The organism is Streptomyces sp. NPDC048484, from assembly GCF_040651415.1.
GTDB lineage: Bacteria > Actinomycetota > Actinomycetes > Streptomycetales > Streptomycetaceae > Streptomyces.
In genome coordinates this window covers 1-226,568 of the sequence record NZ_JBEZJY010000007.1, presented here as the reverse complement: position 1 = coordinate 226,568, position 226,568 = coordinate 1, and the positions used below count along the sequence as shown (strand labels likewise).

The 226,568-nt window shown below is 70.4% G+C and carries 198 protein-coding genes, 1 tRNA gene, 6 pseudogenes and 1 riboswitch (1 of these 206 running past the window's edge); of the genes and pseudogenes, 97 read left to right on the top strand and 108 right to left on the bottom strand.

From position 1 onward, the window contains the following. Positions 1–1,111, top strand: partial view of an HTTM domain-containing protein gene (locus AB0D14_RS09810; protein WP_362776530.1) — the 3' portion only. It extends 347 nt beyond the left edge of the window; 1,111 of the gene's 1,458 nt are visible here — the last part of the coding sequence; its start codon lies off the left edge, out of view; it ends in the stop codon at positions 1,109–1,111. Then, on the top strand, positions 1,108–1,857 hold the full coding sequence (locus AB0D14_RS09805) for a TrmH family RNA methyltransferase (RefSeq protein WP_362776528.1): 750 nt from the start codon (positions 1,108–1,110) through the stop codon (positions 1,855–1,857). The genes AB0D14_RS09810 and AB0D14_RS09805 overlap by 4 nt, the downstream gene beginning before the upstream one ends. Positions 1,858–1,963: 106 nt before the next feature. On the opposite strand, the gene paaN is transcribed toward AB0D14_RS09805, so the two are convergent. Next, positions 1,964–3,658 carry a phenylacetic acid degradation protein PaaN gene (paaN, locus tag AB0D14_RS09800; protein ID WP_362776526.1) on the bottom strand — a complete coding sequence of 565 codons (1,695 nt, stop codon included), beginning with the start codon at positions 3,656–3,658 and terminating at the stop codon, positions 1,964–1,966. Between the two features lie 165 nt (positions 3,659–3,823). Between paaN and AB0D14_RS09795 the strand changes: the two genes are divergently transcribed. Both AB0D14_RS09795 and AB0D14_RS09790 read left to right on the top strand, forming a co-directional pair. Continuing rightward, positions 3,824–5,338 carry a 3-hydroxyacyl-CoA dehydrogenase gene (locus AB0D14_RS09795; RefSeq protein ID WP_362776524.1) on the top strand — a complete coding sequence of 505 codons (1,515 nt, stop codon included), beginning with the start codon at positions 3,824–3,826 and terminating at the stop codon, positions 5,336–5,338. Further along, entirely contained in the window at positions 5,335–5,940 is a 606-nt protein-coding gene (locus tag AB0D14_RS09790; RefSeq protein ID WP_362776523.1) for a TetR/AcrR family transcriptional regulator, read from the top strand. The genes AB0D14_RS09795 and AB0D14_RS09790 overlap by 4 nt, the downstream gene beginning before the upstream one ends. A 114-nt stretch (positions 5,941–6,054) precedes the next feature. On the opposite strand, the gene AB0D14_RS09785 is transcribed toward AB0D14_RS09790, so the two are convergent. Beyond that, positions 6,055–6,540: an Lrp/AsnC family transcriptional regulator gene (locus AB0D14_RS09785; protein ID WP_362776617.1), complete on the bottom strand. Its 486-nt coding sequence runs from the start codon at positions 6,538–6,540 to the stop codon at positions 6,055–6,057. 193 nt (positions 6,541–6,733) lie between these two features. Here AB0D14_RS09785 and pdhA (AB0D14_RS09780) point away from each other — a divergent pair, with 193 nt between their 5' ends. The 7 genes from pdhA (AB0D14_RS09780) to AB0D14_RS09750 all read left to right on the top strand — a co-directional run bounded on the left by pdhA (AB0D14_RS09780) (position 6,734) and on the right by AB0D14_RS09750 (position 14,904). Then, a complete protein-coding gene (pdhA, locus tag AB0D14_RS09780) occupies positions 6,734–7,933 on the top strand; it encodes a pyruvate dehydrogenase (acetyl-transferring) E1 component subunit alpha (RefSeq protein WP_362776522.1) in 1,200 nt (399 codons plus the stop codon). Beyond that, positions 7,930–8,934 carry an alpha-ketoacid dehydrogenase subunit beta gene (locus AB0D14_RS09775; protein WP_362776520.1) on the top strand — a complete coding sequence of 335 codons (1,005 nt, stop codon included), beginning with the start codon at positions 7,930–7,932 and terminating at the stop codon, positions 8,932–8,934. Before pdhA (AB0D14_RS09780) ends, AB0D14_RS09775 begins: the two co-directional genes overlap by 4 nt. Beyond that, complete coding sequence (locus AB0D14_RS09770) at positions 8,934–10,349, top strand: dihydrolipoamide acetyltransferase family protein (RefSeq protein ID WP_362776518.1); 1,416 nt, start codon at positions 8,934–8,936, stop codon at positions 10,347–10,349. Before AB0D14_RS09775 ends, AB0D14_RS09770 begins: the two co-directional genes overlap by 1 nt. Before the next feature lie 171 nt (positions 10,350–10,520). After that, positions 10,521–11,396 (top strand): NTP transferase domain-containing protein, encoded by an 876-nt coding sequence (locus AB0D14_RS09765; RefSeq protein WP_362776614.1) that lies wholly within the window; start codon positions 10,521–10,523, stop codon positions 11,394–11,396. Further along, positions 11,393–12,790, top strand: coding sequence for a molybdopterin molybdotransferase MoeA (locus AB0D14_RS09760; protein ID WP_362776517.1), 1,398 nt, complete (start codon positions 11,393–11,395; stop codon positions 12,788–12,790). Before AB0D14_RS09765 ends, AB0D14_RS09760 begins: the two co-directional genes overlap by 4 nt. Continuing rightward, positions 12,778–13,884, top strand: a complete 1,107-nt coding sequence (locus AB0D14_RS09755) for a potassium channel family protein (RefSeq protein ID WP_362776515.1) — start codon at positions 12,778–12,780, stop codon at positions 13,882–13,884. Before AB0D14_RS09760 ends, AB0D14_RS09755 begins: the two co-directional genes overlap by 13 nt. 39 nt (positions 13,885–13,923) lie before the next feature. Further along, the gene (locus tag AB0D14_RS09750; protein ID WP_362776513.1) at positions 13,924–14,904 is read left to right on the top strand and encodes an NAD(P)H-quinone oxidoreductase; all 981 of its coding nucleotides are present in this window, start codon (positions 13,924–13,926) and stop codon (positions 14,902–14,904) included. A 101-nt stretch (positions 14,905–15,005) separates the two neighbouring features. On the opposite strand, the gene AB0D14_RS09745 is transcribed toward AB0D14_RS09750, so the two are convergent. Continuing rightward, on the bottom strand, positions 15,006–15,461 hold the full coding sequence (locus AB0D14_RS09745) for a hypothetical protein (RefSeq protein ID WP_362776511.1): 456 nt from the start codon (positions 15,459–15,461) through the stop codon (positions 15,006–15,008). Between the two features lie 147 nt (positions 15,462–15,608). Here AB0D14_RS09745 and AB0D14_RS09740 point away from each other — a divergent pair, with 147 nt between their 5' ends. After that, entirely contained in the window at positions 15,609–16,169 is a 561-nt protein-coding gene (locus AB0D14_RS09740) for a PadR family transcriptional regulator (RefSeq protein ID WP_362776509.1), read from the top strand. A gap of 192 nt (positions 16,170–16,361) precedes the next feature. Continuing rightward, the gene (locus AB0D14_RS09735; protein ID WP_362776508.1) at positions 16,362–16,904 is read left to right on the top strand and encodes a bacterial proteasome activator family protein; all 543 of its coding nucleotides are present in this window, start codon (positions 16,362–16,364) and stop codon (positions 16,902–16,904) included. A gap of 151 nt (positions 16,905–17,055) precedes the next feature. On the opposite strand, the gene AB0D14_RS09730 is transcribed toward AB0D14_RS09735, so the two are convergent. Then, complete coding sequence (locus AB0D14_RS09730; RefSeq protein ID WP_362776506.1) at positions 17,056–18,732, bottom strand: protein kinase; 1,677 nt, start codon at positions 18,730–18,732, stop codon at positions 17,056–17,058. A 362-nt stretch (positions 18,733–19,094) separates the two neighbouring features. Here AB0D14_RS09730 and AB0D14_RS09725 point away from each other — a divergent pair, with 362 nt between their 5' ends. Further along, positions 19,095–20,642: a protein kinase gene (locus tag AB0D14_RS09725; RefSeq protein WP_362776504.1), complete on the top strand. Its 1,548-nt coding sequence runs from the start codon at positions 19,095–19,097 to the stop codon at positions 20,640–20,642. Between the two features lie 154 nt (positions 20,643–20,796). Here AB0D14_RS09725 and AB0D14_RS09720 read toward each other — a convergent pair whose 3' ends face one another. After that, the gene (locus AB0D14_RS09720) at positions 20,797–21,459 is read right to left on the bottom strand and encodes a response regulator transcription factor (RefSeq protein WP_362776503.1); all 663 of its coding nucleotides are present in this window, start codon (positions 21,457–21,459) and stop codon (positions 20,797–20,799) included. Between the two features lie 407 nt (positions 21,460–21,866). Between AB0D14_RS09720 and pdhA (AB0D14_RS09715) the strand changes: the two genes are divergently transcribed. From pdhA (AB0D14_RS09715) to AB0D14_RS09705, 3 genes are read left to right on the top strand one after another with little or no spacing between them, the layout of a single operon-like run. Then, a complete protein-coding gene (pdhA, locus tag AB0D14_RS09715) occupies positions 21,867–23,033 on the top strand; it encodes a pyruvate dehydrogenase (acetyl-transferring) E1 component subunit alpha (protein WP_362776501.1) in 1,167 nt (388 codons plus the stop codon). A 2-nt stretch (positions 23,034–23,035) separates the two neighbouring features. After that, positions 23,036–24,016, top strand: a complete 981-nt coding sequence (locus tag AB0D14_RS09710) for an alpha-ketoacid dehydrogenase subunit beta (RefSeq protein WP_362776499.1) — start codon at positions 23,036–23,038, stop codon at positions 24,014–24,016. A 10-nt stretch (positions 24,017–24,026) separates the two neighbouring features. Continuing rightward, a complete protein-coding gene (locus AB0D14_RS09705; protein WP_362776498.1) occupies positions 24,027–25,499 on the top strand; it encodes a dihydrolipoamide acetyltransferase family protein in 1,473 nt (490 codons plus the stop codon). Positions 25,500–25,583: 84 nt separating this feature from the next. Here the strand turns inward: AB0D14_RS09705 and AB0D14_RS09700 are convergent, their stop codons facing one another. Next, on the bottom strand, positions 25,584–26,486 hold the full coding sequence (locus AB0D14_RS09700; protein ID WP_362776496.1) for a D-alanyl-D-alanine carboxypeptidase: 903 nt from the start codon (positions 26,484–26,486) through the stop codon (positions 25,584–25,586). A 208-nt stretch (positions 26,487–26,694) separates the two neighbouring features. Here AB0D14_RS09700 and AB0D14_RS09695 point away from each other — a divergent pair, with 208 nt between their 5' ends. Next, complete coding sequence (locus tag AB0D14_RS09695; protein ID WP_362776494.1) at positions 26,695–27,387, top strand: GntR family transcriptional regulator; 693 nt, start codon at positions 26,695–26,697, stop codon at positions 27,385–27,387. Then, positions 27,384–28,709, top strand: coding sequence for an MFS transporter (locus AB0D14_RS09690; protein WP_362776493.1), 1,326 nt, complete (start codon positions 27,384–27,386; stop codon positions 28,707–28,709). The genes AB0D14_RS09695 and AB0D14_RS09690 overlap by 4 nt, the downstream gene beginning before the upstream one ends. A gap of 89 nt (positions 28,710–28,798) precedes the next feature. Here the strand turns inward: AB0D14_RS09690 and AB0D14_RS09685 are convergent, their stop codons facing one another. Further along, the gene (locus tag AB0D14_RS09685) at positions 28,799–29,623 is read right to left on the bottom strand and encodes a maleylpyruvate isomerase family mycothiol-dependent enzyme (RefSeq protein ID WP_362776492.1); all 825 of its coding nucleotides are present in this window, start codon (positions 29,621–29,623) and stop codon (positions 28,799–28,801) included. Between the two features lie 154 nt (positions 29,624–29,777). Between AB0D14_RS09685 and AB0D14_RS09680 the strand changes: the two genes are divergently transcribed. Then, on the top strand, positions 29,778–30,635 hold the full coding sequence (locus tag AB0D14_RS09680) for a carbon-nitrogen family hydrolase (RefSeq protein WP_362776491.1): 858 nt from the start codon (positions 29,778–29,780) through the stop codon (positions 30,633–30,635). A 94-nt stretch (positions 30,636–30,729) separates the two neighbouring features. On the opposite strand, the gene AB0D14_RS09675 is transcribed toward AB0D14_RS09680, so the two are convergent. Next, positions 30,730–30,924 (bottom strand): DUF397 domain-containing protein, encoded by a 195-nt coding sequence (locus tag AB0D14_RS09675; protein ID WP_362776489.1) that lies wholly within the window; start codon positions 30,922–30,924, stop codon positions 30,730–30,732. Positions 30,925–30,934: 10 nt separating this feature from the next. Next, positions 30,935–31,780 carry a helix-turn-helix transcriptional regulator gene (locus tag AB0D14_RS09670; protein WP_362776488.1) on the bottom strand — a complete coding sequence of 282 codons (846 nt, stop codon included), beginning with the start codon at positions 31,778–31,780 and terminating at the stop codon, positions 30,935–30,937. 232 nt (positions 31,781–32,012) lie between these two features. Here AB0D14_RS09670 and AB0D14_RS09665 point away from each other — a divergent pair, with 232 nt between their 5' ends. Further along, positions 32,013–32,423: an ATP-binding protein gene (locus tag AB0D14_RS09665; RefSeq protein ID WP_362776486.1), complete on the top strand. Its 411-nt coding sequence runs from the start codon at positions 32,013–32,015 to the stop codon at positions 32,421–32,423. Beyond that, entirely contained in the window at positions 32,420–32,617 is a 198-nt protein-coding gene (locus AB0D14_RS09660) for a hypothetical protein (protein ID WP_362776484.1), read from the top strand. The genes AB0D14_RS09665 and AB0D14_RS09660 overlap by 4 nt, the downstream gene beginning before the upstream one ends. A gap of 81 nt (positions 32,618–32,698) precedes the next feature. On the opposite strand, the gene AB0D14_RS09655 is transcribed toward AB0D14_RS09660, so the two are convergent. The 3 genes from AB0D14_RS09655 to AB0D14_RS09645 all read right to left on the bottom strand — a co-directional run bounded on the left by AB0D14_RS09655 (position 32,699) and on the right by AB0D14_RS09645 (position 36,528). Next, the gene (locus AB0D14_RS09655) at positions 32,699–32,950 is read right to left on the bottom strand and encodes a DUF6458 family protein (RefSeq protein ID WP_362776483.1); all 252 of its coding nucleotides are present in this window, start codon (positions 32,948–32,950) and stop codon (positions 32,699–32,701) included. A 192-nt stretch (positions 32,951–33,142) separates the two neighbouring features. Next, positions 33,143–34,441, bottom strand: coding sequence for a M18 family aminopeptidase (locus AB0D14_RS09650; RefSeq protein ID WP_362776481.1), 1,299 nt, complete (start codon positions 34,439–34,441; stop codon positions 33,143–33,145). A gap of 260 nt (positions 34,442–34,701) precedes the next feature. Beyond that, positions 34,702–36,528, bottom strand: coding sequence for an acyl-CoA dehydrogenase (locus tag AB0D14_RS09645; protein WP_362776479.1), 1,827 nt, complete (start codon positions 36,526–36,528; stop codon positions 34,702–34,704). Between the two features lie 269 nt (positions 36,529–36,797). On the opposite strand from AB0D14_RS09645, the gene AB0D14_RS09640 reads away from it, so the two are divergent. Next, a complete protein-coding gene (locus AB0D14_RS09640; protein ID WP_362776478.1) occupies positions 36,798–37,295 on the top strand; it encodes an SseB family protein in 498 nt (165 codons plus the stop codon). 137 nt (positions 37,296–37,432) lie between these two features. After that, complete coding sequence (locus AB0D14_RS09635) at positions 37,433–38,404, top strand: pirin family protein (RefSeq protein ID WP_362776476.1); 972 nt, start codon at positions 37,433–37,435, stop codon at positions 38,402–38,404. Positions 38,405–38,596: 192 nt separating this feature from the next. On the opposite strand, the gene AB0D14_RS09630 is transcribed toward AB0D14_RS09635, so the two are convergent. Then, positions 38,597–38,878 carry a hypothetical protein gene (locus AB0D14_RS09630; protein ID WP_362776474.1) on the bottom strand — a complete coding sequence of 94 codons (282 nt, stop codon included), beginning with the start codon at positions 38,876–38,878 and terminating at the stop codon, positions 38,597–38,599. A 74-nt stretch (positions 38,879–38,952) separates the two neighbouring features. Then, on the bottom strand, positions 38,953–39,738 hold the full coding sequence (locus tag AB0D14_RS09625; protein WP_362776472.1) for a hypothetical protein: 786 nt from the start codon (positions 39,736–39,738) through the stop codon (positions 38,953–38,955). A gap of 536 nt (positions 39,739–40,274) precedes the next feature. On the opposite strand from AB0D14_RS09625, the gene AB0D14_RS09620 reads away from it, so the two are divergent. The 3 genes from AB0D14_RS09620 to AB0D14_RS09610 all read left to right on the top strand — a co-directional run bounded on the left by AB0D14_RS09620 (position 40,275) and on the right by AB0D14_RS09610 (position 41,882). Next, positions 40,275–40,754, top strand: coding sequence for a hypothetical protein (locus AB0D14_RS09620; RefSeq protein WP_362776470.1), 480 nt, complete (start codon positions 40,275–40,277; stop codon positions 40,752–40,754). A 226-nt stretch (positions 40,755–40,980) separates the two neighbouring features. Continuing rightward, positions 40,981–41,277 carry a hypothetical protein gene (locus AB0D14_RS09615; protein ID WP_362776469.1) on the top strand — a complete coding sequence of 99 codons (297 nt, stop codon included), beginning with the start codon at positions 40,981–40,983 and terminating at the stop codon, positions 41,275–41,277. A gap of 302 nt (positions 41,278–41,579) precedes the next feature. After that, positions 41,580–41,882 carry a hypothetical protein gene (locus tag AB0D14_RS09610; RefSeq protein WP_362776467.1) on the top strand — a complete coding sequence of 101 codons (303 nt, stop codon included), beginning with the start codon at positions 41,580–41,582 and terminating at the stop codon, positions 41,880–41,882. A gap of 141 nt (positions 41,883–42,023) precedes the next feature. On the opposite strand, the gene AB0D14_RS09605 is transcribed toward AB0D14_RS09610, so the two are convergent. From AB0D14_RS09605 to AB0D14_RS09590, 4 genes are all read right to left on the bottom strand, one after another. Continuing rightward, a complete protein-coding gene (locus AB0D14_RS09605) occupies positions 42,024–42,371 on the bottom strand; it encodes a hypothetical protein (protein ID WP_362776466.1) in 348 nt (115 codons plus the stop codon). Positions 42,372–42,881: 510 nt separating this feature from the next. Then, positions 42,882–43,142 carry a hypothetical protein gene (locus AB0D14_RS09600; RefSeq protein ID WP_362776464.1) on the bottom strand — a complete coding sequence of 87 codons (261 nt, stop codon included), beginning with the start codon at positions 43,140–43,142 and terminating at the stop codon, positions 42,882–42,884. Between the two features lie 394 nt (positions 43,143–43,536). After that, positions 43,537–43,899, bottom strand: coding sequence for a hypothetical protein (locus tag AB0D14_RS09595; protein WP_362776462.1), 363 nt, complete (start codon positions 43,897–43,899; stop codon positions 43,537–43,539). A gap of 460 nt (positions 43,900–44,359) precedes the next feature. Beyond that, positions 44,360–44,611, bottom strand: a complete 252-nt coding sequence (locus AB0D14_RS09590) for a hypothetical protein (protein WP_362776460.1) — start codon at positions 44,609–44,611, stop codon at positions 44,360–44,362. A gap of 724 nt (positions 44,612–45,335) precedes the next feature. On the opposite strand from AB0D14_RS09590, the gene AB0D14_RS09585 reads away from it, so the two are divergent. Further along, positions 45,336–46,760 (top strand): condensation domain-containing protein, encoded by a 1,425-nt coding sequence (locus AB0D14_RS09585; protein WP_362776458.1) that lies wholly within the window; start codon positions 45,336–45,338, stop codon positions 46,758–46,760. 166 nt (positions 46,761–46,926) lie between these two features. On the opposite strand, the gene AB0D14_RS09580 is transcribed toward AB0D14_RS09585, so the two are convergent. Continuing rightward, positions 46,927–49,218, bottom strand: coding sequence for a SpoIIE family protein phosphatase (locus AB0D14_RS09580; RefSeq protein WP_362776456.1), 2,292 nt, complete (start codon positions 49,216–49,218; stop codon positions 46,927–46,929). A 190-nt stretch (positions 49,219–49,408) separates the two neighbouring features. Between AB0D14_RS09580 and aspS the strand changes: the two genes are divergently transcribed. The 4 genes from aspS (at position 49,409) to AB0D14_RS09560 (ending at position 54,130) form a co-directional block, all read left to right on the top strand. Then, positions 49,409–51,178, top strand: a complete 1,770-nt coding sequence (gene aspS, locus AB0D14_RS09575; protein ID WP_362776454.1) for an aspartate--tRNA ligase — start codon at positions 49,409–49,411, stop codon at positions 51,176–51,178. 534 nt (positions 51,179–51,712) lie between these two features. Beyond that, entirely contained in the window at positions 51,713–51,883 is a 171-nt protein-coding gene (locus AB0D14_RS09570; RefSeq protein ID WP_362776453.1) for a hypothetical protein, read from the top strand. 165 nt (positions 51,884–52,048) lie between these two features. Beyond that, entirely contained in the window at positions 52,049–53,047 is a 999-nt protein-coding gene (locus AB0D14_RS09565; protein WP_362776451.1) for an MFS transporter, read from the top strand. A 120-nt stretch (positions 53,048–53,167) separates the two neighbouring features. Further along, positions 53,168–54,130, top strand: coding sequence for an intradiol ring-cleavage dioxygenase (locus AB0D14_RS09560; protein WP_362776449.1), 963 nt, complete (start codon positions 53,168–53,170; stop codon positions 54,128–54,130). A 105-nt stretch (positions 54,131–54,235) separates the two neighbouring features. On the opposite strand, the gene AB0D14_RS09555 is transcribed toward AB0D14_RS09560, so the two are convergent. The 4 genes from AB0D14_RS09555 to AB0D14_RS09540 form a co-directional block, all read right to left on the bottom strand. After that, a complete protein-coding gene (locus AB0D14_RS09555; protein ID WP_362776447.1) occupies positions 54,236–54,712 on the bottom strand; it encodes a hypothetical protein in 477 nt (158 codons plus the stop codon). Between the two features lie 76 nt (positions 54,713–54,788). After that, positions 54,789–55,439: a hypothetical protein gene (locus AB0D14_RS09550; protein WP_362776445.1), complete on the bottom strand. Its 651-nt coding sequence runs from the start codon at positions 55,437–55,439 to the stop codon at positions 54,789–54,791. Positions 55,440–55,447: 8 nt separating this feature from the next. Next, complete coding sequence (locus tag AB0D14_RS09545) at positions 55,448–57,013, bottom strand: HAMP domain-containing sensor histidine kinase (protein WP_362776443.1); 1,566 nt, start codon at positions 57,011–57,013, stop codon at positions 55,448–55,450. Between the two features lie 20 nt (positions 57,014–57,033). Further along, positions 57,034–57,735 carry a response regulator transcription factor gene (locus AB0D14_RS09540; RefSeq protein ID WP_362776441.1) on the bottom strand — a complete coding sequence of 234 codons (702 nt, stop codon included), beginning with the start codon at positions 57,733–57,735 and terminating at the stop codon, positions 57,034–57,036. Positions 57,736–58,092: 357 nt separating this feature from the next. Here AB0D14_RS09540 and AB0D14_RS09535 point away from each other — a divergent pair, with 357 nt between their 5' ends. Next, on the top strand, positions 58,093–58,941 hold the full coding sequence (locus AB0D14_RS09535) for a DUF3152 domain-containing protein (RefSeq protein ID WP_362776612.1): 849 nt from the start codon (positions 58,093–58,095) through the stop codon (positions 58,939–58,941). A gap of 119 nt (positions 58,942–59,060) precedes the next feature. On the opposite strand, the gene AB0D14_RS09530 is transcribed toward AB0D14_RS09535, so the two are convergent. The 3 genes from AB0D14_RS09530 to AB0D14_RS09520 all read right to left on the bottom strand — a co-directional run bounded on the left by AB0D14_RS09530 (position 59,061) and on the right by AB0D14_RS09520 (position 61,196). Continuing rightward, on the bottom strand, positions 59,061–60,005 hold the full coding sequence (locus AB0D14_RS09530) for a hypothetical protein (RefSeq protein WP_362776439.1): 945 nt from the start codon (positions 60,003–60,005) through the stop codon (positions 59,061–59,063). A gap of 121 nt (positions 60,006–60,126) precedes the next feature. After that, positions 60,127–60,336 (bottom strand): DUF397 domain-containing protein, encoded by a 210-nt coding sequence (locus AB0D14_RS09525; protein WP_362776438.1) that lies wholly within the window; start codon positions 60,334–60,336, stop codon positions 60,127–60,129. 8 nt (positions 60,337–60,344) lie between these two features. Further along, the gene (locus AB0D14_RS09520; RefSeq protein WP_362776436.1) at positions 60,345–61,196 is read right to left on the bottom strand and encodes a helix-turn-helix transcriptional regulator; all 852 of its coding nucleotides are present in this window, start codon (positions 61,194–61,196) and stop codon (positions 60,345–60,347) included. A 227-nt stretch (positions 61,197–61,423) separates the two neighbouring features. Between AB0D14_RS09520 and AB0D14_RS09515 the strand changes: the two genes are divergently transcribed. Next, complete coding sequence (locus tag AB0D14_RS09515) at positions 61,424–61,843, top strand: ATP-binding protein (RefSeq protein ID WP_362776434.1); 420 nt, start codon at positions 61,424–61,426, stop codon at positions 61,841–61,843. Between the two features lie 52 nt (positions 61,844–61,895). Further along, a pseudogene (locus AB0D14_RS09510) lies at positions 61,896–62,522 on the top strand (hypothetical protein); the annotation flags it as partial. 234 nt (positions 62,523–62,756) lie between these two features. Here the strand turns inward: AB0D14_RS09510 and metG are convergent. Continuing rightward, the gene (gene metG, locus AB0D14_RS09505) at positions 62,757–64,481 is read right to left on the bottom strand and encodes a methionine--tRNA ligase (RefSeq protein ID WP_362776433.1); all 1,725 of its coding nucleotides are present in this window, start codon (positions 64,479–64,481) and stop codon (positions 62,757–62,759) included. A 184-nt stretch (positions 64,482–64,665) separates the two neighbouring features. Next, a complete protein-coding gene (locus AB0D14_RS09500; protein ID WP_362776432.1) occupies positions 64,666–66,282 on the bottom strand; it encodes a VWA domain-containing protein in 1,617 nt (538 codons plus the stop codon). A gap of 237 nt (positions 66,283–66,519) precedes the next feature. Here AB0D14_RS09500 and AB0D14_RS09495 point away from each other — a divergent pair, with 237 nt between their 5' ends. After that, entirely contained in the window at positions 66,520–68,634 is a 2,115-nt protein-coding gene (locus AB0D14_RS09495) for a PhoX family protein (protein WP_362776430.1), read from the top strand. A 76-nt stretch (positions 68,635–68,710) separates the two neighbouring features. Here the strand turns inward: AB0D14_RS09495 and AB0D14_RS09490 are convergent, their stop codons facing one another. Beyond that, complete coding sequence (locus AB0D14_RS09490; RefSeq protein WP_362776428.1) at positions 68,711–69,634, bottom strand: LysR family transcriptional regulator; 924 nt, start codon at positions 69,632–69,634, stop codon at positions 68,711–68,713. Between the two features lie 192 nt (positions 69,635–69,826). On the opposite strand from AB0D14_RS09490, the gene snpA reads away from it, so the two are divergent. Beyond that, positions 69,827–70,489, top strand: a complete 663-nt coding sequence (gene snpA, locus AB0D14_RS09485) for a snapalysin (RefSeq protein WP_362776426.1) — start codon at positions 69,827–69,829, stop codon at positions 70,487–70,489. Positions 70,490–70,621: 132 nt separating this feature from the next. On the opposite strand, the gene AB0D14_RS09480 is transcribed toward snpA, so the two are convergent. Both AB0D14_RS09480 and AB0D14_RS09475 read right to left on the bottom strand, forming a co-directional pair. Further along, on the bottom strand, positions 70,622–71,680 hold the full coding sequence (locus AB0D14_RS09480) for an endonuclease/exonuclease/phosphatase family protein (RefSeq protein ID WP_362776609.1): 1,059 nt from the start codon (positions 71,678–71,680) through the stop codon (positions 70,622–70,624). A gap of 234 nt (positions 71,681–71,914) precedes the next feature. Further along, the gene (locus tag AB0D14_RS09475; RefSeq protein WP_362776425.1) at positions 71,915–72,691 is read right to left on the bottom strand and encodes an alpha/beta fold hydrolase; all 777 of its coding nucleotides are present in this window, start codon (positions 72,689–72,691) and stop codon (positions 71,915–71,917) included. A 95-nt stretch (positions 72,692–72,786) separates the two neighbouring features. Here AB0D14_RS09475 and AB0D14_RS09470 point away from each other — a divergent pair, with 95 nt between their 5' ends. Continuing rightward, positions 72,787–74,181, top strand: a complete 1,395-nt coding sequence (locus AB0D14_RS09470) for a PLP-dependent aminotransferase family protein (RefSeq protein WP_362776608.1) — start codon at positions 72,787–72,789, stop codon at positions 74,179–74,181. On the opposite strand, the gene AB0D14_RS09465 is transcribed toward AB0D14_RS09470, so the two are convergent. From AB0D14_RS09465 to AB0D14_RS09455, 3 genes are all read right to left on the bottom strand, one after another. Next, positions 74,096–74,989, bottom strand: a complete 894-nt coding sequence (locus tag AB0D14_RS09465) for a hypothetical protein (protein WP_362776424.1) — start codon at positions 74,987–74,989, stop codon at positions 74,096–74,098. The two genes, AB0D14_RS09470 and AB0D14_RS09465, sit on opposite strands and share 86 nt — an antisense overlap. Before the next feature lie 128 nt (positions 74,990–75,117). Beyond that, positions 75,118–75,978 carry an ABC transporter permease gene (locus AB0D14_RS09460; protein WP_362776422.1) on the bottom strand — a complete coding sequence of 287 codons (861 nt, stop codon included), beginning with the start codon at positions 75,976–75,978 and terminating at the stop codon, positions 75,118–75,120. After that, positions 75,975–77,030: an ATP-binding cassette domain-containing protein gene (locus AB0D14_RS09455; protein ID WP_362776421.1), complete on the bottom strand. Its 1,056-nt coding sequence runs from the start codon at positions 77,028–77,030 to the stop codon at positions 75,975–75,977. Before AB0D14_RS09455 ends, AB0D14_RS09460 begins: the two co-directional genes overlap by 4 nt. Positions 77,031–77,301: 271 nt before the next feature. Between AB0D14_RS09455 and AB0D14_RS09450 the strand changes: the two genes are divergently transcribed. The 3 genes from AB0D14_RS09450 (at position 77,302) to AB0D14_RS09440 (ending at position 80,456) form a co-directional block, all read left to right on the top strand. After that, positions 77,302–78,534, top strand: coding sequence for a PP2C family protein-serine/threonine phosphatase (locus AB0D14_RS09450; RefSeq protein WP_362776420.1), 1,233 nt, complete (start codon positions 77,302–77,304; stop codon positions 78,532–78,534). Positions 78,535–78,568: 34 nt separating this feature from the next. Next, positions 78,569–79,804: a hypothetical protein gene (locus tag AB0D14_RS09445; protein ID WP_362776419.1), complete on the top strand. Its 1,236-nt coding sequence runs from the start codon at positions 78,569–78,571 to the stop codon at positions 79,802–79,804. Positions 79,805–79,865: 61 nt separating this feature from the next. Next, complete coding sequence (locus AB0D14_RS09440) at positions 79,866–80,456, top strand: TIGR03086 family metal-binding protein (protein WP_362776418.1); 591 nt, start codon at positions 79,866–79,868, stop codon at positions 80,454–80,456. A 108-nt stretch (positions 80,457–80,564) separates the two neighbouring features. Here the strand turns inward: AB0D14_RS09440 and AB0D14_RS09435 are convergent, their stop codons facing one another. Further along, positions 80,565–81,908 carry a helix-turn-helix domain-containing protein gene (locus AB0D14_RS09435; RefSeq protein WP_362776417.1) on the bottom strand — a complete coding sequence of 448 codons (1,344 nt, stop codon included), beginning with the start codon at positions 81,906–81,908 and terminating at the stop codon, positions 80,565–80,567. A gap of 780 nt (positions 81,909–82,688) precedes the next feature. Here AB0D14_RS09435 and AB0D14_RS09430 point away from each other — a divergent pair. Then, positions 82,689–84,746, top strand: coding sequence for a TerD family protein (locus AB0D14_RS09430; RefSeq protein ID WP_362776606.1), 2,058 nt, complete (start codon positions 82,689–82,691; stop codon positions 84,744–84,746). Here the strand turns inward: AB0D14_RS09430 and AB0D14_RS09425 are convergent. Genes AB0D14_RS09425 through AB0D14_RS09415 form a run of 3 tightly spaced genes read right to left on the bottom strand, consistent with a single transcriptional unit; the run spans position 84,732 to position 89,726 of the window. Then, positions 84,732–86,687 carry a SpoIIE family protein phosphatase gene (locus tag AB0D14_RS09425; protein ID WP_362776416.1) on the bottom strand — a complete coding sequence of 652 codons (1,956 nt, stop codon included), beginning with the start codon at positions 86,685–86,687 and terminating at the stop codon, positions 84,732–84,734. The two genes, AB0D14_RS09430 and AB0D14_RS09425, sit on opposite strands and share 15 nt — an antisense overlap. Positions 86,688–86,745: 58 nt before the next feature. Further along, positions 86,746–88,518, bottom strand: a complete 1,773-nt coding sequence (locus AB0D14_RS09420; RefSeq protein ID WP_362776415.1) for a transglycosylase domain-containing protein — start codon at positions 88,516–88,518, stop codon at positions 86,746–86,748. Next, a complete protein-coding gene (locus AB0D14_RS09415) occupies positions 88,515–89,726 on the bottom strand; it encodes a sigma factor-like helix-turn-helix DNA-binding protein (RefSeq protein WP_362776414.1) in 1,212 nt (403 codons plus the stop codon). Before AB0D14_RS09415 ends, AB0D14_RS09420 begins: the two co-directional genes overlap by 4 nt. Positions 89,727–89,901: 175 nt before the next feature. On the opposite strand from AB0D14_RS09415, the gene AB0D14_RS09410 reads away from it, so the two are divergent. Further along, the gene (locus AB0D14_RS09410) at positions 89,902–90,411 is read left to right on the top strand and encodes a SigE family RNA polymerase sigma factor (protein WP_362776412.1); all 510 of its coding nucleotides are present in this window, start codon (positions 89,902–89,904) and stop codon (positions 90,409–90,411) included. Further along, positions 90,401–91,303 carry a L,D-transpeptidase gene (locus AB0D14_RS09405; RefSeq protein ID WP_362776410.1) on the top strand — a complete coding sequence of 301 codons (903 nt, stop codon included), beginning with the start codon at positions 90,401–90,403 and terminating at the stop codon, positions 91,301–91,303. The genes AB0D14_RS09410 and AB0D14_RS09405 overlap by 11 nt, the downstream gene beginning before the upstream one ends. Positions 91,304–91,444: 141 nt before the next feature. Here the strand turns inward: AB0D14_RS09405 and AB0D14_RS09400 are convergent, their stop codons facing one another. Beyond that, positions 91,445–91,870 carry a luciferase family protein gene (locus AB0D14_RS09400; protein ID WP_362776408.1) on the bottom strand — a complete coding sequence of 142 codons (426 nt, stop codon included), beginning with the start codon at positions 91,868–91,870 and terminating at the stop codon, positions 91,445–91,447. Between the two features lie 165 nt (positions 91,871–92,035). Continuing rightward, on the bottom strand, positions 92,036–92,941 hold the full coding sequence (locus tag AB0D14_RS09395; protein WP_362776406.1) for an alpha/beta hydrolase: 906 nt from the start codon (positions 92,939–92,941) through the stop codon (positions 92,036–92,038). A 150-nt stretch (positions 92,942–93,091) separates the two neighbouring features. Here AB0D14_RS09395 and AB0D14_RS09390 point away from each other — a divergent pair, with 150 nt between their 5' ends. Then, positions 93,092–95,215, top strand: coding sequence for a BTAD domain-containing putative transcriptional regulator (locus AB0D14_RS09390; protein WP_362776404.1), 2,124 nt, complete (start codon positions 93,092–93,094; stop codon positions 95,213–95,215). A gap of 5 nt (positions 95,216–95,220) precedes the next feature. On the opposite strand, the gene AB0D14_RS09385 is transcribed toward AB0D14_RS09390, so the two are convergent. Next, a complete protein-coding gene (locus AB0D14_RS09385) occupies positions 95,221–96,090 on the bottom strand; it encodes a hypothetical protein (protein ID WP_362776402.1) in 870 nt (289 codons plus the stop codon). Between the two features lie 183 nt (positions 96,091–96,273). On the opposite strand from AB0D14_RS09385, the gene AB0D14_RS09380 reads away from it, so the two are divergent. From AB0D14_RS09380 to AB0D14_RS09370, 3 genes are all read left to right on the top strand, one after another. After that, positions 96,274–98,193, top strand: coding sequence for a glycoside hydrolase family 15 protein (locus AB0D14_RS09380; RefSeq protein ID WP_362776400.1), 1,920 nt, complete (start codon positions 96,274–96,276; stop codon positions 98,191–98,193). A gap of 158 nt (positions 98,194–98,351) precedes the next feature. Beyond that, a complete protein-coding gene (locus AB0D14_RS09375; protein ID WP_362776398.1) occupies positions 98,352–99,239 on the top strand; it encodes an FkbM family methyltransferase in 888 nt (295 codons plus the stop codon). 148 nt (positions 99,240–99,387) lie between these two features. Beyond that, a complete protein-coding gene (locus AB0D14_RS09370; RefSeq protein WP_362776604.1) occupies positions 99,388–100,962 on the top strand; it encodes a protein kinase in 1,575 nt (524 codons plus the stop codon). 67 nt (positions 100,963–101,029) lie between these two features. On the opposite strand, the gene AB0D14_RS09365 is transcribed toward AB0D14_RS09370, so the two are convergent. Further along, positions 101,030–102,082, bottom strand: a complete 1,053-nt coding sequence (locus AB0D14_RS09365; RefSeq protein WP_362776396.1) for a helix-turn-helix domain-containing protein — start codon at positions 102,080–102,082, stop codon at positions 101,030–101,032. 486 nt (positions 102,083–102,568) lie between these two features. Here AB0D14_RS09365 and AB0D14_RS09360 point away from each other — a divergent pair, with 486 nt between their 5' ends. The 4 genes from AB0D14_RS09360 (at position 102,569) to AB0D14_RS09345 (ending at position 106,593) form a co-directional block, all read left to right on the top strand. Then, on the top strand, positions 102,569–103,084 hold the full coding sequence (locus AB0D14_RS09360) for a hypothetical protein (RefSeq protein WP_362776394.1): 516 nt from the start codon (positions 102,569–102,571) through the stop codon (positions 103,082–103,084). Between the two features lie 153 nt (positions 103,085–103,237). Further along, positions 103,238–104,656, top strand: coding sequence for an SPFH domain-containing protein (locus AB0D14_RS09355; protein ID WP_362776392.1), 1,419 nt, complete (start codon positions 103,238–103,240; stop codon positions 104,654–104,656). 179 nt (positions 104,657–104,835) lie between these two features. Further along, positions 104,836–105,321 carry a TrkA C-terminal domain-containing protein gene (locus AB0D14_RS09350; protein ID WP_362776390.1) on the top strand — a complete coding sequence of 162 codons (486 nt, stop codon included), beginning with the start codon at positions 104,836–104,838 and terminating at the stop codon, positions 105,319–105,321. A 3-nt stretch (positions 105,322–105,324) separates the two neighbouring features. After that, positions 105,325–106,593 (top strand): cation:proton antiporter, encoded by a 1,269-nt coding sequence (locus AB0D14_RS09345; protein ID WP_362776388.1) that lies wholly within the window; start codon positions 105,325–105,327, stop codon positions 106,591–106,593. Positions 106,594–106,669: 76 nt separating this feature from the next. On the opposite strand, the gene AB0D14_RS09340 is transcribed toward AB0D14_RS09345, so the two are convergent. Next, entirely contained in the window at positions 106,670–106,873 is a 204-nt protein-coding gene (locus AB0D14_RS09340; protein WP_362776386.1) for a twin-arginine translocase TatA/TatE family subunit, read from the bottom strand. A gap of 63 nt (positions 106,874–106,936) precedes the next feature. Further along, positions 106,937–107,512: a TerD family protein gene (locus tag AB0D14_RS09335; RefSeq protein ID WP_362776385.1), complete on the bottom strand. Its 576-nt coding sequence runs from the start codon at positions 107,510–107,512 to the stop codon at positions 106,937–106,939. An 80-nt stretch (positions 107,513–107,592) separates the two neighbouring features. Between AB0D14_RS09335 and AB0D14_RS09330 the strand changes: the two genes are divergently transcribed. Continuing rightward, positions 107,593–107,982 (top strand): BlaI/MecI/CopY family transcriptional regulator, encoded by a 390-nt coding sequence (locus AB0D14_RS09330; protein WP_362776383.1) that lies wholly within the window; start codon positions 107,593–107,595, stop codon positions 107,980–107,982. A gap of 64 nt (positions 107,983–108,046) precedes the next feature. On the opposite strand, the gene AB0D14_RS09325 is transcribed toward AB0D14_RS09330, so the two are convergent. Next, positions 108,047–109,018 (bottom strand): sporulation protein, encoded by a 972-nt coding sequence (locus tag AB0D14_RS09325; protein WP_362776382.1) that lies wholly within the window; start codon positions 109,016–109,018, stop codon positions 108,047–108,049. Positions 109,019–109,582: 564 nt separating this feature from the next. On the opposite strand from AB0D14_RS09325, the gene AB0D14_RS09320 reads away from it, so the two are divergent. Together AB0D14_RS09320 and AB0D14_RS09315 are read left to right on the top strand one after the other, a co-directional pair. Beyond that, positions 109,583–110,956 carry a hemolysin family protein gene (locus AB0D14_RS09320; protein WP_362776381.1) on the top strand — a complete coding sequence of 458 codons (1,374 nt, stop codon included), beginning with the start codon at positions 109,583–109,585 and terminating at the stop codon, positions 110,954–110,956. After that, a complete protein-coding gene (locus AB0D14_RS09315; RefSeq protein WP_362776380.1) occupies positions 110,953–111,984 on the top strand; it encodes a hemolysin family protein in 1,032 nt (343 codons plus the stop codon). The genes AB0D14_RS09320 and AB0D14_RS09315 overlap by 4 nt, the downstream gene beginning before the upstream one ends. A 16-nt stretch (positions 111,985–112,000) precedes the next feature. Here the strand turns inward: AB0D14_RS09315 and AB0D14_RS09310 are convergent, their stop codons facing one another. The 3 genes from AB0D14_RS09310 to AB0D14_RS09300 all read right to left on the bottom strand — a co-directional run bounded on the left by AB0D14_RS09310 (position 112,001) and on the right by AB0D14_RS09300 (position 114,827). After that, positions 112,001–112,624, bottom strand: coding sequence for a GNAT family N-acetyltransferase (locus AB0D14_RS09310; protein ID WP_362776378.1), 624 nt, complete (start codon positions 112,622–112,624; stop codon positions 112,001–112,003). Positions 112,625–113,244: 620 nt separating this feature from the next. Continuing rightward, complete coding sequence (locus tag AB0D14_RS09305) at positions 113,245–114,180, bottom strand: hypothetical protein (protein WP_362776377.1); 936 nt, start codon at positions 114,178–114,180, stop codon at positions 113,245–113,247. Positions 114,181–114,482: 302 nt separating this feature from the next. Then, positions 114,483–114,827: a MerR family transcriptional regulator gene (locus AB0D14_RS09300; protein WP_362776375.1), complete on the bottom strand. Its 345-nt coding sequence runs from the start codon at positions 114,825–114,827 to the stop codon at positions 114,483–114,485. A 614-nt stretch (positions 114,828–115,441) separates the two neighbouring features. On the opposite strand from AB0D14_RS09300, the gene AB0D14_RS09295 reads away from it, so the two are divergent. Next, on the top strand, positions 115,442–115,816 hold the full coding sequence (locus AB0D14_RS09295; RefSeq protein ID WP_362776373.1) for a hypothetical protein: 375 nt from the start codon (positions 115,442–115,444) through the stop codon (positions 115,814–115,816). Positions 115,817–116,203: 387 nt separating this feature from the next. Here AB0D14_RS09295 and AB0D14_RS09290 read toward each other — a convergent pair. From AB0D14_RS09290 to AB0D14_RS09275, 4 genes and pseudogenes are all read right to left on the bottom strand, one after another. Further along, positions 116,204–116,503 (bottom strand): annotated as a pseudogene (locus AB0D14_RS09290) (SCO5918 family protein); the annotation flags it as partial. Between the two features lie 105 nt (positions 116,504–116,608). Next, a complete protein-coding gene (locus AB0D14_RS09285; protein WP_362776371.1) occupies positions 116,609–118,144 on the bottom strand; it encodes a DEAD/DEAH box helicase in 1,536 nt (511 codons plus the stop codon). A gap of 337 nt (positions 118,145–118,481) precedes the next feature. After that, positions 118,482–118,685, bottom strand: coding sequence for a cold-shock protein (locus tag AB0D14_RS09280; RefSeq protein WP_107017975.1), 204 nt, complete (start codon positions 118,683–118,685; stop codon positions 118,482–118,484). Positions 118,686–118,993: 308 nt separating this feature from the next. Further along, positions 118,994–120,319 (bottom strand): lipase family protein, encoded by a 1,326-nt coding sequence (locus AB0D14_RS09275; RefSeq protein WP_362776370.1) that lies wholly within the window; start codon positions 120,317–120,319, stop codon positions 118,994–118,996. A gap of 421 nt (positions 120,320–120,740) precedes the next feature. On the opposite strand from AB0D14_RS09275, the gene AB0D14_RS09270 reads away from it, so the two are divergent. The 3 genes from AB0D14_RS09270 to AB0D14_RS09260 all read left to right on the top strand — a co-directional run bounded on the left by AB0D14_RS09270 (position 120,741) and on the right by AB0D14_RS09260 (position 125,198). Beyond that, positions 120,741–123,017 carry an MMPL family transporter gene (locus AB0D14_RS09270; protein ID WP_362776368.1) on the top strand — a complete coding sequence of 759 codons (2,277 nt, stop codon included), beginning with the start codon at positions 120,741–120,743 and terminating at the stop codon, positions 123,015–123,017. 148 nt (positions 123,018–123,165) lie between these two features. After that, positions 123,166–124,521 carry a sensor histidine kinase gene (locus AB0D14_RS09265; protein ID WP_362776602.1) on the top strand — a complete coding sequence of 452 codons (1,356 nt, stop codon included), beginning with the start codon at positions 123,166–123,168 and terminating at the stop codon, positions 124,519–124,521. Further along, entirely contained in the window at positions 124,518–125,198 is a 681-nt protein-coding gene (locus tag AB0D14_RS09260) for a response regulator transcription factor (RefSeq protein ID WP_362776366.1), read from the top strand. The genes AB0D14_RS09265 and AB0D14_RS09260 overlap by 4 nt, the downstream gene beginning before the upstream one ends. Before the next feature lie 128 nt (positions 125,199–125,326). Here AB0D14_RS09260 and AB0D14_RS09255 read toward each other — a convergent pair whose 3' ends face one another. Then, positions 125,327–126,157 carry a DUF4394 domain-containing protein gene (locus AB0D14_RS09255; RefSeq protein ID WP_362776365.1) on the bottom strand — a complete coding sequence of 277 codons (831 nt, stop codon included), beginning with the start codon at positions 126,155–126,157 and terminating at the stop codon, positions 125,327–125,329. A 426-nt stretch (positions 126,158–126,583) separates the two neighbouring features. Here AB0D14_RS09255 and AB0D14_RS09250 point away from each other — a divergent pair, with 426 nt between their 5' ends. Further along, positions 126,584–127,777 (top strand): helix-turn-helix domain-containing protein, encoded by a 1,194-nt coding sequence (locus tag AB0D14_RS09250; protein ID WP_362776364.1) that lies wholly within the window; start codon positions 126,584–126,586, stop codon positions 127,775–127,777. 31 nt (positions 127,778–127,808) lie between these two features. Here AB0D14_RS09250 and AB0D14_RS09245 read toward each other — a convergent pair whose 3' ends face one another. After that, positions 127,809–128,267, bottom strand: coding sequence for a DUF5707 domain-containing protein (locus tag AB0D14_RS09245; protein ID WP_362776363.1), 459 nt, complete (start codon positions 128,265–128,267; stop codon positions 127,809–127,811). Between the two features lie 223 nt (positions 128,268–128,490). Between AB0D14_RS09245 and AB0D14_RS09240 the strand changes: the two genes are divergently transcribed. From AB0D14_RS09240 to AB0D14_RS09215, 6 genes are all read left to right on the top strand, one after another. Beyond that, a complete protein-coding gene (locus AB0D14_RS09240; RefSeq protein WP_362776361.1) occupies positions 128,491–130,866 on the top strand; it encodes a histidine kinase in 2,376 nt (791 codons plus the stop codon). 53 nt (positions 130,867–130,919) lie between these two features. Next, on the top strand, positions 130,920–131,618 hold the full coding sequence (locus AB0D14_RS09235; protein WP_362776359.1) for a response regulator transcription factor: 699 nt from the start codon (positions 130,920–130,922) through the stop codon (positions 131,616–131,618). Further along, positions 131,615–131,944 (top strand): hypothetical protein, encoded by a 330-nt coding sequence (locus AB0D14_RS09230; RefSeq protein ID WP_362776357.1) that lies wholly within the window; start codon positions 131,615–131,617, stop codon positions 131,942–131,944. The genes AB0D14_RS09235 and AB0D14_RS09230 overlap by 4 nt, the downstream gene beginning before the upstream one ends. A gap of 94 nt (positions 131,945–132,038) precedes the next feature. Further along, positions 132,039–133,991, top strand: coding sequence for a cellulase family glycosylhydrolase (locus AB0D14_RS09225; protein ID WP_362776600.1), 1,953 nt, complete (start codon positions 132,039–132,041; stop codon positions 133,989–133,991). Between the two features lie 71 nt (positions 133,992–134,062). Beyond that, the gene (locus tag AB0D14_RS09220; RefSeq protein ID WP_362776355.1) at positions 134,063–134,287 is read left to right on the top strand and encodes a hypothetical protein; all 225 of its coding nucleotides are present in this window, start codon (positions 134,063–134,065) and stop codon (positions 134,285–134,287) included. Next, the gene (locus tag AB0D14_RS09215) at positions 134,230–134,433 is read left to right on the top strand and encodes a hypothetical protein (protein WP_362776354.1); all 204 of its coding nucleotides are present in this window, start codon (positions 134,230–134,232) and stop codon (positions 134,431–134,433) included. The genes AB0D14_RS09220 and AB0D14_RS09215 overlap by 58 nt, the downstream gene beginning before the upstream one ends. 110 nt (positions 134,434–134,543) lie before the next feature. On the opposite strand, the gene AB0D14_RS09210 is transcribed toward AB0D14_RS09215, so the two are convergent. Then, the gene (locus tag AB0D14_RS09210; RefSeq protein WP_362776352.1) at positions 134,544–135,224 is read right to left on the bottom strand and encodes a DUF4232 domain-containing protein; all 681 of its coding nucleotides are present in this window, start codon (positions 135,222–135,224) and stop codon (positions 134,544–134,546) included. A gap of 149 nt (positions 135,225–135,373) precedes the next feature. Here AB0D14_RS09210 and AB0D14_RS09205 point away from each other — a divergent pair, with 149 nt between their 5' ends. The 5 genes from AB0D14_RS09205 (at position 135,374) to AB0D14_RS09185 (ending at position 137,879) form a co-directional block, all read left to right on the top strand. Then, positions 135,374–135,775, top strand: a complete 402-nt coding sequence (locus AB0D14_RS09205) for a hypothetical protein (protein WP_362776350.1) — start codon at positions 135,374–135,376, stop codon at positions 135,773–135,775. Between the two features lie 49 nt (positions 135,776–135,824). Then, positions 135,825–136,160, top strand: coding sequence for a helix-turn-helix domain-containing protein (locus tag AB0D14_RS09200; RefSeq protein WP_362776349.1), 336 nt, complete (start codon positions 135,825–135,827; stop codon positions 136,158–136,160). Continuing rightward, positions 136,157–136,441, top strand: coding sequence for a hypothetical protein (locus tag AB0D14_RS09195; protein ID WP_362776347.1), 285 nt, complete (start codon positions 136,157–136,159; stop codon positions 136,439–136,441). The genes AB0D14_RS09200 and AB0D14_RS09195 overlap by 4 nt, the downstream gene beginning before the upstream one ends. Positions 136,442–136,660: 219 nt before the next feature. Further along, positions 136,661–136,990: a hypothetical protein gene (locus AB0D14_RS09190; RefSeq protein WP_362776346.1), complete on the top strand. Its 330-nt coding sequence runs from the start codon at positions 136,661–136,663 to the stop codon at positions 136,988–136,990. 124 nt (positions 136,991–137,114) lie between these two features. Further along, positions 137,115–137,879 (top strand): hypothetical protein, encoded by a 765-nt coding sequence (locus AB0D14_RS09185; protein WP_362776344.1) that lies wholly within the window; start codon positions 137,115–137,117, stop codon positions 137,877–137,879. A 226-nt stretch (positions 137,880–138,105) separates the two neighbouring features. On the opposite strand, the gene AB0D14_RS09180 is transcribed toward AB0D14_RS09185, so the two are convergent. The 6 genes and pseudogenes from AB0D14_RS09180 to AB0D14_RS09155 form a co-directional block, all read right to left on the bottom strand. Further along, positions 138,106–138,726, bottom strand: a complete 621-nt coding sequence (locus tag AB0D14_RS09180; RefSeq protein WP_362776343.1) for a DUF4097 family beta strand repeat-containing protein — start codon at positions 138,724–138,726, stop codon at positions 138,106–138,108. After that, complete coding sequence (locus AB0D14_RS09175; RefSeq protein WP_362776597.1) at positions 138,723–139,991, bottom strand: TauD/TfdA family dioxygenase; 1,269 nt, start codon at positions 139,989–139,991, stop codon at positions 138,723–138,725. Before AB0D14_RS09175 ends, AB0D14_RS09180 begins: the two co-directional genes overlap by 4 nt. Positions 139,992–140,245: 254 nt before the next feature. Then, on the bottom strand, positions 140,246–141,010 hold the full coding sequence (locus tag AB0D14_RS09170) for a polysaccharide deacetylase family protein (protein ID WP_362776341.1): 765 nt from the start codon (positions 141,008–141,010) through the stop codon (positions 140,246–140,248). A gap of 203 nt (positions 141,011–141,213) precedes the next feature. After that, positions 141,214–141,816 (bottom strand): hypothetical protein, encoded by a 603-nt coding sequence (locus AB0D14_RS09165; RefSeq protein ID WP_362776339.1) that lies wholly within the window; start codon positions 141,814–141,816, stop codon positions 141,214–141,216. A 92-nt stretch (positions 141,817–141,908) separates the two neighbouring features. Then, a pseudogene (locus tag AB0D14_RS09160) lies at positions 141,909–143,301 on the bottom strand (PE-PGRS family protein). Between the two features lie 511 nt (positions 143,302–143,812). Then, positions 143,813–144,079 carry a hypothetical protein gene (locus AB0D14_RS09155; protein ID WP_362776337.1) on the bottom strand — a complete coding sequence of 89 codons (267 nt, stop codon included), beginning with the start codon at positions 144,077–144,079 and terminating at the stop codon, positions 143,813–143,815. Positions 144,080–144,958: 879 nt separating this feature from the next. On the opposite strand from AB0D14_RS09155, the gene AB0D14_RS09150 reads away from it, so the two are divergent. Beyond that, positions 144,959–146,935 (top strand): serine/threonine-protein kinase, encoded by a 1,977-nt coding sequence (locus AB0D14_RS09150; RefSeq protein ID WP_362776335.1) that lies wholly within the window; start codon positions 144,959–144,961, stop codon positions 146,933–146,935. A gap of 8 nt (positions 146,936–146,943) precedes the next feature. Further along, positions 146,944–147,771 (top strand): FHA domain-containing protein, encoded by an 828-nt coding sequence (locus tag AB0D14_RS09145; protein WP_362776333.1) that lies wholly within the window; start codon positions 146,944–146,946, stop codon positions 147,769–147,771. A 21-nt stretch (positions 147,772–147,792) separates the two neighbouring features. Here the strand turns inward: AB0D14_RS09145 and AB0D14_RS09140 are convergent, their stop codons facing one another. The 3 genes from AB0D14_RS09140 to AB0D14_RS09130 all read right to left on the bottom strand — a co-directional run bounded on the left by AB0D14_RS09140 (position 147,793) and on the right by AB0D14_RS09130 (position 149,988). Beyond that, on the bottom strand, positions 147,793–148,320 hold the full coding sequence (locus tag AB0D14_RS09140) for a hypothetical protein (RefSeq protein ID WP_362776331.1): 528 nt from the start codon (positions 148,318–148,320) through the stop codon (positions 147,793–147,795). Positions 148,321–148,475: 155 nt separating this feature from the next. Beyond that, positions 148,476–149,120, bottom strand: coding sequence for an NAD(P)-binding domain-containing protein (locus AB0D14_RS09135; RefSeq protein WP_362776329.1), 645 nt, complete (start codon positions 149,118–149,120; stop codon positions 148,476–148,478). A gap of 58 nt (positions 149,121–149,178) precedes the next feature. Continuing rightward, entirely contained in the window at positions 149,179–149,988 is an 810-nt protein-coding gene (locus tag AB0D14_RS09130) for an inositol monophosphatase family protein (RefSeq protein WP_362776327.1), read from the bottom strand. A gap of 125 nt (positions 149,989–150,113) precedes the next feature. Between AB0D14_RS09130 and AB0D14_RS09125 the strand changes: the two genes are divergently transcribed. Further along, on the top strand, positions 150,114–151,019 hold the full coding sequence (locus AB0D14_RS09125; protein WP_362776325.1) for a LysR family transcriptional regulator: 906 nt from the start codon (positions 150,114–150,116) through the stop codon (positions 151,017–151,019). Between the two features lie 366 nt (positions 151,020–151,385). On the opposite strand, the gene AB0D14_RS09120 is transcribed toward AB0D14_RS09125, so the two are convergent. From AB0D14_RS09120 to AB0D14_RS09110, 3 genes and pseudogenes are all read right to left on the bottom strand, one after another. After that, a complete protein-coding gene (locus AB0D14_RS09120) occupies positions 151,386–151,727 on the bottom strand; it encodes a hypothetical protein (RefSeq protein ID WP_362776323.1) in 342 nt (113 codons plus the stop codon). Positions 151,728–151,889: 162 nt separating this feature from the next. Then, positions 151,890–151,979: pseudogene (locus tag AB0D14_RS09115) on the bottom strand (VapC toxin family PIN domain ribonuclease); the annotation flags it as partial. A 29-nt stretch (positions 151,980–152,008) separates the two neighbouring features. Then, entirely contained in the window at positions 152,009–154,171 is a 2,163-nt protein-coding gene (locus tag AB0D14_RS09110; RefSeq protein ID WP_362776321.1) for a PQQ-binding-like beta-propeller repeat protein, read from the bottom strand. Positions 154,172–155,085: 914 nt separating this feature from the next. On the opposite strand from AB0D14_RS09110, the gene AB0D14_RS09105 reads away from it, so the two are divergent. After that, on the top strand, positions 155,086–156,762 hold the full coding sequence (locus tag AB0D14_RS09105; RefSeq protein WP_362776319.1) for a hypothetical protein: 1,677 nt from the start codon (positions 155,086–155,088) through the stop codon (positions 156,760–156,762). A 415-nt stretch (positions 156,763–157,177) separates the two neighbouring features. On the opposite strand, the gene AB0D14_RS09100 is transcribed toward AB0D14_RS09105, so the two are convergent. Continuing rightward, positions 157,178–158,188, bottom strand: coding sequence for a DUF6215 domain-containing protein (locus tag AB0D14_RS09100; protein ID WP_362776317.1), 1,011 nt, complete (start codon positions 158,186–158,188; stop codon positions 157,178–157,180). Positions 158,189–158,462: 274 nt separating this feature from the next. Between AB0D14_RS09100 and AB0D14_RS09095 the strand changes: the two genes are divergently transcribed. Next, positions 158,463–159,233, top strand: coding sequence for an SDR family oxidoreductase (locus AB0D14_RS09095; RefSeq protein ID WP_362776315.1), 771 nt, complete (start codon positions 158,463–158,465; stop codon positions 159,231–159,233). A 326-nt stretch (positions 159,234–159,559) separates the two neighbouring features. Here the strand turns inward: AB0D14_RS09095 and AB0D14_RS09090 are convergent, their stop codons facing one another. The 4 genes from AB0D14_RS09090 to AB0D14_RS09075 form a co-directional block, all read right to left on the bottom strand. Beyond that, complete coding sequence (locus AB0D14_RS09090) at positions 159,560–160,582, bottom strand: LacI family DNA-binding transcriptional regulator (protein WP_362776313.1); 1,023 nt, start codon at positions 160,580–160,582, stop codon at positions 159,560–159,562. Positions 160,583–160,658: 76 nt separating this feature from the next. Next, complete coding sequence (locus tag AB0D14_RS09085; RefSeq protein WP_362776311.1) at positions 160,659–161,495, bottom strand: ATP-binding cassette domain-containing protein; 837 nt, start codon at positions 161,493–161,495, stop codon at positions 160,659–160,661. After that, positions 161,492–162,487, bottom strand: coding sequence for an ABC transporter permease (locus AB0D14_RS09080; RefSeq protein ID WP_362776309.1), 996 nt, complete (start codon positions 162,485–162,487; stop codon positions 161,492–161,494). Before AB0D14_RS09080 ends, AB0D14_RS09085 begins: the two co-directional genes overlap by 4 nt. A 166-nt stretch (positions 162,488–162,653) precedes the next feature. Continuing rightward, on the bottom strand, positions 162,654–163,670 hold the full coding sequence (locus tag AB0D14_RS09075) for a sugar ABC transporter substrate-binding protein (RefSeq protein WP_362776307.1): 1,017 nt from the start codon (positions 163,668–163,670) through the stop codon (positions 162,654–162,656). A gap of 267 nt (positions 163,671–163,937) precedes the next feature. On the opposite strand from AB0D14_RS09075, the gene AB0D14_RS09070 reads away from it, so the two are divergent. The 3 genes from AB0D14_RS09070 (at position 163,938) to AB0D14_RS09060 (ending at position 168,060) form a co-directional block, all read left to right on the top strand. Continuing rightward, positions 163,938–164,900 carry a carbohydrate kinase gene (locus tag AB0D14_RS09070; protein WP_362776305.1) on the top strand — a complete coding sequence of 321 codons (963 nt, stop codon included), beginning with the start codon at positions 163,938–163,940 and terminating at the stop codon, positions 164,898–164,900. A 245-nt stretch (positions 164,901–165,145) separates the two neighbouring features. Beyond that, positions 165,146–167,695, top strand: a complete 2,550-nt coding sequence (locus AB0D14_RS09065; RefSeq protein ID WP_362776303.1) for a GH32 C-terminal domain-containing protein — start codon at positions 165,146–165,148, stop codon at positions 167,693–167,695. 71 nt (positions 167,696–167,766) lie between these two features. Further along, positions 167,767–168,060 carry a putative quinol monooxygenase gene (locus AB0D14_RS09060; protein WP_362776302.1) on the top strand — a complete coding sequence of 98 codons (294 nt, stop codon included), beginning with the start codon at positions 167,767–167,769 and terminating at the stop codon, positions 168,058–168,060. A 192-nt stretch (positions 168,061–168,252) separates the two neighbouring features. Here AB0D14_RS09060 and AB0D14_RS09055 read toward each other — a convergent pair whose 3' ends face one another. Continuing rightward, complete coding sequence (locus tag AB0D14_RS09055; RefSeq protein ID WP_362776300.1) at positions 168,253–168,660, bottom strand: NUDIX domain-containing protein; 408 nt, start codon at positions 168,658–168,660, stop codon at positions 168,253–168,255. Positions 168,661–168,800: 140 nt separating this feature from the next. Here AB0D14_RS09055 and AB0D14_RS09050 point away from each other — a divergent pair. Then, a pseudogene (locus AB0D14_RS09050) lies at positions 168,801–168,965 on the top strand (zinc metalloprotease HtpX); the annotation flags it as partial. Between the two features lie 20 nt (positions 168,966–168,985). Further along, positions 168,986–169,219 carry a hypothetical protein gene (locus tag AB0D14_RS09045; RefSeq protein WP_362776625.1) on the top strand — a complete coding sequence of 78 codons (234 nt, stop codon included), beginning with the start codon at positions 168,986–168,988 and terminating at the stop codon, positions 169,217–169,219. On the opposite strand, the gene AB0D14_RS09040 is transcribed toward AB0D14_RS09045, so the two are convergent. From AB0D14_RS09040 to AB0D14_RS09030, 3 genes are all read right to left on the bottom strand, one after another. Further along, the gene (locus tag AB0D14_RS09040; protein WP_362776298.1) at positions 169,212–171,542 is read right to left on the bottom strand and encodes a heavy metal translocating P-type ATPase; all 2,331 of its coding nucleotides are present in this window, start codon (positions 171,540–171,542) and stop codon (positions 169,212–169,214) included. The two genes, AB0D14_RS09045 and AB0D14_RS09040, sit on opposite strands and share 8 nt — an antisense overlap. 111 nt (positions 171,543–171,653) lie before the next feature. Continuing rightward, complete coding sequence (locus AB0D14_RS09035; RefSeq protein WP_362776296.1) at positions 171,654–171,947, bottom strand: heavy-metal-associated domain-containing protein; 294 nt, start codon at positions 171,945–171,947, stop codon at positions 171,654–171,656. A gap of 135 nt (positions 171,948–172,082) precedes the next feature. Next, positions 172,083–172,234, top strand: a riboswitch (cobalamin riboswitch). Positions 172,235–172,578: 344 nt separating this feature from the next. Next, on the bottom strand, positions 172,579–173,466 hold the full coding sequence (locus tag AB0D14_RS09030) for a DUF5134 domain-containing protein (protein ID WP_362776294.1): 888 nt from the start codon (positions 173,464–173,466) through the stop codon (positions 172,579–172,581). Positions 173,467–174,050: 584 nt separating this feature from the next. Here AB0D14_RS09030 and AB0D14_RS09025 point away from each other — a divergent pair. Beyond that, positions 174,051–174,506, top strand: coding sequence for a hypothetical protein (locus AB0D14_RS09025; RefSeq protein WP_362776292.1), 456 nt, complete (start codon positions 174,051–174,053; stop codon positions 174,504–174,506). A gap of 75 nt (positions 174,507–174,581) precedes the next feature. Then, complete coding sequence (locus AB0D14_RS09020) at positions 174,582–176,210, top strand: multicopper oxidase family protein (RefSeq protein WP_362776290.1); 1,629 nt, start codon at positions 174,582–174,584, stop codon at positions 176,208–176,210. A 224-nt stretch (positions 176,211–176,434) separates the two neighbouring features. Here the strand turns inward: AB0D14_RS09020 and AB0D14_RS09015 are convergent, their stop codons facing one another. The 3 genes from AB0D14_RS09015 to AB0D14_RS09005 form a co-directional block, all read right to left on the bottom strand. Continuing rightward, positions 176,435–177,460: an NlpC/P60 family protein gene (locus tag AB0D14_RS09015; RefSeq protein ID WP_362776289.1), complete on the bottom strand. Its 1,026-nt coding sequence runs from the start codon at positions 177,458–177,460 to the stop codon at positions 176,435–176,437. 162 nt (positions 177,461–177,622) lie between these two features. Next, a complete protein-coding gene (locus AB0D14_RS09010; RefSeq protein WP_362776287.1) occupies positions 177,623–178,534 on the bottom strand; it encodes a M56 family metallopeptidase in 912 nt (303 codons plus the stop codon). Beyond that, entirely contained in the window at positions 178,531–178,899 is a 369-nt protein-coding gene (locus AB0D14_RS09005; protein ID WP_362776285.1) for a BlaI/MecI/CopY family transcriptional regulator, read from the bottom strand. Before AB0D14_RS09005 ends, AB0D14_RS09010 begins: the two co-directional genes overlap by 4 nt. A 215-nt stretch (positions 178,900–179,114) precedes the next feature. Between AB0D14_RS09005 and AB0D14_RS09000 the strand changes: the two genes are divergently transcribed. After that, positions 179,115–179,534 carry a DUF6153 family protein gene (locus AB0D14_RS09000; protein ID WP_362776283.1) on the top strand — a complete coding sequence of 140 codons (420 nt, stop codon included), beginning with the start codon at positions 179,115–179,117 and terminating at the stop codon, positions 179,532–179,534. Positions 179,535–179,621: 87 nt separating this feature from the next. Then, positions 179,622–180,269: a DUF305 domain-containing protein gene (locus tag AB0D14_RS08995; protein WP_362776281.1), complete on the top strand. Its 648-nt coding sequence runs from the start codon at positions 179,622–179,624 to the stop codon at positions 180,267–180,269. Positions 180,270–180,518: 249 nt separating this feature from the next. Here the strand turns inward: AB0D14_RS08995 and AB0D14_RS08990 are convergent, their stop codons facing one another. Together AB0D14_RS08990 and AB0D14_RS08985 are read right to left on the bottom strand one after the other, a co-directional pair. Continuing rightward, positions 180,519–180,689 (bottom strand): hypothetical protein, encoded by a 171-nt coding sequence (locus tag AB0D14_RS08990; RefSeq protein WP_362776279.1) that lies wholly within the window; start codon positions 180,687–180,689, stop codon positions 180,519–180,521. A 98-nt stretch (positions 180,690–180,787) separates the two neighbouring features. After that, positions 180,788–182,185 (bottom strand): MFS transporter, encoded by a 1,398-nt coding sequence (locus tag AB0D14_RS08985; protein WP_362776278.1) that lies wholly within the window; start codon positions 182,183–182,185, stop codon positions 180,788–180,790. Positions 182,186–182,289: 104 nt separating this feature from the next. Between AB0D14_RS08985 and AB0D14_RS08980 the strand changes: the two genes are divergently transcribed. After that, on the top strand, positions 182,290–182,904 hold the full coding sequence (locus tag AB0D14_RS08980) for a TetR/AcrR family transcriptional regulator (protein ID WP_362776276.1): 615 nt from the start codon (positions 182,290–182,292) through the stop codon (positions 182,902–182,904). A 117-nt stretch (positions 182,905–183,021) separates the two neighbouring features. Next, positions 183,022–183,420 (top strand): PIN domain-containing protein, encoded by a 399-nt coding sequence (locus AB0D14_RS08975; protein ID WP_362776274.1) that lies wholly within the window; start codon positions 183,022–183,024, stop codon positions 183,418–183,420. Between the two features lie 293 nt (positions 183,421–183,713). Here the strand turns inward: AB0D14_RS08975 and AB0D14_RS08970 are convergent, their stop codons facing one another. The 6 genes from AB0D14_RS08970 to AB0D14_RS08945 all read right to left on the bottom strand — a co-directional run bounded on the left by AB0D14_RS08970 (position 183,714) and on the right by AB0D14_RS08945 (position 189,694). Next, on the bottom strand, positions 183,714–184,967 hold the full coding sequence (locus AB0D14_RS08970; RefSeq protein WP_362776273.1) for an ABC transporter permease: 1,254 nt from the start codon (positions 184,965–184,967) through the stop codon (positions 183,714–183,716). Next, positions 184,964–185,626: an ABC transporter ATP-binding protein gene (locus tag AB0D14_RS08965; RefSeq protein ID WP_362776595.1), complete on the bottom strand. Its 663-nt coding sequence runs from the start codon at positions 185,624–185,626 to the stop codon at positions 184,964–184,966. Before AB0D14_RS08965 ends, AB0D14_RS08970 begins: the two co-directional genes overlap by 4 nt. Before the next feature lie 80 nt (positions 185,627–185,706). Continuing rightward, positions 185,707–187,254 carry a peptidoglycan-binding domain-containing protein gene (locus AB0D14_RS08960; protein WP_362776272.1) on the bottom strand — a complete coding sequence of 516 codons (1,548 nt, stop codon included), beginning with the start codon at positions 187,252–187,254 and terminating at the stop codon, positions 185,707–185,709. Beyond that, positions 187,251–188,192, bottom strand: a complete 942-nt coding sequence (locus AB0D14_RS08955) for a hypothetical protein (protein ID WP_362776270.1) — start codon at positions 188,190–188,192, stop codon at positions 187,251–187,253. The genes AB0D14_RS08960 and AB0D14_RS08955 overlap by 4 nt, the downstream gene beginning before the upstream one ends. A 114-nt stretch (positions 188,193–188,306) precedes the next feature. Further along, the gene (locus AB0D14_RS08950) at positions 188,307–189,104 is read right to left on the bottom strand and encodes a hypothetical protein (RefSeq protein WP_362776268.1); all 798 of its coding nucleotides are present in this window, start codon (positions 189,102–189,104) and stop codon (positions 188,307–188,309) included. A gap of 5 nt (positions 189,105–189,109) precedes the next feature. Next, the gene (locus AB0D14_RS08945; RefSeq protein WP_362776267.1) at positions 189,110–189,694 is read right to left on the bottom strand and encodes a SigE family RNA polymerase sigma factor; all 585 of its coding nucleotides are present in this window, start codon (positions 189,692–189,694) and stop codon (positions 189,110–189,112) included. A 773-nt stretch (positions 189,695–190,467) separates the two neighbouring features. On the opposite strand from AB0D14_RS08945, the gene AB0D14_RS08940 reads away from it, so the two are divergent. Next, a complete protein-coding gene (locus AB0D14_RS08940; protein WP_362776265.1) occupies positions 190,468–190,689 on the top strand; it encodes a type II toxin-antitoxin system VapB family antitoxin in 222 nt (73 codons plus the stop codon). Next, the gene (locus AB0D14_RS08935) at positions 190,686–191,096 is read left to right on the top strand and encodes a PIN domain-containing protein (RefSeq protein ID WP_362776264.1); all 411 of its coding nucleotides are present in this window, start codon (positions 190,686–190,688) and stop codon (positions 191,094–191,096) included. The genes AB0D14_RS08940 and AB0D14_RS08935 overlap by 4 nt, the downstream gene beginning before the upstream one ends. A gap of 223 nt (positions 191,097–191,319) precedes the next feature. Here AB0D14_RS08935 and AB0D14_RS08930 read toward each other — a convergent pair whose 3' ends face one another. From AB0D14_RS08930 to AB0D14_RS08920, 3 genes are all read right to left on the bottom strand, one after another. Further along, entirely contained in the window at positions 191,320–191,766 is a 447-nt protein-coding gene (locus tag AB0D14_RS08930) for a hypothetical protein (protein WP_362776263.1), read from the bottom strand. Positions 191,767–191,870: 104 nt separating this feature from the next. Further along, positions 191,871–194,606, bottom strand: coding sequence for a hypothetical protein (locus AB0D14_RS08925; RefSeq protein ID WP_362776261.1), 2,736 nt, complete (start codon positions 194,604–194,606; stop codon positions 191,871–191,873). Between the two features lie 372 nt (positions 194,607–194,978). Then, positions 194,979–195,052, bottom strand: a tRNA-Gly gene (locus AB0D14_RS08920). Positions 195,053–195,664: 612 nt separating this feature from the next. Between AB0D14_RS08920 and dcd the strand changes: the two genes are divergently transcribed. Then, a complete protein-coding gene (gene dcd / locus AB0D14_RS08915; RefSeq protein ID WP_362776259.1) occupies positions 195,665–196,240 on the top strand; it encodes a dCTP deaminase in 576 nt (191 codons plus the stop codon). A 44-nt stretch (positions 196,241–196,284) separates the two neighbouring features. Then, positions 196,285–196,782 carry a phosphoribosyltransferase gene (locus AB0D14_RS08910; protein WP_362776592.1) on the top strand — a complete coding sequence of 166 codons (498 nt, stop codon included), beginning with the start codon at positions 196,285–196,287 and terminating at the stop codon, positions 196,780–196,782. Positions 196,783–196,817: 35 nt separating this feature from the next. Here AB0D14_RS08910 and AB0D14_RS08905 read toward each other — a convergent pair whose 3' ends face one another. Then, complete coding sequence (locus AB0D14_RS08905) at positions 196,818–197,684, bottom strand: AraC family transcriptional regulator (protein WP_362776257.1); 867 nt, start codon at positions 197,682–197,684, stop codon at positions 196,818–196,820. A gap of 206 nt (positions 197,685–197,890) precedes the next feature. Here AB0D14_RS08905 and AB0D14_RS08900 point away from each other — a divergent pair, with 206 nt between their 5' ends. After that, positions 197,891–198,535 carry a hypothetical protein gene (locus AB0D14_RS08900; RefSeq protein WP_362776256.1) on the top strand — a complete coding sequence of 215 codons (645 nt, stop codon included), beginning with the start codon at positions 197,891–197,893 and terminating at the stop codon, positions 198,533–198,535. Positions 198,536–198,582: 47 nt separating this feature from the next. Here AB0D14_RS08900 and AB0D14_RS08895 read toward each other — a convergent pair whose 3' ends face one another. Together AB0D14_RS08895 and AB0D14_RS08890 are read right to left on the bottom strand one after the other, a co-directional pair. After that, the gene (locus AB0D14_RS08895; RefSeq protein ID WP_362776254.1) at positions 198,583–199,797 is read right to left on the bottom strand and encodes a sulfite oxidase; all 1,215 of its coding nucleotides are present in this window, start codon (positions 199,795–199,797) and stop codon (positions 198,583–198,585) included. A 258-nt stretch (positions 199,798–200,055) separates the two neighbouring features. Next, on the bottom strand, positions 200,056–201,075 hold the full coding sequence (locus tag AB0D14_RS08890) for a YIP1 family protein (RefSeq protein ID WP_362776252.1): 1,020 nt from the start codon (positions 201,073–201,075) through the stop codon (positions 200,056–200,058). A gap of 193 nt (positions 201,076–201,268) precedes the next feature. Between AB0D14_RS08890 and AB0D14_RS08885 the strand changes: the two genes are divergently transcribed. Beyond that, positions 201,269–202,312 (top strand): ATP-binding cassette domain-containing protein, encoded by a 1,044-nt coding sequence (locus tag AB0D14_RS08885; RefSeq protein ID WP_362776250.1) that lies wholly within the window; start codon positions 201,269–201,271, stop codon positions 202,310–202,312. Beyond that, complete coding sequence (locus AB0D14_RS08880; RefSeq protein ID WP_362776249.1) at positions 202,309–203,124, top strand: ABC transporter permease; 816 nt, start codon at positions 202,309–202,311, stop codon at positions 203,122–203,124. The genes AB0D14_RS08885 and AB0D14_RS08880 overlap by 4 nt, the downstream gene beginning before the upstream one ends. On the opposite strand, the gene AB0D14_RS08875 is transcribed toward AB0D14_RS08880, so the two are convergent. The 11 genes from AB0D14_RS08875 to AB0D14_RS08825 form a co-directional block, all read right to left on the bottom strand. Then, positions 203,105–206,341 (bottom strand): BTAD domain-containing putative transcriptional regulator, encoded by a 3,237-nt coding sequence (locus AB0D14_RS08875; protein WP_362776247.1) that lies wholly within the window; start codon positions 206,339–206,341, stop codon positions 203,105–203,107. The two genes, AB0D14_RS08880 and AB0D14_RS08875, sit on opposite strands and share 20 nt — an antisense overlap. Before the next feature lie 219 nt (positions 206,342–206,560). Further along, positions 206,561–208,012 (bottom strand): FG-GAP and VCBS repeat-containing protein, encoded by a 1,452-nt coding sequence (locus tag AB0D14_RS08870; protein ID WP_362776245.1) that lies wholly within the window; start codon positions 208,010–208,012, stop codon positions 206,561–206,563. Positions 208,013–208,274: 262 nt separating this feature from the next. Continuing rightward, positions 208,275–209,600, bottom strand: coding sequence for a VCBS repeat-containing protein (locus AB0D14_RS08865; protein WP_362776243.1), 1,326 nt, complete (start codon positions 209,598–209,600; stop codon positions 208,275–208,277). Positions 209,601–209,716: 116 nt separating this feature from the next. After that, the gene (locus AB0D14_RS08860) at positions 209,717–211,450 is read right to left on the bottom strand and encodes a zinc ribbon domain-containing protein (protein WP_362776241.1); all 1,734 of its coding nucleotides are present in this window, start codon (positions 211,448–211,450) and stop codon (positions 209,717–209,719) included. Further along, the gene (locus AB0D14_RS08855; protein ID WP_362776239.1) at positions 211,447–212,004 is read right to left on the bottom strand and encodes a phage tail protein; all 558 of its coding nucleotides are present in this window, start codon (positions 212,002–212,004) and stop codon (positions 211,447–211,449) included. Before AB0D14_RS08855 ends, AB0D14_RS08860 begins: the two co-directional genes overlap by 4 nt. Continuing rightward, a complete protein-coding gene (locus AB0D14_RS08850; protein WP_362776237.1) occupies positions 212,001–213,959 on the bottom strand; it encodes a putative baseplate assembly protein in 1,959 nt (652 codons plus the stop codon). Before AB0D14_RS08850 ends, AB0D14_RS08855 begins: the two co-directional genes overlap by 4 nt. Then, the gene (locus AB0D14_RS08845) at positions 213,959–214,405 is read right to left on the bottom strand and encodes a GPW/gp25 family protein (protein WP_362776235.1); all 447 of its coding nucleotides are present in this window, start codon (positions 214,403–214,405) and stop codon (positions 213,959–213,961) included. Before AB0D14_RS08845 ends, AB0D14_RS08850 begins: the two co-directional genes overlap by 1 nt. Before the next feature lie 136 nt (positions 214,406–214,541). After that, entirely contained in the window at positions 214,542–216,443 is a 1,902-nt protein-coding gene (locus tag AB0D14_RS08840) for a VgrG-related protein (RefSeq protein WP_362776233.1), read from the bottom strand. After that, positions 216,443–217,168: a peptidase M23 gene (locus tag AB0D14_RS08835; protein WP_362776231.1), complete on the bottom strand. Its 726-nt coding sequence runs from the start codon at positions 217,166–217,168 to the stop codon at positions 216,443–216,445. Before AB0D14_RS08835 ends, AB0D14_RS08840 begins: the two co-directional genes overlap by 1 nt. Positions 217,169–217,184: 16 nt before the next feature. After that, complete coding sequence (locus AB0D14_RS08830) at positions 217,185–217,610, bottom strand: phage tail protein (RefSeq protein ID WP_362776229.1); 426 nt, start codon at positions 217,608–217,610, stop codon at positions 217,185–217,187. 144 nt (positions 217,611–217,754) lie between these two features. Then, on the bottom strand, positions 217,755–218,051 hold the full coding sequence (locus AB0D14_RS08825; RefSeq protein ID WP_362776228.1) for a hypothetical protein: 297 nt from the start codon (positions 218,049–218,051) through the stop codon (positions 217,755–217,757). A gap of 955 nt (positions 218,052–219,006) precedes the next feature. Between AB0D14_RS08825 and AB0D14_RS08820 the strand changes: the two genes are divergently transcribed. After that, entirely contained in the window at positions 219,007–220,530 is a 1,524-nt protein-coding gene (locus AB0D14_RS08820) for a hypothetical protein (protein WP_362776226.1), read from the top strand. A 1,001-nt stretch (positions 220,531–221,531) separates the two neighbouring features. Here the strand turns inward: AB0D14_RS08820 and AB0D14_RS08815 are convergent. From AB0D14_RS08815 to AB0D14_RS08800, 4 genes are all read right to left on the bottom strand, one after another. Continuing rightward, on the bottom strand, positions 221,532–221,690 hold the full coding sequence (locus AB0D14_RS08815; protein WP_188114298.1) for a DUF6760 family protein: 159 nt from the start codon (positions 221,688–221,690) through the stop codon (positions 221,532–221,534). Beyond that, positions 221,687–222,196 carry a hypothetical protein gene (locus tag AB0D14_RS08810; protein WP_362776224.1) on the bottom strand — a complete coding sequence of 170 codons (510 nt, stop codon included), beginning with the start codon at positions 222,194–222,196 and terminating at the stop codon, positions 221,687–221,689. Before AB0D14_RS08810 ends, AB0D14_RS08815 begins: the two co-directional genes overlap by 4 nt. Next, complete coding sequence (locus AB0D14_RS08805) at positions 222,196–222,639, bottom strand: phage tail protein (RefSeq protein ID WP_362776222.1); 444 nt, start codon at positions 222,637–222,639, stop codon at positions 222,196–222,198. Before AB0D14_RS08805 ends, AB0D14_RS08810 begins: the two co-directional genes overlap by 1 nt. 127 nt (positions 222,640–222,766) lie before the next feature. Continuing rightward, the gene (locus AB0D14_RS08800) at positions 222,767–224,356 is read right to left on the bottom strand and encodes a phage tail sheath subtilisin-like domain-containing protein (RefSeq protein ID WP_362776220.1); all 1,590 of its coding nucleotides are present in this window, start codon (positions 224,354–224,356) and stop codon (positions 222,767–222,769) included. A gap of 235 nt (positions 224,357–224,591) precedes the next feature. Between AB0D14_RS08800 and AB0D14_RS08795 the strand changes: the two genes are divergently transcribed. After that, positions 224,592–226,304: a DUF4157 domain-containing protein gene (locus AB0D14_RS08795; RefSeq protein ID WP_362776218.1), complete on the top strand. Its 1,713-nt coding sequence runs from the start codon at positions 224,592–224,594 to the stop codon at positions 226,302–226,304. Positions 226,305–226,389: 85 nt separating this feature from the next. Beyond that, a pseudogene (locus AB0D14_RS08790) lies at positions 226,390–226,568 on the top strand (hydrolase); the annotation flags it as partial.

Below are 226,568 nucleotides of genomic sequence, written 5' to 3'. Positions count from 1 at the left end.
CTGGGATCTCGCCCAGCAGCTCACCGCGAACAACCACGCCTTCACGGTCCTGATCTGGGCCGACAGCCAGGCCTGGTTCGAGATCGTCTTCGCGCTCGCCGTGCTCTCCAGCGCCCTGCTCCTGCTCGGCTGGCGCACCCGCACCATGTCCGTGCTCTTCCTCATCGGCGTGCTGTCCCTTCAGAACCGCAGCGTCTTCATGGGGGACGGCGGCGACAACGTCATCCACCTGATGGCGATCTACCTGGTGTTCACGCGCTGCGGCCAGGTGTGGTCACTGGACGCGCGACGCGAGCGCCGGGCGGCGGGGGCACGCGCGCGTGAAGGCCGTTCGTACCCGGACCGGGCCGGTATCGACCGATCCGGTATCGCCCTGTGGGCCGGCCTCGGGCTCGCTCTGGTGGCCGCCACGCTCGCCGGGAAGCTCGACGGCGGTCTGCTCGGCGGCTGGCGGACGGTCTACTGGGGGTTGTGGGCGGTCCAGGGCCTGTGGTGGCTGGCCGGCCGCTGTACCCGGAGCGTCCAGCCGCGCATCTTCCTCGACGTCATCGCCAACCTCGTCCACAACGCGGCCCTTTTCGTGATCATGGCCGAGGCGTGTCTGATCTACGCGACCGCCGGCTGGTACAAGATCCAGGGTTCGCGCTGGCAGGACGGCACGGCCGTGTACTACCCGCTGCACCTGGACTACTTCTCCCCTTGGCCCGCTCTGTCCGACGCCCTGTCCGCGAGCGGCATCCTGGTCATGCTGGTGACGTACGGGACGGTGGTCGCGCAGGTCGCCTTCCCCTTCACGCTGTTCAACCGGCGGGTGAAGAACGTCCTGCTGGCGGCCATGATGACCGAGCACGCCGCGATCGCCCTCGTGCTGGGCCTGCCGTTCTTCTCGCTCGCGATGATCGCCGCCGACGCGGTCTTCCTGCCGACGTCGTTCCTCCGCCGCCTCGGCGGCTGGGCGACGCGCGCGCGTGGAGGCCTGGCACGCGCGCGTGGACGGCTGTTCTCCCGCCTCGGGCGTACGCTCCCGGGGCCGCGTAAGGAGGACCCCGAGGCCGAGGCTCCGCGCCCGCCGGAGACGGCCGAGCACCCGCACGTAGGCTTCACGGCATGAGGGATCCCCGTGACCCCGAGCCCGTGAGCGCCTGGCACCGGCTCGCCGACACCGCCGTGCTGCTCGACGGCTTCCACGCCCTCAAGCACGCGGTGCGCTTCCGGGCCGAGGTCCAGGTGGCGGTCACCACCGACCGGGCGGCCGCGCTCGCCCTCGCCGACGAGCTGGCCCCGGACGTACAGGACACGTTGGACGCCCTCCTGGCGGAGGTCCCGGAGTCCACGTACCGGGCGCTCGTCCCGCGACCGCACCCCACGGCGGTGGCCGCCCTTGCGGTACGCCCCCCGCGCGACGCCAACCTGCGGGCGCTGGCCCGCACCCCCCGCACCGCGCCCGTGGTCGTCCTCGACCAGCCGCGCAACCTCGGGAACGTCGGAGCGGTGATCCGGCTCGCCGCCGGCTTCGGCGCGACCGGGGTCGTCACCACCGGCACCCTCGATCCGTGGCATCCCACGGTCGTGCGCGGCGGAGCGGGCCTGCACTTCGCCACGGCTGTCGAGCGGCTGACCGTGGACGAGCTGCCCTCGGGGCCGGTGTTCGCGCTCGACCCGGAGGGCGAGGACATCCGGGGGCTGAAGCTCCCGGACGACGCGGTTCTGGCCTTCGGCTCCGAGCGCAGCGGTCTGTCCGGCGAACTGCGCGCCCGCACGGACCACTTGGTCTCCCTGCCGATGAAGCCCCAGGTGTCCAGCTACAACCTCGCCACCAGCGTGGCGATGACACTGTTCCACTGGAGTGCGCTTTAAGGGGCGCGGGGAACTGCGCGACCAGTCCCCCGGGCGGCCTGCAGCCGCAGGAGAAGCAGCAGCTTCCCGCAGCTCCCCGACGTCCCCGACGTCCCCGAAAGGGAGTTCACGCGTCTCGGCGGACCTCCACGACCCGGAACCGGTTGGCGACGAACGCGCCGTCGCACAGCGCTGAGTTGGCCGCGGGATTGCCGCCCGACCCGTGGAAGTCGGAGAAGGCGGCCGTCTGGTTGACGTACACCCCGCCGGTCAGGTTCAGCGAGAGCTGGGCCGCCTCGTCCAGGCAGGCCTCCCGCACGGCTTCCTCGACGTCCTGCGAGGTCGTGTACGCGCCGACGGTCATCGCGCCCTTCTCGCGGACGGTCCGGCGCAGCAGCTCCACGGCCTCGGCCGCCGAGTCGACCGCGACGGCGAACGAGACCGGACCGAAGCACTCGCTCATGTAGGCGGCCTGGTCGTCCGGCTTGCCGCCGTCGAGCTTCACGATCACCGGGGTACGGACCACCGCGTCGGGGAACTCCGGGTTGGCGATCTCCCGTGAGGGGAGGGCGACTTCGCCGAGTCCGGCCGCGGCATCGAGGCGGGCCTTCACGTCCGGGGTCACGATCGCGCCCAGCAGGGCGTTCGCCCGGGCGTCGTCCCCGAGGAGCCCGTCGACCGCCCCGGCGAGGTCGGCGACCACCTCGTCGTACGACTTGGGGCCCTCCTCCGTACGGATGCCGGCGCGCGGGACGAGCAGGTTCTGCGGGGTCGTGCACATCTGACCGCTGTAGAGGGACAAGGAGAAGGCGAGGTTCGACAGCATTCCCTTGTAGTCGTCGGTCGACTCCACGATCACCGTGTTGACGCCGGCCTTCTCCGTGTAGACCTGCGCCTGGCGGGCGTTGGTCTCCAGCCAGTCGCCGAACACCGTCGAGCCGGTGTAGTCGATGATCCGGATCTCGGGGCGGGTGGCCAGGGTCTTGGCGATGCCCTCGCCGGGCCGCTCGGCGGCCAGCGCCACCAGGTTCGGGTCGAAGCCCGTCTCGGTGAGCACCTCGCGGGCCACCTGGACGGTGAGCGCGAGCGGCAGCACCGCGCGCGGGTGGGGCTTCACCAGTACGGCGTTGCCCGTGGCCAGCGAGGCGAACAGGCCGGGATAGCCGTTCCACGTGGGGAAGGTGTTGCAGCCGATCAGCAGCGCGACGCCGCGCGGTACCGGCGTGAACTGCTTCGTCAGCGCGAGCGGGTCGCGCTTGCCCTGGGGCTTCGTCCACTCCGCCGTGTCGGGGGTGCGGACCTGCTCCACGTACGCGTAGGCCACCGCCTCCAGACCGCGGTCCTGGGCGTGCGGGCCGCCGGCCTGGAACGCCATCATGAAGGCCTGGCCACTGGTGTGCATGACCGCGTGCGCGAACTCGTGGGTGCGGTCGCTGATCCGCTTGAGGATCTCCATGCACACCACCGCGCGCGTCTCCGCGCCCGCGTCGCGCCACGCGCGCTGTCCCGCGCGCATGGCGGGCAGCAGGGCGTCGACGTCCGCGTGCGGGTACGTGACGCCCAACTCGATGCCGTACGGCGAGACCTCGCCGCCCACCCAGTCGTCGGTGCCGGGCTGGCCCAGGTCGAGGCGCGTGCCCAGGAGGGCGTCGAAGGCGGCCTTGCCCTCGGCCATGCCCAGGCTGCCGTTCTCCCCGTACGCCTTGGGGTGTTCGGGATGCGGCGACCAGTACGCGCGCGTGCGCATCGCCTCCAGCGCCTGGTCGAGGGTCGGCCGGTGCTTGGCGATGAGCTCGTGCGCGGTCAGTGCGGCGGCGGCCATGCGGGACCATCTCCTCGTTTCAAGAAATTCGTTGTTTCCAGAACTGTTCGTCGTGCTCATGACCTGGGCAGAAACAGCCGGGCAGAGTTAGAGTAACCGAACGATCGGTCGGGACAAGGGGGTCCGCCGAACCTGTGGAAAACCCCGTGCGGGAGGATCGCGAGCATGACAGCACTCGACCTCGCCGTCCCCGTGGCGGTCGTCGGCACCGGCACCATGGGCCAGGGCATCGCCCAGGTCGCTCTCGCCGCGGGCCACCCCGTGCGGCTGTACGACACCGCGCCCGGCCGAGCCCGGGCGGCGGCCGAAGCGATCGGCGCCCGTCTCGACCGGCTCGTCGAGAAGGACCGGCTCACCGGTGCCGAGCGCGATGCCGCACGCGCCCGCCTGCACCCCGCCGAGAGCCTCGCCGACCTCGCCGACTCGGGTCTTGTCCTCGAAGCCGTGCTGGAGCGACTGGACGTCAAACAGCAGCTGTTGCGCGAGCTGGAGGACATCGTCGCGGACGACTGCCTGCTCGCCACCAACACCTCCTCCCTGTCGGTGACCGCGATCGGCGGCGCCCTGCGCAACCCCGGCCGTTTCGTCGGGCTGCACTTCTTCAACCCCGCCCCGCTGCTGCCCCTCGTGGAGGTGGTCTCCGGGTTCGCGACCGACGTCACGTCGGCCACGCGCGCGTACGAGCTGGCCCGTGCCTGGGGGAAGACCCCGGTCGCCTGCGCCGACACCCCGGGCTTCATCGTCAACCGCATCGCGCGGCCCTTCTACGCCGAGGCGTTCGCGGTCCACGAGGCCCAGGGCGCCGACCCCGCGACGATCGACGCGGTCCTGCGTGAGTCGGGCGGCTTCCGGATGGGAGCCTTCGAACTGACCGACCTCATCGGCCAGGACGTCAACGAGTCCGTCACGCGCTCCGTGTGGGAGGCCTTCTTCCAGGACGTGCGGTTCACGCCCTCGCTGGCCCAGCGGCGGCTCGTCGAGTCGGGCCGGCTCGGCCGCAAGACCGGGCACGGCTGGTACGACCACGGGGAAGAGGCCGAGCGGCCCGAGCCGCACACGGCGGAGAAGGTCCAGCCGCCCGCGTACGTCGTCGTCGAGGGCGATCTGGGCCCCGCCGCCGAACTGCTCGCGCTGATCCGCGAGGCGGGCATCCAGGTCCGTGAGGACGAGGAGGACCACGGCACCCGCCTGGTGCTGCCCAGCGGAGGCCAACTGGCCCTCGCGGACGGCCAGACCGCCGTCGAGTTCCGTGACGTCGTCTACTTCGACCTCGCGCTCGACTACCGCAGGGCGACCCGGATCGCCCTGTCCCACTCGCAGGACACCCAGACGCAGACCCTCGCCGAGGCCACCGGGCTCTTCCAGGCCCTCGGCAAGGACGTCAGCGTCATCGGGGACGTGCCCGGCCTGATCGTCGCCCGCACGGTGGCCCGGATCGTCGATCTGGCGCACGACGCCGTCGCCAAGGGAGTGGCCACCGAGGAGGACATCGACACGGCGATGCGCGAGGGCGTCAACTACCCCCTGGGCCCCTTCGAATGGAGCCGCAGGCTCGGCAGGAGCTGGGCCTACGACGTCCTGGACGACCTGCACCTGCGCGATCCGTCAGGACGTTACGCGCCGTCCCTCGCGCTCTACCGCCACGCGTACGCCTCCGAGAAGCGGGAGGGCACCCCATGACCACCGCCAAGCGCGACACCTACACGCCGGAGACACTGCTGTCCGTGGCCGTGCGGATCTTCAACGAGCGCGGCTACGACGGCACTTCCATGGAGCACCTCTCCAAGGCGGCCGGCATCTCCAAGTCGTCGATCTACCACCACGTCACGGGCAAGGAGGAGCTGCTGCGCCGGGCCGTCAGCCGGGCGCTCGACGGCCTCTTCGAGATCCTCGACGAGGAGCACGCGCGCGTGGGGCGTGCCGTGGAGCGCCTGGAGTACGTCACCCGGCGCATGGTCGAGGTCCTCACCGCCGAACTGCCGTACGTGACCCTGCTGCTGCGTGTGCGCGGCAACACCGACACCGAGCGCTGGGCCCTGGAACGGCGCCGGGACTTCGACCACGAGGTGGCCGCGCTCCTGAAGGCGGCGGCCGCCGACGGGGACGTACGCGTCGACGTGGAGGTGCGGCTCGCGACCCGGCTGGTCTTCGGGATGATCAACTCGATAGTCGAGTGGTACCGCCCGGACGGGCGGGGCATGGGTGAGCGCGAGGTCGCCGACGCGGTGGTGCTGATGGTCTTCGGGGGACTCCGGCAGGAGGGGACGCCGGCGGAGGGCTGAGCGTGGCCCCAGGCGCCCGTTCCAGGCGCCTCAGAGGCCCTATAGGCCATAGGGCCTCGAACGGCCGCCAGGTCGGTCAGGTCGGTCGGTCTTCCCCGTCAGCCGGTCCCCAGGTCACCCCTGTGGCTCCAGGTCCTCCTCCTCGAACACCAGCAGCGTCCGTGTGCTGAGCACCTCGGGGATGGCCTGGAGCCGGGTGAGCACCAGTTCGCGCAGGGCTCTGTTGTCCGGCGTGTGCACCAGGAGCAGGACATCGAAATCGCCGCCCACCAGGGCGATGTGGGATGCCCCGGGCAGCATCCTGAGCTGCTCGCGCACCGTGCGCCAGGTGTTCTGCACGATCTTGAGCGTGATGTACGCCGAGGTGCCGTGTCCCGCGCGCTCGTGATCGACCCGGGCGCCGAAGCCGCGGATGACGCCGTCCTCGACCAGTCGGTTGATGCGCGCGTAGGCGTTGGCGCGGGACACATGGACGCGCTCGGCCACGGACCGTATCGAGGCGCGCCCGTCCACCTGGAGCATCCGCAGGATGTCCTGATCGATGGAGTCGAGCGGACGCGGCGGCGGCAGGGTCGACCGCGGGTCCGGCCCTTCAGCCATTTGTTCAGGTGCCATGTCCCCCCGCCTCCCTACCATGGACGTACTGCACCCATCTCAGGCTGTGGAGAACCGTTTGTCCACAGCCTGCGGGTGCCTGTAGCCAAAATGTGTCGGCGACCGAACAATCGGTAGGTGAGGCGCGTCACTCACGGCGCGCCTCTCGAAGCGACTCCCACGACGAGGAGGTGCCGACATGACGGTCATGGAGCAGCGAGGCGCGTACCGCCCGACGCCACCGCCCGCCTGGCAGCCCCGCACCGACCCCGCGCCGCTGCTGCCCGACGCACTGCCCCACCGCGTCCTCGGCACCCGTGCGGCCGAACGGGTCGACCCGGATCTGCTGCGCCGGCTGTACGCGGAACTGGTGCGCGGCCGCCGTTACAACGCGCAGGCCACCGCCCTCACCAAGCAGGGCCGCCTCGCGGTCTACCCCTCCTCCACCGGCCAGGAGGCCTGTGAGGTCGCCGCCGCACTCGTCCTCCAGGAGCGCGACTGGCTCTTCCCCAGCTACCGGGACACCCTCTGCGCCGTCGCCCGGGGCCTCGACCCCGTCCAGGCGCTGACCCTTCTGCGCGGCGACCGGCACACCGGCTACGACCCGCACGAGCACCGCGTCGCCCCTCTGTGCACGCCGCTCGCCACCCAGCTTCCGCACGCCGTGGGCCTCGCGCACGCCGCCCGCCTCAAGGGCGACGACGTGGTCGCGCTCGCACTCGTCGGTGACGGCGGCACCAGCGAGGGCGACTTCCACGAGGCGCTGAACTTCGCCGCCGTCTGGCAGGCCCCGGTGGTCTTCCTGATCCAGAACAACGGCTTCGCGATCTCCGTCCCGCTCGCCAAGCAGACCGCCGCCCCCTCACTGGCCCACAAGGCCGTCGGATACGGAATACCGGGCCGGCTGGTCGACGGGAACGACGCCGCCGCCGTGCACGAGGTCCTCAGCGAGGCGATCGCCCACGCGCGCGCGGGCGGCGGCCCGACGCTCGTGGAGGCGGTGACGTACCGCATGGAAGCCCATACGAACGCCGACGACGACAAGCGCTACCGCGACGACGCGGAGGTCGAGGCCTGGCGCGCGCACGACCCGATCGCCCTCCTGGAGCATGAACTCACCGAGCGCGGACTGCTCGACGAGGACGGCATGCGCGCCGTGCGCGAGGACGCCGAGGCGATGGCCGCGGACCTGCGTGAGCGCATGAACCAGGACCCGGTGCTCGACCCCATGGACCTGTTCGCGCACGTCTACGCCCACCCCACGACGCAGCTCCTGGAGCAGGAATCACAGCTGCGGGCCGAGCTGGTCGCCGAGGCGGGCCATCACGAGGACGGGGACGGGTACGGAGACGCGGGCGGGTACGGGGACGGGTACGAGCCGGAAGGAAACACGCGATGACCACTGTCGCGGTGAAGCCGGCCACCATGGCCCAGGCCCTGGGCCGCGCCCTGCGCGACGCGATGGCCGACGACCCGGCCGTCCACGTCATGGGTGAGGACGTGGGCGCCCTCGGCGGCGTCTTCCGTGTCACCGACGGGCTCGCGAAGGAGTTCGGCGAGGACCGGGTCACGGACACACCGCTGGCCGAGGCGGGCATCCTCGGTACGGCGGTCGGCATGGCCATGTACGGGCTCAGGCCGGTCGTGGAGATGCAGTTCGACGCCTTCGCGTACCCCGCCTTCGAGCAGCTGATCTCGCACGTGGCGAAGATGCGCAACCGCACCCGCGGGGCGATGCCGCTGCCCCTCACCGTGCGCGTGCCCTACGGCGGCGGCATCGGAGGCGTCGAGCACCACAGCGACTCCTCCGAGGCGTACTACATGGCGACTCCGGGGCTCCACGTCGTCACACCCGCGACGGTCTCGGACGCGTACGGTCTGCTGCGCGCGGCCATCGCCTCCGACGACCCGGTCGTCTTCCTGGAACCCAAGCGCCTGTACTGGTCGAAGGACTCCTGGAACCCCGACGAGCCGCAGGCCGTGGAGCCGATCGGCCGTGCGGTGGTCCGCCGTCCGGGCCGCAGCGCCACGCTCATCACGTACGGGCCGTCCGTGCCCGTCTGCCTGGAGGCCGCGGACGCGGCCCGGGCCGAGGGCTGGGACCTCGAAGTCGTCGACCTGCGCTCTCTGGTGCCCTTCGACGACGAGACGGTCGCCGCGTCCGTGCGGCGCACCGGCCGGGCCGTCGTGGTGCACGAGTCGGGCGGCTTCGGCGGGCCCGGCGGGGAGATCGCCGCGCGCGTGACCGAGCGGTGCTTCCACCACCTGGAGGCGCCGGTGCTGCGCGTGGCCGGCTTCGACATCCCCTATCCGCCGCCGATGCTGGAACGGCACCACCTGCCAGGCGTCGACCGGATCCTCGACGCGGTGGCGCGGCTGCAGTGGGAGGCGCAGAGCTGATGACCCGCACCTCCGACATGTTCAGTCGCGAATTCAAGCTGCCCGACCTCGGGGAGGGGCTCACCGAGGCCGAGATCGTCCGCTGGCTCGTCCAGGTCGGTGACGTCGTCGCCGTCGACCAGCCCGTGGTCGAGGTCGAGACGGCCAAGGCGATGGTCGAGGTCCCCTGCCCGTACGGCGGCGTGGTCACGGCCCGCTTCGGCGACGAGGGCTCCGAACTGCCCGTGGGTTCCCCGCTCCTCACGGTCGCGGTGGGGGCACCGGCGTCCGGGTCGCCGGCTTTCGACTCCCCGGCCTTCGACTCCCCGGCCTCCGGCGGCGGGGACGAGGGCTCCGGGAACGTGCTCGTGGGCTACGGCACCCAGGCGCCCGCGGCACGACGCCGGAGGGTACGGCCGTCCGCGGGTTCCGCCACCACCGCCCGGCGTCCCGCAAGGGGAGAGCGCCCGCTCGTGGACGAGGCCGGTGCCGATTCCGGGCGCCGGATCGACGGCCCCGTGCCGGTGATCTCCCCACTCGTACGCCGGCTGGCCCGGGAGAACGGGCTCGACCTGCGGGAGCTGGCGGGTTCGGGACCCGACGGCCTGATCACGCGCACGGACGTGGAACACGCCGTGCGGGCCGGTACGTCCGCCGCATCCGGTACGTCCACCCCGGCCGTCGCGCGGCCGTCTCCGAGCCCGGCGGCAGCGACCGCTCCGGCGACCGTGGCACCCTCGCGCGCGTCGGGCACCCGTGTCCCCCTCAAGGGCGTCCGCGGTGCCGTCGCCGACAAACTCTCCCGGAGCCGGCGCGAGATCCCCGACGCGACCTGCTGGGTGGACGCCGACGCGACGGAACTGATGCACGCGCGGGTGCGGATGAACGAGGCCGGCGGGCCGAAGATCTCCCTCCTCGCGCTCCTCGCCCGGATCTGCACCGCCGCGCTGGCCCGGTTCCCCGACCTCAACTCGACGGTCGACATGGACGCCCGCGAGGTCGTACGGCTCGACGAGGTGCACCTCGGGTTCGCCGCGCAGACCGAGCGCGGACTGGTGGTGCCGGTGGTGAAGGGCGCCCACACGCGGGACACGGAGTCGCTGAGCGCGGAGTTCGCCCGGCTCACCGAGGCGGCCCGGACCGGGACGCTCACACCGGCGGACCTCACCGGCGGGACCTTCACGCTGAACAACTACGGGGTGTTCGGGGTGGACGGCTCCACACCGATCATCAACCACCCCGAGGCGGCCATGCTCGGCGTCGGCCGGATCGTCCCCAAACCCTGGGTGCACGAGGGCGAGCTGGCGGTGCGGCAGGTCGTACAGCTCTCACTCACCTTCGACCACCGGGTGTGCGACGGCGGAACGGCGGGCGGTTTCCTGCGATATGTGGCGGACTGCGTCGAACACCCTGCGGTGCTGCTGCGGACTCTGTGACCTCCTGCGTCCTCCCTGCGTCCCTCTGGGCCCGTACGGTCCCGTCGCCACCCCCGTCCACATGCTGTGCGCGGGGGTGGAAATGATCCACCGGAGACTCATACTCGGGGGGTGACCGCGTTCGAGCCTCCCAGCGCACCCGGTTCCTCCGACGCACTCGGTTCCTCCGGCGTGCCCGGCAGGGACGGCCATGACGCCGTCGTGCTCGCCGGGGGCGCCGCCCGCCGTCTCGGCGGTGCGGACAAACCGGGTGTACGCGTCGGCGGACGCGCGCTGCTCGACCGAGTCCTGGCCGCCTGCTCCGGCGCGGCCACCACCGTGGTCGTCGCGGAGCCCCGGCCCACGGCACACCCCGTCGAGTGGGCGCGCGAGGACCCTCCCGGCGGGGGCCCGCTCGCCGCGCTGGACGCCGGCCTGCGGCACACCACCGCCGAATACGTCGTGGTGCTCTCCGCCGACCTGCCGTTCCTGGACGAGGAGACGGTACACAGGCTGCTGACAGCTCTTCAGGAGGCGGGCGGTGAGGGCGCGCTGCTCACCGACCCGAGCGGCCGCGACCAGCCCCTCGTGGCCGCGTACCGCGGTTCGGCGCTACGACGCGAGCTGGCGGCCCTGCGCGCCGAGCACGGCGGACTGGCCGGGCTGCCGCTGCGACGTCTCACCGGCGCACTCGAACTGACCCGTATCACCGACCCCGTCGCGTCCTTCGACTGCGACACCTGGGACGACATCGCCGCCGCCCGGGCACGTATCAGGGAGCATGGGCACGTGTTGGATGAATGGATCACCGCAGTCAAGGACGAACTGGGCATCGACCTGGACGTCGACATCAGCGTCCTGCTCGACCTCGCCCGCGACGCCGCCCATGGCGTGGCCCGTCCGGCCGCACCGCTGACGACGTTCCTCGTCGGCTACGCGGCGGGCCGGGCCGAGGGAGGCCCCGAAGCGGTCGCGGAGGCCACCCGCAAGGCGACGGCACTGGCGTTGCGCTGGGCGGCGGAGGCCGGTTCCGGCGCCGACGCGCCTGCGACCCCGGACGCCGGATGACCGCCTCGGGGCAGTACGAGGAGGTCGACTTCGATGTCGAAGAGGCCCTCGCCCTGGTCAAGGAAGGCGGTGCCCAGGTGCCTGACGACTCCGCAACCACCGGAGCTCCCCGCCCCGCCCCGGCCCCGCAGGACGGCAGCCGGAAGGACAAGGACACCGACCAGCGCCGAACCGCCGAGCAGCACACCACCGAGCACCACGCCGCCATGCCCTGGCAGCGGGCCCGCGCCATCGCCGGGCGAGCCCCCCGCCGTCCGGACACCCCCGTCTCCGTCACTCTGGACGCCGCGCTGGGTCTCGTCCTCGCCGCCCCGCTCACCGCTCTCACGGACCTGCCGGCCTTCGACACGTCCGCGATGGACGGCTGGGCGGTCGCCGGACCCGGCCCGTGGGACGTGCGGGCCGAGGGTGCGCTCGCGGGTCACGACAGCCCGGAGCCGCTCATCGACGGCGAGGCGGTCCCCATCGCCACCGGCGCGCGGATCCCGCAGGACGCCTCCGCCGTGCTCCGCAGCGAACACGGCCGCAGTGACGAGAAGGGCAGGCTGTACGCCACCCGGGACGTCTCGCAGGGGCAGGACATCCGCCCCCGCGGCCAGGAGTGCCGCTCCGGCGCCCCCCTGCTGCCGTTCGGCACGCTGGTCACCCCGGCCGTACTCGGGCTTGCCGCCGCCGCCGGATACGACACCGTCTCCGCCCTTCCCCGGCCACGCGCGGAAGTCCTGGTCCTCGGGGACGAACTGCTCACCGGGGGGCTGCCCCACGACGGGTTGATCCGGGACGCGCTCGGCCCGATGCTGCCGCCCTGGCTGCGCGCGCTCGGCGCGGAGGTCATCGCGGTGCGCAGGCTTGGCGACGACGCCGAAGCCCTGAGCGAGGCCCTCAAGAACTCCGACGCCGACCTCGTCGTCACGACCGGTGGCACCGCCGCCGGTCCCGTCGACCACGTCCACCCCGTCCTGCGCCGCATCGGCGCCGAACTCCTGGTGGACGGCGTCAAGGTGCGCCCCGGTCATCCGATGCTCCTGGCGCGGCTCAGGGAGAACCAGCATCTCGTCGGGCTGCCGGGCAATCCGCTCGCCGCCGTCTCCGGCCTCCTCACGCTCGCCGAGCCGCTGCTGCGCACCCTCGCGGGACGTACGGCCCCGGAGCCGTACACGCTGCCTCTCAAGGACACCGTGCACGGTCACCCGCACGACACGCGGCTGATTCCTGTCGTCCTGCGCGGGGACCGGGCCGTGCCGCTGCACTACAACGGACCGGCCATGCTGCGGGGCATCGCCGTGGCTGACGCGCTCGCCGTCGTCCCGCCCGGTGGCGCACGGCCAGGTCAGGAACTGGAGATCTTCGACCTGCCCTGGGCCATGGCTGGGATCGAGGTGTGTTTCACGTGAAACTTCCCGGCCACGACGCGATCGCCCGCCAGGCGGACGAACGTCTGGTCACCCATCGGGTGTCGCTGCCTCGCCAACGGGTGGAACGTCCCCTGCGCCAGGTCACCAAACGGGTCGTCATGGCGCTGCTGGTGCTGGTCGGCACGGCCTTCATCGTCTATTTCGACCGGGATGGCTACACCGACAACTCCGACGGCCCGGTCGATCTGCTCGACGCCTTCTACTATGCGACCGTCACCCTCTCCACCACCGGATACGGCGACATCACCCCGGTCAGTGACGGCGCCCGCTTCACCAACATCTTCTTGATCACGCCGCTGCGCGTGCTCTTCCTGATCATCCTGGTCGGCACCACTCTCGAAGTCCTCACCGAACGCACCCGGGAGGAGTGGCGACTGAACCGCTGGAGGACCGCTTTGAGGGAGCACACCGTTGTCATCGGGTTCGGCACGAAGGGCCGCTCGGCGATTCAGACCGTGTGCGCGACGGGACTGAAGAAGGAGCAGGTCGTGGTCGTCGATCCCAGTTCCAAGGTGATCGAGGCGGCGACGGCGGACGGTTACGCGGGTGTGGTCGGCGACGCCACGCGCAGTGACGTACTGCTGCGGGCCGAGGTGCAACGCGCCCGGCAGATCATCATCGCGACGCAGCGCGACGACACCGCCGTGCTCGTCACGCTGACGGCCCGGCAGCTCAACCGCAAGGCGAAGATCGTGGCCGCCGTGCGTGAGGAGGAGAACGCACCCCTGTTGAAGCAGTCCGGCGCCGACGCGGTCATCACCAGCGCGAGTGCGGCCGGCCGGCTTCTCGGGCTCTCCGTGCTCAGCCCCAGCGCGGGCATGGTCATGGAGGACCTCATCCAGCAGGGCAGTGGACTCGACATGACCGAGCGGCCCGTCATAAAGGCCGAGGTCGGCAAGGGTGTCCGCGAGATCGAGGACCTGGTGGTGAGCGTCGTACGAGGGCATCGGGTGCTCGGCTACGACGACCCGGCCATCGGGAAGGTGCAGTTGACGGACCGCCTGATCACCATCGTGCGGGTCAGCCCGCACAGCCAGATCGCACCGGACATGAAACCGCTGCCGCAGGACTGAATCTCCGCGGGGGCGGCCGTCGGGAGTAGCCTCGCCCGCATGCGAGCGATCACGATTCCTGAACCTGGTGGGCCCGAGGCGCTGGTATGGGACGAGGTCCCTGACCCGGTGCCCGGCGAGGGCGAAGTGCTGGTCGAGGTGGTGGCGAGCGCGGTGAACCGTGCCGATCTGCTCCAGCGGCAGGGCTTCTACGACCCACCGCCCGGCGCGTCCCCGTACCCCGGCCTCGAATGTTCCGGACGGATCGCCGCGCTCGGAACCGGTACCTCGGGGTGGGCCGTCGGAGACGAGGTGTGCGCGCTGCTCTCGGGCGGCGGTTACGCCGAGAAGGTGGTCGTCCCGGCCGGGCAGCTGCTGCCCGTGCCCGAGGGCGTCGACCTCGACAAGGCGGCCGCGCTGCCCGAGGTGGCCTGCACGGTCTGGTCCAACGTCTTCATGATCGCCCACCTTCGCCCCGGCGAGACCCTTCTGGTGCACGGCGGAGCGAGCGGGATCGGCACCATGGCCATCCAGCTGGCCAAGGCCGTCGGCGCGAAGATCGCCGTCACCGCGGGCAGCAGGGCGAAACTGGACTTCTGTGCCGAACTCGGCGCGGACGTGCTCATCAACTACCGCGAGCAGGACTTCGTCGAGGAGATCAAGGCCGCCACCGGCGGGGCGGGCGCCGACGTCATCCTCGACAACATGGGCGCCAAGTACCTCGACCGCAACGTCCAGGCCCTCGCCGCCAACGGGCGTCTCGCGATCATCGGCATGCAGGGCGGCGTCAAGGGCGAGCTGAACATCGCCACGCTCCTGGGCAAGCGCGGTGCTGTCACCGCGACCTCGCTGCGGGCCCGCCCGGCCGGTGAGAAGGCGTCGATCGTCGCGGCCGTACGCGAGCACGTCTGGCCGTTGGTCGCCGGAGGCCATGTGCGTCCGGTGGTCGACCGGGAGCTGCCCATGAGCGAGGCGGCCGCGGCGCACCAGGTGCTGGAGGAGAGCGGCAACATCGGGAAGGTGCTGCTCACGCTCTCGTAGAGCCCCCGCTGGAGCCCGGCTGGAGCCCGGCTGGAGCCCCGCCGGAGCCCCTGCGGCGGAGCCGCACATGTGGCGGCCCCGGGCTCCCGCAGACAGGGGCCTCAGCTGCGCCGTACTCGCAGCGCGAGGAACGCGAGACCCAGGCCCAGACCGATGAGGACCAGGCCGCTGCCGAGGGGCAGCACCAGGAGGACGGGTTCCGAAGCACGTACGGGGCGGTCTGCGGCCCCGTGCGCGTCGACGGGGCGGGCGGGCGCTTCGGGCGGCGTGGGCGGCGTGGAGGGGCTCCGGGAGGCTTCGGGAGCGACGGAGGCATCCTGGCCCTCCGGGCTGGCCGATGAGCCGGCCGATGAGCCGGCCGAGTGAGCCGAGGGACTGTCCTCGTCGGTCGGTGCCGCCTCCCGCCCCGGGCGCTCGCGCCCCTCTCCCGCCCGGCTGCCGGCGCGCGACTGGGCGGGGACAGGCTCGTACGCGGCGGCGTACGGCGAGTACGCGGGGCCTGCCAGCAGGAGCAGCAGCAGGCCGGTCACGCGGAGGGTGCGAAGCCATGGAGTCACGTCGGTGACCCCCTCCCGGTATGGAGGAGCCAAGATCAACAGCCTCAGCCTCACACGGGGTGCCCGGTCCGGCATCTCGGTCCTCCACGCCCTGTCACCGTCAGTGACGGCCGTGGCGTACCCAGGTGCACGGGGTACAGATCGGGTATGTCGATACGCCATGGTCTGCTGGCGCTCCTGGAGCGCGGTCCCCGCTACGGTTCGCGGCTGCGCACCGAGTTCGAGGCGCGCACCGGCTCGACCTGGCCGCTGAACATCGGCCAGGTCTACACGACCCTCGCCCGGCTGGAGCGGGACGGCCTGGTCGTACAGCAGGGCGCGGACGAGGCGGGCCACGTGCTGTACGCGCTGACGGACGCCGGCCGGGCCGAGCTGCGGTCCTGGTTCCTCAGCCCCGTGGAGCGCACGAACCTGCCGCGCGACGAGCTGGTGATCAAGCTGGCCATGGCGGTCGGGGCGCCTGGTGCCGACGTACGGGCGATCGTGGAGGCACAGCGGCGGTATCTGTCGGAGGCCATGCACACGTACACCCGGCTCAGGGCGCAGGCGCTCGCGGAGGGGCCCGCGCACCGTGACGAGGTGGCCCAGCTGTTCGTCCTGGAGCATCTGATCTTCCGCGCGGAGGCCGAGATCCGCTGGCTGGACCACTGTGAGGCCCGTCTGCTGCGGCTCGCGGAGGCGGCCGCCACGGAGCCGCCGGCCCTGTGACCGCACCCGTGACCGCCCTCGCCGCCGTCCGCGTCTCCACCTCCGTCTCCACCTCCGTCTGCGCCTCCACCTCCGTCGTCCCCCTCCGTCGGCACCGCCTCCCTGACGCGAGGCGCGGGTCCGTACAGGGTGGATCACGCTCCGGAGGGGGCACCACGATGGTGACGTGTGTGAGTGCGAGAGAATGGCGGCATGGAGATGCCGAGGAACGAAAGGTCGCCGGAGAACCCCCAGATCCTGGTCGTAGGCCAGGACGGAATGGCTCTCGGCGGCGGTGGAGACGACGACTCCCGTGAGGTCCCGGTGACGGAGATGGTGGAACAGCCCGCCAAGGTGATGCGCATCGGGAGCATGATCAAGCAGCTGCTCGAGGAGGTGCGTGCGGCACCCCTGGACGAGGCGAGCCGGGTACGGCTCAAGGAGATCCACACCAGCTCGGTGAAGGAGCTGGAGGACGGGCTGGCTCCCAATCTCGTCGAGGAACTGGAGCGGCTCTCCCTGCCGTTCACCGATGACGGTGTCCCTTCCGATGCCGAACTGCGGATCGCGCAGGCGCAGTTGGTCGGCTGGCTGGAGGGTCTCTTCCACGGGATCCAGACCACCCTGTTCGCCCAGCAGATGGCGGCCAGGGCTCAGTTGGAGCAGATGCGCCGGGCGCTGCCTCCGGGTGTCGGCGGCGAGGAAGAGGTGGATCCGCGGGCGGCCGGCGGCCGCACGGGCGGTCCGTACCTGTAGACCACCGGTAGGGCCACGCATGGACCACCTGTAGGCCTCAGACGACGAAAGGGGCCCGGCAATTTCTGCCGGGCCCCTTTCTGCTGTCCGTCGGACAGGCGGCTGCCTGTTGAGCAGACGCCTGTCCGCTGATCAGGCGGCTGTCCGTCGATCAGGCGGGATCGCCCGTCGAGACGTAGAGCTGGATCTTGGGCATGTCCTTGGGGTCGACGTCCGAGTCCGCCTCGGGGATCTGGGTCATGACCGTGCCCTCGCCGTAGGCGTTCTCGTCCACGGACTTGGACTCGTACTGCCAGCCGGCCGCCTGGAAGCACGCCTTCACGGAGTCGATGTTCTTGAACTTGAAATCCGGGACCTTGATTTTGTCGGCGTCGTTGTACGACTCGTCGGGCTCCGTGCACACGGTCTCTTCGATCTTCTTCGTGGTGTCAGGGCCCTTGTGCCCGGACACCTCCTCGGAAGCCGACGCGCGGGCACTGTCGGCGGTCTCGGCTTTCTTCTTGTCGTCGTCCCCGCCGCCCATCAGCAGAGTGGCGATCAGCCCGCCGGCGAGGGCGAGCGCGACAATGATCGAGCCCACGATCACCGGCATGTTGCTCTTGCGGCCGCCGCCGGAGGAGGGTGCCTGGGACTGCGGGGACATCACGTACGGCGGCGTGGCCGACAGGCCCTGCTGCGGGGAGTACGCGGCGGTCTGGGCCGGTGTCTGGTAACCGCCCTGCTGCGGGTAGCCGTACGACGGAGCGGGCGCGTGCGCGGGCGTATGTGCCGGCGTCGGCGGGCCGTAGGGGCCGGGCTGGTACGGCGTCTGCACGTTCCCCTGCGGTGCCTGTGCCGACTGGTCGACTGGCGGGAACACCGCGGAGCCCACACCGGCTCCGCTCGACGTCTGCACGCCGGGCACGATGCTCGGGGGCGCGGCCTGGAAGGACTGGGCCACGCGCAGGCACTCGTCGCGCATCGACTCGGCGTTCACAAAGCGTTCGTTCGGGTTCTTCTTCAGTGCGCGGGTGATCAGCGCGTCCACCGCGGGCGGCAGCGAGCGGTTGACCGAGGAGGCCAGGACGGGCGTCTCCTGGACGTGCGCGTACGCGATGGCCAGCGGCGAGTCCGCCTCGAACGGCAGCCGCCCGGTGACCAGTTGGAACAGCATGATGCCGACGGAGTACAGGTCGGAGCGGGCGTCGACGCCGCGGCCGAGGGCCTGCTCGGGGGAGAGGTACTGCGGGGTGCCGACGACCATGCCGGTCTGGGTCATCGAGGTCACACCGGACTGCATGGCGCGGGCGATGCCGAAGTCCATCACCTTGACCACGCCGCGCTTCGTCATCATGACGTTGCCCGGCTTGATGTCGCGGTGGACCAGGCCCATCTCGTGGCTGATCTCCAGAGCGGCCAGCACGTCGGCGGTGATCTTCAGGGCCTTGTCGGCGGGCATGGCGCCGTGCTGCGTGATGTCCTGGTCGAGGACCGAGCCGAGCGGGCGGCCCTCCACGTACTCCATGACGATGTACGGAGTCGGCGCACCGGGGCCCGCACCGGAGTCGCTGTCGAGCAGCGTGTCCTCGCCGGTGTCGAAGACCGAGACGATGTTCGTGTGCGTGAGCTTGGCCACCGACTGGGCCTCGCGGCGGAAGCGCTCGCGGAAGGCCTGCTCCCGTCCCAGCTCGGTGTGCAGTGTCTTGATCGCGACCTGCCGGTCGAGCACCGAGTCGTAGGCGAGATGTACCGAAGCCATGCCGCCTTCGCCGAGCAAGTCGCGCAGCTGGTAGCGCCCGCCGGCGACCGAACGCCCCGCGTACCGGCCGTGTTCGCCGTCCTGGCTCATCTTTCTGCGTCCCCCATCGACCGTGCGCCGTCACGCGGGCGAAAGCTGCTGGTGTGGCTGCCGCGGCCGGTGATCTCTGTGTCCTCTGTGGTTATTACCGGCCAAGTCTGCCGGAGGTCACTGACACGTCAAGCTCGGTGCCCGTTCCGTGACCGTACGCGAATGAAGAGTCGCGGAAGCGTTACAGGTGCCGTACGACCGGTACACAGAATGTGCACCCGTGGACCGTCCGCGGGTTCGGCGACCGGGTCCATCCCGGACCGGCGCTCGGCGTGGAGGCTGTAGCGTGGCCCGACGGAGACCGTAACAACCACCGCGCGTACTACGTCGACCGGTGTGGACAGAAACGACGGCGAGGACCGATGGCACAGCAGCAGCGCGCTCAGGGCCCGTCCGACCCCGAGGCGACTGGCGGCGGTATGTCAGATGCGCCGGAGTTGTGGGGTAACGGCGGATTGGTCGGGGACGGTCGGTATCGGCTGACCCACAGACTCGGCCGGGGCGGCATGGCCGAGGTGTTCGCGGCGGAGGACGTCCGCCTGGGACGTACCGTCGCGGTCAAACTGCTCCGCTCCGACCTGGCGGAAGATCCCGTCTCGAAGGCCCGCTTCACACGCGAGGCCCAGTCGGTCGCGGGCCTCAACCACCATGCGGTGGTGGCGGTCTACGACTCGGGCGAGGACGTTCTCGCCCACCAGGTCGTCCCGTACATCGTGATGGAGCTCGTCGAGGGCCACACGATCCGCGAGCTCCTCCTCAACGCCGAGGCCCCTGGGCCCGAGCAGGCGCTCATCATCGTCTCCGGTGTGCTGGAGGCGCTCGCTTATTCACACCAGCACGGCATCGTTCACAGGGACATCAAGCCCGCGAACGTGATCATCACCGAGGCCGGTGCGGTCAAGGTGATGGACTTCGGCATCGCGCGCGCCCTGCACGGTGTCCAGTCCACGATGACGCAGACCGGCATGGTCATGGGCACGCCCCAGTACCTCTCGCCGGAGCAGGCGCTCGGCAAGGCGGTCGACCACCGCAGCGACCTGTACGCGACAGGCTGTCTGCTGTACGAACTTCTCGCGCTGCGGCCCCCGTTCACCGGTGAGACCCCGCTTTCGGTGGTCTACCAGCACGTCCAGGACATCCCCGTCCCGCCGTCCCAGGTCTCGAACACGACGCCGCCGGAGCTCGACGGTCTGGTCATGCGCTCGCTCGCGAAGGAGCCGGACGACCGGTTCCAGACCGCGGAGGAGATGCGCGGACTCGTCCAGTACGGGCTGCAGATGCTGTACGACCAGGGCAGCCACACCGGCACCTGGAACACCGGCCCCGTCACGGCGCACGAGGGCCTGAACACTCCGGCGATGGGCCTGGGCGCGGCCGGGCTGCCGCACCCCGGCGACTCGGGCACCACCCAGATCCCGTCACCGATCCTGCCCCCGGGCCACGGCGGAGGCGGCGACGACGGCGGCTTCGAGGGCCACGGCAACAAGGGCAGCGGCCGCGGCAAGATGTGGATTCTCGCGGTCCTCGCGGTGGTCGCGATCGCGACGGGAGTGGCGCTCGCGGTGAACGGCACCGGGGGCGGCGGAGGCGGGGGCGGTACGAAGACCTCGCCGACCGCCACGCAGTCCAAGAAGGAGACCCCCCCGAGCAAGAGCGCGACGGAAGAGCAGACCGACGAGGAGACGGACCAGGAGACGGACACGGGCGGCAACCCGGACTACACCCCGTCGTACAAACCGTCGCCGACCTACTCGCCGTCCCCCACGAAGAGCGTGCCCTCGAGCAACCCCTCGACCGGGGGGCCCACCGTGTCGCAGTCGACGGAGGAGGAGCCGCCTCCGCCCGAGACTTCGGAGGAACCGCCGGACGACAATGGGGGCGGGAGCGGGGAGCCCGACACCGACGGCTGATCCGTCCGCCCTCGTGGATCCGCCTCGCGTGGATCCGCCCCTCGTGAATCGGGTTCCACGCGCGCGTAGGCGTTCACCCCGCGAACGCCTCGCACACCGTGTCGTACGCGCGCGTAGGCCCGTACTTCATCGCGCTCAGGCGCGTCCCTTCGTCTCACTGCTGCTTCTCCGCCTGTATCCGGGCCACGTACGCGGCCGCCTGCGCACGCCGCTCCATGCCGAGTTTGGCCAGCAGGCTGGAGACGTAGTTCTTGATCGTCTTCTCGGCGAGACGCAGCCGCTCGCCGATCACGCGATTGGTGAGCCCCTCGCCGATCAGGTCGAGGATCCTGCGCTCCTGGTCGGTGAGTCCGGCGAGCCTGGCGTCGCCCTTGGGACTGCCTCCGTCGCGCAGCCGCTCCAGGACGCGGGCGGTGGCCTCCGGGTCGAGCAGGGACTTGCCGGCCGCGATGTCACGGATCGCCCCGAGCAGCTCGTCGCCGCGGATCGCTTTCAGCGCGTAGCCCGAGGCGCCCGCCATGATCGCCTCGAAGAGGGCCTCGTCGTCGGCGTAGGAGGTCAGCATGAGGCATTTGATCGACTCGTCCTCGGAGCGGATCTCGCGGCAGACCTCGACCCCGCTGCCGTCCGGCAGCCGTACGTCCAGGACGGCGACGTCGGGACGCGTGGCCGGAATTCGCGCCAGCGCGTCGGCCGCCGTGCCGGCTTCGCCGACGACCTCGATGTCGTCCTCCAGCGCAAGCAGCTCATGGACTCCCCGGCGGACTACTTCGTGGTCGTCGAGGAGAAATACGGTGATTTTTCCTTCTTCGCGCACGGAGTCAGTCTCACACACGATCTTTCCGTTTGCGCCAGTCGAGCCCTTCCCGTCCCCGGGGTGACCGGGATAACGTGCCGGTGTTCCGGCCCCCTGCCAGGCTGTGACCAGTGCTGTGACCAGCGACTGCTCCCGAGACGTGCGAAGTAGTGGGAAGCCCAAGTGGAAAGTACTTGGAAATCCTAACAAAAACGCAGGTCAGGAGGGGTTTCACAGAAATGTGGAGCACTGGGTAACGTGCTTGTTGCAGGGCGCTCGCCGGGGCACCTGTCACGCCTGTTCCCGGCCGAGGGCACCCACCCCGTGCACGGGTCGGAGACCAGGCGCACCGCTCCCCCGGCTCTTGAACAGCTGGGGGAACCCCAGTTCCCGGCAACCCCGGGGGCCGGACCGACGGAGGAGCACACGTGACCGTGGAGAGCACTGCCGCGCGCAAGCCGCGACGCAGCGCCGGTACCAAGCGCACCGCTGCGAAGAAGCCGCCGGGCGCCCGGCCCGACCTCGTACAGCTGCTGACCCCGGAGGGGAAGCGCGTCAAGAATGGCGAATACGACGCGTACGTAGCCGACATCACCCCCGAAGACCTCCGCGGGCTGTACCGCGACATGGTGCTCACCCGGCGCTTCGACGCCGAGGCCACCTCCCTGCAGCGTCAGGGCGAGCTGGGCCTGTGGGCCTCGCTGCTCGGCCAGGAGGCCGCCCAGATCGGCTCCGGCCGGGCGACCCGCGAGGACGACTACGTCTTCCCGACCTACCGCGAGCACGGCGTCGCCTGGTGCCGCGGAGTCGACCCGGCCAACCTGCTCGGCATGTTCCGCGGCGTGAACAACGGCGGCTGGGACCCGAACAGCAACAACTTCCACCTGTACACGATCGTCATCGGCTCGCAGACGCTGCACGCCACGGGATACGCCATGGGCGTCGCCAAGGACGGCGCCGACTCGGCCGTGATCGCGTACTTCGGGGACGGTGCCTCCAGCCAGGGCGACGTCGCTGAATCGTTCACCTTCTCCGCGGTCTACAACGCGCCCGTCGTGTTCTTCTGCCAGAACAACCAGTGGGCCATCTCCGAGCCCACCGAGCGCCAGTCCCGCGTCCCGCTCTACCAGCGCGCGCAGGGTTACGGCTTCCCGGGCGTCCGGGTCGACGGCAACGACGTCCTCGCCTGCCTCGCCGTCACGAAGTGGGCGCTGGAGCGGGCCCGCCGGGGCGAGGGGCCGACCCTCGTCGAGGCGTTCACGTACCGCATGGGCGCCCACACCACCTCCGACGACCCGACCAAGTACCGGGCCGACGAGGAGCGCGAGGCGTGGGAGGCGAAGGACCCGATCCTGCGCCTGCGCAGGTACCTGGAGGCTTCAAACCACGCGGACGAGGGATTCTTCGCGGAACTCGATGCCGAGAGCGAGGCGTTGGGAAAGCGAGTGCGCGAAGTGGTCCGTGCCATGCCGGACCCGGACCGTTTCGCCATCTTCGAGAACGTGTACGCGGACGGGCACGCGCTCGTCGACGAGGAGCGGGCCCAGTTCGCCGCCTACCAGGCGTCGTTCGCCGATGAAGGGGAGGGCGAGTAGCGATGACCGTGGAAAAGATGGGGCTGGCCAAGGCGATCAACGAATCGCTGCGCACGGCCCTCGACTCGGACCCCAAGGTCCTGATCATGGGCGAGGACGTCGGCAAGCTCGGCGGCGTGTTCCGGGTGACGGACGGTCTGCAGAAGGACTTCGGCGAGGAGCGGGTCATCGACACCCCGCTCGCCGAGTCGGGCATCGTCGGCACGGCGATCGGGCTCGCGCTGCGCGGCTACCGCCCGGTCGTGGAGATCCAGTTCGACGGGTTCGTCTTCCCGGCGTACGACCAGATCGTCACGCAGCTCGCGAAGATGCACGCGCGAGCGCTCGGCAAGATCAAGATGCCCGTCGTCATCCGCATCCCGTACGGCGGCGGCATCGGCGCAGTCGAGCACCACTCCGAGTCCCCCGAGGCGCTCTTCGCGCACGTGGCGGGCCTGAAGGTGGTCTCCCCGTCGAACGCGGGTGACGCCTACTGGATGATGCAGCAGGCCATCCACAGCGACGACCCGGTGATCTTCTTCGAGCCGAAGCGGCGCTACTGGGACAAGGGCGAGGTGAACCGCGAGGCGATCCCCGGGCCGCTGCACAAGGCACGCGTGGTGCGCGAGGGCAGCGATCTGACGCTGGCCGCGTACGGGCCGATGGTGAAGGTCTGCCAGGAGGCCGCGGCGGCCGCCCAGGAGGAGGGCAAGTCCCTCGAAGTGGTGGACCTGCGGTCGATGTCCCCGATCGACTTCGACTCCCTCCAGGCATCGGTCGAGAAGACCCGCCACCTGGTCGTGGTGCACGAGGCCCCGGTGTTCCTGGGGACGGGCTCGGAGATCGCGGCCCGGATCACGGAGCGGTGCTTCTACCACCTGGAGGCGCCGGTGCTGCGGGTCGGCGGCTATCACGCGCCGTATCCGCCGGCACGGCTGGAGGACGAGTATCTGCCGGGCCTGGACCGGGTGCTCGACGCCGTCGACCGCTCGCTGGCGTACTGAGGAGAGGTTCGTGACGACGATGACTGAAACGGCCTCTGGGCTGCGTGAGTTCAAGATGCCCGACGTAGGTGAGGGGCTGACCGAGGCGGAGATCCTCAAGTGGTACGTCAAGCCCGGTGACACGGTGACCGACGGGCAGGTGGTGTGCGAGGTCGAGACCGCCAAGGCCGCCGTCGAGCTGCCGATCCCCTACGACGGGGTGGTGCACGAGCTGCGCTTCCCCGAGGGGACGACGGTGGACGTCGGCCAGGTGATCATCGCGGTGGACGTGGCGGGCGGAGCCGCTCCGGTTGCTCCGGCCGTCCCGCCCGAGGCGCAGGTTCCGGCTTCGGCGACGGCGGCTCCGGTGGCCCCATCGGCGGAGGCGGAGCCCGTGGCGCCTTCCGAGGAGTCCGGCGCCGCTCCGGAGGAGCCCGAGCCGCAAGGCCGCAAGCCGGTCCTCGTCGGGTACGGGGTCTCGGTGTCCTCCACGAAGCGCCGCCCCCGCAGGGGTGTTCCGGCCCAGCAGCCGGAGGCGGCCGCGGCGGTCCACAGCGAGCTGAACGGACACGCGGCTCCCGCGGCCCGTCCGCTGGCCAAGCCTCCGGTGCGCAAGCTGGCCAAGGACCTCGGGGTCGACCTCGCGGGGGTCACCCCCTCCGGCCCGGACGGGATCATCACCCGCGAGGACGTGCACGCGGCGGTGGCCCCGGCACCTTCGGCGGCGACGGCTCCCGTCGGCGCCGCGGCCCCGGCTCCGGCCGCGGCCCCGATCGCGGCTCCGCTCGTCTCGTACGACGGTGTGCGGGAGACCCGTGTGCCGGTCAAGGGTGTCCGCAAGGCGACCGCGGCCGCGATGGTCGGCTCGGCGTTCACCGCGCCGCATGTCACCGAGTTCGTCACGGTCGACGTGACGCGCACGATGAAGCTGGTCGAGGAGCTCAAGCGCGACAAGGACATGCAGGGGCTGCGGGTGAATCCGCTGCTGCTGGTCTGCAAGGCCCTGCTGGTCGCCATCAAGCGCCATCCGGACGTCAACGCCTCATGGGACGAGGCCGCCCAGGAGATCGTCCAGAAGCACTATGTGAACCTGGGCATCGCGGCGGCCACTCCCCGCGGCCTGATCGTCCCGAACATCAAGGACGCCCACGCCAAAACGCTGCCCCAGCTCGCCGAAGCGCTCGGGGAGCTGGTGGGTACCGCCCGCGAGGGCAGGACCTCGCCGGCGGCCATGCAGGGCGGCACGGTGACGATCACCAACGTCGGGGTGTTCGGCGTCGACACCGGTACGCCGATTCTCAACCCCGGCGAGTCCGCGATCCTCGCCGTCGGATCCATCAAGCTCCAGCCCTGGGTCCACAAGGGCAAGGTCAGGCCTCGCCAGGTCACGACGCTGGCGTTGTCCTTCGATCACCGGCTGGTCGACGGGGAGCTGGGCTCCAAGGTCCTCGCCGATGTGGCGGCGGTTCTGGAACAGCCCAAGCGGTTGATCACCTGGGGGTAGGTGAAGGCAAAAAGACTGCGCCGTTGCCCGCCGCCCCTGGAAAAGGGGCGCGGGCAACGGCGCAGTCTTTTTGCTGCTGCTCGTCTACTGGGCGAAGCCGTAGTTCATGAGCTTCTTCGCGTCCGACTCACGGGCCGCGATGGACGTCGAGGCGAGCACCGTGCCGACGACCGTCTTGCCGTTCCGGGTCGCGGCGAAGACCAGGCAGTACTTGGCCTCCGGGCCGGAGCCGGTCTTCACACCGATCGAACCGGTGTAGCTGCTGAGCAGACCGTTGGTGTTGGTCCACGCCGCCATCGTGCGGGTGCCGCCGGTCTTCGTCACGGTCTTCGCCGTGTACGTCTTCTTCTTCACGATCGCGCGGAAGTTGGCGCTCTTCATCGCGCTGCTGGTGATCTTCGTCAGGTCGCGCGGCGTGGAGTAGTTCGAGGTGCTGGTGGTGCCGATGCCGTCGAACGAGTCGAACTTCGTGTTCGTCAGGCCGAGATCCCTGGCCTGCTTGTTCATCTTGCCGATGAACGACTTCACCCGGGCGGCGCGCGTCGAGCCGGAGCCGAACTTGTCGGCGAGCGCGTACGCGGCGTCACAGCCGGACGGCAGCATGAGGCCGTACAGGAGCTGGCGGACGGTGACCTTGTCGCCGACGATCAGCCGGGCCGAGGAGGCGGTGTTGGCGACGATGTAGTCGCTGTACGCCTTCTGGATGGTGACCTTGGTGTCCAGGTTCAGGTTCGGCTGCGACAGCACGACCTTCGCGGTCATGATCTTCGTGGTGGAGCCGGTGGAGCGGCGCGTGTCCGCGGCCTTGGTGTAGAGGGACGCACCCGAGCCGCTGTTCATCACGAAGCCGCCCTTTGCGGCGACCGTGGGCTTCGTGACGGCCTGCGCGGGCGCCGTGCCGAGGGCTCCGGTCGCGAGCACGGCTCCGGTGGTGAAGACCACTGCGACAGCTCTGCGAACCCGTAGACCCTTTGTGCCGGTTGTCAAGTCAATTACCCCGATTACGTTGGAAGCACCGGAAGGTGCCAAATGCCCCAGGAGGGCGGCCACTTGCGCGTGGCGCCTTCCCTTGAGACACGTAACTAGCACAGAAAGATGTGCGGCCAGTGCACCAGGGTCGGTCTTTTTACCTCCCCCTGGTCCACATCATGGACCGTCCGCGACCATGCGTACATGTTGTATCTATGCTGTGCGCATGCCATCAGCCCAAGCGCCGTCCCCCACCGCGCCCGCGCCCGAGCGGCAGACCGCGAAGCAGCCTCCGGCCGCCGAGCGCGTCTACGCGCATGTGAAGCGGGGCGTGCTGGAACGCCGTTACGCAGGTGGGACGCTGCTCACCGAGGGAGAGCTGGCCGAGGCCGTCGGCGTCTCGCGGACGCCGGTGCGCGAGGCACTGCTCAAGCTGGAGGTCGAGGGCCTGATCCGGCTCTACCCGAAAAAGGGCGCTCTCGTGCTGCCCGTCTCCGCGCAGGAGATCGCGGACGTGGTGGAGACCCGGCAACTCGTCGAGGAACACGCCATCCGTAAGGCGGTACCGGCCTCGCCGGCGCTGATCGAGCGCCTCACCGAACTCCTGGCGAAGCAGCAGGAACAGGCCGCCGCCGGTGACCTGGCCGGAGCCGCCGTCACCGACCGCTGCTTCCACGCCGAGATCGTCCGCAGCGGGGGGAACGAGATCCTCTCCCGCCTCTACGACCAGTTGCGTGACCGGCAGTTGAGGATGGGCGTCGCCGTGATGCACGCCCACCCGGACCGGATCACCAAGACGCTCGCCGAACACCAGGAGATCCTCGACGCGCTGCGCTCCGGCGATGCCGAGGATGCGGTCGCCCTGGTCCACCGCCACGTCAGCTGGTTCTCCAACCTGGCGCGGGGGGACGTCCGATGAGCTCGTCCTCGTCGTCCTCATCGTCCTCGTCTTCGCTGTCACTGCCCGGCGACCCGCCGGGCGGCCGCAGAGCCGTCACGGTCTGGTCCGTCGGCGTCTCCGTCTACTTCGTCGCGGTCATCTTCCGTACGTCTCTGGGGGTGGCCGGCCTCGACGCCGCCGACCGTTTCCACGTCAACGCCTCCGCGCTCTCGACCTTCTCGATCCTCCAGCTCCTCGTCTACGCGGGCATGCAGATACCCGTCGGCCTGATGGTCGACCGGCTGGGCACCAAGAAGGTGCTGACCCTCGGCGTCGTCCTGTTCACGATCGGCCAGCTGGGTTTCGCGTTCTCACCGACGTACGGAACGGCGCTGGCCTCGCGCGCCCTGCTCGGGTGCGGTGACGCGATGACCTTCATCAGCGTGCTGCGCCTCGGCAGTCGCTGGTTCCCGGCCCGCCGCGGACCGATGGTCGCGCAGCTCGCGGGCCTGGTGGGCATGGCGGGCAACCTCGTCTCCACGCTCGTACTGGCCCGGCTGCTGCACGGAGTCGGCTGGACGGCCGCGTTCGCGGGCAGCTCGGTCGCCGGTGTCGTCGTCCTCGTCCTGATGCTGGTGTTCCTGAAGGACCACCCCGAGGGGCACGAGCCGGAGCCGTCGCCGCACCAGGGAGCCGCGTACGTGCGCCGTCAGATCGCGGCGTCCTGGCGGGAGCCCGGGACGCGGCTCGGGCTGTGGGTGCACTTCACGACCCAGTTCCCGGCGATGGTGTTCCTGCTGCTGTGGGGGCTGCCGTTCCTCGTCGAGGCCCAGGGCCTGTCCCGGGCGACGGCCGGAGAACTCCTCACACTCGTCGTGCTCTCCAACATGTTCATCGGCCTGGTGTACGGGCAGATCGTCGCCCGGCACCACGCGGCGCGGCTGCCGCTGGCGCTCGGCACGGTCCTGTCCACGGCCGTCGTGTGGGGTGCCACGCTCGCGTATCCCGCCGACCACGCGCCGATGTGGCTGCTGGTCGTGCTGTGCGCGGTCCTCGGTGCCTGTGGGCCCGCGTCGATGATCGGCTTCGACTTCGCACGTCCCGCGAATCCGCCCGAGCGGCAGGGGACTGCCTCCGGTATCACCAACATGGGTGGATTCGTCGCCTCCATGACGACGCTGTTCGCGGTCGGGGTGCTGCTGGACGCCACGGAGGGCAGTTATACCGTCGCGTTCTCCGCGGTGTTCGTTCTGCAGGCTCTCGGGCTCAGTCAGATACTGCGGTTGCGGAAGCAGGCGGTGCGGCGGGAGCGGGAGCGGTTGGTCGCCAGTCGGGTGGAGACGGTGCATGTGCCGGCGTGACCCCTCGGGCCTCCGCCCCCGAACCCCCGTACCGGCCTGAAAGACCCCGGTGCGGCGTGACCGTACTGCGGCGTCACGTGTTACCGCTGTTACCGCGTGACCGTGAAGTTCCTCAGGATCGCCGCTGTCAGTTCCGGGTCGCCCTCTGTCTTGAGCCGGTCCGACACCGCCTCCGGAGTCACCCGGCCGCAGGCCAGGCGGAAGTAGGTCTCCCAGTCGAGGGCGAGGGTGGCGGCCGGGCCGAGGGACGGGGTGCCGTCTATCGAACCCACCCTCTCGGCGTCGACGCGGACCGTGCGCAGAAACTCGACGGGGCCGTGGACGTCGAAGACGACCGCCGAGTTCGCCGGTGCGCCCGCGTCCTTGGCGACGACCTTGGGGAGCCTGCTGAGCAGTACATCGCGGGCGACGTACGCACCCGGAGAGTCGAGGTTGCCGGGCCGGCCGAGGGCGGTGCGCAGATCCTGCTCGTGCACCCAGAGGTCGAACGCCCGGTGGCGCATCGACTCCTCCAGGGTGACCTCGGTACCGAGCGGGCCGCGCACCAGCGCGTCGGGCCGGCGCGACTCGTTACGCAGCTGACGGTTGCGGCGGATGATCGTGTACTCCAGCTCGGAGGTCATCTCCGGAGCGGTGTGGTGACGGCGGACGTCGACCTGCATCTCCATGTACCGCTGGTGCTCGTTCGTCACGTGGTACAGGTCGCGGGGGAGCGTGTGGATCGGCCGGGGATCGCCCAGCATCTCGCAGTCGAGGCCGATCACATGGGAGACGAGGTCGCGCACCGACCAGCCCGGGCATGGCGTCCGCCGGTTCCATTCGCCCTCCACCAGCGGCGACACCAGGTCGGATATCGCGTCGATCGAATGGGTCCAGGCGTCGGCGTAGGACTGAAGGCTGGGAGGCAGACTCACGGAACGGGACCCCTCGGGCGGTTGGGCGCGGGCAGTGCACAGGCAGCGGGTGTCTTGGGACGCTAAGTTACGCTGCTGTGAGGCACCCCGGCAGTGCTTTCGTGTGACGATCGTAGGCCCGTATCAAAGGCTCGAATGCCAGGACGGTGGTAGTGTGCGCGCCTCTCTCCTCCAGATCGCCGTGGACGAGGGCGAATCGGTCGACGCACGCAGGCAGCGCGTCGCCTCGCTCGTACGGCAACAGACCGGGTCCGACCTGGTGGTCCTGCCCGAACTCTGGACGACCGGAGCCTTCGCCTTCGAGTCGTTCGGCGTCGAGGCCGAGCCGCTCAAGGGGCCCACCTACGAGGTGATGGCCAAGGCGGCGAGCGACGCGGGCGTATGGCTGCACGCGGGTTCGATTCCGGAACGGGCTCCTTCCGATCCCGAACGGGTCGCGTCTGATCCCGAACGGGTGGCGTCTGTCCCTGAACGGGGTGCGTCCGACGGGGCTCTCTACAACACCTCCCTCGTCTTCTCCCCCTCCGGCGACCTCGTCGCCACGTATCGCAAGATCCACCGCTTCGGCTTCGACAAGGGCGAGGCGGTGCTGATGGGTGCCGGCTCCGAGCTGGTCACCGTCCGCCTGCCGCAGACCACGCTCGGCCTGGCCACCTGCTACGACCTCCGCTTCCCCGAGCTCTTCCGCGGGCTCGTCGACGCCGGGGCCGAGACGCTCGTCGTCCCGGCGGGCTGGCCCGAGCGCCGCCGCTCGCACTGGACGCTCCTCGCGCGGGCGCGGGCCGTCGAGGACCAGTCGTATGTGCTCGCTTGTGGAACGGGCGGGACGCACGCGGGGGTTCCGCAGGCCGGTCACTCGATCGTGGTCGATCCCTGGGGGGAGGTCCTCGCGGAGGCGGGGGCCGGGGAGGAGGTCCTCACCGTGGAGTTCGACCCCGCGAGGGTCGGTACCACGCGGGAGCAGTTTCCGGCGCTGAAGGATCGACTGCTGGGGGTTGAGGCGCCTCGCTGATCACGTGGCGAGGGGGCCACGGGGTGCTTGGCGCTTCCCCGGCGGCCGGTCCGAAACGCCGCCGGTAGGCCGACGGGCTGAGCCCGGTCTCGCGCTACAGCCGCTCCCCGCAGGTTCGCACGGCGGTGAGCAGGGCTTGGAGGGCGGCGGGGGTGGGCGAGAGGAGCGTGCCCGGGGTGTCGCTCTCGCGGAGGTGGAGGGTGGTGGGGGCGGCGGCTATCTCCAGGCAGTCGGTGTCGTCGGCTCCTCCCGAGAACGACGACTTCTGCCAGTGGAGGGATTCGGGCACGGAGGGCCTTTCATAGTTCTTGAGCGATACGACGAACGAGGTTAAGAGAAGCATCCACCGCGAGGGCGGTGCTGTCCACGCGTTCGAGGAGGGCGCGGTAGCGGTTCAGCTGGGCGGCGGCGTCGATGAATTCGGCGCCGTGCGGGGTGTCCGTCTGCACGGTGTCCAGTTGGGGGATCGCGCCGCCGAGGTACTGCATAGGGAAGCCTGCGCCCGCGAAGCCATCTGCTGCGAACGGGACCACGCGAATCGTGATGTTCGGCCTCTCTGCTGACTTGAGGAGATGTTCGAGCTGTGCGCGGGCGACCTTGGGGCCGCCTACCCCCATGCGCAGCGCGGCCTCGTGGATGATCGCGTCATACGGCATCCCGGACTCCAGCACCTCGCGGCGCCGCATTCGGAACGCGACGCGGGCCTCGTGCTCACTCTCCGGGCGGTCCGGCTCGACGAAGACCGAGGCTGTGCGGACGTATTCCTCGATCTGAAGGATCCCCGGTACGTGCACGACCTGGAACGTGCGGATATACAACGCATGTTGTTCCAACTCGGCGAGGTCGAGGGCTCTGGGGCGGATGACGCCTCGGTACTCCTCCCACCAGCCCTTTCCACGATCGCTCGCCATCTCTACCAGCACGTCGATGAGTTGGGCGTCGCAACAGGCGTACAAGCCCGTGAGTGCGCGCAATCGGTCCTCGCTGATTCCGAACCTCCCGGCCTCAATGTGGCTGACCTGGGTCGGGCTGGTGTTCAGGAACTCGGCGGCATCCCGATTCGATACGCCGGCGGCCTCGCGCAGCTTCCGCAGTTCCGCGCCCAATCGCACCTGACGGATCGTGGGGTTGGGCCTCGGTGGCATGACGTCCTCCTCTGCTCCTTGACGAGTTTGCCGGACAGGTTGATACGTCGCAACTTGTCCGCTACCGTCGTAACGTACCTCACGGAGGGTGCCCAAGCGGTCACTCTTCCGCAACTTCTGCACGCCCACCCCTCGTTGGAAGCGCCACCCCGGCCCGTCGACACCGGGGCGCCGGACAGCAACGCGGCCGGGCTTGCGCGAATCCCCCTCACCCCACCGGAGTTGATGGCCCGTGCCCTCGTACGCCCTCGTCTGTCCGCCCCTCGACACCTCCCCCCACATCGCCCGCGACTTCGTCGCGACCGTCCTGAGCACCCTGCACCTGGACCCCGTCCTCGTCGACGACGCGATCCTCTGCACCTCCGAACTCGTCACCAACGCCTGCACGCACGCCAAAGGCGACGGCACCGTGCTGTGGCTGGCCGTGGAGGAGGGGCGGCTGCGGGTGATCGTGTGCGACGGAGACGACAATCCGCCGGTGATAAGGGAACTCACGGCGGACACGTGGGAGCAGGGCGGCGGCCGGGGGCTGTACCTGGTGGACGCGCTCACCGAGGGCCGCTGGGGGCACGCCCCGCACATCCCGGCGGGCAAGGCGGTCTGGTTCGACCTGCCGGTACGGCGAGGGGCGGCGGCGCCATGACCGAACGGCAGAAACTCGAAACGGCGGCCGTGATCCTCGGCCTCGCCCGCCCGATGCTCGACGGCGTCGGCGCACCCCCCACCGCCGACCAACTCCACTGGATCGCCGGCCGCCTGGCCGAGTCGCTCACGGAGGTCCTTGCTCTCGCCGCCGGCCGGACGATGGCGGGAGCCGTCCTGGGGCACGGCACATGACCTGGCCAGGGCCGCGGAAGGCCTGGCACGGCGGAGGGCCGGCCACCTACGGGGGAGGTGAGCAGTTGACGCGTACGTCGATCAGGCGCCGTAACCGTCGCTGTAGCCGTTGGGGTTGTGGTGCCGCTGGTCGTCGATCACCTGCGTGGTCTGCGGCGGCATCACGACCCGCCGCCGCCTGGCGATGCTGCTGAACGTGGCCACACCGATCAGCCCGACAATCATGAAGATGACGCCGACCAGGTCGAGGTTGACCCCCTGCATGTCCCAGTCGGTCGCGAACGTGAGGATCGCTCCTGCGGCGATCAGAATGATGCACCCGCCCAGGCCCATGAGTGTTGCCTCCTGTTGCACACGGTGTCGTGCCGGCCCGGAGACCGTACGGTTCCCGGGTGCGGTGCGAGTACCCGGGCCCGGCCCCTCCATGCGGGAGCGGACGACACGTCAGGCAAGCGGCACGAAAACCGATTCGCCTTACGCGGTCTGCCAGTTGGCTCGGAACAGGGTCTCTCCCCCGGGGCACACCTACCCCTCCAGGAACGCCACCAGTGAGTTCGCCAGCAGGAACGGGTCGTCCGCGCCGCACAGTTCGCGGGCGCTGTGCATCGACAGGATGGCCACGCCGATGTCGACCGTCCTGATGCCGTGGCGGGCCGCGGTGATGGGCCCGATGGTCGTGCCGCAGGGCATGGAGTTGTTGGAGACGAAGGTCTGGAAGGACACGCCGGCCTTCTCGCAGGCCGCGGCGAAGACCGCGCGGCCCGAACCGTCCGTGGCGTAGCGGTTGTTGACGTTCACCTTGAGGATCGGGCCCTGGCCCGCACGCGGGTGGTGCGTCGGGTCGTGCCGCTCCGCGTAGTTCGGGTGCACGGCGTGACCCGTGTCGGAGGAGAGACAGACCGCGCCCGCGAAGGCGCGGGCCCTGTCCTCGAACGACCCTCCGCGCGCGAAGACCGAACGCTCCAGCACGCTGCCGAGCAGCGGGCCGTCCGCTCCCGTGTCGGACTGCGAACCGTTCTCCTCGTGGTCGAACGCCACGAGGACCGGGATGTACGGCAGGGGCTCCTCGGCGGTCGCCACGGCCGTCAGCGCCGCCGTACCGGCGTGCACGGACAGCAGGTTGTCCATGCGGGGGCCCGCGACCAGATCCTTGTCCCGGCCCAGGTAGGCGGGCGGTTCGATGGAGTGGACCATCAGGTCCCAGCCGGTGGTCTCGCCCTCGGGGACCCCGGTCTCCTGCTCCAGGAAGCGGATCAGATCGCCGTCGCGTACGTCGTCACCCAGGCCCCAGACGGGCTGCAGGTGCCGCTGCTTGTCGAGCTTGAGACCCTCGGCGGTGACGGAACGGTCCAGGTGGATGGCGAGCTGCGGCACCCGCAGCAGTGCGCGGTCGACGTTCACGAGCCGTGTCGAGCCGTCCCGCAGCGACAGCCGGCCGGCCAGGCCCAGGTCCCGGTCCAGCCAGGAGTTGAGCAGCGGACCGCCGTAGACCTCGACGGATACCTGTCTCCAGCCGTGCCCGCCGCTGTCCGGGCGCGGCTTCACCCGCAGGTTGGGGGAGTCGGTGTGCGCCCCGATGATGCGGAAGGCGGTGTGCGGCTCGGCGTCCTCCGGCACGTACCAGGCCACGATCGCGCCTCCGCGCAGCACGTACTTCCCGCCGGTGGCCCCGTCCCACGCGTCGGTCTCCGCGACCTGTCGGAAGCCCGCCTTCTCCAGCCGCTCGGCGGCGTTCGCCACCGCGTGGTACGGGGACGGGCTCGCCGCCAGGAAGGACATGAGGTCGTCGGTGTGTCCGCGGTCGAAGCGGGGCGGTGTGCGCATGGGTTCACCTTAACGACGTACGAAGGCCCGCTCCCGGGGATGGGAACGGGCCTTCGTGAGGGGTGTGTACAGACGGTGGGACGGGTGGGGAGGTTCCCCCGCGAAGTCCCCCGCGAAGCCGGCGGATCCCGGGCCCGGACCCGGCCGCGCCCCGCTCCGGCAGGCCGGAACCGGGCCGAAACCGGGCCGGAACACCGGCTGGCCCACTGGCTGGAACTCGGCGAGAACGCTGCTGGAACGCGGCCTCTGGAACGCGGTCTCTAGAACGCGGCCTCGTCCAGGTCCATCAGGTCCAGCTCGACGGCCTCGGCGAGCTTGCGCGCGCCGGTGACGCCCGGCAGGACGTTGGCGGCGAAGAACTTGGCCGCCGCGATCTTGCCGGTGTAGAACGCGGTGTCCTTCGAGGAGGCCGTCTCCAGCTTCTCGGCGGCGACGGCCGCGCCCTTCAGGAGCAGGTAGCCGACGACGACGTCACCGGAGGCCATCAGCAGGCGGGTGGTGTTGAGCCCGACCTTGTAGATGTTCTTGACGTCCTGCTCGGTCGCCGCGAGGTCGGTGAGCATCAGGCCGACGATGGCCTCCAGCTCGACGGCCGCCTTGGCGAGGTGCTCACGGGCGCCGGACAGCTCCTCGCCGCCGGTGCCGAGCGCCAGGAACTTCTTGATGTCCTCGGCGAGCGAGTTCAGCGCCGCGCCCTGGTTGCGGACGATCTTCCGGAAGAAGAAGTCCTGGCCCTGGATCGCGGTCGTGCCCTCGTACAGCGTGTCGATCTTGGCGTCGCGAATGTACTGCTCGATCGGGTACTCCTGCAGGAAGCCGGAGCCGCCGAAGGTCTGCAGCGACTGGGCGAGCTGCTCGTAGCCCTTCTCGGAGCCGTAGCCCTTCACGATCGGCAGGAGCAGGTCGTTGAGGGCCTCAAGGGCGGGGGCGTCCGCGCCCTCGGCCTCCTTGACCTGGATCTCGTCCTGGATCGAGGCGGTGTACAGCACCAGGGCGCGCATGCCCTCCGCGTACGCCTTCTGCGTCATCAGCGCGCGGCGCACGTCCGGGTGGTGCGTGATGGTGACCTTGGGCGCGGTCTTGTCCATGAACTGCGCGAGGTCGGGGCCCTGGACGCGCTCCTTGGCGTACTCCAGCGCGTTCAGGTAACCCGTCGAGAGCGTGGAGATCGCCTTCGTGCCGACCATCATGCGGGCGAACTCGATGATGCGGAACATCTGGCGGATGCCGTCGTGCTTGTCGCCGATGAGCCAGCCCTTGGCGGGGTGACGGTCGCCGAACGTCATCTCGCAGGTGTTGGAGACCTTGAGGCCCATCTTGTGCTCGACGTTCGTGGCGTAGGCGCCGTTGCGCTCGCCCAGCTCGCCGGTCTCGAAGTCGAACTCGTACTTCGGTACGAGGAAGAGGGAGAGGCCCTTGGTGCCGGGTCCGGCGCCCTCGGGGCGGGCGAGCACGTAGTGGAGGATGTTCTCCGACATGTCGTGCTCACCGGAGGTGATGAACCGCTTCACGCCCTCGATGTGCCAGGAGCCGTCCTCCTGCTGGACCGCCTTGGTGCGGCCGGCGCCGACGTCCGAGCCTGCGTCCGGCTCGGTGAGCACCATGGTGGAGCCCCACTGCTTGTCGACGGCGATCTTCGCGATGTGCTTCTGGACCTCGTTGCCCTCCTCGAAGAGGATGCCGGCGAACGCGGGGCCCGAGCAGTACATCCAGACCGCCGGGTTCGCGCCGAGCACCAGCTCGGCGTACGCCCAGATCAGGGAGCGGGGTGCGGTGGTGCCGCCGATCTCCTCGGGCACGCCGAGTCGCCAGTACTCGGAGTCCATGAAGGCCTCGTAGGACTTCTTGAAGGACGCAGGGACGGGCGCCGTGTTGGTCTGCGGGTCGAAGACCGGCGGGTTGCGGTCGGCGTCCGTGAAGGACTCCGCCAGCTCGTTCTCCGAGAGGCGGGTCAGCTCTTCGAGGATGCTCTTGGCGGTCTCGGTGTCCATCTCCGCGAACGGGCCGGTGCCGTACAGCTTGTCGCGCCCGAGCACCTCGAAGAGGTTGAACTCGATGTCGCGGAGATTCGACTTGTAGTGGCCCATGGCGACGGCTCCGTTAAGGGATCGGGGAGGTGGTGAGTCCTCGTGCGAGTCCTCGCACCTGGTTCGAGTCTGCGAGTCTGGTGCGCATCTGGTTCACGTACCAACTAGTAGCTACGATGATGCTACCCGTCGGTAATAAGAAGCAACCCCTGATGGCCCAAGTGTGAGCAGGGTCTACATTCGGGCGCGACTCGTCAGGTACGCCACCTGTTCGAGGAAATCCGCCGCGGACGACCTTGGACCCCCGTGCCCTCGGTAGTCTTGCCCTCATGTACGGCTACGACCAGAACGTCGGACCGGGCCAGCAGCAGTACGCGCAGCCCCAGCCGCCGCCGCAGCAGCAGATGCCCGGTGGTGTCGGCGGGGTCGGCGGGTACGGCCAGCAGCCGCCGCTCTACCCCGAGCCGTCGCCACCGTCACTCGCGGACGCGGTGCGCGCCTTCACCACGGGGTCGCTGACCCCCGAGGACTTCCAGCAGGCCTTCGCGACGTCCAAGGTCTACTGCCCGCGCGGTGACAACCCCGGATTCCTGGCGCTGCACAACACCCAGCAGCCCGTGATCCCGATGTTCACCTCGCTCAAGGAGCTGCGCCGGTACGCCGGCAAGGAGTCCAAGTACTTCGTGATCACCGGCGCCGAGGTGATCGACCTGCTCCCCACCGGCTACGGCTTCGTCCTCGACATGGAGGGGGAGCACCGCATCGTCTTCGACGCGAAGGCGGTCGAGCAGATGGTGGACTTCGCGATGCGCCGGATGTACGGCTGACAGCCCTTGCCGCCCAGGCGGCCGAGAGGTCCGGCTCCACGAGCGACGCCCGGAGGGAATTCCCTCCGGGCGTTCTGTGTTCCGGGTGGCAGGAAGTTCTACATTCAACTAAACTCCGAGCACAAGGAGGTACCGACATGCCTGCAGTGACCGTCGAGAACCCGCTGACCCTGCCCCGTGTGGTGGCATCGGCAGAGGCCGTGGCCCGGCCCGTGCTCACCGTGACCACCGCACCGAGCGGCTTCGAGGGAGAGGGCTTCCCGGTCCGACGCGCGTTCGCCGGGATCAACTACCGCCACCTCGACCCGTTCATCATGATGGACCAGATGGGTGAGGTGGAGTACGCGCCTGGGGAGCCGAAAGGGACCCCGTGGCACCCGCACCGCGGCTTCGAGACCGTCACCTACATCATCGACGGCATCTTCGACCACCAGGACAGCCAGGGCGGCGGCGGCACCATCACCAACGGCGACACCCAGTGGATGACGGCGGGCTCGGGCCTGCTGCACATCGAGGCGCCGCCGGAGTCCCTGGTCATGTCTGGCGGTCTCTTCCACGGCCTGCAGCTGTGGGTGAACCTGCCGGCCAAGGACAAGATGATGGCGCCGCGCTACCAGGACATCCGTGGTGGTTCGGTCCAGCTGCTCTCCACCGCCGACGGCGGCGCGCTCCTGCGGGTCATCGCCGGTGAGCTGGACGGGCACGCGGGGCCCGGCATCACCCACACCCCGATCACCATGGTCCACGCGACCCTCGCGCCGGGTGCGGAGCTCACCCTTCCGTGGCGTGAGGACTTCAACGGCCTCGCGTACGTCCTCGCGGGCAAGGGCGCGGTCGGCGCGGAGCGCCGCCCGATCCACCTGGGCCAGACCGCCGTCTTCGGAGCAGGCTCCTCGCTGACGGTCCGCGCGGACGAGGAGCAGGACGCGAACACGCCGGACATGGAGGTCGTGCTGCTGGGCGGACAGCCGATCCGTGAGCCGATGGCGCACTACGGCCCGTTCGTGATGAACACCAAGGACGAGCTCCAGCAGGCGTTCGAGGACTTCCAGAAGGGGCGGCTGGGGAGCATCCCCGCCGTGCACGGGATGTCCGAGAGCGGGCTGTAGGCCCCGGCGAGCGGGCCGCAGACCCCGGCTGCGCCCAGGAACGCATGAGCGGGGCCGGGTCCCCGACCGCACCACGGTCGGGGACCCGGCCCCGCTTTTCCGCCTGCGCCGACCGACGGACGCCGAGGCCGTCCCGTCCAGTGGCCGGCCGGGTGACGGAGCCCGGCGGGGAGAAGCGTTTGGCGCGGCTGCTCAGAGCGCCCGACTGTTGCAGCCCATGTCCGCACCGAGGTGGTTGGACTGCGCACCCGGGTTGCCCTCGCCGTTGAGCGCGTTGCCCAGCAGTCCGTCGAGGGCGCCGAGGCTGCCGAGCACGTCGATGTTCATGTCGTGCGAGCGGCACTCGATGCCCTGCGTGACGCCGAAACCGTCGTGTCCCTGGTCGCCGCCGTCCGCGACGGCGGTGCCGGCGCCGAAGGAGCCGACACTGCCGAGGATGGCGCCCACGAGGACGGCCTTCTGAAGCTTGCGCATTTTTTCTCCGTTGGTCGAGCGGATGCGATCTGCAGCAGATCGAGTGGGGACGGTGGACAACTGAGGGGACGGCATCAGCCGAGTCGGGGGAGACCGAGCTGGCCCACGGGCGGCGCCGCGACCTGTCCGAGGCCGAGCGGGGACACCTGCGGTGTGCCGGCCGCCGAGATCAGCGGATTGATGATCGGGTTCACCTGCGGGTTCATCTGCGGGTTCACCTGCGGGGCGACGCGCGGCGCGGGCTCCGGGTTGAAGGCCTGGGGGACGGCGACCTGCGGGGCGACCTGCGGCATGACCTGCGGCGCCGTCTGCGGGGTGACCTGCGGCACGACCTGCGCCGGCGAGGAGGCCTGCGCGGAGCCCGTCGATGAGGCCCAGGCGGAAGCCTGACCGTTCTGCTGCGGAGCAGGTGCCTGGGGAGCGGGCTGCGGCATCGGCTGGGGATACGACTGCTGGGGATACGACGGCTGGGAGTACGACGGCGCACCGGAGGCCTGTGCGGTGCCCAGCGAACTGGTCGAGGCCGTGGCCTGCTGCTGCGGCGCGGGCGGCTGGTACTGAGGAGCTTGGTACTGCGGCGCGGGCGGCTGGTACTGAGGTGCTTGGTACTGCGGCGCGGGCGGCTGGTACTGGGGAGCTTGGTACTGCGGCGCGGGCGGCTGGTACTGAGGTGCTTGGTACTGCGGCGCGGGCGGCTGGTACTGAGGTGCTTGGTACTGGGGCGCCGGATACAGGGGAGCGGGCGCCGGAGCGGCACCGCCGTACCCGACGGGAGAGTCGGCATGGCTGACGCCGGCGCCGATGGCGGACAGACCGCCGGCCGCTGCTACGACGAGCGCGGCCTTGTGAAGCTTTCGCATGGAACCCTCGGCCCTTCAATACCTGTGCAGGGAAATCCGTTGTATTTCAGTGCAGTCTTGCGTGCGCCCAGTCTGAAGTTCGTACTGCGCCCTGACAGGGAAATCCTGGGCTGTCACGTGCGACTTCACGCCGGAGCAGACAGCGGATCCCGATGACTCTCTCTGTGAATTCATGATCGCTGCCTTCTCCCAGATGGCAACGACATTTCCTCCTGCCCGGTCACGGGATCGGAAATCTCGTCACCCATTTGCCATCGATCGGATTACCGGCTTTTTTCCCGTCCGACAGGGCCCCGCCGACCGGATATTCCAGGTCGGTGGCACCGCACTTCATCGGTCGGTGATTCAAACTCTCTGGCAAATGGGTGACCAGGCCCCGGCTCCCGTGACTGGTTCCGTACTCATCTCGTTCCCCACTGGGTCAGAGCGATGGTCGATCGAGGCCGCAACAAGGCAGCAGGAAAAGCAACAACTGCACTGGCTCATCAGCGTTTCGATACGTTCCATGCACAGGTCAATGAAGGGCCGAGGGTTCCATGCGCAAGCTTCAGCAGGTCGCGCTCGTCGTCGCCGCTGCTGGCGGTCTGTCCGCCACCGGCGCCGGTCCCGGTTTCGCCGTCACTCCGGCTGCATACAACGGTGCAGCTCCGCCCCCCGTTTCGCAGCAGGACGCCCAGGCCGCCTCGATGACCTCTTCGCAGGCCACCGCGCACAGCTACGGTTCGCCGGCTCCGCAGCAGGCTGCCCCGCAGCAGCCCGCTGACGTCAGCCCCCAGTTGAACCCCCAGTTGAATCCCCAGATCAACCCGCAGGTCTCCCCGCAGTCGGCCCCGTCGCAGGCCACCCCGGTGCACCAGAACAACCTCTTCCGTCCGTACCAGGAGTGCAGCCCGCAGTCCCTGCTCAACGCGAACCTCCCGGTCGCCCTGCTCGCCGCCTCCGAGACCCGGGGTATCGACTGCGGCCAGGTCAACAGCCAGGCCAACGCCGCCGCGACGGCCCACGCTTCCCACTAGGACCCCCAGCCGCCGGACAGCCTGAAGTCGACGTCCAGGCGGACCTTCGAGGGGGCGCTCCCGAGGGGCCCGCTCGGCCGCGTTGCGGCTTCAGGATGCTTCCGAAGAGAGGTCACAAAACACGGCGCGTCGCTCGATGTTTTGAGGGTATTTCGTACTAATCTGCCGTAACAGTACGAAGTTGGTCCATAAAGGGCCATATTCACCCCACTCCACCGGAGATGACATGCGCAAGCTTCGCAAGGCTGCCGTTCTGGTCGCTGCCCTCAGCAGCGTCGGCCTCCTGGGCGTCGGCACCGCCCACGCCAACGGAGGCCCCGAGGGCGGCCACGACAAGGGCGGCGACCGCTTCAACGTTCTGCAGAGCTCCAACTGCAAGTCGCACGACCTGAACCTCGACATCCTCGGCCAGGTCGGCCTGCTCAACGGCCTGCTGGGCAACGCCCTCAACGGCGAGGGCAACCCTGGTGCGCAGGACACTCACATCGGTTCGAGCATGGGTTGCAACAACAGCGCCTTCTAGGCGCGTGGCGGTCGCGTAGGCGGCCGTGAGCGGGAAACAGTCCCGGCACCGAGTCTCAGGCCCGGTGCCGGGACACTTTTGTGTCGACGGGGCCATTTGTTGACGCAGTGACTCGATCGCAGTGACTCGCTCGCAGTGATTCGCTCAAGGGGAACGGTATTTACCGGCCGTCGGCCAAGGTGGTGACGATTCCCCGAATTCGGCGCGCCTCGGGGTTTTCGGCGATATTTCTTATTAGCCTTCGTAATCGTAGGAAGTCGATCTGGCACAGATCGCATTCACCTCACTCCACCGGAGAACACATGCAGAAGCTTCGCAAGGCTGCCGTCCTGGTCGCTGCCCTCAGCAGCGTCGGCCTCCTGGGTGCCGGCGCCGCCCACGCCGACGGGGGTAAGGACGGCTGGGGTTCGCGCGGAGACGGCAAGAGTTTCAACATCATGCAGAGCAGCAACTGTAGGTCGCACGACTCCAACGTCGACATCCTCGGTCAGGTCGGCGTCCTCAACGGCCTGGGCGGCAACCTGCTGAACGGCGAGGGCAACTCGGGCGCCCAGCAGAACGCCATGGGCTCGACCATGGGCTGCAGCAACACCGTCGGCAAGTAAGGGCAGAACCGTCCTCGGTGCCCCGGCCACAGGCCGGGGCACCGAGTTTTCTATGTCGCCGGGAAGCCGGGAAGCCGGGAAGCCAGAAAGTCGAAATGCCGGACCGGGAGGGATCCTGGTCCGGCATTCGCCGATCGCGCCTCAGAACTTGAAATGAGGCCGCTTGAAGCTCTTGGGCAGCTCGGCCCTGTTTGAGCATTCCATAACGGGTCCGACCTTCATGGAACCCGGTTTCGGCGAGCCGTACTCGGGCGCCGCCAAGCGCGGCATGGAGGTCGACGTGCACTCCTGCGTCTGCTTGATGACGTACCTGCCGTTCTCGTCGCTGCGGATGACCTCGCTCTTGCGCATGCAGGTGGTCTCGCCCCGGGCGGAGGTCTTGCAATCGCGCGGGGCTTCCGCGGCGTACGCCGGCGCGGCACCGATGTAGATCACGGCGAGAGTTCCGAGCAGACCCGAGACGGTTGCGATCTTCTGCCGACTGAACATGTGCTGCGTTCCTTTGCGATCGAGGCCCGGGCGCCTGCGCCGTTGATCGGCGTGCGTCCGAGCCTTGGAGAACTTCGAACTACGGGACCCAGCGTCTGAGGCGTCCTCAGCTGCGTCCGGCGACGGCACTGAGGCAGCCCGGACGCGCACCCTGGTGGGTTCTGCCGCGCGTCCGGGCTGCCTTGCCGTTGAGGGCGTTGTCCAGCACACCGTTGAGCAGCCCGAGCCGATCCAGGACATGGACGTTCGGATCGTGTGACCTGCATGCGGTGCATACGGTGTTCTGACAGGTGTCGATGCGCCTGTTACGGCGGTTGAGGTGAAGTGCGGCGCGATGGTCCCCGAGGCGACCGAATGCAGGGCCGACCGGAGTGCGGACTGCGGCGTGACCACCTGCGAATCGGCCTATGAGGTCCACTGCGGCGTGGAGTGCGGAGCCACTCGCCCCGCCACCGCTGCGGCTACGACCGCGGTCTGCTGAAACGCGCGCATCGGGCCGGCGGCCCTTCCTTAGTGGCCGTGCGGCCCGTGGTCCTGCTCCGGCGTGTAGCTGACACCGTTCTCCGGCGCGAACCACGGAGCCTGCGGGCCGTCGGAGTGCGGCTGACCGTGCTGCGGGGCACCCCAGTTGGCCACGGCGTTGGCCTGCGAGGAAGCGATCGCGGTGACCCCACCATCGAAGCCGCCGTCGGCGAAGCTGACGCCGCCACCGAGGGCGGACAGCCCCGCGACCGCTGCGGCTACAACTGCGGCCCGCTGAAACTTGCGCATAGTTGGTCCCTTTCTTAGCTGGGCATGACGCCCTGGCTTGACTACTTAATGTGAGCATATACACGTGAATCATAGCCATTAGGGACATTTACCTTTCTATGCGCCGTGTCGGCCTATGGCGAAGCGCCCTCCCGTCCGCTCGTTCACGGACTTGAAGGGGGATGAGGGGCGCTGGTGATGGGGCCGGTCGTGGGTTCGCCGTTGTCGCTTGGGGAACGACGTTTCCCCGGGGGCGGGTCACGGGCGGTGACGGGAAGCCACTCGTTTGCCCGCCGACGCGCGCGCCTCGCGCTTGCGTGGACGCAGAAGCAGCGGATGGCCGGACCAGGTCACGCTGGTCCGGCCATCCGCTGCTCGAAAGATGAGGAAGTATCGGAAGGTTCCGCCCGGGGACTCAGCCCAGCAGGCCAGGCAGCTCCAGCCTGTTGTCCGTGTCGTCACTGGTGTCGGGTTCCGGCGCCGAGTTGGGGGCGCAGGTCACCTCGGGCCCGATCCGCGTTCTCCCGCTGTTCAGCAGGGGAATGACGGGCAGCTGCAAGGGCTGCGTCGGTACACAGCTCTGTGACTGGCGGACGATGAACCCTTCGCCCTCGGGCGTTTTGCCGACCACCCGCTGGACGCAGGTGATGGTGCCCTGCTTGTCGAGACCACAGGACGCCGGCGGGTCCGCGGCGTATGCCTGGGCGCCGCCGGTACAGGTCACGACGAGGCCGCCGAGAATCCCCGAGACGGCCGCGATCTTCTTCCTGCTGAACATGTGATGGGTTTCCTTTGTGAGGGTTGCCCGGGCGCCGCGAACCGGCCGAGCCGGGCCCTGGGGCTGTCGGAGAGGTGGGCGTCCAGCTCCGACCCATGTCCGGGATGTTCGGGGTTCGGTACCTCACTTGCGAAGTGAAGGACCGACCTGATGAAGACGCTGTTGCTGCGGTACACGCCCGAGTCGATCGATGTGGCCTGGGGCGCTCGCCGGGCCCTCGCTGCTTCCAGCGGGTTGAACGAACGGCTGTTTATCTGTGGTTGACCAGCCTGATGGCTACGGCAGACCGACCCGAAAGGCCGGCAACCGCTCATCGACGCACGGGATTTCAGAGCTGTCGCGAACGCACGCGCCTCAGAGGAGCGGCTTCCTGCTGCAGGCGGCCGCACGTGAACGGGCCCCTGCGGGGGTGACCCCGAGGGGCTCGCGGAAAGCGTCGTACGCGATTACGCCGCTGACCTCAGTCGGTGAAGGCGTTGTTGTACTGGCCGCAGCTGGTGTCGTAGGTCTCGGCGAGACCGAGCAGGGCGACCGGGAGGTCGTTCGCGGCCACCGTCTGCGGGCTGCACTCCTGGTACGGGCGGTAGAGGTCGTTCACCTCCGGCGTTTTGTCCTGGGCGTAGGCGGTACCGACGCCGGCTCCGGCGCCGATGGCGGACAGACCGCCAGCCGCCACTGCTGCGATCATGGCTGCCTGCTGAAACTTACGCATGGAACCCTCGGTCCTTGAGTGCCTGTACGTCGAGGCTGGTTGCCTACTGTGACGAAGTGAACACTAGCAGTAGTCAATCGGGGGATTCCACGCTGCGGATGTCCCGTGTCCGGGCGGGGACATGGGCGCGTATGGGGGTGTCGAGGGCCGGTCGAACACGCGGTGGCGACCGCCCCGCTCCGTAGCGGCGGCCCAACCTGGTCCGATGCGGGCCTACTTGGCGATGATTCCCTCCCTGCCCGGATGCGAGCCCCCGGGCACGAGGGGAGTGGTTGTTCGCCTGCGGCATCTCGTCGCAACTCGTCCACGCTACAGACTCGTTCACCCGGCCGCACCGAGCCGCACCGAGCCGCACCGGACACGGCGGGAGGACGCGACCGGCCGGCCGCCGTGCCCGCGCGCTCCACGAGGTGCGCCCCGAGTGCCCTAACTCCGGTCTCGACGGGGCCCGTTCGAAGTGCGGCTCCCGCTCCGTGCACGAGAGGCCGGCCCCTGGTCCGGGCTCGAAGGAACTCGGCGACCTCGGGTGCGCCCCACTCGTGGGCTGAAATGCCTGGACCGACTCAACCGGAGGCCAGGCGGCCCGATTGGCTCACATTCACCGATCACTCAATCCACTCAAAAGTGGGAAAACATCATGTTCCGGGTGCATCCGTCCGCAGTCGGAGCATTCCCTTGATCGGGTCCGCCCCGAACCGGGCTCCAACTGCGAACGGAGACGCCCGTGCGAATGACCGACATCCAGCGTTGTGAGGTCCGGCCCGGACGGCTCGTCGAGTGGGCGCTCAGTCCGGCGACCGTCACTGTGGCGGCGGGCCTTCCGGCGGACCCCCGGCCGCCGGCGTACGTCCAGGAGTCGCACATCAGGACGGCCCGATCCGTGCGGGAGGACGGCCTGTTCGTGCCGACCTGGCTCGCTGCGGCATTCGACATCCCGGGCAGGGTCGATCTCGACGCACTGCAGGACGCGTTGCGCAACTGGACGCTCCGGCACGAGACGCTGCGCAGCGGCTTCCGCTGGGACGGAGACGAGATGCGCCGGTTCACGCTCGACACCGAGGCCGTGTCACTCCATCGCGAGGTGGTCGGTGACTTCCCCGACGCGGCAGAACTCGTCGAGCATCTGCAGGACCGCTTCGACGCCACCGCGAACGCGCTGTGCTGGCCCAACTTCCTCTACACGGCGGTTGTCAGGGACGACGGCGCCAGCGTGTACATGGCCTTCGACCACAGCAACGTCGACGCCTACTCCCTGCAGCGCCTCCCCGCGGAGATCCACGAGCTCTACACGGCAGCCGCCGAGGGCCGCCCCGTGGAGAAGTCGCAGGTCGGCAGTTACGTCGACTTCTGCGAGATCGAGCGGGCGGACGCGGACCGGATCGACGACACCCACGAGATCGTCGACCGCTGGCGGGAGTTCATCCGGCGATGCAACGGGAAGCTGCCCAACTTCCCCGTCGACCTCGGTCTGGAGCCCGGCGGCGTCCTGCCCACCCAGGAGTTCATGCGCGAGATGCTCGTCGACGCGGACACCGCCGCGGCGTTCGAATCGTACTGCCGGCCTTTCGGTGGCAGCCTCGTCGGCATCCTGGCCGCCACCAGCCTCATCGTCCACGAGATCGGCGGACAGCCCGTCTACCGTGCCGTCGTGCCGTTCCACACCCGGGTGAAGTCGAAGTGGCGCGACTCCGTGGGCTGGTACGTCGGCGGCGCGCCGATCGAGGTCCCCATGGACCCGGCACCCGATTTCCTCGGCGCCCTGAAAGCCGTGCGCGCCGAGTTGCACGCCAACAGGTCGCTGGCACGCATGCCGCTGGCCCGAGTGCTGCGCCTGCTGGGCTCGGACTTCCGCCCGACCTCGCCCGACCTGTACTCGATCGTCTCGTACGTCGATGCGCGGGGCATCCCCGGCTCGGAGCGCTGGGACGAGCTGGCGGCCTACGGACTCGTCAGAGTGTCCTACGGCGACCAGGTGTGCGTCTGGGTCAACCGACTCCACGAAGGTCTGTGGTTCGCCTGCCGTTACCCCGACACCGACGCCGCGTACAAGAACATGCGGCTGTACGTCGAGCGGTTGCGGGGCGTCATCCTCACCGTGGCCTGCGAGCAACGTGCCTACGAACTCGCACGACACGATCTCGCCGGGTGAACGGTCCACGACACCCACTCGTCGGCCACCGCCGACACGAGAGGGCCCTTCCCGCATGGCCCCCGACCTCGCCGTCGAGAGCCGTGCGGGGGCACACCCCTCGCCACTGTCGTGCACCTCGACACGCGGGACGGCGGCGTCCGGCGTGCTCGCGGCACCGGGGGCCTTACGCGTCCCCGGACATCTCGGCCGCTCCCGAAACCCCGGACGCCTCGGCCACTTCCGGAGCCCGGGGCAGTTCGGCGACTCCGGAGATCTCATAGGTCTCGGAGATCGCGGGTAACGCGGCGACCACGGAACCCGCGGACTCCCCCTCCGCGCCGGGCTCCACCTCGTAGAGCTCGAACCAGATGCTCTTGCCCTCGCCCTGAGGGGCCACCCCCCACGCGTCGGCGAGCAGCTCCGTCAGGAGCAGGCCCCGCCCGGAGGACGCCAGTTCGCCGGGGTGCCGTTTGTGGGGCAGGTCGTCGCTGCCGTCCGTCACCTGGATCCGTATCCGGCGGGCGCCCGCCGGGCCCGTTATCTCCGCGACGAGCAGCGCGTCCGCGTCCGTGTGGACGAGTACGTTCGTGACCATCTCGGAGACCAGCAGGACCGCCGAGTCGACCTGGTCGGCGGAGGCCCAGTCGTGCAGGAACTCCCGCAGTTGCTGCCGTGCCACCGCGACCTTCTGCGGCAAGGCCTGCGCGACGGTCAGCATGGTGCGCCGAGCGGCGGGCCGGGGGGTGGCCGAGGTGTCGGGATCGCAGCCGCCCTCCCCCACCCGGCACAGCAGCAGCACCGCTATGTCGTCCTCGCGGCGGTCCACGAGCGGCCCGGTCGTGTGGTGCGAGGAGGGCCCGTGCACAGCCTGGACCAGCGCGTCGGCGAGCACTTCCATGTCGCCCTCGTGGTTCTCCAGGATCTTGCGGATCCGGCGCCAGCCGGTGTCCAGGTCGTGCCCGCCGGTCTCGATCAGCCCGTCCGTGCAGATCAGCATCGTCTCGCCGCGCTCCAGCACGAGCCGCGTCGTCGGATAGTCGGCGTCCGGGTCGATGCCCAGCGGCAGCCCGCCCGCGGTGGGCCGCATCAGTACGGTCCCGTCCGCCATGCGGATCGCGGGGTCCGGATGCCCGGCCCTGGCTATCTCCAGCACTCCGCTCTCCGGGTCCACCTCCACGTACAGGCAGGTCGCGAAGCGCAGGTCCGCGATCTCGTCGTCGGACGTGATCCCGTACAGGAAGCGTGAGGCGCGCGAGAGGACCGCGTCCGGGCGGTGTCCCTCCGAGGCGTACGCCCGCAGGGCTATCCGGAGCTGGCCCATCAGTCCCGCGGCGCGTACGTCGTGGCCCTGGACGTCGCCGATGACCAGCGCGAAGCGGCTGCCCCCGGGGCTCGTTCGCGAGGTGCCGCCGGGCAGCGGGATCATGTCGTACCAGTCGCCGCCCACCTGGAGGCCGCCGCCAGTGGGTACGTACCGGGCCGCGACGCTCATCCCGGGGATCTTCGGGCCCAGGGTGGGCAGCATCGAGCGCTGGAGGCCGTCCGTGAGCTCCCGCTCGGACTCGGTGACCCCGGCCCGCGAGAGGGCTTGGGCCAGCATCCGTGCCACCGTCGTCAGCACGGACCGTTCGTCGGGCGTGAAGGTGACCGGATACGTGAAGGCCGCCATCCACGCGCCCATCGTGCGGCCCGCCACCGTGAGTGGCAGAAACGCCCAGGACTGGCGGCCGAAGCCCTGCGCGAGCGGCCAGGAGGCCGGATAGCGGCTGCGGTAGTGGTCAGGGGAGGAGAGATAGACGGCACGGCCGGTGCGGACGACCTCCGCGGCCGGATAGTCCGTGTCCAGCGGCATCTGGGAGAACGGGTCCTCGTCCCCCAACTGCTGTCCGTGGTGGCCGATGACGGTGAGCCGGTCGGCCTCCGCGCCGAAGACCGCGAGCCCGTCCGGCGAGAACCCGGGCATCGACAGGCCGGCCGCGACCCGCAGCACCTCCTCCGTGGACTGTGCCTCGGCCAGCGCACGCCCCGCGTCCAGCAGGAACGCCTCGCGTGAGCGCCGCCAGTCACCCGTGACCGGGGTACGCGCGGCGGCACCCGGCGGCGGCTCGGTGACCTCCTGCAGGGTGCCGATCAACTGGTACGTCCCGGTGCCCGGGTCGACCGACGGTTTGGAGCGGCTGCGTACGGTACGGATCACGTGGCCCTGGTCGTCCATGACCCGCAGCCGCAGCTCGGCGAGTGTTCTCTCGGCGGCGGCGAGCTGGATGACCCCGTTGACCTCGTTCCAGTCGACGGGGTGGAAACGGGCTCGTACGCCTGCCTCCGTGAGCACGGTCGGTTCCGCGGGCAGGCCGATGAGCCGGGAGGCTTCGGCGTCGAAAGAGACCTTCCCGGCGGCGTTGTCCCACCTCCACAGGCCGGTGGCAAGGGCGGCGAGGATGTCCCCCACAGAGGGAAGGGCATCACCTATGCGCATTGACCCACTGTATGGACAGGTGAACGAGGGGTGCCACCGAGGCAGGTGAGACGGGGGTGGGCACCGGCCCTGGGGGCGTTCGGGAAACCGTCGCGGCAGCTATTGCGGACGGCGATCATGGGGTGGCCGGTACCCTTGCCTGTGTTTCACGTGAAACATGTCCCCGATTGCGAAGACTGGATGAACGACGATGCATCGGTACAGGTCCCACACCTGCGGCGAGCTCCGCGCCTCTGACGTCGGCAGCGACGTCCGGCTGAGCGGCTGGCTGCACAATCGCCGAGACCTGGGCGGCATCCTCTTCATCGATCTGCGCGATCACTACGGCATCACGCAGCTCGTTGCCCGCCCCGGCACCCCCGCGTACGAGGCCCTCGACAAGGTCTCCAAGGAATCCACCGTCCGTGTCGACGGCAAGGTCGTCTCCCGCGGCGCGGACAACGTGAACTCGGAGCTGCCGACCGGCGAGATCGAGGTCGAGGTGGGCGAGGTCGAGCTGCTCGGCGCCGCGGCCCCGCTGCCCTTCACGATCAACACCGAGGACGGCGTGAACGAGGAGCGGCGCCTGGAGTACCGCTTCCTCGACCTGCGCCGTGAGCGCATGCACCGCAACATCCTGCTGCGCACGTCGGTCATCTCCGCCATCCGGCACAAGATGACGACGCTGGGCTTCAACGAGATGGCGACGCCGATCCTCAGCGCCACCTCCCCCGAGGGCGCGCGCGACTTCGTCGTCCCGTCCCGCCTCAACCCGGGCCGCTTCTACGCCCTGCCGCAGGCTCCGCAGCAGTTCAAGCAGCTGCTGATGATCTCGGGCTTCGACCGGTACTTCCAGATCGCGCCCTGTTTCCGCGACGAGGACGCCCGCGCGGACCGCTCGCCGGGCGAGTTCTACCAGCTCGACGTGGAGATGTCCTTCGTCGAGCAGGAGGACGTCTTCCAGCCGATCGAGAAGCTCATGACCGAGCTGTTCGAGGAGTTCGGCAACGGCCGGCACGTCACCTCACCGTTCCCGCGGATCCCGTTCCGTGAGGCGATGCTGAAGTACGGCTCCGACAAGCCGGACCTGCGGGCCCAGCTGGAGCTCACCGACATCACCGACATCTTCGAGGGTTCGGAGTTCAAAGCATTCGCGGGCAGGCACGTACGGGCCCTGGCGGTGCCGGACGTGGCCGCGCAGTCCCGGAAGTTCTTCGACCAGCTCGGTGACTACGCGGTCTCGCAGGGCGCGAAGGGCCTCGCCTGGGTGCGGGTGGCCGAGGACGGCTCGCTGACCGGCCCGATCGCCAAGTTCCTGACCGAGGAGAACGTCGCCGAGCTGACGAAGCGCCTGTCGCTGGCGGCCGGCCACGCGGTGTTCTTCGGCGCGGGCGAGTTCGACGAGGTCTCCAAGATCATGGGCGCGGTACGCGTCGAGACCGCCAAGCGCGCCGGGCACTTCGAAGAGGGCGTCTTCCGCTTCTGCTGGATCGTCGACTTCCCGATGTACGAGAAGGACGAGGAGAGCGGCAAGATCGACTTCTCGCACAACCCGTTCTCGATGCCGCAGGGTGGTCTGGAGGCCCTGGAGACCCAGGACCCGCTGGACATCCTGGGCTGGCAGTACGACATCGTCTGCAACGGTGTCGAGCTGTCCTCCGGTGCCATCCGGAACCATGAGCCGGAGATCATGCTCAAGGCCTTCGAGATCGCGGGCTACGACCGGGACACGGTCGAGGAGCAGTTCGCGGGCATGCTCCGCGCGTTCCGCTTCGGCGCCCCTCCGCACGGCGGCATCGCCCCCGGTGTCGACCGCATCGTCATGCTCCTCGCCGACGAGCCGAACATCCGGGAGACCATCGCGTTCCCGCTGAACGGCAACGCGCAGGACCTGATGATGGGTGCGCCGACGGAGCTGGACGAGACGCGGCTGCGTGAGCTGCACCTGTCGGTGCGTAAGCCGGTGAACCCGGCGAAGTAGCTCCCGCGACGGGACGGTCGGGTCCCGCGACGGGACAGTAGTCGGGTCCCGCGACGGGACAGTCGGGCTGAACGCCTGTGGGGCGGTGTCACCTTCGGACAAGGTGACACCGCCCCACAGCCGTTCAGGGAAGATCCTCGCGGTCGTCCCCCGCCGGGAAGGCCTCGCGGTCCGGGAGCATGAATCGGCGATGACGAGGAGTGAATCCCCGAGTACCCCCATCTGGGTGATAGCGGTTTTTCCCAGGACGTAGAGATTCGGACAGTACGCGTTCGTCGTAACCGTGAGTCACCTGCGTGCGATGCGGCTCCTCCCTGGTCGGCGTCCCCGTGCGAGGCCTGTCCCGGCCGTGAACGCGCCCCCTTCGCACGCTCCTCGACGCTCCGGCGGGTGACATCACTTACCGGCCATACACCTCGTTGACCGCGAAGCGCCCCTCCCCGCACGCTCCTCCAGCACGCGGTCTCCCTGTTCCCGGGGCGACTTCGGATGGGCCCCAGGTTGCCCGGGGCCGGGCGAGAGGAAGACCAGTCGATGTCCCGTAGCGCGGAGAACCTGCACAAGCCGGTCCGCAAGTCGCTGACCGAGCGCACCCAGGACGAACTCGAGATCGCAGGGTTCGACGAGGTCGACACCCCGGCGGCGGACATCGTCAGCCTCGGCGGCGCCGGCTGCACCAAGATGCTCGGCAAGACCTACGCCTGACCGCTCTCCCGGGGTTCCGGCGTCAGGACGCCGGGGCCCCCGGGACCCGTCGTGCCGGACCCCGGAGAGCCCGCCGATGCAGCGCATCACCTCGGAACCGCCCTACTTGGACCAGACAGATCATGTGTACGTGCCGCTCGCCGGACCGGCGGACGGGGCCGCTCAGTGACGTCTCCGGCCGCTCGGCCCTCTCGCGACCCGGCGCAGGACACCGGCGGGGCTCTCGTCCGACGTGTCCGCCGCGGCTATCTGTTGGTGTCCGGCCTCGACTACTTCGCCGACATGCTCCTCACCGTGACGTCGATCCTGCTGCTGCAGTCGCTGGGCATGGGCTCGGGGTCGGTGTTCGCCCTGATCGCCGCGGTGTGGATCGTCGAAGGGGTCTGCGAGATCCCCACCGGCGTCCTGGCCGACCTGCTCGGCCGACGCGTCTCGGTCGCGCTCAGCTTCGTCCTGAGGGCGGTCGGCTACAGTGCCCTGTTCTTCAGCGGCGATGTGTACGTCGCTGCCGCCGGAGTGCTCCTCGCCGCGCTGGGCGGCACCTTCGCGTCCGGCGCCCTGGAGGCCTGGGCCGTGGACGAGACCGGGGGCACGGACCCGCGCGGCCTGGACCGGCTCTTCGCCGAGGGCAAGATCGCCGAGAACGCCGGCCTCGTCCTGGGCACGCTGACCGGCGCTGCACTGGGCACGCTGGACCTGGCGCTGCCCCAGATCGTCGCGGGCGTCTCCTGCACACTGGCGGCCGTACTGTCCCTGCGGTTCCTGACCGGGCGACCGCGTCCGGACCGTCCCCGGCGAGCGTTCGCCCCACGACTGGGGGAATCGTTCGGCGAGGTCATGACCGGGGCCCGGCTCACCCTGCGGGGCGACAAGGTGCTGATCGCCCTGATCGTCGCCACCGCCTTGCTGTGGCTGTTCCGGGGCATCTCCGGCGTCCGGTGGACGGTCGTGTACGAGGGACTCGGCAGCGTCGCCCTGGCCTGGCCGCTCGCCGCCGCCGGTTTCGGCGTCGCGGGCCTGTGGGTGGCCTCCCTGGCGGTGCGCCCGGCCGGGCTGCGCGACGGCGCCACCGCCGAGTACAACTGGCGCCGGCTGCTGCCGCTCGCCCACCGGGTGCGCGTGCTGTGGCGCCTCCTCAGAGCCTGTGCCCGGCCGGGGAGGTGACACAGGCTCCGAGGAGGCGCCGGCACCCGCCGATCAGTTCGCGTCACGTTTCTGACGCGAACGGCAATCCACAGTCCGCACCCACGTTGTTGACAGCCTTCTTGTCTAGCTTCCTCGTTCATGACGGGAAACCAGTCGGCCCAAGGGCCGAAACACAAGCGGAACGTGACGCGTCGCAAGGTCGTAGTGGCAGGTGGCGCCGCGGTTGCCGCGGTGGGCGTGGGCGGCACGATCGCCGCGACCGCGAACGCCGGCCAGACGACGAAGGGCACGTCGCCGACCGCCACCTCGACCTCGACCTCCTCGGAGGCCTGCTACAAGCTCACCACGGAGACCACCGAGGGGCCGTACTACATCGATGCCGACAAGCTCCGGCAGGACATCACCGAGGACAAAGAGGGCATCCCCCTGACCCTCCGTCTCAAGGTGATCGACAACGACACCTGCAAGCCCATCAAGAACGCCGCTGTCGACATCTGGCAGTGCGACGCGCTGGGTCTCTACTCCGGCTACGAGGAGGCCTCCAGCGGCGGTGGCGGTACGCCGCCCACCGAGGCGCCGACCGGCACACCGACCGGTCCCCCGCCCGGGGGCGGCGGTCCCGGCGGCCACCAGGAGCCCACCGACGACAAGCGCTACCTGCGCGGCACGTGGAAGACGGACAAGCAGGGCTTCGTCACCTTCAAGACGGTCTTCCCAGGCTGGTACCAGGGTCGTTGCGTCCACGTCCACACCAAGGTGCACGTCGGCGGCACCTGGACGGACGCCGGTTACGAGGGTGGCAACACCTGCCACACCGGCCAGTTCTTCTTCGACGAGGAGTCGGTGCTCGCCTCGGCGGAGGTCGAGCCGTACTCCACGTCGACGACCGAGCGCACGACGCTCACCGAGGACCACATCTACGACCAGTCCGGCACGACCGGCGGTCTGCTCAAGCTCAAGTACAAGGAGAACAGCATCGCGAAGGGTGTCCTCGGCACCATCACGATGGGCGTGGACCCGGACGTGACCCACGAGGGCACGGACGACGCGGTACGGCCGGGGGCTTCGGAAACGGCCTCGGCAACGCCTTCGGCGAGCTGAACCGTATGACCGCCGACTGAGTCGGCCGCGCGGGAACGGGCCCGGAATGATGGTGATTCCGGGCCCGTTCGCCGTGCGCTATGCCGGGCTGACGAAGGAGCGTGCTCAGATGTCGTACGAGCCGTCCCAGGGTGGGGCGAAGCCCAGGCGCTCCGGGTAGAGCTCGGCCCACGGTTCACCCTCGTCCTCACCGGTCAACAGGCCGAACAGCACGCCGTCGCGGGTGAGGCGGAAGGGCTGGACTGCGATGTCCGTGTAGCGGCGGCGCGGGAGGCTGCGGAGGAGTTTCGCGAGATGGGCCTGGGCCTGGGCGAGGACCGAGCCCGGCCCCTGCGGGTCGCGCTGCTGCTCGGTCCAGGTGCCGGCGCACCAGATCTCCGAGTCGCGGTGACGGCCCTCTGTATCGAAGGTGTGGAGCACCGTGAAGAGGCGTTTGTGCTCTTCCCAGCCGTCGCCAGGGCGGAAATCCTCGGGGAAGGCGTAGGTGACCGACCCCAGGAATTGCCCCTCCGCGTAGTGACCGATGGCGTCGGTGCGGTGGTGTGGCTTGTACGCGATCCGGATGACCTGGGGGACTGCCATGACGAAACCATACGGAGGGATTGTGCACATGCCAGGAGCGGGGTCCCGTAACCGGAGCACGGGTTTTCGGTCGGCATCATCCGGATCGGGTCGTAAGCACCGGACGAGGCGGTTCTGCGGCCCTGGATTCGGGGCACGGCTCGCTGGGTCCCTCGGCCTGCCAGGCGTCGGGGGCCGTCACCTTCACCGTCACCTTCACCTTCGGCGTCGACGCGGTGCCGGTCGTCGGGGACGCGACGAGGTGGGCGTCGGTGATCGTGCACGTCAGTTGGGCGAGGGCTGTTCTGTTCAGGGGCTCGGTGCCCGGGGGCAGTTCGACCGACACGCTCGTGCCGTTCGTGCGGACTGTCGGCGGGGCCTGCAGCGACGGAAGTTCCGTGGTCAGCCCTCTTTGGTCGACACCGGTGTCCGGCCCCCGGAACAGCGTCTCCACGGCCGTTCTGGTGTCGGGCGGGTCGAGGAGCTGGTAGCGGACGCCGATCAGGCTGCCTTCCCTGACGAAGTAGATGGTCTGGGCCGGCTGGATGCCTTCGGCCCCCTCCCCGGCCTCCACGACGCCGGTCGGGGGGATACCGGTCGAGGAGAGGCCGCAGGAGGAGAGCAGGATGGCCGCGGTGGTCGCGCCGGCCGCAGCGATCAGCCCGAGCCCGGGTCGCAACGACCGATGTCCGAGCCCCGTGCTCGTGCCCGCGTTGGGGTCCACGTTCGTGCCCCTGCTCGTGCTCATGCCCCTGCTCATGCCTCCTCCCATCGGAAGCTCGCGATGCCCTCGTCCGGCGGGCCCTCCGGGTCCTGCTCCGGATCCTGCTCCTGCCCCAGTGGTATCTCCACCGTGAACACCGCCCCGGTGCCCCCGGCGTCCCCCGTGCCCTCCGCCCGGTTCGCGGCCCGGACAGTGCCCCCGTGCAGGCGGACGTTCTCCGCCGCTATCGAGAGGCCGAGGCCGCTGCCTTCCGATCGGGGCCGGGCCGAGTCCGATTTGTAGAAGCGGTCGAACACGTGGGGCAGGACGTCCGCGGGGATGCCGGGCCCGCTGTCCAGAACCTCGATGACCGCCACCCGGTGCCGGTCCCGGTGCCGGTGCCCGTCGTCGGACCGCGGCAACTCCTGTGCGTACAAACGGAGTTCCACGGGGCGTGCACCATGCTGGAGTGCGTTGCCGATCAGGTTCGCGACGATCACGTCGAGGCGGCGCGGGTCGACCCGGCCGCGCAGTTCGCCGGGCGCGGGGAGCCGGGTGCTGTCCACCGTGTCCAGCCAGGCGCGGGCGGCGAGGGTGCGGTGAAGGCACTCCGCGAGGTCGAGATCGTCGAGTTGCAGGCCCGCCGCGCCCGCGTCGAAGCGGGAGATCTCCATCAGGTCGTCCACCAGGCGGGTCAGTTTCACGGTCTCCGAGCTGATGAGCCGTACGGCTGTGGCGGTGTCCCCGTCGAGCTGGGCCGCCTCCTCGTCGAGGACGTCGGTGACGGCCGACATCGCGGCCAGCGGGGTACGCAGCTCGTGCGACACGTCCGCGACGAACCGGCGGGCGCGGGCCCCCATGCGGCGCAGCTCGGCCACGGACTCCTCCAGTGCGGCGGCGGTCTCGTTGAAGGTGTGTGACAGGTCGGCGAGTTCGTCGGAGCCGTTGACGGCGAGCCGGGTGTCCAGGTGGCCCTCGGCGATGCTTCGGGTGGCGCGGCGCAACTCGCGTACCGGACGCAGCACACCGCGGGCGGCCAGCAGGGCGAGCAGGACGGCGAGGCCGAGGGCGGGCACGACGGCGCGCCCGATGGCGGTGACCAGCGCGTCGACGTAACCCTGCTCGCCGGTCTGCGGCACCGTCAGGAAGACCGCGACCCCGGACGCCGGGCGCTCAGCGGGCGAGCCGAAGGCGACCGGCATGCCGACGACGAGCGAGGAGCGGCCGCCCGTCGTGACGCGCTGGAAGACGGCGGCCCGGCGGGATCCCACGGCCGACCGCATGGCGGGCGTCAGCTCGGTGAAGCTGTCCAGTGGGGTGGAGCCGGCGCGCAGATCGCCGTAGGTGGCCAGTACGCGCCAGCGCTGCGTCGGTTCGGCACGGGCCACCTGCTCGGCGACCCACTCCAGGTCCTGCTGGGTCGGCGGGTAACTGATGCCCGGCGCAAGGGAGTTGACGTGCTCGCGCAGGCGTTTGATCACGTTGTCCTGGCTCTGCTGGAGCACCCCGATGCGGGCCTCCCGGAAGGTCAGGGCGCCAGTGGTCAGGGCGGCGACGGCGGCGACGAGCACGAAGGCCACGAGCAGCCGGCCGCGCAGGCCGTTCAAAGGCGTCCTCACCGGTTCACCCGTTCACCCGTTCACCGGGACTGGAACCGATAGCCGAAGCCGCGCACGGTCTGGATGTAACGCGGTTGCCCCGCGGGCTCGCCCATCTTGGTGCGCAGCCGTTTGACGCACGCGTCCACCAGCCGTGAGTCGCCGTGGTAGCTGTGTTCCCACACCGCCTCCAGCAACTGTTGGCGGGAGAACACCTGGCCGGGCGAGGCGGAGAGCGTGAGCAGCAGCCGCAGTTCGGAAGGTGCGAGGGAGATCGGAACCCCCTGCCGTGTGATGGTCAACCCGGCTCGGTCGATGGTCAGTTCGCCGTCGTCGCCATGGGTCTCTATCTTCGGTATGCCGCCGTCGGGGTTCGGCGTGCCGCCGACCCGGCGCAGGACCGCGCGGATACGGGCTTCGAGCACGCGTGCCTGCACCGGCTTCACGACGTAGTCGTCAGCTCCGGCTTCGAGCCCCACCACGATGTCCGTGTCGTCGCCCCGGGCGGTCGCCATGATGATCGGCACCTGGTCCTCGGTACGGATCCGGCGGCACACCTCAAGACCACTGAGGCCGGGCAGCATCAGGTCGAGTACGACGACGTCCGGCCGGAAGGTCCGCAGCAGAGCGAGCCCTTCCTCGCCGGTACCGGCGGCGGTGACGTCGTGTCCCTGGCGGCGCAGCGCGAGCCGGACGCCCTCCTGCACGGCGCGGTCGTCTTCGATCAACAGGACACGTGGCATGCGCTCAGTATCCGTAAGGCTCGGGAGGCTTGCGGCGGGGAGGGGGGCCGCACAGGGAACTGTTACGGGACGATCACATAGCCTGGTCGGCCCTCGGTCGGCCCCCGGTCGGTCCTCGGCGGCCCGGCGCGGACGATCGTCGACCGTTACGATCTCGTTATCTTCTGAGCCAGAACCCATCACATCGCGTATTCACTCTTGATGTCCATGACCATGATCAGCCGCCGCGCGACCAACGGGCCCCCGGTCGCCACGTTCTCGACCGCCAAGCCGCCGACGGCGCGATCCCGTCGCCGTCGCAGAGGCTCCACGCACGGGGGCGGCGGACGGGGCGGCAGGAAGGGGAAAGGCCCTCTGCTGTGGGGCCTCGCCGCGCTGGCGGTGTTGTCCGCCGCGGCCCTGGCCGTGAACGGGACGACGACCACGGCCTCCGGTTCCGACGACAAGCCGGATGCCGCCGCGCGGCCGTCCGATCCGGCGTCGAAGGATCCGAGCGGAAGCCCCTCCGCTTCGGCTTCGGCTTCGTCCTCGTCCTCGGCGTCGGCGTCGGCGTCGGCGTCGGCCGAGGATGCCGGCAAGGGCGTCGAGTCGCCGGACGCTTCCGCCTCCGCTTCCTCCTCCTCTTCCTCGCCCTCCATCCCGTTAACGGGTCCGGGCACGTTCACCACGGCCGGGGGCGGGAGCAAGACCGTGGGGAAGGGAGCCCGCGTTCTGAGCTACGAGGTCGTCGTCGAGGACGGCCTCAAGCAGTCGGCCGCCGATGTCGCCCGGCAGGTGGAGGGCATACTGGCCGACCAACGCGGCTGGACGGCCGACGGTCGGTCGGGCTTCCGGCGCGTCTCCGGCGGTACGTCCGACTTCGTCGTACGGCTCGCCACGCCGGGAACGGTGGACGAGATCTGCGGCCGCTACGGCCTGAACACCGGCGGCGAGGTCAACTGCAGCGTGGGCAAGGACGTCGTGGTCAACCTCAAGCGGTGGCTGCTGGCGACCCCGGTCTACGCCGATGACGTGGACGACTACCGTGCCCTGATCATCAACCACGAGGTCGGCCACTTCCTCGGCCACGGCCATGTGACGTGCGCCGGCGCGGGCAAACCGGCCCCGGCGATGATGCAACAGATCAAGGGCATGCGCGGTTGTAAGCCCAACGTCTGGCCGTACGACGCCAACGGCAGCCTGATAACGGGACCGGCCGTGTCCTGAGCGACGGCAGGCCGGCCGGCGGAGCTGGCGAGGACGACGGGGCCGGGGTTCTCTCCTGACCTGGTCCGACTGAAGGTGCGTAAACGGCCCGGGACTCGGCTTGGCGTCCCGGGCCGCTTTCATACGCCGTGGCTCTCATTCGCGAAGATCTCGTCGGTTGAGAGCGCGGTGAGGGATCGGTCGAGCCAGCGACGCAGGATGTCGAGGTCGTCGCAGACGGTGATGCGTGTTCGTGCCTCGTCGGGGACATCGATACCGCGTCGCTCCAACACGAACAGGATGTCCTCGGCCCGGCCCTGCGCTTGCCCCTGTGCCTGGCCTTCCTCCCGGCCTTCCTCCCGGCCTTGAGCCAGGCCTTGAGCTCGGCCTTGGTCGCGGGCTTCTTCGAAGATGGGTGACTTGTAGAAAGAAAGGTCCACGGCCACTAGGTTCCTCCAAAGTGCCGCGGCGGGCAGTTTGCCCAGGCCGCGTGAGATGAATTCGATGACGGGGTTTTTGACGGCGTCCGGTTCGTCCCGCAGAACGGTCGTCACTGCTTTGAGTATGGTCCCGATCTCCGGGCTCTTGGCATGTGTGATCGCGGACAGTGTCGCGAGCGCGAGGTCCTTGCGGGCCTCGGTCGGGTCGGTGATCAGCGGCATGTTGTGCGGGCCCGCGACCAGCGGACTCAGGGTGAGCAAGGGCCACTGGCGAGGGCCGAACTTGACCGGTTGTTCCGCCCATACGGCGGTCGCGGGGTCCTGGCAGATGACCAGCAGCATCGGCTGCAGCCGGTACTTCGTGAGCAGGTACGAGGCGTAGTACGCCCAGCTCGCGGGCTTGTCCGGGTCCTTCTTGCCCTGGGCCTCGACGGCGAGGAGGATCGGCTCGTCGTCCTCCGTCTCCAGCCGCAGCAACGTGTCGACGCGGCGTTCGAGCGGGCGGTCCTCGGTGAGGTCCGTCGGCATGAGGGTGACCGAGGTGGGCGGTGCGAAGTCGACGCCGAGCACCTTGGACACTCCGGAGAAGAGGTCCGGGTGGTCCTGGAAGATGCGGTGCATCGCCTCGTGTGGCGAGCTGACCATGAGGTTCCCTGTGAGAGCGGGCGGGCATGGGATGGAAGCTGCTTATGGCACATGCCCGTGGCAGGTTCCAGCGGGAGCGTAGGTCAGCAACGCGTTGTGCAGAGAGCCCAGTTGTAGTTATTCACTCGCGGGGGTGAATGCCGCCGAGGTTGCCGGAGCGTATGCCGTGGAGGAGGTGGGCGAGGGGGGTGGGGGTGGTGATGAGTTCTATGGAGGGGGCGTCGCTCTCGCGGAAGTGGATGGCGTGGGATTCGGCGGCGAGTTCGACGCAGGCGTTGCCGTCGCCGCTTCCCGAGAAAGACGACTTCTGCCAGATGGGAGGAGTGCTCATCGTGTGCCTCATAGCTCCTTCGTCAGCCGGTGGATGAAGTCACGCGATCGTTTGGGACTGAGTGACGCGTTCTCCATTCTACGAAAGAGCGTTCGATAGCCAGCCAGTTGGGCTTCTGCGTCGATGAAGCCCGCGCCTTGAGGCGAATCGCGTACGACCGTGTCCAGCCTGGGTACGGTCCCGCCCGCGTACACCATGGCGCTGTCGGCGCCGGCGAACCTGTCCAGGTCGAACGGGATCACGCGCACGGTCACATGGTCCGCTTCCGAGAACTCCAGAATGCGGGCGAGCTGAACTCGTGCCGCGGTGCGGTCGCCGACCCGGATGCGCAGTGCTGATTCGTGGATCACTGCCTCGTACTGGATCGGCTGGGGGTCTTCGAGGACGACGCGCCGTTCCAGCCGGTGCCGGACACGCAAGTCGAGTTCGCCCTCGGGGAGTTCGGGAACCCGGTACCCGAGGATTCCGCGGGCGTAGTCCTCCGTCTGGAGCAGGCCGGGGACGTGCAGGAAATCCACGTCCCAGCGGTAGGTGGCGTGGTGCTCCAGCTCGGACAGGTCCAGGAACGAAGTGGGCAGTCGGCCCCGATACTCCTCCCACCAGCCACGCGTACGATCCGTCGCCCATGCCACCAGCGCGTCGATCAGCTCCTCATCCGTGCAGGAGTAATGGGCGGCCAGGCGTCGCAGGCGTTCCTCGCTCACGCCTGCGGCGCCGGACTCGATCTGGCTCATCTGGGCGGAGTTCGCTCCCAGCAAGGCTGCTGCCTCGGTGGCCTTGAGGCCTGCGGCGTCGCGCAGTTTGCGCAACTCGGCGCCCAGCCGCTGCTGTCGGGCGGTGGGATGACGCCTTGTTGCCATGTGCCCAGCTTCCTGATTCAACTCACCTGCCGAGGTGCCTCGTTCGGGTGCCAGGCTAGGTGAACGGCTTGCACGGTCGCAACTTTAAGGCCTACCGTCAGTGACGCGACGCACACCCTGTGAATTTCGGGGACTCCGGAAGCGCACCACTCCGTCCTGCCACGACGGCTGCGGCATGCCACTACTCCCCACCTCAACCTCCCATTCATGGAACGGAGTTCATCCGCATGCCGCAAAACGCCACCGAGTCCTGGGAGTACACGATCAGCATCCCCAACGACCCCCGCGCGGTGACCGTCTGCCGCCGAACCCTCCGCCTCATCCTCACGATCCACGGCCTGATCCGCCTCACCGACGTCGCCGAACTCCTGGCAGCGGAGCTGATCTCCAACGCCGTACGCCACACGAAGGGCCCCGCCGCCCTACGACTGCGCTGGCGGGACGGAGTCCTGCGGATCGGCGCGTGGGACGGCGACCCCGAACCCCCGGAGCCGGTCCCGGCACCGGCGTTGGCCGACCTGGCGGAGTCGGAATCGGGCCGGGGCCTGACCCTCGTCCAGGCCTGCGCGGACGTCTGGGGCTGGCATCCACTGCCGAGAGAGGGCGGCGAGGGCAAGTACGTGTGGTGTGACCTGGGCGCCGCGTAGCTCGTTGATCACGTCGGACAGAAAGGAGACCCGATGGTCAGCTCGTCGCACGTCGTACTTGTACGCGAAGTACGACTGCGAGCCGATCCTGATCGTGCTGACCCAGACCAGTTCGACGGCCCGCTGGGCGGCGCAGCCCATCCGGCTCGGCCTGCCCGTCTGGAACTCGCTCACCGTAAGGCCGCTGGTCCTCGGCCCGGACAACGTGCCGCTGATCACGGACGAACAAGAAGCCGCACGGGACGTACCACTCGCCGCGTTCTCGGCGATGACACATGGCAGGGGCCCGCAAGCCGCCGCCATACTGGAAACCCTGGCAGCCGCTCTGCAGACCATCGACCCCGACATCGCGGCGGTCTTCGCGCAGCTCACCGAGTCATGCCTGGTCGATCCCCAGGCGAAGCAGATGTGGAGGGACCTGATGACGGCGATCAACTACTTCTTCCGGCACGAGGTCGCCGAGAAGGTACGGGAAGAGGACCGGGAAGAGGGCCGGGAAGAGGGTCGCATTGAGGACCGCGCCGAGATGACCCTGAACATCCTTCAGTGGCGAGGCGTCGAGGTTCCTGACTCAGTACGCGAGCGCGTGCGTACCTGCACGGACCTCGACGAACTCGAACTCTGGGCGCAGCGAGCGGTCCACGCGACCGACGCGACGCAACTCTTCCGCGAAGACTGACGGCCTGCCGATCAGCAGTCGTCGTCGGCCGATCAGCAGTCGTCGTCGGCCGGCTCAGTCGGCTGCCTGGGCGGCGGTTCCTCTTCTTCTGCGGAGTCCGGTTGAGCCTGCACTGGAAACGACCCGATCTCCTCGTCAACGCCGTCTACGGGTACGCGTACGCAAACGGGATGGCCGGTCACCGTCGGCGTACGGTGTCCGGCCACCCCGACCGTTGAGGGATGTGCGCGGTCGTTACTCCGGCGCCCCGCCGAACCGCTCCTTGTACGTTTCCAGGTCCTCGTCCGTGATCTTGGCGAAGAGGACCGGGGGGACCGTGAAGGGGGTGCCTGCGGGGAGCGCGGTGAGGGACTTCGCCTCGGTCTGGGTCACCCAGGTCGCTGTGTCGTTCGGCAGGGTGAAGGCCGCGCGCATGGCTTTGGAGGACGCCGGGATGAAGGGTTCCGAGACCACCGCGTAGAGGTGGATCAGGTTCATCGCCGTGCGGAGTGTGAGGGCCGCGCCCTCCGGGTTGGTCTTGATCTCCAGCCAGGGGGTCTTCTCCTCCAGGTAGGAGTTGCCCGCCGACCACAGCGCGCGGAGCGCAGCCGCCGCCTTGCGGAACTGGAGCGCTTCCATCTGGGTCTCGTACTCGGAGAGGAGTGACGCGATCTCCTCGCCCAGCTTCGCCTCCGGCGCACCCGCATCCGCGCCTGCCGGGACCTCCTCGCCGAAGCGCTTCTTGGAGAAGGAGAGGACCCGGTTGACGAAGTTTCCGAGGGTGTCGGCCAGGTCCTTGTTCACCGTCGCCGTGAAGTGCTCCCACGTGAACGACGAGTCGTCCGACTCGGGGGCGTTGGCGATCAGGAAGTAACGCCAGTAGTCCGCGGGCAGGATGTCGAGGGCCTGGTCGGTGAAGACGCCCCGCTTCTGCGACGTGGAGAACTTACCCCCGTAGTACGTCAGCCAGTTGAAGGCCTTGAGCTGGTCGACCTTCTTCCACGGCTCCCGTACGCCCATCTCCGTGGCCGGGAACATCACGCTGTGGAAGGGGACGTTGTCCTTCGCCATGAACTCGGTGTAGCGCACGTCCGACGCGCCCGCCGGCTCGTACCACCACGACTTCCAGTCCCGGTTCTCCTCCGGGGCCGCGTCCGCCCACTCCTTCGTCGACCCGATGTACTCGATCGGCGCGTCGAACCAGACGTAGAAGACCTTGCCGTCGGCGGCCAGCGCCGGCCAGGTGTCGGCCGGGACCGGCACGCCCCAGTCCAGGTCGCGGGTGATCGCGCGGTCGTGCAGGCCCTCGGTCAGCCACTTGCGGGCGATGGAGGAGGCGAGCTGCGGCCACTCGTCCGCGACCTCGTCGATCCACTCCTCCACCTCACCCTGCAGCTTCGACTGGAGGAGGAACAGGTGCTTCGTCTCGCGGACCTCAAGCTCGGTCGAACCCGAGATCGCCGAGCGCGGGTTGATCAGGTCCGTGGGGTCCAGGACGCGCGTGCAGTTCTCGCACTGGTCGCCGCGCGCCTTGTCGTAGCCGCAGTGCGGGCACGTGCCCTCGACGTAGCGGTCGGGCAGGAAGCGGCCGTCGACGGGCGAGTACACCTGCCGGATCTCGCGCTCCTCGATGAAGCCGTTCTCGTTCAGCTTGCGGGCGAAGTGCTGCGTCAGCTCCGCGTTCTGCGGGGAGGAGCTGCGGCCGAAGTGGTCGAAGTCCAGGGCGAAGCCGTCGTAGATCGCCTTCTGCGCGTCGTGGGCCTGGGCGCAGAACTCGGCGACCGGGATGCCCCGCTCCTTCGCCGCCAGTTCGGCCGGGGTGCCGTGCTCGTCCGTCGCGCAGATGTAGAGGACATCGTGGCCGCGCTGACGGAGGTACCTGGCGTAGACGTCCGCCGGGAGCATGGACCCCACCATGTTGCCCAGGTGCTTGATCCCGTTGATGTACGGAAGGGCGCTGGTGATGAGGTGTCGAGCCATTGCGGGCTGCTCCCGAGTCGCTACGTGAGGTGACGGCAAGTCGTACTGTGCTCCGACTTTCGACCGTCTTACGAACCTTGAAATCGTATCCGACATGGGTGGGCCGCCCGCTCCTCGTTTTATGGGGTGAGAAGGGGGCGGCCGGGGTGGGGTCCGGAGGGGTCCGGAAGGGTCCGGTGAGGGCTTACGGGCGCCAGTTCGCCAGTACGCCCTCGTAGATCTCCGCGTCCGTGAGCTCGCGGGGCGTGGGGCCCGCGTGGAAGAACGCGGTGTTGTCCGACTTCAGCTTGCGGAGGTAGTCGAAGGCCTTGTTGTCCTGTTCGCCGAACGCGACGAAGGAGAAGAAGAGGCCGGGGTGGCTCTTCGCCGCTTCCGTGAGGGACTGGGTGGCCGGGGTCTTGGCGTCCGGGGCACCGTCCGTCTGGAAGACCACGAGGCCGGGCTCCGCGGGAGTGCCCGCCTTCTCGTGGAGGGCGATCACTTCCTGCACGGCCGCGTGATAGCTCGTACGACCCATGCGGCCGAGTCCGGCGTGGAGTTCGTCGATCTTGTTCTCGTGCTCGGCGAGGGTGAGCTCGCCGGTGCCGTCCAGCTCGGTGGAGAAGAAGACGACCTGGACGGCCGCCTCCGGAGCCAGGTGGGCGGCGAGGGCGAGGGTCTGCTCACCGAGAGCCTGCGCGGAGCCGTCCTTGTAGTACGGGCGCATCGAGGCGGAGCGGTCCAGCACGAGGTAGACCTTGGCGCGGGCGCCGGTGAGACCCTGGTTCTCCAGGGCGGTGGCGGCGGCCTTGTAGCCGGAGAGAAGGCCCGGGGCGCGGGACTCGACGTCGGCCGCGGACGGCTTCTGCGCGGCCTCGGTGCCGTCGGCTGCCGCCGGCTCGTCCGCCTTCGCGGCGAGCGGCTCGGGCTCCGGGACCACCTCGGCAACGACGGCCTCGACCTCTGCCTCGGCCTCGGACGCCTTCTCGGCGGCGGCCTCGGCTTCGGTTTCGGAGGCGGCTGCGGGCTCGGGCTCCGGCTCGGATTCCGGTACGAGCTGGATGACCAGCTCGGGCTCGGCTTCGACAATCACCGGCTCGGGCTCGGGCTCGGCCGCGGTGGCGGTGGCGGGTTCGGGCTTCGGCTCCGGGGTCACCTCGGTGACGACCGGCTCGGGCGCCACCACGGGCTCCGGCTCGGGCACCACCACAGGCTCGGCCGCCGGAGCGACCTCGGCGACGACCGGCTCCGGATCCTGCTCGGGCTCCGGTGCCGTCTCAACGACGGGCTCGGGCTCGGGCTTCGGCTCGGCCGCCACCACGGGCTCGGGCTTCGGCTCGGCCGCCACCACGGGCTCGGCTTCGGCCTTCGCAGCGGGCTCAGCCTCAGCCTCCGCTTCCACGGCAGGCTCGGTCTTGGGCTCCACGGCAGGCTTGGTTTCAGCCTTTGCCTCTGCCTTTGCCTCTGCCTTCGGCTCGGTCTCCGCCGCAGGCGCCTGCTTCGGGACCGTCACGTTGTCGAACGCCGCCGAGACCAGATCGTCCGCCTCGGACGCCTCGGTCTTGGTCTTGGTCTTGGTCTTGGTCTCGGTCTTGGGCTCGGTTTTAGGCTCGGTCCTGTGCTCGGACTCCGGCTCGGTGGCCGGTGCGGGGACAGAGACCTCAGGCTCGGCTGCCGCAGGCGTGGGCTCGGGAGCCGTCTCCTGCCGGGCCGCCGGCACGGTCGGCTCGGCAGTGGCGGATGCGGAAGGGGGCGCGGCAGAGGCAGCGTCCCCCTTGCGTGACTTTCCGAACGCATCTCGCAGGCGGGTGAGAATGCCCATGTGCGCAACCCTTCGCATGAGTTGGTTCCGTCAATCCCTGGCCAGGACGGACACGTAAGGTTAGCCGCCAGGACCGAAGATCTTTATCGCGCCCGAACGCGGGCTCGGCAACAGCACGTCTGTCAGGGGTAAAGCCCTGTTAGCTCGGCCCAGTTCACTCTCCGTTCACCTCACGTCCGCGCTCTCGCACGGGCGTGCCCCTAGCGTCACGGCAGACACAGACATAGGGGAGGGAACGTGCGCAACCTGCTGCCTCTGCTCGGCTCGACCGGTTCACACCCGGGCGGCCGTTCCGAGATGACCTGTCGGTACCGCTGTGGTGATGCCTGCTTCCACCCGGCGCCCAACACCAGCGCCAACGAATACGTCGGCGACGTCATCGCCGGGGCGCTCAGTCGCCGTTCCATGATGCGCGCCGCGGCCGCGGTGACCGTGACCACGGCGGCCGGCAGCGTGGTCGTCGGCGCCGGGGCGGCCCCCGCCGCCGCCCAGCCCGCCACGGCCGGTAGCGCGTCCGCCACCCTCGCCAAGGGACCGGAGGGGTCGAAGGGCTCGAAGGGCTCGAAGGGCAAGGCGGCCCGTGGCCTCCGCTTCACCGCCGTCGCGCCGAACACCGCCGACGCCGTGACCGTCCCCGAGGGCTACGGCCAGAACGTGGTCGTCCGCTGGGGCGAGCCCATCCTGCGCGGCGCCCCGGCCTTCGACCCGGACAAGCAGACCGCCGAGGCGCAGGCAGGCCAGTTCGGTTACAACTGCGACTTCCTCGCCCTGCTCCCGCTGCCGGGCGAGCGCGGCCGTCAGCTGCTCGTGGCGAACCACGAGTACACGGACGAGGTCCTGATGTTCAAGGGCTACGACCCCGCGAACCCGACCCGCGAGCAGGCCGAGATCGCCTGGGCCGCCCACGGTCTGGGCGTCGTCGTGGTCGAGGAGGAGCGCAGGACCGGCAAGCTCACCGTCGTGCCCCGCCACCACCTCAACCGGCGCGTCACCGTGACCACCGAGTTCAGGGTGACCGGTCCGGCGGCCGGCTCGGCCCTCCTGAAGACCTCCGCCGACCCGACCGGCAAGAAGGTCCTCGGCACGCTCAACAACTGCGCCGGCGGCGAGACCCCGTGGGGCACGACGCTGCACGGCGAGGAGAACTTCAACCAGTACTTCGCAGGCGCGAGCCGGACGACGGACGCCCGCTACGGCATCGGCACCGGGGCCAGCGAGCGCAAGTGGGAACGCTTCGACAAGCGTTTCGACGTCGCCCAGGAGCCGAACGAGGTGCACCGCTTCGGCTACATCGTCGAGCTGGACCCGTACGACCCCACCTCGACGCCCCGCAAGCGCACCGCGCTCGGGCGGTTCAAGCACGAGGGCGCGACGATCCGTCTCACGGACGACGGCCGCCCGGTCGCCTACACCGGTGACGACGAGCGCTTCGACTACATGTACAAGTTCGTCGGCAGCAAGCGGATGCGCCACGGCAACAGCCGCGCCGCCCGCGAGCACAACCTGACTCTGCTCGACGAGGGCACGCTGTACGTCGCCAAGCTCACCGGTGACTCGCCGGCGATCGAGATCGACGGCACCGGCAAGCTCCCGGCCGACGGCGAGTTCGACGGCAGCGGTACGTGGATCCCGCTGGCCACCGCCACCGCCAAGGGCGCCGTCTCGCACGTCGAGGGCATGACCGCCGAGGAGGTGTACGTCTTCACGCGGCTCGCCGGCGACAAGGTGGGCGCGACGAAGATGGACCGCCCGGAGGACATCCAGCCCTCCCCGCACACCGGCAAGGTGTACGTCGCCCTGACGAACAACACCAACCGCGGGGTCGGCTCCAACGCCAAGGTGGACGAGGCCAACCCGCGCAACGCCAACAAGCACGGGCACGTCCTGGAGCTCACCGAGCGCCGCAACCGCGCCGACGCCACCAGCTTCGCCTGGTCGCTGTTCCTCGTCGCGGGCGACCCGAAGGACCCCGCCACGTACTTCGCGGGCTACCCGAAGGACAAGGTCAGCCAGATCTCCTGCCCGGACAACGTGGCCTTCGACCCGCACGGCAACCTGTGGATCTCCACCGACGGCGCCCAGCTCGGCTCCCACGACGGCCTGTTCGGCGTGGCGACGAAGGGTGACCGGCGTGGCGAGCTGAAGCAGTTCCTGACCGTGCCGAAGGGGGCCGAGACCTGCGGCCCGCTCGTGCAGGACCGCCGTGTCCTCGTGTCGGTGCAGCACCCGGGCGAGATCACCGGCGCGACCGTCGAGAACCCCGCGAGCGTCTGGCCCGACGGCCCCGGCAAGATCGTCCGCCCGTCGGTGGTGGCGGTCTGGCGCAAGGACGGCGAAGACATCGGCGTGTGACGCGCACACGAGCGGGGGTGCCTTCTCCGGAAGAGGGGCGCCCCCGTCGCCCTCAGAGGCACGTGGCCGCTGGCCGCTACACGATCGCCAGATTCAGCCACTCCTGATAGCCGGGTGCCTCCCGGGCGACCTCCGCGTACGCCTCCCACAGGTCAGGGAAGACAAAGTCCAGCTCCCCCTCCGTACGCGCCGCGAGCAGCAGCCGCACACCCAGGGGGTCCCCCTGGATCCGCCGCACCGCCATCTCCGTCCGGGGCTGGCACGTCGGCTGGCAGACCGTGACCACCTCGCCGGTGACGACCAGTGAGGCGGCCGTGTGGTAGTCCCCGTGCAGCACCCGGGGTCTGATCCCCGCCGCCCGCAGCATGCGGTGCACGGCGTCCCACTCGCCGTCGACCGTCGGATCGATCATCCACCGGTCCTCGGCCAGGTCGGAGAGCTGGACCTCCGGGTGCGCGGCCGCCGGATGGTCGGCCGGCAGTGAGACGAACTGCGGTTCGCGTTCGACCAGAACGCGCAGCGCGAGCCCGTCCGGCACCCGCAGCGGACTGCCCTCCACCTCGTGCACGTAGGCCACGTCGAGCCGCCCGTCGGCGAGCATGCGCAGCAGGGCGTTCGGGGAGACGTCCATCTGCAGGACCGGCTCCCGCTGCTGTGCGCGCAGCCGTCGCAGCCAGCCCGCGAGGGCACGGCTCGCGGTGGAGCCGATACGGAGCTGGGGCCCGTCCGCGTCCGTCGCGGCGGCCCGCGCCTCCGCGACCAGGGACCGCATTTCGGCCACCAGCGGGCGGGCGCGGCCGAGGACGACCAGGCCCAGCGGAGTCGGCCGACAGCCGGTGCGTTCTCGGCGGAAGAGGAGGCCGCCGAGTTCCTGCTCGATGCGTTTGAGCTGGGTGCTCAACGAGGGCTGGGCCACGCCCAGCTGCCGGGCGGCCCGGTGCAGGCTGCCGGTGTCGGCGATGGCGCACAGTGCGCGGAGGTGCCTGACCTCAAGGTCCATGCCGTTGAACTCTAAAACGGAAGCACGGCTTTCACCAGACGCATAAACCCCATCCAAAACAGGCGAGTTGGACGATCAGTTCCGTGCGGATAGCAGCGTCCTATCGCCGATTGGCATCATCACAGCGGCCTCACAGGCACAGAAACTCACCGGTGACGACTTCACCCCCACATCCCCCACAAGGAGTCATCGATGCGCCTGTCCACACCCATGCTCTCTGCTGCGGTCGGCCTCGGCCTCACGGCGGCAGCGCTCGGTACCGTCCCGGCCGCGGCGGCCCCGGCACCGGAGCCGGCGTCCGCTGCCTCCTTCGCGGGCTACAACGGTTCCGGCGAAGAGGCGAAGGCCAACGAGGCCTTCTTCGAAGCCGTGCTGGAGTCCGTGGCCGAGAAGCGCGCCGCGAGCCCGAAGGCCGCCGCCGCCGTCACCGTGGTCTACAACGCCTCGGCCGCGCCGTCCTTCAGCGCACAGATAGCCCGCAGTACACAGATCTGGAACAGCTCCGTCTCGAACGTCAAGCTCCAGGCCGGCTCCAGCGCCGACTTCACGTACCGCGAGGGCAACGACTCGCGCGGTTCGTACGCCTCCTCGGACGGGCACGGGAGAGGCTACATATTCCTCGACTACGCGCAGAACCGGCAGTACGACTCCACGCGCGTCACCGCCCACGAGACCGGGCACGTGCTCGGACTGCCCGACCACTACACCGGGCCGTGCAGCGAACTGATGTCGGGCGGCGGGCCGGGGACGTCCTGCACGAACGCGAACCCCAACGCCGCGGAGCGGTCGCGGGTGAACCAGCTGTGGGCCAACGGGCTCGCGAAGGCACTCGCGAAGGTCAACCAGGACCAGTAACCACTGGGTACTGCCAGAAGCACTGGGCACTGCCAGTCGCTGCTGTCCCCTCGGATGTACCACCCCACCCCCCACGGACGTGGGCCGCCTCTCCTGCACAGAGGGCGGCCCACGTCCTTTTTTCCAGGGGGTTCACGCGTTCCCGTTGAGGGTCAGGTCCACGACGAGGGCTCGGTGGTCGGTATTCCCGAGGTCCAGGAAACGGGTTCTGTTCGCCGTGAAGCCGCGGGACACGAGGACGTGGTCGATCTGGGCGCCGAGGGCCGGGGTCGTCAGGGAGGGCCAGCTCGGCGTGCGGGCGTCGCCGGTGAGGCGGGCGCCGTCCATGAAGCCGGTGTCCAGGATGCGGCGGAAGGCCGCGTGGTCCTGGGAGGCGTTGAAGTCACCCGCGACGACGGTGGGGCGGTCGATGTTCGCGGCGGCATAGTCGCGGAGGGCGGACAGCTCCTTGCGCCAGGCGCCCAGATGGGACGGGAGCGGTGGCATGGGGTGGGCCAGCTGGAGGCGGATCTCGTGGCCGTCCACGTCGGCGACGGCGCCGGGCATGCCCATGGTGGCGGGGATGCCTTTCGCCGGCTTGAGGGGATGCCGGCTGAGGATGACGGAACCTTCGGACCCGGTACCTTCCACTGCCTGCCGGTAGGGATAGACGCTCTCCCCGCTCTCCCGGCTCTCCCCGGATTTCCCGGCTTCCTCGCTCCCGCTGCCCTTCTCGTCCTTCCCGCCCTTTTCGCCTTTCCCGTCCTTCCCGCTCTTGCCGAGGGCCTGGTCCAGCTCCTTCTCGCAGGTGGAGTCGCACTCCTGGACAAAGACGAAGTCGGGGCGCTGCTCGGTGACCGCCTCGATCAGGGCGTCCGTCCCCTGGCCGAACTCGACGTTCGAGGTGAGGACGCGGACCTCGGCGACCGGCACACCCCCGGCCTCCATCGTCTTTCCGTACGGCTCGATGTACCAGGCGATCACACCGAGAGCGACCACGCCCCAGACGAGGCCGGTGCGCCAGCGGGACAGCGCGGCCAGGAGGAGGGCGACCCCGGTCGGGGCGGCGAGCCAGGGCAGGAACGCGAGCAGCTGGGGCACGGGGGTGACGGCGTCGGTGTCGGCGATGCGGCAGCCGAGGACGACGCTCACGCCGAGAAGCAGCAGCGCGGCGAACCAGGCGCCGGCCCGGGTGCCGCCGTGCCGCGACACCGGGCTGTCGTCGTCCTGGGTCCAACCACCTGTCTCAGCCGTAGCGCTCCGCAAGGTCACCCCTCCCACCCCTTCAACCCCACCCACCCCATCCATCTGCATGGATCCTCCCTCAAAGACGGGCAGAGGGTGTGCAGGGTTGCGCAATGGAGTCCATCCGCAGCTCGGTGAGGGCTGGTCGCGCAGTTCCCCGCGCCCCTGAAAACCGGTCCGCATCACCCGACGACCGCCCCCTCAAAGACGGCTGAGCAGCCCGGCCAGGGCGTCGTTGAAATCGTCCGGCCGCTCCAGGTTCGGCAGATGTGCCGCACCCCGTACGACATGAAGCACCGAGTCCGGGACGGAATCGTGCATCGCCTCCGCGTCGTCCACGGGCGTGTACTCGTCGTCCTCGCCCACCACCACCAGCGTGGGCACGGTGACCCGGGTCAGCAGCTTCCGGTAGTCGGGCCGCTCGGCCCGCCCCCGCAGGGCCGCCGCGGCCCCCTCGGGCGGTGCTCCCGTCATCATGCGGCGGACCTGCGCCGCCACCTCCGGGCGGGCGTACGGGGCGACCATCTTGTACAGGACCTCCTCGGCGTACCCGTCCATCCCCTCGCGGAGCAGACGGTCGGCCATCGCGTTGCGGGACTTCCGGCCCGCCGGTGTCTCCGCGGCCGGGAAGGTGTCCGCCAGGAGCAGGCCCCGGACGCGCTCGGGGAACAGGCGGTAGCACTCCATGGCGATCTGGCCGCTCATCGACAGTCCCCCGAGGACGAATGCGGGTACCCGGAGGTCGTCCAGGAGGGCCGCGACGTCCTCGGCGAAGACGGAGAGCGGGGTGACCCCGGGGACCACCGGGGACGTGCCGTAGCCGCGCAGGTCCGGGGCGATCACCCGGCGGTGCGGGGAGAAGGCCGTCACCTGGGGAGCCCACATCGTGCGGTCGAAGGGATGGCCGTGGATCAGGACAAGGGGCAGAGCGGTGGAAGCATGCGCGCCTTTGTCCTCGTATGCGAGGAAGGAAGCCATGAAGCGGACCCTAGATCCCCTCAACTCCTCGGTGCAATGAAATCTTTGCCCTCGGTGCAATCCATGTGATCATGCAATCCAGGAAGGGGGTGGGCGTGGACGACTATCGGCGTATCGCCGACCGGCTGGCCGAGGAGATCTACTCGGGGCGGCTGAAGGCCGGTGAACGGCTGCCGCCGCAGCGGGTGTTCGCCCGGCGGCGGCGCATCGCGGGATCCACGGCCGGGCGGGTGTACGGGGAGTTGGTGCGGCGCGGGCTCGTCGTCGGCGAGGTCGGACGGGGCACCTACGTACGGGCCGCGCCGGTGCCGTCGGGCCGGGCCCTCGCCGAGGCGGCGAACGAAGCGGCGAACGAGGCCACGCACGAGGGCGCGCACGCGGCCACGCACGCGGCCAGGAACAAGGCCGCGCACGAGGTGTCCGTCAATCTGGAGCTCAACTACCCCACCGTGAAAGGCCAGTCGGAACTGCTGGTCGGCGGGCTCGAACCGCTGCTGCGGGCCGACGTACTGGACGAGGTCACCCGTACCGTCCCGGCCACCGGGACCGCCGCCGCCCGCGAGGCCGTCGCGGGGCTGCTGGCCGGGTCCGGGTGGCGGCCCCGCCCCGAGCAGCTCCTCTTCGCGGGGAACGCGCGGCAGGCCATCGCGGGCGTCCTCGCCTCGCTGGTACGCCCCGGCGGGCGGGTCGGCGTGGAGGAACTGACGTATCCGCTGGTCAAGGAGATCGCGGCGCGGATCGGCTGCCCGCTCGTCTCGCTCGCCACGGATGAGGAGGGGCTGCGGCCCGACGCCGTCGTCGCCGCCCATCGTGCCGCGCCGCTCTCCGCGCTGTACGTCCAGCCGACGCTGCACAACCCCACCGGGGCGACGGCCGGTGACACGCGCAAGCGTGAACTCGCCCGCGTGGTGCGGGAGTTGGACCTGCCCGTGGTGGAGGACCGCATCTGGTCCTTCCTCCACGTAGGGGGCGTGCCGTTCGCCGCCTACGCCCCCGAGCGCGTCCATGTCGTCGACGGCCTGTCGAAGCGTGTCGCGCCCGGGCTGACCGTCGGCTTCCTCGCCGTGCCCGAGGAGCGGGTCGGCACGGTGGCCGGGGCGCTTCGGTCGGGCGGGTGGACGGCGGGGCGGTTCGCGCTGGAGGCGGGCACGCGGTGGATCCGGGACGGGACCGTCGAGCGGCTCGTCGGGCAGAAGCGGGCGGACGCGGCCCGGCGGCAGCGCGTCGTCGCGGAACTGCTCGACGCGTTCACGGTACGGGCCGATCCGCACGCGTACCACGCCTGGTGGGAGCTGCCCGCGCCTTGGCGCGCGGACACCTTCACGGCGGCGGCGGCCGCGCGCGGCATCGCGGTCACTCCGGGGGCTGCCTTCGCCGTGGGGCCGCGGGGCGCGCCGGACGCCGTCAGGCTCGGGCTCGCGTCGGTTCCGGTACCGGTGCTGGGACAGGCACTGCGGACGCTGCGCGACGTCGCGCGCGGTGGTCCGTGAGCCAGGTCGCCAGCGCCACGGTGAGGCCGAGGGCGAGGACGCACCACGTGGCTGTGCGGAGGGTCTCGGTGAGGGCGTCGTAGACCGCGCCCGCCGCCGCGCGGGAGACGTGCTCGGGGAGACCGGTGAGGGTCAGGGCGCGGCCGACGACCGTGGCGAGGGCCAGGAGGGCGGCGCCCAGGGCCATGCCGAGGGCCGTGGCCGTGACGGCACGGCGGCGGCGTACGGCCAGCAGGATGCCGCCCACGGCCAGGGCGACCGTCGCCAGGGGGAGCCAGCGGCCCGCGATCTCCAGCACGTGGAACCCCTTTCGCAGGGAGCTGAGCTGCTGGGCGCGAAGGACCGTGACCTCGGTGTGCTCGACGGGGATGGCGGGGATACGGTCCGCCGACAGCACGCGGTTGTCGGCCAGTTGTGTGCTGAGCCGGGCCAGGACCGGTGCCAGGTCGAGCGTGACGGCTCCCTCGCTGTCGCCGCGCAGGGCTCGCAGGACGGCGTCGTGCACGGCCCGGTTCGCCGAGTTCCAGGTCGCGCGGAAGGCCTCCGTACCGGTGAAGGACCGGACCGCCCGGCGGACGTACGCGCGGACGTCCCCCTCCAGCGGCCCCGCCTCGACCTCGCTCATGATCCCGTCGGTGACCGTGTCCGCGATCGCGCGCTGTACGTCGGGCCCGGCGGCAAGCGGTGCCATCGTGTCGACGTACCGTCCGGTGTCTCCGATCTCGTACTTCGCCCACGCCGACAGACCGCCCAGCGGCACGAGGACGCAGGCGAGCACGATCAGCAGCGCCGAGAGGACTTTCCGCACCTCTCAAGGAAGAACCCCGGCCGTGCCCTCCGCCACCGGGGCACGGTCGGGGTGACTGCATCCGGACGCGGATTGCGTTCTTCCGAGGGATCTTCTTACTTGTGCCATTTGCTCCTACTCCACTTGGGTCACTTGCGGTTGTAGAGCCTCATCGTGACCGGGCCGAAGACCGCGACCAGCGCTCCGGCCCAGCCCAGCGACCAGGCGATCTCGGCGGTCGGCCAGGAGCCGTCCATCAGGCCGCGCACCGCCGAGGCGACATGCGTGACCGGGTTGTTGTTGACGAAGGCCTGGAGCCAGCCCGGCATCGTCTCGGGGCGGACGAAGATGTCGCTGAGGAAGGTCAGGGGGAACAGGATCATCATGCTCACGCCCATCACCGACTTCTCCGTGCGCAGCAGCAGGCCGAACATCGTCCACACCCAGGAGAAGGCGAACGAGAAGACGATCAGGAGGACGACGCCCGCCACCACTCCCTGGACGCCGCCGTCCGGGCGGAAACCCATGATCAGCCCCACCGACAGCATCACGACCGACGCGATCGTGTAGCGCAGGGCGTCCCCGAGCAGATAGCCGACCAGCGTCGACGGGCGCCAGATGGGCAGCGAACGGAAGCGGTCGAAGACGCCCTTCTCGATGTCGATGTTGACCGCGAGGCCCGTGTACATCGTGATCATGACGACCGACATCACGAGGATGCCGGGGAGCAGGTACTGGATGTACTCCCGCGGGGAACCGGCGAGCGCGCCCCCGAACAGGTACGTGTACATCAGCACCAGCATGATCGGGAACGCGGTCACGTCGAAGAGCTGTTCGGGTACGTGCTTGATCTTGAGGATCGCCCGCCAGCCGAAGGTGAGGGACGTCTGCAGGGCGTTCGGGCGCGGTGGCCGCTCGCCGGAGACCAGGATCGCGGCGAGGGTGGCGGCGTGGACCGGCGCGAGGTCCGCGGATTCCGCGGTGCCGGTGGACCGGGTTGCGGTGCTCATGCCGTGACCTCTTTCTTCTGCGTCGGCTGTGTCGGCTGCGCCTCGTGCTGGTTCTCGTGCTGGTTCTCGGGTTTTCCGGTGAGGGCCAGGAACACCTCGTCAAGACTTGGCTGGCCCAGGGAGAAGTTGTCGACGGTGATGCCCGCACGGGCGAGTTCGGCGAGTGCCCGGGACGCCTTTTCGGCAGTGGCGCTACCGTCCGGGGAGCCGTTGCCGACCCGGGCCGTCAGGGCCACCGGGTCCGGCTCCAGCTGGACGTCCGCGTCGAGGGCCTGCCGGAGCAGCCGCTCCGCGTCCGGGCGCCGGTCGGCGTCCCGCAGCCGTACGTGCACGGCTCCCGCGCCCACCGATGCCTTCAGCTCGCCCTTGGTGCCCTCGGCGATGACCCTGCCCTTGTCGATGACGGCGATCCGGGACGCCAACTGGTCGGCCTCGTCGAGGTACTGGGTCGTCAGCAGGACCGTCGTGCCCTGGGCGACGACCGCCCGCACGATCTCCCAGACCTGGTTGCGGCTGCGCGGGTCCAGGCCCGTCGTCGGCTCGTCCAGGAACAGCAGGTCCGGGGTGTTGAGGATGGACGCGGCGATGTCGATACGGCGCCGCATGCCGCCGGAGTAGTTCTTCACCTGGCGGCCGGCCGCCTCCGACAGACCGAAGGCGTCGAGGAGCTGGGCCGCGCGGTTGTACGAGGCCTTCTTGCCGTGGCCCGTCAGACGGGCCAGCAGGACGAGGTTCTCGGTGCCGGTCAGGTCCTCGTCCACCGAGGCGTACTGGCCGGTGAGGCTCACCCGGCTGCGGACCGCGTCCGCCTCCCGTACGACGTCGTGGCCGAAGACGTGCGCCTCACCGCCGTCGGGACGCAACAGGGTCGCCAGCATGCGTACGGTCGTGGTCTTGCCCGCACCGTTCGGCCCGAGCAGGCCGTAGACCGTGCCCGTCTCGATGCGCAGGTCCACTCCGTCGACCGCGCGGGTGTCACCGAAGACCTTCACCAGGCCCGCGGTCTCGATGGCAGGCCCGGCCCAGTGGCCGGTGCGGTTGCTGCTCGTCATGTCGGTCCGCCCATCCGCGTCGTTGTTCGTTCGACATGCAGACCCCCGGGGCCGCGAAAACTCATCGGTGGTGGGGCGGCTGGGCTTCAGGTGCCGGCTCTCAGGTGGTGGGTCTCAGGTGCTGGGCCTCCGGTAGAGGGTTCACCCCGAACGGGTGTCACCGATGGCACGCCATCGAACAGCACGCAGCGGAACCGCGGGCCGGTGGGCAGCAGGCCGGCGGGCGGCCGTCCGGCGTGCGCCAGGCGGCCGCGCGTGTTTCGCTGGGCGGGTGAGCAGCACGGACCGGGGCGCCCGTGCCCAGCGGCAGCAACTGCTGCGCGTCCGCGGGCGCAGCGTCGCCTGGGCGCCCCCGCTGCTCCTGCTCGTCGCGATCGCCGTGATCGACAGCAACACCTCGGGCGAGTTCAGGATCATCTCCTGGATCGTCCTGGTGCCCGGCATCGCGGCGGCCATCTGCGGGGTCAGGGGCACGGCCGCGTTCGCCGTGCTCGCCCTCGTCACGTACATCGAGCTGGACACCGCCTGGCCGCGCCAGGACCAGACCGGGCTGCCCGACTTCATCCTCGTCGCCGTGGGCGGGGCCCTCGCGACGACGGCGTGTGCCGTGCGGGTGCGGGAGGAACGGCGGATGCTGCACATGCGGGACGTGGCCGACACGACCTGGCGTACCGTGCTGCGCCCGATGCCCGCTCCCTGGGGCGGGCTGGAGCACGCGTCCGTCTATCTGGCCGCCGACAGCGAGGCGCGCGTCGGCGGCGACTTCTACGACATCCAGCCGGGCCCGCACGGCACGCGGGTCCTCCTCGGGGACGTCCAGGGCAAGGGCCTGCCCGCGGTGGACGCGGCCGCCGCGCTGCTCAGCACGTTCCGCGAGTCCGCGTACCACGAGGCGTCCCTCGCCGTGGTCGCCGAACGGCTGGAAGTACGGATGGTCCGCCACCGGCAGTACATGAGGGACCTGGGTGGGGAGCCGGAGCGTGGCGTGGAGCGCTTCGCGACAGCGGTGCTCATCGCGTTCCCGCCACCGGGTGCCGCCGATGCCTCCGGTGCCGCCGGTGGCCCCGGTGGCCACATCGAGGTCGTCAACTTCGGGCACGAACCCCCGCTGGTGGCCGGGCCTGCCGGGGTGCGTCTCCTGCCGCCAGGCGACGGCCTGCCGCTCGGCCTGAGCGGGCTGGTCCGGCCGGATGCGGGCGTCCCGCCGGTCCACCGCGAGCCCTTCGCCCCCGACGAGACCCTGCTCCTCGTCACGGACGGCGTGACCGAGGCCCGCGACGCCGACGGCGTCTTCTTCCCTCTCCACGCCCGTGTCGCCCTCGCCGTCTCCACCGACCCGGCCACCGCTCACCCCCGCCACCTGGTGGAACTGGTCCGGGAAGGCACCCTCCGCCACAGCGCGGGTCACCTGGTGGACGACACGACGATCTTCGCCGTACGGCAGGTTCAGCACTCCCTACTGCCCCCGCGCCGAACCACTTTGCACCCGCACCGGTTACCGTGACGCCGTGGTGACCGAAGGGGAGGAGACAACGGCGATGCCCGGAACCGTGTTGCTGATCGCAGCGTCGCCGACAGGCAAGGGCTGCCTCGTGGATGCCGCGTCCGTGCTCTCCGTGCTCGCCGCGGTGGCACCGTCAGTCCTCTCCGGCACGGACACCGCGAACGTGGTCGAACTCGCCGACCCCCTGGAGCCGCAGGCGGTACTGACCCGGCTGCGGGCCGCCGCGACGGCCCCCGGCCCGCTCACGATCTTCCTCACCGGACAGCTCCAACTGGACCGCCGCCAAAGGCTTCCGCACCTCGCGCTCGCCCGGACGACCCCCGCGACCGTCCGCTACACCGGCTTCCCGTGGCACTGGATCCGAGAGGAACTCCGCCTGCGCGCCCCGGGCAGTACGACCCTGCTCGTCGACCTGCACACCGACGCGGAGACCTGGCAGCATCTGATCGCCCAGCCGCTCACCGTGGGACCGGGCGCCGCGCTGTACGGCCGGGTGGCGCCGCCTCCCCCGCGACGCTCGGTGGCGGCTCCCATGTACATGAAGTCCCTGGCCACGATCCTCCGCAGCGGTCATCGCCCGCCGCTCGCGCACCTCCACCAGCAGGCGCTGACACGGTCGTACGGTGAGGACCCGGACGCCGCCCGCCGTGACCTCGTACTCGCGGTCACGACGGCTCCGGCCCATGGGTACGCCACACCGGCCGCCGGGCCCACGCCACGTGCGCCGCTTGCCGCGCCTGTACCCGTACACGCACCCATGCCCGTACACGCACCCATGCCCATGCCCATGCCCATGCCCATGCCCGTGCCCGTGCCCGTGCCCGTGCCAGCGTCCGGCGACCTGTCCGCAGATCCGCACGCCGAGATCACCGCCGCCGTCCAGAGCGGTCGTCACGCCGAGGCCGCCGCGCTGGCCGAGCGGCGGGAGCGGGCGGCGCTGCGGACGCACGGGCCGGGTGCCGACGAGGTCGTGCACTGGATGGAGGTACGGGCGGACCTGGCCATGTTCGCGGACGACGCCGAGCTGAGCTGCCGGATCTGGCTGATGGTGGCCGATGCACGGCTGGTAGCTGGGCAGTCCCCGGACGCGGCCGGTGTCGAGGCGGCCGTCGACCGGGCGCACCACCAGTGGGGCCGTATCGACGACTCGACGCGGGCCCGTGAGCTCGGGCCCGCACTGGCCGACCTGCGGCTGCGCGTTCCGGGGCGTCGGCAGGGGGCCCTGGACGACATCCAGCGGCACCTCAGCCGACTGCAGACACAGGTGTGACGGACTTCAGCTGACGTGTTTCTTCAAGACCGGGGCCCGTCGGTACTCCTAGGCTCCGATCATGAATGACATCGCTCTACTTTCGGGTGTTCTGTCCAAGACCGGTGACCTCATCGAGGGCGCTGCGGGCGTCGAGGGCGCCGAGGCCGGGTGGCGCGGTTCGGCGACGCCGTGCGAGGAGTACGACGTCGGGGCCCTGGTCGACCACCTCGTCGGCTGGCTGCAACTGTTCGAGGCCCGCTGCGACGGTCGCGCGTACGAGGCCGACCCCGCGCGGCACCGGAGCGGGCCCGACCCCGCCGGTGAGTTCCGCGCCGCCTCCGCCGGGCTGGTCGCAGCGTGGGAGAAGTACGGCTTCGACCGCGAGATCGCCCTGACCGGCGAGAGTGGACTGCCCGCCGCCATGGTGTTCGACATGGCGCTCATGGAGTTCACGGTGCACGGCTGGGATCTGGCGATGGCCACCGGCCGGCCGGTCCCGTTCACGGAACGGGAGGCGGCCGAGGTCCTGGTCCGTGCCGAGGCCACGCTCCCGCCGCAGTACCGGGGCGAAGGCATGGCCTTCGGCCCCATCGTTCCCGTGGCCGAGGACGCGCCGGCCGTGGACCGGCTCGCGGGCTTCCTCGGACGCGATCCCGCTTGGCGGGCGTAGGCAGGCGGTCGGCGTAGGCGGCGGACGTGGAGCGGTGCGGGCTGTGCGGGTTGCAGGGGGTGCACGGGCTGTGCGGGCGGCGCGGGCGACCGCCGGTCAGAGCGGCGGTCAGAGCGGCGGGTGTGCCGGTGCCGGGCCCAGGGTCGTCGTACCGGGCGCGGTGCGGTGTCCGAGACCTGTCCGGTACGCGTCCAGGGCCGCGTCGATCCGGCCCGTACGCCGGAGCAGGTCGCCGAGCAGACGGCACAGATCGGCCAGGTCGCCCGCCGCGCCCGCCCGTTCGAGCAGGCTGAGCGCGCGGACGTAGTGCTCCTCGGCCGTCTCGGTGTCCCGGCCGTCCTCCGCGATGATGCCGAGCAGCCGGTGCGCGCCCGCGGAGTGCACGGCCCCGCGCTCCGAGCTGAGGTCGCCCAGCACGCCGTGGAGCAGTGTCGCGGCCTCGTCCGACTTGCCGCGCCGGTGGAGCACGTCCGCCAGTTCCACCGCGACCTGGCTGGTGTAGAGCGCGGCGCGCTGGGCGGAGTGCATGGCCTGGGCCTCGCGCAACTCGCTCTCGGCGCGCTCCAGGTCGCCGTTCTGCGCGTACAGGTAGCCGCGCATCCAGTGGCAGTTGGCCAGCTCGGTACGGATCTGGAGCTGCCGGTAGAGCTCCGCCGCCTTGCCCAGGGACGCGTCGGCCTCGGCCATCCGTCCCTCGGCGATCATCGTGCGGGCGACGGACCGGTGCATACGCGCCAGCAGCGCGGGGTCGCCGACCTGCGGGGCCAGCGCGAGCGCGAACTCCGCGGCCTGCGCCGCCCGTGCGTGCGCCCCCATGTCCATGTACGGCGCTATCACCGCCGAGTAGAGCAGCAGCAGGGCGTCCGGGTCGTGCAGCCCGCCCTTGTTCAACTCGTCGATGGCTGATTCCAGCAGATAGCAGGCGTACCGGAGTTCGCCCGCCAGGTAGTGCGAGACCGCCCGGCCGCGCAGGGCCGGGACCCGGACGGGCAGGGGTTCGTCCGCGAGCCGCTTCTCCGACTGCTCGAAGCGCTGCCGGGCCGTCGCCAGGTCCCCGGTGTCCAGGGCGCACTCGCCGAGCCCGAGCAGCGCGGCCGCGCACTCGGCGTTCAGCCCGTGGGTCTCCGCCTCCGCGAGCAGCGCGGTGTACTGCTCGGCGGCGATCTCCGCCTCGCCGGTCGCCAGCGTCCGCTGGGCGTCGGTGAGTCTCAGCCGCAGGCCGGTGGCGAGGTGGGCGGGCCGCCCGGTCGCCAGTTCCTCGTACGCGACCCCGAGCCGCTCGGCGATGTGCCGCAAGGCCTCCTCAGAGGGCCGTACGCGTCCCGCCTCCAGCGTGGAGACGTACGCGGGGGTGTAGGCGGGTTCCGCCAGTTGTTTCTGTGTCAGCCCGCGTTCCGTACGCAGTTGCTGCACTCTGCGTCCGATGATTCCCGGGTCGTCGCGCTCGGCCATGGCGTAAGCATGCCAGTAAGTCGGCTTACAACTGTCCGCTATCCAACTTCCTCTTGAAACAGCACAGTTAAGCCTCGCAGGTCGGCCGTCGATCGGCTCAATGCGGCTCTTGCCCCGGAGGCGAACACGCCCTAGGTTAAGCGGCGCATTAAACGCACGATGCAGCAGATTTAATACGCTGGCCTACGTTGACGATGCGAGGTTGCCGCCGTGTTCCGACGCATTGCCGCGCGTTACCTTCCGGCTCGTTTCATCGCGGCGCTGAGCGCTGCCGTGGTCGCGTTCGCCGCGCTGGTGAGTGCGGCCAACGCGGTGCCTCACTAGGACCTGTCCGGTCGATCACGGCGAAGACGCGGGGTGTGGCACGCACTCCCCCACTGCCTTAAGGGCGTGGGGGGACCCCCAGCGGCGTTGTCGTCGGTTGCCGACGCTCCGCGTCGACGCCCTTCTCCGCCTTGCAGCTGCACGCACCACACCCCGCTCACCCGTGCTCACGCGGAACGCGAGGAGGCGAGGGTCGCCACACAGGGCGCCGGCACCTTCCCGAAGTTACCTTCCGACCCGTACGAGAAGCGCTGAGCGATGGTGTCCGGTGTGCGCCTGCCGACGCCGTGATATCGGCACTTGGGCAAGTAAGAGGTTCGATCAGGGACGATATCCGTGCTTCCGGCGCTACAGTTCCCTCCTGATGCGCTGAGTGTGAGGCGCGTCACACATCGCAACAGTATGGCCGCCTGATGGCACCAGGCGGCGGTGCATCTGGGGGGCCTCGTGCACGAGATGGTCAAGGGCGCCAATGTCGAACTGACGGCGTTGAGCAACGATGTGGGCTCCGTCATGGTGAGCCTGGGCTGGACCAGCCCGACGGGCGAAGGCGACGCGGACGTGTCCGTCCTTCTCCTGACGTCGGACGGCAAGGTCCGCAGTGACGCGGACTTCTACTTCTACAACAACCCCGTGGCGGCAGACGGTTCCGTGCAACTGTTGGGAAAGGCGCCTACGACGGACGGCAGCGAGGACCGCATCACCTTCGATCTGACCGCGATACCGGCGGACGTCGAGCAGATCATCGTGGCGGCGAGCCGCTACAACGGAGCCCGGTTCGGGGACCTGGACGACGTCCGGGTGACACTGGCCGACGGATCCGGCCACAGGCTGTTGCGGTTCTCCATCGAGGACGCCGGAGCGGTCGGCGCGCTGCTCTTCGGGGAGCTCTACCGGCGGGCCGGTGACTGGAAGTTCCGCGCCCTCGGGCAGGGCTACGAATCGGGACTCGCCGGTCTGGCCCAGGACTACGGCGTCGACGTCGACGACGATGCTGAGGAGGCGGAGGAAGCCCAGGCCGCGGCGGGAGTCGAGGCGGTGGCGGAAGAGGCCGGGGCAGAAGCGCAGGCCGAGCCCGTCGCCGTGGAGGCGGAGACCGCGGCCGGGGAGAAGGCGGTTCCGGCGCTCGTCCCCATCCCCGATCCGGCTGCGACGGAGCCGGTGGTGAACGGCCCGGCCGAGGTCGTGACCAAGCCGGTCCCCCGGCCCCGTACCGCCAAGAAGAAGGTCACGCTGCCCAAGGTCGCCAAGAAGTCGCTCGCCGAGAACGACTCCTGGCGGGCGGCCCGGCTCTTCCCGGTCTCCGCTCTCAAGAGCGACCACGACAGAGAGACGCGCGCGACTTCCGTACTGCTGTCCGTGATGGCCCAGGTACCGGAGTTCGGCAGGCGGCTCACCGCGGGGTTCGGGGCGCCCGCCGGACGCATGGAGACGTTCACGGAGGTCTCGCTGCCGAACGGCGACTCCCCGCGCCGGCCGGACGGCGTGATCAGGGTGGAGCGCGCGGGCAAGCTCTGGAGCGCGCTGGTCGAGACCAAGACCAACGGCAACCCACTCAAGCCGGACCAGGTGCAGGCGTACACCGACATCGCCGCCCGCCGGGCCTATGAAGCCGTGATCACTCTGTCCAACGACGTGGAGCTGGACGGCAGCCCGCTCGTCGATGTGAAGACTGATGGTCGCCGCAAGCACAAGGTGGCGCTGCGACACCTGTCGTGGGCCGATGTCACCCATCAGGCCCAGATGCTGATCAGGCACGAAGGTGTGGGCAACGCGGCGCACGCCTGGCTGCTCCAGGAGCTCCTGTACTACCTCCAGCACGACAACTCCGGATGCCACGGATTCCAGAACATGGGGCCGGCCTGGGTGCCCGTGCGCAACGGCATCGACGACGAAACCCTCTGCCAGGGCGATCGGCGGGCCGTGGAGGTGGTCGAGAACTGGGAACGTCTCGTTCGACAGGTGTGTCTGCGCCTGGGCGGTGAACTCGGGCAGAAGGTGCTGCCCGTGCAGCGGGCGAAGCGCGGAGCCGATCCCCGCGTCCGCCGCGCGGCCCTCGCCGACCAGCTCTGTCTGGCAGGCAGGCTGGATTCCGAACTCCGTATCGAAGGCACACCGGGCATCCTCGCGCTCTCCGCGGACCTGCGGACCGGCAAGCTCCGTACGTCCATCGAGATCGCCGCGCCGGAGCAGGGCCATCCGCTCACCTGGGCCAAGCGACTTGTCCGTCAGCTGCCCGACGCCCCTGCCGACCTGCACGTCGAGACGTTGCTCGTGGGCCAGGCGGGCGGGCCTCGCGGAACGTTGGAGCGGCTTCGTCCGGAACCCGGTGACATTCTCCCCAAGAACAACGCCGAGATCGCCGGCTTCCGGCTGTCTCTCTTCCGGAGCATGGGCAGCACGCGGGGGGCCGCCGAGTCCGGGTTCATCCGCAGTGTCGATGAGGCCGTGGACCGCTTCCACGACCATGTGGTCACTCGGCTGGACTGGAGAGCGGCCTCAGGCCGGCGTTGAGTTCGGGTCGCTCGTCCGGCCACTGGTGCGGGCCAGGAGGATGGCGACGTCGTCCTCCGAGGAGGACGGGTCCAGGTGGGCGGTGACCGTGTCGAGGAGCGTGGGGAGGGGCGCGGTCGGGGTGAGGGGGAGGTTGGCGAGTGTGTGGAGACCGGTTTCGATGTCGCGGTCCCGGCGCTCGATCAGGCCGTCGGTGCACAGGAGGAGGACCGAGCCCGGAGGGAGAGGGACCGTGGTGGCCGAGAAGGAGCCGAAGCCCACGCCCAGAGGCGGGGCGACGGGGAGGCTGAGCAGGGTCCGGGTGCCGTCGGGCGTGACGAGCAGTGGGGGGATGTGGCCTGCGTTGGAGAAGGTGACGCATTCCCGGCTGGGGTCCAGGAGCGCCAGCAGACATGTCGCCACCCGGTCCAGCTCAAGGGCGAGCACGGTGCGTTCGGCCTGGAGCAGGATGAAGTCCGGGGTGCTGCTCTGGACGGCAAGGGTGCGTACGACCGAGCGGTACTCACTCATCGCCGCGGCGGCGCGGGTGCCGTGGCCCATGACGTCCCCCACCACCAGCAGGGTGCGGCCGTGGGGTAATGCGAGCGTGTCGAACCAGTCGCCGCCCACCTCCGCCCCCGCGCCCGTCGGCAGATAGCGGCCCAGGGTCTCCACGCCGGGACCCGTCACCGTGGGCGAGGTCAGGAAGGCCCGCTGCATCTCCAGCGCCGTCTCGTGCTCGCGGGTGTAGCGGACCGCGTGGGCGATGCCGGTGGCGGCCCGGTCGGTGAGGTCGCCGAGCAGTTCCGCGTCCGCGTCGGTCAGCCGGGGGGAGTCGCCGCACCGGAACACCATCACCGCGCCCACCAGCTCCTCGTGGACGGCGAGGGGCAGGTAGATCCCCGAGTGCGCGCCCATCCGGCGGAAGTGCTCCTGGCGGTCGGCCATCAGGGCGAACTGGCGCATGGCCTCGTCGTCGGGGTGGCTGAGGACGAGCGGGCGGCGGTCGGCCAGTACGTGGGCCATGGGGGACCCGGCCCGGTACACGACGAACTCGCCGAGACGGCCGAGAGGCGAGGACACCTCCGCCAGGTCCGGCGTGGTGGCGAGCGCGATCCGGCGCAGGCGCAGCGGATACCGGGCCGAGGGCACCTGGGGTGTGCCTTCCGGGTCGACCACGTCCACCGCCGCGTAGTCCGCGAAGCGCGGCACCAGCAGGTCGGCCAGTGCCTGACAGGCCTGGCGGAGGTCGAGCGTCGCGCCGGTGCTGCGGTTCGCCTCGTCGAGCAGCGCCATCCGGTTGCCCGCCCGGACGAGGTCCTCGCGGCCGCGCAGCGCGTCGGTGACCTCCATGACGACACAGGCCACCCCGAGGACCTCGCCGGCCGGCCCGGACAGCCGGTGGTAGGCGCCGAGCCACCACCGGTTGTCCCGGGCCGTGTCGGCCGGGGTCTGCCCGCCGACCGTGATGACCTGCGGAACCCCCGTACGCAGTACCTGTTCGAGAAGCTGCTCCGACGACTCCAGGCCGGGCAGCACGTCCCGCAGCCTGCGGCCGAGGTGCTCGGCGACCGGGACGCCGTTGAGCAGGGCGAGCGCGTCGTTGAGGTAGAGGTAGCGCAGCTCGCGGTCGAGGACGGCGACACCGGCCGGGCAGTAGTCGAGGACCCGCCGGGTCAGCGTCAGCTCGTCGAGCAGCCGTTCCGCGCATTCCCCGACCCTCTGGGCCTCCACCTCCTGGGCTCCCATCTCCTGGGCTCCCATCTCCTGGGCCTCCAACCCCTGGGCCTCCAACCCCTGGGTCTCCACACCCTTGGCTCCCGTATTCCCGGCCTGCGCCTTCCCCGGCCCCGCGTTCCCCGGCCCCGCCTTCCCGGCGCGGTGCACGGCGTCCGCGAGCTCCGCCAGCTCCGCCTGGGTCAGCAGGACGCGCGGGGTGGGCTGGAGCTGTTCGCCGGGCACCCGTCCACGGCACCACGGCACCGCCCTGCCCACCAACGGGCGGGCCTGTCCGGGTGACCTATGAGGTCGGCAGGGGCTTGGGTTCCGCCGTGTCCAGGACCCGGCCCCCCGGGGAGCCGGCCAGCTGCCACACCTTGTTGGCCGCCAGCCTGGCGTACGACTCGGGCTTGAGCGTGCCGGTGAGGCCCGCGACCCGAGCCGGCTTTCCCCCTCGCTCGGCGAACAGGGCGAGAGTGAGGGCGAGCCGGGGCGAGTACACGCTCTGCCAGACCGTCCGCGCGCCCGGCCCGCTGCCCGCGCCCGCCGAGTGGCTGACCGGCAGGGTGGGTACGACCCTGGCCGGTACGAAGGCGCCGTCCGAGGCGGGCCGCTCGCTCAGCATCTCGGCGACCGTCGCGGCCTCTTTCCCGGGCATCGCCGTACGTGTCTCCGGACGCGCGGTGTGCACCGTACGGCCCGCCCGGGTGATCTTCGCGACGGTGTACGGGGTCGCGTACGTGCCGTCGGCGGCCAGGGCGGCGTACGCCGCGTTCAGGCGCAGGGGCGTGGGAGCCGTCTCCTTGGTGAGGCCGCCCAGCGGGCCGTCGGGCCGCAGGGACTTGAGGAACGGGTCGAGGACCGTGCCCGCCTCGACCGCCCCGTCGACGGCGTCGTTGAACGGCTGGTGGGCGTAGTCCGCTCCGCCGTACAGCACACGGACCGCGCCGTCGCCGGGGACGGTCGCGACGACGGCGGTGTGCAGCCGGGCACTCTTGCCACTCTTGCCACCCTTGTCGTCCTTGTCGCCCTCGGAACTCTGCTCGCGCACCAGTTCCGCCGTCTCGTCCTGGAGACCGAGGTCGAAGGTGGTCCACACCTTGTAGCCGCCGCGCGCCAGCTGGTCCTCGCTGATGCCGAGCCGGTCGGCGGCCTCGGCGGACGCCGCGTCGATCAGGTACTGGCGTCCGCCGTCCGTGTCGCCCGGCGGGTAGAAACGGAAGGCCGGGAAGCGGGCGGCCGTCCGCTCACGGCCGCTGATCGCTCCCGAGTCCGCCATCGCGTCGAGCACCCACGCCCAGCGCCGCTCCAGCGTCTTCGTCACCTTCGCGTCCGCGCCCGCCCGCTCGTAGTACGAGGGCAGGTTGACGATCCCCGCGAGGGCCGCGCCCTGGGAGACCGTCAGGTCCTTGGCGCCGACACCGAAGTAGTTCCGTGCGGCCGACTCGATGCCGGCGGCGCCCCGGCCGAAGTACACGGTGTTGAAGTAGCCCTCCAGGATGTCGTCCTTGGACCTCGTGCGGTCCAGCTTCACGGAGATCAGCGCCTCGCGCGCCTTGCGCTTCAACGACTGCTCGGGGGTCAGCAGGGCGTTCTTCACGTACTGCTGCGTGATCGTGGACCCGCCCTGGCGTTCGCCGCCCGTCACGGCGGCGAGCGCGGCCCGCAGGATCGCGGAGGGGGCGACCCCCGAGTCCGTACGGAAGGAGCGGTTCTCCGCGGCGATCACGGCGTCCTGGACATGCCGCGGGACCTGCCGCAGGGGGATGTCCTGGCGGTCGACGGGCCCGCGCCTGCCCAGGTACTCGCCCTCGGCGTCCACGAAGACCGTGCTCTGGCTGACGGTCTCCGGATGCGGGTCGGGGATGCCGGTCATCCGGTACGCGACGACGAGCGCGGCGCACGCCGACAGGAACAGCGCCAGCAGGACGGCCAGGGTGCGGCGGAGCCGGCGGGCGCGGGTACGGCGCCGGCGGATGCGGGCCCGCCGGAGACGGGTGCCGATGCTGCGGAGACGGGAGCCGATGCCGCGGAGGGGGGCGCCGATGCTGCGGAGTCGGCGGTGGGCGCTCATGAGGGGGTGTCCGTCCGTGCGGGGCTGTCCGTTTGCGCGAGGAGCTTGCCGGCGGAGTCGTAGGCCTTCACGGTGATGCCCGGCAACGACTGCTCGCCGACCGTGAGTTGGGCGTCCGCGTACCAGGCCGACCAGCCGGGAGAGCCCGCCAGGGTGAGGACACGCGCGGTGAACGTGCCCTCGGGCGTGACGAGTTCGACGCGCGCTGCCTCACGGGTGCCACGGTGGACACCGGAGAGGAAGATCCGTTTCCCGGACGTGGAATCCGCCCGGACGGTCAGACCGGGATCTTCACCCTCCTCGCCGGAGTCGCGGAACCGGTTCGGCTGCCCCGGCGCCGACCAGTGCGTGCCGTCCTTGGTGAGCCAGAACTCCACGCCGGGTGCGGCGGTGACACGTTCGCCGGGTGTGACGACGCGAACGGCCGCCCCCTCCACGGAAACCGAGACGGTGCCGGAACCGGCACCGGCACCGGAGGCCGTGCCGCGTACGACCCCGAAGACCAGGGGGACGAGGAGCAGGGCTCCCACCGACGTGAGCAGGGCCGTGGTGCGCCGGCGCTGCCTGCGGCGCGAGAGGCCCGCCTCCTTGATGGCGGGAATGGGAATGGGAACGGGAACGGGGATGGGAGCGGGAATGGGGGTAGGGCCGGGCACAGGTCCGTTCCCGGCGTTCGGGCCCTCGCGGTACGCGGGATGGGCGCGCAGAGCCTTTTCGGCCCGCCGCCCCACCGCTTTGACCGTTCCCGGCGAGGAGTTGAGGAGCGCGGCGACCTCATGGCGGGGCAGGCCGTCCCAGTGCTGGAGCACGGCCACGGTCCGCCGGCGGGGCGGAAGGCCGGCCAGCACCTCGGTGAGCGGGTCGAGCGGGTCGGGTGCGTACGGCTCCGACGCCTGCTCAGAGCCGATGCCGGAGCCGAAGCCGAAGCCGAGGTTGAAGCCGCGCCTGGAGGCGCGCCTGGAGCCGGAGCCGGATCCGAAGCCGAAGCGGGCGAGTGGTCGTGGCCGCCGCCGCAGAAAGCCACGTACCAGGGCCCGCCGGACGTAGAACTCCGCGTCGCCGCCCGGCACTCGGCGCCGCGCGTACACCTCCGCCAGCGCCGCTCTCGCGCGTCTGTCCGCGTCGGCTGAGTCGCCCGTGAGCAGAAGGGCCGTACGCGTGAGCCGGGGCCAGTACTCCCCGGCGCGGGCGGTGAAGTCGTCGTCCATGGTCAGTCGGGCGCGGCGGTGCGCGCCACTCCCTCCGGCTCAGCCCAACGCGATGCTTGTGCTTCGATGTACGCGACCTACGTGTCGTACGTGGCGTACGGGACCTGTACGCACGACAGAGGCAGCCGGGTTGCATGAGACATGCGAGAACAGCGGCAGGGGGTGTGGCGGGGGTATGACCGAGGATGAGTTCGACGGGTTCTACGCTGCCGCGTTTCCCCGGCTGACCGGGCAGCTCTACGCCTTCACCGGTGACCACGGGGAGGCGCAGGACGTCGTCCAGGAGGCGTTCGTCCGTGCCTGGGACCGGCGGCGGGAGTTCCTCGCCGACGGGGCGCCCGAGGCATGGATACGTACGGTCGCGATGCGGCTCGCGGTGAGCCGCTGGAGGCGGGCCCGGCGCTGGCTGGAACTGGTGCGCCGCAATCCGCTGCCGGAGCACACCCCGGGGCCGGGACCGGAACGGACCGCACTGATGACGGCGTTGCGGGAGCTGCCGGAGGCGCAGCGCAAGGCTGTCGTTCTGCACCATCTGTGCGACTTGAGTGTCGAACAGGTAGCCTCCGAAACCGGTGTGCCCACAGGGACGGTCAAGGCCCGGCTGTCCCGCGGCCGGGCGGCGCTGGCGCGGCGGCTCGGCGAAGCCGACGAACTGGGTGAGAGGGAGGACGACCGTGTCCGATGAGCTCACGCCCGGCCCGAGGTATGAGGACCGGTACGAGGACGAGGGCCTCGGTGCCGGGTCCGGTCGCTCCGAACTGGCCACCGCTCTGCGTGAGTTGGCTCAGGAACACGAGACTCCCGTAGCCGTCCCGGGGGCGGAGATCCGCCGTCGTGCGGTACGCCGTCGAAGGCGCCGCAAGGCCTCGCTGGCCGCGGCGGGCGCCGCCGGTGCGGGGGCGCTGGCCCTGGTCCTGGCCGTGGTGTTCACCGGCGGTGAGGACTCCCGGTCGGTTCCGCCCGCGGCCGGCTACGGCGCGCAGACCCCGCCGACCACCGCCGGGCCCTCTGCGGCAGCCCCCGTCGCCGCCACCGTGAATCTCACCAAGCGGGAGCTGACCGCCGAGGGCCGCACCCTGCCCATCTCCGCCGGGACGATCAAGTCGCCGACGCCGACGGGGCTGATGAAGGTCACGGCCAAGTACGAGACGACGGTGGTGCCCCGTGAGCTGGCGGGCTGGAGCGCGTACGACGTCAAGGCGACCTGGGTGATGCGCCTGCGCGGTCCCGACGACCGTACGAACTACCTGTTCGCCCTCAACCAGGACGAGAAGGCGCCCGGCAACTACGACAGCACCGGCGGCGCGATCGGTCTGCGGAGCAGAGACGCGATGTGGCTGTACGAGGAGCTCAAGCTGGGAGCGGTGGTGCAGGTGGTGGGGGTGACCCAGACGCAGCGGGCTCCGGACGTCACGTCGTCAGCGACGACACCGGAGAATTCGGCAACGTTGGAGGAAGCGACCGGTGTCGATCCCGGTGCCGCGGCCAGTGTCCCGACAGCGTCCCCGCCCGCGACCCCGAGCTCGGTTGGCCGTACTGGCGGGCAAAGTCCTGGGGCTAGCTTTACTGCGCGTTAGTTGCAGGGGCGGGGACATGGCGTGAGGGTGGAAGGCAGTCCCACCGGAGGCGCCTTTGGCGACCTCCCGATGATCACCCTCTCCTCCTGGCGTGCCTCCCTGAACCGGGAGGAGCGGGTGGGGCTTCGTGTCGAGGCCCGCTCAGTGGGCGTGCGGCATGAGCCGGTCCACCACACGGCGGGCCGCACCCGGACGAGGCCCGCGAACCGCGGGCGGGCGCTCCCAGTCGCAGGGCGGTGACGGGCGGCGGGGCGGGACCGCGCCGTGCTCCTTCAGCGCGACGCTCAAGAGACCCAGCAGGAGCTGGACATCGGCGTCGCAGTCGAGGAGCACGGTGATCCAGGAGGCGCCGGGGCGGACTCTGATCGCGCTGGCGTGCAGGAGTTGGGGGAGCAGCCGTTCGACCGCCGTGGGCGTGAGGTAGAGGTCGGCGGAGTCGTCGGAGTGGAAGTGGACGATCTCGTGTCCCGCTGAAGCGAAGGCTTGCCCAACGGCGCACCGGGGCGGGCCACTTACCAGGTTCGGCCAGGTCTCCAGGAGAGCCATGGCGCGAGGGGCCGCGGTCATGACCTCATCCTCGCGCACGCTTCACCTGGAGGACCACCCCCAGCCACCTCCGACTACTCCTCCCGCACGGCCGGTTACTCGATCACTCCTCCACGACCGGCTGCCCTCCCTGGCCCCCTTGCCGCCGGTTACTGCCTTACCGCCCGCCACCTGCCTCACCGCCCGTCACCGGCGCAGCAGCTCCCGTATCGCGTCGGTGATCTCGTCGGGGGCCTCTTCCGCCATGAAGTGGCCGCACGAGACGGTGGTGTGCCGCAGGTCGTCCGCCCACGCGGACCACAGCGCGGCGGCGTCGAAGCCGAGGGCGGCGCCCCAGTCCTGCTGGAGGACGGCCACCGGCATCCGCAGGCGGTTGCCGGCCTCGCGGTCGGCCCGGTCGTGCGTGACGTCGATGCCCGCGGAGGCACGGTAGTCGGCGACGATCGACGGGACGGCCGCGCGGGACGCCGCGAGGTAGGCGGCGCGGATGTCCGTCGGCACGGCCGCCGGGTCGCGCGTCCAGATGTCGAGGAAGTGGCCGAAGAACGCGTCGGGGCTCGCTCCGATCAACTGCTCGGGCAGGCCGGGCGGTTGGGCCATGAGGTAGAGGTGGAAGCCGACCGCGGCCGACGTGCCGCGCAGCACCTCCCACATGTCGAGTGTCGGCAGGACGTCCAGGGAGGCGAGGTGGGTGACCGTGTCCGGGTGGTCGAGGCCGGCGCGGATCGCGACGAGGGCGCCCCTGTCGTGGCCGGCCAGCGCGAACCGGTCGTGCCCCAGCGTTTTGACGAGGGCGACGACGTCCGCGGCCATCGTGCGCTTCGAGTACGCCGTTCCGTCGGGGTCGGCGGGCTTGTCGCTTGCTCCGTAGCCGCGGAGGTCGGGGCAGATGACGGTGTGCTCGGACGCGAGCTTCGGCGCCACGTGGCGCCACATCAGGTGGGTCTGCGGGAAGCCGTGGAGGAGGACGACGGGGGTGCCGGTACCGCCGACGGCGACGTTCAGCTCGACGTTGTCGGCGACGCGGACGCGGCGCTGGGCGAAGCCCGGAATGGTGGGAGCGGTGGGAGCGTGGGGAGTGGTGGGGGTCATGGGGCGCCCTTCCTACGGAGGCGGGGGTTCGGCCTGGTACGAGCCTGGGGGGCGCCAATCAGCGGCGGATCAGCGTGTGCGGCGCAGTAGCGTGAGCGTGAGCGTGAGCTGGGCTTATGGGTGGGTCCGAGGCAGGTGAGGAGGTCGGTCGTGCGGGTCGGGTTCGGAGTGCTCGGGCCGACGGTCGCCTTCGCCGGGGACGGGCGGGGGGACGGGCGGGAGCTCGCCCTGAAAGGACCTCGGCACCGGGCCGTGCTGGCCCGGCTGATCGTGGCCCGCCGACGGGTCGTCCCTGTCACCCGGCTGGTCGAGGACCTCTGGACGGATCCGCCGCCCGGCGCCGTGGGAGCCGTCCAGACCTTCGTGGGCGCACTGCGGCGCGCCCTGGAACCGGACCGGCCGCCACGCGCACCGGCCCGGCTGCTGGTCACCGACGGCCCTGGATACGCGCTGCGTGCCGCGCCGGACACGGTGGACGCCTGGCGCTTCGAGACGGCACTGGGTACCGCGGCCGGCCTGCCCGCACCGCAGGCGCTCCCGGCGCTGGAGGAGGCCCTGGGGTGGTGGCGGGGCCCTGCCTACGCCGAGTTCGCGGGGGAGAACTGGGCCCGGGCCGAACGCGCCCGGCTCGCCGAACTGCGCCTCCAGGCGGTGGAACGGCGGGCCGAGGTCCTGCTCGCCCTCGACCGCCCCGCCGACGCGGTGCCCGACCTGGACGCCCACCTCACCGACCACCCCTGGCGCGAGGACGCCTGGCGTCTGCTGGCCCTGGCCCTCTACCGCCACCACCGCCAGGGGGACGCCCTGGCCGTACTGCGCCGGGCCCGGGACGTCCTCGTCAACCAACTGGGAGTGGACCCGGGCCCCCGCCTGCGCCACCTGGAAACAGACATCCTCACCCAGTCCCCCGCACTGGACCCGCGACCCGCCCGGCCCCCACGGCCCGCAGCCGACGACCAACCGGCCACAGCCCAGCTGTGGACCCTGGCCGCCGAGGCGTACGACCGCACCGTCGCCGGAGGCGCCCGCGCCCGCCTGGACTCCACCGTCGGCCTGCTCCGCAACCTCGCGGTCACCGGCGGCGTCGGGCTGGAGGAGGCCCGCCGTCACCGCACGGCGGCCATCGTCGCGGCGGAGGAGTTCGCGGACCCGGAGCTGACCGCCCGGGTCATCGGCGCGTACGACGTCCCGGCGATCTGGACCCGCTCCGACGACCCGGCGGAGGCCGCCCTGATCGTCGCCGCCGCGGAGCGAACACTCACCGCCCTGCCGACCGGTGCCGGTGCCGGTGCCGGAGCCACCGCCGAAACCGGCACCGGCACCGGCGTCAGCGTCGGCACCCGTACCCGCCCGCACGCCGCCGCCCGCTGCCGCCTGCTGGCAACCGTCGCGCTGGAGACCCGCGGCGCCGACGGTCCGCGCGGCCCCGAAGCCGCCCGCGAGGCCGAAACGCTGGCCCGCCGCCTCGACGACCCCGCGCTGCTGGCCTTCGCCCTCAACGGCGTGTTCATGCAGTCCTTCACCCGTGCGGGCCTCGCCCCACGGCGGGACGCGATCGGCGCGGAACTCGTCGAACTGGCCGCCCGCCACGGACTGGTGACCTACGAGGTCCTCGGACACCTGATCCGCATGCAGGCCCGCGCGGCGCTCGGCGACCTTGCCGGGGCGGACCTCCACGCGGCGGCCGCGGACCGCCTCTCCGAACGCCACGAACTGCCCCTGGTGGGCGTCTTCACCGAGTGGTACGGAGCCCTGCGGCTCAGCGCGACCGGACAGCCCGCCCGCGCCGAGGCGGCCTACCGCGCCGCCGCCGCCCGCCTGGACGGCGCCGGCATGCCCGGCCTGGCACGCGGCCTTCTCCCGCTCGCCCTTCTCTGCCTCCGCCTGACCCACGGCCTCCCACCGGACCCGGACCCGGCCCCGGACCCCGACCCCCGGGCGGACTGGGGCCCCTACCGCCCCTGGGCCGAGCCGTTCATGCTGCTCGCCGCGGGCCGCCGGACCGAGGCCCGTACCGCCCTGCGCGACCTCCCGGAGCCTCCGCGCGACCTCCTGTACGAGGCCTGCTGCGCGCTGGAGGCCGAAGCCGCCCGCCGCCTCGACGACCGCACCGCACTGGAACGCGCCCGCCGCCGTCTGCGCCCGGCCGCCGCCGAACTCGCGGGCGCGGGCAGCGGGCTGCTCACCCTGGGGCCGGTCCAGCGCTACCTCACCGAACACCACCCCGGACACGACACCGAACACCGCACCGAATACGTCACCGACCAGGAATGACGGGCTCAGCCCTGCTCGTCGTCGGGCGGGTCCGCGGGCGTCCGGCGGGGGGCCGCGGGCGTACGGCCGGCGAGCACCTCCTGGAGGCGCTGCGTGCCGGCCTGAGCGGCATCCAGGGCGTCGTCGGGGTCGATGTCGCCGAGGCCGCCGTTGGCCAGGGAGAGGGCGCTGTCGCCGACCCGTACGGCGGCGAAGTCCAGGGTGAGGACGGCCGGCCAGCCGCCGCCGTCGCCGTTCACCGTCACCCGCAGGCCCTCGTGGGCCTCACCCAGACCGGGCAGCGGCGCGGCGGCGGCCCGGACCGTGAGCTCCCCGCCCCTGGCATCCGTGGCGGTGAACTGCCCGCAGACCTTCGGCACCGTCTTCAGCCAGGCCAGCGAGTCGTCAAGGGCCGCCCGGTCGTACGCCCCGACCTGGTACCGCAGCTGCGCCCCGTCGTCGGCGTCGTCGAAGCCCGTCACCGCGCGGGCGCCGACCGGCTCGCCCAGCAGGTTCTCGGCGTACAGGCCGTCGAGCAGCCGCTGACAGTCGGCGTTGCCGGTCTTCCCCTTGAGGAGGGTGTCCCGCCAGGTCGCCGCACCCTTGGTACGCGTCCAGTCGTCGCTCAGGTCCGCGGAGGTGATCCGTGCCGATCCCGCCTGCACCTCGGTGAGCGTGGGCGCGACGGTGACCGAGGGGGAGGGCGACGGGGACCGCGCGGCCACGGGAGAGACACCGCCCGCGGCCTCGTCGGTGGCGCCGACGCCCCCACCGCCCGAGCACCCGGCCGTCGAGAGCAGCGCGGCAGCCGCCAGGGCCGGAACCAGCACCGGAACGAGGACCGGGACGAGGGCGGGCGCGGTACGCCGGGAACGGCGGGGCGGACAGTTCAGCACGGCTGCCTCCTACGGCTCACGGATGCCTCCTACGGCTCCCGACGACAGGGATCTAGCAGGGACCTACAGGGATCTATCGGGATCACCTCCCACGGCACCATCGCGCGGCACCTCCCACCAGCGCACCGGGCCGACCGGGTGAGCCGGGGTGCCCGCGGCCGCTTCCGAGGCCAGACTGGGTCCATGCCGGGAAGGATCGAGGACTACGCCCTCGTCGGAGACCTGCTGACCGCCGCCCTCGTCGGCCGCGACGGCAGCCTCGACTGGCTGTGCCTGCCGCGCTTCGACTCCCCCGCCTGCTTCGCCGCGCTGCTGGGCGACAAGAACAACGGCCGGTGGCGGATCGCCCCGGTGGCGGCGGACGACGGCCTGACCGCCGCCCGTCGGCGCTACCGCGGGGACTCCCTCGTCCTGGAGACCGAGTGGGAGACCGACACCGGCCGGGCCACCGTCGTCGACTTCATGCCGCGCCGCGAGGACGCGCCCGGCGTCGTGAGCGTCGTACGCATCGTCGAGGGCGTGTCCGGCACGGTCGACCTGCGCATGGACCTGCGGCTGCGCTTCGAGTACGGGAGCGTGGTGCCCTGGATGCACCGTGAGCACGGGCGGCTGACGGGGATCGCGGGACCCGAGGCGGTGTGGCTGTCCACCCCCGTCCCGCTGGTCGCGCACGGGCAGGCCCACGCCGCCGACTTCACCGTCACCGCGGGCGAACGCATCCCGTCCGTCCTGACCTGGGGCCCCTCCCACCTGCCCGCCCCCGACCCCGTGGACCCCTTCGAGGCGCTGCGCCGCACCGAGGAGTACTGGAGCCGGTGGCTGGCGCCGTTCTCGTACGAGGGCAGGTACCGCGACGCGGTCGTACGGTCCCTCATCACCCTCAAGGCCCTCACCTACGAGCCGACCGGCGGGATCGTCGCCGCCCCCACCACCTCCCTGCCCGAACAGCCCGGCGGGGTACGCAACTGGGACTACCGCTACTGCTGGCTGCGTGACGCCGGCATGACCCTGGAGGCGCTGCTGCGCAGCGGATTCACCGCCGAGGCGGACGCCTGGCGGGGCTGGCTGGAGCGGGCGGTGGCGGGACGGCCGCAGGACATCCAGATCATGTACGGCATCGGCGGCGAGCGCCGGCTCACCGAGTGGACGGCCGACTGGCTGGCCGGGTACGAGGGGTCGCGGCCGGTACGGATCGGCAACGGCGCCGCCGTGCAGCAACAACTCGACGTGCCGGGTGAGTTGATGGACACCCTGGCCCTGACGCTGAGCGCGGGTCTGCGGCCCCAGCGGCATCTCGTCGCGCTCCAGCGGGCCGTGCTCGACCACCTGGAGAAGGTGTGGTTCCGGCCCGACCAGGGCCTGTGGGAGATGCGCGGCGAACCCCGCCACCACGTCCACTCCAAGGTCATGTGCTGGGTCGCCTTCGACCGCGCGGTCCGGCTGGCCGAGGAGCACGGGCGCCCCGGGCCCGTCGCCCACTGGCGCGAGATCCGGGACCGTATCCACCGGGAGGTCTGCGAGCGGGGCTTCGACCCGGCGCGCGGCACCTTCACCCAGTCCTACGGCTCGCGCGCCCTCGACGCCGCGCTGCTGCTCATCCCCCGGACCGGCTTCCTGCCGCCGGACGACCCGCGGGTGATCGGCACGGTCGCCGCCGTCGAACGCGAACTGGCGAGCGACGACGGCCTGGTCCGCCGCTACTCGACAGGCACGGGTACGGGTGCGGGCGTCGGCCCGAGCACGGGCACCGGCACCGGCATGGGCACCGGCACCGGCACCGGCACCGGCACCGGCACCGGCACCGGCACCGGTACGGGCACAGGCCCCGACGGTCTCACCGGCGGCGAGGGCGCCTTCCTGGCCTGCTCCTTCTGGCTCGCGGACGCCCTGCGGCTGACCGGCCGCGAGGACGAGGCCCGGAGCCTGTTCGAACGGCTGCTGCTCCTGCGCAACGACGTCGGCCTGCTGGCCGAGGAGTACGACCCCGTCGCCCGGCGGCAGCTGGGCAACTTCCCGCAGGCGTTCACACACGTGCCGCTCATCAGAGCGGCCTACGAACTCGACCACCACGCGACCGGTCACGGACGAAAACTTGTTCCGTGAAGTGCCGGTGAATCCGTGGGGTCTTCTGCGAGGCTGATCGGATGCCAACCCTTTACAGAAGACTGCTCAGCATCCTTCCGCGGATAGGCGTGCAGGTAAGAGATCTCGGTCCCGGTACCTCCCTGGTGTTCCGGCGGGGCGAACGGACCGTCGTGCCCGTGGGACGTGGGGCCGACCTGGTGACACAGGGGAAGGGGCGGTACACGGTCACGGCCGCCGGTGCGGACACCTGGGTGCTGGCGCGCGGGTCCACGGAGCGGAACGTGACGACCGTTCCCCTCGGCGACAGCGGTGCGCGGCTGCTCCTCGACGAGGCCGTGCCGGCGGACGGGGAACGGGAGTTCCAGCTCGCCGCCTCCCACTATCTGTGTGCCCAGCACGTGGCCGCGCTCCTGGAACTGAACCGCGTGAACTGCGTGTTCGACGTCGGGGCCAACACCGGGCAGTACGGGAAGGGCCTGCGGCGGTTCGGCTACACGGGACGCATCGTGTCCTTCGAGCCCGTCTCCGACACCTTCGCGAAGCTGCAGCGGTCCGCCGAGAAGGACCCCGACTGGCATGTGTACAACTTCGCGCTCGGGCGTGAGGAGGCCGTCCAGTCCATCCACGTGGACTGGAAGTCCATGAACTCCCTGCTGCCGCCCAGCGAGTACGGCAAGGAGCGCTACCGGCGGTTCGCCAAGGGGCGCACCGAGGAGATCGAGATCCGCCGCCTCGACGATGTGATGCAGAAGGCGCTGGAGGGCATCGACGATCCCCGGCCGTATCTGAAGATGGACACGCAGGGCTTCGACATGGAGGTGTTCACCGGGGCGGGGGAGCGGATCTCGGAGTTCGTCGGGATGCAGTCCGAGGTCGCGGCACTCCAGCTGTACGAGGGCAGCCCGGCGATGGGAGAGGCTGTCGCCGCGTACGAGGCCGCCGGATTCGGGGTCACCGGGATGTACCCCGTGACCCGGGAGCCTGCCACCGGGCGGGTCGTCGAGTTCGACTGTGTGATGGTGCGGCCCGGGACACCTGAGACGAAGGAGCCTGCCGCGGGTTGAGCGGGACCCTGAAGGGGCGTGGGCGGGGGTTGTGAGTCGGTAGGCTGGCGTCTGCTGCGAATCCCCCCATCTGCGCGCTTCCACATCGCATGAAGTGCCGTTCGCGGTCGTCGTGTTGGGCTTCTGCTGTGTTGAGGATGATTCGTTGGTGCTCGTCGCGGAGCGGTATCGGTTGCAGGCGTCCATTGGCCGCGGTGGGATGGGCGAGGTGTGGCAGGCCACCGACGAGGTGCTCGGCCGGACCGTGGCCGTCAAACTGCTGCTGGGGGGCGAGGCGGACAGTGCGTCGGCCGCGCGGTTCCGGCTGGAGGCGCAGACGGCGGCCAGGCTGAGCCATCCGTACGTCGTCGCCGTCTTCGACTTCGGCGCCTGGGACGACCGTTTCTATCTGGTCATGGAACTCGTCGAAGGCCGCAGCCTCGCCCAGGAGCTGACCGCGTCCGGCACTCTCGGCGTGGAACGGGTGGCCACCGTCGCGGCCCAGGCAGCCGCCGGGCTCGCCGCCGCGCACCGCGAGGGGATCGTGCACCGGGACATCAAGCCCGGCAATCTCCTCGCGGACGCGCAGGGCATCGTGAAGATCGGTGACTTCGGTATCGCCCGCTTCGTCGACGACCCGGCGTCCGCGCTCACCACGGCCGGCCAGATCGTCGGGACCAGCCTCTATCTCGCGCCCGAGCGGGCCCTCGGCCGCCCGGCGTCCTCGTCATCCGACGTGTACTCCCTGGGCTGTGTGCTCTACCAACTCCTCACCGGCAGACCGCCGTTCCAGGGCGAGAGCCCGACGGTCACCCTGCACCAGCACATCGACATGGCGCCGGTGCCGCCCCGTGAGCGCGGTGTCCAGCTGCCGCCCGCCTTCGAGAACTACCTCCTCGGTCTTCTCGCCAAGCAGCCCGAGGACCGGCCCACGGCCCAGGAGGTCGCGGACTGGTTCGGTACGGGGGCCTGGCAGGGCCGGCCCGAACCGCTGCCGGCGGTCGCGCAACAGCCGCGCACCCAGGCAACCCAGGCGTCGTACGGGGCCGCGCCACCGCGGCCCGGGGACGCCGACACCGGGGCCCCGACGACGTACCGGCTGCCGCAGGCCGCCCCGCATCCGGCCGGGCGCTCCGCCCATGCCGCCCGCTCCGAGCCCTCCTCGCCCTCGCCACACGCGGGCCACTCGGCTCACTCGTCGCGTTCCACCCGTTCCACCCGTTCCACCCGTTCCACGCGTTCCGCGCCCTCACGTCGCGCACGGCCCGCCGCCGGCGGCGGTGGCGGTTTCGCGAGCGCGGTCCGCCGACGGCCCCGGGTGTTCGCCATCCTCGCCGGCGCCGTGCTCTTCGTGCTGGCCGTGCTCGCGGGCATGTCGATGTTCGCGCCGGAAAACACCGGGGCGGAGAACGGGCAGCCCGACCCCTTGCCCTCCGCCGCCCTGACCACGGGGGCGTCCAACGGGCCGGCCACCGGCGAGCCCGCGGCGGGGACGGCGGACCGGAACCAGGAGCCCGTGACCACACCCGACGTCAGGTCGGCGCCCCCCACGTCCCCCTCCGCCCCGGAGGAGTCCCCGGCGGTCACGCCGGACCCCGCCGAGAACGAGGACAAGCCGGACAAGAAGGAGAAGGGCCGGGGGAGCCCGCCGGACGAGAACGCGGACGACGGCAACGGCGACAGCCAGAACAACGGGGACAGCGGGGACAACGAGGACGGCGACGAGGAGGACGGGGAGGACTAGCGGGACCTGGGACCTGCGACCTGGGACCCGGGACCTGGGGAGGGCCGGAGGCCGGGCCTGAGGCCGACTAGAGGTCCTTCGCCGGCCAGTCCAGCAGCCGTGCCCCGATGACCGCGGTCTGCAGCGTGTACCGGTGGACCGGGTCCGCCGGATTCGCCCCGGTCAGCTTGTGGATGCGCTCCAGCCGGTAGGTGAGCGCGCGGACGCTCAGCGACAGCCGCCGGGCGGCCTCCGCGGCGACACAGCCCGAGTCGAAGTACGAGGTGAGGGTGTCGAGGAGCGGCTCGGCACCGCCCCGGGCCGCGCGCAGCGGCCCGAGCGCGCTGACCACCAGGTCCGCCATGGCCTGCCGGTCCCGGGTGAGTACGGGGTAGACGAGGAGATCGGCGGAGCGCAGCACGGGGGTGTCGAACTCCAGGCGGTCCGCCAGGTCGAGGGCGTTCAGGGCCTCCTCGTAGGACTGGACGACCCCGCCGGGCCCGGGCTGGGAGCGGCCGATGGCGACCTGCCCGCAGTCGGTGGCCGCGTACGCCTGCTTGGCGAAGAAGGAGAGCACGTCGTCCTGGTCGCCGGGGGCGATGCACACCAGCCGCCCGTCCTTGGTGGTCACGAGGATGCTGCGGTCGCCGAACCTGGCGATCAGCGCGCGTTCCACCTCGCGGGGCACGCTGTCCCCCTCGTCGTAGCCGACCGTGCCCCGCGCCACGGCGACGGCGTGCGCGTGCGAGAGACGCAGCCCGAAGCGTTCGGCGCGCTCGGCGAGCAGGCCCAGGTCGCTGCGGCCGTGCAGCAGGTCGTCGATGAACTCCCGGCGCGCGGCCTCCTCCTGGCGTACGGCCAGGAGCTGGGCCCGTTCGTATCCCTCGGCGAAGGCGTCGACGACCTGCTCGACAGCGGCGAGGGTGCTCTCACCGGCCGCGGCGGACCAGTGCAGACGGGCCGCGGTGAGGTGCGCGCCGACCAGGGCGCGCAGTCCGAACCCCGCCTCGGCGGCCCGCTCGCCCAGCGCCCGCCGGGAGTCGAGTTCGTCGCGGGTCAGCCGGCGGCCGGTCACGGAGGCGTCCGTGAGGATGCGCGTGTACCCCTCCAGGTACTCCTGGGGTATGTCCCGCCCCGCCATGCGCTCCCCTGATCTTTTGATGTGCCGTCCACGCCTTTTTAGCGCATACGGAGAGAGGGCGGGGTGGGGAGAGGGTGGTCCGCTGCCGGGATACGGCAGATGCGTGGATGTGTGGGGGGACGTCGGCGCTCCTCGGGACGGAGGGGGGCGCGGAGGGGCAGGAGGGCGGGGCCCCGGTACCTGCCGTCAGCTGACGGCGTTCGGTACCGAAGCCCCTGTCGTCCCCCGTGTCCCCCGTGGCTCCCCCCGTTTGTGCTCGACCATCATGCGCCGGGCAGGCGGCCCGCCGCATTGCCGGATACCGGCAGTCTTTACGCGTTCATGATGCCGGGCGGTGCGCACGCGTCCGGAGCAATCCGGTCCCTGTGTCGACGCGGCATCAAGAAAGCGTAAAGACTGCCGAGTTACGGCAATGAGTGCATGTGTATGAACCTGACACAATGCGACTCGACCGAGGTGACGGGCACAAGCGAGGGGGTAGACCGGATGACGCTGTTTCTGGGTCTCGGCATCGCGGGAATCGTGCTGCTGCTCCTCACGCTCGTCTTCGACGGCGTCCTGGAAGGGCTGTTCGGCGGGGTGGGCTTCCTGGACGGGCTCTTCGACGGGCTGCTCTCGCTGCCGGTCATCGCCGGGTTCGTGTCGATGCTCGGGTTCGGCGGGGCGCTCGTGCTGGGCACGACCGGCCTCGGGGCCGGGCCCGCCACCGCGGTGGGCGTCGGTGCCGGAGCGGGAGCGTCCTGGCTGACCTGGCGGTTCAGCCGGGCCCTGATGCGCGACGAGCCGTCCGCCACACCACGTGGCGCCGACCTCGTGGGCAGCTCGGGCTCCGTCGTCACCGCCATCCCGGTCGACGGCTACGGCGAGGTGCTCGTGCATCTCGCGGGCCAGCCGCTGAAACTCGCGGCGAAGAGCCCCGAAGCCGTGTCCCGGGGCGCCGAGATCTGGGTCGAGGAGTCCCTGTCACCGACGTCGGTGGCGGTCCGCCCGGTGCAGCGCTGAAGCAACCGATCCGGTGCTTGAACAACCGATCCGGTGCTTGAACAACCGGTCCGGTGCCTGAACAACCGGTCCGGCGCCGAAGCAATCCGTAATCCGTAATCCGTAATCCATACCGATCTGCCGCCTTGGGGGTGGCAAGGGGGGGAATCCATCATGAGTCCAGTTCTCATCGCGGTCGTGGGAGTCGTCGTACTCCTCGTCCTGCTCGCACTCGCCGTCGTCACCCGTTACAAGGTGGCGGGGCCCAGCCAGGCCTTCATCGTCACCGGGCGGCGCGGCAAGAAGTCCACCGACCCGGACACCGGCCGGGTGTTCACCGACAACAGCGGCCAGAAGGTCGTGGTCGGCGGCGGTGTCTTCGTCGTGCCGTTCGTCCAGCAGAAGTTCACCCTCGACCTGTCCAGCCGGCACATCCCGATCTCGGTGCGCGGCGCGGTCACGCTGCGCGGGGTCAAGGCGAACCTCGAAGGCGTCGCCATCGTCAAGGTCGGCGGCACCGAGGACTCCATCCGCGCCGCCGCCCAGCGGTTCCTGATGCAGCAGAACGGCATCGTCGGCTTCACCCAGGAGGTCCTCTCCGGCGCGCTGCGCTCCATCGTGGGCCGGATGTCGGTGGAGGACATCATCCGGGACCGTGCCGCGTTCGCCGGGCAGGTCGCGGAGGAGGCCGAGGCGAGCCTGTCCGGGCAGGGACTGGTGCTCGACGCCTTCCAGATCCAGGACATCACCACCGAGGGCTCCTACCTCGCGGATCTCGGCCGTCCCGAGGCCGCCCGCGCCAAGCAGGAGGCCGACATAGCGGAGGCGGTGGCCAGGCGCGCCGCCGAGCAGGCCCGTCTGAAGGCCGAGGAGGAGATCGCGATCGCCCAGCGGACCTTCGCGCTCAAGACGGCGGAGATCAAGGCCGAGACGGACGAGGCGGCGGCCCGCGCCGCCGCGGCCGGTCCGCTGGCCCAGGCGGCCCGCAGCCAGGAGGTCCTCGCCGAGGAGGAGAAGGTCGCCCAGCGGCAGGCCGCGCTGACCGACCGTGAGCTGGACAGCAAGGTCCGCAAGCCCGCCGACGCCGCCCGCTACCAGGCCGAGCAGGAGGCCGAGGCCCGCCGGGTCTCCCTGGTCAAGCAGGCCGAGGCGGACGCGCAGCGGTCCAGGCTGACCGGTGAGGGCGAGAAGGCGCACCGCGCCGCGCTCGCCGACGCCGTACGCATCGAGGGTGAGGCCGAGGCCGCCGCGATCGGGGCGAAGGGCGCCGCCGAGGCCGAGGCGATGCGGTTGAAGGCCGACGCGTTCTCGCAGTACGGCGACGCGGCCGTGCTGCAGATGCTCGTCGAGGTGCTGCCGCAGGTCGTGGCCAAGGCGTCCGAGCCGCTCAGCGCGATCGACAAGATGACGGTGATCTCGACGGACGGGGCGAGCCAGTTGTCCCGTACGGTCGCGGACAACGTCGCCCAGGGGGTCGAGCTGCTCAGCTCCACGACCGGGGTCGACCTGCCCGAGCTGCTCCGCCGGATCACGGCGCCCGAGCCGGCCACGGCGGCGCCGCCCGCCAACGGCAAGGTCGACGTGACCGACTGACCGACTGACGGCACGGCCTTCGTCCGCGGGGCCGAGTGGGCTGCTCGCGCAGTTCCCCGCGCCCCTGAGCGTCCGCGCTCCTGAGCGCCCAGGCGCCCAGGAGCGCGGACGAACCCGTTCCGCCGGCCCGCCGTAGGGTGAACGCGACACGCAGATCGACATCGGACAAGGGACCAGTCATGGGCATTCCACGCCTGAGCAGTACGCCGTTGCCGGGGATCGGGGTGCGGTACGACCTGACGACCCGCGAGCAGCGCCGCATCTCGGTGGTCGCGCACCGGGACGGCGGCCGGACGCTCAGCGCGTACCGGAAGGACGACCCGGACGCCTGCGCCCTGTCCGTGAGGCTCTCCGCAGGAGAGTCCGCAGCGGTGATCGACGCGCTGATGCCCGACCACCACAGCCCCAGCATGCTGTCCACGACCGAGCTGGGCCTGGTGGCCGAACGCATCGAGCTGTCGTCGGTCTCGCACTGGAACGGACGGCTGCTGGGCGAGACCTGCATGCGTACCGAGACCGGTGTGTCGATCGTCGCCGTACTGCGCCGCGCCGAGGCCATCCCCTCGCCGAAGCCGGACTTCCGGCTGGCCGGCGGGGACACCCTGATCGTGATCGGCACCCGCGAGGGCGTGGAGTCGGCCGCGACCATACTCGGAAGGGAGTGACACGTGCACTCATCCGCGGTCTTCCTGATCGAGTTCGGTGCCATCATCCTCGGTCTCGGACTGCTCGGCCGGTTCGCCGGACGCTTCCAGTTCTCACCGATACCGCTCTACCTGCTCGCCGGGCTGGCCTTCGGAGAGGGCGGACTGCTGCCGCTGGGCACCAGCGAGGGGTTCGTCGCGATCGGCGCCGAGATCGGCGTCATCCTGCTGCTGCTCATGCTCGGCCTGGAGTACACGGCCACCGACCTGGTCTCCAACCTCAAGACCCAGTACCCGGCGGGCCTGGTGGACGCCGCTCTGAACGCCGTGCCCGGCGCGGCGATGGCGCTGCTGCTCGGCTGGGGTCCGGTGGCCGCCGTCGTCCTCGCCGGAGTCACCTGGATCTCCTCCTCCGGCGTCATCGCCAAGGTCCTCGGCGACCTGGGCCGGCTCGGCAACCGTGAGACCCCGGTGATCCTCAGCATCCTGGTCCTTGAGGACCTCTCCATGGCGGTCTACCTGCCGATCGTCACCGCCCTGCTGGCCGGTGCCGGTCTGGCGGCGGGCAGTGCCACGCTCGCCATCGCGCTCGGTGTCGCCGGACTCGTCCTCGTCGTCGCGGTGCGCTACGGCCGGCACATCTCCCGCTTCGTCTCCAGAGACGACCCCGAGAAGCTCCTGCTGGTGGTGCTGGGCCTGACCCTGCTGGTCGCCGGTGTGGCACAGCAGCTCCAGGTCTCCGCGGCCGTGGGTGCGTTCCTCGTCGGCATCGCGCTGTCGGGGGAGGTGGCCGAGGGGGCGCACGGGCTGTTGTCGCCGCTGCGGGACCTGTTCGCCGCCGTGTTCTTCGTCTTCTTCGGGCTGCACACCGATCCGGCGAGCATCCCGCCCGTCCTGGTGCCCGCGCTGGCGCTGGCCCTCGTCACCACCGGCACGAAGATCGCCACGGGTTACTGGGCCGCCAAGCGGGCCGGCATCTCCGCGAAGGGGCGTTGGCGGGCCGGGGGCACGCTGGTGGCGCGCGGCGAGTTCTCCATCGTCATCGCCGGGCTGGCCGTCACCTCCGGCATCGAGCCCCGGCTCGGCCCGCTGGCCACGGCGTACGTGCTGATCCTGGTCATCGTCGGCCCGCTCACCGCGCGGTACACGGAGCCGGTGGCCACGTGGGTGACCGGGCGCTCGCGCGGGTCCGCTCCCGCGGAGGCCGGGGCCGAGCCCGAGGCGGATGCCGAGTCGGAGTCGACTCAGGACCGGGACCTCGTTCCCAGCCCCGACACTGGCGCTGAGAAGTAGGCCCGTCTCCTCGTCACATGCGGCCGCGCGGGGCATGGCCCCGCGCCCCTGAAAAGCGGGGCTGCGCTCCTGGCTCCTATTTTTCAGGGGCGCGGGCCGGGTCGACCGTCTCGCCCGGGATGACACGAGGCGCGACCGTCCCCTCCTCGGCGGCCTTCTTCTCGGCCTTGAGGATGCGCGCCGACTTGCCCGCGGAACGGACCAGTTCCGGGCCCTTCTTCACGGCCAGGGCGACGATGACGACGACGAGGATGACGGCCAGTTCGCTCAGCCCGAACATACGGTTCCTGTCTTCCGGGGTGTCCTGCGAGACGTCTTGCGGGGGCGTCTCGCGGGGTGGTCGTCAGACACCGACGCCGAAGTCGGACGCGATGCCCGCCAGACCGGACGCGTATCCCTGGCCCACCGCACGGAACTTCCACTCGGCACCGTGGCGGTACAGCTCGCCGAAGACCATCGCCGTCTCGGTGGCGGCGTCCTCGGACAGGTCGTAGCGGGCGATCTCGGCGCCGCCGGCCTGGTTGACGACCCGGATGAAGGCGCCCCGGACCTGGCCGAAGCTCTGGCCGCGGCTCTCGGCGTCGTGGATGGAGACCGGGAAGACGATCTTCGCGACCTCGGCGGGCACGGTGGCCAGGTTCACCTTGACGGACTCGTCGTCGCCCTCGCCCTCACCGGTGAGGTTGTCACCGGTGTGCTCGACCGAACCGTCCGGGCTCTTCAGGTTGTTGTAGAACACGAAGTGCTGGTCGGAGAGGACCTTGCCCGACTCGTCGACCAGCAGCGCGGAGGCGTCGAGGTCGTAGTCGGTGCCCGTCGTGGTCCGCACGTCCCAGCCGAGGCCGACCAGTACGGCGGTCAGGCCCGGTGCCTCCTTGCTGAGCGAGACATTGCCGCCTTTGGACAGGGAAACTCCCACGCTGCTCTCCTTGCTTGGTGAGTGTGTACGTCGTGGTGCAAAATCTACAGCACTGTAGAAAATAAGAAAGGAGGCAGGACGTGACGGACCGGCGGCAGCGTCCCCCACGACGGGGACAGGGCGAGCTGGAGGCGCAGGTCCTGTCGGCCCTGCGCGCGGCCGGAGGTCCCGCGACCGCGGGCTGGGTGCAGGAGCGGATCGGCGGCGGCCTCGCCTACACGACGGTGATCACGATCCTGACCCGGCTGCTGGACAAGGGCGCGGTGACCCGTGAGCGGGAGGGCCGGTCCTTCGCCTGGACCCCGGCCTCGGACGAGGCGGGCCTCGCCGCGCGCAGGATGCGCAAGGTGCTGGACGGCGAACTGGACCGGGAGGCCGTCCTGGCCAGCTTCGTGACCTCCCTGGAGCCGAACGACGAACGGCTGCTGCGTGAACTGCTGGGCCACCCCGAGGCGGAGAGGAAAGACTGAGGCCCATGGGAGACCCAGGTGGGGTCCAGGTGAGACCCACGGGTTCTCGTGGACGGCGGACCTGTCAGCCCTCTTCCTCATCGCCCTCGAAGAAGTCGCCGGCCTCGTCGATGACTTCGGCCGCCACCAGGCCGCCGGCGACGCCGACGGCGAGTCCCACCGCGCCCGCGGCGACCGCCGTGCCGATGCCGGGCACCGACCGCTCGTGCCGCTCATGCCGCTCGTGCCGGTTGTGTCCGTACGCGGCGTCGGGGCCGTACGACTCCCGGTGCTCGACCAGTTCCCGGACCCAGCCGTCGACCACGGTCGTCCAGTCCTGGTGCCCGACTCCCTCGTGGGAGACGGTGAAGCGGGTGAGCGCGTCGTCGCCCGAGGAGAAGAGGCCGCCGCGCTTGTCCGCCTCCAGGACCACCTCCATACCGGCCGGGGAGGCGAGGAAGGTCAGCTCGATCTCGTTGACCGCGTGGGCGTACTCGGCCGACGGGGTGAGTTCGAGCTCCTGGTAGAAGGGGAGTTGCTGGCCCGTGCCGCCGATCCGGCCCAGTTCCAGGTCCGCGGACCTGAAGCCGAAGCCGAGCTGCCCGAAGGCTTCCAGGATCGCCTCCTGCGCGGGCCGGGGCGCCACGTTCAGCCGGTCCAGGTCGCCGTTGTCCTTCGCGCCCGCCACCGACAGCTCCGTGCGCAGCCCGAGAACGATGCCCAGCTCCTGCCCGTACAGCTCGGTGACGGGGGTCTCCCACGGGAGCGTGATGTCGAACGGGACGGTCCGCTCCTCGTCCCCGGCGAGGCGGAAGCCGCCCCCGACGGGGTACCGGTCGAAGACGACCGTGCCCTCGCTCTCCCCTTCCGCGTGTTCGGCCTCGGCGCGCGCGACCAGTTCCAGCGTGATCTGCTCTATGTCGAAGTCCGCGTCACCGCCCTTGAGCCGGACCTCGCCCGACAGCGTGCCGCCGGGCAGCGCCGGGCCCGGACTCAGGACCGTGTCCACCGTGGGGCCGCCCACGCCGAGTGATCCGAGCAGCCGTTTGAACACCATTGAGGGGTCCACTCCTTCATGTGCGGGTGGGTCTGGCTCTACGTACACGTGGAAGATTACGGGCGGCCGGTCGTCCCAAGATCCGGAGCCCCCGCGCGAGGGCCTGCATCGGACGGTGAGGACGCCAACACCTCTGCGGGACTCACCACCGGGTGCCCCAACTCGCGGGCAGACCCAACATGCTGACATGCAGTCAGGGAAGTTACGGAGATCGCCGCGTCGACCCCGGGCTGCGCGCGCTCCGCGGCCGACTCGCGGCCGACTCGCGGCCCCTCCCGTGCCTCATGGGCGTCCGCGGGGGCACAGCAGCTCCAGTCGCCCTCCGTGACGACGCGGACGACACGCGCTGATCGGTGCACCCGGGCCAGGGGGGTATGAGCTGCATCACTCACCCCTGCCGCCTCTGGACGACCTACTTTGCGATTCCTTTACACTGGGGGGACGTGCGAGTGACGGCTCGCGATGACGACGAAGGAGTAGCGGTTCCACCATGGGTGAACCTCCCAGTACCAGCCGTGCCGTTCCCGGCCCGAGACGCATGCGTACCGGAGTGGGGGTGGCACGGTGACCGAGATCCTGCTGCTTCTGCTCGCCCTGTCGCTCACCCTCGCCTGCGCGCTCTTCGTGGCGGCCGAGTTCTCCCTGACCACCGTCGAGCGCGGTGATCTGGAGCGGGCGGCCGAGGCGGGCGAGCGAGGCGCGGACGGTGCGCTGAAGGCCGTCCGGAAGCTGACGTTCCAGCTGTCCGGTGCCCAGCTGGGCATCACCGTCACCTCCCTGGTGATCGGCATGCTCGCCGAACCGTCGCTGGCGGTGCTCCTGGAGGGGCCGCTGAAGGCCATCGGCCTGGGCGGCGCCGCCTCGACCGCGGCGACCGTCCTGGGCGTGGTGGTCTCCACCGTCGTCCTGATGGTGGTCGGCGAGCTGGTGCCGAAGAACTGGGCGATCTCGCGCCCGCTGGCCGTCGCGAAGGTGGTCGCGGGACCGCAGCGCGGTTTCACGGCGGCGTTCGGCCCGTTCATCCGGCACCTCAACAACACCGCGAACCGTTTCGTACGCCGCTTCGGTCTGGAGCCCGCCGAGGAGCTGGCCTCCGCGCGCGGCCCCGAGGAACTCGTCGCGCTGGCCCAGCACTCGGCCGCGCAGGGAGCGCTGGAGCAGGACTCCGCCGAACTGTTCGTCCGTACGCTGCACCTGGGCGAGCTGACCGCCCAGAACGTGATGACGCCCCGCGTCGACGTGCGGGCGCTGGAGGCCCACGCCACGGCCACCGACGCCGCCAACCTCACCTACGTGACCGGCCTGTCCCGCTTCCCGGTCTACCGCGACAGCCTGGACGAGGTCGTCGGCACGGTCCACATCCGTGACGTACTCGCCCTGGAGCCCGGCAAGCGGGCCGTGACCCTCGTCACCGAGCTGGCCACGGCCCCGCTCCTGGTGCCGGACAGTCTGTCCGCGGACCGGCTCCTGGAACGCATGCGCACGGCCCGCACGATGGCCGTCGTCATCGACGAGTACGGCGGCACGGCGGGCGTGGCCACGGTGGAGGACATCGTGGAGGAGGTCGTCGGCGAGGTCCGTGACGAGCACGACCCCGTCGAGGTGCCCGATCTGCTGCCCGCCCCCGCCGCGGCGGACGGCCGCGCGGCCTGGGAGGCGGACGGCGGCGTACGGCTCGACGAGCTGGCCGTAATAGGCCTGCGCGCGCCGGACGGGCCGTACGAGACGGTCGCGGGGCTGGTCGCCACCAGGCTCGCCCGGATCCCGGCCGAGGGCGATGTCCTCGACCTGGACGGCTGGCGCCTGGACGTCCTCGACGTGGAGCACCACCGGGCCGACCGGGTCCGCATCACCGAACCGGTCGGCGAACAGGCCGAGGAGCCGGTCGGCAGGTCGGCCGGCAAGCCGGTCGGCCAGAGCGTGCGGGAGTCCCGATGAACACGTCCACCACCATCCAACTGGTCATCGGCGCCCTGACCCTGCTGACCAACGCGTTCTTCGTCGGCGCCGAGTTCGCCCTGATCTCCGTACGCCGGAGCCAGATCGAACCGCTGGCCCAGGAGGGCAACAAGCGGGCCCGCATGACCCTGTGGGGACTGCGGCACATCTCGGCGATGATGGCGACCGCCCAACTCGGCATCACCGTCTCGTCGCTGGTGCTGGGCGCGGTCGCCGAGCCGGCCATCGCGCACCTGCTGGAGCCCGCCTTCGAGGCGGCCCACATCCCGCACGGTCTGGTGCACCCGATCGCCTTCGTGATCGCGCTCACCGTGGCGACGTATCTGCACATGCTGTTCGGCGAGATGGTCCCGAAGAACATCGCGCTCGCCGCGCCCGCGCAGACCGCGCTGCTCCTCGGCCCGGCACTGGTGGCCCTCACCCGGGCCCTCAAGCCGTTCATCTTCGGCATCAACGCCTTCGCCAACACCCTGCTGAAGCTGTTGCGCGTCGAGGCCAGGGACGAGGTGGAATCGGCCTTCACGGACGACCAGCTCGCCCGTATGGTCGTCGACTCCAGCGAGGCCGGACTCCTCACGGCCGCCGACGGCGAACGGCTGCGCGACGCCCTGGAGCTGGGCACCCGCCCGGTCGGCGAGATCCTCGTCCCGGCCCAGCGGATGCGTACGGTCGACGACACCGTGACCCCGGCCAGGCTGGAGCGCGCGGCCGCCGAGGCCGGCTTCTCACGGTTCCCCGTGACGGGCGGGGACGGCACGCTGCTCGGCTACCTCCACATCAAGGACACCCTCGGCGTCACCGACCGCGACAGCCCGTTCCCCCGGGCCGCCCTGCACCCGGTGACCCGCGTCCGTATCGACACCCCGCTCGACGACACGCTCACCGCGTTGCGGGCCACCGGCAGCCACCTCGCGGCGGTGACCGGCGAGGCGGGCAAGGTCCTCGGCTTCGTCACGATGGAGGACGTCCTGTCGGAGCTGGTCGGGCCGTCCCCGGCGGGCGTCTGACCATGTGAGCGGGCGGTCACCTCAGTGGTCTGCGGATCCACAGTTCCTGGGTGACCGCGTGCGCGGCGGCGCCGGCTCCGGAGCCGGCGCCAGGAACCGAGGTGGGGCCGAGGGTCGAAACGCCGGACCTCGACCATCCCCAGGAGCGGAATGCCTCCGACGCCGCGTTCCCCGGACCGCTGCCGGGGCCGCTGTCGCCGCTGCCGTCGCCGGGGCGTTCCGTGGTCGCGACGACCAGGTCGGTGTCGAGCCGGATCAGCAGGCGTTCGACCAGACGCGTGGCGATGCCGAGACGGCGGTGGGCCGGCAGCACCATCAGGTCGGCGAGCAGGAAGGTACGGCCCGAGGCGGTGAGTTCCTGGACATCGTCCGGCAACTCCCCCCGGAAGTCGGACCCCCACTCCCCGGTGGACGGCACCCGGAACCCGTAGGCACAGCCGACCGTCCCGGCCGTGTCGGCGACCACCATGTCGAAGCCGGTGTGCTGCACATGCTGCTCAAGGCGCAGCAGAAAGCCCTGGCGGTCGTGATGTTCCGGCCCCGCCGCACCCCGGTACGCGCCGGCGTACACGTCCGCGACGGCGTTCCGCTGTTGCTCGGCCTGCCACCGGGACAGTCTGCGCAAGTACACCTCTGCCATACGGGCCTCCCCCCGGCCGCGGGACGGACATCCCCGGACTCGGCATCATCACAGCAGGAGCCGCCGTGGTAAACGGTGCGTCGTCACCGGCAGATGATGCCCCGTCATATGAGAGAAGGCGAGGGGGCGGAGAGGGAGGGGCGGGAGGGGGCGCGGGGAGTCATGAGCTGTCCGGGGCCCGCGCCGTGCGGTAGTGGACGACATCGTCCGGTGGTCGACGGACCGGAGGGCTGGGCACGGCCGCCGGTCTCGCCTACGCTCGGAACAGAATGACGAACAGGGCTCATCTTGAGCCCGCGAACGATGTCGAAGCCGTGTACGCGGCTTCCCTCGCGCCCCCAGCCCCCGGGTGCATCAGCTCTTGATCCCGGGCGCCAGGACGAGGCGATCGCCACCGCCGAGGAGACTCTCTCCCGCCGCTTTCTCGCGAGCGGGTCCCTGTCCACATGTCCCTTGCGAATCCTCCGGCGGTGCACTCCCGCGTGCCGTCGCGATCCGACGAGGGATCTCCAGCCCTGGAACCGCTGCCGGGGGGCGGCGCGGAAGGGCGGTGCGGTCGCCGCCGGTGGGCACGACACCGGCGGCGGCCGGCACACCGGAGTGACCTCCGGCAGCGAGCGTCAGCCGATGCACACCACGAGCAGGCAGAGCTGTGACGGTGAGGTCGCTGTCGGCGCGGGGCTCGCCGGCGACGTACCCGGGTCCGAGCTGCCCGTACCGCCCGTGTCGCTCGACTCGTCGGACCCGTCCGATCCGCCGGTGGCGGGAACCGACGGCTGCTGTGACGCGGTGCCGGTCGGAGTCTCGGAGGACGACGAGGACGAGGACGAGGACGCGTTGCGCGACCCCAGGTCGGACGCGGCCGACGGTGTCGTGTTCGGAGAGGGAACGGCGGCCGGCCGGGAACCCTGCGGCGCGAGAGAGGTCGGGGCGGCTGCGCTCCGCCGACCCGGTCCGTCGCCGTTCGCGGGTGACTGGGTGGAAGAGGCGTCCGAGGACCGCTGGACGTCGTCCGGCCGTGCCGACGACGGGCGGGTGTACTGCGACGGCTCTTCCTCCACGGAGCCGGCGCGCCCGCCCGCGGCCTCCGGTGCCGAGGCGGCCTCCGCCCGGTCGGCCGAGTTCTGGTTCATCGCGGTGAAGGTCAGGCCGCCTCCGACGAGCGCGACGGCGGTCGCGACCACGGCCCGGCGCTGGTTCTTCTTCCAGCGGGCACGCTGGCGGCGCCGCGCGGCACGCCCCTGCGGTGCGGGCGCCGCACCCTCGAAACCGTCGTACGGGCCCTCGCCGTCGTACGGGTCCTCGCCGGGGTTCGGGGCCGAGTACGGGGCCGGGGCAGTGTCCGGGGCCTCGACCAGGCCCACGCCCATGCCCCCGCGCGCGGGCTCCCATACCGGGGCGGCGTCCGCCGCCGCGCTTCCGGCGGCCATGGTGACCCGGGGCTGGACGGCGTGGCGGCTGACGACGACCGGGGCGATGTCGGGGGCATAGGCGCCGCACCCGGGACACACCAGGGCGCCGTTGAGATGCCGACGGCACGAGGAGCAGTAGTCCATCAGCGTCTTCCTGAGTTGACTCGCCGTCGACCCGCCGGGCCGCTGCCTGGTCGTGGTCGTACGCGGGTACGTGAGGTCGAGGGACCAGTCACGCTAACGAGGCTTTCCAGGGACCAGGTGCAGCCTGTGTGACGCTCCTGCACGGATTCTCCGGGGTTCACGTGCAAGGTTGTGCGCATCCGGCACCGGCCGTGCCCTCGCGGCCCCGGCGCTCCGCCGCTGGTTCCGAGGGCGAAGGCGCGGGCGAAAGTGCCGGCGAGGGCCCGGGTGACGGTTCGGGTGACGGTCCGGTCGGCGGCTGTTCAGGAAGAGCCGGAACCGTCCGGTACCTGGCTCGCGCCGTGGCGGAACCCGGCGTTGATGCGCTGTGCTTCCTCAAGCTGGTCCTCAAGGATGACGATGCGGCAGGCGGCCTCGACCGGGGTGCCCCGGTCGACCAGCTCGCGGGCGCGAGCGGCGATCCGGAGCTGGTATCGGGAGTAGCGCCGGTGCCCGCCCTCGGAACGCAGCGGAGTGATGAGCCGGGCCTCGCCGATGGCCCGGAGGAATCCCGGGGTGGTGCCGAGCATCTCGGCGGCCCGGCCCATCGTGTACGCGGGGTAGTCGTCGTCTTCCAGACGATTGCTCAGTGGATTGTCTGCTGTCATGTCACCTCGTTCTGCAACGCGTCGAGGGGCCCTGGTGCCGTACGGCACCAGGGCCCCGAAGGAAATTGAACACCATCTGCCGACGTTACTGTCGCGCCGACCTTCTGTTTCCGCCGCCCGGCCCGGGAGAGGGCAGGGAGTACGGGGATCGCAGTTGCGTGACCGGGGACCACCTTCCATTCCGGGGCCTTGCGGTACCCGGTCCGAACGCTCTCGGGCCGGGCGATCCTGATGGCGTCTGCTCCCTCCGTCCTTCCTCGGGATCAGTGGGTTTGTTCCGTCGGCGGCTCCTGGGCCTGCGAGCCGCCCAGTGCGGCTGTCAGTCCCGTCACCGTCCTGCGAACACTTGGCTTCGGAACTCCACAACCGCCCTGAACTGCGTACTTCTCCTACTTCTACCCGTACTTCTACCCGCCAGTTCGTGTCTGCCGGGCCTTGCGTGATCTCGTCTACAAGAGAAACCTTAGCCACGCACGCGACCAATGTCTACCCTGGCAAACACAGATTTTGAGCGGCATAGGTCCCAAATATCCTGGTGTCATCTCTGCGGGAGGTGAAACGGGAGGTGAGACGGGGGGTGATGGGGGAACGACCACTGGATAGAATCGGCTTCCATGTCGAACCCTGACGAACTGCTCGTCGGCATCTCAGCCCTGGTGGAGTCCGGGCACAGCAATCGGATGTCGCTGACCGTGGTTGCCGGTGGTGCTGTCATCACCGGCCGACTGGCCCCCGAATCCGTATGGCGGGAGCGGGTCTCGGAAGTGCTGAAGGACTCGGACCATCTCGGCCCGTTCTCCGACGTCTTCTTCGCGGACCGGCCGCAGGACCGCGCCGACCGTGACGCGGAGCCCACGCATCTGCACTTCCATCTCGCCCGGATCCTGCAGGGCAACGTCGGAATTCCCGAGACCGGCGGGATGTACCGCGTCGCGATCAAGGACGTCAGCGCCTGGACCGTGGGTGACTTCAGCTACTCCGACCACTGAGCCACCGAACTGCCGACCACCGAACTGCCCACCACCGAGCCGCCGTAGCGGCGGGCGATGAAAACGACAGAACGACAAAGGGCCCTGCCGATGTGCATCGGCAGGGCCCTTCATCGCTGTACTGCTACCGGGCTGTACCGGTACCAGCCGCTGTCCTGCGTGTCAGCCGGCGACGCCCGCGGCCACCGCCGCGTTCGAGCTCGCGTCCACGTCCGCCGTCACGTCCACATCCGCATGTGCCGGCACGTCCGCCGTCACGTCTGCATGTGCCGTCACGTCGGTCGTCACGTCCGCATCCGCCGGGGCGTCCACGGTCGTGGTCGCGTCCGCGGACGTGACGACGTCCTCGGCCGCAGCGGTGGTCGCCGTCGCAGTCGCCGGGGACTCGGGGTCGCCGAGCATCGCCGACGCGTTCTGGAGCGGGGTGAGGGGGCGCGGGGCGGGCGTGGGCTCCGGGGCGCTGCGGCAGGTGAAGCCGAGCCGGGCCATGGCCCGGGTGACCTCTGCGCCGGTGAAGTCGCGGCGGTCCTGCCGGGTGATGACTTCGCCCACCTGCTTGACGGGGTACTGGCGGCGGCCGATGAGCACGGACTCACCCGTGATGGCCTCGGGCTTGATGCCCTTCATCGAGTCCAGCACCCCGTTCTTGGTGAGGTCGAACGGGAACCGGGCGATGACACAGCGCATGATGCCTCACAGTCACAGAGAAGAGACAGGGAAGAGAGGAAAAGCTAAGCGGACCGGACGCGCCGGGGCCAGGGCCTGTCTGACGTGACAGGCCCTGGACAGGGCCTAGGCTGCCGCGTCGACGGCGGACGAGCGCGGCGCCGAGCGGCGTACCGCGTCGCCGGTGGACCGGCTCCGGCTGCCGCGGCCGCGCCGGCCGCGGGACGCCGAGGAGGGTGCGGAGGAGGCGTTGCGCCGGGGGCGTTCCGAGGCGGGCGCGGTGATGGTGACGGGGACACCCGAGGGGGTCTGTGCGCCGGTGATGCGGTTCAGCTCGGCTTCGCCCGAGCGGACCTGGGTGGTCTGCGGGTTGATGCCGGCGGCGACCAGCAGGCGGCTCATCTCGCGGCGCTGGTTGGGGGTCACCAGCGTGACGACGCTGCCGGACTCACCGGCACGGGCCGTGCGGCCGCCCCGGTGCAGGTAGTCCTTGTGGTCGGTGGGCGGGTCGACGTTCACGACCAGGTCGAGGTTGTCGACATGGATTCCGCGTGCCGCGACGTTGGTCGCCACCAGGACCGTCACATGTCCGGACTTGAACCGCGACAGCGTCCGCGTGCGCTGCGGCTGGGACTTGCCGCCGTGCAGGGCCGCGGCCCGTACACCGCTGTTCAGCAGGTGGTCGGTCAGCCGGTCCACCGCGTGCTTGGTGTCCAGGAACATGAGCACGCGGCCTTCGCGGGCCGCGATCTCGGTGGTCGTCCGCTGCTTGTCCGCGCCGTGCACGTGCAGGACGTGGTGCTCCATGGTGGTCACCGCACCCGCGGACGGGTCGACGGAGTGGACCACGGGGTCGGTCAGGTAGCGGCGGACCAGCAGGTCGACGTTACGGTCCAGCGTGGCCGAGAACAGCATCCGCTGGCCGCCGGGGCGTACCTGGTCGAGCAGCTCGGTGACCTGGGGCATGAAGCCCATGTCGGTCATCTGGTCGGCCTCGTCGAGCACGGTGATGTCAACCTGGTCGAGGCGGCAGTCGCGGCGGTCGATGAGGTCCTTGAGCCGGCCGGGCGTCGCGACGACGACCTCCGCGCCGGCCCGCAGCGCACCGGCCTGCTTGCCGATCGACATGCCGCCGACCACGGTGGTCAGCCGCAGCCGCAGGGAGCGGGCGTACGGGGTGAGCGCGTCGGTGACCTGCTGGGCCAGCTCGCGGGTGGGTACGAGGACGAGGGCCAGCGGCTGGCGCGGCTCGGCGCGGCGGCCTGCCGTACGGGCGAGCAGCGCGAGGCCGAAGGCCAGGGTCTTGCCCGAGCCGGTGCGGCCACGGCCGAGTACGTCACGGCCCGCGAGGGAGTTCGGCAGGGTCGCCCCCTGGATCGGGAACGGTACGGTCACGCCCTCATGGGCGAGGGCGGCCAGCAGCTGCTCCGGCATGTCGAGTTCGGCGAACGCCTCGACGGCGGGCAGCGCCGGGGTGACCGTCTTCGGGAGGGCGAACTCGCCCTGGGGGCCGCTCTGCCGGCGTCCGCCGTAGCCTTCGCTGCGGCGCGGGGCGCTGGAGCGGTAGCCGCCCTTTGCGGAGCCCGAGCCGGAGCCCGAGCTCGAGCCCGGATTTCCGGTGCGGGTGCGGGAGTAGCGGTCGTTCGTGCGCGTGCGGTTCACGTGGAACCTTCCTTGACGTGGCGCGTATCAAGGAATTCCCGCGGAAAACAAGCAGCGCAGAGAATTGCAAGAACGAGCCGAAGAAAAAGGGAGCAGATTCGGTTGGAAAACCGAACCGATGGGGAATATTCGCTGGAGGCCTTGCCGGAGCGCGTTGCGCGGCTCCTTGGACGGGGTCGGTCGTTCCGTGCGGGAGACTGCGGAGGATTTTCATCCGGAGCTCGGACGGAGGACCCCGAGGAGGGTGGCGAAGAGCGGGTCGCGATTCCCCTGGAATGCAGCGAGCTGGGGCCCGCACCCCAAGGTGCGGGCCCCAGCTGCGAAGTGCGTGCCGACGTCAGGCGGGAACGATGTTCTCGGCCGTCGGGCCCTTCTGGCCCTGCGCGATGTCGAACGTGACCTTCTGGCCCTCGTTCAGCTCGCGGAAGCCCTGGGCGGCAATGTTCGAGTAGTGGGCGAAGACGTCAGCGCCGCCGCCGTCCTGCTCGATGAAGCCGAAGCCCTTTTCTGCGTTGAACCACTTCACGGTACCGGAAGCCATGTTTATCTCCTTCGGGGCGGTTTCGGAGCGCACACTGTGTGCACACCGTGTCGCCGTGATGATCACCCCGCCGGAAATAACCGGAGCCATAAAGGATCCCCACCCGAATGAACTGGTGGGGACACCTGCAAGATTTCGGGAACCACAACTGCAACTGATGTCGAGACTAGCACGCTGCGATCGGCCCTGCGTGATGACGAAATCCGCCCCGCCTGTCGGGTAAGCAATATTCATCGCGCGTCGAGCCGAATTCTCATCTTGCGGGCACAGATATTGGCGAGCCCGGGGCGCATGGTTTCTGCCTGCTGTCAGGGCTGTACTGGCAGGCTCCAGCAGTTGGAGGTGGCCCGCTCGCCCGACAACCGGTCGGTCAGCCAGTTGACGGCGTCACCCTGGTCGGTCAGCAGCGGGGCGAAGTGGTTGAGCAGTGCGCTGCCGACGCCCGGCAGGACGACGGGCTTGTATGTGACGTTGGCCCCTTTGCGACACCAGTCGACGGCGAGGTCCCGGGACTGGCCGTGGGGGACGAGGTTGTCGCTGACGCCCGTGGCGAGCCGGACGGGACCGGAGGGCTTGAGCCTGCCGATGCGCTGACCGTCCAGGAACGTCCTGAGCTCGGGCGTGGTGGCGATGATGTCGCTGATGGTGCGGCCGTCGGTCGTCCACTTGGTGCTCTTGGTGTAGCCGTAGCCGAAGAGGGCGTCACCGACGCACATGGTGGACAGATCGGTGAGGGCCGCCTTTCCGGCCGCGTTCAGATGTGCCTCCGCGATCGGCTTCAGCTTCGGGTCGGACTGAAGGAAGCCGTTGAGCGACCAGCCCAGCGCCCCGGCCAGCTCGCTGCCGTCGATGGCCTTGGTGACGGAGGCCAGGTCGGCGGGGGGTGCGCCCGCGTAGGTTCCGGAGAGGGTGACGTCGGGTGCGTAGGAGGACTGGAGTTCGGCGGCCGCGGCCGCCGCTCCGCCGCCCTGGCTGTATCCGTACAGCCCGACCGGGGAGCCGGCGGTGACCGAGCTGCCGCCGACCGAGTGGGCCGCGCGCACGGCGTCCAGGACCGCGTGTGCCTCGTCGACCCGGTCGACGTAGGTGTGCAGCCGGTCGGTCGCGCCGAGGCCCGCGTAGTCGGTGACGACCACGGCGGTGCCCTTGGCGAGGAGCCGGTAGATCGCCAGGTCCTCGTAGCCGACGGACACCGTCTCACCGTTGAACGACAGCGGGTGTTCGAGGCCCATGGAGGCGGCGCACTGGTCGCCCTGGCCCAGCGTGCCGGGCGCCACCGCGACCAGGGGCCGTGGCCCGCCGCCCTTCCACCGGGCCGTCGGCTCGATGTACGCCCCGGTGACCGCGACCGGCTTCCCGTTCGAGTCGGTGGACTTGTACATCAGCCGGGTCGCGCTGCCCGGCAGCGGCCCGTCGAGGCTGGGCAGGCTCAGGGCCAGCGGGAGCGGTTCGCTGCGGACGAGCGTGCCGTCGGCGGTGGGCAGGGTGGTGGGCGGGTTGTAGAAGGCGGGGATGGTGACGCCCCGGGAGACGACCTCGTCCGCCGCCGTGGCGGCGGTGGCCGTGAGGACCTGGGTACCGAGGCAGGCGGCGGCGGTGACTGCCGCGGCCAGCAGTTTTCTGCGTGCGGGCATGGCGAACCTCCTGTGGAGCGGGGTGGGGGAGTCGGCCGGCGGAGAGGTGGTTCGCCTGGAACTTACCTATGAGTAAGTTACTCGTGGTAGCAGTAGGAAGGTTACGGTTCGGTAACTTGACGGCCTGTCTAATAACCGGCCTCGTCGCGGCCTTGTGGCGGGCCCGTCGCGGTCATGGCGAGGCTGACCGGGTGCAGCCGGGGTGCTGCCTGGGCGCTGACCGGGTGCAGACCGGGTGCAGACCGGAGGCAGACCTTGGGCTGACAGGAGGAGTGCGTCCGTCGTACCCGAGGCGGACCCGGCGGCCCTTTCCTACTGCGTTCTGAGTAGCGGAATGTGTCGGCAGACGCACGACGACAGGAGGACCCTCCACCGGACAGCCTGGAGGGACATTCGGCACCAGATATGGAGACCTCCTGCCGTGGCTACTTTTCTGTACCGATTGGGCCGTCTGGCCTTCCGGCGTCGCTGGTACGTCGCCCTGATGTGGGCGGCCGTCCTGGCCGTGGTCGGCCTGGGCGCCATGAAGGCCCCGGCAGCCGCGGACGAGGGCTTCTCCATGCCGGGCATCGAGTCCCAGAAGGCGTTCGACCTGATGGAACAGCGCTTCCCCGGCGCGTCGGCCGACGGCGCGACCGCCCGGGTCGTCTTCGTCGCGCCGGGCGGTGAGAAGGTCACCGCCGCCGGCCACAAGAAGGCCGTCCAGCGGGCTGTGACCGAGCTGGCCGACGGCTCGCAGGTCGCGAGCGCCGCCGACCCCTTCAAGGCGAAGGCGGTCAGTGCGGACGGCACCACGGCGTACGCGACCGTCACCTACAAGGTCGCGGTCCCCGACCTCACCGACGCCAGCGTCTCCCAGCTGGACAAGGTGGTCGACGAGGCCCGCGGCTCCGGGCTGACCGTCGAGGCCGGCGGGACCGCGCTGGACGACGGCGGCGGACCGGGCGGAGCGGCCGAGCTGATAGGCGTCGCGCTGGCCGCGGTGGTCCTGCTGATCACCTTCGGGTCGCTCGCCGCGGCCGGGCTGCCGCTGCTGACCGCCCTCATCGGCGTCGGTGTGAGCATGGCCACGATCATGACCCTGGCCAGCACCCTCGGTCTGTCCACGACGACCGGCACCCTGGCGATGATGCTCGGGCTCGCGGTCGGCATCGACTACGCCCTGTTCGTGGTCTCGCGTTACCGCGAGGAGCGGGCCCGGGGGCGTGCGCCGCAGGAGGCGGTCGGGCTCGCGGCCGGTACGGCCGGTTCCGCCGTCGTCTTCGCGGGGCTCACCGTCGTCATCGCCCTCGCCGGGCTCGCGGTGGTCGGCATCCCGATGCTCACCAAGATGGGCCTGGCCGCGGCGGGCGCGGTCACCGTGGGCGTACTCATCGCGCTGACGCTCGTCCCCGCTCTCCTCGGCTTCTGGCCGAACGCCGTACTCACGCGCCGGGCCCGCCGAAGCGGCCGTGCCGAGAAGGCCGGCGGCCGTGACAAGAAGACAGAGGGACGCGCCGGGCAGGAGAGCGGACGCGTCGAGGAGAGCGCCAGGGACAACGGCGGCACCCGCTGGGCGCGGTTCGTGCTGCGCCGTCCCGTGCCCGTGCTGCTCCTCGGAGTGGTGAGCCTCGGAGTGCTCGCGGTGCCGGTGACCGGCCTGCAGCTGGGCATGCCCGGCGACGAGGCGAAGGCGACGTCCACCACCGAACGCCGGGCCTACGACGCGCTGGCCGAGGGCTTCGGGCCGGGCTTCAACGGTCCGCTGACCGTCGTCGTGGACGCCAAGGGCGACTCCGACGCGAAGGGCGCGGTGGATACCGTCTCCAAGGAGATCGGCGCCACGAAGGGGGTCGTGTCCGTCACACCGCCACGGTTCAACGAGGCCGGTGACACAGCGGTCTTCTCGGTCGTGCCCACCACCGCACCGACCGACGAGAAGACCAAGGACCTCGTACAGACCATCCGGGACGAGCGGTCCGGGGTCGAGTCCGAGACCGGCACGACCTTCGAGGTCACCGGCACCACCGCGCTGAACATCGACATCTCCGAAAAGGTCCAGGCGGCGCTGGTCCCGTACCTGGTCGTCGTGGTCGGCCTGGCGATCATCCTGCTGATGGTGGTCTTCCGTTCCCTGCTCGTCCCGCTGAAGGCGGCCCTCGGCTTCCTCCTGTCGGTCCTGGCGTCCCTCGGCGTGGTCGTCCTGGTCTTCCAGCAGGGCCACGGCGCCGGACTCATGGGCGTGGAGCAGACCGGGCCGATCATGAGCCTGATGCCGATCTTCCTGGTGGGCATCGTCTTCGGCCTGGCCATGGACTACGAGGTCTTCCTGGTCTCCCGGATGCGCGAGGCGTACGTCCATGGCGAATCGCCCCACCAGGCGGTCACCAGCGGGTTCCGGCACAGCGCCCGGGTCGTCGTGGCCGCCGCCCTGATCATGATCGCGGTCTTCGCCGGGTTCATCGGTGAGAGCGACTCCATGATCAAGATGATCGGGTTCGGGCTGGCCACCGCCGTCCTCTTCGACGCCTTCGTCGTACGGATGGCGATCGTGCCCGCCGTCCTCGCCCTGCTCGGCCACAAGGCCTGGTGGCTGCCGGGCTGGCTGGACAGGCTGCTGCCCCGCGTCGACGTGGAGGGCGAGGCGCTCAGCCGCCGGCCCGAGGCGGAACCGGCCCCCGCCGACGACACAGCCGACCTGGCAGGGGCGCGTACCTGAGTCACACCTGAGACGACCGACCGCCTTCCCCCGGCAGGGGCCGCCCGTGACGAACGACACGGGCGGCCCCGTCGACCGTTCGCAGCCACCGGCGTCCACGATGTCCACGATGGATGCAGCCCACCCACCGGACCCACCGGAGAACCCCATGTCCAGCAGCCTGGAGCGTTACACGGACCGCTTCGAGCAGTACGCGGACCGCCACACCCGAGCCGTCGACGTGGTGGTGGTCCTGGTGCTGATGGGCTGTGCGGTCCTGGGCGGCAACCTCACCCTGCCCGGCGCCGACCAACCCGACCAGGAGGGGGCCGCCGGCATCCTCATGGGCATCTCCTGCCTCGTCGCCCTGCTCAGGTACCGCAGTCATCCGCGGATCGCCGTCTTCGTGACCACGGTCTGCACCATGGTCGCGGTCATCCTCGGATATCTGCTCACCCCTCTTCTGCTGGCCCCCGTCATGGCCTCGCTCTACTGGCTGGCCACCCTCACCGACCGCAGGACCACCCGTTTCTACGGCCTCTGCGTCATGGTGCCGCTGACGGTCGCGTACGCGATCTCCGACTCCGTGGACAGCCTCTCCCTGCTGATCCGGATCGTCGGTCCCTTCTTCTGGCTGCTGCTGCCGCTCGCCGCCGGCAACATGACCCGGTTGCGACGCGCCTACCTGGCATCGGTGCAGGCCCGTGCCGAACACGCCGAGCGCACCCGCGAGGAGGAGGCGCGGCTGCGGGTCGCCGAGGAGCGCATGCGCATCGCCCGCGAGCTGCACGACGTGGTCGCCCACCATCTGGCCCTGGCCAACGCCCAGGCCGGCACCGCCGCCCACCTCGCGGTCAGCAACCCGGAGCAGTCGCGGAAGATACTCAACGACCTGACCGGGACCACGTCCTCCGCGCTGCGCGAGCTGAAGGCGACGCTGGGGCTGCTGCGCCGGAGCGACGACCCGGCAGGACCGTCCCTCGAACCGTCCCCCGGCCTCGACTGTCTGCCCGACCTGGTCGCGTCGTGCGCGTCCGCGGGGGTCGCCGTCACGGTGACCACGGAGGGCGAACCGCGGGCGCTCTCACCCGGGGTGGACCTGACGGCGTACCGGATCGTGCAGGAGGCGCTCACCAACGTGACCAAGCACGCCGGCGCGGAGACCGCGGAGGTGCGTCTCGCCTACGTCACCTCCCGGCTGCTGATCACGGTCACCGACGACGGACCTGGGGTCTCCGCGTCCGCGGCTGTCCCGGCCGCCCCCACCGCCCCCTCCGCGGTGGGGGCGGCCGGGCAGAGCCGCGGCTTCGGGATCGTGGGCATGTGCGAGCGGGCCCAGTCCATCGGCGGGGAACTCCGGGCCGGCCCCCGCCCGGACGGTGGCTTCGAGGTCACCACCGCGCTGCCGCTCCAGCCGTCGATGACGATGACGGGGGCTGCCGGAACTGCCGGAGCCGCCCTCGGGGCTCTGGGGGCTCTGGGAGCGGCGAGGCCCGCCAACTTCTCCGAAAGCGGAAAGCCATGACCATCAGGGTGCTGCTCGCCGACGACCAGGCCCTGCTGCGGGCCACCTTCCGGATCCTGATCGATTCCTGCGACGACATGACGGTGGTCGGCGAGGCCTCCGACGGCGCGGAGGCGGTGGACCTGACCCGTGCCCACCACCCCGACATCGTCCTCATGGACATCCGTATGCCGGGTGTGGACGGCCTCGCCGGCACGTCCGCCATCTGCGCCGACCCGGAACTGTCCGCCACCCGCGTCCTCATCCTGACCACCTTCGAGACCGAGGACTACGTCGCCCAGGCGCTGCGCGCGGGAGCAAGTGGTTTCCTCGGCAAGGACGTCACCGCCGACACCCTGCTGGACGGCCTGAGAACCGTGGCCTCCGGAGAGGCCCTGCTCTCACCCGGCGCCACCCGCACGCTCATCACCCGCTTCCTCACGTCCCCCGAGCCGGGGGCTCAACTGGCGCCCCCGGAACGCCTGGCCGAGCTGACGGCGCGCGAACGCGAGGTCATGGCCCTGGCGGCGGAGGGCAAGTCCAACACCGAGATCGCCGAGGACCTCACGGTCAGCCCACTGACCGTGCGCACCCACATCCACCGCGCCATGACGAAACTGGGCGCCCGGGACCGCGCCCAACTGGTCGTGATCGCCTACCAGACGGGCTTGGTACAGGCGGGACCGGCCGCGCTGTGACGGGCCGCTCCCGGAGCGGAACGCGCTTCGGGCCCGCCGCGGTCCGGAGCGTACGGACCGCGACGAGGCGGTGAGTTCCGAATACTTCCGAAGAATTCCGAAGAGAGTTCGGAGGAGTTCCGAAGCGCTCAGCTTCCGGTGAGGGAGATGGCCAGGTCCGTGATGTTCAGGGGGAACTGGCCGATGAGCGACGGCTCGCCGGTGAGGACGTTGAGGGCGTAGAGCGACGGGGTGTCGGCGCCGTACGGGGTGAGCGAGGCGAAGGCGGCGTTCGAGGTCGTCTTGCCGTTGGTCAGGTAGCTGTAGATGTCCAGGCCCGCGTCGGTACCGGCGTCGAAGCCGAGGAGCCCGGTCGCGACGAGGTTGCCCGCGTTGGGGGGCGACTGGATGACGACCTGGTCGTTGAACGTGTCGACGTCGAACAGGGTCGTCGCGGTGGACCCGACCAGGTCGTTGTTCGTGTAACCGGCCGCGGTCACGCCCTGGGCCGCCGTGGTGAGCGGCGGGACGTTCAGCATGCTGTCCGTGGCCGTCGTACCGTCGTTCAGGTTGTGCCGCAGGTTCTGGCCGTAGTTGCTGATCACCCGCAGCCGGTCGGCCGCCGGGTTGAAGTCGATGTCGAAGACCGTGCCGTAGAGCGTGACCTGGAGCTGGGAGACCTTGGTGATGACCACGTCGGCGGTGGTCGGCGGGAACGTGATCGTGTAGATGCCGCCCTTGTCGCCGACGCCGTACAGGAGGCCGTTCTGCACGCGGAAGTCGATCCCGACCAGCTTGGTGTCGCCGACGAGTCCCTTGATGGTCTTGACCCAGTTGAGGGTGTCAGGGGCGTCGGTCAGGAACGTGGCCATCGTGGTGCCGGAGCCGGTGATCCCGAACGCTCGCAGACTGGGAGTGGCGTCGGGGGCGGCGGTGCTGGAGCCGGGCGCGCTCACGGTGAGCGCGGTTGCCGCGGCCATGACTGCTACCGCCGCCGCGATTCTCTTCCTGAAGCTTGCCTTCATCATTGGTTCCCTCCCGTTTGCAAGAATTCCAGTTCCTGGCGAGCGCAGCGAAACAGGGCGTCTGGACGCCCGTCGCACGACGATGAGATGCGTTGTCCGGCGCTTCGGGGAATCCGCGGGTCATCTGCAGGTCATCCGTGGGGCATTCGCTGGTCATCTGCGGGTTCGAAGCGATTCCGGGTGTGATGCGCGGTTTCCATTAAGCCCAGGCCGCAGCGGCCCCACAAGCGGATCGAGCCACAAGAACGTCCAGATCAAGGAACTTTGCGTACTGTGACAAACCAGCCGTCCACACATCCTTCACCGGTTCACCCGGAGTGATAATTACCCGTCCGGTTTTCATCTGCCGGCACGCTTGCTCCCGGTGACATGCTCATGCTCATGGGGAGCCTCTTCGCCGAGCTGGCCCGGCAGGCGTCGGCCAACGCACGCCGCGAGGTCGAGACGTACGTACGCGAAATCCCGGAACTCGGGTCGTTGGACGTGAACTCCAGGGCCAGGGCCGAGACGCTGGAGTACTCGGTGTGGTTCAGGCACCGCACGGTCGAACTGGCCCCGGGCAACGGCATGTTGACCGACGACGATCTCGGCTACATCGCGTCGATGGGCGAGTCGCGGGCCGGGTCGGGAATGTCGCTGGATTCGCGGCAACGCGTCCTGCGCGTGCACACCGAACTCATGCTGCGCGAGATCCACGAGGCGACCGAGGCCCAGCGCGGCGGCGATGTCGAGGAACTCATGCGGATCATGAGCTGGTTCGCCCCGCAGGGCGAGCGCGGCATCGGCGCCTACCGCCGGGGCTTCGTGGCGGCGATGCGCAGCCGTCTCCCGTACGTCGACCAAGTCGACCTGCTGGCAAGGTCGTTGCTGGTAGAGGACCCCATAGCTGCGGAGTTCGCTCTGGTCACGGGCATGGAACTGGCCGAGCACTACATGGTGACGGTGATCCGGGTGCCCGAATGCCCCGTCGGCGACCGTGACCTGGAGAGCGGCATCGAGACGCTGGTGAAGACCCACCAGGTGCCGGTCACCTGGCGCCCGGAGCGCGGAGGCAGGGGCGGTGAACTGATCGCCCTGGTTCCCTGCGGCGCCGAGACCGTGCGACCGCCCGTCGTCCCCGACCTCTTACAGGACTTCGCCCGGGCCCTCGGCCACCTCTGTGCCGTCGGCACCGCCGACGCACCGCGGTCCGAGCTCGCCGGCGCCCTCGACCGGGCCCGGCGGATCAGCAGGGCGGCTCCGTTGCGGCGTACGTCCGCGCGCCTTCGGCCGCACACCATCGCGGACGTCTTCGTCGAACTCGCCGTCGCGGACGTGCCGTTCGTCGACGACTGGCTCCGGACGGTGGCCCGGCGCCTCGAACCCGGCCCGGACCTCCTCCGCACCCTCGACGCGTACTACCGCCACGACATGAACCGCGGCCTCGCGGCGGAGGCCCTCAACGTCCACCCGCGCACCCTGGACTACCGGCTCCGCCGGGTACGGGAGCTCACGGACATCGACCCCGGCTCGACGCAGGGCGTACGGATCCTCAGCTCGGTCGTCACACGGGGTCTGTCGGGAGCCTGGCGCTGAGGCGCTGAGGAGGTGAAGCGGTGCTGGAGGGTCAGCGCGTGACATCGAAGGCGCCGGCGCGGGGCACGAACTTCGTGTCGCCGTCCTTGGCCGTCGCCAGCGCCGAGATGTGCCAGGCACCCTTGTCCAGCTCGTCCGCGTCCTTCTGCGTGACCTTGAGTGCGTAGGTGCAGCGGGACTTCTCGTCCGAGACGCTCCGGCACTTGGCGCTCTCCACGTGCCGCATCTCCGCCGCGCCCGGGTCGAGCTTCGAACTCGCGGGCCAGGCAAGCACCTTGAGCCCGCGGATGCCCGAGTCGTCGCTGACGTCCGTGGTGAAGGTCAGCGAACCCGCCCTGGCACCGGTCGGGCCGACGTAGCGGGTCGAACTGTCCTTCACGGTCGTCTTCGAGTCCGGCGAGGAGGTCGACGCCATGGCGAACCCGCCGACGGCGACCACGCCGATGACACCGACACCGATGAGCGACGACACGAGAATGCGCTTGGACATGGAATATCTCCCTGAATTGTTCTACCGGAATGGAGCTGAGAAGTTCTGCGGTTGTTCGGTGGATTCGACTTCTTCGACTTCCTCGATGTGTTCGAGATTAGGGTCCGGGCCGGTGTCCGGTCGTCGCGCTGCCGGATGACTGCTGTCTCGAACCAGAGGTAGAGACGGGATCCACCCTCAGCCGGGTCCGGGCCGCTCACCTGCGCCATAGCCTTGAGCCGTCATGAAACCTTCCCTGAACCGAACCGACGACCGGCTGCTCCCGGCCCTCCTGCTCTGCGCCCAGGCCGTGGTGTGGCCCGGTGGGGCGCTCGTGCGCGGGTCCGCCCCGGCCGCGTCCGACCTTCTCGTGGCGATCCTGGTGGCCGGACCTGTGACGGCCGCGCTCGCCCTGCGCCGTACCCGCCCGGTGGCCGCCCTCGTCCTGGTCGCGGCCGCCTGCGCGCTGGGCGCGGGGCCGCTGCCCACCGGGGCGATGGCGGTACTGGGGACCGCCGGTGTCGCGCTGGCCCTGTTCACCGTGGCGACCGAACGCGACACCTTCACCGCTGTGCTGTGCGTCGGAGCGCTCGCCGTCTGGCAGCTGCTGCAGGGCCTCACCCTGCACGGGATCGGCGACCGCAACGGCCTCGACCTCGTCCTGACCGCCCTCCTGTACGCCGTCACGTGCGGCGCCGGCCTCCTCGTACGGCGGACCAGTCGCGCCCGGGAGACGGCCGAGCACCTGCTGAGGCGTGCCGAGACCGAACGCCATCGGCTGCCGGCGGTCGAGCGACGCCGTATGGAGCGGGAGCTGCACGACGTCAGCGCGCACCATCTGACGGCCGTGGTGGTCACGGCGGGTGCGGCCCTCGGACTGCGGGAGCGCCGTCCCGAACTGGCCGCGGACGCACTGCGGTTCGCGGTCGAGACCGGCCACGAGGTCACGCGGGCGCTCGGCGCGGTGCGGGCGCCGGCGCCCTCGCGGGAGGGAACGCCCTCGCCGGAGGAGCGGCTGCTGGAACTGGTGGCCGGGTTCCGCCGCCTCGACCAGCCGGTGGACTGCGAGATCGGTCCGCTGCCGGACGGCGCCGTCGCGGACGCCGCCTACGGCATCGTGCGCGAGGCGCTGACCAACGTGGCCAGGTACGCACCCGGTGCGCACACGAGAGTGCTGTGCCGGTACGGCGACACCAGCACGGACGTCGTGGTCACGAGCGCGCCGCCGCTGTCCGGTGCGACGGCGCACGCTGCGGGCCTGGGCGGCGGACGAGGCCAGGGTTTCCTGCGGTCCCGGGCCCGGGAGGCCGGCGGCACCCTGACCAGCGGACCGACGGCGGAGGGCGGCTGGGAGGTGCGCGCGGTCCTGCCCGGCCGGACCGCCGCCCCGGCACAGCGGCCCGCTCCGCGGAGTTACCGTGTGGCGCAACTGGTGGCCGCGGCCGGCCTGGTCCTGCAACCGCTGCTCCCCGTGCTGGTCATCCGGGCGGAGACCGCGTCGGGCGGGGGGCAGGGGGCGTCGGCGGGCATGCTCTTCGCGTTGCTGGCCACGGGGCAGGTGGTCGCGCTGTGGTGGCTGCGCCGAGCGCCTCGGGCCGCACTGGGTGCCTTGCTGGGACTTGCTCTGCTCTGGCCGGTGGCGATGGTTGTGGGTGAGTACACCGGGCCTGTTCTGCTGCCGCCTGCGCTGAGCATGCTCGCCACGTGTGCGGCGCTCGCCGCGGAGGCGTATCGCCTGGCTGCGGATCCTCTGCCGAGGGCTTCGCGGGGCGCGTGGGTCTTCGGCCGCGGGTCCGTGGGGGCTGGGCGCGCGGTTCCCCGCGCCCTTGTGGGGCGCTCGGTCGTGGCCTTGGCCGTGCATGGCGGGGCCGTTGTCTTTGCCGTGCTGGAGCGGGGGACGGTGGTTCCCGGCTGGGTGGTGGTTGTGGGGGCGACGGGCGGGATGGGCCTGGCGGTCGGCGCGGCCCTGTGGGGCGGGGCTCTGCGCGGGCGGCAAGTGGGGGGCGAGCGGGGCTCGCGGGACGAGCGTCTCGCCGCCTGGACGGGGGAAGCCGTTCGGGACGCGTGGGCCGAGCGTCGCCGGATGGCCGCCGGGCTGGAGACCACCGTGCTGGCGCGCACCGCAGACATGGTCGCCCAGGCGGAGGCGGGCCGGCTCGACGGGACCGCCGAACGCGCCCGCGAGGCCCTGGCCGCGATGCGCGCCCTGCTCGACACGGTCCGGGACGGTGAGGAGGGGCCCGAGCTGCGGCCGCAGCCCACCCTCCAGGCTCTCGACCTGCTCGCCCACCAGTGCCGGGCCACCGGTCGCGACGTCGAGATCCGGGTGACCGACCGCGTGCCGGAGCGGCTGCCCACCGCCGTGGACCTGGCCGCCTACCACGCCGCCGAGACGGTGCTGGCGGCCGGCGGTGAGGAGCCCGCGGTGCTCGTCCTCGATGTGGACGGAGATACGTTGACCCTCACGGCCACCGGGGTTCCCCGCGCCGCCCGGCCCGCCGTACGGGAGCTGCTGGCGGCGCGCGCCGCCGCGCTCGGCGGCACCCTGGACACCGGTCGGCCGGGCACCATCGGCCTCCGGCTGCCACTCGCACCGATTCCGCAGTGGGAAGACGACTAGCAGAACGACGAGCAGAACGACGAGCAGAACAACGAGAAGAGGGAACGGGAGCTATGAGCCTCAAGGTGCTGGTCGTCGACGATCAGGGCATCGTGCGGGCGGGGTTCGCCGCAGTGATCGACGCCGAGGAGGACATGACGGTCGTCGGCGAGGCCGCCGACGGCGCCGCCGCGGTACGTCTCGCCGCAGAACTGGCCCCCGACGTGGTCGTCATGGACGTCCGGATGCCCGTGCTCGACGGTATCGCCGCCACCCGGATCATCACGGGACGGGAGAACGCGCCCCGGGTCCTGGTGCTCACCACCTTCGACCTCGACTCGTACATCTTCGACGCGCTGCGTGCCGGAGCCTCCGGCTTCCTGCTGAAGGACGTGCACGCCGCCGAACTGCTGCAGGGCATCCGGGTGGTCGCCGACGGGGAGAGCGTGCTGGCCCCGTCGGCGACCCGTCGGCTCATCGGCCACTACGCGTCGGGAGCGGGCGCCGGCATACGGGCGGGGGGCGGTCCGAGCGAGCTGGACAGCCTCACCGGCAGCCAACGGGGCGTCCTCGCCCTGGTCGCGTCCGGACTCAACAACGCGGAGATCGCCGACGAACTCGGCGTCACCGTCGGCACCGTCAAGTCCCATGTGAACGCGCTGCTGCGCAAACTCGGCCTGCGAGACCGCGTACAGGCGACGATCCTCGCGTACGACCTCGGCCTCGCCCGCCCCAACCCGCCCAGCACCGACCTGAGGAGTACAGCCCTGTGACCGGTAAGAGCCTTGGCCGAGCCGTCCTGCGACTGCTGCGTCACGCGCTCGGCGACATCTTCGCCCGTATATACCTGCTGGCCTGTGCCGTCCTGCTCGTATGGGCCCTCGTGGAAACCACGCGCGAGAGTTCGGACGCGTCGATGGCGGGTGTCATCCCGCTGCTCGCCACCGCTCCGGCCAGTTTCGTGCCGCTGATGTTGCTGCCGACGGGCATCGGCATGTTCGTCGCCACCGTCGTGATCGGGGCGCTGGCCAACGCCCTGGTCATCGGCTGGTGCGCCCGTGCGCTGCGCCGCGGCAGGAGTCAGCGCCCGGTGTCCTGAATCCCGCGGGAATCGCCTCACAGGCCTGGACCAACACCGCACTGTCCCGCATGATGACGCTGCCATGACAACGCAGTCGCAGTCGTTCTCTGGGATGGTGACCGTGCGCGGATCCTTCGGCAGGGCGACTCTGGTCGCCGTCCTCCTCCTGGCGCCCCTGGCGCCTGTCCCTGCGGCCGTGGCTGCGACTGAGGCGCCGGCCGCGTCGGAACCCGCCGTCCGCGAGGTCGCCCCGGCCGCGGCGGCCTGGACGCCGCCGCTCAGTACGCGCGGCCGTTGGATCGTCGACGCGAACGGCGACCGGTTCAAGCTGCGGTCCGGCAACTGGCATGGTGCCAGCGGTACTTGGAACGGCAGCGGAAGCGTGGACGACGACGCCGGCCACCACGCGGGCGAGAACTCCGGCCGGATGCCCCTCGGCCTGGACCGGGCCCCCATGGCCGAGATCATCGCCGGTTTCCAGGAGATCGGCATCAACAGCATCCGGCTGCCCTTCTCCAACGAGATGGTCCACGACAGCCGTCCCGTCACCGACGACGCCGTCGCCGCCAATCCCGTCCTGCGCGGCAGGACCCCGCTCCAGGTCTACGACGCGGTGGTACGCGAACTCACCGCCGCCGGGCTCGCGGTCATCCTCAACAACCACACCAACACGACCCGTTGGTGCTGCGGAGTCGACGGCAACGAACGCTGGAACGCGAGCCAGTCCGTCCAGACCTGGGAGGCCGACTGGGTTTTCATGGCCCGCCGTTACAAGGACAACCAGCGAGTCGTCGGCGCCGACCTCTACAACGAGGTGCGCCGCAACGTCTGGGACGACCCCAACTGGGGCCTCGGCGACGACCACGACTGGTTCGCCGCCTCCCAGCGTGTGGGCGACCGCATCCTGACCGAGGCCGACCCCGACCTTCTCGTCATCGTCGAGGGCATCAACTGGACCGGCATCCCCGTCGACGGTCTCGCCCACGGGCGTCCCACCCTGGAGCCCGTACGCAACCTCTCGCACACGCTCGTCGACTCCGGCAAGCTCGTGTACTCCGCCCACTTCTACGACTACACCGGCCCGAACCACAGCGGCGCCACGGGTACGGGCGAGACCACCGACCCCCGCTACCGCGACTTCAGCCCCGCCGAACTCATCGACGTACTGAACCGCCAGGCCTTTTTCGTCACCGCCGAACAGGACCGGCACTTCACCGCTCCGGTCTGGATCAGCGAGTTCGGGGCCGGCGGCCGGGAGGAGACGGGGGTCAAGCAGCGTGCCTGGTTCGAGAACTTCGTCGACCAACTCGTCCGTACCGACGCCGACTTCGCGTACTGGCCGCTCGTCGGCTGGCACGAGAACCGCCGCGGCAACGGCTGGGCCCTGCTGCACTGGGACGCGGCGGGCCACCGCATGGGTGTGTACGACGGCGACGACTGGCGGTCCGCCGCCTGGACCCGGCTCATCGGGGCCCCCGGCCGAACCGGCCCTGTCGCCCGCGTGACGGAGTGGTCGATGCTCAGCCCCGACCACGGCGACTTCGTCGCCTCACGCCGTATGCGCGCGCTCCCCGACTGGGACTCCGGCGCCCGCAAGGCCGCCTGTCCTGACGGACAGCGCCTCCTCGGCCTCAGCCACACGGGCAACCGGGGCCTGTGCTCCGACGTGACCACCGGGCCGCTGCGGGATCCGGCCGGCGGACATGAGGTCGTCAGGGACGAGCGGTACGTCGGGCCGGGCGGCGACTGGGCGTCCGGATACACCAAACTCCAGTGTCCCGACGGCCAGTTCCTCACCGGGTACAGCGTCCGGGGTGCCGCCGTCTCGGCCGCCCTGTGTGCGGCCTCCCCGGCCGGCGCGATCACCGGCACGAGTGGTCGTACGGTCTGGTTCGACCGGGGTGACAACAGGGGGTCGGCGCCCAAGGGTGGCGACTTCGGGCAGGGCCACTACAAGGGGCAGTGCGCGGATGACGAGTACGCGGCCGGGATCGCGTACACCGGCCGCGTCGGGTCGTCACGGACTCCGGACGCGTTGTACTGCCGGAAACTCAGATCTGCCTGACCTGCGGCCCTGACCTTGATGTCACATACGAGGGCCGCCGTCCGTCCTATGTCGTCCGCGCGGACTCGCCCGTGCGCGAGGTGTCCGACCTGGCCGGGCACTCCGTCTCGCTCGGCGCGACCGGGTCGGGCGCGGCCGTGCTCGGCGAACGGATCCTGCACGCCGCGGGCCTCTCCACCGGCGCCGACGTCCCCGTACTCCACCTTCCGTCGGCGGACGCGGCCGACGTGATGAGGGCGTGTCCAACCTGCTGGTGTGCCGTCCCGGTCTGCCCCGCGGCGTCGCCGAGGCGCTGACCCGCCTCCTGGTTCTGCGGGCAACGGCCCTGGTCCCCGACAACGCCGTCGGCATCCAGTTCCTCGATGTCGGCAGCCTGATCGGGACGGGCGGCATCGATCTGCATCCGGGGGCGGCGGAGGCGTACCGCGCGATGCACGGCTGAGACACATCCGGGCATCAGGACGACGTCCAGCTCGAACGCGGGGCCAGGTGGCGGCCGGGCAGCGAGCTCCCACGCACAGGCTCTGGGGGAAGCGTTGCCGACGGGTCCGTTCAGCTGAAGGGGACGGCGTCCGCCGGGGCGGTGTGCCAGTTGGTGACGATCGGGTCGTCGACCGTGATGGTGTCGACCGGCAGGGACTCCGGGTTGGGATCGTCGTCGCCGACGCCGACGATGATGAAGTCCAGTTCCTTGCCACCGTCTCCGTTGCTGCTCTTCGGGTTCACCCCGGCGTAGGCGGTGGTGCTCCCGCTCAGTTTGATCTGCTGGCCGACGGACTGCTCCGCGGGGCCGGCCTCGGTGCCGTCGGATCCGAACGCCACGGTCGGCAGCGCGGCGGGCAGGTAGCAGGTGATTCCCGACTTCGCCTTCGCCATGATCAGGATGTAACCGCCGGCCTGGCTCTCGGACTTGGTGCTCCAGGAGATGTCGTTGGCGCCGCAGCTCTGCTTGACGGGAACCCGCTTGCCGTCGCCGGTGTCGGCGCCGGAGCCGGCCCCGTCCTCGGTTCCCTCGCCCTTCGCGTCGGAGCCCTTGTCGCTGCCCTTGTCGCTGCCCGCGGTCGACGAGCCGGACGGGGCGGCCGTGTTGCCGGCCGGAGTGGCGGACGAATCCTGCCCGGCGCCGGTGTCCGTGGCCTTGTCCGTGTCCGTGTCCTGGCACGCCGTCATCAGCATGGCGCCACCCACGAGAGCTACAGAGACGAGGAAGGCCTTGCGACGGTTGCCGGACATGAAATCCCCTTGATGATCTGTTTGGTGATCTGTGGTTGAGGCCGAAGCGATCTCGGCTTCTCGTTGCTTGCTTGATCACTATGAGGGGGCTGCGAGCCGAAACGATCCCGCGTCTTCGTTCCAGGACAACGCTGTCACCAGCCGGTTACATGATGACCAAGAGGGTGCCCCAGGTCCGCCCGTCCGCCGTCATGTGGAACAAGGACGGCAAGGTGACGGCCCTGCCCAACGGCCAGAGGACCACGGCCATCAACAGCAAGGGCCTGATCCTCGGCACCAACAAGAGGCTGGTCGCCAGCCTGTGGCAGCTGTCCGCCGCCGCGGGGGCCGCCCCGAGCGACGGCGTGGTGACCACGCTCGGCGACGACGGGACGCCGGTGGGCTCGAAGGCCCTCCCGGGCGCGACCTTCCCGCGCTGTTCCGGCAGCCGGCCGACAGTAGTGCCGTACCGCCTGAAGGGCGTCCGGGTCGTGGTCACACACGGCCCGGGGCGCCCTTCGCCGTGGTGGCGGGCGCCGCTGTTGCACGTGCCTACTCCTCAAGGCAGTTGACAACTCGTCATGGCACCTGCAAGGATTTGTTTGCATATAGAGGAGGGGCATGGAGCTTTCCGAAGTGACGGGTGATCGGCTGGTGCAGATCCTGGCCACGCTCGCCAACCCGCACCGGATGCGCATCCTGGCTGCCCTGGCGGGCGGTCAGGACTACGTCAGCCGGCTGGCACGCGAACTGGGGATCAGTCGTGCGCTGCTCCAGGTCCACTTGCGCAAGCTGGAAGCAGCAGGGCTGGTCACCTCACAGCTCGTGCTGTCCGAAGACGGCAAGGCCATGAAGTATTACGACATCGAGCCGTTCTCGCTGCACCTCACACCTGAGGCCCTCGCGGCGGCTGCGCTCTCTCTCACCGCTGACCGACGTCAAGGAGACCATCAATGAACCCCGTGCAACTGGCCGCCGACAGTAGTGACGGCATGATCTGGTCCTTCGGGTCCATGGGATTCATCCTCGCGTGTGCACTGCTGGTGATCTGGCCGACGATCGCGGTATGGCGGGCCAAGACCTCCATGTCCAGGGAGAGCGACTACAAGAGCATCGCGGAGAAGGCGGTGCTGACCCAGCAGGACATGGAGCGCGAGCTGGTCGAGGTGCGGCTCCAGCTCAACGACATGGGCGACCGGGTGAAATCCGTCGAGCGGGTACTCAAGGACGTCGAGTGACCCGGTGCCACCCCGCTCCCCGTCGGTAGGAGCTGGTGTCGTCGGCAGGGGCTGGTGTCGCCGCGACAGGCACACATCGCCTGCCCCGGCACCAGACCCGCAGCCCCGTACCTCCACCCCCGCTGGAAGGACAACTGCCATGCTCCGGAACGTCGTTATGACCCAGACACCGATGGCCGCCCTGGCGGTGGCCGCCGGTCCGGCGGCCGGGCGGCGCTCGTGCTGCTGGCGAACGACGAGTCGGTGGCGCTGACGCCGGCCCGGGCCGGCTCCGGGCGGGTGCTGGCCGGAGCGCTCCACGGCAGGCGTGGAGCGCGGCCGTGGTCGCTGGCCTGGGGACGGCTGAGTGCCGGCGAGTTCAGCGTCTGCGCCGAGTTCGTCGGCGAGGTCGAGGGCGGTCACCCGCGTACAGTTCTGGCCACTCGCCTCGGCTCCGACTTCTGCCTCGCCGAGACGGCGGGAGACTACCGCGGGGTCACCGTCACGACCGCGGAAAGCCGGCTGTACAGCGAGCTGTGGCCGGTGCCCCGGGCGTCTCGCGCGGTCTGAGCGTCTCTGTCCGAACCCCAGAGATCACATTGGCATCGTCCTGTCATTGCAGGAGACTGAGAGCCTGAGCGGCTGACAGTTCCACGCCAGGACGGCAGGATTCTGACTGACGGGGGAGTCCTGGATGCCCAATGGCATGGCGAGACCGTCGTTCGCCGTCATCTCCGGCGCTCAGGTGCATGACGCACTGCGCGGCCAGGAGAAGAAGATCGTCGAACTGGTCGAGGAGACGTACCGGCTGCACGGAGCCGGGCAGACCGTCAATCCGCCGTCCTACTTCCTGCGTTTCCAGGACCGCCCCACCTCACGGATCATCGCCCTGCCGGGTTCCCTCGGCGGCCGGATGCGGCTGGACGGCATGAAGTGGATCTCCAGCTTCCCCGGGAACGTGGCGGAGGGCCTGATCCGCTCCTGCGACCTGGTGGTGTTCGCCACCGTCGCGGGCGCCCCGCACATCACGGGCCCGGCGTGGTTCGCCCACAACCCCCTGGTGCTGCATGTGTCGCTGCGCGACCTGTCGCCGGAGATCATCCTGTCCGCCACGAACGTCGTCGACGACGTCGAGCACTGTCTGAAGGCGGACGCCTCACCCCACCTCGCCGAACACCGAGCCCGCCCGGCGCGCTGCTCGTGCTGGCCCGGCCCGACGTCCCCGCCTTCAGCGCGCGTACGGCGTCGCTGCTGCTCGACCTGCCGCTGGAGGCGGCGCAGGACCTGGTGGAACTGCTGGTCGGCGACCACCTGTTGCAGCCCGTCGACGGAGACAACCGCGGCTTCCGCATGCACCGGCTGGTCCGGGCCTTCGGCCTGGAACAGGCGGCGCGGTGCGAGCCGGGCCACGAACAGCACGCGGCGCTCGACCGGACCGGCCGACCGCAGCCGCGGCTGATCCGCGGGCGCGGAGAAGTGGCTTGAACCCGCGCGTCCCAGGCCCGCGTGTCCCCGACCCGCGCGTCCCCGGGTGAGGAGAGGCGGTGGGAGCGGCGGGACCTCCACCGGAAGCCGGACCTCCGTCCCTCCGTCGGGCCGCCGCCGGAAGCCGGGCTGCCGCCCAGGCGGCCAGGCGGCCAGGTGCCCAGGTGCCGCCCGGCCGGGCCTCCGGCGCAGGGGCGGCCTCAGGAGGTGATGGAGAGGTCTCCGCCGCCGGACTTGGCGGTCACCTTGTGCGACGAGGCGGGATCCTTCTTGACGGTCACCTTCTCCGTCCCGCCCTCGCCGTCCGCGTCGACGGCGTAGGGGCCGCCGGGCAGCCGTACCTTGATGTCGCCGCCGCCGGTGCGCACGTCGACGCTGTCGGGCGCGGAGGAGAACGCGGCGTCCGCGCCACCCCCTTCGGTGGTGGCGGTGAGCTTCCCGGCCAGGCCGCCGACCTTGACGTCACCGCCCGCGGAGGCGAGGGTCACGGACAGCGTCCGGGGCACCTCCAGCCGGTACGACACCTCGCAGGGCGACGAGTCGGACGAGCAGCCGGGGGCGTCCAGAGAGAGCGTGGAACCGTTCACCGCATGCTTGGTCTTGGGCTTGTCACCCGAGTAACGGAACTTCTCTGTCACTTCAACGGTCGTGCGGTCGCTCGCGACCAGCTCGATGAGACCGCCGTTGCTTTTCACGTTCAGTGCCGAGACGGCCTCCTTCACCGTGTAGGAGCTACTCTCGGAGGTCTCGTCGTCCGCCATGCAACCGGAGAGGAGCGCCATGAGCGTCAGGGCGGCTGCGGTGTGAGCCTTGGTTTTCACGGTGGTGTTTCCTTTGCCTTGAGTGACATGGCGCGCAAAGGGCCCGAAGGCCCCGGCTGACGAGTCTGCTTACCCCTTGAAGGGCTGTCAGGCGACCTCGATGGCAGGAGGCTGCGGTGGCAGCATGTTGCCGCCCCGGGCGCCCCCGGCACCCCCTTCCGGCCATGCGCGGTGTGCCATGGTGATGCGGTGCCCCGGCTGACGGCCCGGGCTGCCGCGCCCGCTGTCCGGACGCGAGGACACCCACCTTCAGGCATGGTCCGCCGAGGTGTGCGAGGACCGACGGGGGGCGGGAGACATGGACGTTCGCGGTGTTCAGGCCCCCGTGCGGCCCGGGTCGAAGCCCTCGCCATGGAAGCGCGATAGGTGCGGCATAGAGGCGCTCCACACGCTGGCAGACAGCAGAACCTGGCGCTTCTGCGCGCGGCGACCAGGACCCGCCGCGGGCCGGTGAACGGACGGCGGCCGTCGCCGACCAGCAGGTTGTCGATGATCAGCAGGTCGCCCTCGTGCCGGTCGACGTCCACCGCGTGCTCCAGGCCCCGGTCGCGCACCTGGAGCACGTACGCGTCCGGGATCGGGCTGCCGTCCGCGAAGGTCACGTACTGCGGCAGTTCGTCCGACGGCATGATCTGGGCCAGGGCCTTGGCCGTCTCGTCACCGAGTGAGGCCGGGTGCCACTGGTCGGACTGGTTGAACCAGACCTCGGCGCCGGTCTGCGGGTGGCGGATTGTGGAGTGGCGCACCTGGCTGGTCTTCAGACTGTTGCCCGGCCCCCAGCTCCAGTCGGCCTGCGCCCCCTTGAGGAAGGCGTCGACCTCACCCGGGTCGTCCGTCTCGAAGGTGTCCTGCCAGTTCTTGCCGAGCCCTCTGCCGCCGTGCAGGTTCTGCGTGTAGCGGACACCGCCCGCGAAGGCCTCACGCACCTCGTCGTCCAGCGACTCCAGCCACAGTGCCGCGTCGACGACCGGGGTGGCGCCGCCGGTCGCGGGCGCGACCGCACAGTAGAAGGCGAGGCGGGTCGGCCACGCGTGGGCGTACGACATCTCGTTGTGCATCGAGATGGTGTACTCCTGCGGATACTCCGTGGAGGTGTAGACGTTCGAACGCACCTTGATGCGTGGCGAGTTGCCGTGCACGTAGGCGAGGCGGTGCGGCAGCAGGCGGTCGAGCACCGGGTCGAGGCCGTCGTCGGGCACCGTGAACCCGCGGAAGACCACGGCCTTCTCCCGGACCAGCAGTGTGTCCAGGCCGGCGGAGTCCAGGTACTCGACGAGCGCCTCCGCAGTGGCCTCGGCGTCGAACTCGCTGTTTCCAGTGACGACGGCACGATCGCCGGCCGGAGCTGGAGTATTCCCGAGGGCCGGGACGAGCCGACCGTCTGGACCTGCCGCTGACCGACTTCACAGGCCGCGCCCGGGTCTTCCTGGGCGCGGCCTGTGAACTCTCCGACGGGAAAAGGCGTGGACCACTGCGGCCAGTTCATGGCTCCAGGGCCGGGCTCGACCAGGGCTGGGGTTCAGCGCACCGGGAAGCCGTAGGTGTAGCCCTGCTCCTTGAGTTGGGGGAGCAGGCGGCGCAGGGCCTCGACGGTCTGGGAGCGGTCGCCGCCCGCGTCGTGGAAGAGCAGCGTCGGCCCGTCGGGGAGTTCCCGCTCGACGGTGGCGACGATGGCGTCCGTACCCGGCCGCTCGAAGTCCTTGGTGTCCACGTTCCAGCCGAGGGGACGCATGCCGCGGGAGGCGGCGAGTGTGCGGCTGTAGGGGGTGAAGGCCCCGCCGGGCGCCCGGTAGTACATCGGCCGTACGCCCCCGGACGCCTTGGTGATCATGCGTTCGGCGTCGAGTATCTGCTTTGACTGGTAGGCCTGGGTGTTCTTGTCCATGGCGGTGTCGTGCGACACCGAGTGGTCGCACAGCCGGTGTCCTGCCGCGACGACCTTCTTCACGAGGTCCGGGTGGGCCTGCGCCTGGGTCCCCACCATGCAGAACGTGGCCTTCACTTCGTACTTCCGCAGGATCTCGAGTACTTGAGGGGTCCACTCGGGGTCGGGGCCGTCGTCGATGGTGATGTTGACGCCGCGTGCCCCCTTGTCCGAGGCGTGCGCGATGGTCACCGCGACCGGCTTGACCTTCGGCGCCGACGAGGTCGCTTCCGACGACGAGCCGCCCACGACACCGGCCTGCGCGGTCCACATCGCGGAACCGGCGGCGAGCAACGTCACCCCGAGTGCCGCGCCGAGTGCTTTGCCGTACCAGCCCCGCCCGCCACTGTGCCGTGCCATGCCCGCCCCACTTTCCCGCAGTCCTTCGCCGATCCCGTGGACACCAGACAACCATCTGCGGGACGCGGTGCGGCGGTCCTGGATGCGTCCGTTACCGATCAAGGACAAACCCGGGGTGTTTCACGGACAACTGGACGCGCGGCAGCGGGAATTAGGCTGGTCGAGGAGCCGAGCCCGCGCTGAACGGGGCTTGGCGGAGCTTGTTACTCCGCTCGGTCCGAGAAGCGTTGCATCAGAGCGAACGGGGACGACAACGCGGCACCGCCCAGGGTGAGGACGTCGGTGTCCACCTCCTCCAACAGGATGGCGATCGCCAGGTCCACGGCGTCGGCCGGGCCGGTGGCCGTGCCCGCGCTGAAGGTCGTGGCCGGCGGGACGTACCGACCGGGCTCGATCGAAACCCGGACGCCCTCTCTCTCCAGGACTTTCACCCTGCCCAGATCCTCCACGGAGTAGGCGTACTCCCGGCCCTCGTACGCGATGTGCAGCGCCCGGTCCTTCTTTCGCAGGGCCCGGGCGTTGAACCGCAGCTCCGCGGGCCGGCCGCCAAGGGTGAGTTCGGCCTTGAAGAGCGAAGGCCGTCCCGACCTGCGCTTCCCGCGGAAGGTCGTCTCCGGGAAGGCGGGACCGCTCAGCCGAACGGTGTCCATTCCCTTTTCCAGCGGCCGGTAGAGCGGGCAGCGCTCCACGGTGACGCTTCCGAAGTCCCCCACGTCCCCCGTGAGCCCGGCCTTGGGCAGCTCCTTCTTGGGGCTGATGCTGTACGGCATCAGCTCGAACTTCAAGGACTCACTACTCGTTTCCATGGCGAAACCTGCTCATTTCCTGCGGACGTTTTCTGGAACTCTGCATCTGCATCTGCATCTGCTGCATCTGCTGCATCGCGGCCCCGTTGTTGCTAGTCGAACGGGTTGAGTGCGCTACCCAGCTCCTTGGCGCCGTCGGCGATGCCGTTCCCGATGTCGCTCGCCTTGTCGCCCACCCAGTCGGCTGCCTTGTCTGCGCCTTCCGTGATGTCGTCCCAGTGCTCGACGACCTTCAGTCCCCCGTAGACGATGCCGGTCCCTACGGCGAGACCGATCGTGACCGGGTTGGGTGCGATCATCGCCGCGGTCATGGAGGCGTTGAACCCGACCTCCGCATAGTTGGCCAGGTAGCCGGCCTTGCTCTTCTCCCACTCCTTCGCGTGGTCCATCGTGGCGATGTTGGCTACGGAGAACGCCGTCGCGCCCGCCGAACCGACGATGCCGGCCCCTCGCCACAGCCCCGCGGTTTTCGCTGCCGCGCTGAACCCACCGGCCTTACCGACCGTCCAGAGGCTGGCCTGTCCGGCGCGGGTGACCGCCTGCCCGGAGTGTGTCAGCCCGCCGTACATGCGGGCCATGTCGTCCGACCCGGCGAACAAGTTGATAGCTTGATTGGGAGTGAAGCCCAGCATTTTGGCGTTCATGAAGCCGCGCTGGCGCAGCGCGTCCCACCCGCCGCCCCAACGGTCGCCCAGGAAACCGGAGCTCAAGGGCACATTGGCAACCCTTTGATACCGCTGGCTCCGGGAGGCCATGGTGCCAAGCTGTCCGGGAAGCCAGCTGCCGGGGGCGGACAACGAGCGGATCGGCGGGTTGTAGTTTCCGAGCTTCGTGCCAGCCCAACGCAGGAGGGGGTTGCTGCCGGCCGCGGTCCACCGTGCCGCGAGGGCGTCCTTCATCGGCCCGAGCTTGCCGGTCTTCACCGCGTTGCCCAGCAATATCTTGGTTCCCGAGAAGCCGCTCGCCGTCACGATCTGGGATGCGGCCGCGACGTTGAACACGTCGGAGCCGAACTTGATCATTTCGGTAAGGGTCTCTTCGTGCGGCTCCAGACCAGGGATCTTCGAGAGCGCATGCCCTTCGAGCCGTGCGACCCAGTCGCCGAGCTTCTCCCCGGCTGTCGCGTCAGGCCCTTCGCGTTCGGATCGTCACTCGCTGCCACCGAATTGGCCAGCAGCAGTGTCTCCGGCTTGATCCCCTCTCCCTTGTAGTTCTCCAGGTCCTTCACCGTGAACCCCGCCCACAGCAGCCCGGCCATCGGGTCGCCGTTCTCCAGGCGCAGGAGGGTGGCGCGTTTACGTAGATCCTGGGCCTCGCCGTGAGTCCAGGACCGCATCGGTTTCAGGGTCGACAGATGCCCGCTCACCCCTAGCCGGGAGGCTCGGGTGAAGGCCCCTCGTCGAGGCGGTCCTGCATGCCACCGCGCCCGTCCAGGAGTTTCGCCAAATGCTCCAGATCCTCGGGATTTGCCCCCCGAAAAGACATTCCGGCCCCCGTCCCTAGATAGCCAGCTCGGCCTTCGCTGCTGGCGGCTCAGAATATGTTGTCAGGGTGCACAGCGGCTGTCATGGGAGCATCGAGCCGGGCGGGCTCCGCCATCCGCCATCCGCCGCTCCGCCACCAGATCGGCGTCATCCGCGGCGCCCTCATGGGTGGCGTATGGCAGCTCCAAGATCTGCTGCCCGGCCCTGGACCGGGCTGCCGGACGAGCCCGCAAGGGGCAGGACGCGCCGTTTGACGAAGGCCGCCGCCCAGCGAACCGGAGCGGTGTAGTGCGTTCGCATCAACCGCGCGGCGTACGCGCACGGTTGATGGCCCGCACTCGCCCTCACAGATGTGCAACATACGCGCACGAACAAGACGTGGCTGTGGCATGCGCCGCCAGCCCTCAGGGGTGCTCAAGGCAGAGCCACGGCGAAAGTGGGGCCCGGCGCCGGGCTTGTGACCCGGGCGCCGAGCCCCACTTCAGTGAGCTGGTGACGCGATTTCCTGGTGGTCAGTGACCGTGGCCGCCGTGTTCGCAGCCCATATCGGAACCGGTGTGGTTGTACTGCGCACCTGGATCGCCCTCGCCGTTGAGCGCGTTGCCCAGCAGGCCGTTGAGCAGCCCGACCTGGCCGAGAACATCGACGTTCAGGTCATGGGACTTGCACCAGCCGCCATGCTCACCGGCCGCGCTCTGAGCGGTCGCGGGGCCGACGGTTATGAAGCTGACACTACCGAGGATGGCGGCCGCAACAGCGGCCTTGTGGAGCTTGCGCATGTCTCCTCCTTGGGATGAGTGGAGCGCGCCGTCAAAGATCTATTTAGCGCTCATTTCGGAGGCTAATCCGATATCTCCCGCAGCGCTCTTCGAAGCTGCCATCCGTGGTCCTGAGGCTCAACCAGGCCCAGCGGCTGCTTTCAGTGACCGGGCACAAGTCAGAGGCGCCGTTCGCTGTGTGAGAGCGCATCAGCCCTGGCCGCAGGGCCCGGAGGAGGTCCCGCCGAAAGCCTTCTGTCCCCTTTGAGGATCTCCTGGCCTTCGAAGGGGCGGGCGCCCAGATGGAGCAACCGTCTGCACCCCGGCCCTCGCGTTCGCGCGCAACTGCAGGAGGTCCGTGCGCGATCCCGGCGGCCGCCCTGTGGACGTTCGAGCCCATCGCCCCCGCACCGTACCGTCGTCCACCGTGGCGGATTGACGGCTCAACGTCGCCGGTACCGGGCCGAGTTACGGGCGGAGTTGCGGGCGGTGCGGTGTCGGTGTCGGCTGGCGCCGGCGGCCGGAATCACCGTGGGTGGCAGCCGCCGGTGGGGCCCGTGTGGTGCTGTTCGGCGCGATCCTCGACCGTCCCCGCGACGCTGGGTCAGCCGCGTCAGCCGCGTCAGCCGCGTCAGCCGGGCCAGCCGCGCGAGGGGCGCGATGGGCGCCGCGCCGGGCGGCGGGCGCGGTCTCGTCGGTGGCGGGCGGGCAGCCGGATCCGACCGGCCGGGGCGAGTGACCGTGTGCGCCCCGGCGGGCCGTGGACCTGGCACGCTGTGGGCTGTGGGGATTCTGGGCGGATCCGCGCGAAGTCCGGTGAAACAGATCACTGCCAAGTTCGGGCTGGGTACAGTCCGTGACCGGGCAGGGCGGTCGGCAGTGGGGGCGAGGGGTGGCGCGGTGCTGGTGACGCCGGAGGCCGGGGACAGGATCGCCGACCGGTATCTCTTGCAGAACCCCATCGGCAGAGGCGGGATGGGCGTCGTCTGGCTGGCCTGGGACGAGCGGCTCGAACGGCGGGTCGCGGTCAAGTGCGCACGCCTGAACGACGAGCGGGCCGCGCGACGGCTCATGGGCGAGGCGCGCAACGCCGGGCGGCTGCATCACCCGAACATCGTGGGCGTCTTCGACTTCGTCGACGAGGGCGACACCTGCTGGATCATCATGGAGTACGTCCCTTCGCGCAGCCTCGCGCAGATCGTGACGGAGAGCGGCCCGCTCACACCCGAGGAGGCCGGCTCGATCGGCTGCCAGATCGCGGCCGCGTTGGCGAAGTCCCACAACGAGGGTGTGGTGCACGGCGATGTGACGCCGGAGAACATCCTCGTCACCGACGAAGGCGTGGCGAGACTGACCGACTTCGGGATCTCGCGGGCCCTGTGGAGCGACGTCACACAGAGCGCGACGGGCGGTGTGCGCGGCAAACCCCGGTACCTGGCTCCGGAGTTGGCCAAGGGGCAGCCCGCGGGCGAGAAGTCCGACGTGTTCTCCCTGGGTGCCTCACTGTTCGCGGCGGTCGAGGGCCGGTCGCCGTACGGGGAGGCCGAACACCCCATGGCGTATCTGGCCCGGGCCGTCGAGGGACACATCGAGCCCGCGCACCGGGCCGGTCCGCTGGACGGGCCGCTCACCGCTCTGCTGGAGGTGGAGGTCCGGCGCCGGCCCGATGCCGCCAGGGCACAGGAGCTGCTGACGCGCGCCGCACCCCCGCCCCCGCACGTACAGGAGCAGTTGCGCGACGGCCGTATGCGGGGCGCTCGCGGGGACCTCATGTCCCGCACGCTCCGGCTGCCGCGGCTCCTGGGCCGCCCGCGGGACTACACGCCCTTCATGCTCCAGCCACCACGGCCCGTACGCCGCCGCCACCGCCGCCCTTTGGCGATCACGGCGGTGGCGCTGGTCGCGGCGGGCGCTGTCACGGCCGGGCTCGTCCTCTTCGGCCCGTGGGCCTCGAAGGACGAGGGCGACGAGGGTGGCCGTACCGGCGCGACCGACGGGAAACCGTCGGCCACGGCGCAGGCCGGCGCCATCGGTGACGAGCGCACGGCGGACCCCTGCGGGCTGCTCGACGCAGCCTCGCTGAGCCGCTTCGGCGGCACGGCACTGGACCCTGAGTACGGGGAGATCGACCGGTGCGACGTCCTGGTGCGCAACAACAGCGGTGACGACACCGCGGGCGTCCAGGTCAACCTCGACTCGGACCGGGACGATTTCGACGACATCCTGTCCACCCGCCTGGTCGGCAGCCTCACGGTCGTGACGCTCAAGCGTGAGGGGAGAGCCTGCGAACGGGCCGTCCTGACCACCGACGGCAAGCAGGTCCGCGTGATCGGGAAGCAGCTCGGCAAAGGGTCGCCCGACCCGTGTCAGATGGCTGACGCCGCCTCCGATCACGTCGTCGGCGTGCTGGCCGAGGGCCCGGTCCCGCGCCGTCCGTCGACGCCGGTCACGAACTCCCTGGCCCGGCTCGACACCTGCACGCTGCTCGACGCCACCGAGCTCAAGCGGCTTCCCGGCGTCGAGGTGGACAACCGGGACCGCGGCTTCGGCTCCTGGAACTGCGACTGGTCGAGCGACGACGGCAACCGCGAGGTGGAGATCCAGTTCAGCCGGGACAACTCCCTGGACGCCGACGACGGAACGCCGGTGGACGTCGCCGGCACGAAGAGTTACTTCATAGCGGACGAGGCCGAGGCCGACAGTTGCACCGTACGGACCCCGCACCGCACCTACCCGGCCTCGGTCGGCGACCGCATCACCGAACTCTTCCAGCTGACCGTGTACGCTCCGCAGCCGACCAGGCAACTGTGCGACACCGCCACGGAGTTCGCAGCCGTCGTCGCGCGGAACATCGCGAAGCGATTGCCGGAGACGTGAGACGTGACATGACCGAGCCGGGAACGGCGCGGGGACGGCCGGGGGAGCGGGGAACGCCCGCTCCGGACGGCCGGTTCCTGCCCGCCACCCACGGGAGCCTCGCCCGGGGCGCGTCCGCGCCGCTGCCCGGCACCCTCTTCGCGCTCGCACTGACCGGCGGAATGACGCTGGGGCCCGGAGACGGGCGCGAGGTCCTGTTCGGCCGCAACCGGCCCGAGGTACACGTCTGCCTCGGCGAGGACGACCCCCGGCTCAGCCGCCACCAGGGCACGTTCACCCACCGGGACGGCCGCTGGTGGGTGAGCAACGCCGGGCGGCTGCCGATCCGGTGCGCCGGGGCCCGCCTGCTGTTCCGGGGCGAGGAGCCACTGCCGCTCGACACCGGCTACACCCCGCTGTTCGTCGGCGGTTCACGTGGCCGCGAGCACTTGCTGGAGGTCCTGGTCACCGGCCCCGAGGACGAGCGGCCGGTGCCGCGGCACGGGGACGTCACCAGCCCGCCCCGGGTGTGGGCCCTGACCGAGCGGGAGAAGCTCGCCCTCGTCGTGCTGGGCCGGCGGTACCTGCTGCACGAGCCCCGGCCGCAGCCGCTGACCTGGAGGCAGACCGCCGCCGAGCTCGCCGAGTCGCAGCCGTACGAGGGCTGGACGGACAAGCGTGTCGAGCACCTGGTCAACGGCGTGCGCACCCGGCTGTCCCGCGACGGGGTGCCCTGGCTGACCCGCGAGGAGCTCGGCGAGCCGGTGGGCAACGCGCTCAACGACAACCTGATCCGGGCCCTGCTGGCGTCGACCACGCTCGTACCGATGGACCTGGCACTGATCGACGCCGCCTGACGCCGCCTGGCCGGGTGGGAACTACTTGCGGACTCGGCCCCATGGTTTGAAGACCGAGAGCACTGTGGCGAAGCTCAGGAGCGCCAGGGCGGTGGCTCCGAGGAACGACACGAACCAGATGTCCTGCAACGCCTGCTCGCCCGAGGCGAGTTCGGTGATGGGGCCCAGGAAAGCCAGCATCATCGCGCAGGCGACGACGTTGAGGACCAGCTTCACGGCGACCCACCAGAAGCGTACGAGTCCCCACTTGGTCGCCAACCCCAGCAGGACGCCGGTGATCAGGCAGATCGTCCCTGCTATGAGGGCCGACAGCAAGAGGGGGACGACGAAGAAGTCCGCGAGTGCGCGGTAGACGGCGTCGCGGTCGTCGCCCGCGCGTACCCAGCCGATCGCCACCAGGACGATGGAGATGACGTCGATGCCGATCCAGGCTCCCGCCGAGACGACATGTGTGACCAGGATGCTCTTGCGCAGCCGGGCCGGGATGGTCCAACGGGGCCGGCTGGGCCGTTGCGGTGAGGTGGTTCGGGCTGGGGAAAGCGTGGTCATGGCCGTCCTGGTCTGTGGATCGTCTCGGGTACGGGTCAGCAGTCGGAGCCTGTGACGGGGCTCGACCTGAGTGGATGACCCGCGGTGTGCGGCGTCGGGTCCGGACGCGATGGGGGTACGTCTCTCCCGGCGGGGCGGGGCGGGGCGGGGCGGGGTCAGCGGGCGAGGGAGACGGCGAAGGGGGTGAAGCCGTGGCGGCGCAGGACGTGGGGGACGACGAGGATCATGGCCTCTGTCGCGCGGGCGGTGGTGATGTCGCCGAGGTCCTCGATCCAGTCGGTCTGCCAGCCCAGGTCGCCCAGGAGGGTGGTGACGGTCTTCTTGGCCTGCTCGTCGTTTCCGGAGAGGTAGGCGGTGGGCGGGACGGTCAGTTCCCCGGGGGCGGTCATGACCATGAACAGCATGGTGTTGAGGGTCTTGACGACGTGGGTGTCGGGCAGGGCGGCCTGGAGTTGTTCGGCGAGGCTGCTGCCCGGGTGGCACAGGTCTCCGGGCAGGCCGTCGTCGGCGTCGTGGGTGGCGTTGGAGACGTCGATGAGGATTTTGCCGGCCAGCTCGGCCCGCAGGGCGGTGAGCCGGTCCAGGGTGCTGTCGCCGGGGGTGGCGTTGATGACGATGTCCGCGGTGCGGGCGGTGGTGGAGTGATCGGCGTAGCGGATCGCGGTGCCGTCCGCGGGCGGCGTGCCTCTCTCGTCGCCGTGCTTGCGGCGGCCGAGGGTGACGTGGTGTCCCGCCGCGGTGAGGGTGCGGGCGAGGTTGGTGCCGACGCGGCCGGCGCCCAGGATGCCGATGCTGGTCATGGAGGGGGCTTCCTTACGGTCTGGGGTGGGAGGGGCAGGGTGGTCCGGGCGGGGGCGGTCAGATCGAGGCGAGGACGTCGAGCGCGGCGGTGTGGATGTGGGGGGCGGCGGCGAGGAAGTCGCGGCTGGCCGCGTTCCAGGGCTTGCCGTCCAGGTCGGTGACGGTGCCTCCGGCCTCGGTGACCAGCAGGGCGCCGGCGACCAGGCCGGAGCGGACGTCGGAGAACTGCCAGAAGGCGTCCATGCGTCCGGCGGCGACGTGGATGAGCTGCAGCGTGGCCGGGACGGACACGCGTACGACGAGACCGGCGGTGAGCATGGCGGTGATCGATGCGCCGATGCGGCGGAAGGCGTCGGGGCTCTCGCCGGGCCGGGCCTGGCCGGTGCCGATCAGCGCGGCTCCCAGTTCATCCTTCGCCGACACGGTCAGGGGACGGCCGTTGAGGTGGGCGCCGCCGCCGGCGGTGGCGGTGTAGGTGTCGCCGGTCAGCGGGAGGTGGACGACCGTGAGGACCGGCTGGTTGTCGCGCACCAGGGTGGCGGTGACGGCCCAGTCCGGCATGCCGTGGACGTGGTTGATGTTGCCCTCGGCCGGGTCGGCGACCCACCACTCGCCCGGCGGGAGTGCCCCGCCGGCCAGCTCGTCCTCCGCCCACTGCGACCCCGGCCGCGCCCGCAGCAGCGGCTCGCGCATCACGGCGAGGACCGCGTCGTCGTTCGCGTGGATCTCGCCGACGATCTCCATCAGGCTCACGCCCCGGGCATGGGTCGTGTAGCGCTCCCGCAGGGTGACTCCGGCGTCCTCCAACGTGGCGGTCACCGTGGACAGGAGCGTGGCGTCGAGGTCGAAAGGCACGGCTGTGGCCATGGCGTACTCCCTGGGTTCGGTAGAAGCGGGGGTGTTTCCGGAGGTTGTCCCCGCCCCGCATCTCGAAGGTAGAAGCCGCGACTGTTAACAACAAGTGCATGGTTTTCACTTATATAGTTACCGCCATGCAACTGGATCTGAATCTGCTCACCGCGCTCGACGCGCTCCTGGAGGAAGGAAGCGTCCAGGGCGCCGCGGCCCGGCTCCACGTCACCTCTCCTGCGATGAGCCGCTCGTTGGGCCGTATCCGCAAAGCCACCGGTGACCAGATTCTGGTCCGCACCGGACGCCACATGACTCCCACCACCCGCGCTCTGGCCATGCACACCCAGGTCCATGCCCTGGTGCAGCAGGCCCACCACCTGCTGTCCGCTCAGACGGAACTCGACCTGGCGACTCTGGAGCGGGTGTTCACCGTCCGCTGGCACGACGCCCTCGCCACCACCTGCGGGACAGCCCTGATCGCCGCGGTGCACCGCCAGGCCCCCGGGGTGCAACTGCGTCTGACCGCCGAGCCCGGCGACGACACCCCCGAGCTGCGCCGAGGCGAGGTCGACCTCGCCTCCAGTGCCGGCCCGCCGTCCCTGCCCGACATCCGCCACCGCCTCATCGGCCGCGACCGGCTCGTCCTCGCGGTCCGCCCGGGCCACTCCCTCACCGAACAGCCCGTGACCGCCGAGAGGTACGCGGCGGCCGATCACCTCACCGTCTCCCGGCGCGGACGTCTTCACGACCGGATCGACGACGCCCTGACCGCACTCGGCCACCAGCGCGCCGTCATCGCCTCCGCCCCCACCACAGCCACCGCACTGCAACTCGCCCGCGAAACCGACCTCGTGGTCACCCTCCCCGACGCGGCCACCCGCTCCGCCCGCCACCAGCTCGGCCTGACCACACTGCCGCTGCCGCTCGACCTGCCCGAAGTACCCCTCCACCTGCTCTGGCACCGGCGCCACGACAACGACCCCGCCCACGTCTGGCTGCGCGAAACGGCCACCCGGACCCTCCGGGCCCTGTTCACCCCCTCTTAGCTTGAGCTGAGGCGCGTTCGCCGTCCGGCAGGTCGGGGACGATGAAGCGGAGAAGGTGAGCCGCAGCCATGGGTCCAGTCGCCCGCAGACGCCGGGCCAGGCGCTCCGGGTCGGTGTCCCCACGGCCGGCCAGCTCCCGGGCCGGCGCGGCGTGCCGAAGCTGCCGAGCGGGTCCTTCCGCACGACGTCGTCCTGACCGGAGTCGGAGCCGTCCCGCCGCAGCGCGTCCAGGAGCTGGACGGCGGGGCAGGTCTGCGAGATCCCCCGGTTGCCGCTGAGCGCCTGACCGGCCCTGGTGCGGGCGACGGTGAATCCGGCCGCCGCGGCCCGGGCGGACAGCTCCTCCAGCAGCCGGGTCTTGCCGGATCACTGTTCCCCGCCCACCACGGCCCACTGCGGGCGGCCCGCGGTCGCGGCCGACAGCAGCGCGGTCAGCCGGGCGGTCTCCTCGCCGCGGCCCACGAAGGGGGTGGTGACGGGGCCCGGGCCCGGGTGCGTACACGAGGTGAGGTCGGGTCCGGAGAAACCTGAGGAAGCAGGTAAACCGGAGAGACCTGAGGAAAGGGACGCGTCGTACGCGGACGGCGCGGACAACGCGGACAACGCGACGGTGCCGAGGACGACGACGTCGTGCCGCAGGATCGCGGTCTGCAGTTCCCTGGCGTCCTGGAGGGCGCCGACCTGCGACGAATACGCGGAGCGGGCCACTCCACCCCGCCGCCGCCCGCAGCCGCCGCCACACCGCCGGCCGCCCCGAGTCCGGAACCGAACTCGGAGCACAGAAAACGCGAGGCATCCGCTGTTGACCCGGCGGCGGAACGCCCGCAGCCGTGTTGACCAGCAACGCGACCGTGATCAGTACCGCCGTGGTCCGACGCTGCGGCGCTGTCCGCGTTGGGTGAGGATTTCCTGGACCTGCCGGCCGCGGTCGTAGGCGCGGTCGTCGACCGGCACTCAGCCGGAAGGGCAGACGCAGACCTGTAGGCCGGTCAGGTGGGCCCGTCCGGGCTCCGGGAGAAGGCCGTGTCGCCGGCCGTCGCCACGATCGCGTCCTTGACGAGCAGCACTCGTGGCGGGGCGTCCTGCGCCTTGTCCCCGGGGTTGTCCAGCGCGGAGGTGCGCCATACCCCTGCTCCGGTGCGGCTGTCCAGTGCCAGCAGGCGGCCGAAGCGGTTGGAGAAATAGACCCGCTTGTACGTCGCCGACACCGCGGGCGCGGACAGACTCTCCATGTCCGTCGCTTTCTGCCAGAGTTGTCTGCCGCTGCCCGCCGACACCGCGGTGACCGACCCGTTGGACCGGACGAAGTAGACGACGCCGTCCACAAGGGTGGCCGTGCCGGTCAGCGGGCGTGCCAGCGGTATCCGTCTGACCTGCCCGGTTTCCGGGTCCACCCGCAGCAGCGCGTTGTACGGCCGTTCGTACCCGGCTTCGTACACGTCCTTCGCGGTCTGGGGGGCGAGGAACACGGGTTGCCCGCCGACAGCGCCGAGCGCTTCCGCCTTCCGGGGCAGTGTGGCGGTTTCCGTCAGGCTGCCCGGTGTGAGCTTCATCAGGTCGACCGGGGCCTGGCCGGGCTCGGTGCCGGCCGAGCACAGGGCGTAGGGGACGCCTCCCAGCACCGACGGAGTGCAGTACTTGTCCAGCGAGGGCGCTCGCCACAGTTCCTTGCCGGAAGGCCCGTATGCGATGAACGATTGGTCGTCGGGAGACAGGGTCAGCAGTCCGCCGTCGTACAGGATCGCGTCCTCGGACTTGCTGATGTCGCGTTGCCAACGCCGGTGCCCGGTGCCGGCGTCGAGAGCCACCACCCGCCTGGTCGTATCGTCCGGATCCTCGTACGCGTAGACGAGCCCGTCGCGAACGCCGATCGGTTGCACCCCCTGGGGGCGGGTGCCGGTCCGCCACACGGTGCGGCCGGAAGCCGTGTCGATCCTGGCGACCGTGAAGCCCGTACCACCGCAGAACAGCGCGCCTCCCTCCGCCACACATCCGGGGTCCTGGTAGTCGAGAGGGACACCCTTCACGTCGTACCGCAGAGCCGTGCTCCACGGCCGCCAGCCCTTGGGCAGCGACGCCGCACGGGTGGTGGCGTCGGGGACGGTGGTCTCGGCGGTGGCGGTAGTGGTCCTGTCCCGGTCTGACACGAAAACACTCACTCCGATACTCAGCCCTGTGACGGCCAGCGCCGTGCCGAGGCCGACGAGCAGCATCCGGGCTCGGCGTGCCTTGCCGGTGCCGGTGCTGGTCGCGGTGCTCGCGGAGGTGGTGGCCGCGCCCGGAGGAGTGGGGCGGGGCCGGGGTCTCGCGGACTTCCTGGCCTTCGGGAGCGCGGTGGCGTCGGATTCCGGCAGCGCCAGGAGTATGCGGTGCATGTCCGCCAGCTCGGGCCGTGCGGCCGGGTCCTTGTCCAGGCAGCGCTCGACGATGCCCACGAGCGATTCGGGTATCCCGTCGAGGTCCGGAGCCTCGTACATCACCTGGTAGCCGGTCATGTACGGGGTGTCGGCGTCGAACGGTCCCGTGCCGACGGCCGCGAACACCAGCAGTGACCCCAGCGAGAACACGTCCGAGGCCGGGGTGACCTCTCGGGGAGAGGACAGTTGTTCCGGCGACATGAAGGGCGGAGTGCCGATGACGCGCCCGGTCATGGTGAGACTCTGGTTGTCGGACGTTCGGGATATGCCGAAGTCGATGACGCGCGGCCCGTCCTCGGTCATCAGGACGTTGCCCGGTTTGAGGTCCCGGTGCACCAGGCCCACCCGGTGGATGTCGCGCAGCGCCTCGGTGAGCCCCAGCCCCAGCGCGCGCAGTTCCCGCTGGTTCAGCGGGCCGTCCTTCTCCACGGCTTCGGCAAGGCTGGCCCCCGGCACGTGGAGCGTCGCCATCCACGGCCGGTCGGCGTCCGGGTCGGCGTCCACGACAGACGCGGTGAAGGCGCCGCTCACTCTGCGCGCTGCCGCGATCTCCTGCCGGAAGCGCGTTCGGAACTCCTCTTCCTGGGCGTACGACCCGTGCACGAGCTTGACGGCGACCTGCCGGCCCGAGGCGGAGACTCCCAGGTAGACGACTCCCATGCCGCCCGCCCCGAGCCGACCGAGAAGGGTGTACCCGCCTACGGACTCCGGGTCCCCGCTGCTCAGGGGCGTCATCGCCGATCATCCTTCCTCTTGCCTGCCTGCCTCACGGGGATCAGCGTAGGGCCTGCCGCGCCGGAAGCGGAGCCGCGCCTATCACGGATCGGTGTCCCTGTGCTCCTGAGCCCGCCGACGTCATTGAGGCCCATGGTGTCTGTGTTCCAGGCCGGTGGGCGCCGGTGGTGACCACGCGGACGCGGACGCGGACGTGCAGGGCTTCGAGTACCCACGGTGTCCTTCTGCCGCCACAGGTGTGAGTGCTTGGTGGCACCGCTGTTGACCGTGGTTGTCCGCTGTTACAAGAAGGAGGCGGTCAATCTCGCTCTGAACTTCCATGCCGAGCAGCAGGAGCGTGCGGCGCGCATAAGCCGTCACTTCGAGCGCGCGCGTGAGTGGGGTGCCGTCGAGGACGCCGAGCGTCTGCAGTGGACCTCGTCATCGCCGCTACTGCCTTCGCGGACGGTGATCGCTCCCCGGCGGATGTGCACCCCTATGGGTTCGCCGCCGTCGGCGTCGAACTTGGCGGCGTTCTCCAGCAGATTGCCTACCGCGCGTTCGGGACACTGGGGGCGGCCGCGGACCACGGAGTCATCGGCGTCGACCTGACGGCCGAGCAGGCCGACGCGTGGCTCTGTGCGCGGAAGGTGAGACCGACAAACCGGACGCCCGAACATCTTTGTGACCGACTATCCACTCGTACGGGTGATCCAGGTCGCGTGCAGCCGTCTCGGTGGGTGCGGTGTGGTCCAGCATGGGGCCGCCCTGCCGTCCATGTCCCCCACCAGGAAGGCTTCTTCCGCCATGCCTGCCCCTGCTCCTGCCCCTGCTCCGGCCACTCCTCGCCCGGCCGATATCGGCAGACCGTACGGGCTTCGTCCCGGTCGGCGATACCGGGAAGCCGCCCATCCCCCTACCGCTCTCCGACCGGAATGCTGACGAAGGAGATCCAGGCGGGCCTGGAGCAGTGGGCCGCCCGGGTGGACGACACACGGCGACGCGTTCGCGAGGCGGGCCAGGCGGAGAGGGCCAGCCGGATCCGCTACGCCGCGCAGTGTCGGCGTGAGGCGTTCAAGTATCTTGCGACGACGTGCGGTTCACTGCGCGGTTGGCCGGGCCGGGAACAGGTCGGCGACCAGGGGGTGCTCGCCGCGCACCGCATTCTCCTGGCCCTGGACGGGCTGGAGATCCGCAAGGTCCTGCCGCTGGTCACCGCGGCGGCAGGGAAGGGCCGGATCCCGGCCAGGTTTCTGGCCGAGGCGACCGACGCGCTCTGCGTCGCCGAGCGGCGCCCCCAGGTCTACGGCACGGTGGCAGGGCATTCCGTCGCCGACGAGGCCCGCGTCGATGCGTTGCGTGCTGCGCTGGGGTTGCCTCCTCTGGCTCCCCAGCCCTTGCTCCCGCGGGCGTTCACAGCCCGAAAGTCAGAGCCTGATGAGCCACTTCGCCCCGAACTAGCCGTCCTGCAGGGGCTGTTGAGGGAACTCCCGTCGGTCGGGCCGCTTCCGCGCACCGTCCGTCCCACGGTCGCCGTGCACTCGGTATGGGGATGCGCGTACTGCGGCGGGCCGGCCCAGCCGGATGCCGCCGAGCTGGAGATCCGGGGCCGCGTATGGCGGCTCTGCGCAGCGTGCGAGCAGTGCCCGGACACTCCGGAAGACCGACTGCTGGACGTGCTGACGGCCAAGGGCGGTATCTCGGAGGCCGAGGCCCGAGCCACCTCCGGGCTGGCCCGGCACGAGGGCTGGCGGCTCCCGATGCGCTACCACCAGACCACCGCCCGCCCCAACCACCGTCCGCAGCCCCGCTGGGACCACATCCCGGACACGGCGGTCACCAAACTGACCACGTTCGCCGAGCAACGGCGTCCCGCTGTCACCCCTGTGGTCATGCCGACCCAGCGCACGGTGCCGACCCCGCGGCCGCACCCCGAACTGCTTGTTTCGTCGAAGGCGAAGACACTGCTGTCCCTGCCTCCCGAGCAGCCGCTGACCGCCGCCCAGGTCGGTAAGGCTCTGCAATTGGCGCCGGGGACATCCGAGAGCCGCGGGCTCGTGATCACCACCGTGCGTGAACTCCAGGCCGCCTTCGCCTCGCCTCCCCCTTGGCTGACGGACTCCCACCGCACTCTCGCGGCTCAGCGAGAAGCCAACCAGGCCCGCCGCCGGACGGGAGCGGCGACCGCCGAGCCCGAGGCTCGTGCGGCTGTCTCCTCCCGCCCGGCGCCCCAGACCGGGCCGCCCCACCCGCACATGCTGATCTCGACCCGGGCGGAACGGATACTCACCCGGCCGCACGACCAGCCGTTGCAGCCCGGCCAGGTCACCAAGGCCCTCCAGATCGCACACGCCACCAGCGTGAAGCACCGCCTGGACGTGAGAACCGTCGGCGAGCTCGAGGCCCTTTTCCACAGCCCACCCGGCTGGCTCCTTGATCTCCACCGCAAACTCGCGGCCGAGCGGGCGGCGAACCTGATCCGCCATGCAGCCCCCGACCCCGGCCCCGACGCCGACGCCGATTTCGAGGTCGGCGCGCGGCTCCGGCAATCTCGATGCCCGCAGGCGCAGTACAGGTTCTCCCAGCTTGGGACGGCGACTCCGGCGCGGTGATCGGAGCCGCTGGCTGAACAGCTCTACCTCGGCCGGCGTGGATCCTGCCGAGGTGGAGGCAGGATCACGCCGCCTTCTGGCGGAAGCCCGTGGGCATCAACTGGCGGAAGCGCGCAAGCAGCATGGGCCGGCGAGCAGCGACCGGGGTAGCGCGGCAGCGTAGCTGGCTGCAGAGACCTGGGGCTCACTCACGCGGCGAACCTTCCCGCGCGATGACTGCTCGGCGTCGCCGCGCAGCAGGCGGGCGAGTGCGCTGGTGTTGATCAGGAACTGCGCGGCGTTCACCGGCGGTGGTTCCCCTTGTCCCCGAAGAGATCCAGATCGAAGGCACCATCGGCTGCCGCCGCCCGTGGACGGGTGAGCACCGGCGCGTGTCGCCGGTTCTCCAGCCCCTCGCGCTCATGGGTGCATCACCTCAGCGGACAGGTCGTTCGGGGATCCTCGGAAGAACCCTCTCGGCGATGTCGAGGAGAACGCTGTCGTTCGGGAGGGTTCCGGACGCGCTCCACACGGTGATGTCGCAGTAGCCGCCTCGGTCATTACGGTCCAGGGCCACGGACAGTGTCCTGGCCAGGGGGCCTTCTTCGACCGGTCCGCCGGATCCGCCACCCCCGAGATTGATCTCGAGCTTCATGGTGTGATCCGAGGCGAGGACCGCGGGCCGACCGAGAACCGTAAGCGTCTTGACGTCCGTCTCATCCCCGAACTTCATCAGCTTCACGTACTGGTCGGTCGACAGCTCGTTGTAAGTGGCCGAGACATTCACGGTGTACGTGTCGAACGTGACCTCGGCCTCCGGTTGGGCGACCTTCTCATCAGTCAGAGGAGCGGTGTTGTTGGTGCTGGAAGCAGTGGTCGCGGTCTCTCCAGGTGTTCCAAGGAGCTTGGCCAGGTCCGGCCGGTTGAGCGCCTTGCACAGTTCTTCACCGGTCACAGGCTGGGGTGTGTCCTTGTATGCCTTCGGAAGCTCCTCGGGGGCCCCGTCTGAACACGAGGCGGGTTGCGGGGCGTTGTTGTCGGACGGCATCAAGCGTGGGGCCGCCCACAGCGCGACCGCGACTGCCCCGAACACGGCTACGGCCGCGACGGCCTGGCCCCATGCGTTGGGTTCCTTCTCCGGAGTGTCCGGGCCTGGACGCGGCCCGGTTCCGGCCGCGGCTTGGGGCTGGGGCTGGGCGGCAGCATCGGGTTCCGCCCCGTCCGCGGAGGCTGTCGGACTCGGGTTCCGGCGTGCGCGCAGGGCCCGGATCACCGCGTAGACACGTATTGCGGTGAACACGAGGAACACCACGCCGAGACCGGCCGCGACCCGATCGTGATCGCGGACGGCGAGATACATGATGCGTACGCCGAGGACAGACCCGATCGCGATGAGGAGGGGCTCGCGGACCCAGAACGGCAGGAGACGGAGGAGGAGACCTAGCATCCGGCGATCTCACCAGGAGAAGATCACATTTGCCATATGGAAGCCACAGTTCCGGACATGTGAAGGGGACGGATCGGCCTCAACTCGCCGATGATCACTGCCCGTACGCGCCATCTGCAAGATCTGCCGGTTCACGCGACCCGGTCAGAGCCGCACCCGCGCCTACTGCGGGCTCGTGTGGCGCGGCCCTTGGTGGTGGGTGCGTCGGGCATACGGCTTCCCTGAGTCAGTTTTTGGACTTGCTGGTCCATTTTATGCGAAGCACAGTTGCGGCATGACTGAACGACTGCGGAACAAGACGGCGCTGGTCACGGGATCGACCAGCAACATCGGGCGGGCGATCGCCGAAGGGCTCGCCGCCGAGGGGGCTCACGTGATCGTGTCCGGCCGCAATCGGGAACGAGGGGCACAGGTCGTCGAAGGGATCCGCGCGTCCGGCGGGCGGGCCGGCTTTCTGGAGGCAACCCTCGACGGTAGCGCCGAGGCTTCCCAGGACCTGGCCGATCGGGCCCGTGAGACCTTGGGCGGACGGATCGACATCCTGGTGAACAACGCCGGCATCTACCCGGCCCCCGGCACCACCGACACCGACGAGGAGACGTTCGACCGGGTCTACGGCGTGAATGTGAAGGCGCCCTTCTTCCTCACCGCTGCCGTCGTCCCGACCATGACGGAGGCCGGTAGCGGGGTGATCACCAACCTCGGCTCGTGGATCGCGCGCCTGGGCGTTCCTTTTGGCGCGCTCTACAGCTCCACCAAGGGAGCCATGGAGACGCTCACGCGGGCGTGGGCCGCGGAGTTCGGTCCGATGGGCGTGCGAGTGAACGCCGTTTCCCCCGGCGTGATCCTGCCCCCGGCCCCGGAAGGCGGCGAGCCTCATCCGGGCGAGATCATGATGAAGGGCACCCCGGCCGGTGACGTCGGCACGCCGGACGCCATCGCGCACGCCGTGGTCTGGCTGGCCGGCGACGAAGCGGCCTTCGTGCACGGAACCGTGGTGGATGTCGACGGGGGCAGGACAGGGGTCGCCGTCATCGCCGCGTAGCACGCGGATTCGGAGTCTTCCCGTGCCTGTTGTGCTTGGTGGCTCACTCCGCCCGGAGCTGAGCCGGTCAACAAGCAAGCCCCAGGCCGCTGACCTGGGGCTTCAATCTGGAGTGGGTGGCGAGAATCGAACGCGCACTCTCAGCTTGGGAAGCGACAGCGTCTGCGAGGCTCCATTGGTTCTGGCCTGCGTTGATCTGTCATGCCGACGCTGTTGCGCGGGCCCGGTTGCACTGCTGTTGACCGTGGTTGTCTGCCCTTACGGGCACGCTTTGGGCACGGCTTCGAAGAACGGTCGGCAGGGCCATTCCGGCAGAGCCGAGCCGGCTAACGCTCGGGCGCGGGTTGCTCGCCCGAGCCCCGGGCGATCAGCCGAGTGGGCACGGTGATGGTCCGGGGCCGGGTGCGGTCGCCGTCAAGTCGGGTCAGGGCGGTGGTCGCGGCTGCCCTGCCGAGTTCTTCCGCGTCCTGGGCGACGACGGTCAGAGCGGGTTCGAGTGCTTCGGCCAGTGAGACGTCGTCGAAGGCGACGACGGCGACGTCCTTGCGTTTGCTGCGGGCCAGTTCGGCGACCGTCCCCAGCGCCATGATGTTGTTGCCGGCGAACAGGGCCGTGGGGGGATCGGCCAGGCCGAGGAGTTGGGCGGTCGCAGCCTCGGCTCCTTGCTGGTCGTGGGCGTTGGTGACGAGCGAGCGGTCGTAGGGGATGCCGGCTTCCTGCAGCGCCGAGCGGTAGCCGGCCTGACGTTCACGGCGGGTGTACAACTTCGGGGGCAGGTCGCCGACGAAGCCGATGCGCCGGTGTCCGTGGGCGAGGAGGTGGACGACGCCGTCGTGGGCTCCGGCACGGTTGGAGCTGACGATGCTGTCCGTGGCGAGGCCGACTCCGGGTCGGTCGAGGAAGATCACTGGCAGTCCCGCCGTACGGTGGGACTTGAGGTGGGAGTGGTCGGCGCCGACGGACGGAACGACGATCAGGATGCTGACACGGCGGGCGAGGAGATTGTCCGTCAGGGCACGTTCGCGCTCGGGGTCGTCCGCGGAGGAGCCCATCAGCAGGGTCAGTCCGCGTTCGCGGACGGTGTCCTCGATGGCGCGGGCCACGGCTCCGAAGAAGGGGTTGGCGAGGTCGGGAATGACCAGGCCGATGGTGGTGTCCGGGCCGCCGACACGGATGTTGCGGGCCATGAGGTTCGGCTGGAAGCCGAGCTTGGCCACCGCGGCGAGTACCTGTTCCCTGGTCCGGGCGGAGGCGGGCCCGTCCTCGTTGAGGACGCGGGAGACCGTCTTGGCGCTGACGCCGACTTCTCGGGCGACATCGGCCAGGGTGGGGCGGCGGTTCGCTGCCATGTGGGAAACCGTCTCGTGAGGGCTTTCGGTTCCGGCCTCGGCCTCGGCCGGAAAGTGCGAGAGCTGGGTCGTGCTGTCAGGTGGCCTGGACTCCGGCGGCCTTTGCCGCCTCGGAATCCGCTACGACAGTATCTCCGGCCGCATCGACGGTGAGCGCGCCGGTCATGATGGCGACGACCTCCGCCATGGAGTAGTCGGAGGGCTTGATCACGGCGGCGCGCCGACCCAGCCGGTGGACGTGGATCCGGTCGGCGATCTCGAAGACGTGCGGCATGTTGTGGCTGATCAGGACGACCGGCATGCCCTTGTCGCGGACCCGGCGGATGAGGTCGAGGACCTGCCCGGACTCCTTGACGCCGAGGGCGGCGGTGGGCTCGTCCATGACGACGACGCTGCGCGCCCAGGCGACGGAACGGGCGACCGCGACGGCCTGTCGCTGCCCGCCGGAGAGCGTCTCGACCGACTGCGTCAGCGAGCGCAGGCCGATCTTCAGGTCGGCCATGTGCTCGGCGGCCTCCTGGCGCATGCGCTTCTTGTCGAGCATGCGGAAGACACTGCCGAGGACGCCGGGGCGGCGCAGTTCGCGCCCGAGGAACATGTTCGACGCGATGTCCATGGAGGCCGCCACGGCGAGGTCCTGATAGACCGTCTCGATGCCGTGGGCGCGGGCGCTCTGCGGACCGGAGAAGGTGATGGGTTCGCCGTTGAGCCGTATCTCGCCCGCGTCGGGGGTCACCGCACCGGTGAGCGCCTTGATCAGGCTGGTCTTGCCGGCGCCGTTGTCGCCGATGACGGCGAGGACCTCGCCGGGCAGCAGGTCGAAGTCGGCGCCGTCGATGGCGGTGACCTGGCCGTAGCGCTTGACCAGACCGCGGGCCTGCAGGACGGGCGTGGGGGAGGAGGTGGTGGTCATCGGGTCTTCTTCCGGGAGAGCTGGTCGACGGTCACCGCGAGGATCACCAGGACTCCGGTGATCAGGGTCTGGTAGATGGACGCGACGCCCATCAGCTGCAGGCCGTTGCGGAAGACGCCGACGATGAGGACGCCGATGAAGGTGCCCAGGACCGAGCCGCGTCCGCCGAAGAGGCTGGTGCCACCGAGGACCACCGCGGTGATGCTGTCGAGGTTGTCGGTCTGACCGGCCTGCGGGTCGCCGACTCCGGTGCGGGAGATGAGCAGCAGGGCGGCGATGCCGTAGAGGAGACCCGCCACGGTGTAGATGGCGATGGTCAAGCGGGAGGTGCGGATGCCGTTGAGACGCGCCGCTTCCTGGCTGTTGCCGAGGGCGTACACGTGCTGGCCCCAACTGGTGTTGCTCAGCGAGAAGGCGAGGAGGAGGAACAGGCCGATGGTGACGAGGGAGCCGTAGGTGATGTCGGTGTGGCCGAGGGGAAAGGTCTTGCCGAGGGCCGTCAGCGGCCCCGGCAGGCTGGTGACCGTCTGCTCCTCGGAGTAGATGTGGGTCAGCGCGAACGCCACGTTGAGCATGCCGAGGGTGACGATGAACGGCGGTAGCGGGATCTTCTGCACCAGCAGCCCGTTGAGCAGCCCGAAGCCGCCGCAGACGGCGATACCCAGAGCGATGGCGACGAGCGGGGGCAGGGAGCCCTCGGCGGCCATCTTCGCGATCACGATGCTGCCGAACGCCATCACGGCGCCGCACGACAGGTCGATGCCCGCGGTCAGGATGATCAGGGTCTGTCCGATGGCCAGGGTGCCCACGACCATGACCTGCTGCACGATCAGCGAGAAGTTCCCGCCGGTCAGGAACTGGTCGGACGAGAAGGAGAAGAAGGCGCAGGCCAGGAGGAGGGCGACCATCGGGCCGGTGGTCGGCGCCGTGAGCAGTCGGCGGGCCGTCGTCGGTGCTTTGAGCTCGGCGTACGGCGTGGTCGTGGCTGTCATGCGAAGTCCTTGTCGGAAGACAGTGGTCGTTGTCCTTCCCGGTCGGAGGACAAGAGGACGAGCGGGCGGCCGTCACCTGGTCGGGGAGGGAGGGACGGCCGCCCCGCTGAGGGGGGGGCGTACGGATCAGGCGTACGGATCAGGCGTACGGATCCACGCGTACGGCTCAGCCCCAGCAGTTCTCCAGGCCGTTGGCGGTGTCCTTCGACGTGATTCCGTCCTGCGCCTTGTCGGTGATCAGCGTGACGCCGGTGTCGGTGTAACCGGACGCCTTCTTGCCGTCCTTGGCGTACGTCACGACGGCCTTGACGCCCTCGGCGGCCATCTTCAGCGGAAACTGCTGCGAGGTGGCGGCGATCTTGCCGTCCTTGACGGCCTGGGTCCCGGTGCAGCCGCCGTCGACGGAGACGATCAGGACGTCCTTCTCCCGGCCCTTGGCCTTGAGCGCGGTGTACGCGCCCAGCGCGGCAGGCTCGTTGATGGTGTAGACGACGTTGATGCCCGGCTCCTTCTGGAGGCAGTTCTCCATCGCCGTCTGGCCCTTGGCCTGGTCGCCGCCGGTGTCCTGGGCGCAGGCGACGTCCTTGTCGGTGGCGCCGAAGCCCTTCAGGAAACCGGCGTGCCGCTTGACGCCGACGGACACACCCGGCGCGAGGTCGAGGGCGGCTATCTTCGCGGTCTTGCCCTTCATCGCGGCCTTGGCGTACTCGCCGATCAGCTCGCCGGCCTTGAGGTTGTCGGTGGCGAAGAGGGCGTCGACCGCGCTTTCCGGCTCGGTCGGCGTGTCCAGGGCGATGACCAGGATGCCCTTGGCACGGGCCTTCTCGAGCGCGGGCACGATGGCCTTGGAGTCGCTCGGCGTGATCAGGATGCCCTTCACGCCGGCGGCGACCATGTTCTCGACGGCCGTCACCTGACCGGCGTTGTCCCCGTCGAACTTGCCGGCCGCGGTCATCAGCTTGACGCCCTCGGTCTTCGCGGACTTCTCCGCGCCCTCCTTCATCTTCACGAAGAACGGGTTGGTGTCGGTCTTGGTGATCAGACCGACCTTCACGTCGCCCGAGCCGGCGCTCGAGGAGCCCGATCCTGAGCCGGACCCGCAGGCCGTCAGGGTGAGGGCCGCGACACCCGTGACCGCGGCGATTCCGAGGAGGGAGGAGGACGGGCGAGAGGTGCGAGACATGATCGACTCCTGTGGGATAGCGAGCGGCGCGGGATGGGGATCGGAGCACGCCGTCCGGGTGTCATCGTTGACTTATGTCATCGTTGACACTGCCTGGCGAGGATGATGGACTCCGCCTCGCGGAAACGTCAATGCCTTGCGCTTGTCACAAATTGGCAAACATCCGCCGTCGCCGCCCATCGCGACTGCCCGACAGGTCCACCCCCGACGCCCCCGACGCCCCCGACGTGACCGGTGCCCGTACGGCCGCCAGAGAAGAGTCAGCCCATGAGTCCGCGTCAGATCACCGTCCTGGGGGAGTGCGTCGCGGACGCGTTCGCCGAACCCGCGAGCACCTCTGGCGAACTCGCCCTACGTGTACTGCCGGGCGGTGGACCTGCGAATACGGCAGTGTCCCTGGCCCGTCTGGGTACCCCGGCCCGCTTCCTCGCGCGGCTGTCCGGCGATGTGTTCGGCCGTCTGTTCCGCACCCGTCTGGAGGCGTCGGGGGTGGACCTGTCGGACGCCGTCCAGGCTGTGGAGCCCAGCACGCTGGCCGTGGCGGAACTGGACGCCCAGGGACAGGCCGCGTTCTCCTTCCATGCCCAGAACACGGCCGACTGGCAGTGGACGGCCCAGGAGCTGGCGCGGGTGGACCTGTCCGGCACCGCCTGCGTGCACACCGGATCCCTGGCTCTGGTCCGGGAGCCCGGCGCGGTGGTGGTGGAGGACTTCCTGGCGACGGCAGCCTCTGACGCGACCATCAGCATCGACCCCAATGTGCGGCCGCTGCTGGTGCACCCCGACGTCTACCGTGCCCGGCTGGCGCACTGGTGCGCCCTCGCTGATGTGCTCCGGCTGAGCGAGGACGACCTGGAACTCCTGCTGCCGGGCACGCCGTCCGAGCAGGCGTGCGACCTCTGGCACGCGGCCGGGGCGCGGCTCGTCGTGATCACGCGCGGTGCCGACGGCGCCCTGGCCTCGCTCGACGGTGAACGGGTCCAGGTGCCCGCAGTCCCGACGAGCGTCGCCGACACGGTCGGGGCAGGCGACTCCTTCACCGCCGGACTGCTGCACCACCTCGGCGCTCGTGGACTCCTGGGTGGCCGGCTGACGGAACTCCGCCTGGACGACGTCGAGGAAGCCTGCCGCTTCGGCACCCGCGTCGCGGCCCTGACCTGCTCGGTCGCCGGACCCAACCCGCCGTGGCAGAGCCAACTGGCGCAGCTCGCCGCGGCCGACCGCGTATGACGGGCGAGCACGCCGCTCAGCAGGACATCACCGCCGAACCGTTCAGGACATCACGGCCGAACCGTTGACGCGTCAGCCGGATTGCCCCCATCATCGGGCCACTCGATGTCATCGATGACACAAGTCAACGATGACATCCCTTGCCGATGCCGTGGACGACGGCGCCGAGAAGGGCACCACTTTTCGCCGGATCCGAGCCGGGCAGCAGGCTTCGTTGCGCGGACGGCCGCAGCACAGGAGGCAGCGTGAGCTCTGGACGTGTATTCCGGCATGCCCGTATACGGATGATCGCGGTGGTGGCGACCGTCTGCGCCCTGCTCGCCCCCCAGGCCGTAGCCGCCGACACCCCGCCGTACTCCGAGGCCCACCGCCCCCAGTTCCACTTCACGCCGGACAAGAACTGGATGAACGACCCCAACGGTCTCGTGTACTTCGAGGGCGAGTACCACCTCTTCTACCAGTACAACCCGAATGGCAACTCCTGGGGAGACATGTCCTGGGGGCACGCGGTCAGCAAGGACCTCGTGCGCTGGAAGGAACTGCCGCTCGCCCTGTCGCACGACGACGAGGAGATGGTGTTCTCCGGCAGCGCGGTCGTCGACCGGGACAACACCACCGGCTTCGGCACGGCGGAGAACCCGGCCATGGTGGCGATCTACACCAGCCAGAACAAGGCCACGGGCATCCAGTCGCAGTCGCTCGCCTACAGCACCGACCGTGGCCGTACCTGGACGAAGTACCAGGGCAATCCTGTCATCGACATCGGCTCCAAGGACTTCCGCGACCCCAAGGTCCAGTGGTACGCGCCGACGAAGAGCTGGCTGATGACGGTGTCGATGTCCGCCGAGCACAAGGTGCGCTTCTACTCGTCCAAGAACCTCAAGGACTGGAAGCTGCAGAGCGACTTCGGGCCGGCGGGCGCGACGGGCGGCGTGTGGGAGTGCCCGGATCTGTTCCCCCTCGCGGTCGACGGGGACGAGAAGAAGATCAAGTGGGTCCTGGTCGTCAACATCAACCCCGGTGGAATCGCGGGCGGTTCGGCCGCCCAGTACTTCGTCGGCGACTTCGACGGCGAGAGGTTCACCGCCGAGGACAAGGGCACGTACACCCCGCCCACCGGCACGGTGGTGCAGGACTTCGAGGGCACGGACTTCGGTTCGTGGACGACCACGGGTACCGCGTTCGGCCAGGCGCCGGCCGCCGGGGCGGTGGACGGTCAGGGCACGGTCGACGGCTTCGACGGCAAGGGCCTTGCCAACAGCTTCCACTCGGGCGACGTCACCACCGGCACCCTGACCTCGCCCTCCTTCACCGTCGACAGCAAGTACCTGAACTTCAAGGTCGGTGGCGGCCGGCACCCGCACGTGGACGGCACCGCCATGGAGCAGGGCCCGCCACCCGCGGGCACGGTCCTCGCCGACTTCGAGGGCGGCACCTACGGCGACTGGACGACGACCGGGGACGCCTTCGGCGCCGCACCGGCCACCGGCACCCTCCCCGACCAGCAGGAGGTCTCAGGCTTCCTGGGCAGCGGCCTGGTCAACAGCTACCTGAACGGCGACGCCACCACCGGCACCCTCACCTCGCCCGAGTTCACCATCGACAAGGACTACGTCAACTTCCTCGTGGGCGGCGGCAACCACCCCGCCGGCTCCGGCAACGCGACCGCGGTCGAACTGCTCGTCGACGGCAAGGTGGTCCGCAGCGCCACCGGACAGGATCGCGAGGCACTCGACTGGGCTTCCTGGGACGTCAAGGACCTCGCCGGCAAGAAGGCACAGATCAAGATCGTCGACGACAACAGCGGCGGCTGGGGCCACCTCGACGTCGACCACATCATGCTCTCCGACACCCAGGCCCTGCCCGTCACCCAGGAGACGTCCGTCAACCTGATCGTCGACGGCAAGGTCGTCCAGAGCGCTACCGGCTCCAACAGTGAGACCCTGGACTGGGCCTCCTTCGACATGCGCTCCTACGCCGGCAGGCAGGCGCGGATCCAGCTCGTCGACATGAACACCGCCGGCTGGGGCCACGTCCTCGCCGATCAGTTCACCGCCGCCGACACGGCCGCGAAGTCCGTCGTCCAGCGCGCCGACTGGGCCGACTACGGCAAGGACTACTACGCGGCGGTGTCCTGGGAGGACGCGCCGGACGGCAAGCGGTACATGATCGGGTGGATGAACAACTGGGACTACGGCGGCGCGATCCCCACGTCACCCTGGCGCGGCGCGCAGAGCATCCCCCGGGAGACGGCCCTGCGTACGGTCGACGGCCGCATCCGGCTGACCAGCCAGCCCGTGAACAGCGTGACGTCCCTGCGGCAGAAGCGCCCGGCGACCGCGGCCGGTGTCACCGTCAGGAACACCTCCAAGACCTTGATCGGCCCCGCGGTCCAGGGCAAGGCGCTCGACATCGAGGCGACGTTCTCCCTCAAGGACGCCGACCGGTTCGGCCTGAAGGTACGCACGGGAGCCAACGGCGAGGAGACCGTCATCGGCTACGACACCACGACACAGGAGCTGTACGTCGACCGCACCCATTCCGGCGCTGCCGACTTCAACAGCACCTTCCCCGGCGTCCAGAGGGCGCCTCTCAAGGCGAAGGACGGTGAGGTGAAGCTGCGGATCCTCGTCGACTGGTCGTCCGTCGAGGTCTTCGGCGGCAGTGGCGAGGCCGTCATCACCGACCAGATCTTCCCCGACCCCGCCAGCCAGGGAGTGCAGATCTTCGCCGAGAACGGTTCGGTGAAGCTGGACCAGGCCCGTGTCTGGCACCTCGGCTCCTACCGCGACTGACGCCTACCGCGGCCGACGCCGACTGATCCCAACCGATCCCGACCAACTTCGATCGCAGAGGACACCACACTGTGAACAAGACCCTGCTCGCCGAGTTCACCGCCCGCGAGGGAGCGCAGGACGAGGTATCCCGCCTGATCCTGGAGTACGCCGAGAAGGTGCGCGAGGAAGAAGGCAACATCACCTTCGACGTCTACACCAGGTCGGCCAGCCCACGCGGCTTCTGGATCTTCGAGGTGTACCGCGACGAGGACGCCTTCCAGGCGCACGTGAAGGCACCGTACGGCGGCCCGTTCAACGCGGCGCTCGTCCCGCTGATCGAGGAGGACGCCTCGGTACTGACCTTCCTCGATCCGGTGACCTGACCTGACCTGACCTCGCCCGATCCGGCGACTGACGTCGGCCGGGCCCGCGCCACGGGCCCGGTACCGGCGCATCGCCATGCGGCTGTCTGGCCGTGATTCCCCGCTGTTCCCCGCCCGATCTGGTGCGCTTGTGGTGCGGCCGTAACGTAGAAGAAGACCGCAACAGCGGCCGTATTGGCCGTGGCGACGGGATCAGGAAAGCCAGCCGGCCCCGTGAAGCGCGTCGAAGGCCATCTTGTCGACGGCCGAAACTCGGTCCCGATCGGCGTAGCGGAACCACGCCTTCTCGGCGATCTCCCTCGCCGGGGTCAGCTCACCATGGTGATTGGCGGTGTAACAGATCATCCGGAAGGGGCCGTGATCCGGATGGCCCTCGCCGATCTCGAAAGTGCCGAAGTGCACCATGGAACCGGGGTCGATCGCCGCCTGCAGTTCCTCGTCGATCTCCCGCACCAGGGTCTCGCTGTCGGACTCGCCCGGCTCACGATGACCGCCCGGGAGGTAGAAGCGATCTCTGCCGTGACTACGCGTCACCAACACCCGGTCGTCCCGAACCAGGATCCACGCCACCTTCTCCGGCACGCTGTTGCCATCAGCCATGGCTCGGGACCATATCGGAGGGCATGGTCCGCGTCAGTACCGTCCGCGCACTGAGCTTGGGAAGCTGCGGGCGTTTGCGAGTGGTTTGGACGCTGACCTGGCCGAACGCCCACGGCGTGGCCCCTTCGTGGCCGGGCGCCGCCCAGGCGTTCAACGCGTTCTTCTTCGCCCCCGCCCTGGGCCCCGGCACCGCGCTGGCCGGCATGTTCTCCACCCACCCCAGGCTGCAACGCCGCATCGAGGCGCTCGCGGAGATCTCCGTCGAACTGGGCGAGGCGGTCCGCAAACCGGGGGACGACGCGTGACGAGAAGGAGCTGAGGACCCGTGGGTTTCCTGGACGTCCTGCTCGGCCGGACCAAGCCGGTCAAGCAGGACCTGGACCAGCTCTTCGGCCTGCCCTCGGCGGCGATCACCCTCCAGGCCGCCAGCGGCCTCACCCCGACCGGAGCGGGCTCGGTGTGCTTCGCCGCCCGGCCCGAGCGGAGTCCGGACAGCGAGGCGCGCGGCCGGGACGGCCCGCGCGCCTCAGTCAGCGATGTTGTTCTCGTGCCTACTTGAAGGACCTCAGACGCAGGCTGTTGGTCACGACGAACACCGACGAGAACGCCATCGCGGCGCCCGCGATCATCGGGTTGAGCATGCCGAACGCGGCGAGCGGCAGGGCGGCGACGTTGTAGCCGAAGGCCCAGAACAGGTTGCCCTTGATGATGGCGAGGGTCCTGCGGGAGAGGCGGATGGCATCGGCGGCCACGCGCAGGTCGCCGCGTACGAGGGTCAGGTCGCCGGCCTCGATCGCCGCGTCCGTGCCGGTGCCCATGGCCAGGCCCAGGTCGGCGGTGGCGAGGGCTGCGGCGTCATTGACGCCGTCGCCGACCATCGCGACCGTACGGCCCTCGCTCTGGAGCCGCTTGACCACATCCACCTTGTCCTGCGGCAGGACCTCGGCGATCACCTCGTCGATACCGACGGCCTTGGCCACGGACTCCGCGACGAGCTGGTTGTCGCCGGTCAGCAGGACGGGCGTCAGGCCCAGCCTGCGCAGTTCGGCCACGGCTTCGGCGCTGGTCTCCTTGATGGCGTCGGCGACGGTGAGGACGCCGCGTGCTTCGCCGTCCCAGGCGACGGCGACCGCCGTACGGCCTTCGGCCTCCGCGGTGGCCTTGGCCCCGGCCAGTTCGTGGGGGAGTTCGATGGCCCACTCTTTGAGGAGCGCCTCCCGCCCGACGAGCACCGCGTGTCCGTCGACGACGCCCTGGACGCCGAGGCCGACGACGTTCTCGAAGTTCTCCGGTACGGGGAGACTTCCGGCCTTCCCCCACTCTCGGCTTCGCTCGAGCGGGGGGACCCTCATGGCGGCGCCGGCCGCGATGGCCTGGGCTATGGGGTGCTCGGAGGCGTGTTCCAACGCGCCCGCCAGCCGCAGCAGTTCGGTCTCGTCCACGCCCGGGGCGGTGAAGACGTCCTGGAGCTGCATCCGGCCGGTGGTGATCGTGCCGGTCTTGTCGAGGACGACCGTGTCGACGCGGCGGGTGGACTCCAGGACCTCGGGGCCCTTGATGAGGATGCCGAGCTGGGCGCCGCGCCCGGTGCCGACCATGAGGGCGGTCGGGGTGGCGAGGCCCAGTGCGCAGGGGCAGGCGATGATCAGGACGGAGATGGCGGCGGTGAAGGCGGACACGGTGTCGCCGGTGACGCCGAGCCAGACTCCGAAGGTGCCGGCCGCGATCAGCAGCACGACGGGTACGAAGATTCCGGAGATCCGGTCGGCGAGCCGCTGCACCTCGGCCTTGCCGTTCTGCGCAGCCTCGACCAGCTTCGCCATCCGGGCGAGTTGGGTGTCCGTGCCGATACGGGTCGCCTCGACCACGAGCCGGCCGCCGGCGTTGACGGTGGCGCCGGTGACGGCGTCCCCGACGGTCACGTCCACCGGCACCGACTCGCCGGTCAGCATGGAGGCGTCCACCGCGGAGGCACCCTCGACGACGGTGCCGTCGGTGGCGATCTTTTCCCCGGGCCGTACGACGAAGCGGTCATCGACGGCCAACTGACCGACGGGGATGCGTACTTCCTGGCCCCCGCGCAGCACCGTGACGTCCTTGGCGCCCAGCTCCATGAGCGCCCGCAGTGCGGCGCCCGACTTCCTCTTGGCGCGAGCCTCCAGATACCGTCCGGCGAGGATGAACGTGGTCACCCCGGCCGCGGCCTCCAGGTAGATGGAGGACGAGCCGTCCCCGCGGGAGACGGTGAACTCGAAGCCGTGGCGCATGCCCGGCATCCCGGCGTGTCCCCAGAAGAGTGCCCACACCGACCAGCCGAGCGCGGCGAGTGTTCCGATGGACACCAGCGTGTCCATGGTCGCGGCGCCGTGCCGGGCGTTCGTCCAGGCCGCCTTGTGGAACGGGAAGGCGCCCCAGACCACGACGGGAGCGGCCAGGGTGAGCGACAGCCACTGCCAGTTGTCGAACTGCAGAGCGGGGATCATCGCCATCAGGACGACGGGCACGGTGAGCACCAGCGAGATGTACAACCGCTGCCGCAGCGACAGCAGCTCGCCGTCCGCCGCCGGGGCGGCCTGTGCTTCGCCGTCGTCTCCCGGGCCCGATGCGGGCGGGGGCGGCTCCTCGGCGGTGTAGCCGGTCTTCTCGACGGTGGCGATGAGGTCGGCGACCTCGACGCCGTCCGCGTACGAGACTTTCGCCTTCTCGGTGGCGAAGTTGACGGTCGCCGTGACGCCGTCCATGCGGTTGAGCTTCTTCTCGATGCGGGCGGAGCACGATGCGCAGGTCATGCCGCCGATGGAGAGCTCGACCTCGGCGGCGGGCGCGGGCGCTGTGCCGGGAGGTGTGCCGGGGGGTGTCTTTTCGGGAGCCGTGCTGGTCATGCGTATCTCCAGGGGGAGGCCGGGACGTACGGCGTCCGTATCAGCGGAGCGATACGTCCCGGCGCGGGAGGAATTCGCGTGTCCGGGACCGTGGTGGCCCCGAAGGCGTCGTCAGGCGCGGCCGACGAGCTCGTAGCCGGCCTCGTCGACGGCGGCGCGGACGGCCTCCTCGTCGAGCGGGGCGGCGGAGGTGACGGTCACCTCGCCGGACGTGGCGACCGCTTTGACCGCGGTGACGCCGTCCAGCGCGGAGATCTCCTGGGAGACCGCGCCCTCGCAGTGGCCGCAGGTCATGCCGGCCACCTTGTAGACGTTGGTGACGCCGACGCCCTGGACGTCGACCGTGGCGTCGGAGCCGCAGGAACCGGAGCCGCAGCAGGAGCCGGAGTTCGTCTCAGTGGTCATGGCTACTTCCTCAGGGTGTGGATGCGTGGGTCGTTCCCCGGGAGGGGTGTGGTTCCCCTGGCCCTCCCGAAGACGTTAACACCATACCCCCTAGGGGTATTCCTGTCCGCTGTGGCGCTGCCCATACTTCGCTAATTCAATTAGTAGCAGCGCGATCTGCGGCGACAACTTCACCATCGAGGCGACGGTGAGCGGGGACTCCGGTGAGAATCCGGGACGGTGCCGCCACTGTGACCGGGGATGCCCCGGGAGTCAGACACTGACCCGTCGGTTGTCCACCCACTGTGAGACGGCCTGATCGCCGCCGCGGTGGCGATCCTGGCTCTGGTCCGCGCTCGACGCGGTCTTCCTGGACCAGGGCGCGTTGCTGTCGCCGATGCTGGGCAGGATCGGCGACAGCGATTTTCTACGTCCACGCGTTCGCCCGCGACGGGCGGCACCTCTTCGCCGGTCACTGCCGCTGAGGGGGCCACGGTGACGTCACTTCTGCCCCTGCCCGGGCGCGCCATGCTCGCGAGTGCAGCCGCCGGAGGCATCGGCGGAGGTATCGGCGGGGAAAACGCCTGGCTGCTCATCGAACCGGTGCTGGACCGGGCGATGGCGCCCCATGCCGGTCAGTGCCGACCGGCCCTTACATGGCCATCGTCAGCAGCATCGCGGACATGGTCCCGCCCATGCCGATGTGGGCCGCCAGCGCCGCCTCCGGCGCGGCTCCGAGTTTGCGGCGCCGCCCGTGGCCTGCCCGCTGTGCCGTACGGGCCCTGTCCCACGCCGAGGTCGTCAGCGATGCCAGGAAGACGAACACCGTGTCCGGCATGACGAGCAGCCATCGACCCCAGCTGAACCGAGCCCCGGCGCCCCGGCCGCCCTTGCGGGTGCCCCGGGCCCTGGCCCACACGGACGCCCCGATCGACAGCACGAAGTACACGGCGAGCGCCACGATCAGGAGCCGCCACACGGAGGCGGACCCGTTGGAAGCGGCGGTGTCGGCCGCGGCCTGCGTCATACCGTGCGTGTCCATCCCCTGCGCGGAACCCATCCCCTCCATGGAACTCATCCCCTCCATGGACTCCATCCCCTCCATGCCGGCCATCTCGTGGCCGTGCGCAGTGCTCGCCGTGTTCTCCATGCCCGGCATGTGCGCCATGGAGGAATGCCCCAGCGCGAGCACCGGTCCGGACGACGTGCTCGTCATGGCGAGCGTCATGATCAGCATGCCGGCGCTGCCGACGATGAGGTGCACCCAGTGACGGCCGTGCTTCCATCCCCCCTCGCGCGTGTGCTTGAACGCCATCGCCACGCCTCCGAGCCCGAGGAGGGCGAACACTCCCGACCACCACATGCCGTAGCCCGCGTACCAGGAGACCGTTGCCGGCAGGGCCATGGCGGCCATGCACACGCCCATCAGCAGGTCACCTCCGGCCGCGAGCCGGACTGCGCCGCTGGTGGTCACCACACGGACCGCGCTGACGGCTGCCACCAGGGCGGCGACCACCGCGATGGCCCAACTGAGCGCCATGATCCCCATCTTCACCTTCCCGATCGTCCGAGCGCGGCCGGGCTGCGACGCCGACGCGGCCTCGTCACACAGAGCACTCGTGGGCGTCTCTTGGGCGTTTCTTGGACTGTCAACTCCTAGTGCCCTTAGTACGTGTTGAGGTTGAGGAGTGTTCAGGGGCCGGTGAGATTTCGCGTCGGGGCGATACGGACGCGCGGCTTCCATCGTTCGTCAGGCCGGTGGAAGCCGTCGAGACGACCTGTGGTGGAGACACGTAAGCCGCCGCGCCGAGCAGGACGGCGGCGGCCTCAGACTCCGTGCGTTTCTACTAGTAATGTTCGTAGTACTGTCGCCCCGGTTCGCTGCCGTCCCCTTGGTGGCGGGCGGGCTCCGGTCGCGCTCAGGTGTGACCGGGCGATGGGCGTGGCCGTGGGCGGTGCAACAGGAAGCAGCACGTGGTGCTGGCGCCGCCCACGGTCGCGTCTCCGGAACAGCCGCGAGATCCTCCCCAGGGTGACCTGGCCGGGCGGCGTCGGTCGGGTTGCTCAGGTACCCCCAGGGGGTAGTATGTGGACTCCGGTGACCGGTGAGGACGAGTGGAGCTCATGACGGCACGAACGGCTCGCGGCGGCGGTATAGCCGTCCGCTGGGCGTACGGGGTGTTCCTCACCCTGTGCGTCGCGCTGGCCGTGCTCGTTCACCACGAGACGTCCGCGATGGGCGTCTCGTCCATGCCGAGTGCGGCCCATGCCGTCATGCCGGGCGCGGTCCATGCCGTCATGCCGGGCATGGCCCATGACGCTCACGTGATGCCGGATGAGACGGCGCCGTCGGTCTCGGACGGCTCCTCCCACAGCGCCCACGACAACGGCACGTGTGCCGCGCCCGGCATGCAGCACTGCGCCACGGCGAGCATCGACTCCGTGCAGCTCGCCGTTCCCTCCCGGGCCGCTTTCGACCCGCTGGCGAACCCGGGCCAGGCCGTGGCCGGACGTACGCCCGGCGCCGCGGTCGGCCGAGCCCCGCCAGATCTGTCAGTCCTCTCGCAACTGCGCAGATAGGCCGCGCCGGACGGCGCGCGATGTGCCGTCCCTCCGTGACCACATCGGCAGTTTCGAAACAGAGGACACAATCCCATGACCAGCATCAACCGCCGCTCCGTCCTGCTCGCCGGACTGGGAGCCGCCGGGGCGGGCACGCTCGCCGCGTGCAGCAGCGACTCCGGCTCCGATGTCAACAACGCACTGGTGAACCCTTCCGGCTCGCCGGTCGCCGCCGCCGAGAAGAAGCGCAAGGGCACTGGACGCCGGCAGAAGCTCACCCTGACGGCGGCGCCCGGCATGATCGACCTGGGCGGCGGCGTCATGCCCAGGACCTGGGCGTTCGACGGCCGTACCCCCGGTAAGGAGGTCCGCCTCTCCGTCGGCGACACCCTGGTCGCCGAGCTGTCCAACCAGCTCCCGAACAGGACGGCCACGTCGGTCCACTGGCACGGCATCGCGCTGCGCAACGACATGGACGGCGTACCGCCCGCCACCCAGACCGCCGTCCGGGCCGGCTCCACGTTCACCTACGAGTTCGTCGCCGACGCGCCGGGCACGTACTTCTTCCACCCGCACGTCGGAGTCCAGCTCGACCGCGGCCTGTACGCCCCGCTGATCGTCGAGGACCCCAAGGAAACCCTCGCCTACGACGACGAATGGGTCGTCCTCCTCGACGACTGGGTCGACGGCGTCACCGGCACCCCCGACGAGGTCTTCGCCGAACTCAAGCAGGGCATGGGCGGCATGGGCATGGGGGAGAGCGCCAGTTCCGGCTCCAGCGGTATGGAGGGCCACGACATGGGGGACATGGGCGGGATGGACATGGGCGGCGACTCGGAGTCCCCCTCCCCCTCAGCCTCAGCCTCGTCCGGCGGTATGTCGATGAGGTTCATGCTCATGGGCGCGGAGAGCGACCTGCTCGGCGGTGACGCCGGCGACGTGAAGTACCCGCACCACCTGATCAACGGCCGGGTGGCGAGCGACCCGGACGTCTACACGGGAAAGCCCGGCAAAAAGGTGCGCCTGCGGATTGTCAACGCGGGCGGGGACACCGCCTACCGGGTGGCTCTCGGCGACCACAAGCTGACCATCACCCACACCGACGGCTTCCCGGTCCAGCACCAGGACGTGGACGCCCTGCTGGTCGGCATGGGCGAGCGGTACGACGTCCTCGTCACCCTCGGCGACGGGGTCTTCCCGCTCGTAGCGCTGGCCGAGGGCAAGAACGCGAACGGTCTCGCCCTCGTCCGCACCGGCTCGGGAAGTGCCCCGAAGGCGACCGTCCGCCCGAAGGAACTCGACGGCATGATCATGAGCGCGTCTCAGCTGCGTGCCGCCGACGACGTACGGCTGAGGTCGGCCAAGACCGACGTCACGTACCAGATCAAGCTGACCGGCGGCATGGACAGGTACAACTGGGCCATCAACGGCAGGCCGTTCGACATGAAGGGCCCGGGGGCGAACCCGATCCTCGTCGAGGAGGGCCGGCGCGTACGGCTGGACTTCGTCAACGACACCGACATGTGGCACCCGATGCACCTGCACGGGCACACGTACCAACTGGGCGACTCCGGGCCGCGCAAGGACACGTCGATCGTGCTGCCCAGGAAGAAGCTGTCCGTCTTCTTCGACGCCGACAACCCGGGTCAGTGGATGCTGCACTGCCACAACGCGTACCACGGCGAGGCCGGGATGATGGCGAACGTGGCCTACCGCGCCTGACGTTCTCCTCGCGCCGTCCGGGCGGGCCCATCGGCCGGCGATGGGTGTGTCCGGACGCGGCGTGCAGGAGGTTACGACGAGACGTCCCCCTCATGGGGAGCGGGTTCAAGGGCGGATGCCGACGAGTCCGAAGCGTCCGCCCCCGCCCCCGTCCCCGCCCCCGTGTCCGTGGACGGCCGGGCGTGTGGTCACTGAAGTTCTTTGCGGGGTACGGGTGTTGGCGCTCAGGGCCGGGACGCGGCGAAGAACGGCATGGAGTCCAGGGGGACGACCTCGATGTTCTTGCCGGTGCGCGGCGCGTGGATGGCCTTGCCGTCGCCGACGTACATGCCGTTGTGCTGGGTGTTGTTGTACCAGTAGATGATGTCGCCCGGCCGCAGGTCCGACTTGGACACCTTGCGCCCGGCGTCGTACATCTGCTGGACGGTACGGGGCAGGGAGACGCCCGCCGCGCGCCAGGCCGCTCCCACGAGTCCTGAGCAGTCGTAGGAGTTGGGGCCGGTCGAACCCCACTCGTACGGTTTGCCGAGCTGGGCGTACGCGAACTCGATGGCGGTCTTGGCGCGACCGCCGGCGGGGCCGTCGTAGGAGGCGGAGGAGTCACTGGCGCCCGCGGAGGCGTCGTCGCGCTCCTGGGCGGCCTCCATCCTGGTGCGCTGCTCGGCGGTCAGGTTGTTCAGGAGCTTGCGGGCCTCCGTGAGCTTGCTCTGGACCTCGACCTTCTTCGCGGCGGCCTTGGCGCGCGTCTCATCAAGGGACCTCAGACGCTTCTGGGCGTCCTTCCGCTCCTGGGTGAGTTCGCGCTGCTTGGCCTGCATCGCCTGCAGGGCGTCGGCCTGCCGGCTGCTCATACGGTCGAGCATCTCGGCCTGGTCGAGGTAGTTGTCCGGGGCGCCGGACAGGAAGAGCTGCACACTCGGGTCCATGCCGCCGCTGCGGTACTGCGCGGCTGCCAACGGGCCGATCTTCTCCCGCAGTTCGTTGACCTCCTGCTGCTTGCGGGCCAGCCGGTCCTGCGCCCCGTCCGCCTCGCGCTGCAGCTTCTTCTGCCTCTCGCTGACGGCGTTGAACTCCTCCGTGGGAGCCTCGGCCTCCTCGTAGAGCTGCTCGACCTGCTTGCGCACCTCGTCCACTGTCGGCTTGGGAGCCGCCTGGCTCTGCGTCGGCAGGAGGCTGACGGCGCCGGCGGCTATGCCGAGGGTGGCTATCCGGGCACGGTTGGGTGGCTTCGGACGACGGTGGGTTCCCATCGTGGGGTGACTCCTCTGCGCGGTCTGTGTACCAGGCGACGGGCTGTGGCGGCCGTCGTACCGGCGCACAGTGCGCCGACCCGTCAAGCAAGTTAAAACTTAGTAGATTAGTAGTTTGTATCGCAAGCGAGTCCGAGTCGCAGGTGCCTCACGCGAATCCGGTCAGCCGAGCGCGGGCGGGCAGGCGACCAGCAGCGGCAACAACGGAACCGCCACGGCCACGGCGGCGACGCAACCCCACAGGGCCGGGTGGGGCGCCTTGCGCGGACCGAGAACCCGCTTCACGCGGATGAGGACGGTGTGGCCGCCCGCGGCGAACGCGCCCTTGGGAGCGCGGGCCGCGGCCATCTCGAACATCGCGGTGGCCAGCACCTCGTCGGAGTGACGGCGCCGAGCACGGTCGTCCGCGACCATCTCCAGCAGCAGTGCCGTCTGCTCCCGGGCGTGGCGGGCCAGCGGGAGTCGGCGGAACACGGAGTGGAAGGCTTCCACAGTGGCCAGGACCAGGTGGTGGCGGCCCGCGATGTGCGCCTGCTCATGCTCCAGTACGGCGCCGAGCTGTTCCGGTGTGAGCTCGCGCACGGCTGCGTCGCTGATCACGATCCGGGGGCGACGGCCGGGCAGGCAGTACGCGGCGGGGATGTCGTACGGCAGGACGGTGGCGCACAGGCGTGCCGAGTGGTGGCCCACCAGGTCGAGGGCCTCCCGGTGCTGCGTGCGCGCCCGCCGGGCCCGCACGACGTGGAAGACGAAGCCGGCCGCCAGGGCGGTCCAGATGGCGGCGGGCACGCCGACAGCCAGCCGGTCGGCCCTGCGGATGTCGGTCCTGCCCGCACCGACATCGAGCCCGCAGGAGTGCAGCAGGCCAACCAGGCCGGCGTGCAGGTGCTCGGTCGGCATGGCGAGGTGGTACGCGAAGAGTGCCGCCCCGATCGAGAACGAGACCGCAAGTGCGTGCCACACCGCCACCGCCAGGGCCGGAGCCCGGTACGGCCAGCTGCTGCGGAGCATCAGCTGCGGAGCGACGAAACCCACCGCGACCGTGTAGCAGGCCAGGACAGGGGCCGCGTTCACGCCTTCGCCTGCCGTCCGGCGTTCCGCAGGGCCTTGCGCAGGGCGGCCACCTCTTCCTCGGACATGTTCTCGACGAAATGGACCAGCGCGGCCGGACGGTCCTTGCTCGCTCCCAGGCCGTCCTCCATGAGCGCGGCGGCGTACGCCTCACGGCTGCGGACCGGCGTGTACAGCCAGGCGCGGCCCTGTTTGCCACGCAGCAGCCAACCCTTGGTGTACAGGATGTTGGTGACGGTCATCACCGTCGTGTACGCGACGGGGCGGGTCTTGTTTATGTCGTCGACGACCTCACGCACCGTGGCCGGACGGCCCCACGTCCAGAGGCGATCCATGATCTCCGCCTCGAGTTCCCCCAGCCGCCGCATGACCCTGACTCCCTTTTTCGCCACCGAATACGCCACCGAATACGCAAGCGAATACGCAGGGCCATAGTAGACGGCTGATCTGCTCGGACTTCCTCGGTGGCGGGCGACGTGCACACCCGCTCAGTCGATCTCGTAGCCCGCCTCGCGTATGTCCGAGCCCGCCTCGCGTACGTCCGGGATGCAGGGGATGAATGTCCTGTGCCTACGATGGCGCCGTGACGCGCCTCGTACAGCTCGCCCTTCGACCGCAATCGGTGTTGCGGTCCTGTGGGCTGCTCGTGGGCGCTCTGCTGCTGGGCCTGCTCGGTATGCACGGTCTCGGACCGGTGCCGGAGGCCGCGGCTGCCGACGGGCACGACCGGACGGTGACGTCGGGGGGTATGGACCCGGGTGCCGTGGTGTCCGAGCCCGCCGGCTGCGATCACGGCGGCGACTGCCAGGGTCACGCGAAGCACGCGGATCCGACCTGTGCCTCCACGTCGGTGCTCGGGGCACCCGGTGTGATGCCCGTGCTGCTGCCCGATGTGGTGGCCCGGGTCGGGATGCCGCTCGTGCGCACATCCCCGAGGGGCAGCGGTCCCGACGGCGGCCGGGCGCCGCCTTCACTCTCCGAACTCCAGCTCCTGCGGATCTAGAGCAGCCCGCGTGACGCTGTACGCCCGTGACGGCGCGGCGCCGCGTATCGGTATGCCCTTCGCAGATTCGACCCCGGGAGTTCCACCATGACCGCACACCGCAAGCTCATCCGCCGTACCGCCCTCGCCGCCACCACCGGCGTGGCCGCTCTCGTGCTCGCCGCCTGCGGCAGCGACGGCGGTCACGACATGGGGTCCATGGACTCCGACTCCAGCCCGTCGGCGTCCGCGTCCGCCTCGGCGGAAGCCGGTGCCCACAACGACGCGGACGTCTCCTTCGCCACGGGGATGATCCAGCACCACCGCCAGGCCGTCGAGATGGCCGAAATGGCCGCCGACCGTGCTTCGTCGCAGGAGGTCAAGGACCTGGCTACGAAGATCAAGGGTGCGCAGGACCCGGAGATCAAGACGATGTCCGGCTGGCTCACCTCGTGGGGCGAGGAGGTCCCCGCTGACATGTCCGGCATGGAGGGTCACGACATGTCGTCCGGCATGCCCAGCATGCCCGGCATGATGAGCAGCGGGGACATGGACAAGCTGGGGAAGGCGTCCGGCACCGAGTTCGACACGATGTTCCTCGACATGATGGTCCAGCACCACGAGGGCGCCGTCGACAGTGCCAAGACGGTGAAGGCCGACGGCAAGTACGGCCCCGCGACGAAGCTCGCGGACGACGTCATCACGGCCCAGACCGCTGAGATCAAGCAGATGAACAAGATGCTCGGCAAGAGCTGACACAGCGCCATGAAACGGTGGGGCGCCGGGGACTCACCCCGGCGCCCCACCGCTTTCGTGTTCGCCGCGAGGTGCCGTACCGACTGTTCGCAGTTGGTGAAGTACCTTTCCCGTCCCTGTGATTGGTCTCACGGGGTGGCGTACTCAGGCGCACATGGCTTGTTCACGCAGTGCTCCCATCGCTCCAACGCAAGAGGCTACGGTGGCCGGCGGACTCGCTCGCGAGCTGATCGTGGAGGCAGTTGCTCTTCACACCGGGATGCCGGCTGAGGTGGCTGCCGTGGTGGAGCGCGCCTGGTGGCCGGCGAAGGTCATCGACTCCGCGCTGCGGTCCTTCCTGGTGCCGGTCAAACCGCGCTGGTCCACCGAGCTGTTCGACGTCCCGGCCATGCTCCTGCCGCGCAGCCACGTCCTGGGCATCAGCAGGGAGCACGGGCGGCACTCGGCGGCTTCGCAGGTGCTGGTGCTGGTGCGGCCCGCACCTGTTTGGAAGGCCGTCGGGTTCCATCGGCTTCGGCTTACTCGTTCTTGGACGGGATCAGCCACAGGGCGATGACGGCGGAAAGCGCGGCCACGCCTGTTGCTGCGAGGAACGCGTCGTCGAAGCCGGAGGCGGCTCGGGTGCTGGTGCGGGCGGCGATGCTCGTGGCTGCGGCGCTGGAGACGGCCGCGGCGCCGACCGAAGCGCCGAACTCGTGGAAGGTGCTGACGATTCCGGAGGCCACGCCGGCCTCGTGGGGGGCGACCCTGCTCAGCGCGGTGGCCGAGGCGACGACGAACAAGGCGCCCAGTCCCGCCGAGGCGATGCTCACGCCGGTGACCATCGCGGTGGTTCCGGTCCAGAGCACCGGTACGAGGAATCCGGCGGCTGCGACAGTCAGGGCGACCGCAGCCAGCAGCCGGGCTCCCAGACGGCCGATCACTCGGCCGGCGGTCATAGCGGCGGCCGTGGTCAGCAGCGCCACCGGCAGGAACAACACGCCGGTCATCAGGGCACCGTGGCCCTGGTGGTTCTGGAGGTAGAAGGAGCCGAGGAAGAAGGCGCCCACCATCAGCGCCGTGGTGACGGCGATCACGAAGGTGCCCGCCACCACCGGGCGTCGGCCGAGCAGGCGAAGGTCCATCAACGGTGCCGCTGCCCGGCGTTGCCAGGCGGCGAAGGCGGTGTAAGAGGCTGCCGAGGTGGCGACCAGGACAACGGTGACGGCGTCGAGCCAGCCATGGTCCCCGGCACGGATCAGGGCGTAGATGAGGACGCCGGTCGCCACGGCGACCAGGGCGGCGCCGGGCACGTCGAGGGAGCCGGTGGCCACGCGGGGCAGCCTGGGCAGTATCCGGGCGAGCGAGACGAGGACGATCAGGCCGACGGGGACGTTGACGAAGAAGACCCAGGACCAGCCCGGACCTGCCGTGATCAGCCCGCCCAGCAGTACACCGAGGGCGGCGCCCCCGCCGCCGAGCGCCGACCAGATGCCCAGCGCGCGGTTACGCTCGTCGCCGTCGAACAGCCGCACCACCACGGACAGCGCGGCGGGCGACAGCATCGCGGCGCCCGCCCCCTGGGCGATACGGGCGGCGAGCAGCAGCGGGGCGCCGGTGGCGAGTCCGGCGGCCAGGGACGCGGCGGTGAACACGGCGAGCCCGGCCAGGACGACCCGCTTGGCGCCGAACAGGTCCGCGGCCCGGCCGCCGAGCAGCATCAGGCTCCCGAAGGTGAGGGCGTAGCCGCTGACCACCCAGGTCAGTGCGGCGCGGCCCAGGTCCAGTTCGGCACCCATGTGGGGGAGCGCGATCGCCACCACGGTGATGTCGAGGATCAGCATCAGCTGGGCCAGCCCCAGCAGGCCCAGCACCGGCCAGCGCAGCGGATGGGGTGCATCCGGTGCGTGTGTGGTGGTGGTTTCCGTGTCGCTCATGAAGCTCACCTCTCGCCTTGAAGCCGTACAGGTGTGTTCACGTTATAGGTATCGGGGGTGTAACCCAAACAGACATGTTCGCTTTATCTGGGTACTATGAGCGCATGGGCAGTAAGAGCACCACCAACACCAAGCGCGCCGACGCCCTGCGGAGCATCGAGGCGATCGAGCAGGCGGCGGCCGAATGCCTTGGACGGAACCCGGAGGCGAGCCTGAGCGAGATCGCGCGCGCCGCGGGCGTGGGCAGGGTGACGCTGTACGCGCACTTCACCTCCCGGGCGGAGGTTGTCGATGCGGCGATGAGCCGAGCCATCGACCGGGGCGACGAGGCGTTGGACGCGGTCGATCTGACCGGTGATCCGCTGCTCGCCCTGGCGCGTTACGTGGCGGCCGGCTGGTATCTGGTGGACCAGGCACGGTCGTTGCTCGTCGCCGCTCAGAAGGAACTCTCCGCGGGACGCATCCATGAGCTGCACAGTGGGCCCGCCGCCCGGGTCGAGACACTGGTCGCCCGAGGCCGCGCCGAGGGCGCCTTCCGTACGGACCTGCCGATCGCGTGGCTGGTCAATGTCCTGCACACGGTCATGCACAGCGCTGCGGAGGAGATCCGCGCCGGCCGTCTCACCTCCGACCGCGCCGCCGACCACATCACCGCCACGGTGCTCGCCGCCTTCACACCCCCCGGCCAACCGGTACCCGAGACCGGTGGTGGAGCGTGACGCCGACGGCCCTCGCGAAGAGCTCGGCACGGGAGGAGGCGTCAGCCGCCGGAGGCTGACGGCCGCGGCCAAGCGCGCCCGGCTGGTCGGAGGTGCTTCGAACGCTGGGGCGGTCGCGTGAGCGGTGCCCTGGTCCTGGACAGTGAGGGCCTGGCAAAGGCCGTACAGCCTGATCGGGACATCCATGAGTGGCTGACGGCGGCTCGCGACGCGGACCTGCCAGTGATCACCTCAGCCGCCGTCCTGGTCGAGGTGATCCACCCGAAGATCAACGACGCCGCACTGAAGTGGACCCTGTCCCGCCTGAATGCCGAGCCGGTGACCCAAACCGTTGCGCAATGTGCTGCCGCTCTGCTGCGTGCAGCGGGGCTGCACGGCCACAAGTACGCCATCGACGCCATGTTGTGCGCGACCGCCCTGCAGCATCCCGGCCGGGTGACGATCCTGACTTCGGACGTGGAAGACATCGGGCTGCTCACTGCCGAATATCCGCGCCTGAGCGCGGAGAAGGCCTGAGCCGAGGCGCCTTGCGGAGCCGGCGCTCGCTGTGGGCGGTCGCCATGAAGTGGTGTGTCTACGTGCCGACCTTGATCGTCCGGTCGCCGACGCCGTGCCAGTACGTGCGCCGCACCCACGGCGCCCGGCACGCACCCCTGCCGCACCGGGCCGCACCGGCCGAAGACCCAAGTACGGTCCAGTACGAGAGCCTTCGTCCGCCACTCCCCCAGCCTCCTGCCGGGGCTCCCAGGACACGCACCGAACACCGCGGGCACCGCACAGGACTCTTCTCCAACACCCCCTGGTGCCGCCTACGACGGCGCCCGCAACGCGTCGACCGGTTCCATCCGAGCCGCACGCAGGGACGGATAGAGGCCGGCCAGCAGGCCCACGAGGGCCCCGGCGAGCGGGGCGCCCAGAGCAAGGCGGAGGTCGAGGACCGGCGTCCACTGTTTGACCGCGGCGACGCTCACCACGACCGCGATGCCCAGGGCCGCGCCGACGATGCCGCCGAGCAGACCGATGGTCGTCGACTCCAGCAGGAACTGCTGGGCCACCTGACGGCGGGAGGCGCCCAGGGCACGGCGCAGGCCGATCTCACCGACCCGTTCCATCACCGTCACCAGGGTCACGTTGGCGATGCCGATCGCGCCCACGACCAGCGAGACCAGGCCGAGGACGAGGAAGAGACCGTTGACATCACTCTGGACACCGTCGCGGGCCTTCGACAGGTCGGGCGGAGCCACGACGGTGAGCGCGTCCTCGTGACCGGGCGCCAGCGCGATCGGGGCCTGGCGGGCCACCTGCCTGGCCGCGCCGAGCGCGGTGTTGACCAGGAACCGGCTGACCGTGCGCAGACCGACCCGGTCCGCGGCCGTGGTGGGCGGGAGCAGCACAGCGGCGGACAGTTGCTGCTCGCGCTTGATACCGCCGAGGATGCCGACGACGGTGTACGACTGGCCCTGGAAGAAGACCGCCGGGGAGTCCTCCACCCGCCGGATGCCGAGCAGCTTCGCGGCCTGGTCACCGAGCACCGCCACCTGGTCGTGCCGGGCGATGTTGCCGGCGTCGTAGAACCGCCCCGCGGTCATCTCACCGCGTACGGCGGCCGGTAGATCGGCCGAGGCGGCGACCACGGCCAGCGTCTGGGCGGAGGTGTCGCCGGGCGCGATCACGTCGTTGGACCGCACCTGGATGCTGTTGGCCGTGGCGGACTCCCCGACGGCGGCGACCGAGTCCACTCCGGCCAGCCGCCGCACCGCGTCGGTCCCCGACCACTCCACCAGCGGCCCGGTGTCCTCCGCGTCGGGCGCCATGGCAGGGACCTTCACGGTCACCGAGGTCGCGGTGAGCGCGTCGAACCGGCCGACGATCTGGTCGCCCGCGGTGGACGCCACCCCGATGGTGATGACGAGCGTGGTGATGCCGAGCACCGTGCCGAGCGTGGTCAGCGCGGACCGCACCGGGCGGGCCAGCACGCCCGCGAGGGCTTCCGTCCACAGATCCCGGGGATCCATCCAGGGGCGTTCGACACGGGTCGCGGTTGCCGCCGCCGCGCGTTTCACCCGGTCTCCAGGGTGAGGCGGCCGTCGGTGATACGGACCCGCCGGCCCGCCCGGCGGCTGACCGCCTCGTCGTGGGTGATCAGCACCAGAGTCATGCCCTGGGCGCACAGATCGTCGAAGAGTTCCAGTACGGAGAGAGTGTTCTCGCTGTCCAGGTTGCCGGTCGGCTCGTCGCACAGCAGCAGAGCGGGATCGCTGAGCAACGCCCGCGCGATGGCGACGCGCTGGCGCTCGCCGCCGGACAGCCGGTCGGGTCTGAATCCCGACCGGTGTCCGAGTCCGACCCGCTCCAGCGCCTCCCGGGCCCGGCCGAGGCGGCTGCCGCGCCCCCGTCCGGGGCGCGGTCTGCGGTAGGTCTCGGCAAGCATGACGTTCTCGTCCACGGTCCGGTACGGGAGGAGGTGGAAGGCCTGAAACACGAAACCGATCCGGCTGCCGCGCAGCGCGGTGCGCTCGCGGTCGCCGAGCCCGGTGGTCTCCACTCCGTCCAGCCGGTACGAGCCGGACGTGGGCCGGTCCAGCAGCCCGAGGGTGTTGAGCAGCGTGGACTTCCCTGAGCCGGACGGTCCGACGATGGAGAGGTGCTCCCCGCGTCGTACCGTCAGGCTCACCGCGCGCAGGGCGTGCACCGGCGGCTCGGAGTCGAAGGTCCGCTGCACGTCGGTGAGTTCGATGACGGCGTCCGGGTCGCCGCCTTCGGTGAACAGGGTGACGGGGGCGGCAGCGGCGGATCCGGGGATCACTCGCCCACCACCACTTGGTCGCCCCGTTTCAGCTTGCCGCCGTCCGGCTCGACCTCGACCACGCCTGCGGCGGAGAGCCCGACGGTGACGTGGACGTCGCTCACGCCGCCGGCGCGCTGGACCTGTACTCGGGCCTGTCCGTCGGACGCGGTGTGGACCGCGGCCAGCGGCACGGTCAGCACCTTGCCGTCCGAGGCGCCGATCTTGATGGTCACCTTCACCGACGCCCGGGCCTCACCGGCCAGCGGGCCGGGTTCGGGGATGGAGATCCGCATCTGGACCGGGGCCGAGGTGCCCCCGCCGGCCGCCGCACCGGAGGTATCGGTGGCCGCGGTGTCGCCCGTGCCCGTGCCGGTGCCTTCCGAGGTTTCCCCCTCGGACCCCTCGGACCCCTCGCCACCTCCCGACGTCGTCGGAGGCACGGCATCGGCGCCGATCGCGTTCACCGTGCCCGCGACCTTCTTGCCGTCGTTCGTGGTCAGCTCGGCGGCCATGCCCTTCTTCAGCAGCCGGGCGTCCGTACCGGGGACGACCGCCTGCACCGTCAGCCCGGAGCTGGTCACGGTGCCGATCTGGCCGGAGGCGGCGTCCCCCGCCTTGACGGACACCTTGTCCAGCCGTACGGGCAGCTCCGGGAAGAAGACGACCTCGCCGGCCGGGACCTTCGTTCCGTAGGAGGCCTGGAAGGTGCTGAGGGCGGCGTTCGCCATGTTCAGCGACTTCTGCGCGGACTCGCGCTGCAGCCTCCGTACCTCCTTGTCGGTACTGGACTCCCCGCCCGCCGTGGCCGAGCTGCTCTGCGTTCCCGTCTCAGTGCCGGTCTCAGCGCCGGTTTCCGTGTCCTTGGCGCCCGTCCCCGTCCCCGCCCCTGACTCGGATCCGGTGGCGGTGTCGTCGTTCACGGTGAGGAGCGCCTGCTGCGCGGAGGACACCGACTGCTGCAACTCGCCCAGCTGCTGCTGATCGTCCGGGCTCGGCTGCTGCGCCTGGTGCCCCTTGCTCTGGTACCAGTTGGTCACCGACGCAGCGGTGCCCTGGCCGAAGGTGCCGCTGACCGCCCCGGGATCGAAGCCGAGCCGCCGCAGCGCCTTCTGGAGCTGCTTCACATCGTCGCCGGTGGCACCGGGACCCAGCGGGCGGTACATCGGCACGGGCCCGCTCAGCGCGAGCACCGGACGGCCGTTGACCGTCATCAGCACGTCGCCTTCCTTCACCTTCGTACCGGCGACCGGTGGCTTGGTGACCCGCTGCTCGGCACCCTCGCCGGCCGCAGCCGCGGCCGCGGCCGTACCGGTACCCACGGAACCGGCCAGCGAGAGCGGCCGCGGCGAGGCGAACTCGACGGAACCCGTCGACACCACGGTCGCGGTGAGGGCCTGCCGCTGCACCTTCACGGTCACCGGGCCGGCCTTCGGTGCCTGGTGCGCGGCGGCTGCGTCGGCCGGGGAGTGCACCTGCGTACCGGCGAACCAGCCGCCGGCGCCGACCAGGAACACCGCGCCGACCAGGGCGCCCAGCTGTTTGCGGCTCGAGAGACGGCTCACTGGCCGTCTCCCCAGTACGGGTGGGCCTTCTCCTTCGGGAAGTACGCGGCCCGGAACTTCTTGCCGCACTCCAGGTCCTTCAGGGAGACGTCGATGTCCTTGGTGAGCAGCGGCAGCGCCTCCGCCTTGGTCAGGCTCCTGTGGTCCTCCGGCAACTGGTTGGCGAGGTCGAGCCGCACCATGTCCGCCATGCCGGTCGGCTGGGTGGTGCTGACCGGGATGCCCTGCGCCTTCAGGCAGGACGCGAACTTCTGGGCGAGCTGGATCAGTTGGGCGTCACCGTTGAGCGCGAGCCCGTTCGTACGGTTCTCTTCGTTCCTGGCGTTCTGCGCCTTCTTCTCGGCAGCGGCGCTGAGCGGAGGTCCGTACGCCTTGGTGTGTCCCACCAGATAGCATCCGCCGTCCTTCTCCTCCGCCTTGGTCTTGGCCGGCGGGCCGTTCAGCGCGACCTCGTAGGCCGTCAACTGGGCGGGGGTCATCCCCTTCTGGTCGTCGTCGGGAGGAGTGACGACCTTGCCCTCGATCTTTCCCCCCGCGTTGCTGCCGGGGGCGTTGGTGTCGTCGGGGTAGACGGTGGCGGCGTAGGTGCCGAACCCGTACTTCTGCCGCTCCTTCTTCTCCGCCGCGTAGTCCTGCCCGTCCCCGCTGCCGGCCGCGCTGTCGGTCGCGCCCGACCCGACGTGCGGTGTGTAGGCGAAGCCCTGCTTCTTCATGCAGGCCGCGATCCCGTTCTCCATGATGTAGAGCTTCTTGGTTTCGGCGTCCGTGCCCTCCGGGACGTTGAGCTGTGTGGCCCCGTTGACCGTCTTCGTGCTGCTGCCCGCCGCGGAGCCGCCGTCCTTGCCGTCGTCACTGGAACCGCCGCAGGCGGCCAGGGCCGGGAGCATGCTGACCGCCAGTGCTGCGATCAGCGAGTTACGCAGAGTATATTTTGGCATGCCCATGCCACCTCTCTGTTCAGGTTGTGTCATTGGTCGTCAGTCGTGAGTCGTGAGTCGTCGTCAGTCGTTGTCTGCCGGTGCCGGTGCCGTTCGGCGGCCCGGCTCATGGGCTCAGCTGTCGGTCTCCTTCACCGCGTCGAAGAGCCGGGTATCCGTGGCCAGCCGGTACAGCTCATAAGGATCCGGAGCCGAGCCGTCCTCGCCTTCACCCGTCTCGGACCGGCTCAGGACCACCTGCACCGTCCACCCGCCCGCGGTCACATACGCCACACCCCGCGCATACGCATCGTCCCCGGCCGTCCTGGGCGCGGGCAGCGTCCGCGCCAGCACGAAGTACTCCAGCAGGCGATCTCCCAGCTTGGTCTCAACGACGCTGCACTTCGTCAGCTCACCGCCCCAGGGGGTCGTGAGCACGCGCCCGCCACCTCCCCAGCACGCCAGGTCCTTCGACGGGCGCGGAGACAGGCCGGCGGTGGTCCGCGCGACCGACACGTACAGGTCACTCACGCCGCCCGCGGGGTCGAGCAGATGGAAGTACCGCTGCGACCCGTCAACCCCGTCAGCCTTGTCGGACCTCGACGCCTGGACCGTGCCGAGGCGCGCCGGAACGACCGAGCGCAGCAGCGCCAGCGACGGATACCAGACCGTCCGCTCCGCGGCCGGCAGGGAGCGCCCCTGCGATGGCGTCGGCGCGAGCAGCGTCACCCCGCCGAACGCCACGGCCGCCACCGTCGCCACGGCGCCGAGCGCCGTACCGATCCGGCGCCGACGGCGGATCCGCCTGCCCCGCGTGACCGCGGCCGGCACCAGATCCGGCATCGGCGGCTCCGCACCCGCCCGCAACTCGCCCAGAGCTTCGACCAGGGCGAGCTCGTGCTCACCACCGGCCCCGCCCACGCCTCCAGCCATACCGCTCACCACTCCGCCGTCAGATAGCCGGTTTCCGAATCCCTGCCCGTGCCGCCCCCGGACGGCACCGCGAGCGCCGTGTCCCCCAGAACGCGGCGCAGCGTTGCCAGCCCCCGGGAGGTCTGGCTCTTCACCGTGCCGACACTGCAGCCCAGCGCCGCCGCGGTCGCCTCCACGCTCTGGTCCTCCCAGAACCGCAGGACCAGCACCGCACGGCTGCGCGCCGGCACCTTGCGCAAGGCGTCCAGCAGCGTCACCCGCAGCGCCGGGTCCGTCGCCGGGGCGACGATGTCGAAGTCGTACGCGCCCGGCCGCTCCCACCAGCGCCGCCGCCGGGTCTCGTCCACGAAGGTCCGAAACAGCACCTTGCGGGCGTACGCGTCCGGAGCCTCATGCCTGCGTACCCGGCGCCACACCGCGTACAGCTTGGCCAGGGCCGTCTGCGTGAGGTCCTCGGCCAAGTGCCAGTCGCCGCACAGCAGGTACGCCGTACGGCGCAGCTGAGCCTGGCGGCTACGGGCGAACTCGTCGAAACCGAGGCCGTCCTCGACGCCCCCGGCGTCGTCGCGGACGTCCGGCAGCCGGCTCACAGACCGCCTCCGCCCGGCACCGCGACGGCACACGGTGAGAAGTGCTTCATGCCTACTGAACGGACCAGGCCGACCGTTAGGTTGTCATCGATCCGAAAAAACTTTCCGAACCCCCGAGCAGGGTGCGCGACTTGGCGTACGGAACTCCGGCACCCGCCTCCCAGGAGGCGGGTGCCGGACCGCGATCTCCCCGCAGCGCCCGGCAGCACCCAGGCTCCGCCCCGAACCCTTACCCGACTGCGGCGGGTTGAGGGTGTTCCCTGGTCGGTGAATCGGATGAAGGATTGGCGAGACATCGTGACCCGCTACGACAAAACGCCCGAGACCTACCTCGCCGGACTCCGGATGTGGTGCGCGCTCCGCCCATAGGTCTAGACAACAAGAAACCCCCGGGTCAATGACCTGGGGGTTTGCATGGAGCGGGTGACGAGAATCGAACTCGCACTCTCAGCTTGGGAAGCCATGGCGCTTGGATGGGCTCTATGGGGCTGACCTGTGAGGACACCCTTTCTGGTGGAGGGCTGTCCGGTCGGATCGCACCGCTGTTGACCGTGGTTGTCTGCTCTTATGGGCACGCTGTGGGCACGGACGCCACCAGCAGCCGGGCCGTAGGTGCGTATGACGCTTCCGCCGAGCGGACTGCATCGTCTCTCGGGCTGATCTGGAGCGTCCGTCGCGACTGCGCACACCGGAGCCGACGCCCAGACGTGGACCCACGAATGTTGGTGACGTATTCTTCTATGTACATCACCAACATCGGTGGGAGGTGCGGTATGTCTGTGACCCAGATCGACATCGACGACGACGCCCTGGAACGCGCCATGGCCCTGTCCAAGGTCAGGACCAAGAAAGAAGCAGTCAATCTCGCTCTGCACTTCTACGCCGAGCAGCAGGAGCGTGCGGCGCGCATAAGCCGTCACTTCGAGCGTGCGCGTGAGTGGGGTGCCGTCGAGGACGCCGAGCTCCTGCATCGGGCGGAGAAGCACAGCCGGTGATCTACTTGCTCGACACGTCCGGCCTGGTCCGGATGCTCCGCGATCCAAAGCTGCAATCGGCCTGGTACGACGCGATCGATGCCGGGGCTATCGCATCCTGCTACGTGCAGCGCGCCGAGTTTCTTCACAGCGCCCGGAACGGACGCGAGTACGACGAGATCACGGAGATGTTCACCGATCTCTATCCCGACGCGGCGGTGCCGAAGAACGCAGGGCGCTGGATCAGTGCGGTGCAACACCGTATGGCCCAGGCAGGGGAGCATCGCAGTGCCTCGGCGGTGGACCTCGTCATCGCCGCCACCGCGGCCCATCACGGGCTGGCTGTCCTCCATGACGATGCCGACTACCGCGCTATCGCCCGTCATGCATCCGACCTGAGCGAGCACAACGTCCACGACATCGCCTGAGGTGACTGCGCCGCCCTACAGGTTGTAGACGGGGAAGTTTCCGAATAGGTGGCCGAGCGTTCCCGTGCGATGTGACCCAGCTCGGCCGTCGGCGACACTCGGAACGGAGTGCGGTACCGGCCCCAGCCACTCGTTCGCGGGCTCGGCCGGACAGTGTGAGTGATGTTCCTCTATGCGCTGGTCGCCTTGGGCACGGAACACCCTGGCTGCCCGGACACGGACGTCACGGGCCCGTATGGCGGCCGACTCTCCGCTCGGTGATGTGCAGGTCGCGTCCTGCCTGGTAGACGTGGGAGTTTCCGGTCGCGTGGGCCGAGATGCGCACCGAGCCTATGGACGACTGCTCACCGGGAGGAAGGAGCTCGCGAGCTTCGCGCAGAACCCGCTCCAGGGCTGGTGCCGCGGCGGGGTCGGTCGCCAGGAGAAGCATCACCCGTCCTTGCCACTCGTCGGCCAACCTGTCCTCTGCCCGGCCTTCACCCTCACTGGCGAGGACGACCTGCTCCCGCGTCTCGTGGAGAGCGGCCTCGACGTCCTTGGCGTCGGCCGGCCGGAAACGCCGCCACAGCGCGACAACCCGGTCGCGCGTCGCGCTCCACGCCTCTGTGGCCATCAGTGCGACCACGGTCGTGCCGGCGGTCTGCGTGAACTGCACCAACTGCGGATCCATTCGCTCCCCCGGTCGCGACGTTCCCCCTGCGGCAGGCACATGGCTGAACACCCGTGCGCTCAGGGAAAATCCTATGGCTTCTCCCCTCATATTCGCCGTCATACCTACAAGTTGACCTGATCATTCGGAGTGCGGCGCATGCGCCGTCTCCTCAGTTCGAGTGCCGAGAGACGGTCTCCTGCGGCCTCCAACGATTCCTCCAGCACCTCGAAAGCGTCGAGGCATTCGCGCCGCAGGTTCGCCGGAAGGGTGACGGGGAGTCTTGAATAGATCGCGAGCGCTTCGTTGATCTTGTCCGGCACCCCACCCGGATTCCTCCGTCCTTCCACGCGTATCAGGGCGGCTCCGCAGAGGAAACGGACGAGTGCGACCTCCAAGGGCACGACACCGAGTGTGGCCCGGGGACGGATAAGGTCGGCCGCAAGGTCTGCCGCCGAGCATGCCTCGTCCCATTGGTCGGCTCCGCCCCGTGCGACTGCGAGGTTGTACGTTGCAATAGCCAGAGCGGGCCGGTATTCATGACTGCCTCTGTCGACCCGGCGTTGGTCCAGCGCGACCAGTTCCTCGGCGATGGGTACCAACTTCTTCCGATGCCCCAACTCCCGGTAGCGCGCGAAGAGGTAGTGGAGTTGGCCTTTCAGCATGGGTTCAAAGCGGTCGGGCACGATCCTGGCGAGTTTCCTTTCGATCGCGGCGGATTCCTCCAGGGATGCAAGTGCCTCGTCCGTCCGGCCTGTTCTCCACAGGGCCCTGCCGAAGGTGTCAAGGGCATTGGAGAGTACCGGAGAGTAAACGGTTCCCTGGGCCTCGGCCAAGCGTCTGCGGAGGTTGAGGGACTCCTCCGCAGCATCGAGAGCGAGAGCATCGCTGCCCCAGGCGGCGGCTGCTCGGCTGAGGGTCGCCAGCGCCGTGGCGAGTGCCCCGGTATAAGTGTTCGGGTCGGTCTCGTCGAGGTCCCTCAGGATGCGGACTGCTTCGTCGGCGGGAGCCAGTGCTTCCGACGCCCTGTCCAGGTGTACGGCCAGACAGTTTCCGACGTTGCTGAGTGCGACGGCCAGCCGGAGTTCGAACTCGCCAGGAGCATGGCGAGCGAGGCTCCGATAGTGGGATACCGCCTCCCGTGCGACATCCAGAGCAGCCTGATTCGCCCTGGTCAAGGAGAGGTATTCGGAGAGATTGGACAGAGCGCCGGCGAGATGGGTGCGGCAGTCCTCCGCACCGTCTGCCATGAGCCGTCGGAGAAGAGCGACGGCCGCCGCACCATAGTCGACGGCTTCCGCATAGCTGCCGTTCTCACCGAGTGCTGCGCTCAACGCGGCGTTCACGAGCGCCCGTTGATCGTCACGGAAGAGGTACGCCCTGTTCGACAGCCAGGTGAGGAGGGCGACGTAGCCGGCATTGAGGTCGACGGGACGGCGCTCCACGAGAAGCTCGTACAAGTCGAGTACCAGCACGTCGTCGAGGTTGTGCAGTTCGGTGAGGGCGATGATCGCGGCGCTCCCCGCCTCCAGGCAGATCTCGGGGTGTTCGCGTAACAGGGGGAGGAGGTGTTCGCGTGCGACATGGGGCCATCGCTTGGCCGTCTCGGCCAGTGTGGTGAGTGCGGTACGTGTCCAGGGGGTGCCGCCTGGTTTCAGGAGAAGACCGAGTGCCTGAGCGCTCCACGGGTCCGCCGGGAACGCGCAGTCGTGCCCTGGGGTCATCAGCGCCAGGAAGTCCTCGTTGAGCCGGTCCGGGTAGAGGGGTTCGAGTACGGAGTCCGCTCGGCTCGGTGCGTAGCACACCGCGTGGCCCTTGATGAGCCTTCCCGGATGCTCCCACAACTCGACGGGGGCGGCCTGGAGAGCTGCTGTCCCGTCCGCGTACGACAACGGCCCCGTCAGCGCCGCGATGTACATGACCTGGGACATCGCGTTCGGGTCGGCCTTGAGCAGGCCACGTTCGTGTAGACGCGCCCAATGGTCGCGCTCGCGTGCCAGGAGGTAGGCCGAGAGCTTGTCGGGGTCGTCGGGTGCGGTGCTGTCCTGCACGGCCGCGAGGATGTTGGCGAGGGCGGACATGTGCAACGTCAGCGCTTGGTCGTAGGCGCTGTGGTCCTGGAGGCCGGAAGGGGGGCGAGGGAGGAGCGCGGCGGGGGCCTCGAGAGCGGCGGCGAAATGACGGACGGCCTTGGAGAAGAGGGGCGCTCGGTCCGACGGCCGACTGACGAGAGGTTCGAGCCGGAGCGCTTCCGGCACCATGTCGAAATTTCTGATGACACGAGATTCGAGCATCTGCCACCACGTACCCGCTGACCGCGCCAGCAGCAATATCAACACCGGTGCTGCTTCGGGGGAGGGCATGTCGTGGATGAGCCGGATCAGATCATCGGTGTCCCACTCTTGGGCGTAGTCGACCACGATCAGCGTCCCTGAGGTGGTTCCAACCGGCGCGATCTCCGGTGCGGGACCAGTACCAGTCGAGGAGTAAGGCCGCGGCACCGCGTGAAAGACGCTCCACCCTTCCTGCTGCCATATCTGGGCGGCCTGAGCGGCCAGCCGCGTCTTGCCCTGTCCCCCTGGCCCATGAATGAGCCGCAACGCGGCGTGCGGGCGTCCTCGACAGTTGTCCCGCCAAGAGCGCAGGGTGTCCAATTCGGTCTCCCGGCCGACGAAATCGACGATCTCCTGCCTGGCTCGGAGCAACCGGCTGGGCTGAGCGCGCGCCTCCTCGGCCGACAACGCCTGCGAGGACGACGGCCACATCCTGAGCTCGTACGGCGCGCTCTCACCGTGCATCACCACATCTCCGCCCGCTTGCACGATACGCGCGAAGTCCGAGGCCGACGCGTACTGCTCCACTGCAACACTCCGGGGTACGAGGGGGAGATCCGCAGATGTCACGGCATCCGTGGGCGCTGAGCACGGTACCGGTAAGTGAGTGACTCAGTGGTGGCCTATTTCCCCGGTGGGGACGGCAGTCCGCGGAGCGCGGCGCCAGGCTCATGCAGTCGCCGATCTCCCGTACCCGTTTCCACTCTGCAGCTTTTGACGCCGGACATGCCTTGCCTAAACGGTCAGGCACGACACTCAGGGACGCGACTGCTTGCGAGGTCCGGCCCTCCTGGGCATCAGACGGCCCCGCCGAATGCGCGAAGGACTTCTGGTGCGGTGCCTCTCGCCCATCGGTCTGGACAACAAGAAACCCCCGGGTCAATGACCTGGGGGTTTGCATGGAGCGGGTGACGAGAATCGAACTCGCACTCTCAGCTTGGGAAGCTGATGTTCTACCACTAAACTACACCCGCGTGAGACGCCGGATATGTGCCGTTCGAGCCGGTGTCGGAAACGCGGATTCACCATACCTCATGCCAGGCCTCCGGCGCTGAAGCCGTGGGGCCTGCGGTTGTTACGGGGGGTGGGCGGGGCTGCGAGGTGCGGGAGTTGGGGCGTACGGTGTAGGAGCTGGAGAGGGGTCCGGCGGGAGCGGAGTGCCGCTTGGAGGCCCGTCCCTTTCATCCCGTAATGTGGCTTCCTCTTCAGGTTAGACGCGGCTCATGGGGAAGGGACTCTGAGGACTTGATGGAACGCAACACCGTCGTCCGTTGTGCCGAAGGGCACGTGTTCAGCACCGCATCGCTTCCGATGCAGCAGGCCGAGCGGCTCGGCCCTGGCCGGCTGATCCGTTGCCCCCGTTGCGCCCGGCTCCGCAACGTCGTACCGGTGGGGTTCGAGAAGCGCTGACCGTAACCGGGACGCGCCGTACCATCTCCACCCGTATCACCGGCACCGATCACGAAGCAGTCGGCCAGTAGCAATCCAGCTGGCAGCCAGCTGGCAGTAAGAGTGTCCACGTTCCCGCGGGCCCGCCACGATGACCGGATTGTGGCGGGCCCGCGGGCTCTGCGTATCCTCGGGGCGTGCTTCTCTCTGACAAGGACATCCGGGCCGAGATCGACGCCGGGCGTGTGCGGATCGATCCCTACGACGAATCCATGGTGCAGCCCTCGAGCGTCGACGTGCGGCTCGACCGCTACTTCCGGGTGTTCGAGAACCACCGGTACCCGCATATCGACCCGTCCGTCGAGCAGGCCGATCTGACGCGGCTCGTCGAGCCCGAGGGTGACGAGCCGTTCATCCTGCACCCCGGGGAGTTCGTCCTCGCCAGTACGTACGAGGTCGTCTCGCTTCCCGACGATCTCGCGTCCCGGCTTGAGGGCAAGAGCTCGCTCGGGCGGCTCGGGCTCGTCACCCACTCCACCGCCGGGTTCATCGACCCCGGGTTCTCCGGGCACGTGACCCTTGAGCTGTCCAACCTCGCGACCCTCCCCATCAAGCTCTGGCCGGGGATGAAGATCGGGCAGTTGTGCATGTTCCAGCTCAGTTCGCCGGCCGAGTTCCCGTACGGCAGCGACCGGTACGGGTCCCGCTATCAGGGGCAGCGCGGGCCGACCGCCTCGCGGTCCTTCCTCAACTTCCACCGGACCCAGGTGTGAGCGGCGGCGACGCGAGTGGCGACGACATGAGCGGCGTACGCGAGATGAGCGACGTACGGGAGAACCTCACCTATGAGGGGTTCGGCACCGCCGTCCGCGAGCTCGCCCAGACCATCGCCGACGACGGGTACGAGCCCGACATCGTGCTCAGCATCGCCCGCGGGGGCGTCTTCGTGGCCGGCGGGCTCGCCTACGCCCTCGACTGCAAGAACATCCACCTGGTGAACGTCGAGTTCTATACCGGCGTCGGGACCACTCTCGCCATGCCGGTCATGCTGGCGCCCGTCCCCAACACCATCGACTTCTCCGACAAGAAGGTGCTGATCACGGACGACGTGGCCGACACCGGCAAGACGTTGAAGCTCGTGTACGACTTCTGCGTCGACGCCGTCGCCGAGGTCCGCTCCGCCGTCATCTTCGAGAAGCCGCAGTCACTCGTGAAGTGCGAGTACGTGTGGAAGCGCACCGATGAGTGGATCAACTTCCCGTGGAGCGTCGAACAGCCCGTCGTGAAGCGGGACGGGCAGGTGCTCGACGCCTAGGTGCGACCGGGGGGCGTTGCCCGTTGCCCCGCCTCTCAGGCCGCCCGCCGTTCCACCGGTATCCACAGCTCCGCTTCCGCCTGTGCGGCGTCCGGGGTGAGGCGGGTGCGCAGGATCTCGGGGCCCGGCCTGCTCTGGTACGGGTTCGACGGGAACCACTGCGTGTACACGTCCCGCCACAGGTGTTGGAGTGCCTGCGGGAACGGGCCGGAGTTCTCGAAGACGGCCCATGTTCCTGCCGGGACGGTGAGTGCGTCCAGGTCCTGCGGGGGTGCGGCCCCGGTCACCACGCCGTGGTAGTAGTCCAGTTCGGTGCCCTCCGCCCGGCTCGGGTCGATGTTGTCGCTCACCCCGACGATTCCCTCCGGGGCCTGGTCGGACAGGGCCCCGACACGCCGCATCGTCTCCTTGTCGATGCCCCGGATGAACTGCGCGATCGCCGGGTTCATCCCCTCGTGGACGAGCGGGACCCGGATCTTCTTGCCGATCACACGGAACTGTTCCTTCTCCACGATCCGGTATCGCATGCTGCTGTTCCCTTCTACGACGAGACGGAAGGACAGCCGAGGCTGGGAGGTCAGAGAGCTTCCGCTCCGGCGGGCCTCGCCCGGGCCCACGCCGTGCATGGCACGGAACGCTCGCGCGAACGCCTCCCCCGAGCCGTAGCCGTACCGCACCGCGATCTCCAGCAGCGTCCGCTCTCCGGCGAGCACCTCGGCGCCCGCGACGGTGAGGCGTCTGCGCCGGATGTACTCGGACAGCGGGAGCCCCGCCAGCGCGGAGAACAGTCGTCGGAAGTGGTACTCCGACGTCACCGCGATCCGTGCCAGCTCGGGCACCTCGATCCGCTGATCGAGACGCGACTCGATGTGCTCAAGAGCCTCGTTCAGTCGCTCCAGCAACTCGGTCCCCTTCCTTTGCGTCTTCCACGTTAGGAAGTTCGTGGCTTGCCGGACCCGACATTCCGTGCCCGGTCGGGTCGGGTCATGTCGGGGCGGGCCCGGCAGGGTGGGGCCAGGTGGGGCCGGTTAAAGAAACGCTTGCGTTTCGCTTCAAGACTCCGTAGCGTTAGTGTACGAAACCGTTTCGTATCGAAAGGAATCCGATCATGACCATGACTATGACCACTCTTCGGGCCCCCGTCCGGGTGACCGTGCGCGCGGCCGGGCTGGTGGACGTGCCCGCCGTGGTGCGTCTGATCACCCAGCTCCAGCCCGAGCCCCTGAGCGGGCACAGCTCCGCCGTGGGCCGGGAGCAGGCGCAGCGTGCCATGCGGTTGCTGCTGGCCCACCATGCCCTGGAGGAGGGTCAGGTGTGGGTGGCCGAGCGGGACGACGACGGCACGCTCTTGGCGGCCGCCATCTGGTTGCCGCCCGGAACAGGGGGCGATCCTCCCGGTGCGCACCTCAGGAGCCTGTTCTCCCGCGAACTCACCGCCTGCCCGTCGGATCACCCCGTCCTGTCGACGGTGCTGGAGGCGGCGGCGGGGCCCGGCGAGCCGTACTGGACCCTGGTCGCCGTCTGCGCGCCGGACGACACGGAGGCGTGGGACCGTACGGTGGTCGCCGATCTGCTGTCACCGGGGTTGCGCGCCGTCGACGGCCAGGGTGCCACCGCCGTCGCGCTCACGATGTCCGCCCGTCACGGGGACCGGTTGCGGCCTCTCGGGTTCCGAGGGGCGCGCGAGGTGCGCGTCGCGCAGCGTGCGAGCGTGTGGATGACGACCCGTCATGCCGGCGGCCTGGCGGCCTGATGGCCTGACGGTCGGCTGAGGCGTGTTCGGGCGGGTGGGCTGTCGCCCTACAGGCAGATCACCGGGATCCGCTGGACCTCGTTGTTGCCGAAGCCGCCACGGTTCCATGGCTGGCTGAGGGGCTGGGCCGTGCCCTCGGCATCCGTGGCGCGGACCGTCAGGACATGGTGGCCGGGTGCTGCCGTCCAGGGTGTGTGCCAGTGGCGCCAGGACCAGGAACCGCCGTCCGGCGGGGCGAGTTCGGCGTCCTGCCACGAGGCGCCGTCGTCCGTGCTGACCTCGACCTTGCTGACAGGAGCGCGGCCCGACCAGGCGCGGCCCTCCAGCCGCACGGGACCGGGGCGTACGACGCGGGTGCGGGACATGAAGTCCGGGAAGCCGGGCGGGATCATCAGCGCGCGCGGGGCCATCCGGGTGACCGGGTCGCCGAGCTCGTCGGAGGACTGGCGGAAGCGGTACGCCACCGACTGCTGGAAGCCGGCGAACGGGGTGTCGGTGAGCGTGATGTCGTGCAGCCACTTCACATGAGCCATGCCGTACCAGCCGGGGACCACCAGGCGCAGCGGGAGCCCGTGCTGCGGCGGCAGCGGGGCGCCGTTCATCTCGTAGGCCACCAGGACCTCCGGATCGGCGGCGGTCGCGTCGGCGAGCGGCAGGCTGCGGCGGTAGTCCTGTTCGACGCCGCGTTCGACACCGTGGTCGGCTCCCGTGAAGACCGCCTCCACGGCGTCCGGCTCCACTCCCGCCTCGGTGAGCAGCGTCCGCAGGGGTACGCCCGTCCAGTCCGCCGTGCCGACCGCCTCGACCAGCCAGGGCTGGCTCACGGGGCGTGGGGTGAGGCGGGCCCGGCCGTTGCCCGCGCACTCCATCGTCACGCGGTGGGTGACCGGCGGGAGGGAGCGCAGTGTGGCCAGGTCCAGGGTCAGGGGCGTACGGACGCGGCCTTGCACGGTGAGGGCCCAGGAGTCCGCGTCGGTGGCAGGGATGTCGTAGTGGACGAGGACGTAGTGCAGGCCGGACGGGGTCACGTCGTAGCGCAGGGCCTCCAGGGGGAGGCCGTGGTTGCGGGCCGCGAGGGCGAGTTCCTCGTGGCTGATCCCCTCGGCGGGGTCGGCCACGCGCCCCGGTGCGCTGACCGCGGCCGGTGACCGCGGCAAGAACGAGGCCGCTGCGCTGCCGAGGTCATCGGGGGCATCGGGGGCACCGCGGTCGCTGGGGTGGTTGGGGTCGCTGGGGTGGTTGCGTCCGTCCATGGGTCCCATGGCTTCCATGGTGCTCCCGTCGGCCGGTCCGGGCACCGCCCCGCCCGGTCACGTCCCGCCGAAGTCAGCCCTGATCGGCGTGGAGGCCGGCCGGCGCACGTCCGGCCTCTGGGCTGCGCCCGGCTTCCAGGACGTGTCAGGCTTCCGGGCTGCGTCCTGGCCCCCGGGATGCCGCCCGGCCTCCAGGATGTGTTCGTCCGGTCCTCAGGCCGAGTCCGGCTCTCGCGCCGAGTCCGGCCCTCAGGGCGCGTCCGGCCTCTAGAACGTACCCAGCTTGATGATCGACAGCAGGGCGATCAGCTGGATCGCCGACGCGCCCAGGGCCTTGGGCCAGGGCAGGTCGTGCGACTTGTTGACCATCAGCGTGAACAGCGCGCCGGCCGCCACCCAGGTCACCCAGCCCAGGATCTGCACGAACGGCGCGTCGCCGCTCGCGAACATCGCGACGATCAGTCGCGGCGCGTCCGTGAGCGACATGATCAGCATGGAGAGGCCGACCGTGGGCTGCCAGGCGCCGTCGCCGCCGAGCTGGCGGGCGAGGGTGTGGGTGACGACGCCCAGGATGAAGGCGCTGAGCGCGATCGCGACCGCCGTCGTCAGGACGATGGGGACCGCGTTGGCCAGCGTCGCGTTGATGGCGTCCGCGCGGGCGCCGTCGAAGCCGAAGACGGCCAGCAGGCCGTAGAGCAACGTCACGATGAGGGCAGGGCCCCACATCGTGTAGTCGCGCATCCGCAGGAAGGTCTGGTTCGGGCGCATGATGACGCCGCTCAGCAGTTCCTTCCAGGGCAGCGGCGGGCCCACCGGGGGCGCGGCGGCCTGGCCCGCGCGGTAGGTGTCGCCCTGGTTGTAGGGGTCCTCGCCGACGGAGAACGCCGCCGTGTGGCCCGCTTGGTTGGCCGCGTACGGGTCCGAGCTCGGACCGGGAGCGGGACCGGGGCCCGGTCCCGGCGGGTGGTGCCCCGGATCCCCGTAGTACTCCGGCTCGCCGTGCCCGTTCGCCTGGGGCCACTGCTGAGGGCCGTTGCCGCCGCCGCCGTACTGGGGCTGCTGCGGGTAGGCCCCGGGCGCGGGCGGATAGCCGTACGACGGGCCGCCCTGAGGGGCCTGCTGTCCGTACGGCTGCTGCCGCGCTTGCTGCGGAGGCGCTTGCTGCGTGCGGTTGTCCCGGCCGCGTCCGATCCTGAATCCAGCCACGTAATCGAACGTACCTGGTCCCGCAGAGTCACGTGCCCGGCCCGGGGCATCAGAGGGGGCTTTGCTGCCGACCTGTGACATCCCCTAAGGGCTGCCAAGGGGCCGGTAAGGGGCCGGTAAGGGGTCTCTCAGGGTTCTGTCACACGGCAGGGAGGAGGCGTACGCCATTCGACTCGGCGTTCTCGCGGGGGGAGCCGACCGCCGCCGCCCGGTTCCAGGGCGCTGAAACCAGCGTGAAACCGCGCTGAATGCGCCCTGCCGCAACCTCTGCGGCATGACGACAACGACATCGCACTCTCTCGCCATCGAGGCCAAGGGACTGCGCAAGGCCTACGGGGACAAGCACGGGGACAAGACGGTCCTCGACGGCATCGATCTGGCGGTGCCGACCGGGTCCGTGTTCGCGCTGCTCGGGCCGAACGGCGCCGGCAAGACCACCGCCGTCAAAATTCTCTCCACCCTCATCACCGCCGACGCCGGCGACCTGCGTGTCGGCGGCCACGACCTCGCCACCGACCCGCAGGCGGTGCGCGCCGAGATCGGCGTCACCGGGCAGTTCTCCGCGGTCGACGGGCTGATCACCGGCGAGGAGAACATGTTCCTCATGGCGGACCTGCACCACCTGCCCAAGGACGAAGGGCGGCGGGTCACCGCCGAGCTGCTGGAGCGCTTCGACCTCACCGAGGCCGCGAAGAAGCCCGCCTCCACCTACTCCGGCGGTATGAAGCGCCGCCTCGACCTCGCCATGACGCTGGTCGGCAGCCCGCGGATCATCTTCCTCGACGAGCCGACCACCGGCCTCGATCCGCGCTCGCGCCACAACATGTGGGGCATCATCCGCGAGCTGGTCTCCGGCGGCGTCACCGTCTTCCTCACCACCCAGTACCTGGAGGAGGCCGACGAACTCGCCGACCGCATCGCGGTGTTGAGCGACGGCAGGATCGCCGCCGAGGGGAGCGCCGAGGAGCTGAAGCGGCTCATTCCCGGCGGACACGTCCGGCTCCGCTTCTCCGACCCGGCCGCCTACCAGACCGCCGCGCTCACGCTGCGCGAGGTGACCCGGGACGACGAAGCCCTCGCGCTGCAGATCCTCAGCGACGGCAGCCAGCGCGAGCTGCGCTCCATCCTCGACTGGCTGGACTCCGCCGGCGTCGAGGCGGACGAGCTCACCGTGCACACCCCCGACCTCGACGACGTCTTCTTCGCCCTGACCGGCGGCGCCGGCGCCGGCGCCGCCACTGTGCCCACCCAGGCGACTCAGGCGACTCAGCCGACTCAGCCCACCCAGCCGAACCAGCCCAAGGAGACCGTCCGATGAGCTCTCTCTCCTCCCCTTCCCCTTCCTCCTTCTCCCTCTCCGTACGCGACTCCTCCACGATGTTGCGCCGCAACCTTCTGCACGCCCGGCGCTACCCGTCACTCACCCTGAACATCCTGCTGACGCCTATCGTCCTGCTGCTGCTCTTCGTCTACGTCTTCGGCGACGTGATGAGCGCGGGCATCGGTGGCGGCGGCGCCGATCGCTCCGAGTACATCGCCTATCTCGTCCCGGGCATCCTGCTGATGACCATCGGCGCCACCCCGGCCGGGACCGCGATCTCCGTGTCCATGGACATGACCGAGGGCATCATCGCCCGCTTCCGTACGATGGCGATCCACCGCGGCTCGGTGCTCATCGGGCACGTCATCGGAAGCGTGCTGCAGGCGCTCATCAGCGTGACGCTCGTCGGTGCCGTCGCCGTGGCCATCGGTTTCCGGTCCACGGACGCCACGGCCCTGGAGTGGCTGGCGGCGTTCGGGCTGCTCGGGCTGGTCGCCGTGGCGTTCACCTGGATCGCTGTCGGCATGGGCATGGCCAGCGCGAACCCCGAGGCGGCCAGCAACAACGCGCTGCCGCTGATCTTCCTCCCGTTCATCTCCAGCGCTTTCGTGCCCATCGACGCGATGCCGGGCTGGTTCCAGCCGGTCGCCGAGTACCAGCCGTTCACCCCCGCCATCGAGACCCTGCGCGGCCTGCTGCTCGGCACCGAGATCGGCAACAACGGGTGGATCACGGTCATCTGGTGCCTGGGCCTGGCCGCCCTCGGCTACTACTGGTCGAAGTCGCTGTTCAACCGCGACCCGAAGTGAGCGTGCGGGCTGCCTCCCACAGCTCGTCCCGCCCCAGGGCGGCGTACTCCGACACCGCGTCGGTGTACGCCGCCCCGGCGGCGTTCCCGGCGGCCTCGACCGCCTGCCGGGCGCGGTCCGCCGACATCGTCGGCTGGAACTCGCGCAGCACCCGCAGCCGTTCGGCCAGCGCGACCATCCGTACGGCACCGGCGGCACCGGCGGCAGTGCCAGCGTTGGCACCGGCGTCAGTACCGGCGCTGGCACCGGCGGCAGTACCGGCGTTGGCACCGGCGTCGGCGGACGCGAGCCCCGCCATGCCGAGCGCGTGCAGCACCGTCCCGAAGACCGGGAGTTCCACGGGCGCGCGGGACGGGCCGGACAGCAGCGTCCGCAACCGCAGCCGCAACTGGACGACCAGCTCCGCGACGGGCTCAAGACGGCCGGCGTGCGCGTGCGCCGTCACCGCCGCCGCCTGGACCTGCAGCGCCCACGGGTCGAGCCAGGGGTCCCCGCTGTGCAGCGCGCCGGCCCCGGATATCCGCCCCACTGCGCCGCGCCACAGCCCTAGCCCGACCTCCGTCAGACCGCGGGTGAGCGCGATCTCGGCGCGCCCGCCGAGATCCGGGTTGTAGAAGTCAACCTGCTGTGGGGTGCTGTCGCTCTCGGCCTGCCGCAGCCAGTGCTCGGCCTCGTCGGGGTCGCCGCGCTGCAGACAGGCGAGGGCGAGGGCCGAACGGATGCCGATGTAGTCGTGCTCGTCGCCGAGCCGCGGCAGCGCCTCGAGCACCTCCTTGAGGTGTTTGTACGCGGCCTCGCCCCGCCCTGTCTTCAAGCACAGCTCACTCAGCCGGGAATGACCCATGACCTGCAAGGACGGGGCGTCGACCGGAGTCAGTGCGGCGGTCATCCGGCGGGCCGAGGCGAGCGCGCGGTCGAGGTCGTGCTCGTACTCCCAGACGTAGGTGGCGACACACTCGGCGATGACGGCGACCAGCGGATGCTCGCTGCCGCAGAGCTTGTGCAGCACTTCGTAGTCGGGGGGCAGCATCTCGGGGACCGTGCTCAGCACGGCCGCGGTGGCGCGCAGCAGCGTGTCCGGCGGAGCCGGGGGCAGCCGCCGGAGGGTGACGAGATGGCGGACGACCTTGGCGTGCGCGCGGTGGTCCATGAACAGGACCGACAGGCACAACACCGCGGCAGCGCGGGCGACTTCGACGTACTCGGGCTCGGGGCGGTAGTGCGACAGCGGCGGGCCTGCGTCGGCGGCGAGGGCGGCGAGGCGCGGGTAGTTGGAGTCGGTGGACCACAAGGCGGCGAGGACGGCGGTGAGGGCGGCGACCGTCGGGCCGTCGGTACGGGACAGGGCGTACCGCAGGGCCGACACGAGGTTGTCCTGCTCGGCCCTGATCCGCTCCCAGGCGGTCCGCGGTTCCGGGCCGAAGACCCAGTCGTGGTACGTGACGCCGAAGTCCCGTGCCCAGGCGAGGAACTGGCCGACGGCCTCCTCTTCCTCGCCCGCCTCCGCGCGCAGGGCCGCGCTGAACTCCCGTACGGTCTCCAGCATCCTGAACCGCACGCCGATCGGGGTGTCGGTGGCGGTGAGCAGCGACTGACCGGCCAGCTGTTCCAGGAGGAACAGCGCGTCCTCGCCGAGGATCTGTTCCGCGGCTTCGCCCAGGAACCCGCCGGGGAAGACGGACAGCATGCGCATCGCGGCCCTGGCCTCCTCGTCGAGAAGGTTCCAGCTCCAGTCCACGACCGCGTGGAGGGTGCGGTGGCGCTCCGGCACGTTCCGCGTCCCGCCGCGAAGGAGTGCGAACCGGTCGCCGAGGCGGCGGGCGATCTCCTGAACCGAGAGGACGCGCACCCGCGCCGCGGCCAGCTCCACGGCGAGCGGCAGCCCGTCGAGGTGGCGGCACAGCTCGGCCACCGCGTCCGACGGCAGCTCCACGCCGGGCCGGGCGGCCCGGGCCCGCTGCGTGAACAACTCGACCGAGGTGTCGAGGCCGAGCTCCGGCAGTGCGTACACCGCCTCCGAGGTGAGGCCCAGCGGGGCCCGGCTGGTGACGAGTACCCGCAGGTCCTTCGAGGACGAGACCAGGGCCTGTACGAGACCGGCGGCGCCCCCGATGACCTGCTCGCAGTTGTCGAGGACCAGCAGCGCGGGCCCGGAGCCGAGCACATTGAGGACGCCGGCCACCGGGTCGGCCGAGGCGTGGGCGGCCATGGCACCGTGCCGCGCCTCGCCCGCGCCGAGCGCGGAGGCCACCTCGGCGGCCACGTCCTCGTCCACGGTGACGCCGGCGAGCGGCACGAAATACACCACGCGCTGCTCGGCCCGGCGGCTCACGGCGTGCGCGAGCCGGGTCTTGCCGAGGCCGCCGGGGCCGACGACGGTGACGGCGCGGGACGTGTCCAGCAGCCGCCCCACCGCCGCGATGTCCTCGTCCCGGCCCAGCAACTGGTTCGGCTCGTGCGGCACGCCGTGCCTGACCACAGGAGCCTCACCGCGCAGCAGTTCCTGCTGTACGGCCTTGAGCCCGGCGCCGGGATCCGTGCCGAGTCCGTCGCGCAGCTCACGGCGGTACGCCTCGTACCGTGTCAGCGCGGCGGACGGGCCCGCCGTCGCCGCTTCGCCGCGCAGCAGCTCGGCGAGCACCTCCTCGTCGCGCGGATGCTCCGCGGCGGCCACGGCCAACGGCCCGGCCGCCTCCGCGTGCCGCCCGAGACGGGCGAGCGCGAGCGCCTGTGCGCGTACGAGCGTGCTGTGGACGGGGGCGCGCTCGGTGCGTAACGCGGCCACGGGGTCTGTGCTTTCGCCGGGCCCGCCGGCCTCGTCGGGGGTGCCCGCCCACAGTGCGAGCCCGGCCTCGGCGTCGGCCAGCGCACCAGCGTGGTCCCCGGCCCTGGCCCGGTCCGCGCTCGCGGCGGCGCGCAGCAGCAGGGCGGAGCTGTCGACCTGGTCCTCGGCGAGGGCGAGCCGGTAACCGGTGGGCGTGTTCGCGATGACGTCGGCGCCCAGTTGCGCCCGCGCCCTGGACACCAGGACCTGCACCGCCTTTCCCGGCCGGTCCGGCAACTGGTCCGGCAGCCACAGTCCTTCCACCAGCCGCTCGGTGCTGCAACCTGTGCGCAGGTCGGCCGCGAGCAGTGCGAGGAGACCGCGGAGCCGGGGCGCGGTGACCTCCTGTCCGCGATAGGCGACACGCGGCAGCAGGGTCAGGTCGGTGGTCATCAGCGCAGACTAGCCAAGGCCCGGCACACTTGACCCCGGTGCCGTTGACCTGGAACCAGCCCCAGCCCAGCCCCAGTCGGCGCCCAAGCCTGGCTCGCCGACTAGAACAACAACGGCAAGGCCGACCTGGCGGTGACCGCCTCCTTCGAGAACGACCGCAGCCGAGGCCTGTGGACCCTGCCGGGCTCATCGCCCTTTGATGGCGTCTTCGGTGAGAGGTCAGTCGGCGAAGTTGGCGCCGAAGACCGGGGTGCCCGTGGCGGAGATGCCGACCGTGGAGGTGTAGATGCCGGCGTCGGAGGACAGGGAGTCGCCCGTTCCCGAACGCAGGGCGTAGACGGCGCCGTTGTTGCCGTTCTCGCCGGACGCGCCGATGATCACGTCGCCCCGGCCGTCGCCGTCCAGGTCGTCGACGTGCACGTCGGACCCGAAGCGGTCCTCCGCCTCGTTCTCGTTCGGCACACCCGCGGTGTTCTGGTCGAGGAACCTCGCGCCCGTGCCCGTGATGCCGGAGCCGTCCGCGGCGCCGTACAGGACGGTCGCCGCACCGGCGTCCACGACGCCGTCGAGGTTCTCGCCGGGCGAGCTGACGACCAGGTCGAGGTGGCCGTCGCCGTTGACGTCGCCGAGGTCCAGCTCGGAGCCGAACTGGTCGCCCGTCTCACCGCCGCCGGGGACGCCCACGGTGTCCTGGTCGATGGTCTGGACGTCGCCGTAGGCGGGCCCGGAGGCCGAGCCGTGGCCGATCAGCGCGGCGCCGCCCAGCTGCGCGCCGGCGATGCCGTCGTCCCAGGCCAGGCCGAACACGATGTCGTCGTAGCCGTCGCCGTCCGTGTCGCCGACGTCCGTGATGATGCCGGCGGGCAGCTTCTGGTAGGTGGCGGAGGTGATGCCGTTCGCCGAGCCCGGGTACCAGAAGTTGGCGTTGTAGCCGTCCTCGGTGTCGATCTCGTAGCCGTTGACGATCAGGTCCTCGACCCCGTCGCCGTTGGCGTCTCCCGACTGCAGGAAGCGGATGCCCCAGCCGTCCCCGCTCTGTACGGCGACGGAGACGGTGTAGTGGCCGCCGGTCGCGCCGGCCCGGGTGAACCCGCCCCGGTAGACGTCGACGGTCGCGGCCGTGAACGTGCCGAGGGCCAGGTCGTCCTTGCCGTCGCCGTTGAAGTCGGCGGCCTCCAGCACGCTGCCGAACCAGTCGTGCGAGGAGGCGCGGGGGTCCGCGACGGTCGTGCCACCCTTGAGGCCCGTGGCGGAGCCCCACAGGATCGCGACGGTGCCGCCGTCGACGTCGTCGCCGACGTCCTCGCCCTGGGCGCCGACCGCCACGTCGTCGTAGCCGTCGCCGTCGAAGTCGCCGTACGCCGTGTCGGTGCCGAAGTAGTCGTCCTTCTCGGCCGTACCGGGAACGCCCGCGGTCTCCTGGGTGATGGTGACGTGCTCGCCACCCCCGTACAGGATTGTGAGCGCTCCGGCGGCGGCCTGGCCGTTCACGTACGCGCCGGTGGCGGAGACGGTGACGTCGGCGAGGCCGTCACCGTTGAAGTCGGCGTCCGAGGTGGTCACGGCGGCGGTGTCGGCGGCCGTGGCGGCGGACGCCGCGAAGGTGAGGAACCCACTTGTCAGCGCGGCAGCGGTCGCCGTCGCGAGGGTGAGTCGCAGGTGCTTGTGCATGCGGGGTTCTCCTGCGGCATGCGGGGGCGCCGGTGGGCGCCCACAGTCAATGGGGTGCGTACCGCCCGCATTCACCCGGAGTTCTCCTGGGCACAACAGGCGGTTTGCGATCACAAGACCCACAGGAAGTGCCGGAGGTTGTACGTGAGTTCGAGGCTTTCTCCCGGTGCCGGCAGCCGGCAGCCGACAACTGGCAGTCGGCCCCCGGGAGGACGGCCCCCGGGAGGACGGCCTGCGGGAGGGCGGTCCGCGGCTGGACGTATCAGCCCTCCGCGCCCAGGAACTCCGCTGTGGAGAAGGTGAGTCCGGGCTTCCGCGCGATGAGGTCCTTCTTCGCGCCCGGGTACACGGCGACCGTGTCCTCGGTCTCCCCGCGGTAGGTGCGCACCACCAGGTCCGCGCGTTTGTCGCCGTCGAAGTCGGCCACCGTCAGGACCCGGGTGGTCCCCCGGGCCGGCGGCTCCACGGTCACCATCCCGGTGGCGGACACCGCGCCGGCGCGGCCCTTGAGGATCCTCAACTGCGAACCGCTGGAGACGAGTTCGGTCTTGCCGTCGCCGTCGAAGTCCCCGGAGTCCAGGACCGTACCGGCGACAGCGAGTTCTCCGCGCAGGGTGCCCGGTACCTCGTACCGCAGGGCGGTGCCGCGCATCGTGCCGATCGCCGCGTCGAGGCCCTTGCCCCTGCCGAACTGCCCGAAGGCGACGTCGACACCGTCCGGGAGGGCTACCGCGTCGCCGGTGGGGCCGGCCGGTCCGCCCAGGACGAGGGAGGAGCCGGAGGTGCCGGCGCCCTCGGCCGTACGCACGAGCAGGTCGTCGTATCCGTCGTCGTCGACGTCCACGGCCGGGGGAGTCGGGACGTTCCCGGGTGAGGCGAGTGGCGCGCCCGCCGCCTTCGGGGCCCCCTTGCGGGTGAAGGGCCCGCGCAGATAGGTCAGGTTGCCGTCGGAGGCGTGCACGACGAGATCGTCGGCCTTGTCGCCGTTGAAGTCGCCGCACACCGGCTGGTCCGGCCAGTCGTTGCCGAATCGTGCCTGCGGGGGAATCACCAGCTTGACCGCCTTGCCGGCCAGCCCCCGGGACGAACCGAAGAGGATCTGCAGCGGCACCGGCGGCTGCCCCTGCCCGTCGTACGGCGGATCGGTCGAGACGACGAGGTCGGTGAAGCCGTCCTTGTCCAGGTCGCAGCTCGCCTCGGCGTCGAAGGCGGCGGGCAACTGACCCTTGGTGGCGGCGGCGTGCTGAGCGCTGCTCAGCAACTGCCGCGCGCCTGGGGTGAGTCCACGGGCCGACCCGTACACGATCCCGATCCCGGCGTCGTCCCCGTGACTGTCACGCTTCACGAGATCGGTGAGTACGAGGTCTCGGTGCCCGTCGCCGTTGAAGTCGCTGTCGACCCGACTGCCCTTGCCCAGCGGTACGTCGATCCGGGCGGGGGCCTTGGCGACCGTGACGGGCTCGCGGTCGGCGTCGTCCTTGCCATCCTCGCCGCCCGAACCGCCCGAACCGCCGCAGCCGGTGAGCAGCAGGGCGCAGCTCGCCACGGCCCCCGCTACCCGTATCCCGCTCTTCCCGCGCTTCCCCATGGCCACGTCAACCCCGACCGCATCGTGAGACAACAACCTGCACATCATGCGGTGGCGAGAGGGCATAAGTCACCAGGGATGCGGCACCGACACCGACATCGAGGGGTCAGGTTCTGTCACGAACTGCTGCTGTTCGAGCGGCCGAAGAACTCGATCTCGGCGATGGACACCTGCTTCTTGTCGTCCGCGGCGTAGGCCGAGCGCAGGACGAAACGTACCGAGCTGACCTCTCCCACCCGGAACTTGCGCCGCTGGCCGCCCGGGCTCTGGTCGAGGTTGATGATCCGCGTGCTCTTCTTTCCGTCGGAAGTGGTGATCTGTGCCTCGATGCGGTGCGGGAGGGCCGACTTCTGGAACTGGTCGACCTTGGTCGAGGTGCCGGAGGTGATGACCAGGTCCAGCAGCCGGGTCGGCTGGTCGAAGCGGGCCTCCACCCATTCGCCCTCACCGGACTGCGAGACCCCCGGCCCCCACCAGGTGTTGCTGAGCTTGTCGAACACGAGCTGCGCGCTGTGGCCGGGATACGAGCGGGACGCCTTGACGCTGTCCGGGGGAGCCGGGGCACGCTTGGCGAAGTGGTCGCGGGTCGCGTCGACTCCGGCGCCGATGTTGACTATGAGGGTGATGACCAGGCCCAGGACGACGGCGCCGACGACCCAGTTCATGACGCGTCCGAAGCCGCGGCGCAGGCGGGGCCGGTCGCCCGCCCACGGGGTCTCCGTGTTGCGGAAGTTCAGCAGTCGGCGCCACCAGGTCTGCAGCGCCGGCGGGCGCGGGCCGCCCGCCATCGGCATGGCGCAGCGGCCGCAGAAGTGCCGGTCGGGCCGGTTGGGGGTGCCGCACCAGGGGCACGGCGGCCCGTCTTCCGGACCCGACTCGGGGCCAGGGGCACGGACTTGGGGGCGGCCCGCGACCGGCATCCCGGGGAGCACGGGGGCGACCGGGGGCGTGGCGGTGACCCGGGGCCCGGGGTCGTTCACGGGGATGAGGAGGGACCTGGCCCGTTCGCCGGCGGTGTCGGCGGAGGAGGGATGGGGGCTTCCGTGGCCGAGGGCCGCCCTCGGCTCGGTGTCGGCGTCGGGCGGGTGGGAGCCGTCCGACGCTCCGGGGGAGGGGAAGCCGGCAGGCGGGGCGGCCGGGTACGCGCCCGCGGGGGGTGCCGCCGGCGTGTCCCGCTGTCCGGGTGCGGCCATGCCCACTGCGCCCGCTGCGCCCGCTCCGGAGGCGCCGAACGCGTGGGCCGACGCGGCGCCGGGGGCGGCGGAACCGGACGAGGAGGGCGGGGCAAACGAGGAGGGCGGGGTGCTGCCGGAGCCCGCGGGCGCGGGGTTCGACAGGGGTGCCCCGGCCTGCCCGGAGGCGGACGCGGAGGCGGCGCCCGGCTGCCGGGTACCTGAGCCCTGCCCGGAGTGCCCGGAGTCGGAGGTGCCGTCGAAGCCGCCGTCGGCGCCCTCGTGCGGCCGGAGAGCGTGTCCGCCCCCGGCCGCCGGGCGGCCGGCCCCGTCGTCGCGCCGGTGGGCCTCGTCCCCGGCGGTCGCGGTGGCCGCGGAGCCCTGCGCGGGGGCCACGTCATGGCCCGTCCGCGCCGAGCCCGAACCGCCCGATGCCACGTTGAACGCGTCCCATCCCGGGTCGTCGCCGGCGCCGCGGCCGGCCGCGGAATCCCGCGCCGGTGCGGCGGCGGCTCCCGCGGACACCGGGGCCGCGGCGGCGGACCGGTCCGGGCCCCCGGCCCAGCCGAGTACCGCCCCGCAGGAGTCACAGAAGGACTGGCCGGGCTCCGCGCGGGTGCCGCACTCGGCACAACTCCGCGCCGGCTCCCGTCCCGTGCCGGAGTTCTGGCTGGTCATCTCTCGGGAATCCTTTCGGCAGCGGTCACCTGGACCGTGTAGGGCATGTGGGCCGGGCGGGCGGCCGCCACGAGCGTGTCGAGGCGGTGTTCGTCCGCGCGGGTCGGGTCGGGCAGCCGGAGGGCGACGTGCAGACGAGGGCGCCGGTCACCGGGGACCGGGCCGAGCGGCCGGGCGTCCCAGGAGGCCCCACCGCTCTCGGTGATCTCCGGGGCCACGCCGAAGACCAGGCGTACCGCCTCGGACAGGCCGCGGCTGGTGCCCCGTACCCGGTGGAGAAAGGCGGCGGCGGCGACGGCCGCGCGCAGCCGGTCCTCGGGCTCGCTGCCGTCGGTCTCGGCGCCGACCCAGCCGGCCAGCCAGCGGGTGAAGTCCACCGGTGCCAGGGTCGGCGTGAAGTAGGAGTCCAGGTTGTCGAGGACGGCCAGGATCGGTGCGAGCACGTCGTCGAGGCCGCCGACGAACCGCTGGGCCAGATCGTCGTCGGCGAACACGGCGGGCAGTGTCATACCGATGGGTGAGGAGGACGCCAGCCCGTCGATCGAACCCCTCATGAGCGGTCTCCGATCACGCGGACGCGGTGGTCGAAGGAGAAGACCAGCGACGGGGGAGCGAGGTCGATACGGTCGGTCGGGTCGCCGCGCTTGCCGGTCAGGGGATCGGCCGGGTGGAGCTGGACCTCGTCGACCAGTTCGACGCCGGGGACGCGCTGGAGAACGGCGAAGACCTCACCGGACTGCACGGGCCGGCCGAAGGACCAGCCCCGGCCGTCGGCGCCGCCGGTCAGCGGGTCGAGATGCCGGTAGAGGGCGTCGTGCGCCTGGCGGCGGACCCGGTCCGTGTCGGTGCCGCGGAACGCGTGCACCGTGGCGACCACCGTGACGCCCTGGTAGAAGGGCGGCCCCACCGCCAGCCGGGTGCCGATCAGGCGTCGTTCGTCGAGGTGGCGGGTGATGCGATTGAGCAGCGCGTCACCGGGGACCAGTTGCTCGAAACGCAGCCGGCCGCCGGGGTCGGCCACGGCCTGGGGGACCACCAGCACCCGTACCGCGTACGACCCGTGCTCGCTCTCGTCGCCTTCCAGACAGGTGATCCGGGCCGTCTCGGGGGCGGCCCTGCGGGCGAGCTCCTCGTAGTCGCGCAGGGTCACCGCGCGCTCCTGGGCGCGCAGGGTGATGGGCGCCCGCGTCTTCGCCTCCTCCACCGTCTCGCCGTCGACCCCGCCGCGCGCCGCCTCCCGGTTGACGACCTCGGAGACGTACGGCACGGACGTGCGCAGCACCTGGACGGCGCCGCGCGCGACGTTCCCGGACCGGCCGCCGCCGGTGCGGTAGCGCAGGGCGCGGATGACGGCGCCCTTGGGGGCCACCGCCCCGTACTGGCGCAGGGTGCCGTCGGGTTCCCGTACCGCCGGACCGAAGGCGATGTCGCCCGTGGCGGCGTCCAGGGTGATGTGCCGGTCGAGCGGGGTGGAGGCGGCGAACGACGGGACGACCTCCCAGTCGGACCAGCCCTCGTGCTCGGCGGTCTGCAGCACCACCGGAGGGGTGTCGCCGACCACGGGGGCGTAGGCCAGCCGCAGCCGCTGCCCGGGCAGGCCGCTGGACTCGCCGAGCGCCTCGTCGTGCACGGTCTCGGCGTGCACGGCCGGGGTGGTGCCGCCGAGTGTGAACGCATCCACGGAGCGCACGGTCGGCGACGTGGTGTAGAAGGGCTGGTCGGGCAGTGGTTCGGTGACCCGGCAGCGCAGCCAGCCGGCCTCCTGCCCGCCGGTGCGGGACAGGGTGTGCGCCCCGGGGATGTGCAGGACGACCTCGCCGGGGCGGTTCAGACCGCCGGTGCCGTCCCGGTCGATCTCGCAGACGGTCCAGCCGTCCTCGGTCCACGCCTCCCAGATCAGCGGAGGCTGCCGCGGGTCCACGCCGACACCGTCGACCCGGCTGTCCAGCTCCATCGCGACGGCGCAGTGCGGTACGGCGGCGCTCAGGCCGAGCAGCATGCAGTCCCCGGGCCGCGGGGCCTCGGTGAAGCACATCACGTCCTTGCCCTCGGCGAGGTCGGCGGTCCTGTCGGTGACGGGCTCACCGTCCCGCTGGACCACGAGATACCGCAACTCGCAGGACACGATGGTCAGTTCGCGCTCGGTGGCGAAGACCGCGGCCTGCTCGCTCTCGGTGCGCGTGGTGGCGACCTCGGTGCCCATCGGGAGCAGCACGGCCTCGTCCTGCGGCGCGGACAGCCAGAAGGTGACGTCCGTACGGGCTGCGGAGGGCGGGAAGAGGGTGATGCCCACCAGGTCCAGGAACGCCAGGTGGTTCTTCTCCGGCACCCGGTTGAGCCGGTAGACGATCTGGTCGGCCATGTGGGCGACCGTTTCCACGAGGGTGACGCCCGGGTCGGAGACGTTGTGGTCGGTCCACTCCGGGGCGCGCTGCTGGATGTAGCGCTTGGCGTCGTCGACGAACTGCTGGAAGCGGCGGTCGTCGAGGTTCGGGGAGGGCAGTGCCATCAGCGGTCGCTTTCAGGGGAGGCGCCCGCGCCGGCGGCGTCGGGCTCCTCGTGGGAGGGGATGACGTAGAACGGGAAGACGAGGCTGCGCGGGTTGTTGGTGCCGCGGATCGAGTAGCGGACGTCGATGAAGAGCACGCCCTGCTCCGTCTCGGCGCCAGCGGTCACCTCGACGTCGCTCACCTCGATGCGCGGCTCCCAGCGGTCGAGGCTCGTGTACACCTCGTGCTGGATGCGGCCGGCGGTCGCCTCGTTGACCGGGGCGAACACCATGTCGTGGATGGCGCAGCCGAACTCGGGGCGCATCGGCCGTTCGCCCGGCGCGGTGGCGAGGACGAGCCGGATGGCCTCCTCGATCTCGCGCTCCCCGCTGACCAGGGCGATGCCTCCGGTGGGGCCGATGCGCAGCGGGAACGCCCAGCCGGATCCGACGAACTGCTCGGCCATCAGTGGGCCACCCGCCTTCTCGTCGTCGTCACGGTCCTGCTCGTCATGGTCCTGCTCGTCACGGTCCGGGTCGGCATGGTCCTGCTTCTCGGGGCGGTGGTTCTCTTGACCGAGGTTCTCGTGGAACTCATGGCCGTCACCCGAACGGGTACTTGATCTTGTTGACCGTCAGCAGGCCCATGAGGTCGATGTTGATGGCCCGCATGCCCACCTGGCCGATGGTGGTGAACTGCATGGTGCCGCCCGCGGTCGCCGAGAGGGCACCGATCGCCTTGAGGTTGAGGGCACCCATCGCGTCCACGGTCACCGCGCCGCCGAGCGACTTGAGGCTGACGATCCCGCGGCCCTGGAGGGTGAGCGGCCCGCCGCTCTTGATGCTGATGTTGGTCCGGGCGCTCAACGAGAGACTGGTGCCCGCGTCGATGGACACCGCGGTACCGCCTGTGATGCTGACGGCACCCTTGCTGTCCACGGTGATCTCGGTCTTGGTGCGGTCGAGGTTGATGACCAGCCGGTCGTTGCCGCTGGCCACCCGGACACCCTGCTTGCGGAGGCCGGTCTGCTGGCTGAGCAGGTCCACCCGATTGCCGTCGCGGTCGGACAGGGTGTGCCGGATCGCCTTCTTCTTGAGCGGGTCGTGCAGCGGGACGTCCTTCACCACGGTCGGCTTGTCGATGCCGTTGTAGAGGCTGCCGATGACGAAGGGGTGGTCGAGCGCGCCCCGGTCGAAGCCGACCAGCACCTCGTCGCCGACGTCCAGCGGGAAGACCCCGCCGCCCGACTTCCCGCCCAGCTGCACGGACCGCGTCCAGTCGCTGACGTACGCGTCGTCCAGCCACGGGAACTGCAGCTTCACCCGGCCCTGCCTGAGCGGGTCCTGTACGTCGGTGACGAGCGCGTTGGCCACACTCGGCAGCCGGGGCGCGGCCGAACCGCCGCCGGACGTCAGCCCGAACAGGGAGCGCCACTGCCGCCCGGTCACGTTCACCAGCGTCTCGTAGTGACTGCCCGCGCCGAAAGTGTGCCGTACGGAGGTGACGGTGTACTTGCCCTCGAAGGGGACGCCCACGTCGGTGAGCGCGATGGCCACGCCGGGACGCAGCACGGGATTGCCGTGCACCGTGACCTCCAGCTCGGCGAACGACGAGGTGAGCTCGTCCGCGAGGGAGGCCGCGGCGAACTTGACCTCGGGCCTGCCGTCGTACGGGGTGTCGGTCTCGACCAGTTTGGCGGCCTTGAAGGCGTTGGCCGCCTTCTGCGGGGTGGTGCCGATGGCGAAGGCGGGGCTGGTGCCCGCCTTCTTGAGCTCGACGACCTTCTTCTTGGTTTTGACGTCCCAGCCGCGCGCCTCGACCTTGTCGACCTGGTCGGCGGCGGTGACGGCGGCCCGGCAGCGCATTACGTCGACACGGCCCCGCAGCACACGGGGGTTCGGGTCGTCGGGGGACTTCGACACGGGTGCCTTGGACGCCGGGTCCGGCTCGGTGAACTCGAACTTCCCCTTGGCGTCCAGCGACATCACCAGCTCGTTCTCGTCGGCGAGCCGCGCCAGGAAGTCCCAGTCCGTCACGTTGGACTGGGAGATGAACTCGTAGAGCGTCTTGGTGGCCGAGATCTTCCCGATGGCGATGCCGTTCATCCCGGCCAGCTTGCGGGCGATGTCGGCGCCGGTCATGTTGCGGTACGCGGCCACCCTGCGCACCCGCATCAGACGGTGCCCCGGGTCGTATCCGCGGATGACGGCGAACGTACCGGTGCCGTCGTAGTCGGCCTCCATGCCGGTGACCTCGCCGGTGAGCAGCGGGGTCGTCGCGCCCTTGCCGTCGGCGACGGGTGCGATGACCACCTGGGAGCCGAACCTGATGTTCAGTTTGCCGAGCAGGTCCCGGTCCGGGTCGCGGAAGGTGAGCCGGAACTCTCCGGGCACTCCGGCCCCGAGGTCGACCCAGCCGCCGACGAGCAGGTTGATGGAGTCGGGCGGGATCTTCTTGCTGTCGATGGTGACGTGGATGATGTTGGAGTAGGACGTCTTCGCCATCAGAAACGCACCTCCTCGGCGGCGGGGAGGACCAGCTCGATACCGGTGGGCAGGCGCGAGGGGTCGTCGATCCCGTTGCTCTCGGCGATCGCGCGCCAGGCGGACGCGTTGCCGTACTCGCGCCAGGCCAGCGACTGCAGGGAGTCGCCCGCGACGACCCGGTGCACCCGCTGCGCGGTGAGCGCGCCCGAGGTCGGGTTCTGGCCCTTGGTCTTGCTGGGGATCTCGTGCAGCGCCACCTGGCAGGTGGCGCGGATCGGCACACCTGTCGTGCCGAACAGCGAGTAGGTGACGTCCACGGACTCCACGTACGAGGTGAAGCGGGCCGTGGAGAACGAGCCCCACTGGAACACCACCCAGGGCGGCGAGGGCTGCTTCGCGGCGATGCTCTTGGCCGTCACCTCGCAGCAGTCCAGCAGGGACTCCACGTTCTTCAGCACCACGTTGCTGGTCGGCTTGGTGGACGTGTCCAGGAAGATCTCGACCGTCATCTGGCGCGGCTCGGGCCCCATGAACTCCGGGACCGTGCCGTCGCGTACGGCAGCGGCGGGTGTGGACTTCCACTGGGCGCGGCGGTTCAGTTGCAACTGGGACGGGTTGAAGTCGAACTTGAACGTCTTGATCAGAGCGCCCGGCGTGCTGCTGGAGCCGACGGGCGGTTCGTGGATGGCGATAGTGGCGCGCACGAGGCTCTTGCCCGCGCCGCCCTTGCTTCCCTTTGCCATGTGGTGTTCCGCCCCCTCAGTCCGTGAATCCGTGGTGGGTGATCTCCAGGACCTCGGTGGCCACGTTCGGGCTGGCCGGGTCCAGGGAGGGCCCCGTCCAGCTCACCGGCAGCACGTCGATCAGCCCCCAGTGCGCGACCTCCGAACCGTCCGCGCGCAGCGCGGCGATCTGTGCGGTCGGCCGTTTGATGCCGGTGGCCACGGAGGAGATCCAGGCCGCGACCTTGGAGGTGTCCGGGGTCAGCGGCCGGGTCAGCCGGATGTTGGAGAAGGTGACACGGGACGGAAGCTGCCAGACAAACCCGTTGTTGCCGCCCTCCTGGCGTTGCTCGATCTCCACCGTGGACGAGAGTCCCTCGCACCCGTTGAAGTAACCGAGGCTCTCGCCGTCGATGGTCAGGGTGAAGTAGATGGTGGAGCCCGGGTCGAGAGCGCGGGACATCGGGGGCGGCCTTTCTGCGGACGTCGGTCGTGCGGGTTGTTCGGGTGGTGCGGGTTGTTCGGGTGGTTCCGGTGGTTCGGGTGGCTCGCGGTCGTGCCGGGTTTCGGCCGGTGGATGGCCGGTGAGTGGCCGGTGGGTGGTCGGTCAGCGGCGCGGGTCGCGGAGCTTGCCGATCCGCTCCCGGTCGAGCCGCAGCTCGGTACGGATCAGCCGGGTGATCCGGCTGATCAGCCTGTGCGTGAGTTCGTCGAGCTGGAAGTCGGTCAGGGAGCGGGGGTCGAACTGGCCCTTGGCGACCGCGGTGTACTCGGGCGGTGGCCGGCTGGGCTCGTAAGCGGGTGGCGGGTCATCGGCCGAGCCCGACCCGGACGAGCCGCGCGACGAGGTGCCGTGGGCCGTGACGGTGGAGACGGCCGTGGTGGCCTTGGCGGACGTCGGCAACGTCAGACCACCCGGGTTCCGCTGTACGGAGACGGGGGCGGAGGGTGCCGGGGCGGGTGCCGGTGCCGCCGGTGCGGTTGTGGCAGCTGACCTGGGCGCGGCTACGGCGTGCCGCTGCACGACTGACGGGCCGGGGTAGGCACTTGGCCGGGACAGCGGCTGCGGACGCGGAGTCGTCCTGGCGGCCCCGGTGGGCGGGACGCTGCCGGGACCGGACTTGGCGGCGGAGAGGAGCGGTACCGCTCGGCCGGCTGGTGCGCTGGGAGTGACGGCCCGCTGTATCGCATGTCCGGCGCCGGGCGACCCGGGCCTGCTGTTCGTGGGCGCAACCGTAGGCCTGGAAGCGGGTGTGGAGCGGCGCAGCGGGACGGCGGCCGGGGGTGCCGCGCGCCGGGCCTCGCGGGGCGCCGCGGTCGTCAGAACCGGGGCGAGGGCACGGGCAGAGGTCAGACCACGTAGGGGAGCGGGGCCTTTGGGCACGGACGTGCTCGTGATCGAGCGCTGCACAGCTGTCATAGGTGCGGGTGCAGATGCAGGTGCTGGTGCAGGTGCTGGTGCTGGTGAAGGCGTCGCCACGCGCCTGCTGCTTACGGCTTTGGTGCCCGCACCAGAGGGGCTCGCCGTGACCGCGCGCTGTACGGCAAAGGAGTTGGCGGCCGGTGCTGACAGCGGCACGGCCGGAAGGCGGTGGGGCGCCGTCCGTGTTGTCGCTGCCGGTGCCGGTGCCGGAACTGGTGTGGGTGCGGGAGCCGGGGCTCCTTGGAGGTGAGTGGCCGGTCCGGGCGTACGGTCCGGTGCCTGGCCCTGGCGTGCTGTCGTCGCACGCTGAACCGCACGCGGTGCGTCGGGGCCCGAACCGCCGGCGGCGGAGGCGAGCCCGGGGATGGGAGCGCCGAGCAGGGGGTGCTGTCGCGGTGCGGGCGTGGTCGCGCGCTGGACAGAGGTACGCGGGGGAGTGGCCGCCCCGCCGGTCGGCGGGGCCGGGGACGCCGGAGATACGGCCGAAACGCTGGACCGGTCTGCCGGGCCGGCAGGCGCGGTCGGCCCCGTGGGACGGACGGCGGGGCCCGAGGGCGCGGCCGAGCCGATCGGCGGAGCCGCAGGGGCCGAGGACGGAGGAGGGGTGACCGAGGAGGCGGGAAGCGGGGCCGCGGGGCCCGGACGTGCGGCCGTCGAGCCCGTGGTGGGCAGGTGCCCCGAGGTGGGCGCACCGAGGCCCATACGCCTCGCCCCGCTGGAAGTGCTCCGCTGTACGGGGTACGTGCCCGCGCCGGACGACGTGCCCGGAGTGGCCGAAGCGGCGGCAGGAGAAACGCCGGCAGGAGGAGTGGCGGCAGGAGAAACGCCGGCGGGAGGAACGGTGGCGGGGCTGCTGGGGCCGGCTGCCGGGTCGCCGGGGCCGGCCGTGGCCCTCTGGACGACGGCCGCCGTACCCGCGAGGGCACTGCTCGCCGTACTGGCAGGGGCTGTCCCCGCCCCGGTGGCACCAACTGCCCTGTCGGCGGGGCTGACCGGCATGCCACTCGTACGAGTTTCAGGGTTGCCGCTACTGCTACTGCTACTGCGGTCGGTGCTCGGGCGGACGGGGCCGGGGGCCGGGTCGCTGGGACCGGTGGCGGCTGAGGCTGTGGTTGCGGCAGTGGATGCGGCGGGCGTGGCCGCCGTACTGCCGGAACCGGGCGTCGCTCGCTGGACGTTGACCGCCGCGCCGCTGGAACGGGTCGCCGTGTCACTGGATCCCGTGGAAGCGCGCTGGACGCTTGCCGCCGCGTTGCCCGACTCGGGCGCCGCGCCGCGCGTGCCGTCCGTCGCCCTGCTGGGGCCGGCCGCGGTTCCGCCAGGGGTGCTCGCGGAGCCGGAGCTGGTTGGTGCCGGTGTTGTCGCGGAGGGCGTCGCTGTCGTACGGCTGCGGTCGGCCGCCGCCCGCTGGACGTTGACCGCCGAGCTGGTGGGGCTGGTTGACGTGCTGCCGGAGGAGGCTGCCGCCTTCTGGGCGCGGACCGGCGCAGGGCCGGTGTCGGCAGCCGGCGTGGCACCGGTACCGGCAGTCGGCGCGGCACCGGGGGCGGGCGTGGCGGGTCCGGACGTCGTCGGGGCAGGGCCGGTTGTCGTTTCGGGGCGCGCGGAGGCTGTGCCACGAGAGTCGGCAGCCGCCCTCTGGACGGCGGCGGCCCCACTGCTGGGGGCGGGCGCCGAGCCGGTGGAACCGGCCGCCTTGGCGGCAGGGCCGGCCGACGTACCACTAGGGCGGGTTGAGGAGTTAACGCTGCTGCTGCTGCTGCTGCTGCCGCCGCCGCCGTTGCCGCTGGTCGGGCGGACCGGTCCGGGCGCCGGGCTGCTGGGAACGGGCGCCGCAGCTGCGGAGCCGGTGGTGCTTGAAGCCGAGACGGTGGGCGCGGCAGGCGAAGTGGGAGAGGTGGGCGCGCCGGACGAGGCAGGCGCGACTGCCGCACCGCCGGAACGGGACTGCGCCCGCTGAACGTTGACCGCCGCCGCGCTGGAGTGGGGCGCCGTGCTGCCGGGGCCGACCCCCGTACCGTCGGCCCCGGCAGCACGGTTGCTTGAGGCAGGCGCCGTACCGCCACCGGACGTCGGCCTGACGGAACCGGTCGGAGCCGGGCCGCTCAGGTTGCGCGGAGTCGGACTGCCCGAACCGGACGGTGTTCCGACCGAACCGAGTTCACCCACCCCCGGGCCGACCGGTCCTGACGGCACAGGACCCGACGGCACAGGACCCGACGGCACAGGACCCGACGACGCAGGGCCCGACGGTGCGGGGCCCGGCGCCCCGGTGGCACCCGGAGCCTCCCGTCGGGCCACCGGCAGAGTCCGCTGTCCTACGGCAGACGCGGCGGGCGCCCTGGTCAGCGGGCTCTGCCGACGGGTCCTGGGTGGTACGGCGGTCACCCGGGGGCCCGTCGGGCGGGACGCCGTGACCGCACGGGACGCGCGCTGTACCGGTAGTACGCCTGGTGCATCCGATACACCTGATACACCCGATACACGCGATACATCTGATGCGTCGCCGTGAGTATGGGCAGAGGCAGAGGCAGAGGCAGAGGCAGAGGCAGAGGCAGGGGCGGCCTCGGGCAGGTCGGCCGCCGCCACCGGCAGGGTGCGCGAGGGTGCTTCGAGCCCCGGGACGGGCCTGGCCGATGTGGTGAGCGCGTTCCTGATCAGCCCGCCCGGTGCGCCGTCGAGAACGGCGTGGGACAGGGCACCGGTGAAGGAGGGGTTCTGCCAGGTGCTCAGTCGCCCGCCGAACCCGGAGTCCGCGACACCGGTCCGCCCCACAGCGGCGCGCTGGATCGGCGGCAGCCCCGTCCAGCCGGCCACCGCGGCCGGAGCGGAACTGCTGTGTCCGGTCACCGGGTTCGCTTCGGCAGCCGGGTTCGCCTCAGGAACCGGGGTAGGCCCCGGCCCGGGACGTGCGGCGGATGCCGCCGCACCACCCCTCAGTCGGTCGAAGAACCCCACTGATCAGCCCTCCGCCCCGCCCCGGGTCACCAGGGACGCGATCTGTTCCGTGTAGCGGCGGCGATCCTGGTGTTCGAGGTCCAGGATCGTCTCCAGGCTCCAGTGGAAGTGGTAGGCGACGTACGCGATCTCCTCGTGCAGCCGGTCGGTCGCGTACGTCACGATTCCCCCAGGCGGCTCCCGCCGAGTTCGACCTCGAAGGGCTCCGAGCAGTGGGGGCACTCCACGGCGGCGCGGGTGTGGCCCTCGGCGTTGACCTGCCGGTAGAAGTCCTGCAGGAACGCGAGGTCGGAGGCGAACATGTTCTCCACCACCCCGTCGTGCACCATCGCCACCGTGCCGAGGCGGGTGATGACCCGGCCCAGCAGAACCACCGACAGATAGGCGGGGTTCTCCTGGACGCGGACGTCCCGCAGCGGTATCAACTCGTCCCGGGCGGTGGCGAGACGCATCACGCCGTCCCGGTGCACCGTGCCCGAATCGTCGACGTAGCCGCGCGGAAGCTCGAACGGGAACTCCGTCCGCAGCGGCTGCGCCACCGGCGCGGGGGCCGGCGCCGGAGCCGGGGCGGGCGCCGGAGCAGCAGTCTGCTCCGGCGCCGCCACCGGTCCCGGCGCCGAAGCGTCCACGGCCGGGCCGAGGCCCGCCCTGCCAGCGGTACGGCGCATTACTCGATGACCAGTTCTTCGAAGACGATGGTCACGGTCTCGGTGAGCGCGGCGGCCTCGCCGGCCTTCAGGGAACTGGAGTCGATCTTGCTGCACCAGGCGTTGCGCATGTTGTACCGCTTCACCGGGTTGTTCTGGTAATCCATCATGATGATGGAGGCGTTCTTGCGGGCCGTGCTCATCTGGCCCGAGATCGAGTCGTTGATCCACGTCGTGAACGCCGGTGACTGGGTCATTCCGCGCACCACGGTGCACTGCCCGTCCTTCTGCACGCCGGGCATGAGGCTGACCTCGGGCCGGCCCTGTGCCGAGTTCGACAGGTGCTTGATGACGTCCTGTTCGATGCTGAGGCCGTTGACCTCCGCGAGGTACTCGACCATCACGCCGTCGATCTGCAGACCGAAATTATGTGAAGTGAGAGCGTCACCCGGGCTGAGACTCATCTGTTCTGTGTCCTTCTGAGGGTTCTTGGCGATGCCGTACGCGTGTGCGTACTACGCGTCGGCGTACGGGGATGCGCAGGGGGATGCGTACCCGGAGGCACGCACGAGCCGGCGGGGCAGGCGGTGCCTACTCCTCCAGCTCCCCGCTGCCGCTGGAGAACTGGGCCAGCCGGAAGATCACGAACTCGGCGGGCTTGACGGGGGCGATACCGATCTCGCAGATCACCCGTCCGAGGTCGACCGACTCCGGGGTGTTGGTCTCCTCGTCGCACTTGACGTAGAACGCTTCCTCCGGCCGCTGGCCGAAGAGCGCGCCGCTGCGCCACTCGTTGACGAGGAACGCCGAGACGTTGCGCCGGATCCGGGCCCACAGGTTGTGGTCGTTCGGCTCGAACACCACCCACTGGGTACCGAGGAGGATCGACTCCTCCAGGTAGTTGAAGTACCGGCGGACGTTGAGGTAGCGCCAGGCCGGGTCCGAGGACATGGTGCGGGCGCCCCAGACGCGGATACCGCGGCCCGGGAAGGCACGGATGCAGTTGACGCCGATGGGGTTGAGCAGGTCCTGCTCGCCGCGGGTGATCTGGAGCTCCAGGTCGACCGCGCCGCGTACGACCTCGTTGGCGGGCGCCTTGTGCACACCGCGCTCGAAGTCGTTGCGGGCCCAGATGCCGGCGACGTGGCCGCTCGGCGGGGTCAGGCGGGACTGGCCGGTCGCCGGGTCGAAGACCTTGACCCAGGGGTAGTACAGGGCCGCGTACTTGGAGTCGTACCCCGCGGTCTCCTGGCGCCAGACGCGGATCTCACGCGCGTTGAGGCTGGGCGGTGGGTCGATGACGGCGACGCGGTCGCCCATCAGCTCGCAGTGCGCGATGAGACCGAGCTGGACCGCCTTCACGGCCTCCAGGTCGATCGCGCCGCGCTGGTAGGCGGCCATCAGGTCGGGGACGGCGACCATGGAGATCTCGTCCACGGCCTCCAGGCCACCGAAGCCGGTGCGGTCGGCGGAGTCGCCGAGGTACTGGGCCGGGCCGGGGTGAGCGGTGTCCGATCCGGCGGGAACGGCCGGGGAGGCGGACGAGGCGCCCGTGGGGGCGACCAGCGACACGGTCTGGTTCTCCGGCCGCGCCAGCTGCGCGGCGGGCGCCGCCTCCTGCACGGTGATGAGCTTGGAACGCTCCTTCACCTGCGTGACGACGTAGTTGCGGCCGCCCTTCTTGGCGCTCACGTCGAAGGTCTCGACGGGCCTCTCGCCGTCCTTGACGATCAGCTTGAAGCGCTCGGCGGGACCCTCGCCCTCGGGGTCGGCGACCTCGACGGTGAGCGAGCCGCCCGCGATGGCGGTCACGCTGAAGGTGCCGAGCTGCTTCGGCTCGCCCGCCGGGAGCGCGGCCCGGGAGGCGGAGCCGGCGACGGCGGCCGGGGAGGAGCCGTTCGCCGGTGCGCCCTCGGCAGCGCCGCCGACACGTACGACGTACGCGGCGCTGCCACCGTTGTTGAAGAACCCGTACACGGAGTGCGCGAGGTAGAAACCTTCGGTGAAGACACCGAAGGACGCCACGTACTGGGACCAGTTGGTCACCAGGGTCGGCTGGTTCAGCGGGCCGGTCGGAGCGAGCCCGACGAAGGCCGCGACCGACGTGCCCACTCCCTCGATGGGACGCGAGCCGCTGGCCACCTCCTCGACGTATACGCCGGGTGACAGGTAGGACGGCATGCTCTGCGCTCCTCGGGGTACGAGACAGGTCTTCTCCGACCTTCACGCGCGCGGGCGTTCCTTGAAACGTCCTGCGGTACCTGATCGGGGGCAAACTCCCTGCCCACAAGGGCAGCCCGAGGCGCCCGAGTGCCCCTTGATCCGTCCGGACTGCCCGGAGAAATGCCCTCGCAGCCCTCCCCGTGTCCGGCCCCGCCCGGTATCGCTGAGAGATCAGCCAGTGGAGGGGAACGTCATGCGCGCGCACGAAGCCCAGGCCGACAAGGCCGGTGGTGACCAGGCACGGGTCCGCCCGACGGCGGAGCGGAACACCACCGCGGACCGGATCCTGGCACTGCAGAGCGCGGCGGGCAACGCGGCGGTGACCCGGGCCGTGCAGCGGGACCGGCACGAACACGGCGAGGGCTGCGGGCACGGTCCGGAGGTCCAGCGCTCGATGGTGGACGAGGTCGTGAAGTCCCCGGGCGGCCGCATGAACGGCTCGCTGCTCAAGGAGACGGCGAGCTGGTTCGGCGGCGAGGACTTCAGCAACGTACGTCTGCACACGAACGCGGTCGCCCTGCAGTCCGCCGCGGCGATCGGCGCCCGCGCGTACACCGCCGGCGACAACGTGGTCTGGGACGGGAAGGACAAGCCCACCCTCATCCACGAACTGCAGCACGTCCACGACCAGCGGCGGGGTTCTGTCCCCGGCAGCGACAACGGCTCGGGCCTCAAGGTCTCCAGCCAGAACGACTGGGGCGAGAAGCGGGCGGACGCGATCGAGGCGCGGGCGAGGAGCGGGGCGCCCCCGGTGCAGCGCGCGGTCGCTCCCGAGGGCGCGACCGGCACCGAAGTCGCGACCGGCACCGAAGCCGCGACCCGCACCGAAGCCGTGAACGACACGGACACGGACACCGGCACCGGCACCGAAGAGGTGAGTGCGGGGCGCGGTTCCGGTGGGCATGCGATCCAGCGCGCGGTGTGGACGTTCAACGGCAGTACCAACACGCACGACGTCCTGGGGCAGGACGCGGGTGCGGGTGTGTGGACCGACAGCAACGGCCAGACCAGGACCACCAGGGAACTGCAGGTCGATTCCCGGTCCCTGCAGCACGGCGACAGGTACGACGACGCCACACGGCAACTGCACAGCAGCGGAAGCGTCGCCATCACCAGGCGCGGGACCATCGCCGACCACGAGTATCCGCAGCGCGAGACCAGGACGCGCAAGGCGGTGGTCGAGGCCCAGGAGAAGATGGCGACCGCGCTGGCCCTGCTGAGCGCGGCGGGCGGCACTCCGAACGGCTTGCTGCTGCAGGCGCTCAGGTCCGCGTTCCCGCTGTTCCAGACGGCGACTCCCCAGCAGATCGGCGGGCTCCTGCCACGGATCTCCGAAGTGCTGCGACGCGTTCAGGTGGGCCTGAACTCACAGGGCGCGCAGATCGCCCTGGTCGGACAGGCATCGATGTTCGACCGGGGCGCCAGGGGGGCGAACGCGGCCGGCGCGGCAGGATGGGTCGACCCGAGCGCCAAGGACTACCTCGCCCGGCTGAAGCCGGACCACATGAAAAGCGAAGAGCTTCCGTCCATGGACTCGGGGCGCACCGGCGCGATCAACCTGAGGGAGGAGGGCGAGGTGGCCTGGTACGTCATCCACGAGGCCACGCACCGGTTCGCCGGAACGCTGGACTACCAGTACAGCTCGTACGACCACGAGTTGCAGGAGGACGCCGCGCATGCGGGGCTGGCGACGGTCCTGGACCCGGCCACCATGGCCACCCAGGACGCAGCGATGCTCGGCAGGCGGGGCGCCCGCGACCCGTCCACCTACTCGGGCGACAACGAGACGCAGCGTCCGAAGCGGCAGGAGAACTGGTACGCCATGGGCCGGCGCGCGCTGATGAACGCCGACTCCTACGCGCACTTCGTCATGACCGCGACCGGCTCGCCGATCCCCAGGAGCTGACGGTCCCGCCTGGGGGGCCGTTCGGGCAACACAGCGTGCACTCGGGTCTGCTGCCGGAGGCCTGTCGGCTCGCTAGCGTCCATATGTGAGCCTTTGGACTTCTCTGGAGCCCGCCTCCGCGACTGTGGACCCGGGTGGCAGTACGACCGTGCGGCTGCGTCTGCGCAATACCGGTGATGTGGTGGACGAGTACCGCTTCGAGGCGGTCGGTTCGCTTGCGCCGTGGACGGTGGTGGAGCCGCAGACGCTGCGGTTGTATCCGGG

Excerpts from the sequence above, each read along its gene's own strand:
- AB0D14_RS09555 (WP_362776447.1), bottom strand. The coding sequence starts at position 54,712 with ATGGCAGTCCCCCAGGTCATCCGGATCGCGTACAAGCCACACCACCGC.
- AB0D14_RS09605 (WP_362776466.1), bottom strand. The coding sequence starts at position 42,371 with ATGTTCAGTCGGCAGAAGATCGCAACCGTCTCGGGTCTGCTCGGAACT.
- AB0D14_RS09735 (WP_362776508.1), top strand. The coding sequence starts at position 16,362 with ATGGAGATGCCGAGGAACGAAAGGTCGCCGGAGAACCCCCAGATCCTG.
- AB0D14_RS09040 (WP_362776298.1), bottom strand. The coding sequence starts at position 171,542 with ATGACCAGCACGGCTCCCGAAAAGACACCCCCCGGCACACCTCCCGGC.
- AB0D14_RS08860 (WP_362776241.1), bottom strand. The coding sequence starts at position 211,450 with ATGACCAGCCAGAACTCCGGCACGGGACGGGAGCCGGCGCGGAGTTGT.
- AB0D14_RS08805 (WP_362776222.1), bottom strand. The coding sequence starts at position 222,639 with ATGAGTCTCAGCCCGGGTGACGCTCTCACTTCACATAATTTCGGTCTG.
- AB0D14_RS09145 (WP_362776333.1), top strand. The coding sequence starts at position 146,944 with ATGACCGAGCCGGGAACGGCGCGGGGACGGCCGGGGGAGCGGGGAACG.
- AB0D14_RS08880 (WP_362776249.1), top strand. The coding sequence starts at position 202,309 with ATGAGCTCTCTCTCCTCCCCTTCCCCTTCCTCCTTCTCCCTCTCCGTA.
- AB0D14_RS08910 (WP_362776592.1), top strand. The coding sequence starts at position 196,285 with ATGAGCGACGTACGGGAGAACCTCACCTATGAGGGGTTCGGCACCGCC.
- AB0D14_RS09625 (WP_362776472.1), bottom strand. The coding sequence starts at position 39,738 with ATGCGAAAGCTTCACAAGGCCGCGCTCGTCGTAGCAGCGGCCGGCGGT.
- AB0D14_RS09135 (WP_362776329.1), bottom strand. The coding sequence starts at position 149,120 with ATGACCAGCATCGGCATCCTGGGCGCCGGCCGCGTCGGCACCAACCTC.
- AB0D14_RS09640 (WP_362776478.1), top strand. The coding sequence starts at position 36,798 with ATGTACGGCTACGACCAGAACGTCGGACCGGGCCAGCAGCAGTACGCG.
- AB0D14_RS08930 (WP_362776263.1), bottom strand. The coding sequence starts at position 191,766 with ATGGATCCGCAGTTGGTGCAGTTCACGCAGACCGCCGGCACGACCGTG.
- AB0D14_RS09360 (WP_362776394.1), top strand. The coding sequence starts at position 102,569 with ATGACGCTGTTTCTGGGTCTCGGCATCGCGGGAATCGTGCTGCTGCTC.
- AB0D14_RS08835 (WP_362776231.1), bottom strand. The coding sequence starts at position 217,168 with ATGGCAAAGGGAAGCAAGGGCGGCGCGGGCAAGAGCCTCGTGCGCGCC.
- AB0D14_RS09155 (WP_362776337.1), bottom strand. The coding sequence starts at position 144,079 with ATGCGCAAGCTCCACAAGGCCGCTGTTGCGGCCGCCATCCTCGGTAGT.
- AB0D14_RS09475 (WP_362776425.1), bottom strand. The coding sequence starts at position 72,691 with ATGGCTTCCTTCCTCGCATACGAGGACAAAGGCGCGCATGCTTCCACC.
- AB0D14_RS09340 (WP_362776386.1), bottom strand. The coding sequence starts at position 106,873 with ATGTTCGGGCTGAGCGAACTGGCCGTCATCCTCGTCGTCGTCATCGTC.
- AB0D14_RS09795 (WP_362776524.1), top strand. The coding sequence starts at position 3,824 with ATGACAGCACTCGACCTCGCCGTCCCCGTGGCGGTCGTCGGCACCGGC.
- AB0D14_RS09590 (WP_362776460.1), bottom strand. The coding sequence starts at position 44,611 with ATGCGTAAGTTTCAGCAGGCAGCCATGATCGCAGCAGTGGCGGCTGGC.
- AB0D14_RS08940 (WP_362776265.1), top strand. The coding sequence starts at position 190,468 with ATGTCTGTGACCCAGATCGACATCGACGACGACGCCCTGGAACGCGCC.
- AB0D14_RS09070 (WP_362776305.1), top strand. The coding sequence starts at position 163,938 with ATGAGTCCGCGTCAGATCACCGTCCTGGGGGAGTGCGTCGCGGACGCG.
- AB0D14_RS09595 (WP_362776462.1), bottom strand. The coding sequence starts at position 43,899 with ATGTTCAGCAGGAAGAAGATCGCGGCCGTCTCGGGGATTCTCGGCGGC.
- AB0D14_RS09055 (WP_362776300.1), bottom strand. The coding sequence starts at position 168,660 with ATGGCTGATGGCAACAGCGTGCCGGAGAAGGTGGCGTGGATCCTGGTT.
- AB0D14_RS09610 (WP_362776467.1), top strand. The coding sequence starts at position 41,580 with ATGCAGAAGCTTCGCAAGGCTGCCGTCCTGGTCGCTGCCCTCAGCAGC.
- AB0D14_RS09550 (WP_362776445.1), bottom strand. The coding sequence starts at position 55,439 with ATGAGCACGAGCAGGGGCACGAACGTGGACCCCAACGCGGGCACGAGC.
- AB0D14_RS09455 (WP_362776421.1), bottom strand. The coding sequence starts at position 77,030 with ATGACGAGCAGCAACCGCACCGGCCACTGGGCCGGGCCTGCCATCGAG.
- AB0D14_RS08955 (WP_362776270.1), bottom strand. The coding sequence starts at position 188,192 with ATGCCAAAATATACTCTGCGTAACTCGCTGATCGCAGCACTGGCGGTC.
- AB0D14_RS09635 (WP_362776476.1), top strand. The coding sequence starts at position 37,433 with ATGCCTGCAGTGACCGTCGAGAACCCGCTGACCCTGCCCCGTGTGGTG.
- aspS (WP_362776454.1), top strand. The coding sequence starts at position 49,409 with ATGCATCGGTACAGGTCCCACACCTGCGGCGAGCTCCGCGCCTCTGAC.
- AB0D14_RS08865 (WP_362776243.1), bottom strand. The coding sequence starts at position 209,600 with ATGGGGAAGCGCGGGAAGAGCGGGATACGGGTAGCGGGGGCCGTGGCG.
- AB0D14_RS09440 (WP_362776418.1), top strand. The coding sequence starts at position 79,866 with ATGAATGACATCGCTCTACTTTCGGGTGTTCTGTCCAAGACCGGTGAC.
- AB0D14_RS09245 (WP_362776363.1), bottom strand. The coding sequence starts at position 128,267 with ATGTCCAAGCGCATTCTCGTGTCGTCGCTCATCGGTGTCGGTGTCATC.
- AB0D14_RS09740 (WP_362776509.1), top strand. The coding sequence starts at position 15,609 with ATGTCGATACGCCATGGTCTGCTGGCGCTCCTGGAGCGCGGTCCCCGC.
- AB0D14_RS09015 (WP_362776289.1), bottom strand. The coding sequence starts at position 177,460 with ATGGGAACCCACCGTCGTCCGAAGCCACCCAACCGTGCCCGGATAGCC.
- AB0D14_RS09730 (WP_362776506.1), bottom strand. The coding sequence starts at position 18,732 with ATGAGCCAGGACGGCGAACACGGCCGGTACGCGGGGCGTTCGGTCGCC.
- AB0D14_RS09620 (WP_362776470.1), top strand. The coding sequence starts at position 40,275 with ATGCGCAAGCTTCAGCAGGTCGCGCTCGTCGTCGCCGCTGCTGGCGGT.
- AB0D14_RS09020 (WP_362776290.1), top strand. The coding sequence starts at position 174,582 with ATGACCAGCATCAACCGCCGCTCCGTCCTGCTCGCCGGACTGGGAGCC.
- AB0D14_RS09195 (WP_362776347.1), top strand. The coding sequence starts at position 136,157 with ATGAACCCCGTGCAACTGGCCGCCGACAGTAGTGACGGCATGATCTGG.
- AB0D14_RS09365 (WP_362776396.1), bottom strand. The coding sequence starts at position 102,082 with ATGGCGGGGCGGGACATACCCCAGGAGTACCTGGAGGGGTACACGCGC.
- AB0D14_RS09300 (WP_362776375.1), bottom strand. The coding sequence starts at position 114,827 with ATGACAGCAGACAATCCACTGAGCAATCGTCTGGAAGACGACGACTAC.
- AB0D14_RS09775 (WP_362776520.1), top strand. The coding sequence starts at position 7,930 with ATGACCACTGTCGCGGTGAAGCCGGCCACCATGGCCCAGGCCCTGGGC.
- AB0D14_RS09650 (WP_362776481.1), bottom strand. The coding sequence starts at position 34,441 with ATGCGCACACCGCCCCGCTTCGACCGCGGACACACCGACGACCTCATG.
- AB0D14_RS09460 (WP_362776422.1), bottom strand. The coding sequence starts at position 75,978 with ATGAGCACCGCAACCCGGTCCACCGGCACCGCGGAATCCGCGGACCTC.
- AB0D14_RS09500 (WP_362776432.1), bottom strand. The coding sequence starts at position 66,282 with ATGGGCATTCTCACCCGCCTGCGAGATGCGTTCGGAAAGTCACGCAAG.
- AB0D14_RS08795 (WP_362776218.1), top strand. The coding sequence starts at position 224,592 with ATGCGCGCGCACGAAGCCCAGGCCGACAAGGCCGGTGGTGACCAGGCA.
- AB0D14_RS09275 (WP_362776370.1), bottom strand. The coding sequence starts at position 120,319 with ATGCCCGCACGCAGAAAACTGCTGGCCGCGGCAGTCACCGCCGCCGCC.
- AB0D14_RS08810 (WP_362776224.1), bottom strand. The coding sequence starts at position 222,196 with ATGCGCCGTACCGCTGGCAGGGCGGGCCTCGGCCCGGCCGTGGACGCT.
- AB0D14_RS09295 (WP_362776373.1), top strand. The coding sequence starts at position 115,442 with ATGTCGAACCCTGACGAACTGCTCGTCGGCATCTCAGCCCTGGTGGAG.
- AB0D14_RS09690 (WP_362776493.1), top strand. The coding sequence starts at position 27,384 with ATGAGCTCGTCCTCGTCGTCCTCATCGTCCTCGTCTTCGCTGTCACTG.
- AB0D14_RS08900 (WP_362776256.1), top strand. The coding sequence starts at position 197,891 with ATGACCATGACTATGACCACTCTTCGGGCCCCCGTCCGGGTGACCGTG.
- AB0D14_RS09260 (WP_362776366.1), top strand. The coding sequence starts at position 124,518 with ATGACCATCAGGGTGCTGCTCGCCGACGACCAGGCCCTGCTGCGGGCC.
- AB0D14_RS09520 (WP_362776436.1), bottom strand. The coding sequence starts at position 61,196 with ATGGCAACAAGGCGTCATCCCACCGCCCGACAGCAGCGGCTGGGCGCC.
- AB0D14_RS09770 (WP_362776518.1), top strand. The coding sequence starts at position 8,934 with ATGACCCGCACCTCCGACATGTTCAGTCGCGAATTCAAGCTGCCCGAC.
- AB0D14_RS09305 (WP_362776377.1), bottom strand. The coding sequence starts at position 114,180 with ATGGACTACTGCTCCTCGTGCCGTCGGCATCTCAACGGCGCCCTGGTG.
- AB0D14_RS09410 (WP_362776412.1), top strand. The coding sequence starts at position 89,902 with ATGACCGAGGATGAGTTCGACGGGTTCTACGCTGCCGCGTTTCCCCGG.
- AB0D14_RS09350 (WP_362776390.1), top strand. The coding sequence starts at position 104,836 with ATGGGCATTCCACGCCTGAGCAGTACGCCGTTGCCGGGGATCGGGGTG.
- AB0D14_RS09130 (WP_362776327.1), bottom strand. The coding sequence starts at position 149,988 with ATGGCCACAGCCGTGCCTTTCGACCTCGACGCCACGCTCCTGTCCACG.
- AB0D14_RS09265 (WP_362776602.1), top strand. The coding sequence starts at position 123,166 with ATGTCCAGCAGCCTGGAGCGTTACACGGACCGCTTCGAGCAGTACGCG.
- AB0D14_RS09560 (WP_362776449.1), top strand. The coding sequence starts at position 53,168 with ATGACGGGAAACCAGTCGGCCCAAGGGCCGAAACACAAGCGGAACGTG.
- AB0D14_RS09185 (WP_362776344.1), top strand. The coding sequence starts at position 137,115 with ATGCCCAATGGCATGGCGAGACCGTCGTTCGCCGTCATCTCCGGCGCT.
- AB0D14_RS09540 (WP_362776441.1), bottom strand. The coding sequence starts at position 57,735 with ATGCCACGTGTCCTGTTGATCGAAGACGACCGCGCCGTGCAGGAGGGC.
- AB0D14_RS09525 (WP_362776438.1), bottom strand. The coding sequence starts at position 60,336 with ATGAGCACTCCTCCCATCTGGCAGAAGTCGTCTTTCTCGGGAAGCGGC.
- AB0D14_RS09315 (WP_362776380.1), top strand. The coding sequence starts at position 110,953 with ATGAACACGTCCACCACCATCCAACTGGTCATCGGCGCCCTGACCCTG.
- AB0D14_RS09430 (WP_362776606.1), top strand. The coding sequence starts at position 82,689 with ATGGTCAAGGGCGCCAATGTCGAACTGACGGCGTTGAGCAACGATGTG.
- AB0D14_RS08830 (WP_362776229.1), bottom strand. The coding sequence starts at position 217,610 with ATGTCCCGCGCTCTCGACCCGGGCTCCACCATCTACTTCACCCTGACC.
- AB0D14_RS09140 (WP_362776331.1), bottom strand. The coding sequence starts at position 148,320 with ATGACCACGCTTTCCCCAGCCCGAACCACCTCACCGCAACGGCCCAGC.
- AB0D14_RS09205 (WP_362776350.1), top strand. The coding sequence starts at position 135,374 with ATGATGACCAAGAGGGTGCCCCAGGTCCGCCCGTCCGCCGTCATGTGG.
- AB0D14_RS08985 (WP_362776278.1), bottom strand. The coding sequence starts at position 182,185 with ATGAGCGACACGGAAACCACCACCACACACGCACCGGATGCACCCCAT.
- AB0D14_RS09280 (WP_107017975.1), bottom strand. The coding sequence starts at position 118,685 with ATGGCTTCCGGTACCGTGAAGTGGTTCAACGCAGAAAAGGGCTTCGGC.
- AB0D14_RS08855 (WP_362776239.1), bottom strand. The coding sequence starts at position 212,004 with ATGAGGGGTTCGATCGACGGGCTGGCGTCCTCCTCACCCATCGGTATG.
- AB0D14_RS09210 (WP_362776352.1), bottom strand. The coding sequence starts at position 135,224 with ATGTCCGGCAACCGTCGCAAGGCCTTCCTCGTCTCTGTAGCTCTCGTG.
- AB0D14_RS09415 (WP_362776414.1), bottom strand. The coding sequence starts at position 89,726 with ATGGACGACGACTTCACCGCCCGCGCCGGGGAGTACTGGCCCCGGCTC.
- AB0D14_RS08990 (WP_362776279.1), bottom strand. The coding sequence starts at position 180,689 with ATGCCCAGGACGTGGCTGCGCGGCAGGAGCATGGCCGGGACGTCGAAC.
- AB0D14_RS09250 (WP_362776364.1), top strand. The coding sequence starts at position 126,584 with ATGGGGAGCCTCTTCGCCGAGCTGGCCCGGCAGGCGTCGGCCAACGCA.
- AB0D14_RS09580 (WP_362776456.1), bottom strand. The coding sequence starts at position 49,218 with ATGCGCATAGGTGATGCCCTTCCCTCTGTGGGGGACATCCTCGCCGCC.
- AB0D14_RS09660 (WP_362776484.1), top strand. The coding sequence starts at position 32,420 with ATGACCGAACGGCAGAAACTCGAAACGGCGGCCGTGATCCTCGGCCTC.
- AB0D14_RS09110 (WP_362776321.1), bottom strand. The coding sequence starts at position 154,171 with ATGACGCCCCTGAGCAGCGGGGACCCGGAGTCCGTAGGCGGGTACACC.
- AB0D14_RS08800 (WP_362776220.1), bottom strand. The coding sequence starts at position 224,356 with ATGCCGTCCTACCTGTCACCCGGCGTATACGTCGAGGAGGTGGCCAGC.
- AB0D14_RS09710 (WP_362776499.1), top strand. The coding sequence starts at position 23,036 with ATGACCGTGGAAAAGATGGGGCTGGCCAAGGCGATCAACGAATCGCTG.
- AB0D14_RS09515 (WP_362776434.1), top strand. The coding sequence starts at position 61,424 with ATGCCGCAAAACGCCACCGAGTCCTGGGAGTACACGATCAGCATCCCC.
- AB0D14_RS09240 (WP_362776361.1), top strand. The coding sequence starts at position 128,491 with ATGAAACCTTCCCTGAACCGAACCGACGACCGGCTGCTCCCGGCCCTC.
- AB0D14_RS09085 (WP_362776311.1), bottom strand. The coding sequence starts at position 161,495 with ATGACCACCACCTCCTCCCCCACGCCCGTCCTGCAGGCCCGCGGTCTG.
- AB0D14_RS09165 (WP_362776339.1), bottom strand. The coding sequence starts at position 141,816 with ATGGAAACGAGTAGTGAGTCCTTGAAGTTCGAGCTGATGCCGTACAGC.
- metG (WP_362776433.1), bottom strand. The coding sequence starts at position 64,481 with ATGGCTCGACACCTCATCACCAGCGCCCTTCCGTACATCAACGGGATC.
- paaN (WP_362776526.1), bottom strand. The coding sequence starts at position 3,658 with ATGGCCGCCGCCGCACTGACCGCGCACGAGCTCATCGCCAAGCACCGG.
- AB0D14_RS09790 (WP_362776523.1), top strand. The coding sequence starts at position 5,335 with ATGACCACCGCCAAGCGCGACACCTACACGCCGGAGACACTGCTGTCC.
- AB0D14_RS09095 (WP_362776315.1), top strand. The coding sequence starts at position 158,463 with ATGACTGAACGACTGCGGAACAAGACGGCGCTGGTCACGGGATCGACC.
- AB0D14_RS09025 (WP_362776292.1), top strand. The coding sequence starts at position 174,051 with ATGACGGCACGAACGGCTCGCGGCGGCGGTATAGCCGTCCGCTGGGCG.
- AB0D14_RS09670 (WP_362776488.1), bottom strand. The coding sequence starts at position 31,780 with ATGCCACCGAGGCCCAACCCCACGATCCGTCAGGTGCGATTGGGCGCG.
- AB0D14_RS09200 (WP_362776349.1), top strand. The coding sequence starts at position 135,825 with ATGGAGCTTTCCGAAGTGACGGGTGATCGGCTGGTGCAGATCCTGGCC.
- AB0D14_RS09030 (WP_362776294.1), bottom strand. The coding sequence starts at position 173,466 with ATGGCGCTCAGTTGGGCCATCGCGGTGGTCGCCGCCCTGGTGGCAGCC.
- AB0D14_RS09805 (WP_362776528.1), top strand. The coding sequence starts at position 1,108 with ATGAGGGATCCCCGTGACCCCGAGCCCGTGAGCGCCTGGCACCGGCTC.
- AB0D14_RS09310 (WP_362776378.1), bottom strand. The coding sequence starts at position 112,624 with ATGGCAGAGGTGTACTTGCGCAGACTGTCCCGGTGGCAGGCCGAGCAA.
- pdhA (WP_362776522.1), top strand. The coding sequence starts at position 6,734 with ATGACGGTCATGGAGCAGCGAGGCGCGTACCGCCCGACGCCACCGCCC.
- AB0D14_RS08850 (WP_362776237.1), bottom strand. The coding sequence starts at position 213,959 with ATGGCACTGCCCTCCCCGAACCTCGACGACCGCCGCTTCCAGCAGTTC.
- AB0D14_RS09080 (WP_362776309.1), bottom strand. The coding sequence starts at position 162,487 with ATGACAGCCACGACCACGCCGTACGCCGAGCTCAAAGCACCGACGACG.
- AB0D14_RS09655 (WP_362776483.1), bottom strand. The coding sequence starts at position 32,950 with ATGGGCCTGGGCGGGTGCATCATTCTGATCGCCGCAGGAGCGATCCTC.
- AB0D14_RS09125 (WP_362776325.1), top strand. The coding sequence starts at position 150,114 with ATGCAACTGGATCTGAATCTGCTCACCGCGCTCGACGCGCTCCTGGAG.
- AB0D14_RS09170 (WP_362776341.1), bottom strand. The coding sequence starts at position 141,010 with ATGGCACGGCACAGTGGCGGGCGGGGCTGGTACGGCAAAGCACTCGGC.
- AB0D14_RS08845 (WP_362776235.1), bottom strand. The coding sequence starts at position 214,405 with ATGGCCGAGCAGTTCGTCGGATCCGGCTGGGCGTTCCCGCTGCGCATC.
- AB0D14_RS08870 (WP_362776245.1), bottom strand. The coding sequence starts at position 208,012 with ATGCACAAGCACCTGCGACTCACCCTCGCGACGGCGACCGCTGCCGCG.
- AB0D14_RS08885 (WP_362776250.1), top strand. The coding sequence starts at position 201,269 with ATGACGACAACGACATCGCACTCTCTCGCCATCGAGGCCAAGGGACTG.
- snpA (WP_362776426.1), top strand. The coding sequence starts at position 69,827 with ATGCGCCTGTCCACACCCATGCTCTCTGCTGCGGTCGGCCTCGGCCTC.
- AB0D14_RS09725 (WP_362776504.1), top strand. The coding sequence starts at position 19,095 with ATGGCACAGCAGCAGCGCGCTCAGGGCCCGTCCGACCCCGAGGCGACT.
- AB0D14_RS09380 (WP_362776400.1), top strand. The coding sequence starts at position 96,274 with ATGCCGGGAAGGATCGAGGACTACGCCCTCGTCGGAGACCTGCTGACC.
- AB0D14_RS09235 (WP_362776359.1), top strand. The coding sequence starts at position 130,920 with ATGAGCCTCAAGGTGCTGGTCGTCGACGATCAGGGCATCGTGCGGGCG.
- AB0D14_RS09105 (WP_362776319.1), top strand. The coding sequence starts at position 155,086 with ATGCTGACGAAGGAGATCCAGGCGGGCCTGGAGCAGTGGGCCGCCCGG.
- AB0D14_RS09255 (WP_362776365.1), bottom strand. The coding sequence starts at position 126,157 with ATGGCCGCGGCAACCGCGCTCACCGTGAGCGCGCCCGGCTCCAGCACC.
- AB0D14_RS09400 (WP_362776408.1), bottom strand. The coding sequence starts at position 91,870 with ATGACCGCGGCCCCTCGCGCCATGGCTCTCCTGGAGACCTGGCCGAAC.
- AB0D14_RS09075 (WP_362776307.1), bottom strand. The coding sequence starts at position 163,670 with ATGTCTCGCACCTCTCGCCCGTCCTCCTCCCTCCTCGGAATCGCCGCG.
- AB0D14_RS09760 (WP_362776517.1), top strand. The coding sequence starts at position 11,393 with ATGACCGCCTCGGGGCAGTACGAGGAGGTCGACTTCGATGTCGAAGAG.
- AB0D14_RS09785 (WP_362776617.1), bottom strand. The coding sequence starts at position 6,540 with ATGGCTGAAGGGCCGGACCCGCGGTCGACCCTGCCGCCGCCGCGTCCG.
- AB0D14_RS08840 (WP_362776233.1), bottom strand. The coding sequence starts at position 216,443 with ATGGCGAAGACGTCCTACTCCAACATCATCCACGTCACCATCGACAGC.
- AB0D14_RS09630 (WP_362776474.1), bottom strand. The coding sequence starts at position 38,878 with ATGCGCAAGCTTCAGAAGGCCGTCCTCGTGGGCGCCATCCTCGGCAGT.
- AB0D14_RS09100 (WP_362776317.1), bottom strand. The coding sequence starts at position 158,188 with ATGCTAGGTCTCCTCCTCCGTCTCCTGCCGTTCTGGGTCCGCGAGCCC.
- AB0D14_RS09005 (WP_362776285.1), bottom strand. The coding sequence starts at position 178,899 with ATGCGGCGGCTGGGGGAACTCGAGGCGGAGATCATGGATCGCCTCTGG.
- AB0D14_RS09090 (WP_362776313.1), bottom strand. The coding sequence starts at position 160,582 with ATGGCAGCGAACCGCCGCCCCACCCTGGCCGATGTCGCCCGAGAAGTC.
- AB0D14_RS08875 (WP_362776247.1), bottom strand. The coding sequence starts at position 206,341 with ATGACCACCGACCTGACCCTGCTGCCGCGTGTCGCCTATCGCGGACAG.
- AB0D14_RS09355 (WP_362776392.1), top strand. The coding sequence starts at position 103,238 with ATGAGTCCAGTTCTCATCGCGGTCGTGGGAGTCGTCGTACTCCTCGTC.
- AB0D14_RS09490 (WP_362776428.1), bottom strand. The coding sequence starts at position 69,634 with ATGGACCTTGAGGTCAGGCACCTCCGCGCACTGTGCGCCATCGCCGAC.
- AB0D14_RS08950 (WP_362776268.1), bottom strand. The coding sequence starts at position 189,104 with ATGGCTGGAGGCGTGGGCGGGGCCGGTGGTGAGCACGAGCTCGCCCTG.
- AB0D14_RS09600 (WP_362776464.1), bottom strand. The coding sequence starts at position 43,142 with ATGCGCAAGTTTCAGCGGGCCGCAGTTGTAGCCGCAGCGGTCGCGGGG.
- AB0D14_RS09530 (WP_362776439.1), bottom strand. The coding sequence starts at position 60,005 with ATGGTCAGCTCGCCACACGAGGCGATGCACCGCATCTTCCAGGACCAC.
- AB0D14_RS09395 (WP_362776406.1), bottom strand. The coding sequence starts at position 92,941 with ATGACCCCCACCACTCCCCACGCTCCCACCGCTCCCACCATTCCGGGC.
- AB0D14_RS08890 (WP_362776252.1), bottom strand. The coding sequence starts at position 201,075 with ATGTCACAGGTCGGCAGCAAAGCCCCCTCTGATGCCCCGGGCCGGGCA.
- AB0D14_RS09570 (WP_362776453.1), top strand. The coding sequence starts at position 51,713 with ATGTCCCGTAGCGCGGAGAACCTGCACAAGCCGGTCCGCAAGTCGCTG.
- AB0D14_RS09750 (WP_362776513.1), top strand. The coding sequence starts at position 13,924 with ATGCGAGCGATCACGATTCCTGAACCTGGTGGGCCCGAGGCGCTGGTA.
- AB0D14_RS09445 (WP_362776419.1), top strand. The coding sequence starts at position 78,569 with ATGCCCGGAACCGTGTTGCTGATCGCAGCGTCGCCGACAGGCAAGGGC.
- AB0D14_RS09035 (WP_362776296.1), bottom strand. The coding sequence starts at position 171,947 with ATGACCACTGAGACGAACTCCGGCTCCTGCTGCGGCTCCGGTTCCTGC.
- AB0D14_RS08995 (WP_362776281.1), top strand. The coding sequence starts at position 179,622 with ATGACCGCACACCGCAAGCTCATCCGCCGTACCGCCCTCGCCGCCACC.
- AB0D14_RS09225 (WP_362776600.1), top strand. The coding sequence starts at position 132,039 with ATGGTGACCGTGCGCGGATCCTTCGGCAGGGCGACTCTGGTCGCCGTC.
- AB0D14_RS09435 (WP_362776417.1), bottom strand. The coding sequence starts at position 81,908 with ATGGCCGAGCGCGACGACCCGGGAATCATCGGACGCAGAGTGCAGCAA.
- AB0D14_RS09695 (WP_362776494.1), top strand. The coding sequence starts at position 26,695 with ATGCCATCAGCCCAAGCGCCGTCCCCCACCGCGCCCGCGCCCGAGCGG.
- AB0D14_RS09420 (WP_362776415.1), bottom strand. The coding sequence starts at position 88,518 with ATGAGCGCCCACCGCCGACTCCGCAGCATCGGCGCCCCCCTCCGCGGC.
- AB0D14_RS09645 (WP_362776479.1), bottom strand. The coding sequence starts at position 36,528 with ATGGGCCACTACAAGTCGAATCTCCGCGACATCGAGTTCAACCTCTTC.
- AB0D14_RS09615 (WP_362776469.1), top strand. The coding sequence starts at position 40,981 with ATGCGCAAGCTTCGCAAGGCTGCCGTTCTGGTCGCTGCCCTCAGCAGC.
- AB0D14_RS08895 (WP_362776254.1), bottom strand. The coding sequence starts at position 199,797 with ATGGGACCCATGGACGGACGCAACCACCCCAGCGACCCCAACCACCCC.
- AB0D14_RS09325 (WP_362776382.1), bottom strand. The coding sequence starts at position 109,018 with ATGGTGTTCAAACGGCTGCTCGGATCACTCGGCGTGGGCGGCCCCACG.
- AB0D14_RS08980 (WP_362776276.1), top strand. The coding sequence starts at position 182,290 with ATGGGCAGTAAGAGCACCACCAACACCAAGCGCGCCGACGCCCTGCGG.